Source organism: Hoeflea sp. TYP-13 (assembly GCF_040932035.1).
Taxonomy (GTDB): Bacteria; Pseudomonadota; Alphaproteobacteria; order Rhizobiales; family Rhizobiaceae; genus Hoeflea_A.
Genome location: NZ_JBFRBB010000004.1, coordinates 1 through 228372, shown reverse-complemented (window position 1 = coordinate 228372; position 228372 = coordinate 1). Strand labels below are relative to the sequence as shown.

The window sequence follows — 228372 nt, the reverse complement described above, 5'->3', positions numbered from 1 at the left end:
GCGGTCTGATATCGTATTTCTCGACGCTTTCGCCGGCACTTTTTCGAATGCTGTCCAGGTTGAGCATCGGCCCGGCGAGGTAGTTTTCATCGTAGTGATAGCCGAGGATGGCGTTTTCGTTTTCCTCAAAGCTCAGCACCAGGCCCATGTGGTGCCGGTCCTCCGGCACATGGGCAAGGCCCCTCTTGCGCAGCTCCTGCGGATCGGCGCCGCCGCTGCCATTGATGGGTTCGCCGTTGAGCAGAATCTTGCCGCTTTCCGCATGGCGAATGCCGGTGATCGCCTGGAGCAGTTCCGACTGGCCGTTGCCGGCAACGCCGGCAATGCCAACGATTTCACCTGCCCGAACGTCCAGCGAGACATTGTCGACCATGACGACACCGCGATTGTCTCTGACCGTCAGGCCCTCAACGGAAAGCTTGACCCCTTGCGGATTGGCTTCGCCCTTTTCGACGCGCAGCAGCACCCGGCGGCCAACCATGAGCTCGGCAAGCTCCTCGACATTGGTTTCCGAGGTCTTGCGGGTGGCGACCATCTCGCCGCGGCGCATGACCGAGACCTCGTCGGTGATCGCCATGATCTCGCGCAGCTTGTGGGTGATCAATATGATGGTTTTGCCCTGATCGCGGAGCTGCTCGAGAATGCGGAAAAGGTGGTCGGCTTCAGCCGGGGTCAGAACGCCCGTCGGCTCATCGAGAATGAGTATCTCTGCACCACGATAGAGCGCTTTGAGGATCTCGACACGCTGTTGCAGCCCCACGGGCAGTTCCTCGATCACCGCATCGGGATCGACCTCCAGCGCATATTCGTCTTCGAGGCGCTTGAGTTCGGCACGTGCGTTGACGATGCCGCGGTTCAAAATGGCGTTTTCCTCGGCCCCGAGCATGACGTTTTCAAGTACGGTGAAATTGTCGACCAGCATGAAGTGCTGGTGAACCATGCCGATGCCGGACGCAATCGCGACATTCGGATCGCGAATGACGAGTTTTTCGCCATTGACGAAAATCTCGCCGCGGTCAGCCTGATAGAAGCCGTAGAGGATCGACATAAGTGTCGACTTGCCAGCCCCGTTTTCCCCGATAATTCCGTGAATTGTTCCCCTGTGCACGGCCAGATTGATGTTTCTGTTGGCATGAACCGCGCCGAAGCTTTTGTCGATGCCCTTAAGTTCGATTGCAAACTCGCTCATGCCCCGTCCAATTTTTTGATCATTTGGTCTAATTGATGACTTTATTCATCCGCAAGGCCCGGCACCACCCCAGAACCGGTCTTTTTTTCACAACTCCCGTGGAAACAGTTGCACGATTTCCTTTAAACGGGAAGGGCTCTAAGGTGAGCGGTGGATACAAGACATCGGAGGAAACATGTCCGCTTTCGCATTTCACACGACACCCCAGATGATTGTTCGCCCCGGAGCGTCCGGCGAGGTGGCGGACATTGCCGGCGCGAAACTCGGACCCAACATCCTGTTTGTAACCGACAAGGGTATCCGCAATGCCGGGCTGGAAACATCCGCGATCCAGTCGCTGGAGGCTGCGGGACATTCGGTGACCATCTTCGACGCCGTTGAGGCCGATCCAAGCCTTGCGACCCTGATGCAGGCGGTGGATACGGCGCGCGGGTGCGAGGCGACCGGTGTTGTCGCGCTTGGCGGCGGCTCATCGCTCGATATCGCCAAACTCGCAGCCTTGATTGCCGGGTCCGGCGAGGATATCGACGAGGCCTGGGGCGTTGCCAACGCCAAGGGACCGCGCCTGCCGCTGGTTCTGATCCCAACGACCGCCGGCACGGGTTCCGAGGCAACGCCGGTTTCGATAATCACCGTCGGCGGAGAGGAAAAACGCGGCGTTTCATCGCCGATTATCCTGCCGGACACGGCCATTCTGGACGCGGAGCTCACCGTCAGCCTGCCTGCAGCAGCGACCGCGGCAACCGGCATTGACGCCATGGTGCACGCCATCGAGGCCTATGCCTCGCGCAATGCCAACAACAATCCGATATCGCGCATGCTCGCGACCGAAGCACTGAAGCTTCTTGGCGCGAACATAGAGACGGCCGTGTTCAGCCCGGACAACATCGAAGCCCGCAGCGCCATGCTGCTCGGCTCGACCCTTGCAGGCATGGCTTTTGCCAATTCGCCGGTCGCCGCGGTCCACGCGCTTGCCTATCCGATCGGCGGCACGTTCCATATTCCGCACGGGCTTTCCAATGCGCTGGTGCTGCCGCAGGTGCTGCGGTTCAACGCCGCCGAAGCGGAGAACGGCTCGTATCGGCTTTACGCAGATCTTTGCCCACATGCCTTTCCAAATCTCGATCAGTCCGCCGGTGCGCAGGCACAATGTGCGGCCTTCATCGACAGGCTGGCGGAACTGTCAGCCGATCTTGGCCTGCCGACACGGCTGCGCGATGTCGGTATCGGCGAAGAGGCATTGCCGAAAATGGCCAGCGACGCGATGCTGCAGACACGGCTTCTGGTCAACAATCCGCGCGATCTCAACGAGGCCGACGCGCTTGCCATATATAAAGCAGCGTGGTGATGCCGTGACGAGACCGACACCGCTTGAGCGCGGAAGCTTCAAACTGTTCAGGCCCTTGCAGACCCGCTGGGCCGACAACGACATCTATGGCCACATGAACAATGTGATCCACTACGCGCTGTTCGACACGGCGATCAACGGATGGCTTGCCGAAAAGGACCTGCTTGATCTGCAAAAAGGCTCGACTATCGGGCTGGTGGTGGAGACCGGGTGCCACTATTTCGCGGAGCTCGCCTTTCCCGACCTCATCGATGCGGGTATCGGCGTCGAGCGCATAGGCAGCTCATCCGTCGTTTACCGGATTGCGCTTTTCCGCGACAAGGATGTGACCGCCGCCGCACAAGGACGGTTCGTGCATGTCTATGTCGACCGCGAGACCCGGCGCCCCAAGCCGCTTGATCCTCACTGGCGCGAAACACTGGAAGGCGTGCTGTTATGACAAAAGAAAATGTTGAAGACCGGGTGGCAAAGCTTGAGGAGCATATCGCCCATCAGGCCCACACGATCGACGAGTTGTCCGAACAGCTCGCCGAGCAGTGGAAGACGGTCGAAAATCTTCGAAGCAAGCAGGAAAAACTGATCGAACGCTTTCTGGCACTCGAGGAACAATCGGCGGAAGCGCCGCCGATCACCAAACCGCCCCACTATTGAACAATGAGCCAGGCCAGCCGATGACCGAATTTTCAAAATTTACGCCGCTTGTCCAGTCGCTTCCGGCAACCGTGCCATTTGTCGGTCCGGAAACCCAGGAACGGGCGGCCGGAAAACCGTTCCGCGCCCGTATCGGCGCCAATGAGAGCGGCTTTGGTCCGGCGCCCTCGGTCAAGGCGGCGATCAGCGCCGGAGCCGATGAGGTATGGAAATACTGCGACCCGGAAAACCACGACCTGCGCGAGGCGCTCGGTGCGCATCTCGGCTTGTCCAGTGACAGGATCGTCGTCGGCGAAGGCATTGACGGCCTGTTAGGGCTGGTGGTGCGCCAGATCGTCACCGAAGGCACGCCCGTGGTCACGTCGCTCGGCGCCTACCCGACCTTCAACTACCACGTTGCGGGCTTCGGTGGACGTCTGATCACCGTGCCCTATCGCGACGACAGGGAGGATCTTGACGCGCTTTTGATGACGGTGATCCGCGAAAACGCACCGCTGGTCTATCTCGCCAATCCGGACAACCCGATGGGCACCTGGCACGACAACAAGGACGTCGCGGCCTTTGCACGGGCCCTGCCCGAACAAACGATGCTGATCCTTGACGAGGCCTATGGCGAAACGGCGCCGCAAAACGCGTTGCCGGCCGTGAGCGCGCTGATTGACCGGCCGAATGTGCTGCGCATGCGGACATTTTCAAAAGGCTATGGCCTTGCGGGCCTGCGCTGCGGCTATGCCTTCGGCAGCCCAGGCACAATCTCGTCCTTCAACAAGGTGCGCAACCATTTCGGCGTCAACAAGATGGCACAGATCGCGGCTCAAGCAGCTCTTAAGGACCAGGATTATCTCACGTCCGTTTGCGGACTGATCGACGCCTCGCGCCGCCGCATTGGAAAAATTGCCCGCGCCAACGGGCTGGAGCCGCTGGATTCGGCCACGAATTTTGTCGCCATAGACTGTGGGCGAGACGGCGATTTCGCCACCGCGCTTTTACAGGAGCTGGTCAGCCGCAGCGTCTTCGTGCGCATGCCTGGCGTTGCCCCGCTCAACCGCTGCATAAGAATCAGCGTCGGACCCGACGATATGATGGACATTTTTGAAGAAGAACTGCCGGAGGCGCTCAAGGCGGTGACGTAGGGTGAACGTCATTGGCAATCGTATCGACCACAACGCAGATACTGCCTTGGCGTGAAACTTGGCCCTCCGGCCCTTTGAACCGGTAATAGGAACCCTCATCCACGCAGTCCTAAGGCCCGGTTATGAAACTCTTGGTCTTTTCCAAACCCTGGCGCATGTGGTCGTCGAGGTGGCGGATCATCGCCTCGATATCATCGCCGCAGGCGAGTTCGATATAGGTGTCATGGGCCTGGCGCAGCGGCCCCTTTCGTCCATGCGCCTGCTGATGCATGGCGAAATAGAACTGCAGGTTCGGCTTCATACGGTTCCAGCTTTGCTGCAGCAACTGGTGATCGGACAGTTCATAACACCAGCTGTGCAGATCAAGTTCGCGCTGTATCGCCTCGTCCGGGTCAGATCCGTCAACAATTGTTTTTGACAGCGCGACATTTCGCTGGCGAAGATCTTCGATCGATGCGGCATCGCGTTTGTCCCAGCATTGGCGAAAGGCGAACTGTTCCAGTGCGGTGCGCAGCGAATACAGCTCGTTCAGATCCTTCAGCGTGATGTCCCTTACAAACAATCCCTTGTAAGGCTTGCTGACGACCAGTCCGATATCAACCAGTTCACGAATGGCTTCGCGAAGCGGTCCCCTGCTTATGCCCAGCGCTTCAGCCAACTGCATTTCGGTCAGGCGCGATCCCGCCGACAATTCACCGGAAACAATCAGTTTGCGCAACTGATCCACGGTGCGGCCGCGCAATGTGGAATCGGCAAGAGGGCGGACCGCCGCAAGCTGTGTTGTCACTGTTTACTGTCCTCCGTACCGCACCGTCACGGGATACCACTGAAGCTTCGAATCTCGTCCGGGCACTATGGAAAACCGCCTCCATAATGTCAATTGTTGACAATCCTACAATCTGACAATACAACAAAGATCGCGAGGATGACAAAATTGACAGGCATTCCGGTGTCGACATGGCCGACGAGCGGAATGAAATGGAGGAATCACATGCAGAAATCAGCGAAAAAACTGGTCGCCCTTTGCGGTGTCGGTCTGCTCGGACTGGCCCTTTCGACACCGACCAGGGCGGATGACCAGAAATTCATCACCATCGGCACCGCGGGTGTCACCGGCATGTACTATGTGGTCGGCAATTCGATCTGCAAATTCATGAACCGTACTTCAGACGAACATGGGTACAAGTGCACCGCTCAGGCAACCGGCGGCTCGATCGCCAATCTCAACGGCATAGCCGCGGGCGACATGAATTTCGGCACCGTGCAATCGGATTGGCAGTATCATGCCCTTCACGGCACAAGCACCTTTGCCGAGTCCGGACCCAATGAAAAGCTTCGGTCCGTATTTTCAGCGCACGCTGATATCGTCACCATTCTGGCCCGAGCCGATGCCGACATCGACGCACTTGCCGATCTCAAGGGAAAGAGGGTCAATATAGGCAATCCGGGATCGGGATCGCGTGCGACCGCAGAGGTTTTGCTCGACACGATCGGTATCGACGTTGGCGATCTTGCACTCGCGTCTGAACTGAAATCGGCCGAACAATCCGCCGCGTTGTGCGACGACAAGGTGGACGCGATCATGTTTTCAGCCGGCCATCCCGTTGGAAATATAAAAGAGGCCACCGTATCGTGCGACACCGTCTTTCTGCAGGTCGAGGGCGGAGAGGTCGATAAAATGGTCGCCGAAACCCCCTATTACTCAAAAGCCACCATTCCCGCCGGTCTTTACAAGGGACAACCCGATACGATCAATTCCTATGGACCGCTTGCCACGCTGGTGACCTCGACCGATACGGACGAGGAGGCCGTCTATCAGGTCGTCAAAGCGGTCTTCGACAATTTCAAGCGCTTCAAGGCGTTGCGACCCAACTTTGCCGATCTCGATGAAAAGGACATGATATCCAACGGCACCATCGCGCCGCTGCATGAAGGTGCGGTTCGCTACTACAAGGAGCGGGGCTGGATGTAGATCCGACCGCACCTCCCAACGACAGGTTCGCGGCCCGAACAGGACGCGGGCCTGTTGCTTTTATCGGTTTATCGGACACGACAGGCTAAACTATGAACGGTGAAAGTCACACGACGCATGACGCCATTGATGACCCGCGCAACCGCGACATCAAGATCTACATCAATGGCGAACTGCTCCACCGGGACCAGGCGAAAGTATCGGTCTACGATTCCGGCTTCATGCTCGGTGACGGCATGTGGGAAGGACTGCGACTCTACAACGGCAAGTGGGTATTTTTCGATGAGCACATGGATCGGTTCTTCGACAGCTGCAAAGCCGTCTCCATCGAAGTGGGTATGGACCGCAAGGGCGTCCTCGACGCATTGAACCGAACGGCAGAAGCCAACAACATGTCCCACGACGTGCATTGCCGGCTGATGCTGACACGCGGCATCAAGGACAAGCCTTTCCAGCACCCCTCGCTGTCGCGATCCGGACCGACGCTGGTGATTATCATGGAGCACTCGAAGCCGGTGGATCGGCTTCACGAACGCGGCATTCGGCTAGCGACCGTGCCGCAGATCCGGGGCCTGCCGATGAGCCAGGATGCGAAACTGAACAGCCATTCGAAACTCAACTGCGTTATCGCCAGCCTGCAGGCTGAGCAGGCCGGTGCCGATGAGGCATTGATGCTCGATCCGCACGGCTTTGTGAACACGACAAACGCCTGTAATTTCTTCATCGTGCGCCGAAATGAAGTGTGGACCTCGACGGGCGACTACTGCATGAACGGGGTCACCCGGCAGAAAGTCATTGACATCTGCCGCGGCAACGACATCCCGGTTTTCGAGAAGAACTACTCGCTTTACGAAACCTACGGGGCACAGGAGGCGTTCTTGACCGGCACATTCGGCGCGCAGACGCCGGTGGACGAAATCGACGGCAAGCGGATCGGTTCCGGCGAGCGTTCGGTAACCTCAAGGATACAGGCTCTCTATCGGGAGCTGGTCGCACGTGAAACGGGCATGAGCCGGATATAGGGTCTCCGGCCCAAGTGGCTTTGCCGATTTGGCGATGACCGAGTGCGATCGCTTGCCGTGCGATTGCCGCGGTACAGCTTGCCCGTCAGGCCTGCGGGCCTTCGGCGACTTCGATCGCCTCTTCCCAGGAATGGCCGGCGGCCATGATGCAGGTGACACCGGATGTGTTGGTCATGAGGATCGTCCAGGTGCCGGTTTTCGAGGTGTAGACCTCGAACATGGCCTTGCCGGTGGCTGACAATCCGAGCGCCTTGGGCGATTCCTTGTATTTTTCACTCAGAGCCTTGAGCAGTTTCGTCCGATCACCGCAAGTCAGTCCCGCCGCCTGCACCTGTGTCGAAACAGCAAACAAAGCCGAAACCAAAGTAATCCCTAATAGTTTTCTGGATATTTTGTGCATATTCTTACCTTTCACAGCCAATAAGAAGGTCTGACGAGAGGTTTATTCATGCACTTGCGTCAGACGCACTTTAAAGCTGAACCATAATACATGTGGCTCATGCGATAACTCCCTAACAACTCATAGAATCAGTGTGCGCGCCAATGGTTAACAAGGTGTTAACGCGCCAGTGCAGCTGCCTTAAAAAAGCCAGATTTCAGTGGGTGCACCAACCGGTACCGCAGTCGCCCCGATGAAATATAGAAGGCGCAAGTCATCAGGCCGGTTTCGCCGCGGCTACCTGACGGCGGCCCGGATCCAAAGATTGACCAGCGTGTGTTCAAGGGTGCTCTTGTCCTTGACCGAAACCGTCACACGCGTCGCTTCCAGCTGATAGCGCCGTGCGTCGTAGAAATCGGGATGGTTGACAGCCTGATCTTTTTCTCCAATCGCCAGAGATCCGAAACAGGCCTGTATTCTTCGGTCGAGATCCTCGAATTTCTGATAGGCGGCCGGCGCCTGGAGCGGAAATTCCCAAACGCAATTGTAAGTGCTGGCGCCAGATATCGGCGACACCTTGCAGTCCGACGCATCATTCAGTTTCAGGGTGGCCGGAAGGTTGCCGGTATCCGAGTCTGATCCGGCTACAATGTCTGCAAAATCCGCGCCCGCCAGATCGACAAGGTGATTGATGTCAGCGCAAAAACCGGCCGCACCTGCAGCAACGGCCGTTATCGGCATTGAGGCCGCAAGCAGGATCGTGCAAGCGGATTTTCCAATTCGGCAGACTGGCTTCATGGCTTTTGCCCGGATACGTTTTCGATCTGCCCTGCAGGCGCGCGTGCGCTCTTTCCATAATAGGCTCACCGTCAGGGATGTCGATCGTATCGAGCGATTTCTGACTGGAGCCGCTCAGCCGCGCTTGATCACGCCGCTGGCGTCGAAGCCGCCATCGACCGGCAGGGTGACACCAGTAATATAGCTCGACTGCGGCATGGCGAGATAGACGGCGGCGGCGGCAACCTCCTCCGGCGTTCCGTAGCGGTCCATCGGAATACCGTCGAGATAGGCACGGCGGGTTTCCGCATCATGCATTTTCTTAACGAGTGCCGTTTCGATGGCCCCCGGAGCCAGTGCATTGACCGTCACGCCATGTCCGGCCCATTCCATGGACATGACCCGCATCATCGCGGCGACGCCGCCCTTGGAGGCGCCGTATGCGGTTCGGCCCGTACCGCCGCGAATGCCTGCCATGGACGACATTGCGACGATGCGGCCATAGCCCTTTTCAACCATTGCCCGGCCCGCCGACTGCATCATCAGGAAAGTCCCCGTCAGGTTGATGCCGATAATCCTGTCCCAGTTTTCCCGCGTGGTCTCCAGTGCGCTCTGTTCCATGCCGATACCGGCGAAATGCATGAGGATTTCGACCGATCCGAATTTTTTCAAGGTGGCAGCGATCAGAGCATCCACATCGGCGGCATCGGCGACATCGGTCCGAACGAAAATGGCGCTGCATCCATTCGCCGCCAGTTTGTTGACCGTTTCCTGCCCGGCATCACCGTTCAGGTCCGCGATAACAATATTGGCCTCGAGGTCGGCCAGCATGAGGGCGGTGGCAAGGCCGATACCGCTGGCGCCGCCCGTGACGATTGCCGTGTGTCCCTTGAGTGTAAACATCAATTGACGCATTACCCCCGCATTTTCGAACCGTCCGGATCATAGAGCGGCGCGGCGGTGACCGTGGCCGGATAGGTTTCTCCAAGAATTTCAACCTCAAGCTCCGTTCCGTCTTCGGCATATTCCGGCGGCACATAGCCGAAGGCCATGGAATTTCCGGAATGGTGGGCATAGCCTCCGGAGCTGACATAACCGACACAGGCACCGTCCTTGAGGATCGCCTCGTCATTGCTGACATCGATATCGGCGGTGTCGACGGTCATGACGACCAGCTTGCGGTCCGGACCGGCCTCTCTTTCGGCCAGTGCCGCCTGCCTGCCGATAAAGTCCTTGTCCCAGTGGATGAAGACATCGAGACCGGACTGGGCCGGGGTGAAATCGGGGCGGAAGTCGAGTGTCCAGGCGCCCCAGTTTTTCTCCAGCCGCAACGACATCAGGGCGCGGCTGCCATAGGGTTTGAGGCCGAGATCGGCGCCCTCCTCATCCAGCCTCTCATAGAGCTTGAGGAGGTATTGCGGCGCGCAGTAGATCTCATAGCCAAGCTCGCCGGAAAACGAGACGCGCGCCAGCATGACCGGCACACCGGCCACATAGGTGCGGCGAATATCGCGGAATTTCAGCGCCTCGCCGGAAACATCATCGCGGCAGACGCGCGACAGCAGCTCACGCGATTTCGGGCCGGATATCGCCATGCCGTGCCAGTCGTCGGATGCGTTGCGATAGGCAATGCCCTCTTGCGGCAGATGTTTTTCAAACCAGCGGCGGTGCATTTCCTGCGCCGCGCCTGAGCCGAAGAGGATGAACTCATCCTCGGCAAGGCAGGCAACGGTCAGGTCGCCATAAAGCCTGCCGGCTTCGGTCAAAAGCGGTGTCAGCGACAATCTTCCCGGCTTCGGGACACGGCCCGCGCACAGGCGGTCGAGAAAGGTCCGCGCACCGGGACCGGTGACCGAATGCTTTGCAAAATTGGCGATTTCGATCATGCCGACCGCCTCGCGCACCGCTTTCACCTCCGCCGCCACATAATCATGCGCCCGCGAGCGCTTGAAAGTCGGCTCCTCATGGGCGTCGTCCGGTCCATCCGCAAACCACAGCGCATATTCAAGGCCGAAACTCGCATCCATCACCGCGCCCCTTGCGATCAGCCTGTCATAGAGCGCCGTCGTCTTCTGACGGCGGCCCTTCGGCAGGGTTTCGTTGGGGAAGGTCATGACGAAGCGGCGTTCGTAGTTTTCCGAGGATTTTATGGTGCCGTATTCGGGGGTCGCGAATTCGCCGAAGCGGGCGACATCCATCGCCCACACGTCAATGGAAGGCTCACCTTCGATCATCCATTCCGCCATGCACAGGCCGACACCGCCGCCCTGGCAGAAGCCTGCCATGACGCCGACAGCCACCCAGTAATTCCTCATGCCCGGCACCGGGCCGATCATCGGATTGCCGTCGGGGCCGAAGGTGAACGGCCCGTTGATCATGTCCTTGATGCCGGCACGGCCAAGCGCCGGAATGCGCTCGAAGCCGAGTTCCAGCCGGTCGGCGATGCGGTCAAGGTCCGGCGCCAGCAGTTCGTGGCCGAAATCCTGCGGTGTGCCGCCCACTTTCCAGGGCGTCGAGCGCGGCTCGTAGGTGCCGAGCAGCATGCCCTGGCGTTCCTGGCGGAAATAGATGTTGCCCTCGTAGTCGATGCCGGCGGGCAGCCGGTCTTCCGGCGCGCGCTCAACAATCTCGGGAATGGCCTCGGTGATGAGGTAATGATGCTCCATCGGCTGGACCGGCAGATCGACGCCGGAAAGATGGCCGACCTCGCGGGCCCACAGGCCGCCGGCATTTACAATGTATTCGGCATTGATGGTGCCGTTGGGCGTAACCACGTCCCAGGAGCCGTCCGGCTTCTGGTTGGTCTCGATGACCGGCGTGTGTGTATGGTAGGTGCCGCCATAGTGGCGGGCCGCCTTGGCGTAGGCGTAGGTAACGCCCGACGGATCGATATCGCCGTCGAGCGGATCCCAAAGGGCTGCAACATAGCGGCTCGGATCGATCAGCGGATGGCGACGGGCGGCTTCCTCGACGGAGATGAATTCCTGGTCGAGCCCCATATAGCGGGCCTTGGAGCGCTCGCGTTTCAGATAGTCGTACCAGTCCTGATTGGAGGCAAGGTAAAAGCCACCGGTCGCGTGCATGCCGCAGGACTGGCCTGAAAGCTCCTCGATCTCCCGGTAAAGGTTGATCGTGTAGCCCTGCAGCCGGGAGATGTTCGGATCGGAGCTGATGGTGTGTATCTGGCCGGCCGCGTGCCAGCTTGATCCGGACGTCAGTTCGTTGCGCTCCAAAAGCACGACGTCGTTCCAGCCGAATTTAGCCAGATGAAACAGGATCGAGCAGCCGACAACGCCGCCGCCGATAATCACCACTTTCGCATGTGTCTGCATCTGATTTTCTCCGTCGGCCGCGCCTGTCAGTACCAGGCGTCGGGCATACTGTCTTTCTTTCTGTTAATGAAATCGCGCAGCGCCTCGTCAGTCGCCTCATCGAGCGGCGGCGCCTGATGTTCATCGACTATCCTGTTCCAGCGCTCGAACGCGCGCTGTGCCGTATCCTTGCTGCCGCGCTCGGTCCATTGCTCGAAACTTTCGGAATCCGACAGGACGGCATCGTAATAGGCGGTCTCATAGTTCTGCATGGTATGGGCAGAGCCGAGGAAATGGCCTGCCGGCTCGACATCCTCATAGGCATTCGCGCCGAGCGCATTGTCATCGACTGCGACGCCGCCCAGCAGTTTTTGATAGGCACCGAGCCTGTCGGCGTCGATCATCAGTTTTTCAAATCCGGTGACAAGGCCGCCTTCAAGCCAGCCGGCCGAGTGGAGCACGAAGTTGGCGCCGCCCATGACGGTCGAATGCATCGAGTCGGCGCTCTCAGCGGCGGCCTGCGCATCGGGAAGTTTTGAAGCTGTCAGCGATCCGCCACAGCGCAGCGGCACACCGAGCCGCCGTGCCAGCTGGCCGATAATGTAGTTGGAGGCAACCGGCTCCGGCATTCCGAAGGTCGGCGCACCGCTCTTCAGACTCATCGATGACAGGAAATTTCCCATCACAAACGGCGCACCCGGTTTTACAAGCTGGCTGAAGGCACCGCAGATCATGGCTTCTGCAAAGGCCTGCGCTATGGATGCGGCCGTGGTGACCGGCCCCATGGCGCCGCCAAGAATGAACGGCGCGACGACAATGCCCTGACCGGCGCCGCAATAGACCTGGATCGCCTGGGTGACGACCCTGTCGACATGCAGCGGCGAGTTGGTGTTGACGTTGCCCATGATGACGCAATTGTCGCGCATGAAGGATTCACCGAACAGGATGCGCGCCATGGCAACGGAATCCTCTGCCCGTTCCATTTCGGTAATCGCGCCGAGGAACGGTTTGTCGGAAAAGCGCATATGCGCATAAAGCATGTCGAGATGGCGTTTGTTAACCGGCAAATCACAGGGTTCGCAAATGACCAGGCCCATATGGTGAAGCGACGGCAGCATGGAGACAAGCTTCGACAGCTTTTCGAAATCCTCGATGTTTCCGTAGCGGCGGCCCTTTTCGGCACAGCGCACGAAGGGCGCACCGTAGATCGGCGCGAAAACCGTGCTGCGCTCGCCGATTTCGACGCTGCGCGAGGCGTTGCGCGCGTGCTGGGTGAATTTCGACGGCGCGGTCCCGCACAGGTCGCGCGCCATGCCACGCGGCAGCCGCACACGCGTTCCCTTGACGTCGGCGCCCGCCTCCTTCCAGATACGCAGCGCCTTCGGATCGTCGCGGAACTCGATACCGATCTCTTCGATCAGCCGGTCGGCCTGCTCCTCGATACGAACGAGGCCCTCTTCGTGCATGAATTCGACAAAGGGGATGTCCCGGGTGACGAATGCGGGCGCTGCCGGTGCCGGACGCTCTGTGCGCCGGGATCGTCTCGATGCGGCTCTCATTTACACCATGCGCCTCCACCCAATATCCACGGACATAAGAGTATGACGAAAATCAGCGTCCGTGACGATTGAAAATTCTTGGCCTATGCATAAACTCAAATTATGAGAAAGCTTCACAGACGCATTCAATCTCCAGCCGCGCTCTTTGCCTTCGAGGCAGCGGCAAGGCATCTGTCATTCACAACCGCGGCTGAAGAATTGAACGTTTCGCAACCTGCTGTCAGCCTTTCGGTCAAGAAGCTCGAACAGGCGCTCGGCACCAAACTGTTCGAACGCCGCCACCGTACCATAAAGCTGACGGAAGCCGGTGAGCGCTTTTATGCAGATGTATCATTTGGTTTAATGCACATCCTGAATTCCGCCGAAAGCGTGGCAAGCCGGCTGCCCGAGGAGCATGTTTCATTTACCTGTTCAACGGCCTTTGCCCACTACTGGATGCTGCCGCGGCTGGCGACCTTCCGGCGGAATAATCCCGATATCGAGATCCGGCTGCAGACGACCGACAAGGATATCGACATTGCCGAGGAGCCGCTTTCCTTTGCCGTGCGCCTCGGTTCCGGCGACTGGCCCGGATATGAATCGCTGCGGCTTGGTCCGGAAATGATCTATCCGGTTTGCAGCCCGGCCTATCTGGAAAAGGCCGGGCAACCCAAATCCGATACGGAGCTTTTGTCCCACGAGCTTATTCATCTGGAAGAACCGTTCAGGCCGCGCGCCGGGTGGCGCGACTGGTTTGCGGCGCAGGGGATCGACTATGTCGATACGGGCGGCGGGCTGCGTTTCAACGATTATGCACTGGTCATCCAGGCGGCGATCGCCGGCGAAGGCATCGCCTATGGCTGGGATCATATCGTCGAGAAGGTCGTCAAACAGGGCCTTTTGGTGCGCGTCGGCACCGGTCTCTACAATATCGGGCGCGGCCATTATGTCATCTGGCCGGAAAACCAGCCGCCCGGCCCGAAGGCCGAGCGCGTGCTTGAGTGGCTAAAGACGCAGGCAAAGGCGGTGGACAGGTAATATGCACCGCAGGGCAAAACTGCGCGATCAGTTGAACAGGCTTGGCCTCGGCAAATGCGGTCTTGTCATGGTGCATGCAAGCATGCGGCGCGTTGGACCGACACAAGGCGGTGCATCCGGCCTGCTTGACGTTCTGCAGGAAAGCCTCGGGCCGGATGGAACTCTGGTCATGCCGATGGGGGCAGACGACAGCCAGCCGATCGATTGCCGAACCACGCCGGCGGACAAAGAACTGGGTGTACTGGCGGAGGTCTTCCGGCAGAGAAACGGCACGCAGGTCAATGACCACGCGGCGGCGCGGTTTGGCGCAGCCGGCCCGCAGGCCGCCGACATTCTGGAGCCGATACCGCTGCATCATTATTATGGTCAGGGCTCACCGCTGTCGCGCTTCGCAGCGAGCAACGGATGGGTGCTGCGCCTTGGTGCGGACATCGATACGGTCACGCTCACACACTGGGCCGAGTACCTTGCCGACGTGCCGGAAAAACGCCACGTCCGGCGTCGCTATGTGCGCGCCGGTACGGGTCCGCAGTGGATCGAAAGCCTGGACGATGTTGACGGCATCGCCGATTGGCCTGAAGGCGATTATTTCTCGCAAATCCTTATCGACTTTCTGGCGGGCGAGGGGGCAAGAACAGGGGCTGTCGGCGACTGCCAGGCGGAGCTTTTTTCAGCCAATGACTTCGTGCCGTTTGCGGTGCGATGGATGGAGGAAAGGCTCGGAAAATGAAGCGGCACATTCAGCCGCCGACCCGCAGCTTACCTGTTGAATATTGCGGGGCAGGTATTGGTCCGTGTGCTGCCGGAAGCGGAAAATTTCGGACCTTGTTTTCAGCGCCCGTGGCGCATCGGATCGGGCATCGAGCACCCGCATTGCCGGCGCATTTGGCGGTCGATTTTAGGGATTGCGTGCGTCCCAATCGCCGCAATTTTGTCGATCCCATACCTCTCGGTTTCATCGTAAAACCCCGGTATTCCGGCTAAATACCGGTCGGTATTTAATTAGCCGCTTGAATTTGCACCCGATGGATTTAAAATACCGCCTAGTACTTTTGATGTGTGAGGGAGTGGACGATGGCGCGCGGGAGGCCCAGAAAGACAGACCCGGACGCTGCGCTGGACACAGCAATGAAGGTCTTTTGGGAGCGAGGCTTCGAAGGTACGTCGATGAACGATCTGTCGACCATGACCGGCATGGCAAAGCCGGGGCTCTATGCGAATTTCGGCGACAAGGAAGCGATCTACGCCAAGGCGATGGAACGCTATTGCAGTGCCTATGCGGGGCCTATGCTAGAGGACCTGCTTCGCTCCGATGATTCACTCGAAATCACCGTGCGGCGATTCCTTGACGGGGTTGTCGTTTCGGCAACCGACACAATGGGACCGAAAGGCTGTTTTGTCGCCAACAACCTGGTGGAATGTGCAGGCAAGCCACCATCACTCGAGGCGCTGGGGCGCTATGTTGACGAGCAGCGGCAGAAGGCTCTTGCCGCACGGTTTCAGGCAGCGCGGCAAAAAGGCGAGCTGCCTGAAGATGCGGACATCAAATCACTGGCGGAATTCTATTCCGGTCAGGCGCTGGCTCTGGCTGTGATGGCACGGGCCGGCGCTCCCTGGACAACACTTTACCGATTTGTCGATACGGCGATGACCCTGTTGCCCGCTGTCGAAGCGGAGGAGACGGGCGGCGAAAAGCCGGAGATCCGTTCCGAATGGCACGAGGGGATAATTCCGCTTACTCCATACAAGCGGAGCGTTGCGCCCGGCCGCCGCCCCGTCGTTTACTTCAAAGCAAAATGATTGTCGAATGACCGCTGCCCCGGCGCAGCGCATGGACGTCGGCAAGCGCCGGATCATCTATCCACGCCCTGGCAGATACCTGATCCGGAAATGTCAGGACGGCGGCAAGCTGCGGCAGATCCGGCCCGCCTTCAAGCAGGGTAAGTTCGCGGGAGGCCTGAGCAACGGCGCCGCCATGTTTTGCCAGCGCCTCACCGGCCCGTTCCCGATAGGCAGTGAGTTGTTCGGGTGCCGTGATTGTCAGAGTAACGATCGCATGGGTCGTCATGGTGCAGAACCTCCTTGTGTCGGGATACGAAACTAGCTGGATTCGGCCTGATCAAAAATGCACTATAATTGCGGACTGCTTGTGCAATAATGCACAGGTTGTGACTGACTGGAGCGATCTGAAATTTGTTCTCGAAACGGTTCGCCAGGGTGGACTGAGCGGTGCCGCACGTGTGCTGGGCGTCAATCACGCAACCGTATCGCGGCGCATTGCGGCAGCAGAACAATCGCTCGGCGCGCTGCTCTTCGATCGCCTGCCGGGCGGTTATGCGCCGACGGAAGCCGGTCTTGACGCGGCGCGGGCGGCGGAACGCATGGAGGCGGCGGAGGCCGAGCTCAGCCTGCTGATCGGTTCGCGCGACAGGGCTTTGTCCGGCCCGGTGACGGTAACTGCGCCACAGCTCATGATCGAACGCGTCATGGCCCCGGTTTTTGCCGAATTTTGCCAGCTGCATCCGGAGATCGAGTTGAAGGTGCTGGCCACAAACGAACCGCTGAACCTCTCGCGCCGCGAAGCGGACGTCGCCATCAGGGTTTCAGACGCCCCGACGGAAACACTGTTCGGAACCCGGGCGGCGGAACAACGCGCCGCCGTTTTCATTAGTCATGATTATGCGGCAATGCTCAACGCCGAGCCGAACAGGCCGCTCGACTGGATACGGTTTCTGCACTGGCCCGGGCTGCCTGAAGAAATCCGCTCCGTGTGGCCAAATCAGCGGGTTGCGCTTGCCGTCGATGACATGGCGGCCGCCATCGGGGCGGTGCGTGCCGGCATCGGCGCAACACGGATGCCGTGTTTTCTCGGCGACAGTGACCCGCAATTGACTCGCCTGGCGGGTCTTTCCACATTTTCCTACCCCAGTGTGTGGGTTTTGACTCATACGGACCTACGTCGCGTGCCGAGGATCGAAATGTTCATGCAATTTGTCTCAGCGCAGCTGCGCACACAACAGGCCCTGTTTGACGGATCTGTATATATAGCCGACTGAATTTTTTAATTAGCCGTCTTTTTATTGGCTCGTGGTGAGCACCGGACCAAATGTCTCCGTTCGAATATTTTCCGCTACAACACCCATTTGCAGCAAATCCTCGATGACATCGGCCATAAAACGTGCCGGGCCGCACACATAATAGGCTGCTTCTTCAGCCGGCACCAATTCCGCCAACAACTTACCAGTTACGCGACCCTTGCTGTGATAGTCATGCCCCGGCCGATCGCCTGCGTCCGGCCGGCTGTAAGCGACATGGATTCCGATATTCGGGTGATTGTCGGCAAGATCGCGAACTTCGCCGGCAAATGCGTGGTGGCGGCGGTCGCGGGCGCCATGGACGAACAGGACGGGCCGACCGTCACCGCGCGCAGCCAGGTCATGCAGCATGCTCAGCACCGGCGTCACCCCGACCCCGGCACTGACCAGCACAACCGGCGCGTCCGTTTCGTGCAGAACAAATTCACCGGCGGGATTGCGGGCATCGATGATTGCGCCCGGTTCGAGGCAGTCATGCAGGTAGGTAGACGCTTTGCCGTGCGGTTCGCGCTTGACGCTGATCCTGTATCGCGGGTCAGCGGGTGCACCCGACAGCGAATAGGTTCTGCGCAGATTTTCCTTTCCGGGGGGTTGCGACAGTTCGACGGGCAGATGCTGACCGGCGGTAAAGGGCGGCAAATCACCGCCATCGCGCGCTTCGAACACGAACGAGGTCACATCGGCGCTTTCGCGGATCTTTTCAACAAGGCGCAGCGAGCGAACCGATTCCGCCTCCGCTTCCCAGCGCAAAGCAATTGCCGACGGCAATTCGACAATTTCTTCGATCTCCAGTGTCAAGAGGCGCCGGGCACCGGGAAATCTCGATATGTCGTCGGAATCCCAGTCAACCGTTGCACTGCCGGTCATCTGCAGCAGGCTGCCGGTGGTAAAATCGATAAACAAGAACCCTGCCCTCGGATCGGCGATTATGTTGCCGATCGTATTGAAGTGATTGTTGCCGGCATAGTCGGGAAACCGGATCCGGCGGGCATCCAGAACCTCGACAAACCCCGGATCGCCGCCGCGGTGCGAGGCATCCATTCCAAAGGCCGGGTTTTCGCCTTCGCCGCGATAGCCGCTGGCGATGAAAAAAGTGTCCGCGGAAGAAACGACCGCCTGCTGGTGGTCGGTCAGCTCCCTTCCACGCCACGGATTGCCGGCGGAATTGCTGTCGATCCTGTGCCATGCACGCTCGCGGATATATTGCGGGCAGTTGCCAAAGGACTGGTCGACCGCAAAGGTCAGGCCGTCGGCATCGGCATTTTCCACTTTGCCGTTCACGCGGTTGCGCCGGCGGGTGGCCAGCTCGATGCCGAGGACGCCAATTTCGGAGCCATTCTTGAATGCGCCCTCCAGCGCGTCGCCCTTTACCGGTCGGGCATTGATAACCAGGTGCCGCGGATCGGGAGAGTGGACGAACCGTTGCGGGCCTGTCAGGATCGTGGCCCAGGGCCGGTTCCGGTCATCGCGGGCGGCAACCACCAGAAAAGGAAGCGCGGTGTGAAATGCACGATGCTGTTCGGGCAGGTGATCGCGCACGACCTGCCGTGCCCAGTATTCGATATCCCTGACGCCGAGCCGTTCCTGCACCATTTGCTCACCGGCATGGAATGGCGACTGACCGTCGTGTTCTTTGGTTTTGTCCAGCATTTTGGGCTCCTGTGCGTAGTCTGGGAACCGGCAGGCGGCTTTTTGCCGCCCGGGGCGTTGATTCAGGCGGCAAGGCCGACAGGTGTCGACGGCATTGCCACAAAGCCGGGCAGTCCCCTGATGCGGTCCAGATAAGCCCGGATGTTGGGGTAGCCTTCGAGCGAAACATTGCCCTCCGGCGCATGGGCCGTGTAGCTGTAGATGGCAACGTCGGCGATGGTCGGGTGGTCACCGACAAGCCAGTCACGGCCATTGAGATGGTTTTCCAGTCGCGTGAAGGCGATTTTGGCAACGGCAGCCGTTCGCTCCGGGTCGAGGCCGGCGCCAAAAACCGTGATCAGGCGGGCCGCTGCCGGGCCGTAGGCGATCTCGCCGGCTGCAAACGAAAGAAACTTCTGAACCTCAGCCTCAGCAGCAGCATCGGTCGGCAGCCAGTCGGGCGCATATTTCCGGGCGAGATAGACAAGAATTGCGTTGGAATCGGCAACAACCGTGTCGCCATCCTCGATGACCGGCACCTGGCCAAAGGGGTTGAGCGACAGAAACGGCTCTTTCTTATGCTCGCCGGCGGCGAGGTCAACATCGATCAGCGTGTGATCGATTCCGGCGAGGTTTGCAAACAGAACAACCCGGTGGCTGTGGCCCGACAGGGCAAAATTGTGAATACGAATGGCGTTTGACATGGTCGTGGTCTTTCCTGGATGGGGTTTGAATTCGACCGGTGCTGACCGGTTGACCACACCATGACCTATTACCTGATTGAATATAATCCCTCTTTATTTTCATTTATTATGTAGTAGTTATTCATAATAGGTCGAACGGTGAGGAACGGAAGATGGATCAGGTCGAAGCAATGCGCGCCTTTGTCGCCGTTGCGCAGGAGCATTCCTTCACCGGTGCGGCGCGGCGCCTGGGAAAATCGACCAAGCTGGTGAGCAACCATGTGGCCGCCTTGGAGGCGCGGCTGTCGACACAGCTCTTCAACCGGACAACGCGCAACGTTGCCCTGACCGATGTCGGTGCGGCGTATCTGGAACGCTGCCGGCCGATCCTCGAACAGTTCGACGAGCTGGAAGACCTGGTCCACGACCGGCAGAGCGCGCTTTCCGGGCAAATCAGGATCACCGCACCGACCTCGTTCGGGTCCATGCGGCTGGTGCGGGCACTGGCGCCGTTTCAGGCCGAACATCCGGCGATCGAGATTGAGCTTTATCTCACCGACACAAGGGTCGCGCTGGTTGAAGAGGGGTTTGACCTTGCGGTTCGCATCGGAACCTTAAGGGACTCAACTCTCAGGGTTCGAAAGCTTGCGGACATGCCGCTCGTCATTGTCGCTTCTGCGGAATATCTCGAAACACACGGGCGTCCCGGACACCCGAGAGCTCTGGCGTCGCATAATTGCGTTGCCGACCAATTTCTCACAGACAGGACTTCCTGGCGGTTCGATATGGGCGGTGACGAGGAATCCGTCCGCGTTTCGGGGAACATCAGCGTCAATACGCCCGGCGCCCTGGCGGAGGCGGCGATCAATGGCATGGGTATCGCACGTTGCCCATACTACGTCGTTGAAGCCGCGCTGGCCGACGGCAGGCTGGAGGAATTGTTCCGCGATCACCGCATAACCGATTTCGGTCTTTATGCCCTTTATCCCCCCAACCGGCACCTGACAGCCAGAATGCGGGCGCTGATCGATCATCTGGCCGGATTTTTCGGTTCTGCTGCGGGAAGGTGAGCCAATCAGTAGGGTATTGCCGCACCCCAACTGTTGTAGCCCACCAGGCGCGCGGTTCCTGGAAGATACATCTGCTCCAGCGAGGTCAGGCGAAACCCGGCATTCTGGATTTCCATCGGCAGATCCCGGTCAAGGCGGCAACCGCCGCCAACGCGCCGCCACACGGGCGTGAGCCGCTTTTGCCATTTGTTGACGTTGCGGTCCGGAGCGGCGCCATGTTCGCAAAACAGCAACTGGCCCGCCGGCTTGAGAACCCTGCGCATCTCAAAAAGCGCCGCTTCCAAAGCATCGATACTGCAAAGGGTATAGGTGACGAGAACCGTATCGATCTCGTCGTCTGCGAGCGGAATTTGCGCGGCGTCCAGAAGCAGCGGTTTGAAATCGATATCCAATTGCCCGGATTTTTGAAGCGCGCCTTCCATCAGCGCCGCCGAAGAGTCGAGGCCGAAGACACACTCGACTTTCGAACTGTCGAGATAGGCCAAATTCAGGCCGCCGCCAACACCGATTTCCAGCACCCGCCCTTTCGCGAGCGGTACAATCTTCTCCCTCTGCTTCATAATGGGCTTGGCCTGACAGGAGGCATTGATAAGCCGGGGCAGCACAAAGCGACTGTATAGAGACATCGTTTCTTCCGGTTGCTCGCACATACAATAGCAAATCAGACGCCCTTCGGCACCCGGGCCGCCGCATGTCCAGCTCCAGTAGCCTGTGTTACGTTCCAAACGGAGGTTGACCATGGCTATAGTCGAAATCGATGGCGTACGTCTGCACTATACGGACGAGGGATCCGGCAGCGAGACGATCGTCTTTTCGCACGGCCTGTTGATGAGCGGCGACATGTTTGCAGCTCAGGTGGCGACCCTCAAACACAAATATCGCTGCATTGCCTATGATCACCGCGGCCAAGGCCAAAGTGCGGTCACCGATGACGGTTACGATATGGAAACGCTGACGGCAGATGCCGCCGGTCTCATTGAAGCGCTGGGCGCTTCGCCCTGCCATTTTGTCGGCCTTTCCATGGGCGGGTTCGTCGGGATGCGGCTCGCTTCACGGCGGCCGGAACTTCTGCGCTCCCTGACATTGCTTGAAACGTCGGCGGACCCGGAGCCGAAGGAAAACCAGAAGAGCTACAGACTGCTCAATTTCATCGCCCGCTGGTTTGGCCTTGGCCTGGTTCTCGGCAAGGTCATGCCGATCATGTTCGGCAAGACATTCCTCAGCGATCCGGACCGGGCGGCGGAAAGGGAAAAGTGGCGTGCGCATATCGGCTCCAACCACCGGATCGGCATCACCCGGGCGACCAGAGGCGTGATCGACCGGGCAGGCGTGAGCGATGAAATCGGAACCATCGATTTGCCGGTTCTCATTATTGTCGGCGACGAAGACGTGGCGACGGTTCCCGAAAAATCAGAGCGGATGCACCAGGCCATCAAGGGTTCGAAACTGGTGACAATTTCAAAGGCAGGTCACTCGTCGACAATCGAGCAACCGCGGGCCGTCAACGGCGCGCTGTCAGAATTTCTGTCCAGTATCCGGGATAAAGCCACCGCCCGGGGATAAGCCGGCGGCGGCGCGCGGACAGCCCTTCAGGGTATGGTTCAGTTTTTCAGCGTTCCGAAACGGCTGTGTCCGCCCCTAGCGGCGCTGGAGACACTTGCAGGAGCGTCCATGAACGCAGCAACCGTAGCGCTATTTGATCGTAATGATGGTCTTGCAGCCGCAATCCCCGGTCTTCGAACAATAGAGCTTTGGCGGCGTGCCCTGCACAGCCACGTCGCAGCAGCCATCACACTCGAATGTACCCGAACCGCCCGCAGTACCACCGCCAGAAGCCGAAAGCCCCAATGGCGGTTTGAATTGGCCCGATTTCTTCGAAAAACCCTGAAGGCGATAGCCGCGCGGCAGGTTGAGTCTGTTCCCGCGAACGGTCATCCCGCGCGGAAGCTGACCGATAACCCTCACAGAATCGCCATCGGCCTTTTGAATGGATAGTGAAGCCTGCGAAAAAGCCGCGGTGGATGTCATGAGCAGGGGAAGCGCGAACGCGGCGATCATGAGTGAAATTTTGCTTTTAAAGAATGGCGTCATAACTCGTCCTCCATAAACAAACAGAGGCTGAGCGCCTGCACCAAGTCTTTCACAGCAATTTGCTGGCCTATAGGTCTTCAGCGCCTCAGCCAACTGTTTCAGTATATCACGAGCCTGGATAACGCGCCGAATCGGCCGGCCGTCTTCTTCAACTCTCCAGGAACCGCTCCAGAAGCTGCTGCTGGTCGGAGGCAACAAATGTCGGCGCGTGGCCGACACCGGCGATCTCCACATAGTCCGGTTTCGGGCCGCGGGCGCGCATCTCGTCGGCGACGGATTTCGGCAGTACGTCCGACACCGCACCCCTGATCAGCAGCGTCCTTGCCAAAATGGCATCGTAGTGCGGCCAGACGTCGAGATCGGCCTTGTGCCTTGTAAACTGTGAGGCGATCATCGGATCGTAATGAACGGCGATGCGGCCGGCATCATTGCGGCGTACCGATGCGTCGATCAGGCGGCGCCAGAAGCTGTCGGGATTGTCGCCGAAGGGCGCATAGCTGGTGCGCAGCCAGTCCTCCATCTGGACGACCGTGTCGAAAACCGGCGGGTTGCCGACATAGTCCGCAATGCGATATTGCGCACCTTCCGGAATATCCGGGCCGATATCATTGATGACAAGATGCGTCATGCGGTCTTTCAACGCTTCGGCAGCCAGGCGCACGCCGATCAGCGCACCCATGGAGGTGCCGACCCAGCGCAGGCTGTCCACGCCATAGTGATCAAGGATTGCAAGGGCGTTCTCGCCGTAGACCGTCATGTTGTAATCGGCGCCGTCAGCCTTCGACCAGCTGGAAAGGCCGCGGCCGATCGTATCGGGACAAACGACAAAATAACGTTCCGCGAGCACTTGTGCGATTTCATCGAAATCGCGGCCGTTGCGGGCAAGACCGTGCCACATCATGACGAAGGGCATTGAGCGGTCTCCCCACTCGCTGACATGCAGCTCGTGCTTCCCGGCCCTGATATAAACTGAACGCCGCCCGGTCATGAATGCCCGCCCTTTTTATTGAGTGTTCCGACTATGCCCGCGGGGAAGAAATAGACCAGCAGGATGAATAAGATACCGAGCCAAAGCAGCCAGCGGTCCGGCGCCAGCAATTCGGGGAGCAGCGGCATGCCGGCGGTGGCTTCGGAAGCAAGCGCCATCAGGTCTTTGAGGTAAAACTGCGCAAGGCTCATCAGGGTCGCACCGATGATGGCGCCGGTCATGGTGCCCATGCCGCCGATAACGACCATCAAAAGGATGTCGATCATGATGGCGAAGGAGAGCGAGGTCTCGGGTCCGGTGTATTTCAGCCAGACGGCGCGCAGGATCCCGGCGCAGGCGGCGATGACCGCCGCAATGCAGAAAATGGCAGTACGGTAGAGGACGACCTTGTAGCCGAGAGCTTCGGCGCGCATTTCATTTTCGCGGATGGCTTCAAGAACCGTACCGAGCGGCGAGGCAACGATGCGCAGCATGAGAAAATAGAGGATGAGCGAGCCGAAGAAGACGAAGTAGTAGGCCGCCATCTTGCCATTCGCCTTGGCGCCGAAGATGCGCAGCACCTTGCCGTCTTCATCGGTCAGGAGTTTGGTGGCGGGCGAAAACAGCTTCGGCACCTTGTAGATGATGCCGTCCTCGCCGCCGGTGAAATCGGAAAACTGGCTTGCCATCACCGCCATGACGGAAGCGGCGGCAAGGGTGACCATGGCAAAGAAGATCGCCTTGACGCGCAGGGACAGCAGTCCGACCAGCGCCGCAAGGACAAGCGACACAATAATCCCGAGGGCACCGCCAAGCAGGATGGCGTCCCAGCCCGGACCCATCATTTTGAGCGCAATCGCCGTGCCGTAGGCGCCGAGGCCGAAAAACATGGTATGCGCGAAGGACACTATGCCCGTATAGCCGATCAGCAGATCGTAGCTCGCCACCAGCACGATGAAGATGCAGATGCGGGCCGCGACTTCCTGGCTGCGTACATCGGGAAAAAGCATCGGGGCAAAAAGCAGGCACAGGCCGATCGCGCCGATGATCGCATAGACGATCAGCCGGCCGGTGCGGCCGCGGGCGCGTTCGGCGTTTGCGTCGAGTGCAAGTTCAGTCATCTCCAACGCTCCCTATTTCACCGCCGGCCGCAGCCCGTAGGGCCGCCACAACAGGATCACCATCATCAGGATCATGTTGGACGCGAGCGCCATTTTGGGTGCCAGAAAGGCAACGTAATTGCCCATCAGCCCGACCATCAGAGCGCCGAGAAGCGACCCTTCGATCGATCCCAGTCCGCCGATGATGATGACGATGAAGACGATGATCATCATTTCGGAACCGATCGCCGCGGTGATCAGCGTCTCGTAACCCGCCCACATGGCCCCGCCAATGGCGGCAAGCGCCGAACCGAGAACAAAGACACCGATGAACAGCCGGTCGATGCGAAAACCCAGCGCCTCCACCATTTCGCGGTTTTCCACCCCGGCACGCACAAGAAGACCGACGCGGGTGCGGTTGAGGATCATGTAAAGCGCGATATAGGCGGCAAGCCCGAGCGCAAAGGCGAAGAGGCGATAGAGTTCGATCGAGACGTCGCCGATGATCAGCGAGCCGGTGAGGAAATTCGGACGCGGCACGGAGATGGGCGAGCCGCCCCAGATGGCCAGAATGAGCTGCTCGGCGACGATCAGCGCACCCATGGTAATAAGGATCTGGCGCAGATGGTCGCGATAGACCGGCTTGATGATCACCCGCTCAAAGGCCCATCCGGCGACGAGGCCGAACAGGGCTGCTGCACAAATTGCCAGGAAAATCGCCAGCAGGTTTAGGAAGATGCTGTCTGCCCCGACCCAGGCGGCCAGCGCCGCCAGAACCGACGCGGCGATAAACGCGCCGAAGGAAACGAAGGCGGAATGGCCGAAATTCAGCACATCCATCAGGCCAAAGACAAGGCTGAGGCCCGATGCCATCAGGAAGATCATCATGCCCATGGCAAGGCCCGCCACGGTCAGCGTCACCCAGGTCGAGGGCGAACCGATCAGCGCGAACGCAACGATTGCAAGCAGCACCGGCAGGAGGTTGATGCCGCCGAAGCGCTCGAAGAGATTGGAAGTGGAATCCATTTTTCGGTGCCCCTATTGATGTGCGTCGAGCGAAAGGCTGAGCAGTTTCGTCTGCAGCACCGTGTCCTCGACGAGATCCGCCATATTGCCCGTGTGGGCGATGCGGCCGTCGTCGATGACGGCGACCGTCTGCCCCAGTGATTTGGCGAAAAGAAAATTCTGCTCGACCAGCAGGATCGTGGTTTCGCGGGCAATTTCCCTGAAGGCGTCGACCATATTGAGGATGATTGCGGGGGCGAGACCCTTTGTCGGCTCATCGATCAGGATGAGGTCGCGCCGCTCAATAATCGCCCTTGCTATGGCGAGCATCTGCTTCTGTCCGCCGGACAGCGACCAGGCGGATTTCGTCCAGAATTTCTCCAATGCCGGAAACAGCGTGTAAATGCGGCCAAGCCGTTCCCTGTCGAAGCTGCCGTCATTGGTCGCAAGACGCATGTTTTCTTCAACGGTCAGCCCGCCGAAAATACCCATGTTCTCGGGCACAAAGGCAATGCCTTTTCGGGAAATCTCACTGGTATGCAGGTGGGCGATATCATCGCCGCGAAACCGGATCGCGCCTTCGCGGGCCTTCCACAGCCCCATGATGGTGCGCAGGGTCGTCGTCTTGCCGGCCCCGTTTCGGCCGAGCAGGACATGCACGCCGCCTTCCGGCACGCTGAGCGATACGCCGTGGAGAATGTGATACTGGGCGATGTCGGTGCTGATACCGTCAAGCTCTAGGATTGGAGCCGTCATGCCGCGTCCTCCGCCGGCATGCCGAGATAGATATCGCGCACCAGGGGCAGCGAGATCACCTCGTCGGGCTTGCCGTCGGCCACCAGTTCGCCGTTGTGCAGGACAATGATGCGGTCGGCAAGGGAGCGCACGACGTCCATTTTGTGCTCGACGAGCAGGATGGTCTTTTGCGTATCCTTCTTGATCTCTTCAATCAGTTCGAGGATGACCGGAGCCTCGTCGACCGACATGCCGGCCGTTGGCTCGTCGAACATAAAGATATCGGGCTTGAGGGCCAGAAGCAGCGCGATTTCGAGCTTGCGCTGGTCGCCATGCGGCAAGGCGGTGACCGGCAATGCCGCGGCGGTCTCAAGCCGGGTCGCTTCAAGATAGGAATAGGCCTCGTCGCGCAGGTTCCCGAAGGATGCTGTGCTGCGGAATATGACCGGGCCCAGCCCGTGCTGCGCCTGTACGGCAAGTCGTACATTTTCCAGTACGGAAAGCTGAGGAAACAGGTTCGTGAGCTGAAACGCCCGGCCAATGCCGGCCTTGGCGCGCGCCGACGCGCTGAGCGACGTTATCTCGCGCTCACCCTTGTAAATACGGCCCGCCGAGGGGCGAAGCTGGCCGGAAATCAGATTGAAATAGGTGGTCTTTCCGGCACCGTTCGGGCCAACGATGACGGTCAACTCGCCCGCCTTGAATTCGCAGGTCACAGCGTCGACCGCAGTATGGCCGCCAAAGCGAATGGTCAAATCCTCTGTGCGCAATGAAGCGGAGGTCATGGCGTCGTCCAACATAGTGTAGTGTTCAAAATAACAGACTGGGGCCGTGCCGGGTTTCCGCAACCCGGCCCAGTTCCTGAGCCGGGTGCGCTGCGGCCGGAGACTTCCCCACCATCATCGGGAACAACAGCGGGGAAGCTCCGGGCGCGAGACCTTATTCCTGGTTGTTTCGGCCAACCGGAATTTGCATTTCATCCGACTTGATCTCACGGACGAGTTCGGGAATGGCCCAGTCGACATTGTCGTCGACCTTGATCTTGAAGTGATACATGGACTGCAGTGCCTGATGGTCCTCGGGGCGGAACGTCATCTGTCCCTTTGGCGTTTCCCAGGACATGCCTTCCATTGCGGCAATCAGGTTTTCGGTCGTCCAGTCATCGGTGCTCTGCAGCGCCTTTGCAACGGCAAGGCCAGCAGCCATTCCGCCGGCGGTGAAGAAATCCGGCGGCGAGCCGAAGCGCTTGGTGTGCTCGGCGACCAGCCAGTCATTGACCGGATTGCTGGGGTTTTCATAGTAATAGTAGATGGCGCCTTCCATTCCCGGCACCCGCTTGTAGGTGGGCAGGACGGGCAGGATGTGACCGCCGGTCGAGATCTCGATGCCGTAGCGTTCCGGCTGCATGGACTTGATCTTGCCCATCGGGTCGCCGCCGCCGGCAACATAGATCAGGATGACCTTACGGCCTTCCTTGTCCTTGAGCGCAGCAAACATGCGTTCGGCCGCGGCCGTAAAATCGGTCGTCTTCAGCGGTACATATTCTTCCGCGACTATTGTTGCGCCGGTGCCTTCCATGGCCTTCTTGAAAGCGGCAATGCCGTCCTTGCCAAACGCGTAGTCCTCGGCAAGCGTTGCCACATGCAGGTCGGGACCGGGCTTCAGCGCCAGGGCCTGCGCCTGCATATCCATGGACGAATTGCGGGACGTCTTGAAAACGTAGCGGTTGGAATCCGGCCCCGTCAGCGAATCGGCAACCGCGGGCTCGACAAGAAGGATGCGCTCATATTCTTCAGCGATGGGCAGCATGCCCTTTGTTACACCTGACGAAGTGCCGCCAACGGCGATCAGGACATCGTCATCACCATAGGCTTCCGCAAGAACCGCGCGGGCGACATCCGGCTTGAACTGCGTGTCCTTTTCAATGATCTCGATGTCGCGGCCATTGATCTTCATCGTGCCGTCGGTGGCATATTCCAGACCGAGCTTGAAGCCGGTGTGGCTTTGCTTGGAAAAGGCCTCGAAGGTCGAGCCGGACAGGCCGTGAACCAGTGCGATCTTTACCGCATCGTCAGCGGCGTTGGCGGCAAAGCCCGCAACAACCAGCGACGTTGCCACGGCAAGTGTTGATACCAGTTTCTTCATGCTTCTACTCCTCCCGATCAGGCGCAAAACTGCCCTTACCCGATTGATTCCAAACGGGGTTCTTGGCACGCCGGACCTTGTGTGCGATGGATGACCCATTATCCTGCGTTTGGAGGCATGCGATCAAGATGGTAGAAATACGCTAATCAGCAAAACCGGGCCGTGCGGGGCGACACTGTGTGGTTCAGTAGCAATTCCGATTTGAGATAGACCGGGGCAAGCTTTTGTTTCCAATTGGGTTTTCGGGTTTTTGGGGTTTCCGGTGCTTGTGCCGCAAGCGGACAGATTGCGCGGACCGAAACACTCCGACGGGCAGAATCCGCACCGGTCATATGATCCAATTCAGCCAAATTACATACCGATGATTACACCAATGGACCCGCAGGAAATGCTCGAAATGGCCTTTCATCAAGCGCCTGTGGGTATCGTCATGACCCAGCACCGGGTCATACGCTATTACAACAAGGCTTTTGCGGACATGTTCGGCTATGAGGGCGACGAACTGCGCGACCGGTCTTTCGCGATTCTCTACCCCTCGCTCGACGAGTTCGTCAAAATCGGCAATATCGGCCTGCAGCCCTTGCGTGAAACCGGCCGCTATTCCGACGAGCGCATTATGGCGCGGCGGGACGGATCGCTTTTCTGGTGCAGGGTTCGCGGCAATTCGCTGACGCGCGACGAACCGCTGGCCCATGCGGTTTGGAGCATGGCGGACCTGTCACACGAACGGCCGGTTATTTCGCTGACCATGCGAGAGCGGCAGATCGTCATGCATCTGGGCGAAGGCCGCACCAGCAAGGATATCGCGAGAATCCTCGAGATTTCGCCACGCACGGTGGAAGCCTACCGGGCGCGGCTGTTGAAAAAACTCGGCGTCAGCAATGTCGCAGAGCTTTTGTCGAATGTCGGCGGCATGCCTGGATAGAGCGGTTTATCGCATGAAACGAAATTTCTGCCTCGATATTGGCGGTTCCTTTATCAAGCTTGGCATTGGTGAAGGCAACGACCTTGAGGAAATCGCATCTGCGCCGACGCCGTCCCATTACGAGGCTTTCCTTGCGCGGACTGTCGAAACGCTGCTGACCGGCGGCCTGCGGCCCGGGGACCGGCTGGGGATCTCAATTGCCGGAAGCATCGATGCCGATAACGGTTCGGTCCATGCGGCGCAGCTTCCCTTCCTTGCCGGCGTCAGTTTTGCCGGCGATCTCGGAACGGCGCTCGCCGAACTGCTTGCCGAGCCGATGCATGACGGGATCGTCGTCGAAAACGATGCAGACTGTTTTGCTATGGCGGAGGCGCATTTCGGCGCCGGTAGGGGTTTCGACAATGTCTTCGCCGTCATTTTGGGAACCGGCGTCGGCGGGGCTCAGGTCTATCGCGGACAATTGCTGCGCGGCTTCGGTGGCACCGCAGGCGAGTGGGGACATGGTCCCTTCATTCAAAAACAGGATCCGTCGGTGCCCGGTTTCGTGCCGCAATTTGCCTGCGCCTGCGGCCAGAAGGGCTGCATCAACACGATCGGTGGCGCCCGTGGGCTGGAAGCCATGCATGCTGCTGCGGGAAACCCCTTGCTTGACAGCCGCCAGATCGTCGACGGATGGGCCGGTGGCGATCCGGCCTGCAGTGCCACCATCACTGCCTATGTGTCTGTGCTCAGCGACGCGCTGGCTCTGACGATCAACATTACGGGCGCGCAGATCGTGCCGGTCGGCGGCGGCCTCTCTAACGCTTCCGCTTTGCTGTCGGCAATCGACAGCGAGGTGCGCGGCAAAACGCTGCTGGCACGATCAAAACCGCTGGTAATCGAGGGGCAAACGGGCCAGAACGGCGGACTATGGGGCATTCACGCGCAACTCCTGAACGAGGCGCAGCCAGCATGACGGGTGTCGCGCTGGAGATCTGCATCGACAATGTGCAGTCGCTGCAGACCGCAATCGAGGCCGGCGCCGACCGCATCGAATTGTGCTCGGCGCTTGCGCTTGGCGGTCTGACCCCGGGCGCCGGGCTGATACATCTTGCTGCGAAGGCTTCTGTCCCGGTCTATGCAATGATCCGGCCGCGGGCGGGTGATTTCGAATTCTCGGGCGATGAAATCGCGCTGATGTGCGAAGAAATCCGCATCTGCGCCAAAGCCGGGCTTGCGGGCGTGGTGACAGGCGTAAGCAAGGACAGCGAACTAGATGCAGCCGCGCTAGAAAAACTGATGGGCGCAGCCGGCGGTCTCGGCGTGACCCTCCACCGGGTCTTTGATCTTGTCGAAGACCCGCTGCGCGCCATCGATATCGCCGCCGATCTCGGGATCGAACGCATATTGACATCCGGCGGCGCAACATCGGCGCAGGCGGGCATCGAGCAAATCAGGCGCTATGTCGAACACGCCAACGACCGGCTGGCGATCATGCCCGGCGGCGGCATCAATGCCTCAAATGCCGCTGAGATTATAACCGGGACCGGTGCGCGCGAAATTCACGGCTCGTTCGGCAGCAAGAGGCGGCCCTATGCACCTGCCATTCGGCAATTCGGCTTTTCGGAAACGGATTATCTGACTGAAACCGACACTGCATCGGTCCGGGCGGTCCGAAACGCCGTGCGCGGTCTGTAGTGCTGTAGCGCCAAATGCCTGATCCAGCCTGGGCGACGGGCGATATCGGGCCAAAATAGGGCGCAGATCACCGTGGATTTCGACCGCAATGAGCCCGACGCACGACATTGTGAAATGTAAATCCCGTACCGCCAATGGGTGTTTGGAAACGTCCCAGAGGCCGAAAAGCCCATAAAAGGTGGATTTTGTCGCCTCCTTTTAGCCGGCTATCTTACTTGTGTATACCATATCTTGCCCTTAGTCGGCTGCTCGGCAAATTACCTGTTGCAGAAAAAGCGCACAGAGTGCACTATTTACGTCCGCGGTTTCCAAGAACCCGTGCAATTCGAAAAACTCTGGGGTACGACCCCTTGCACGCGTGTGCAAGGAATTGAAATATGTCTGCATCTGCCACACTCTTGAATATTGCCGGCTCCGTCGCCCTGCTGTTATGGGCGGCAAGGATGGTGCGCACCGGCGTTGACCGCGCCCATGGTGCCGCGCTCCGCCGGTTCCTGCAAAGGGCCGCGGCTACCCGCGTTGGTGCAGCCGCCGCCGGTGTCCTGATGGCGATCGGGCTGCAGGGCTCGACCGCCGTGGCGCTGCTGATGACGGGTGCCCTTGCAAGCGGATTGACGACAGCGCCGATCGGCCTTTCCATTCTTCTCGGTGCGGATCTTGGTTCGGCCCTTGTGGTGCAGATCCTGTCGCTCGATCTGTCCCTGCTCATCCCTGTGTTCCTGATTGCCGGCGTTTCCACATTCCTGATCGGCGAGCGGCGGGGCGTGCGCCAGGCGGGGCGTATCATCATAGGCATCGCCTTGATGCTGCTTGCCCTGCGTATGCTTGGCGAAGCCTCCCAACCGCTGCGCGAGAGCCAGGTTCTGCCGCTGATTATCCGGTTTTTGCAGGATGACCCGATCAGCGCCTTTATCATGGCCGCACTTTTAACCTGGCTGATGCACTCAGGCGTCGCCGCCGTGCTGCTGCTGGCCTCGCTTTCGGCCGCCGGCATCGTGCCGCTCGAACTGGCGCTCGTTCTGCTATTGGGCATCAATTTCGGCAGCGGCATCATTGCAACGATCCTGACCCGGAATCTAGGACGCCCGGCGTCCATCGTTCCCGTGGCCAATCTTGTCATGCGCGGAACGCTCGCCGTCATCGGTGTCCTGGCGCTGCAATGGTACGATGTCGGGCCCGTGCTTGGAGAAATGTCTCCGGCGACCGCCGTCGTCATGATGCATATCGCGATCAATGTGGCCGTCGTTATCATCGGCCTGCCGCTGGTCGGCACAATTATCGCGCTGATCGAGACGATAAGCCCGGCGGCAGCGCAAACAGATGAAGAAGGCGGACCGGCGGAACGCGGCCAGGCCACATCGCTCGATCCCGAAAGGGTTAACCAGCCGAAACCGGCCATCGCCGGCGCGGTTCGCGAGATATTGCGCATGAGCGATACAGTATCGATCATGCTGCAGGGGGTCATCGAGGCCTTTGCCAATGGCGACCGCGAGACGATCGAACAGATCGCAAGCCTTGATGACGAGGTCGATCTGCTGCACGCCAAGATCAAGCTCTATGTGACCGAGATCGGCCGCCACGACATTTCCGAAGATGAGGCGCGGCGTTGTAACGAGCTGATGCGCTTTTGTATCCGGCTGGAACAGGTCGGCGACATCATGGTGAAGAACCTTCTTGCCCTCGCCGACAAGAAGCGGACCAAGAAACTGGTCTTTTCCAAGCACGGCTGGCGCGAATTGCGCGACCTTCACGAGCGCGTGTCAGCAAACCTGCAGTTGGCGCTGAATGTGCTGGTGTCGGCCGACATTGAATCGGCGCGGACCCTGGCCGACGAAAAACAGAATGTGCGCCAGCTCGAGCAGGCAAGCCTCAACCGGCACATGGAGCGCCTGCGCAAAGGCACGATCAAAAGCATCGAGAGCAGCGAAATCCATCTCGACATGATCCGAGACCTTGTCCAGATCAACAGCCTTTTGACATCCGTCGCCTACCCGATCCTGGAGCATAATGGCGTTCCGCGGCGATCGGTGATCAAGGGCGATACCGTTGCCGGGGTCGGCGAAAACCGTTCCTGACAGCCCGCTTGCTTTGCACCGGCAGTGTGCAAGACTGGATTCGATGTCCGGACCGGATCGATATGCTGCGCCGGCGGCTTGATAAGGAAGGCCTCGCCAACGGCGATTCAAGACCTGAAAGCTGACTTTTTGGTAAAACGGGTTCAGGCCGCAAGGGCCACCCTGTGGTTTGACTTCATTGCCTCCAATCACTAGTGTTCGCACCTGCACAATGAGAGTGTGCAACGCAATATACATGTGCATTGCCGGTTTGGGAGGATCGCAGTGAGCGCCGCAGGAAACGTTAATTCCATCACACCGCCGGATTTTCAGGCACAGAAGGGCAAAACGCCGCTTGTGTGCCTGACAGCCTATACGACGCCCATGGCAAGGCTGGTCGATCCGCATTGCGATCTGGTGCTCGTCGGCGACAGCGTCGGCATGGTCCTGCATGGCCTGCCGTCGACCATCGGCGTGACACTCGACATGATGATCATGCACGGACAGGCGGTTCGCCGCGGGACCGAACGCGCGTTGATGGTGGTGGATATGCCCTTCGGCTCCTATGAGGAGGGCCCGCAGCAGGCGCTTCGCAATGCGGCGCGGCTGATGGCGGAAACCGGCTGCGCTGCCGTCAAGCTCGAGGGCGGCGAGACGATGGCGGAGACGATTGCTTTTCTCAGCCGCCGCGGCATACCGGTGATGGCGCATGTGGGCCTGACGCCTCAGGCGGTCAACACTTTCGGCGGATACAAAGTTCAGGGCCGCGGCGGCGACGGCGACAGAATCAGACAGGATGCGGTTGCGGTTTCCGAGGCCGGCGCATTTTCGGTCGTACTTGAAAAGGTGCCCGAGCCGCTGGCGCGCACGATCACCGAGGAGATCGCCATCCCGACCATCGGCATCGGCGCATCGCCCGCCTGCGACGGACAGATCCTCGTGGTCGATGATGCGCTTGGCATGTTCACGGACTTCCGCCCTAAATTCGTCAAGGCCTATGCCGAACTTGGCCGGGACGCCGAGGCGGCCATCGCCGCCTATGCCGGCGACGTGCGCCAGAACCGCTTTCCGGCGGCCGAGCATGTTTTCGGAGATATTGCCCAATCGATTTCACGGGGAAATGCCGCATGAGCCTGCCGATCGTACGAACAGTCGCGGAACTCAGAAAGACCGTCGCCGGATGGCGCCGGGACGGTGCAAACGTCGCCGTCGTACCAACCATGGGCGCACTGCATGAAGGGCATTTGAGCCTGGTGCAGGCGGCACGCAAGGACGCCGATCGGGTTATCGTTACCCTGTTCGTCAATCCCAAACAGTTCAACAATGCGTCCGATCTCAGCGGTTATCCGCGCACCGAGGAGAGCGATGCCGCAAAGCTCGCGCCACTTGGCACGGATCTTTTGTATGCACCGGGGGTGGACGAGATCTATCCTGAAGGTTTCTCCACCAACATTTCCGTCGATGGCGTCAGCCAGGGCCTTTGCGGCGCGCACCGGCCCGGCCATTTCGACGGGGTCGCGACGGTGGTGACGAAACTCTTCCTGCAGACCGGCGCGGACCTTGCCTATTTCGGCGAGAAGGACTTCCAGCAGCTCCAGGTGGTCAAGCAACTGGTGCGCGATCTCGATATTCCGATCGAGGTGGTCGGTTGCCCGACAGTGCGCGAAGAGGACGGGCTTGCGATGTCGTCGCGCAACGTCCATCTGTCGGAGCCGCAGCGCCGGTCGGCGCCGTCGAAATCGGAAATACTCTTTGATGTTGCCAGGCGGCTTTCACGCGGGGCACCGGTCGATGAGACGCTCGCCAGTGGAAAACAGGCCATTCTGGATGCCGGATTTGACGAAGTGGAATATCTGGAGCTGCGGGCCGATGAAGGCCTGCTGCCGATCGACCGGCTCGACCGCCCTGCCCGGCTGCTTTCTGCCGCCTGGCTCGGCGAGACAAGGCTGATCGACAATGTGAAGGTGGAGCCGCGCTAGGGCGCGAAAGCTAGGTACATGACGGCTATTTAACAGCTCGGACATAGACCCACGGGATGCTGAAATAAAACGCCATCCAACGATCCAGCTCGGCCAACTCACCAAGCCAGTTCCTTATTTTTGTTTCATTTGCACCTGAACGAATTGCAGCCTTTGAAGCATCGGCGCAGTAATTGTATGCGTAAGATGAATTGTCATAGCTCAAACCCACAAGCTGCCGGGTTTCCGTTTTCATTGCGCTGAATTTCGATGACTGCATAATTCCGGGCAATTTGCGCCCGATTTCCGCATCGGCCGCAGCCATCCAGCCCTGCTCTTCATCTGCATACGCAGCGACTATTTCGCGAGTCAGCACGGCATCCGAACCACTAAGCATAACGCCACCGAAATCATGGTGGGCGAGCAGAAAAATGCCGCCGGGTTTCAGGACGCGATGACAGTGATCGATGAGCTGCTGTTTGTCCTCGATGCACTCCAGCACATTTTGACAAATGACGCAGTCAAAGACAGCTTCCTGAAAGGGCAGATGCTGGCTGTTCAGATCAATTTCCAGGAGTTCTATACTGCAGTCACCGGTCAGGTCCGACGCCACCTGTCTCGCCGTGTCTAGGGCATTCTTGTTGTTATCCACTCCCACAATTCGGTCCGCCATGGGAGCTGCTGCCATTATCGTTTGGCCGGTTCCGCAGCCGACATCGAGTAGGGAAGATGCCGCCCTGATACCGGCAATCCCGACAAGATGCGAATGAAAGTCCCTCGGTTCACAAGAATGGTTCACCAGTTCCATGGTCATATCAGTCTCGATCAATCAATAGTTCCGCATCCGAATAATGAACCGAATGTGCAGGACGAAAGCCAGAGCCGCTACCAGCAATGCGATGAGAATTGCGGCAATCGAGGCAAGGGCAAAATAATAGTCGTATTCGATGAACTCCAGCTGGCTTTTCGGATAGATGTATTCCGGAAACCTCGGATTATAGGCAAGGATTACGGCCTGCCCCACACGTACCGGCTGATCCGTCAGTGAATTTTCCACATACCGTGCCGTCGCTTCCCTACCCGTGGCATCGGTGTAGGTGTAGGTGACTGCGTTGATGTCCCTGTCGATGACAACCCCAGTCAACTCCGCACTGCTTTGCTGGATCATGAAATAGGTCAGACCGTTTTGAAAGCTGATCGACAGCACGGCGCTGGCACTGATGATGACAAGGACCGCAACGGCTATCCAATAAAGGCCGAAATCCGCTTGCGCTTCCTTGGGTGCATACATTCCAGCCGACATCTCCGGACCGTTTTCAGGTTGGTGGAATCATAGCTGCGCTAAATTAAAAAGGGAAATTTTTTTGGTCATTCAACCGGTACAGGCATAGGCCTCGTAGCGGATATCGCCTGACCAGCGCCAGGTGGCAATGGTGGGTTTGTCGGCCGTCCGGTTGGTGTGGGGCATGTATGAGGGGTGAAAGACCACGTCACCGGCTTTCTTGAGCACCGGTTCGGACCCGCCCTTGCTCCAGTATGCCTCGCCGCCAAGGATAATATAGGTTTCCTCGGCACCATGCTTGCGGGTGGCATATTCAAGGTTCGGACACTGGACAAAAAGACCGACCCGCGCGCTTTCGCGACGGATCATTCCCGTTGGTCCGATAAGCTCGCAAACCAGCATGCGGCTGCCCATTTCGGTGCCGATCGACGCCATGCTGTCAACCACGTGAAACCAACGGATCTGCGGCAGTGCAGCAGCGACTATGCCGGCTTCGGGATGCGGGTCGAGCGCCAGCGCGGCTTCGGCCATGCCGGGCATGTAGTTATACGGCTCCGGCAGTTCGCCTGGAAAATCCGCAAGGGCGGATCGCAGCGCCGCGGCTGCCTCGTCACCCCCGGGTCTGCCCTCAGCAACATAAAGCCGTGCCAGAAACCTCAGAAGATCCTTGAACGCGGAATAATCCTGCATACGCGCCTCCAACTGCCGTTGAAGGAGAGAAGACCCCAAAAGCAAACGAAACGCGCGCTTGAATCCGACATAGTCTGTTTCGACGCCGGTGCGGGCACGGTGCGGGCGGTCGCCGGATCGGTTGAAAACGCCGGCTCACAGGCGATACCGGCCTAGCCCCAACCATAGTTTGCGCACTTTCACACGGCAAAATGTGCCTACCCGTATGATCTGCCGATCAAAAATCAGCGCCAAAATTGCATACCGGCCATGGCCGGTCAGCATCCATTGGAGGAAATGGACGTGTATCGAGTACAGAAACTGGCGCGTTTGACGGGACTGGCTGCGTTGATTGCTGTTTCGCAAACACAAATGACTGTCGCGCTTGAGTGTAAAATTTCCACGGACGAAAAAGAACAAATGCTCGGAGAGCTTTGCATCATCGCGGCGGGCATTGATGATCTGGCATTTGCGGAGGATGAATGCGTGCCGCGCGCGGCGCGAATGGCGGTAAGCGCCCATCTCGGGCTGATCGAATATCACCGCAATTGCGGCTGGACGGACATAGCCAACGCAATGGAAAATTACGGCACAAGCTCCCTGACATTTCTTGAAGCGATGGCGATTTGCGTCGGCTATCCGGTGGATATGAAAACACTGATCGTCAAATCACGGCCGGAAATCAGACAGTCCGCCGCCGACACCGGATGCCCGCCTCAATTGCGCAGGCGCCTGGCCGCGGAACTGCCGGAAATGGAAAAATTGCTGACCTTTGAGAAAGATCAGGACAATCTGAAGGACCAACTCAGCCATCTCGGTCTGACGGTCAATGATAAAGGCGACCTGATGGAGCTGGATTGATCGGGGCGGCCTCGGACCACCCACATTCACAGTGCTTCATCGCACGTTCTGGAGTAACACGGATACGGGTCCTCCCTCTTGTCATCATCCATGGGATCGAGCTGATTGTCGAAGAACTCGTCCTGGAAAAGCTCGTTGAGCGGGAAGTCGCTGCCTGGCAGGTTGAACGCATCCTGACCGGATTGGCTGCCGCCCGTCTGCTGATCGCCGCCGAAAGAAGGGCCGTTTGGCTGCGAACGCAGGTAAAAATCGAAATAGGCAAGAATTTCCGCCGTCACCTTGAAGGGTCCAATCGGCGGCTGGCCGGGTCCCGGAACGAAGACCGCGTAGTTGGGCGCGGAAATTGTCTTCCTGCCGCTGCCGTTTCCGACCTGGATGATGCCGGATTTGGCCAGTGCATTGTTATTGCGTCCCGGGCCGCGCAGCACCACGAATATTGCCTTGCTAGGGTCGGCCGATGCCGTCGAGAGGCCCAGCAGCTGCGCCAGTTTGATGGCATCGGCGCCAACGACGCCTTCAAACATCGTTCCGCGGATACCGATCGTGGCGGAGGGCGTATTGATATTCGCCTTGGTCGGATTGGCTTTGCCGATGCGGCCGCTGACAAAGCGGAATGCACCTTTCAGCACCGTGCCGCTCATCTCTCCGGCCTTTTTGTCCGGATCATAGACAAAGCGGTCGATGATCATCTCGCAATTTTCACCGACTGTGAATACGGACTGGTCGAGCAGGAGTATCTGGAGCGCGCTTTGCTGCTTGGTCAAAACCTCGTCACGCAACAGAATGTTCTGATCGACCTGCGCCTTGCGCTGTTGACTGCTCGCGCCGCTTTTGACGAAGACATTACCCCGCACTGCCGCACTGACACCGACTTTGGCATCGGCACGCACATCAGCACACCAAATAAGCTGCGCCGCAACAAGCGTAGCAACCGCTAACAGGCCGGTTCGTTTCCACTGGGCGATCATGCCACTTCTCCGTTCCCCGCCGCCGCCATATCCGCTTTATATCAGCTAGCCGCCAAACCGCTTGATCAGCATGATATCGGCCGACACGCTGTCCGCATCGAAATTCGGAATGTTGGAATCCTGATTCAGATAATTGACGCCCACCTGGAAGTTGATATTCGCGGTGGCTTCGGGAGGCGTCACATCAATATTTTCCAGGATCACATCCAGCGGCAGCCCGTAGGCGAGGCGTCCCTTGAAAAGGCGGTCCTTGCGCGTCACCGTGGTGGAATAGTTCGGATCCGGCTGATCGTAGTCCAGCCAGCGATAGGATGCCGTTGCCAGAATGTACTGGCCCTTTCCCAGCAACATGAGGTTGGTCGCCGCAATTTCTATACCATCGTAGCTGTAGCTGTCGTTGCGCGCATTCTTGAGATAGCCTTTCACGCGGGCGGTAAACTTGTTGCTTTCGCTGGTCCGCACCGCAAACCCGCCCGAAGCCGTGCCCAGCCACCCGTTGCGGGCGCTGCCGACCGAATCGGTCGAAACCACCTGGTAATTCTGAAAGACCCCCTCGCCTCCCGCAAAGACGGAGAATTTCGGATTGACGCTATATCTGGCGTAAAGACCGCCGCCATATTCGCTGCGATAGACCTGTCCGTCGAGGGTGAAAATGTCTGCTGTTCCGTAGGGCGTCAGCTTGAGGTCTTCAAAAAAGAAACTCGCTCCGGCCTTGACGCCGCCGGTCAGATAATTGGCTTCGCTGACCTGAAATTGCTGGTTGAGATTGCTATTGGTCTGGATGAAGGCGTAGTTGCCCTGGCCACCGGGCAGGTCGTGCTCCAGGCGGATCCTCGTACCCGCCACAAAGGCTCCGTCAACCCGTTTGTCGGTATCCAGCGGATCACCATTGAGATCGTTTTGCGAGCTTGTCGTCAGATCGGGATTGCTGTCGACGCGAAAGCCGGTCGAAACCCTGCCGGAAATGCGCGTCGTCTTTGATTTCGAGGAGGCAAGCGCCAGGTATTTCTTGACCTCCCTCGCCTGGCTTGGACCAAGCGGCCGGTCGGAAAGGATCGTCAATTCCCGCTTGGCGCCCTCCATGTCGTCGAGCCGATAAAGAACCAGCGCATAAAACAGACGGGCGGTGTCCCAGTTGGGCTGCAGCAGCAATACCCGCTCAAGCGCAGCCGATGCCTGCTCGAGATCGCCCTTGATCACCTGTTGCTGGGCGTAAAGATAGTTTAGTTTCAGATCGTCGGGATTTGCCAGGACTTCGTCGTAGGTCACGTCATCGGCTTCAGCGCGCACAAGCACTGCAAGCAAAAAAAACATCGATAACAATATTTTTTTCAACAATTTCAGCATGCCCCCCACTCAACATGCGCCCGGTAATGAAATATACCAGTTCTATTTGAAGATAAATGGAAAACTGCCTATGTTCACCAACCATTACGCAAATTTAATAGTATTTGAGGGTGAACTTTGAGCTTCTGGCAGAGCCGCTCTCCCCGTTTAATGGCCATCTATGCTGGCCTTTTCTCGCTGGCTCTGCTGTTTGTCGCCGCCTCTTTCGGGGCTCCCCTGTTCGACCGGCTGTCGTCAATGGTCTTCGACGAATACCAGCGGTTGAAGCCGCGTCCGCCCGCCGGCGCACCGTTGCTGATTGTCGATATAGACGAAACTGCCATTAACGAGATCGGCCAGTGGCCGTGGCCGCGCTCGCAAATGGCATTGTTGGTCGACCGGCTCGGCGAGCTGGGTGCCGCGGTCATCGCCTTCGATATCGCCTTTTCGGAAAAAGACCGTACCTCACTCAGGGAAACGCTGACCGATTTGCGCCGTGCCGGTGCCGAGGTGCGCTTTCCCGATGGCGTACCCGAACTCGACAATGATGTGATCTTCACGCGCATCATTGAGCGCAATCCCACTGTCATGGGGCTGGCGCTGACAAATGAGCTGACCTCGGAAATTCCTGATCCCAAGGCGGGCTTTGCCTATGGCGGACGCGATCCAAAGGAAATCCTGCCGCCCTACCATGGCGGTCTCGTCAATCTCGATTCCTTCGACAACGCAGCGACCGGCCTCGGATTTTTCAGTTTCCCGCCGGCCGTCGACGGCGTGGTCCGCAAGATCCCGCTTATCGCCAGCGCCAACGGAAAACTCTACCCGTCGCTTGGCATCGAGGCGCTGCGGGTTGCCCAGCAAGCGGCCAATTTTGTTGTCATGAGCACCGGCGCGAGCGGCGAGGCCGAGGCCGGTTCGCCGGCCATTATAGGCGTGCGCGTGGGCGCTTTCGATGCACCGACAGACGGTGATGGAAGTCTGTGGCTCTACTATTCGGGAAAAACAAACAACAACACGATTTCGGCGCGGGAACTTCTTGCCGAACCGCTCGACCGCAACCGGCTCGAAGAGCGCGTCGCCGGGCACATCGTGCTTGTCGGGACCAGCGCCGTCGGACTTCGCGACCTGGTGGTAACGCCGCTCGGTTCAGGCGTTCCGGGCGTCACCGTACATGCCGAAATGATCGACCAGATTCTTTCCGGTACCTTTCTCCACCGGCCGGACTACATGCCGGGACTGGAATATTTCCTTGCGGTGGTCGCCACGATCCTGCTGATCGTCACGGTGCGGCCCGGGCAACCGTTTGTTGGCGCCGCGATGACCCTGGCGCTGCTGTTGTGTATTTTAACGGTTTCATGGTCTTTCTTTGTCACGCGTCAGATCCTGCTGGACCCGCTGCTGCCGGCACTGGCGACCATCCTTGTCTTTATTGCTGTCACCATAGCGCAATATCTGAGCAGCGAGCGTGAGAAGCGGTTCATTCGCAATGCCTTCGGCCGGTACCTCGCCCCGTCGATGGTGAACCGGTTGTCGGATGATCCGCAATCGCTGAAGCTGGGCGGCGAATTGCGGGAGCTGACGCTGCTGTTTTGCGACATTCGCGGATTTACCTCACTTTCGGAAGAGCTCGATCCCGAGGAACTGACACGGCTGCTCAACGATTTTCTGACCCCTATGACCGATGAGCTGCTCAAATCCGGTGCGACCATCGACAAATATATGGGTGACGCCATCATGGCGTTCTGGAATGCGCCGCTTTCGGTGCCCGATCACAGGGAGGCGGCCATGAGGGCGGCCCTGGCGATGATGCAGCGGTTACATGCGCTCAACACGGAAAAAGGCTCGGATCTCAAGATCGGTATCGGACTCAACACCGGGCGATGCTGCGTTGGCAATCTCGGCTCATCGCAACGCTTCAATTACTCGGCCATCGGCGATGCGGTGAATGTGGCAGCGCGTATAGAAGGTGTGACCAAAGCCTACGGCCTTCCGGTTCTGCTTGAAAATTCGGTTCTGGCAGACGGTGCCGCCGATAACAACGATGAAGTGATCCTCGAGGTCGACGCCGTGCGGGTCGTCGGCAGGGAAGAGCCGCTCATCCTGCATACGGTCTTCGACAGGAAAGAACTCAACGGTTCGAGCTGCGAGGAACTGGTCGGCGCGCAATCGGCATTTCTTGCGAGTTATCGCAGCGGCGATTTCAAGACGGCAATCGCGCAGGCAAAGTCCCTGCAGAAAACTGCGCCGGTACTGCTTGAAGGCCTCTACAGCACTTATCTGAGCCGTCTTGAGAACCTTGCCGCCGCACCACCTGAAAACTGGGACGGTGTGCATCAGTTTGATGAGAAGTAGTGATCATGCCGACGCGACATCTCCGGTTGTGCGGTGTATAACTATTTACAACCACAGTGGTTATGCTGACTGACTTTTGCTGAGCGCCCAGCGGAGGGAGGTAAATGCCCATTTTCACGGCACCGGACGGATCGCCGGTCGAAATTGAATCCAATGCCGTTGTTCGCATTGCGAGAACGGTGTTCAGCGATCTCGATGGATCCAGTTGCCGGATTGACTGGAAAAGAACCGACCTCGTCAGGGAGTCGGTTCCCGAAGTGCTTGAGATGATCGGCTATGAGCTGCCGTCTCTTGTTCGCCTGACCGCAGAGTCCAACGCGGAGATCTGGATCAACGCACAACTGGCCGAGGGTCCGTTTCCGCCGCATCCGGACAAGGAGCAGGAGGGTTTCCGGGCCCATATCGTCGTCTCGGGCGAACCCCAGCACGTCATGGAAAACGAAGAAAGGATTCTGGAATTGTTCACCCGGGCCGGTGGGACGGCGTGAGGCTGCCATCGGATATGAACCCGACGGCAGCCGCTGCACCGTCTGAAACCGCTCTAAGCTGCGATGTCGTTGATGTCCTTTTTCGCGAACATCCTTGCAAGGTTCAAAAAGCAGATCATGCCGTTCTCGCCGGTTATGATTCCTTCAGAAGAACCCCTGTCGAAGGACGTGCTGACTTCCGGAACCGGCTGGATCTCGTTGCCGTTGACCGTCAGGATGTCGGAAACGCGGTCGACCAGCATACCGACCACCATATCGTGAAGCTCAGCCACGACGATCGCGCTGCGCTCGTTTGCCTCCACACTCGGCATGCCCAGCTTGTACGCCAGATCGATGATCGGAATGACGGTGCCCCGCAGATTCATCACGCCGATCACTTCCGGCGGAGAGTTGGGGATCGGGGTGGAGGGAGCCCATCCGCGAATTTCGCGGATGGTCGTGGTTTTTACGCAGAATTCCTGATCATGAAGCCGGAAGGCGATCATTTCGAGGATCTGATCGGCATATACCGAGACATTCTTTGCTGAAGACATTATTAAAACTCCGCCCATTCGTCGGCAGCAGCAGCCGTTGCTGCACCACCTGAGAAGGCCTGTGCGACTTTGTTCGCCATTGCACGGGCCGGTGAAGCTGCCGGGGTGGCGTCCGGTTTGGCCGGTGCCGGGGCAGCAGGTTTGTGACTGGTCTGTTGTGCCGCGGTTTCCGCAGCGCCCATCTTGAACTGGGCAAGAAGCGTGCGCAGCGCATCCGCCTCGCTCGCCAGGGTATGGCTTGCGGCGGTCGATTGCTCAACCATGGCCGCATTTTGCTGAGTGCCCTGGTCCATCGTGTTCACCGCGGTGTTGATTTCCTTCAGGCCGGTAGCCTGTTCACGCGCGGCTTCAACAATGGCGGTGACATTGGTGTTGATTTCCAGGACCTGCGACACAATCTGTTCCAGTGCTTCGCCGGTGCGCCCGACAAGCGAAACACCGCTTTTCACCTGTTCGCCGGAGCTGGTGATCAATCCCTTGATCTCCTTGGCCGCATTCGCGGAGCGCTGCGCCAGTTCGCGGACCTCCTGGGCGACAACGGCAAAACCCTTGCCTGCTTCCCCGGCCCGGGCCGCCTCAACACCGGCATTCAATGCAAGCAGGTTGGTCTGAAAGGCAATATCGTCGATCACGCCAATAATGTTGCTGATTGCATTGGAGGAGTTTTCGATCTCGCCCATGGCGTTGATTGCATCTTTGACGACTTCGCCGGAGCGTTCAGCGTTATCGCGTGTCTTGGCTACAAGCTCGCCCGCTTCTTCGGCCCGGCGTGTAGAATCGGCAACGGTCGTGGTGATTTCCTCCAGCGCGGCTGCCGTTTCTTCCACCGAGGCGGCCTGTTGTTCCGTACGTCTGGAAAGATCGTCTGCACCGGAACGGATTTCGGCGGCGCCTGCTGCTATTCCGCCTGCATTGGAGCCGACATTGCGCATGGCGCCTTCAAGCTTGCCGACCGATTCGTTGAAGTCCACGCGTAATTGTTCGAGGTTTTGAGGGAACTTGCTATTGATGCGCTGTTCAAGATCGCCATTTGCAAGCTCTTGAAGACCATTTGCCAGGGTTTCAACGGCATGAACACGGTCGGTGATGTCTGTTGCAAATTTTACGACGCGGAAGACATCGCCCTTTTCATCAAAAATCGGATTGTATGTGGCCTGGATCCAGATTTCCTTGCCGCCTTTGCCGATGCGCTTGAATTCGTCGGATTTGAATGTGCCGGCGGCAAGGTCCGCCCAGAACTGCTTGTAGTCATTGCTCGCCGCATAGGCCGCATCACAAAACATAGAGTGGTGTTTGCCCTGAATTTCCGAGAGCTGATAACCGACGGCCGAGCAGAAGTTGTCGTTGGCGTCGATGATCTCGCCATTTGGAAAAAACTCGATCACCGCCTGGGCTCGCGACAGGGCGTCCAGTTTTCCGGCATCCTGCATTGATTTGACTTTGGCCGCGGTGATGTCGGTGGCGAATTTGACAACCTTGTAGGGCTTGCCGCCGCTGAAAAGTGGATTGTACGAGGCTTCGATCCAGATTTCTCTTCCGCCTTTGCCGAGGCGCTTATATTGAGCGCTATCGAACTCACCCCGATTCAGTTTGGCCCAAAACTCCCGGTATTCATCCGAAGCGGCATATTCCGGCTCGACGAACATGGAATGATGCTTGCCCTGTATTTCGGAAAGCGAATACCCAACCGCGTTGCAGAAGTTCTCGTTGGCCGTCAGAATATTTCCCGCCAAATCGAATTCGATTACGGCCTGGGACGAATTCATCGCCGCAAGGATCGCCTTGGCATCTGAATTGAGATTAAACATATATGTGCCCTTTGTAGTTTTGGTGTTTTCGTATTCTGGATTTCGTGCGCCGGTCTGTTGCAGGACCCGTTACGGCACCTGCTGCTCAGGCGGCGAAGGAACCGGATTGTTGCTCTCCATCGTGTGCCCGGGACTGCACATCCGCAGACAGCCGAAACTGACCCAATAGCTCAATCAGCGAAGAAGCCTGACCGGCCAGCTCATCGGTGGCGGTGGACGATTCCTCAACCATCGTGACATTCTGCTGGGTGCTCTGATCGATCATGTTGACGGCCTGGTTTATTTCGCCCAAACCATGGGACTGTTCACGCGCATTCTGCAGGATGGCCGCCGCGTGCACGCTGATTTCCTCGACCTCGCTGACGATGGTTTCCAGCGACTTTCCGGTTTCGGCAACCAGCGTTACGCCGGATTTGACCTGATCGCTTGATTTGTTGATCAGTTCCTTGATTTCCTTGGCGGCGACGGCGGACCGCTGTGCAAGTTCACGCACTTCCTGGGCCACGACAGCGAAGCCCCTGCCCGCTTCGCCGGCACGCGCGGCTTCGACGCCCGCGTTGAGCGCAAGCAGATTGGTCTGAAACGCTATATCGTCGATAACACCGATGATGTTGGCAATCTGATTGGACGAATCCTCGATCTCGCCCATGGCGGAAACCGTTTTGCTGACGATTTTTCCCGACTGCTCGGCGCTGTCTTTTGTCCGCTTGATCAGGTCGCTGGCTTCCTCGGCCCGTTTGGCGGTGGATGCGACGGTCGCTGTGATTTCCTCGACAGCCGAGGCGGTCTCCTCAACGGATACAGCCTGTTGCTCGGTACGTTTTGAAAGCGCGCCCGAAGCGGTGCTGATCTCAGCCGAGCCGTTGCGGATTGCGCCGGCTGTCTGCCCGACATGCTGCAGCGCCTCGCAAAGGGTTTCGGCTGACTGGTTGAAATCATTCTTAAGCGCCGAATAGGCCTGTGGTATTTCTTCGGAAACCCTGTAGCCCAGGTCTTTTTGGGAAAGATGCGACAGGGCCTTGCCGAAGACGCCGGAAACAAGATCCCGCTCCCTGGCAATTCCTTCAGCCTGGGCACGTTCACGCGCTGCCTTCGCCTCATCGATATAGACGGAAATCGCCAGATCCATATCCAGCATGACACCCTTGACGAGGGATGCCAGTGCATCGCCAAGGGTCTCGGCGTCGAGTTTTGCACCACGGCCGAGCCGTTGCTTCGGCCAGTGCTCTGCAATGACGGATTTGATCAGATGTTCCACAAGCAGGGCGTATCCGCCGATATACCAATGCGGTTCCAGGCCGATCCTGGCATGTACCGCACCGATTTTTCGCACCTGCGCGACATAATCGTCATCAAAGCGGCCATTGGCGATGCTGGTCCAGTGGCCTTCCTGTGCACCCTTGGCACGCCGCATCTGGTCATCGGATGAAAAAAACTTCGCAACCTCCGGGGTCGCGCGCAGCCTGTCGTAGAATTTGTCGAGGCCGGTACCGACCTCGCGCTCGATCACTGATTTCAGTTCCCGGATAAGCGCCGAACTTTTTTCGTCGAGGCCCATGAACTCCATGCGCTCGCCGATACCGCTGCCCTGTTGCGAAGTTGTCATCTAGATTTCCCGTTCTCATCGGGAACCGTGGAAATCCTTCGGGCGCGGGAATTGCCCCAATGCGGTGATTTTGCGCAAGCGCACCGCAAATGTGACCAATGCCGTGCGGCCGACCCCTCCTAGGTTCCAACCAGTCACGGAACACCGCCATCATCATGAATAAGGTGCACCAACTTCCGCCAACCTATTCTGGCGGTTTCTACCAGCGGCGCCCGAACAGATCGTTTGCCCCCCAAAACTTCCCGTCAAGCATCGTCAACGACAGTAAACAAATAATAAATATTACATTTACCGGATAATATTCTTTATTATTTCGTTCTTTTATAAAAAAACACGTACTACCTATAGTTTATCTCATTCCCTCACCAACAACTGCCGAACGTCCATCTTGCTATCTCCGGGCATGTTTGGAGAGAGCAAGAACAATCACGTATTAAGCGATGCCGCTTGGGATCTGTAACCGGGTGCTGGAAAAATTCCCAAACCTGTGGACCGCTAAAGTTGGACTATGCGGTCGAACATGCACAAGAAGCCTGTGGGATGTTCACGCCGCCGCACTGCTGATTTCCCCAATATATTCAGTCTTTGTTGCGGGACATTTTGGCCCGCCCGTATTGCGGTCAAATTTTCCCACCACTGTTCCGTTGCGAGCGGTTCGATTCCGGGACCGTCCGGAAATGAAAGGGTGTGGTATTGACAAGGGGACTGGCAGCAACATTCGTCGCGATGGGCCTGGTTGTTGCGGCATTGGTGCTGCTTCCCCCGCACTATCGTGAAATCGGCTGGCAGATTGCCACGGCCTCTGTCGCATCGCCCCCCGCTGACGCTGAAGCAACGTCTTACAAGACATCCGAATGGTCAAAGCGATTGGTTTCCGCTGCAGAGAGCCAAATCGGCGAAACGGTCACGTACGACCCGGCCTATGTCAGCCTCGAATTTCCCGGCGGCGACGTGCCGCGCATACGGGGCGTATGCACCGATGTCATCATCCGCGCTCTGCGCGACGCGCACGGTGTCGATTTACAGCTGTTTGTAAACCGGGACATGAAGCGGGCCTTTGGCGACTATCCCCGCAAATGGGGCCTCAGCCGGCCCGACGCCAATATCGATCACAGGCGCGTTCCCAACCTGCGGCGATTTTTTGAGCGCGCTGGCGTTGAACTTCCGGTTACCGACCGGCCGGCGGATTATCAGCCGGGCGATATCGTGACGTGGAAGCTGCCCGGCAATCTCGATCATATCGGTATCGTCACCAACCGCCCGAACGGGGACAGGACCCGCCCCCTGATCGTGCACAATATCGGGGCCGGCACGCGGCTTCAGGATATGCTGTTTTCATACAGGATAACCGGCCACTACAGGCTGGAACTGTCCGAAAAGCTTGGTGCCCCGTAATTTCAGGGCCGCTATCGCAGCGGTGCGTTTGCCGGGCACGTCCTTTTTGAAAAAACCGTGTTGGAACTGCCATGCGCATCGGGCACTGCAGACCCTACTAATGGACAATACGAACAGTCTTGAAACGCCACATTTCACTGAGCAAGTGGAGGCTATCGACGCGGTTCATGTCCGGCGATGAGCCTGGATGCGAGCCGTCTATGTTGCTCTCATAAAAAGAGGCGTCATCATGAAAAATATCTATCATAAGTTTCTGGCAGGCATCGTGCGGATTGCCTCAATCCTGTCCGTGACAAGAAGCACCCGTCCGCAGCCGCTGCCTGAGCCGCGATATCCCGTCGCATTCAACGGCTGAGCGTTGCCGCAGGGCCGCACGAACAGGAATGTGCATGGCGGCGCCCATGGCCGCCACACATTCCAGACGGGTCGATTTTGTTATACGGCGAACCGGGCCCGGCTGCGCGATTTGAAGAATATCATGCCGATGATGGCGATGTTCAGAACATTCCACAAAATACCGTTGATGAATGCTATCTGATAGGACCCGGTCAGGTCGTAGATCCAGCCGGACAGCCAGCCGCCAAGCGCCATTCCCATGATCGTGGCCATGAGTACCGTTCCAACCCGCGCACCGGCTTCGCGGGCCGGCAGGTATTCGCGCACGATCAGCGCATAGCTTGGAACGATACCGCCCTGCGAAAGGCCGAAAACGAGGCTGACGAGGTACAGCGAGGCAAGGCCGTCGAACGGCAGATAGAAGAACAGGGCGATGCACTGCAGCGTGGAGCCGATCAGCAGGGTCAAAACGCCGCCCAGCCGGTCGGCGATCAGACCGAAAACGAGGCGCGAGACAACGCCGCCCAGCAGCATCAGCGACAGCATTTCAGCGCCGGCAACCGGGCCGTACCCGAGATCAACGCACAGCGAGACCAGATGCACCTGCGGCATCGACATGGCAACACAGCAGCCGAGACCGGCAACCACCAGCAGCAATTGCAGCACACGCGGTGAAAACTGCACTGACCGGGCATTGGCCGTTGCCAGGCTGTCAGCGCTTTCAGCGGCTTCGAACGGGAGTTTCCGGCGCAGCAGCAGCGACAGGGGCACGATCGCGAAGACCGTTATCGCCGCCAATATCAGGTAAACTGCCTGCCAGCCCGAATTGCTCAGGACGGGGCTCAACAGCACCGGCCATATTGCCCCCGACAGATAGTTGCCGCTGGCGGTGATTGCGACGGCAATGCCGCGCCGGCGCAAAAACCAGTGGGAGATATCGGCGATCAACGGCCCGAAACCGGCTGACGTGCCAAATCCTATCAGCAGCTGGCTGGCCGACAGCAAGTAAATCGAAGAACTCAGGGCCGCCAGCACATATCCGGCGGCAATGCACGAGGCCGCGCCGATCAGGGAGGCGGTAATGCCGTACCTGTCCACGGCCCGGCCTATGAATACGCTGCCAAAGGCAAAACCGACCATGGTCAATGTATAGGGAAGCGAAGCGTCGGCCCGGTCGATGCCGAACTCGCTTTGCACTGCGGGCATAATCACGACGATTGCCCACATGCCCACATTGGCAACCGTCGCGATCAAAAGGGTGATCGCCAACCGCTTCCAGGAATAGAAGCTGTCGAGAGACCGAGGAATGTTCATTGGGCGGACACTATTGCGGCGCTGCGGACTTGTCTAACTGTTTCAAGTCGTCCTCGACATCGGGCATCGGAAGACATTTCGGCTGACAGATGAAGACTGAACTGGCGGAGAGAGAGGGATTCGAACCCTCGAGACGGGATCACCGCCTACACACTTTCCAGGCGTGCGCCTTCGACCACTCGGCCACCTCTCCGTCGGTTTGCCCGATACCCAGCGTTGCGCTGATTGGCGAACCGGCGCGCACTATAGTCAAGACGCCCGCAGGATCAACCAGAATCTGACGCTTTAATCACAAAGCCCGGCAACGGAATTGCCACGCGGCAGATATCGTGTTGCCAAACGCTTTTTTCAACGAAAATTTCAGTGAGTATTGGACTAATATTTCATTCAGTTGATTTCCACGTGAAGTCGACTTGGGTTATTCATGAAAGACAAGAACAGCTGAAGGCAGGTAACGGTGAATGTCCGTTTCATGCTGCGGCAATAAAAATAAGCCAGGATAGGGGACAGGAGTTCTTTCCGACAATGCGGTTTTTGCTACGTGCTTTAAGTCTACTGGCGCTTGTCGTCGCCGTTATCAGTGCCGTAGTCGATATGATCCGGTCTGTGGCGGGCTCGGAGGTGGTCATCACGCCGCTCGGGGCGGCCTGGTACTCGATCAGTGCGGATACGCTCAATCTCACCCAGGCTGTGATTCAGCGCAATGTGCACCCATATATATGGGACCCGGTGGTGCAATGGATCCTTCTGCAGCCGACCTGGGCGGTATTTCTTGTCCTGTCGCTGTTTTTCTACCTGATTGCCTGGCGCAGGCCCAAGGCCGCCGGACGCTTCGCCGTACGTTAAGTGTGGCGCGGCCATTCACACACACGGCAGCGCCATAGCGGAGTAAGAGCGATGTTCAGCCTGAATATGTTCAGTAAAAAGACGCAAATGCCGGCCCCTGCAGACGCCCTGCCCGGGCGGGAGGCGCCGCTTGCAACGGCAAGCCATCATTTCGTCAACGGCAATCCGCTCAAGGGACCTTATCCGGACGGTTATGAAACCGCCTATTTCGCCATGGGCTGTTTCTGGGGCGTGGAACGCCTGTTCTGGCAGCGCGAAGGCGTGTTTGTCACTGCCGTTGGCTATGCCGGCGGCATCACACCCAACCCGACCTATGAGGAAACGGTCACCGGCATGACCGGCCACGCGGAAACCGTGCTCGTCGTTTATGATCCGGACACCGTCAGCTATGAGGATCTTTTGAAGATCTTCTGGGAGGGGCATGATCCGACCCAGGGCATGCGCCAGGGCAACGACGTGGGCACCACCTACCGTTCAGCGATCTACGCGGCGGACGACAAACAGATGCGGCTCGCAAAAGAAAGCAAAACGGCCTATCAGAAATCACTGCGGCGGGCCGGATTCAACGATACGATCACCACCGAGATCGCTGCCGCACCGGCCTTTTATTTTGCCGAGGACTACCACCAGCAATATCTTGCCAAAAATCCGAACGGCTATTGCGGTGTGAAAGGAACCGGTGTCGCCTGCGCCATCGGCTAGAAACCAGCTAGAGGGCGGTGCGAACGCGCAATCGGCTAAATGCCCAACCTGGCCGCGTAAAGCATAAGACAACAAATCGATTGAAATTGTTGATCAAACGGTTCATTTTTCACGTGATCTTTGCAAGAAGCCATGTAAGGATAGGCGCAAGCCTTGCCGGATAACGGCCTCGAAGGCTTTCAGGGAGCCGCCTCTTCAATGCGGCAACAAGGAAAAAAACGAAACAGAACACAGGGTTGGTGAATATGAAGCGTACACTACTCAGCATTTTTGCAATGGCTGCCATGTCAGCGTCGGCGCTGGCGGCAGACGTCAAACCGGCTATCATTTATGATCTGGGCGGCAAGTTCGACAAGTCGTTCAACGAGTCCGCCTATAACGGCGCTGAAAAGTTCAAGGCCGACACCGGGATCGATTACCGCGATTTCGAGATCCAGAACGACGCCCAGCGTGAACAGGCTCTTCGCAAGTTTGCCAAGGACGGTAACAACCCGATCGTCATGGCCGGATTCTCCTGGGCTGCAGCTTTGGAAAAGGTTGCCGCCGAATATCCGGACACAGACTTTGCCATTATCGACATGGTCGTCGATCTGCCGAATGTGCGCTCCGTGGTCTATAAGGAACAGGAAGGTTCCTACCTTGTAGGCGTGATGGCTGCTAAGGCATCCAAATCAGGCACGGTGAGCTTTGTCGGCGGCATGGACATTCCTCTGATCCGCAAATTCGCCTGCGGTTACGCTGGCGGCGTCAAGGCAACGAACCCGGATGCAACGGTGCTCGAAGCCATGACCGGCACGACACCGGACGCCTGGAACGACCCGGTTAAAGGCGGCGAGATTGCCAAGTCGCAGATCGCCCAGGGCTCTGACGTTGTCTACGCTGCCGCAGGCGGCACGGGTATCGGTGTGCTTCAGGCCGCAGCCGATGAAGGCAAGCTGGGCATTGGTGTGGATTCGAACCAGAACGGCATTCAGCCGGGTAAGGTTCTGACGTCCATGCTCAAGCGTGTTGACGTTGCCGTCTACAACGCGTTCAACGATGCCAATTCCGACAAGTTCACCTACGGCTTCAACGTTCTCGGCCTTGCGGAAAACGGTGTCGACTATGCCATGGATGACAACAATGCACCGCTTGTCGACCAGGCCATGCGCGACGCCGTCGAACAGGCCAAGGCGGATATCATCGCCGGCAAGATCGAGGTGCACGATTACATGTCGGATGAGAAGTGCCCGTACTGATCGGCCAGTAAAAGCCAACTGAATTTTAAGACCGCCGGATTTTTATCCGGCGGTTTTTTGTTTCTGCCGGACCGGCCAGCGGCCAAATGGTTCAATCCAAACAGGACACGTTCTAAAACGCGTCCGGGAAATGCTTCGGCCAGCGGCGCGGCACCACCGCAATTATATCGCAGCGTATGGACAGGCGTGCCGCATCCTTCTGGCGTGAAAGCCAGATATCACCTGCCGCGGCGATCCGCCTGGCAGCGGTTGCGGTCACTGCATCAATCGCCGCCTGCTCGGTGGCGCGGGCCTTGACCTCGACCAGCGCGACCAGATCGCCCTTGCGGGCTATGAGGTCGACTTCGCCGACCCGCGTTTTGAAACGTCGCGCCACGATGCGGTAGCCCTTGACCATCAGGGCCAATGCCGCCAGCCACTCAGCCAGGTGGCCGCGGCGATAGGCGCGCCGGCGTTCAGCACTTTTGCCGGCGGACCTGTTCAAGACAGCGCATCCTTCATCGACAGCAGCCGCTGGTAGAGCATCTTTCGCGGCAGTCCGGTCCGGCGCGCCGCCTCAGTGGCCGCCTTTGCCGGCGGCAGTGTCAGAGCCAGTTCACGCAGCAGCGCGTCGGCATCCTCGGCGCTCGCCCGTTGTTCACCCGGCGGGCCGATCACCAGAACGATTTCGCCTTTAACGGTATCCGTTTCGGCATAGTGCGCAGCCAGCTCTCCCAGCGACTGCCGGCGCACTTCTTCGAAAGCCTTGGTCAGTTCACGGCAGACGGCGGCCGGGCGGTCGGCGCCGAGAACATCGGCCGCGGCCTCAAGCGCGGCGGCCAGACGGCGCGGCGATTCGAAGAACAGCAGTGTTGCCGGTGTCTCGCGCAGGGCCGACAACCGGTCGCGGCGAGCCTTGTCCTTGACCGGCAGGAAACCGGCAAACAAAAAACTGTCGCTTGGAAGACCGGAAGCAACAAGCGCTGCCAAAGGCGCTGAGGCGCCGGGAATGGGGACAACGGCTATACCGGCCTCAAGCGCCTGCTCGACCAGGCGGTAGCCGGGGTCCGAGACCAGCGGAGTGCCGGCATCGCTGACAAGTGCAACGCTCTTTCCTTCTTCAAGCGCTGCAATCAGCCTGGGGCCGGCGCGCTCGGCATTGTGCTCATGATAGGCGAAGGGGCGCGTCTTGATGCCGTAGCGGCCGAGCAGCGTGCGGGTGACCCGCGTGTCCTCACAGGCCAGCACATCGGCCGATGCCAGCACCTCCAGCGCCCGCAGCGTAATGTCAGACAGATTGCCGATCGGCGTTGACACCAGATAGAGCGCCGGCTCCTGCGGACGGGCGGAAATCTGGTGAGTGCCGATCTGATAGGATGTCTGCATGAATTGTAACCGATCCCGCCTTGCCATGCCGCCCGATGTGCAAAATATGCATCTTCGGCGGCATATTCCGATTAATCTGTGGGACGCGCCACCTTTGCCTTGATCTTTACCTGTGGGCTATTACGCAATATGTACGCATCTTGCCTCGTGGCAAATGCCACACAATCAGACCCGGGTGAAGCCGGGGACTGGCCGGGACATCATATGAAACGCATTTTTTGCACTACACCCCGTATTCCAGCAAAGCTCTTATTATTATCCGCAGCCCTCTTCCTGTCCGCCTGCCAGGCGGTCAACTACGGCTTGCCCGGTTCCGGCAGCACCGGCACAACACCTACCGTTGTCAGCCTGCCGGTGAAGACCGGTCCGGCGTCCGGGGAAGTGCTTGGAACGGGCCAGACCCGCGTCGCTCTCTTACTGCCCATGACAGCACCCGGAAACGGATCGGCCATCGCATCTGAATACCGCAACGCCGCCGAACTCGCTATCACGACACGCGGCGAGCATACGATGGAGCTTGTCATCAAGGACACCGGCGGAACCGCGGCGGGTGCAATTGCGCGCACCGAGGAAGCCGTACGCGAAGGTTCCGCCATCATCTTAGGCCCGGTTTTTTCCGGCAGCGTTACATCGGCGGCATCGGTTGCCCGGCCCAACAACCGGATCATGATTGCCTTTTCGTCGGATCCTTCGGCGGCATCGGATGGCGTGTTCCTGATGTCGTTCCTGCCCAATCAGATTGTCGACCGGACTGTCTCCTACGCCACCGGTATCGGCCTGACATCGTTTTCGGCCATATTGCCGCAAGGGGCCTACGGCGCCCTTGTCGAACGGCAGTTGCGGGCAACGCTTGCAGCGCAGGGCGGCGTTTTAAACGGCGTATCGCGCTATGAATACAGCAATGAATCAGTTGTCGCCGCTGTACAGGAAATCCTGCCCGCCATCGAACAGTCTGACGCAATCTTCATTCCCGACGGCGGTACCGCGCCGGTCGCCATTGCCCGCGTCATGCAGGCCGAAGGCATCAAACTGCGCGACAAGAGACTGATCGGCACCGGTCAGTGGCGCTCGTCGAAGCTCGCCTCACCCTTCCTCCAGGGTGCCATATTCGCCGATATGGACCAGTCGGGTTTTGAAGCCTTCAAACTGCAGTACAAAGAAAAATTCCAGGCGGAACCCACCGTGAATGCCGGCCTTGGCTACGATGCGGTCGGTCTTGTCGCCGACCTTCTGGCAACGGGCAATCCGGCCGCCCTGTCGCGACAGGGTCTTGAAAAACCAAGCGGCTTTCACGGCGTAACAGGTGTTTTCCGGTTCCTGAAGGACGGCGAGACCCAGCGCGGCCTTGCCGTCTACCAGGTCCAGGAAGGGGAAGTCACCGTGGTCGACCCGGCTCCTCAGCAATTCAGCGGTTTTCAATCGGCGCAATTTTACAACTAGACGGGGTCAGTTCCTACGTGTCCACCAGATGTCCGGCCTCCCAACCGAGCATGGCGCGTTTGCGCGTGACACCCCAATGGTAGCCGGTGAGCGCACCGGAACTGCCCAGGGCCCGGTGACAGGGAACGACAAATGAGATCGGATTGCGCCCGACGGCAGCGCCAACGGCCCTCGGCGCAGACGGTTTGCCGATCTTTCTGGCAATCGACGAATAGGTCACGGCCGCACCGAGCGGAATGTCCAGCAGCGCCTCCCAGACGCGGATCTGGAAGTCCGTGCCGATCAGCACCACGCGCAACGGCTCCGAGGCGCTCCAGCGCAGCGGATTAAAAGACTGTTCGGCATAGTGCGCCGTTGACGCCGAGTCAGAAACGTAGCTGGCGCGCGGCCAGCGCGAGCACATGTCATCCAGCGCATCGCGTTCTCCGCCGGGATCGCAAAAGGCCATGCCGGCAAGACCGCGATCGGTCGCCATGATGAGGGTGATGCCAAAGGGGCAAGGGTGAAATCCATACCGGATGGTCAGCCCCTCACCCCTGGCCTTCCATATGCCCGGTGACACCGCCTCATGGGTGACGAACAGGTCATGAAGGCGACCCGGCCCTGACAGGCCAAGCTCGAATCTGGCGTCGAGCAGCGGCAGACCTTCCTGGCCGAGCAGCCGCCTGGCGTGATCGAGCGTTACGGCCTGCAGAAAGCTCTTCGGACTGAGGCCCGACCAGCGCGTGAATGTCTTTTGAAGCTGGGTCGGGGATTGTTTCAGTTCAGCGGCAATTTCCTCCAGCGACGGCTGACTTTTGAAGCGGCTGGTGATCAGTTCCAGCGCCCGGCGGACGATCTCGTAATCTGGATCGGTCTCAACGTCCACAACGTTGCGTGTTGTTTCGATGTTCATGCGTTTCGCGTCTATTGTCTGATTTGTTTCGGCCGTTTGTACTATCGGTTCAGCACCACAGAACCATGACAATGCCCTGCGCGCCACCCGATTCTTGCAGGGTATTTCCGCTGGTCCTATTTCCGCCGCACCGTGGCCAGCGCTCCGGCAAAAGCCTTTGCGAAACTTTCACGATCGTCGGGATTGAGGAACGAGCCGATTTCCGTCGAACGTCCTTCTCCCGATACGCGCATATTGGTGATGCCGGCCTCGTCATGGCGCGAAACATGAAAGCGCGCCCAGAACGGGTTGAAGCGGTAATTTCGCGTTCTGCCGGACGGGGCAATCTTTGAAATCGAAAGGTCCGTGCGCGAGACCGAGACGATCTCGCGGGCCTTCGCAGCGCGGTAATTCAGCCAGAATGCGCCAAATAGCAGAATCAGGTCGAGTATAAAAAAAGCCAAGATCGGCCATGCACCGGCGACCGCGAAAACAAACGCGTGGGCGACCGTCGCCACCGTCATGATGCACATCAGTATGATAAAACCATTGCGCCCAAGCGAGCGGTGCGGCGTCAGCAGCGCCTCGAAAATCGGCGCCTCGTTGTCGCGGGCCTTGTTTTCCGGCCCGTCATCTCCGACAGCATTGCTTTCCCTCATACACGCAGAATATAGAGGGTTCATGGAAAAGACCAAACCGAAATCCACAGCATCAAAAAACGGTGTGAAGAAAAAACCAGCGATAAGGCACACGCGCAAACGTCTGCCCAAAAGCGCCTATTTACCAGAGGAAGTCGGCGAAATATTCCGCCGATTTTCCGTTCAACGCCCGGAACCGAAGGGTGAGCTGGAGCATATCAACGCCTATACGCTGCTCGTTGCGGTCGTGCTCTCGGCCCAGGCGACCGATGCCGGCGTCAACAAGGCGACGCGGGCGCTGTTTGCAGCCGCCGACACGCCGCAAAAAATGCTGGAACTGGGAGAAGACAAGGTCCGAGAACATATCCGTACCATCGGGCTTTACCGTAACAAGGCCAAAAACGTCATCCTGCTTTCAAAGGCGCTGATCGAGGAGCATGGCGGCGAGGTTCCGGCGGATCGCGATGCGCTGGTCAAGCTGCCGGGTGTCGGACGCAAGACGGCCAATGTGGTATTGAACATGGCTTTCGGCCAGCCGACCATGGCCGTCGACACCCACATCTTCCGCATCGCAAACCGCACAGGGCTTGCGCCGGGAAAAAACGTCGACGATGTGGAGCAGAACCTGCTGCGCGTTATTCCCGAAGCCTATCTGCAACATGCCCATCACTGGCTGATCCTGCACGGGCGTTATGTATGCAAGGCGCGCAAGCCGGATTGCCAGGCCTGTGTCATAGCCGACATCTGCAAATCAAAGGAAAAGACCTGCGATATTCCTGCAGCGCTCGTTGCGCCTGCCTAGACCGAGACCGCCTCAGGTCAATTCGTCTTGCCGAACCGGGTTTGATTGCCCGTCAGGCTGACTGTGCGCCGTCTTTTGCAGCAATCCGCACAGAGCAGCGGCGATAGCCGAAAGTGCCAGCATTATGATAAATGCGGTGTCGTAATTGCCCTCGAGATCGAACATGACGGCGCCGAAATAAGCACCGAGACCGCCGCACATATGGTGGACCATGACGATCATTCCGCTGATCGCGCCAAGATGGGCTATCCCGAACGCATCGCGGGCGAACACCACCGTGAGCGGGGCGGTCACCCAAAAGGTTGTCCCGAACAGCAGGGCAAATAGGGCGACCGAAACGGTGTTCTGATCGAAGAGGATCAACGCAAAGACCGCCGTCCGCAGCAAGAAACAGGCAAAAGTCGCCCGCTGTGGCCCTTTACGGTCGCTCCAGATGCCGGATAGAAGAACACCGGCAACACCGGCAAGCCCCATGAAGGCAAGCAGGTTTCCGGCCATCAGGGTTTCGACACCGCGGTCCTGTGCGAACGCGACAACATGGGTGGCGAGAAAGAAATCCTGGAAGCCGCAGATAGCATAAACCACCACCAGCACCCACAATCTTGAAGTGCGCATCGCCTGGCCCAACGTCATGCCAATGCGGCGGGCGGCAACCTGGCTAGTGGAATTGCCTGTCTCGCTGCTCCTGGCCATGCCGGCGGCGACAATCGGAACGAGCGCCAGGTTGATGGCGCCGAGCCAGACATAGGCCGAGCGCCAGCCAATGTCCGAAAGGACGACCGCAAGCCCGCCGATTATGATCAGCTGACCGACGCCAATTCCCGAAACTGTAATGGCGTTGGCAAAGCCGATACGGCCCGGAAACCATCGGCTGACCATGACCCCGACCGGCGCAATCGATGCCAGACCGTTGCCGACGGCAAAAACAATTCCGTAGAACGCGAGGGTCTGCCAGGGCGCCTCAACAAAACTCATCGAGGCCGTGCCAATGGCTGAAATCAGCAATCCGCCGCACAGGACAACACGCAGGCTATAGCGGTCGGCAAGACGCCCCGAGGCAAACATGCAGATTGATGAAACGATCAGAAAGATGGCTGCCGCACCGCCGAACACGCCGCGTGTCCAGTCGAGCTCTTCGGCCATCGGCTTGAGAACAAGGCCGATCGCAAAGCGCGATCCGCCGCCGACAAACAGCACCAAAAATCCAATGCAAAGGACAATGAGACTTTTGCGGCTGAGTACAGCTGTGGACATGGGTTTTCGACAGACACCAATTGAAAAGCAACATGCATCATATAGCGATGCGGTCATTTTGCGATCAGAAATCGCAGCGCGTGTGCAGGTGTCAGGCGGGTGACCGGCGCGCCATTCGCGCATTCTCCAAAGACACCTGTTTTCCGCCCTCATCGACAAGTCTCAGTGTGAGCCAGTCGCCCGAGCGGTCATCCGTGATGCCCACCGGGGACGGGCCGTCGATCAAAAACCGTTCGCCCCATTGCGTCATCGCAATCATGACCGGGGCGAGAGCCCGGCCGGCGGATGTCAATCGGTATGCATGGCGCTTCCTGTCTCCCACCTCCTGATATTCAAAGCGGGCAAGCAGGCCGTGCGCCGTCAGCTTTTGAAGCCGGTCGGTCAGCACCGAACGCGGGATGCTCAAATCCTGCCGCATATCGTCATAGCGCTGAACCCCGTAAAAGGCTTCGCGCAGGATCAGTAGGGTCCACCGGTCGCCCAGGAGTTCGGCGGCCAAGGCCATGGGACAGTCCTGCTTGGCAACCCACGCGCGTCGGCGGATAGAAGATTTCATATCTGAGTTTGACATACGGACTTAGCTAGCGTATTTCAGCCTGAGTTCAAAATACAGACTTAGGAGAATTGCAATGCAGGCGTTGAACAGGGACGATCCGCTGGGCGATTTCGAAGCACGAAAGATCACCCTGAATGACGCGACCAGGACGGTCCATGTTTCCGGGCGAGGCCCGGCGGTGATTGTCATGGCCGAAATGCCGGGGATCAGCCCGCATGTCGCGCGCTTTGCCCGGTGGGTACGCGATGCCGGCTTCACCGTCTTTATGCCGTCCCTGTTCGGGCGGGACGGCGCGGTTGCGACCGCCGAGGAAGGCGCCAAAGTATTTCAGAAAGCATGCATAAGCACTGAATTCCGGGCTTTCGCAGGCAATGGCTCCAGCCCGGTCACACTTTGGCTGCGCGCGCTGGCGCGTTACGCCCACGACGAATGCGGCGGCCCGGGAACCGGCGCAATCGGCATGTGCTTTACCGGCAATTTCGCGTTGTCGATGATGATGGAGCCATCGATGCTGGCGCCGGTGCTGTCGCAGCCTTCCCTGCCTCTCGACGCGCCCGCCGCCATAGAAAGTTCCGCGGAAGAGCTCGCCGCCGTTCGCGAACGGCTTGAGCGGGACGACCTGACCGTGCTTGCCTATCGGTTCAAGGGCGACAAATTCTGCCAGGCACAGCGTTTTGCCGCCTATGCCGAAGCCCTCGGCGACCGGTTTGAGGGCAAGGTTCTTGCCGACACCGCGGCCAACACCGATGTGCCGCCGTTTTTTGAACGGCACGTGACGACGCCCCACAGTGTCGTAACCGTCCATCTGATCGACGAAGAAGGACAGCCAACGCTTGCAGCACGCGACGAGATTATCGGGTTTTTCAGCAGACGGCTGAAGGCGACAGATCCATAGGCTGACGGATTACGAGGAGGCGGGATGTCCTTCCGACTGCTCTGCACCGTCGCAGATTTCGTACCAGGACGGCTTTTCGGAGACAAATTCGTGGAACTGGTTTTTGAGACCGAACTCGGAATCAAGCGCATTTGCCGCAATTGGAAAACTGTCCTCCTCGGATAGGATTTCGCCAAGCGATGTACCGCAAATCTTGCAGAAACACCTGCCGTACTTGTAAGGAGGAGCGGGCTGGTAGAGCGCGACATGCTCTTTTCCCTGAAGCCACTGCAAGTCATCTCTTTTGACGAAGACTATGGTGCTGGCACCGGCCTTGCGGCACCTTGAACAATGGCAGGTGCCCATCATAGACGGTTCGGCCAACAGCTCGAATTTTACCGCGCCGCAGCAACAGCTTCCCTTGATCATGCAACCTGTCTTTCTGTTCTAATTCGCATTGGAACATTACAAGAACATCTAAAGACATGCAAATGTTTATACCGGACTCGAATGGAACCCTCAGGCTAGAGCGAATTCGGGATCTTTTGCCGTCAGCATCTTGTGCAAATGCACCATCAGGCCGGCGGCAAAGAGCGGCGTGAGGAGGTTTACAAGGGGGATCGACAGGAAGGCGGCGATAATCAGACCTGCCAGAAATATGGTCGCGCGGTGCTTGGAGCGCATCTGCCGGACCTCGTCTTCGCTGCGGTAGCGCATGGCGGCGAATTCGAAGAATTCACGGCCGAACAGGTAACCGTTGACCAGCAGAAAGGCGACGATGTTGACGCCCGGAATGAAGAGCAGCAGCAGGGCGATGATGTTGCCGGCAATGATCACGCCGAGGAACTTCAGCGTATAGACGATGGCCCTGCCGACAGGGATCGCCGTTCCGGCACGGTCATTGGGATAGTCGCGCTCCTCGATGATCTCGGCGACGCCGTCGAGAAAGAACCCGGCGACAACTGCCGTGACAGGCGCAATGAGCAGCGCCAGTCCGACTGCAAGCCCGAGGCTCGCAATGATGCCGAAGATGAAGCCCAGCCAGCCGGCCCAGTCGGGTATGCCGGGTATCAGCGCGTCGAGCCAGGGCAGCGCATAGGCCGTGAACAGGCCGCGCAACGACATCCACAGGCCGATGAGAAGCAGGATGGTGATGCCGAGAATTTTCCAGAAGGCGGACCGGGTCTCGCTCGCCAGGAGATTTTGCCCCGCAAGGCGCGCTGCTTCAACGATCATGGGGCACTTCCGGATAAATCATGGATTTCAGATAGGTATTGTTGAAAGGGATTCAACGTCAGCATCGTTGTTGGCAGTCCGTTAACGGTATTTCGAGTAACACTTGCAACGAATGCGTGCAAACCACACATGAAAATAGCAAACCGGATCATCAATCGGATGGCCAAGCATAGTTTTGTTCTGTTCCTGCCGGGAGAAAAATGACCACATTCACCACTGTTCAATCGCTGGCGTCCTATGCAACGGACCCGAGGCGAAATTGAACATCCTCTCAGGTATCGCAGCGGCGCTGTTCCGAACATTTATTGTGGTGTCATACGCATTTTGTTTTTTTATCCTTGGATTTTGCATCCTTAGCCTGATCGCCGAATTAGCCAGTCTGGGCATAATATCGATTTCTGTGATGTTGATTTTGCTGACTGTTTTTGGCGGCTTCGTTGGATGGGGAATGGACAGACAGGATTTCGTGCAAATGAACAGACTGGCAGCAAAGGCGAGTTTGGGATGGTCACTTGCATGTCTGAAGTTCTATGGCGCCCTTTTTGGTGGGTTGATTATAGGCTATCAGCTCTTGAAACTGATATTGAGCTTCAATCCCGAATTCGGCATTATGCCCGGATTGGCGATATGGTTGGGCACACCGATCGCTTTCGTTTGGATTGTGTTCAGCCGAGGCCATGGAACAAAGCCACGCGGCAATATGAAAAACCCACAAAGAACATTTGACGCCCTATCTTGTGGCTTCAATGTGGGCCGCCCAGTTGCCAAGGGTCATGCAAACCAACAATCGACCGATGAAATTCGGCAAAAGTAAAAAACTGCCAGCCAGCGCTTCATTTTGCAGCCGAAACCGTCTAGGACCGTCGGCGGAGCGAAAACCACCGGAGCCCGCAGCTTTATGGACGAACTGGATGTTCTTTGCGTCGGCAATGCCATTGTCGACATCATCGCACGATGCGAGGACACGTTTCTCATCGAAAACCACATTACCAAGGCAGCGATGAACCTGATCGACGCTGACCGGGCGCAATTGCTCTACGACCGTATGGGCCCGGCCGTCGAGGCCTCCGGCGGCAGCGCCGGCAACACGGCGGCCGGCATAGCCAGCTTCGGCGGGAAATCGGCGTTTTTCGGCAAGGTCGCGCGCGACCACCTCGGCGAAATTTACCGGCACGACATCACAGCACAGGGCGTTGTCTTCGAGACGAAGCCGCTGGATGGGCCGCCGCCCACTGCCCGTTCGATGATTTTCGTCACGCCTGACGGCGAGCGCTCGATGAACACCTATCTCGGCGCCTGTGTGGAGCTTGGACCGGAAGATGTGGACGACACCATCGTCGCCGCATCGAAAGTGACCTATTTCGAAGGCTATCTGTGGGATCCGCCGCGCGCCAAGGAAGCAATCCGCAATTGCGCTGCGATCGCCCACGCCAGTGGCCGCGAAGTTTCCATGACCCTGTCGGACCCGTTCTGCGTCGACCGCTATCGCGACGAATTCCTCGACCTGATGCGCTCGGGAACCGTCGACATTGTTTTCGCCAACGAGCATGAAGCCATGTCGCTCTACCAGACCGCGTCGCTGGAGGCGGCCATCGAGGCCATGGAGGCCGACTGCAAACTGGCCATCGTTACGCTCAGCGAGCGCGGGTCGATCGTTGCCCGCAAGGGCGAGCGGGTCTCGGTCGATGCCATCAAAATCAGGGAACTGGTCGACACGACCGGCGCCGGTGACCTTTACGCGTCCGGGTTTTTATACGGCTATACGAACGGCCGGTCGCTTGAGGATTGCGCCCGGCTCGGCAGCCTTGCCGCCGGCCTGGTGATCCAGCAGATTGGGCCGCGCCCGCATCTCTCGCTCAAGCAGGCGGGCATAGACAGCGGGCTGATTGCCGAACCCGTAAGTTCTTAAAGGGATTCATCAGGTGGACGGCCCGGCGCGTGTCCGTAGGAGGGCAGCGTCCAGCCGTAACGCAAGGCGCCACCGCGGAGAATAAGGGCCGCGGCAAAAGCCAGCATGGAAGCAAGACCGCGGTTCAGACCGAATTCATCAGCGAGCACGAATACGGATGCGCCGAGCAGCGCTGCGGTAATATAGATCTCCCGCCGCATCAGCACCGTCGGTTCCCCGGAAAGCACATCGCGCAGCACGCCGCCGAAGGTTGCCGTCAAAACGCCGGTCACGATGGCGATCGCCGGCGAAGCCGTTGCCGAAAGACCGATCGCAGCCCCCATGACGGAAAAGACCGCAAGGCCCGCAGCATCCAGCCACAGGAGCCATCGATAGCGCGATTCCAGCCGCTGGGCGGTAAAGAAAATCACGATTGCCACGGCGACGCAGATGAGGATGTAGATGTGTTCGCGCACCCAGAAAACCGGCGTCAGCCCGAGGATAAGGTCGCGCAGGGTTCCGCCGCCGATCCCGGTGATACAGGCGAAAAACAGAAATCCGATAATGTCGAGCTGTTTGCGTGACGCAACAAGCGCGCCGGTCGCCGCAAATACGGCAACACCGGTGTAATCAAGCCAGGTCAGTATCGTCACGGCGCATCCCCATCGCGCCGCGAGCATATCGCGGCGATGGCGCGCGGTTCAACCTCGTCGGCACGCGTTACTGCTTGGCGTCTTCGGCTTCCGGTTCCGTGGGTGTTTCCGCCGCCTGCTTCGGGCCGCCCTTGGCAACACCGACCATTGCCGGCCGCAGCACCCGATCGCCGATCACGTAGCCTTCCTGGACCACCTCGACAACGGTGTTGTTGGGAACATCCGGATTCGGAACCTCAAACATCGCCTGGTGGAAATTGGGATCGAACTTCTGGCCCGCCGGCGACAGTTTCTTGACGCCGTGGCGTTCGAGCGCGGAAAGCATCGCACGCTCGGTCATCTCGACACCCTCCGACAGCGCCTTGAGGCCTGCCTCCCCGGCTTCCAGCGCCTCCGCCGGGATCGCGTCGAGCGCGCGCCGCAGATTGTCCGATACGGCGAGCATGTCACGGGCGAAATTCGACACCGAATAGGCCTTGGCGTCGCGCACGTCTCTCGCCGTGCGGCGGCGAAGATTGTCCATTTCCGCGGCCAGGCGCAGATATTTGTCCTTCAACTCGTCCCGTTCCGCTATTGCAAGGTCAAGCGCGGCGGGTGCCTGCGCCTCTTCAGCGGCGGCATCAGCCGGGGCCTGTGCTGCCTCTGCGGCCATTTTTCCGGCAACATCGTTCGCTGCGGCCTCTGCCGACTTTGCTCCGGGTCCTTCGTCAACACCGTTTTTCTTTGTCTCATCGGTCATGACGCGACATTTCCTTCACACTGGTTTTTGATTTGTTGACCCGCATATCGAGGTTTCGGCGGAAAAAATCAAGAGATTACGGGCGCTGATTCGGCCCAATTCGCACTTTCAGCGAATCATTCTGGAAACCATTTGCGCCGTGTAGTCCACCATCGGCACAATTCTCGCGTAGTTGAGGCGCGTGGGGCCGATCACGCCGACGGCGCCGATCACCCGGTCGTCGCTGTCACGATAGGGCGCAACGATCAGCGAGGAGCCCGACAGTGAAAACAGCTTGTTTTCCGAACCGATGAAAATGCGCACGCCCGAGCCTTCCTCGGCGAGGTCGAGCAGCTCGATCAGACCATCCTTTTTCTCAAGATCGTCGAACAGGAGCCTCAGACGTTCCATTTCCTCGATATCGGATATGGTGTCGAGCAGGTTTGCGCGGCCGCGGACTATGAGCCTTGCGGGCTGTCCGTCGGCGCTGCCGGACCAGATCGCAACGCCGCGCTCCACCAGCGTCTGCGACAAAACGTCGAGTTCCCGGCTGACATCGTTTTTCAGTTTTTTCAGCTCGCCGCGCAACTCCGCCAGCGTGTGGCCGGCAAGATGGGCGTTGAGGAAGTTTGCGGCCTCGGTCAGCTGCGATGCCGTGACACCAGCCGGAAGGTCGATGATGCGGTTTTCAACCTGATCGTTGTCGCCGACGAGCACGACGAGCGCTCGTGTCGGCTCCAGCCTTACAAATTCGATATGCTTGATGACAGCATCGTTCTTGTTGGTGATTACCAGACCCGCACCGCGCGAAAGGCCGGAAAGTAGCTGGCTTGCCTCGGTCAGCAGGTTTTCGACCGACTGATTGCGCTCGACGCTGCTGACCTGTCGTTCGATCATGTCGCGCTCTTCACTGGAAAGATCGCCCGATTCCATGAAAGCATCGACAAAAAAACGCAGACCCTGCTGGGTCGGCAGCCGGCCGGCGCTGATATGGGGTGCGTATATGAGGCCGAGTTCCTCGAGATCGCTCATGACATTGCGCACGGACGCGGGAGACAACGCCATCGGCAGGACGCGCGACAGGTTGCGCGAACCCACCGGATCACCAGAATCCAGGTAGAGTTCGACAATGCTGCGAAAGATTTCCCTTGTCCGGTCGTCAAGCGGCGCCGGCTGCGCCGTTCCCGATCGTGAATTGTCACTCATACACAACGTCTCTTGGCTGCTGCACGATTACTTGCATAGTGGACCGGTTGCCGTAAAAAAAGCAAACGACCCGCTCTTTATATAGTGCATTTTCTTTGCATGCGCTGCAAAGGAGAGTTACAGCAATGTGGATTTGTTAAAACCGTTCTGCCGCGCGGCTTTGCTGCAGAACAAACAGGAGTACATACATGCGCCCATCAGGCAGAAAAACCGATGAGATGCGGGCCGTTTCATTCGAACGGAGCTTTTCCAAACACGCGGAAGGCTCCTGCCTCGTCAAATTCGGCGATACGCATGTGCTGTGCACCGCCAGTCTCGAGGAGCGGGTTCCGCCATGGCTGCGCAATGCCGGCAGAGGCTGGGTGACAGCAGAATACGGAATGCTGCCGCGGGCCACCGGCGAGCGCATGCGGCGCGAGGCTTCGGCGGGAAAGCAGAGCGGGCGCACCCAGGAAATCCAGCGCCTGATCGGCCGTTCCTTGCGCGCCGTTGTCGACCTTGAAGCGCTCGGCGAGCGTCAGGTCTCCATCGATTGCGACGTCATACAGGCCGATGGCGGCACACGGACCGCATCCATCACCGGCGCGTGGGTTGCCTTGCACGACTGCCTCAAATGGATGGAGGCGCAGGGCATGATCAAGGCCGAAGCCGTATTGAAGGATCATATCGCCGCCATTTCCTGCGGCATCTTTCTCAATCAACCGGTTATCGATCTCGACTATGTGGAGGATTCATCTGCCGAAACCGATGCCAATTTCGTCATGACCGGTTCGGGCGGCATTGTCGAAATCCAGGGAACTGCCGAGGGCGAACCGTTCAGCGAAGAAGAATTTGCGGCCCTGCTCGGACTTGCAAAGAACGGCATCGGCTCGCTGGTCGAGATGCAAAAGCAGGCAACCGCCGGGTAACGATCAGGTCGGCTCATGCAAGCACCGCAACACATTCTGGAAACGGCGCTCTACGCCGACGACCTTGATGCTGCGGAGCAGTTCTTTGGCGGGCTGCTCGGCCTTGAAATAGTAACGCGCATGGGCAACAGGCACGTCTTTTTCCGCTGCGGTGAGGGCATGCTCCTGGTGTTCAATCCGGCGGAATCCGTCAAACCGCCGGGAAATCCGGCGATGCCGGTGCCGGTGCACGGCACCAGCGGCGACGGCCATATGTGTTTCGGCGCCTCGGCAAAGGAAATCGAGGCGATGGAAAAAACACTGCGCGAGGCCGGCATCGAGATCGAAGCAGATTTTCACTGGCCGGGCGGCGGGCGCTCGATCTATGTACGCGATCCGGCCGGCAACAGCATCGAATTCGCCGAACCCCGGATCTGGGGTATGGGCACGGACACGGATAAGGAAACGTGAGAAAACTGTCGGAACGGAAGCTGGTGATCGCCAGCCACAACAAGGGGAAGATACGCGAATTGCGCGATCTTCTGGATCCGCTCGGTTACGAGCTTCTGACAGCCGGCGACCTCGATCTCGAAGAGCCGGAGGAAACCGGGCTGACCTTTGAGGAAAATGCCCGGATAAAAGCGCTTGCGGCAACAACTGCCTCAGGATTACCGGCGCTTTCGGACGATTCCGGTCTTTCGGTGGATGCGCTGGGCGGTGCGCCGGGTATCTATTCAGCCCGTTGGGCCGGTGCTGAAAAAGACTTCAATCTGGCGATGCGCCGCGTTCACGATGAGTTGCAGGCCGAATCATCGGGAAACCGGAAGTCAAAATTCGTGTCGGTGATTTGTCTTGCATGGCCCGACGGGCATGTGGAATATTTTCGCGGGGAAGTGGTGGGCGAAATTATCTGGCCACCACGTGGCGACCAGGGCTTTGGCTACGACCCGGTATTTCAGCCCGATGGATATGAGAGCACTTTCGGGCAGATGGGCGCTGAGGAAAAGCACGGCTGGAAACCGGGACAGGAACAGGCCCTGTCGCACCGGGCAAGAGCGTTCAAATTGTTCTACGAACAGTGCCTTCAGGGCTAATAAAGATGAGCGTAGACACACAAGACAATCTGGACCCGGGATTTGGCATTTACGTACATTGGCCTTTCTGTGCCGCCAAATGCCCCTATTGCGATTTCAACAGCCATGTGCGCCACCAGGCCGTCGACCAGCCGCGCTTTGTCGGTGCCTTTCAGCGCGAGATAAGGCAGATGCGGGCCATGACCGGCACGCGCGAAGTGACAAGCGTATTTTTCGGCGGCGGCACACCATCGCTGATGGAGCCACATACAGTCGACGGAATTCTGAGCGCCATCGGCAACGCCTGGCATATGCCGGACGATATAGAGATCACACTTGAAGCCAATCCGACCAGTGTCGAGGCGGAGCGCTTCAAGGGGTACCGGACCGCCGGCGTCAACAGGGTCTCGCTCGGCGTGCAGTCGCTTGATGAAAGCGATCTGAAGGTTCTGGGGCGCATGCACACGGTTGATGAGGCGCTAACGGCCATTGAACTCGCACGCAGCACCTTTCCGCGGCTTTCATTCGACCTGATCTATGCACGGCCGGGCCAGACGGTAACGGGCTGGGAGCTGGAGCTCAAACAGGCGATCGGCTATGCGGCAGACCACCTTTCCCTCTACCAGCTCACGATCGAACAGGGCACGCCGTTTTACGGCCTTCACAGAAGCGGCAAACTCAAGGTACCGGACGAGGATCTTTCGGCAGACCTCTATCAGGCGACACAGGAACTGACCGAAAAACACGGCCTGCCGGCCTATGAGGTGTCCAATCATGCCGAGCCGGGAGCTGAAAGCCGCCACAATCTGACCTATTGGCGCTATGGCGACTATGTGGGGCTTGGTGCCGGTGCGCATGGCCGGTTGACCAGCCATAACGGCAAAGTCGGCACGGTAAACAAGCGCATACCGGAAGACTGGCTCCGGCAGGTCGAATCGCTCGGACACGGAATGGAATCGGAAGAGCGGATGGACAGCGATGCGCAGGCGGACGAGTTGATGCTGATGGGCCTGAGGCTGCGCGAGGGCATGGATCTGGCCCGCTGGCAGGGCCTTTCGGGCCGCCGGGTCGACGCGGATAAGGAAGAATTCCTGATTTCGCATGGGCTGCTGGAAAGGATCGGGAATTCCAGGCTGCGCTGCACACCGGCCGGCATGATGGTGCTTGACGCCGTTGTGGCCGATCTCGCCGCCTGATTAGCCGGCGATACAGCGGCGGAAAAAGGCTCCGCGCGCCGTTTTGTTGTAATCCCAATATGTACCCTGGTCAGCATAGTACGCGGCGCTTGCCGGCGGACAGAGCCGGCCGTCGCCGCAAGCGACCCAACGGTCTCCGATATATCCCGGCTCTTCATTGAGGACCAATCTTGGCGGATATTTCTTTGCCGCGGCCGCCCGGCACTGGGACCAGGAATTGCCACCGGAACTCAATGCGGTATCGGGCTCATAGCCCACCTCCGACACGCAGCCGGAAATCATCAATACCAATGCGGTCAAAGCAGAAATTCGCAGAAAATTTGTGTGCACCCTATGCCTCGTTTTGGCTTCCATGGCGGTTTCAGTCACGATGCCATTGCGCGTTGACGCCAACCTAGACCGTTTCAGGATCGGATTGAAGCATTTGTTGACGCGATATCGACCTCCAGCAACGGCAATGTACGGCCCGGTATTGCATCGGAGGGCGCTCTGCCGATCGGGCGGGCTCCCATTTTTTCATAGAAGGATACGGCATTCGGATCGGAGAGGATGGTCAGGGCACCGATGCCACGCCGTTTCGCGAGCGCAATGACGGCTTCAAACAGCCGTCTTCCCACGCCGCGGCCCATTGCCGCGGGATCGACAAAGAACAAGTCGATTTCGAAGCCGTCACCGTCGGGCGCGATAGCCGCAACACCCGCTGGTTGTCCCTGAAACTCGGCGACAATCACATCACCGCTTTCAACGCGGGCGGGCTTTACCGTCAGCGCCTCCCTGGAACTCTCCATAAACCGCTCGTCATATCCCCAGTGAGCCTTCGAACGGATGCAAAGTTCCGTGAGTGCTGCAGTCTCCCCGGATCTTGCCGGGCGAAAGCTGATTGAACCGGCCATCGGAAAACTTTCGCAAAAAAATCAGATTTTGTTGAATCACTTGATGCAAATCATTCCGAGTTGCACCCAGGACCTCTATCAACGCCTGTTATGAGGTGAAATTTAGACCCAAGGGAAGCGAAAAATGCAGTTGAGTGAAATGGCCGTCGGCGAAACGGCACGTATCAGGGGGTTTACAGATGGTTCCAGGGCTTACAGGGCAAAGCTCCTGGCAATGGGATTGACGCCCGGCACACCGTTTACGGTCACGAGGATGGCGCCGATGGGCGATCCGGTGGAAGTCAGGGTGCGCGGATTTGCACTCAGCCTTCGGAGAAAAGAGGGAAACGCCCTGCTCATTGACAGCGAACAACGCTGAATTGGCAATCGGAACCGAGAGAACGTCATGAAAGATCTGAGCATTGCGCTTATCGGCAATCCCAATTCAGGCAAGTCGACGCTGTTTAACGCGCTGACCGGCTCGAAACAGCAGGTTGGAAACTGGCCCGGTGTGACGGTCGAGCGCAAGGAGGGCGAGTTCCGCGACCGGGGCGCCAGTTACAGGGTGGTCGATCTGCCAGGCATTTATTCACTTACTGTGACTTCCTCGGCTGCCCATGACGAAAAAATAGCGCTTGATTATCTGGTCAATGAAAAGCCGGACCTTGTGCTTAACATCGTCGATGCGTCCAACCTGGAGCGTAATCTCTATCTGACCACCCAGCTTATCGAAATGCGGGTGCCTCTGCTGATCGCGCTCAATATGACTGACCTGGCGCAGCAGAACGGGCTTCGCATCGACACGCAGGCGCTGTCAGAACGCCTGGGATGCCCGGTGGTTCCGATCGTTGCCCAGACCGGGGCCGGGCTCGGCGATTTCAGGTCGGCAATCCATCTGTCGGCGGCCGAAAGAACGATACCGGCTACCGAACTCAGTTATCTGCCGGTCATAGAAGAAGCCCTTTCGGCTTTGGTTCCCGACATCAAAGAGGCCACCAAATCGCAGGGGCCGCGACGACTGGAAATGGAACCGCGTAGTTTGGCAATCAAGCTGCTCGAGGACGACGAAAAGGCACTGAACAGCGTCGACGCGGATTTACGGCAGGCCGTCGACCGGCTCAAACAGGACATTGAGGCCAGAGCCGGCGAGGAAGCCGATATCCTGCTGGCGGACGCCCGCTACGGTTTTGCAAACACGCTGATGCAGGAGGCTGTTCAGCGCGCGGATCAGGTTTCCAGAACCATATCCGAACGCATCGACGCGGTCGTTTTGAACCGCGTTCTGGGAATACCGGTGTTTTTGGGCGTCATCTATGTGATGTTCCTCTTCACCATCAATCTTGCTTCTGCGTTTATCGACTTTTTCGATATTCTGGCCGGCACGGTTCTTGTCGATGGCGGGACGGCGCTGATGGAAGCTGTAAACGCTCCCACCTGGCTGATCGCGCTTGTTCCGAAAGGCATCGGCGCGGGCATGCAGACGGTCGCCACCTTCATTCCGATCATCGGTTTCTTGTTTCTGTTCCTGACCTTCATCGAAAGCTCCGGATATATGGCTAGGGCCGCTTTCGTCATGGACCGCTTCATGCGCTCCATCGGACTGCCCGGAAAATCCTTCGTGCCGATGATACTGGGATTTGGCTGCACGGTGCCTGCTGTGATGTCCGCACGCACGCTGGAATCACCACGCGACCGGATCATGACTGTGATGATGGCGCCGTTCATGTCATGCGGCGCACGGCTGCCGGTCTATGCGCTGTTTGCAGCGGCCTTTTTTCCAATCGGAGGGCAGAATCTGGTGTTCGGACTTTACCTGATCGGCATTGGCTACGCCGTTCTTACCGGCCTCGTTCTCAAAAGTACTTTGCTGCAGGGTGAAACGTCGCCCTTTGTCATGGAACTGCCGCCCTATCACATTCCGACCCTGCGTGCGGTTCTGATCAGAACCTGGGACCGGATGCGCGCCTTTGTCGTCGACGCCGGCCAGATCATCGTCATCATCGTCGCCATTCTCAGCATCCTGAACACCGTGGGAACGGACGGCACCTTCGGCAACGAGAATTCCGACCGGTCGATACTGGCCGCCACGGGCAAGGCCATGACGCCGATTGTCCAACCGCTGGGAATAACGGAAGACAACTGGCCGGCCACCGTTGGGCTTTTCACGGGCATTTTCGCCAAGGAAGCGGTTGTTGGAACACTTGATGCGTTATACGGAAAACTGGCAGATGATGAAGCCAGCGCTGAAGAGACCGCACCGGCAGGCTTTGATTTTTGGGGCGGCATCACCGAAGCCTTCGCAAGCATTCCGGACAATCTTGCGAGCGTCGCCGCCGGACTTCTCGACCCGCTGGGTCTCGATATCGGCAATATTTCCAGCTGGGAATCGGCGGCCGAAAATCAGGAAGTGGCTACCGGCACGTTCGGCGCCATGGCAAAGCGCTTCGACGGAAAGATTGGCGCATTCGCCTATCTGCTGCTGATCCTGCTTTATATGCCCTGTTCTGCGGCGATCTCCGCCATTTACAGGGAGGTAGGGGTGCGCTGGGCGCTGTTTTCGGCTGCCTGGACGACGGGGCTCGGATATGGAAGCGCCGTCGCATTCTATCAGGCCGGAACCTATGCAAATCACCCGGGAACATCGCTTGAGTGGCTCGGCACCCTGTTCGGCGTCCTGCTCGCCACCCTCCTCGCCATGCGCATTTATGGTGCGCGGTCGCAGACGATTGCAGCGGCGGAATAGAAGTATGATGCTGAAATCATTGAAGGATTACATGGTCCGATACGGCCGCGTCGAACTCGGGCAACTGGCCCGCCACGTCGGTGCGGAACCCGGTGCCGTCGAAGGCATGCTCGATCAGCTGATCCGCAAAGGCAGGGTTCGCAAAGTCGATTGCGGCACCGGCTGCAAGGCCGCTTCCTGCTGCGCCATGGCCAGCGTTGCTATTTTCGAATGGATCGACGAAGACAATCCGTCACCGGCATGCGCCATCGGCAAGCCGGTAGTGGATTCAAATCCCACCCGGCCGACGCCATCCAAAGCTCTGTAGCAATTGTCAGTGCGCCTTGGACATATCTCCAAGGACTTCTTTCGAGGCAACGGTTGAATCGGCCTTGAGCTTGTAGACCATCGGAACGCCGGTCGCGAGGTTGAGGCCGGTGATTTCCTGTTCGCTGAGCCGGTCCAGCACCATCACGAGCGAGCGCAGCGAATTGCCGTGCGCGGCAACCAGGACTTTCTGGCCGGCAAGGACGCGTGGCAGGATCTCGGTCATATAATAGGGCCACACCCGGGCGCCCGTGTCTTTCAGGCTCTCGCCGCCCGGCGGCGGCACATCATAGGAGCGGCGCCAGATATGCACCTGTTCCTCACCCCATTTCTTGCGCGCGTCATCCTTGTTGAGACCGGCAAGATCACCATAGTCGCGCTCGTTGAGCGCCTGATCATGGATCGTTTCAAGATCAGGCTGGCCGATTCCGTCAAGGATGATCTGGCAGGTCCTTTCAGCACGGACCAGTACCGAGGTGAACGCGATATCAAACTGAATGCCATAGTCTTTTAAAGCAGCGCCGCCGGTGGTCGCCTCGGCCAGTCCCTGCTCGGTCAGATCGGGGTTTTTCCACCCGGTAAACAGGTTTTTGAGGTTCCATTCGCTTTGGCCGTGGCGCACAAGCACAAGGGTTCCGGACATGTTGACTGCCTTTCTAGCTTTCAGAAATACCGAGGACATCGAGCATCGAATAAAGGCCCGGATCTTTTCCCCGGCCCCATAGCGCCGCCTTTACGGCGCCGCGGGCAAAAATGGACCGGTCGAGCGCCTTGTGGGTCAGCTCCACCCTCTCACCCTCGCCCGCAAGTATCACGGAGTGTTCGCCAACGACCGATCCGCCGCGCAATGTGGCAAATCCGATGGTTCCGGCCTCGCGGGGTCCGGTTATGCCGTCGCGCACCCGTACGCTGTTATCGGCGAGCGCTATTTCGCGCCCCTGTGCCGCGGCTTCACCGAGCAGCAGTGCGGTTCCGGACGGTGCATCGACCTTGTGCTTGTGATGCATTTCCAGCACTTCAATGTCCCAGTCGGCCGCCTCAAGCGCCATTGCGGCCTGCCGAACAAGCACGCTGAGGAGATTGACGCCGAGGCTCATATTGCCAGATTTGACAATAGCTGTACGTGTGGCGGCGGCGGCAACGGCATCCTCCTGCGCCGTCTCAAATCCGGTCGTTCCGATGACATGCACAATGCCGGCGGCGGCGGCAAGTTCGGCGAACCGCACCGATACGGCGGGCGCGGTAAAGTCCAGAACGCCGTCTGCCTTGGCAAAGGCGGCCTCGGCATCATCGGTGACCGGAACACCCAAGGTACCCATTCCGGCAAGTTCCCCGGCATCGGCACCGATCGTATCCGCGCCGTCACGCTCCACCGCCGCACACAACGCGGCGCCGTCCACGGCGGAGATCGCATCGACAAGTGCCCGTCCCATACGCCCGGCGGCACCAACGACAACCAATTTCATGTCACTCATTGCTCACTCTCCGGTTTTGCAGCCGCAAGCTGCATTCCGAGGTTCTCGTTTCCTTCGAGACCAAGCGCCTGCAATTTCAGGAACCGTGCATAGATTCCATCATCAATAGCGGCAAGTTCGTTATGGTTGCCCTGTTCGGCAACCTCACCCCTGAGCATGACGACGATCTTGTCTGCCCGGTGAATGGTTGACAGCCGGTGCGCAATGACAAGCACCGTTCGGCCGACCATGGCCTCGTCCAGCGCCTTTTGCACCAGCACCTCGGATTCGGTGTCCAGCGCCGACGTCGCTTCGTCGAGCAACAGGATTGGCGCATTGCGGATCAGGGCTCTGGCAATGGATAGCCGCTGGCGCTGTCCGCCGGACAGTGTCGAGCCGCCCTCGCCGACCGGGGTATCGTAACCATCCGGCTGTTCGAGAATGAAGTCATGCGCATAGGCGAGTTTTGCTGCTTCCTCGATGTCGGCATCGGTGGCATCCGGCCTGCCGTAGCGGATATTGTCGCGAATACTGCCTTCAAACAGATAGGGGTGCTGGGAAACATAGGCTACATGCCGGCGCAGCGATTCCTTGGTCACGCCGGCAATATCCTGACCATCAATAAGAATACGCCCACTGCCGAGATCGTAGAATCGCGGCAAAAGATTAATGATCGTGGTCTTGCCGGCCCCAGAGGGTCCGACCAGGGCCGTTGTCTTGCCACCCTCGGCGACAAAGCTGACCTTGTGCAGGACTGGACTTGTCTCGGCGTAGCCGAAGCTGACATTCTCAAATTCGATTTCGGCCTTTGTTATTTCGAGGTCCTTTGCTCCCGGTGCATCGGGTTGGTGCGGAACGATATCGAGAATCTCGTAAATCATCCGGGCGTTAACGACGGCCCGTTCCATGTTGACCTGCAGACGGGCCAGCCTTCGCGCCGGATCGTAGGCAAACAGCAGCGCTCCGATAAAGGAGACCAGCGCACCCGGCAGTTCAGACTCGTGAACCGTCTGTATGGCGGCGTAGGCAAGAACGCCGGCGACAGCGAGGCCTGCAAGCGAATCGGTCAGCGGGCCGGTGCGCTCGGTCAGCCGCACAATCCGGTTGGATCGTGCCTCGGCTTCGGTAACCAGATGGTTGACCTTGCCGCGCAGCTGATCCTCCATGGTGAAGGCCTTGACGATGGCAATGCCCTGCATCGTCTCCTGCATGACGCCGTAAACCCGGCTGTTGACCAGCACAGCCTCGCGCGTGACGCTGCGCAGGCGTTTGGAAATATAGCGCAGCGCCAAAAGCACCGGCGGACCGAGAAGGAACACCGCGGCCGTCAACATGGCGTCCTGATAGAACATCACACCGACCAGTGCGACGAGGGTCAACAGATCCTTGGCCAGTGATGTGATGGTCAGATTGAGGACATCCCGGATACCGGCTGCATTCTGGCCGATCCTTGCGGCCAGCTGCGCGGAACGGGTTTCGCCCAGATAACCAACACCCAGTTCCATCAGATGTGAAAACAACCGGCGCTGGTAGCGAGCCACAATGTTATTGCCGATCTTCGCCAGCGCGACAGCCTGTCCGTAACCCGCGACGCCGCGCACAACGAAGGCTAGAAATATTCCGCCGGTTATCGACCAGATTACATCGGCACGCTGCTTTGCGAATGCCTCATCGACAATGTCGCGCAGTATCCACGCCATGAATGCCGTCGACAGTGACACGGCAACGAGGCAGACGATGGCGAAGGCATAGGTGCCGACATATTCGCGTCCGTTTTCCGACACGATACGCCGCAACATGCTCATGAGCGTGCTTGGATCAACTCGCGATTGGTCTGGTTGCGCCACTATTGGTGAGGTCCCGATCTAATATCAACAGCGGCTCTATATACGCTTCGCGGCGCTTTGCCTATGCCCTCCAGCGGCGCCCTTCGGTCGCCACTCCAAATCGGACCGGAGTCCGTGCAAACGAAGCAAGGCCGAACAAAGCCGCCAGCGGGTGCGTGATAACGCTGGTGGGTATCGATTGCAGCAATGCGCCATGGGGCGCCTTGTCTTCAAATCCTGTCCTGAACTCCGGTTTTTCCAGCACCGGTATGATTTTCTGGGCAATACCGCCGGAAAGAAAAACACCGCCGCGCGCCATGAAGACAAGCGCCAGGTCACCGGCCACACGGCCCAGATAGCTGGCGAACAGGGAGAGGGTTTCAGCAGCGACGCTGTCGGCCCCGTCGAGACCGGCAGCCGTGATTTCGTGCGGCGCCGAATAGGACGGTGTCCTTTCATCCGCCTTGCAGATGGCGTGATAGAGATTGACCATGCCGCTGCCGCACAGAATCTGTTCGGCCGATACGCGGCCGTCAATGCGCTCAATATGCGGGAATATCGCAAAATCCCGGTCGGTGCGGGGCCCAAGATCGATGTGACCGCCTTCTCCCGGTACCGGTATCCAGCTGTGGTTGGAATAGACCAGCCCGGCGACGCCAAGGCCCGTTCCTGGGCCGAGGACAACACGCGACGTGTTGGCTTCGCAGGTGCCGCCGCCGATGTCGTGCAGGTGTTCCTCATCCAGCGATGCCGCCGCCAGAGCCTGTGCCTCGAAATCGTTGAGGACAATGACGTCTTCAAGGAAAAAATCATTGATCATCTGCTTCGGACGAACGACCCACGGGCAGTTCGTCAGCCTGGTCTCGTCTCCATCGACCGGCCCGGCAATGGCAAATATCGCCGATCTCGGCTGAACCGACGTTTTGTCCAGAACGCTGACCTGAATAGCTTCTTCAATGGTTGCGAAATCCGCGGTGGCAAGGATCGGAAACTCCTTGGGCTGGGCATAGGCATCCACCAGAATCGCAAATCGGGCATTCGTGCCGCCGATATCTCCGATCAGTATCGGAAAATGGATGATGGCCTCCTGGTCCATGATATTGGGCATGTTCCGTCAGTCTCCGAAATATGAGCTCATTTCGCTCCAAGCACCCCGCGCGCCTTTGAATTAAGGCAATCGCCGGGGGAAAATCTACCGCTTTAAATCGATTTGAATTCTTCCTATAGGGAATTGCGCACGCAATTGAAAGCAGCAGCACCGTGAATTTTACATCATCGCAGCATTAAAGGGGAATTGTTGCAATCTTATTGCACAAAGGGGCGCGGCTTGGGGATCGGGACCAGCGCCGGCATGGAAAAGGGTGATTTTACCGGCTTTAGAGGCGCAAAGGCCGTCTGTGCGCTGGTCGCGGTGCGGAAAGTCACAGCCTCTTCCGATTCCGGTCCGGCGGAATTCAGCACCACCGCACAGGCGGACGGTAAATCGCCCAGCATGATGTGCCGCGGCTTTTTCGGCTTGCCGGCTTTCTTTTTCTTCTTTTTGGACGGTTTTTTTGGCTTCAGAGCCACATCGAACCACCAGTCAAGCGCCTTGCCGCAGCCTGAATCAGCCGGCACCGCATTCTGCGCCCTGCAGTTCCTGGACCCCTTGGGACAACGCATCCGCACATGCATGTGATAGTGGTGCCCGTAATAGGGTCTGACCTTGTTGAGTTTGGAACGGTCGCCCTTCCATGTGTCGCAAAGCTTTTTCTTAATACCGGGATGGACCAGGACACGCTGAACCTCAGGGTAGCTTGCGGCGCGCATGATCAGGCGACCATGGGCTTCGGTCCAGACATTGGGGTCGGTTACGACGGATTTGGCCTTGAGAACCGAAATCGCGCTGGTTGACTCCCGTTCGGCGGCGGTAAAACGGCGGTTGGGCATGGGCGTCAGCCAAATATCGGCATCAAGCCCGACCTGGTGCGAGGCATGTCCAGTCAGCATCGGTCCGCCTCGCGGCTGGGATATGTCACCGACAAGCAGCCCGGGCCAGCCGTCGTGCTGGGCTGCATCACGCGACAGTCTCTCGATCAACTTGATAAGCTCGGGATGCCCCCAGCGGCGGTTGCGCGAAAGCCGCATTGCCTGCCAGTAGGGCCCGTCCGTTGCGATCGCAATGCCACCTGAAAGGCAACCCTTGGAATAAAATCCATAGGCCTGTGCGGGCAGGTTCGCCGGAAGCTTCTTGCCGCCGAAGAGTTGTTTTGCCGGTACCGCGTCACTCGCCAGGGCCTGACTGGCAGCCACTATGATCAAAAGCGATGACGCAAAGCTGATTAGCCGTCTGGCAAGCGATAGACGAGGGGTCATTTCTCCAGGCTCCCGGCAGGCGGAATCGATTTGGTGCATCTTACGTTAAATCGGGCGCAATCTCTATTGGACGACACGAAACAGTCTGACCGGATTGTCCGGCGCGTCTTCGACAGGCACCAGAAAATCCGGCACCTCGCCCTTTTGGAGCAGACCGTAAAAACTCTCCGGATAAAGCTTAACAATGCGCGCGGCTTCCGGGTCACTGGAGCAATAGGCAACCAGCGTAACGCCCGAGCCCCGGATAAAGGCTTCGGCATCCGACCCGCTGCCCATGGCGATCTGCAATTGCGTCAGCATGCCGCCCTGATTGCGATGATAGGGAGCCGACAGTACCCGGTGGTGCGTATGGCGCAAAATGTCCGATCCCAAATTGGACACCGCCGAGACGACGCCCTTGGGCTCTGCGGCCAGCGCGGCCAGATTTTGCGGCGTTGCGCAGGATTCGGCGGCTTCTTCAGCCGCTGTCGAATGGGTCTTGACCGCATCGACGCCGTCAACGACCAGAACACCGGCAACAGCCCAGACGAACTGGATCGAAACGAATGCAAGACAGCCATACTGCAATGCCGCGACACCCAGACGATTTGACCGGCGGTATAAAAGCTGCTTTTCGGCAATGACGGCCGCCAGCGGAATGATTGCCATGAGATTGGCAAATACCGACCCGCGCACCTGCACCAGCGAGATGACAAAAGCGAGGGAGATGGCCGCGGCAAATACCATATTCTGCCATGGCCGCTCGCCACGCCAGACCTGCCAGAAACAAACGGCAATGGCGATGACCGGAACGGCATAGAACCCGGCGATGTTTTCCGGATTGTATTTTACCTGGCTGACGACGGAACGGGCCTCCGTCACGCTGTCGAGCCACATGGTCCGCAACAGCGGGTCAAGATCCGCCAAGGGGCTCTGCAGGCAACCCGGGACAAGCAGAACCGCAACAAGGCCGATAACGCCGCCGCCGATGGCAAGGGCCGCGAGCCGGAACAGACGGCTCCTGCCGCTAAACAGGGCCGCAAGGAAAAACAGAACGCCGCCGCCGACCGTGCCGAGGATATAAAAACCGCCGGAAAAAGCGTCGCAGGCGATAACCCCATAGGCGGATGGCGGCGTGAGCACGTAAAAGCAGGCGGCAAGTGTGGCCGTGAAGGAAAGACCAAAGGCGCGCGCACCGCGCCGTGCCGGCTGCCCCATGACCGCCCACAATACGGCGATGGCGGCACAGCCAACGGCCACCACCGGCATCGTCTCTGCGCCGATTGCAATGGCAAGCGCGGCGCAAACACCTGCAACCGCACACCAGGCTCTGCTCAGGCGCGGATCTGTCAGTCCCGCCATCATCAGGATGGTCAGCGCCAGTTGCGCATTGTGATGATCGATTGCTCCCGGGCGAAAGCGATTGTGCGCGACAACAAAGAACGCACCGAGAAACAGTGCAACAAGCATGCCGGGACGGTCGCCAAGATGGCGGCCCGCAGCGGCGATACCAACAAACAACGGCAGCAGAAGGAACAGCGGCCAGACAAAAAGCGCGGCGGCTTCGGCCTGGCGAATGTCCATGAACAGCGAGAAGAATCCGATCAGATTGGCCACCGGCACGTCAATGAGACGCGACCAGTGCATTTGCGTGCCGTTTTCAAGGCCAAGGCGGTACTGGGTCATGTCAAACCAGCCCTGACCTGCCATCAGATCGCGAATCTGGACAAGACGCATGACGTCGTCATTGTCCGTACCGACATAGTCGGTTCCGTAGGCAAGGTGCATCGCGACCAGAAACACGGCCGTTGCCAGTGCGGTTACCGTCACCGGCAGTGCCATCCTGGCCGCGTCATGCCCACCTGCCTTCCCGGCGGCAATCGCTTGCGAATTGGTCAAGGCTGTATCTCCCCGCGCAGCACGCTTTCGTAAAAATCGCCGAAAGCAACCTAGCCTTAACCTTCCCAAGAAATAGTAAAGGGCACGCGATAAGCCGTTTTTTGTACGCGACCCTGCGAGGATTTGATGCCAGACCCGATTTTTGACGATCTCGAGATCGCCGTTCTGTTGCCCTGCTATAATGAAGAGGCCACGATTGCCGACGTTGTCACCGGCTTCCGGCGCGAACTGCCGCAGGCGCATGTGTTCGTCTACGACAACAATTCCAGCGACCGGACGGCAATACTGGCTGCAACAGCCGGCGCGACGGTTATCCGGGAGCACAGGCAGGGCAAGGGGCACGTCGTTCGCCGCATGTTCGCCGACATTGATGCGGACATCTATGTGATGGCCGACGGTGACGGCACCTACGCACCGGAAGACGCGCCGGATCTCGTGCGCACGCTGGTCACGGAACGCAGCGACATGGTTGTGGGAACGCGGCGCGGCGTAACGGACGACGCCGGGCGCACGGGGCATGCCTTCGGCAACAAGCTGTTCAACCGCATCTACACGACCCTGTTCGGCAAGGATTTCACCGACATCTTTTCCGGGTACCGGGTGTTCAACCGGCGCTTTGCCAAGAGCTTTCCCGCACTGTCCGGCGGATTTGAGATCGAGACCGAAATGTCGGTTCATGCGTCAATGTTACGCATGCCGGTTTCAGAACTCACGCTCGACTATGGCCGCCGCCCGGAAGGCTCAAGCAGCAAGCTTTCGACCTACAAGGACGGCGCGAAAATCCTCTGGACCCTGATGCTTCTGGTCAAGGAAACCCGCCCGTTTATGTTCTTTTCCTGCATTAGCGCAGTGTTTCTGGCCGCCAGCCTCGCCTTTATGGCGCCGGTTCTTGCCGAGTATTTCGACACGGGCACCGTCAGCAGGGTGCCGACGTGGATTGCAGCCATCGCACTTCTCATGATTTCCATGCTGTTTTTTGTCTCGGGCGTTATTTTGGATTCTTTGGCCCGAAGCCGTGCAGAACACAAAAGGATGCTGTATATGGGTCTACCGACGACACGCAGCCAGCCGCGTGTCATAGGGGATAATCAGCGCCGGTCCCGCGGCAAATCAAGGAAACCAATCGCTGCATGATAAAACGTCTGTTTAGTTTCGTCGTTGTCGGCGGAATTGGATTTGTAACAGATGCCGGACTTTTGATGGGGTTGTTGCGCTTTACGGCGTTCGACCCCTTTACGGCACGGCTGATTGCTATTGCGGCGGCGCTGCAGGTCACCTGGCTGCTCAACCGCAACTTCACTTTCGGCAAGAGCAACCGCCACGCAGCGGTCGAAGGCATGCGCTATGGCGGCGTCGGCATTGCCACCAGCCTGTTGAACTATCTTGTTTATTCCGGATTACTGGTATTTGTTCCCGACCTGCGGCCGGTCATTGCCCTGACCATTGGCTCCGCCGTCGCCACGATTTTCTCCTACACCGGTTATGCGAAACTGGTCTTCGGGCGATAGGGTGCACCGGTTTCGGATGGAACATTCGTCCGCTTTGAACACAGAGTTGGAGCGGCTTAACCGTTCATTCAACTCAAAGTAAAACTCTGCCTCATTTCTGTTTCAACTCCTCAATACGAGCCAGCGCCTCTTCTCTGGTCGCTACAATATTGGGATTGAAATCATCGGCGTGGGCTCTTTTCCTGATATCCTCCTTGGTTTTTTCATTTGGGTCAAAACGAACCGTTCCGAGGGAGGATGAAGAATTCAACCGCCCGCCGCGCACGGCCCAACTGTGCCAGGCGTCGGGAAGGATCTCAGTGTTTTTGTAGTTGACCATGAAGTACCATTTATTCCCGGTTGCCGTGATCTGCCTGTCGATCTCGTCGTAGAATTTGTTCACATCGGCACTTCTTGCGAAGACGTAGTCGGAAAAGTCCACCTCCATGATCCGCAAATCCGGATGGAAGGTCACCCGCTCAGACAGCGGCCTGGTTTCCTTCGGAACGGATGGAACCCGCCTTCGTTCAAGTTCATCGTCCGGTATTTCGCTGCGCAATTTTGCCAGATAGGCAAGGGCATCGTCGCGTGTGCGAAACAGGTTCGGATCGAAGTTTTCCTGTTTTGCGCTTTCCAGGATGTCTTCACTGGTATCGCCGGATGCGGCATAGCGCGCACTTCCCAGTGAATAGCACAGATTGGTGTTTTTGCCGCGATGGGCAAAAGCGATCCAGGCTTCCGTCATGATCCGGCAGTTCAGGTAGTTCACGAGGAAAAACCATTTCATTCCCGTGTCGTGCAGTTTTCGATCAACCGCGTCATAGGCCTGGTGAACCGTTGCCGAAACATCGAAGGTGACATTGGAAAAATCGACCTCCATGACCTGGATTTCGGGATGGAATGTGACACAATTTTCAAATCTGTTTGCGTCCATATCGCCCTCCGACGCTGATCAACATTGGCGCGATATCTACCGCCGCGGTAATGTTATTGCCAGACCAGGAGGTATTAGAAATAAGTCCTACAACCAAGGGATAATGAAATAAATTGCAGTATATACAAATACATTGCGCGTATTTGTAATATAATTACTTATTTTTTATTATTGGTATATCGCGTATATTTGATATAAACCTATTAGTATTTCATACCGAGCCAAATCAGCTTGAGATTTTTTTGAAGTAGCGGGCGACGGGCCACCGCTCGTAGCCGGCCGACTCATAAGCAGCACGGGCGGGCTGATGACCCGGGTCTCCACCGGTTTCGACCATGACGATGTCCATTCCGGCTTTACGGATCTGCTGTTCCGCGAAGGCCATAAGCGTTGCCCCGACGCCCTGGCGCTGGTGATCCGGGTCAACAGCCAAAACATAGACCTCACCCATTTTGTCTTCCGGATGGAGACGCAGACCGACAAATCCCAAAACCTTGTCCGAGTGTCGTGCGACCCATGTCCGTTCGCCTTCCCTGTCCAGGAATTCGCCGATATCGGCAACCTGCCGCGCCTGCCAGCCATCGGGATAGAAGGCATCGTACACAAATGGAAGAACCTGTGGCTTCATCTCCTGGAAAACCGGCTGCCACGCCCTCAGAGACAGATCCAGAATGGCCTGTTTCAGTGTTGCCGCATAAGGCACAATCTTGATTTCGTTCCCGGCATTCATGTCACTACCACGGCTCAACCGTCAGCTCCGGCCAAACCTGCATTGCCCTTTCGCCCTTGGCCGTATATCCGGGCTCGTTGTAGAGCGCCCTGTTGGGAATCACCTGAAAAGAAAAAATATGATCCAGGCCGAACGGCGCGCAAAGATCCAGCTGGCCATCCGCCTCGAGGCGCAGGCCGACGGCATGGGTTTTTGACGAGAACCGGGTCAGCGACTCGTCGCCATTGCGCAATGGCTCGACATCCTGACCGAACTTTTGCGGGTACCAGATATGGACGCGTGCCTGATTGCGGATCTCGACCGGGATTTTCGAGCCGGCAAACACCTCTTCGCCCCGCTTGATGACCCGGTCTTCGGCATCCCAGGACAGATCGCTGTCATCGTAGTAGAAAAGATCCACATCCCTGATGCCGTTGCTGGCGGGCCGGCCGGTCAACACATTCCAGACCGTGTTGTAGATAATGCCGGCCACGATGCGCCATTGCGGCAGATTGAAATCCCGTGCGGTGACGAGCGGCTCATATATGACCGTCTCGTTGCGAACGATGTCGAAGAGAATGTCCCGCTGCCTTTCAAACGGCAGGCCGGCATAGCGTAGATGATTCAATTTCGGCTCCCGGGCGGCTTGACCGCGTATCCGGCGATTCGGACACGCTGTTCAATGGTGCCGGGCACGCAAATCAAATTCAAGCGGCCGGTCCTATACTTCCGGCAGACAAATGGACCGACGGCTAGATTTCTTCCCATCCATCATGTTCACCGGCGCGGTAGACCGCATCGATGAATTTCTGATTGGCTTTGGAGTTCTCGAGCGAAAACAGTTCGCCTTCCGCATTGAGCGCCGCACTGGCGAAGGCTTCCAGCATGTTTCGGTACTGACGTACACCGGCAAAGCGGAATATCTCCGACCGGTCGCGGGCCTGATCGTGCCATGTGACGAAGGCATGGCCATAATCGCCGGCATTGAACGGGGCGGTGATTTCGATGCTTCCCTTTTCGCCGTGAAACAGCATTTCCTGGCGCAGCGCCATCTGCGTTGAACAATAGAAACTGAGATCGAATTCACCAAAATCGGCTGTCACATTGGCATAGGTGTCGGTGCCGAACCGTGGGTCGCGTTCCACCGTCGCACGCACCTTTACCGGCTCCCGGCCGGTTGAAAGCCTGGCGGTGACGGTCGGGTAAACGCCGATGTCCGGAAGGCCGCCGCCGCCGAGTTCCGGCCGGTTGCGCATATTATCCGGATCGGTATTAAAATAGGTGAACATCCCGCTGACATGGCGCAGGCGCCCGATGGCGCCGGACTCGATCAACTCGCGCACCTTGGCCCATTGCGGGTGATAACTGACCATGAAGGCCTCGGATATGATCTTTCCGGACTGGTCGCGTTCGGCGATCAGGGCATCGATTTCATCGGCCTTGAGCGCAATCGGTTTTTCGCACAGGACGTGCTTGCCGGCCTGCGCCGCCTTCAGGCTCCACTCGACGTGCTGGCTTGTCGGCAGGGGAATATAGACGGCATCAACGGTATCGGACACCAGAAGTTCGTCATAGGAGCCGAATGCGTGCGGTGCGCCGAAGCGATCGGCCACCTTTCGTGCACGTTCCAGATCGCGGCTGGCTATCGCGGTCACAACACCGTTTTGCGCATCCTGCATGGCCGGCAGCAACTGGTTACGCGCAATACTGGCGGTCGAAAGAACGCCCCACCGGATCATTGTCATTTGAAGTCTCCTCTGGCGGCCCGTTCGCGAATTTCGGCAAATGTCCAGTCTTTCAAAAGCGCACCGTCCTGCCAGACCGGTTGCATCAGGTTTTGTCGCGCTCCAAGTTCCTTCAGCGGCACGGCCATCGGTTTTCCGTCTTCGACGATCACTGCCTGGCGGTAACGCTTGGAAGCCTTGCCGGGATCGGTTTTCGGATCCTTGTGAACACCGGTCCATTTGCCGTTTTTGTCGAGCCGCCCATTGGCTTTCATGGCAAAGCGCAGCGTATCGCGATTGACTTTCTGAAGCAGCCCGGCGCCCATGCCGAAGGCAATGTTTTCGGCAGACCAGCCCCGCTCCATCAACCGGTCGAGGATGATCTTGATGGTGTCCGGCGTCACGCCGTCACCCTGAATGACCCGCACTGCCGGGCTCAACACCTTGTAACCCTTGGCATTTTTCGTGAAGCCGAAAATTTCACCGAGCATATCGACCGTGTCGATGGGAACCACCGTCGGATCGCCCGAATCGGGCCGAACCACCAGGGTGCCGCCCATCTGTTCGACCTTCGACCGCAATTCCTTGCCCCAGATTTCCGAGACAGCGCGGTAAAGATCATAGGAATCGGAGACAACAGCGACCATTTTTCCTTCGCCTCCGAAGGATTCGATCATGTTGCCGTAAGCTTCGGCCTCACGTTCCTCGCCCCAGGCTGTCATGGTCGAATGTTCAGCGGCGGGAATGGAAAATCCGGCCATGTGCTCGCCGTAATATTTGCGGGCATAGACAATGCCGGACACCGTATCGGTGCCCATGAAATTGACGAGATGCGCAACACCGCCAAGCCCCGCCTGCTCCAGTGAAGTGGCACCGCGGGCACCAAAATCGTGGAGGCGGAATGGAAGGACATCGGTATAATCATCACAGGAGCGCTCCAGGGCGGCGGTGATGATTTGCCTCACATAATAGGAAACGGTGGCAACGGTCGCCGGATACCAGATCGCGCGCAACAGCGCCGTCTCGATGAAGGTCGGCAGCCAGAAGAAATCCGGGTCCGTATTGCGGATCTGGACGAGCGGTATGCTGGCCGGCACAACCATGCCTTCCGGCAGGGCCTCGATCAGCAGCGGCAGACTGCCGCCATGACGCTTGACCAGCAATTCCCAACCGTCGCGATTAAACGGAAGGCCGTGCTCCGTAACCAGCGCATCGGCCTCGTCAACATCGGCCATTGTGATCTTGCGCGTCAGATATTCCTTTAAGAACATCTGCAGTCCGAAAAACAGCACGTGGTCGTGGCGCCCGCCCGGGCGGCTTTCCACATAGGCCGAAATCGCAGCCGTTTCGGGCGGATACTGGGCGAAATGGGAGTACTTGTAACTGTCGGTATTCAGGATCATGTTCACAATCCGACCCTCGCCCTATGAATGAGCCGCGTTATGCTCACTATTAGCATAACTTGGTTCAAGCATACCCTATCCGCGCAGAACGCCACCGGTTTTTTTGCCGACATTCTCGACAATTTGATCGGCAAGCGCCTCAAGATCTGCATCCGTCAACGTACGGTCCGTTGGCTGGATATCAACTTCGATGGCGACCGACTTCTTGCCTTCGCCAAGCGATGAGCCTTCGAAGATATCGAACACGCTGACGTTTGAAATCAGTTTCTTGTCCGCCGCGGCAGCCGATTTGACGATCTCGCCGGCTGCAACGGAGCTTTCAACAACGAAGGCGAAATCACGCTTGAGTGCCTGGAACGGAGAGATCTCCAGCGGTGTCTTGGTGCGTGTCGCCTTGCGCTTCGGCTCCGGCACGGCGTCGATATCGACCTCAAAACCGCAGACAGGTCCGGAAACATCCATCTTATCGAGTGTCTTTGGATGAAATTCGCCAAATGTTCCCAGCACCACCTTCGGGCCCAGCTTGATCGTGCCGCTGCGGCCGGGATGATACCAACCTGGCCCGCCTGCTTCAATCTGAACGCGGCCGACAGGGGCACCGCAGGCTTCAAGAGCCGCAAGCGCATCGGCCTTGGCGTCAAACACGCTGACCGAAGGCGACGCGCTGTTCCAGTGGCGGCCGGCGCCATCGAGCCTGGCCGTGCCGCGGCGAATGCCTGCGGCAACGCGGTGCTGCCCCGCATAGCTGTCGTCGGAATAGGTGTCCGAAACCTCAAACAGGCTCAGGTCGCCATGTCCCTTGTCCGCATTGCGCTGAGCAGACGCCAGAAGACCGGGCAACAGCGACGGGCGCATGTCCGACATTTCGGCGGCAATCGGATTGGCGAGCTTAAGGGCATCGCTTCCACCGCCGAACAATTCGGCTTGTTCGGCGGAAACGAAAGACCAGTTTACCGCTTCCATCATGCCGCGCGCCGCCAGTGCGCGCCGTACCGCACGGGTGCGGATCTGCAAGGTCGTCAGGATGCGTTCGCCGACGACGGTATTGCGTGGCAGCGGCTGCGGATCGATGCGGTTGACGCCATAAATACGCATCACCTCTTCGACCAGGTCGGCCTTGCCGTCGACATCCGGCCGCCAGGTCGGAACCTTGACGTCGACAATTTCGCCGTCACCCGACGGCTCAAAGCCAAGACGGCGCAGGATGTCGAGGCTCTCATCGCGCGGAACGTCGATACCGGTCAACCGCTTGACCTCGGATACGGGGAATTCAACGACCTTCATTTCCGGCTCGCTATAACCGGTAATAATCGGCTGCGTCGGCTCGCCGCCGCACAGCTCCAGAACCAGCCTGGTCGCAAGTTCCATGCCTTCCGCCATATAGGCCGGGTCGACACCGCGTTCGAAACGGTAGCGGGCGTCGGTGATAATGCCGAGATCGCGGCCGGTGCGGGCAATGTTATAGGGATCCCACAGGGCCGATTCGATCAGCACATCGGTGGTGTTTTCATCACAACCGGACCCTTCGCCGCCCATAATGCCGGCAATGGATTCGACACCGTGATCATCCGAGATGACGCAGATGTCCGAATTGACTGCATATTCGCGTTCATCGAGGGCCAGCACGCTTTCGCCCTCGCGGCCACGGCGCACAACCAGATTTCCGTTGACCTTGGCGGCGTCAAAAACGTGCAGCGGGCGGCCGCGGTCGAAGGTAACGTAGTTGGTGATGTCCACCAGCGCGTTGATCGGGCGCAGACCGATTGCCGTCAGCCGCTGCTGCATCCAGCGCGGGCTCTGCCTGTTCTCAACGCCCCTGACCATACGCAACGCAAAGCCCAGACACAGCGGTTGGGTGTCGCCGAATTCGAGAGTAAGACCGACCGGGCACGGTCCGGTTCCGCCGGCCGGCGGCGTATGCCCGTCCTTCATCGTTCCAAGGCCATAGGCCGCCAGATCGCGGGCAATGCCGCGCACGCCCGTGCAGTCGGGCCGGTTCGGCGTCAGACCGATTTCAATCATCGGATCGTCAAGACCCGCTTGGGCGGCAAAACTGCCGCCGATCTCGAATTCGCCTTCGAGATCGATGATACCGTCATGCTCATCGGACATCTGCAGCTCGCGTTCCGAGCACATCATGCCGTGGCTCTCGACACCGCGGATCTTGCCGACGGAAAGCGTGAGGTCGATACCCGGCACATAGGTACCGGTCGGCGCGAACGCGCCGATAAGCCCGGCGCGGGCATTGGGCGCACCGCACACCACCTGCACCGGATCGCCACTGCCGGTATCGACCGACAATACGCGCAGACGGTCGGCATCAGGATGCTGCTCTGCCGTCAGAACCTTGGCTATGACAAACGGCTTGAATGCCGATTTGTCATCGACGGCTTCGACTTCCAGCCCGATCATGTTCAACGCTTCGGTGATCTCATCGAGCGTTGCCTCGGTGTCGAGATGTTCTTTCAGCCAGGAGAGTGTGAATTTCATCGGTTTGTCCGTGGTCTCGATCGATTGTGCCGGCTTGCGGCGGCATATGGCGTTGTCAAAATTTCAGGAAAATCAGCTGCTGAGGCCGGAAAACAGCGTCGGCATGTCGAGCGGGCGGAAGCCGTAATGGTTCAGCCAGCGCACATCTGCGTCAAAAAAGGCGCGCAGGTCCGGCATGCCGTATTTCAGCATGGCGATGCGGTCGATGCCGATCCCCCAGGCAAATCCCTGATACTCGTCCGGGTCCAGCCCGACGTTGCGCAGGACATTCGGATTGACCATGCCACAGCCGAGGATCTCCATCCAGTCGTCGCCCTGTCCGAAGCGCACTTCGGTGCCGGAGCGGTCGCACTGGATGTCAAGTTCCAGACTCGGCTCGGTGAACGGGAAATAGGATGGCCGGAACCGCATGTTCAGCGACGGCACTTCGAAAAAGGCCTTGCAGAATTCCTGCAGCACCCATTTCAAATTGGCGACGTTGGAATTCCTGTCGATCACCAGCCCCTCGAGCTGATGGAACATCGGCGAATGGGTCGCATCGCTGTCGCAGCGATAGGTTTTGCCCGGAATGACGATGCGGATCGGCGGGCTCTGCTTTTCCATCGTATGGATCTGGACCGGAGAGGTGTGGGTGCGCAGAAGCTTGCGCGCGCCTTCCTCATCGGGGTTGAAGAAAAACGTATCGTGCATTTCCCGCGCCGGATGACCTTCGGGAAAATTCAGCGCGGTGAAATTATAGTAGTCCGTTTCGACATCGGGACCTTCGGCAATCGAAAAGCCCATATCGGCAAAAATGGCGGTGATCTCATCCATGACCTGCGAAATCGGATGAATGCGGCCCGCTTCAGCCGGCGACTGGCGCACCGGCAAGGTCACGTCGACGGTTTCATGCGCCAAACGCTCGTTGATCGCAATGTCATGCAGCACCGACTTGCGCTCCGCGATGGCATCGGTGACGCGCGCCTTCATGCCATTGATGGCGGGGCCCATGACCTTGCGTTCATCAGCGGTCATCTTGCCGAGCGTCTTCAGCTTTTCGGAAATGCTGCCTTTTTTGCCGAGCGCCGACACCCGAACGGTTTCGATCGACTGCTCGCTGTCTGATGCCTCGATTTCCGCGAGTATTGACTGCTCGAGCTGCTCCAGATCACTCATATTTTCTTTTCCCGTTGAACCGTTGGTGTTCAGCATCTGTCGTTCATTTCAACAAAAAACCCGCGCCGGCCCTGCCAGCGCGGGTTTCCCAAATCTGTCTTTTCATGCCTTGGGAAAACGCTGGCTTACCGGACAGCGCCTTCAAAAGCATTCGGTGTGGTGTCTTTGAGATATTCCAGCGAGGCTTTCGCACTTGCAACCAGAGCGCCAAATGCTTCGGGCTGATTGATCGCCATATCGGAAAGAACCTTGCGGTCGACTTCGATGCCGGCCTTGTTGAGGCCGTCGATGAAGCGTCCATAGGTGAGGCCGTGCTCGCGGACAGCGGCATTGATGCGCTGAATCCAGAGAGCGCGGAAATTGCGCTTGCGGACCTTGCGGTCGCGATAGGCGTACTGCTTCGAGCGGTCAACTGCCGCTTTTGCGGTACGGATTGTGTTCTTGCGGCGGCCGTAAAAGCCTTTTGCCTGGGCAAGAACCTTTTTGTGTTTTGCGTGGGCGGTCGTGCCCCGTTTTACGCGTGCCATGATCTATAGTTCCTTAATTCCGGTGCGAAGCCTAAAGGCTGTTCGGCATAAATTTCTTCACGATGCGAGCATCCGGTTCGGAAAGAACCATGGTGCCACGGGCATCACGAATGAATTTGTTGGATCTTTTGATCATGCCGTGGCGTTTGCCGGCGGCGGCTGATTTGACTTTACCCGAAGCGGTTATCTTGAAACGCTTCTTGCAAGACGATTTCGTCTTCATCTTGGGCATTTTGCTTCTCCATCTTCAGACCCGCATCCGCCGCAAGGGCTTTAAGCCGGCCTCTTTGTTGTTTGTCCCAAGCCATGGGTTGTTCCCGGTGGCGCCTGAACTCAAAATCCAACTGCCCGTCAGACGGTGCGGATAATCTTCGTTCGGGGACGTTTTTGTTGCATTAAAAACCGCCACGGCATGCCCTGCCGGACGGTTCGGACGCGGCCTTATAGCGGCCCTTGCACACAAGCGCAAGCCGCTTTTGGGCCATTTATCGCCTGGCCGCGTCTTCCAATCGGGATTATTTCGGTGCCAGGACCATCATCATCTGCCGGCCTTCCAGTTTGGGCTCGGCTTCGACCTTGGCAATGTCGACCGTATCTTCCTTGACTTTCTGCAACAACTGCATGCCGAGCTGCTGGTGGGCCATCTCGCGGCCGCGGAAGCGCAGGGTCACCTTGACCTTGTCGCCGCTGTCAAAAAAGCGGTTCATTGCCTTCATCTTCACCTCATAGTCATGGGTGTCGATATTGGGCCGCATCTTGATTTCCTTGACCTCGACGGTCTTCTGCTTCTTGCGGGCCTCGGCAGCCTTCTTTTGCGTCTGATATTTCAGCTTTCCGAGATCGAGGATCTTGCAAACCGGCGGATTGGCATTCGGCGAAATCTCGACGAGATCAAGTCCCGCATCCTGGGCCAGCGAAAGCGCTTCTTCGATCGGAGTTTCGCCGCGGTTGTTTCCTTCGTCATCGATGAGCTGCACCTGGGCAGCCCGGATGTCGGTGTTGGCGCGCGGTCCGGTGTTGGTCGGTGGCGGCGCTCTGAATGGTCTGCGAATGGCCGTAGTCTCCCTGGCTGTTTCGTCAATGGCTCAATATATCAGCCGCATTCGCTTTCGCGAACCGGCTGAGGCGGCAATGTCACCATCGCCACAATCAAGTCAATAGCATGACTGTCGAAAAAAATCACCAGCCATCGGCCTTGAAGGCCTCCAAATCCGGTGTTTCACGTGTGATCTGTCAGCGGAAACGCGAATCGGTCACAATCGGCACCTATCGAAAACGGCGGAAAAGACAGGGCAGCATCATGACGGACGGCGCAATGCAAATCGAAGTTGGCACGGGTGAGGACGCCCGCACGATTGCGGTTCGCCATCGCGCCGCCGGCACAAGGCAGCGTCCCGGCCTTGTGTGGCTCGGCGGTTACCGCTCGGACATGGCCGGAACGAAGGCCGTGGAGCTCGACCGCTACGCCGGCGAAAACGACCTTGCCTGTACAAGGTTCGACTATTCGGGCCACGGCGAATCCGGCGGCGATTTCATGCGCGGCACAATCTCGCGCTGGCTGGAGGAAAGCCTTGCCGTCTTTGACCGCTTCACCGAGGGCCCGCAGATCCTCGTTGGCTCATCCATGGGCGGCTGGATCGCCATCCGCATGCTGCAGGAGCTCAGGAAGGCGGGGCGTGCCGAGCGGATCCTCGGTCTTCTGCTTTTGGCGCCGGCGCCTGATTTCACCAGCGATCTGCATGAGCCGCTTCTGACGGACGCGCAAAGGAAAGACATCGAGGAAAAGGGCTTTTATGAAGAAGAGACCCCTTACGGGCCGGATCCCAATATCTTCACGCGCGACCTTTTTGAGGACGGCCGCAAAAACCGGGTCATGACCGGGATAATCGAGACCGGCTGCCCGGTTCATATCCTGCAGGGCATGGACGATCCGGATGTGCCCTATTCACATGCGCTGCGCCTGGTGGAGCACCTGCCGGCCGACGATGTGGTGCTGACGCTCATTCGCGACGGAGATCACCGGCTGTCGCGGCCGCAGGATATCGATATTCTGCTCAATACCGTTGCCCAGATGACACGCCCGCCGACTGAATGACCTATTTGTCCGTATCCGCGGTAACCATAATCTGAACTAACCCTGTTTCCACATTGACTCCCCCGCCTTCAAAATCATTAACTGTCTGTTAACGATAATGGTGGGTAACGGGGACTGGCGTCTATGAAGGGCGTATTCATAAAAGCCATGCTGGCTGGCTGCTTGCTTGCGACGTCGTCGACGCCGATCGTCATGGCCGCGCAGCCGAACGGGTCGTCAATGGTGGTCGGAGAGATCACTTCACAGCCCATCGGCCACTATGAATTCTGCAAACAGAACAGGCAGGAGTGCCGCGGAACAGGGGTTCGCACGGCACCGCCCCGGGTTACCGATTTCGGCTGGACAGTCGTGCGCGAAGTCAATGAATCGGTGAATTACGCTGTACTGCCCATGACAGACTATGAGATCCACGGGCGCGAGGAAGTGTGGTCCTATCCCGATGTCGTCGGCGACTGTGAGGACTATGTGCTCCTCAAACGCGCCATGCTTATTGAGCGCGGATTTTCCGTTTCCGATCTGTTGATTACCGTCGTACGCAAGCCCAATGGTGAAGGCCACGCGGTTTTGACACTGCGCACGGCCGACGGCGATTTTGTTCTCGACAATCTCGAAGACCAAGTGAAGATGTGGACCGAGACACCCTACACCTATCTGAAACGTCAGGCGTCGTTTCATGCCGGCCGCTGGGTCGACATTGAAAATGGCGACGAGCTGATGGTGGGCTCGATCCCGGAATAATTCGTCTTCCAGCTATTTCCCCTTCGCGGCAATCATGTCGCCCAGAATCTGCAATGCGGTTCCGGCGCCGGCAAGGTTTTGCGCCTGCAGATATTCAAGGCCGATCAATCCGCCGTAGAGCAATTGCGCCACGATCCTTCGGTCGGTGTCACCGTAGCCAAGCTCCGCGGCAATGGATGACAGATAGTCGAGCCGCCGACGGTCCACTTGCCGTGCGGTTTCGGCGACCTTGCCGTCATAACGCGCCCATTCGCGTATCGCGGCCTCGGCGCGAATTCCGCCATATTCGGCGCTGCGCTCATCCGTGACCAGCGCTATCAGTTCCCGCAGGCGTGTTGCCGGGTCCGCATGAGGCTCCTTGTTAATGGCGATAATGTCTTCGGTTGCCATTTGGCACCAGCGCGCAAGCATCGCCTCCTTGAGGGCCGGAACATCGCGGAAATGCCAATAGAACGATCCCTTGGTCGTCTTCAGCTCCCTGGCGATTGCCTCCGCGCGGATTGCCTGGACCCCGCCTTCGGACAGGGCGCGAAAAGCCGCCTTGATCCAGTCGTCCGCCGATAGCTGCTTTTTCTTCTCTGTTGTCCGCGTCATCGCGCCTCACACTGAACCTGCAATAACCATACGCTGCCGTATTGATCAGCTCAACTGAAACTGTTACATACGGTGGCGTATGGTAGTGGATTTCCGAATTGAAACCGCTCCCGAACCAAAAGAGGACTGGGCCAATGCTTGTTTCCGTTACGGTTGCCACCGTTTTGTTCGCGGTTTCACTGCTGCATTTTTTGTGGGCGACCGGCAGTCCCTGGCCCTGTGCCGATCAGCAAAGCCTGCTGCGCAGCGTCGTGGGTCACCCGGATCTGGAACGCTTCCCCTCGCCGCTGCTGACGGTACTGGCTGCAACGGCCATTGGCTTCGCCGGCCTGTTCGCCCTTTGGGCCGGCGGCATTTTTTCGTTGCCCTTGCCGGACTGGATCAGAACGGCGGGTATTTACGTACTGATCGGTATTTTTCTGCTGCGCGGCTTGAGCACCTACACACCAAAACGCATTTGGACCGCCCCTATCGAGCCGTTCGCCACGCTCGACCGGCGTTATTTTGCGCCGTTGTGCATTGCGCTCGGCTGCGGCTTTGTATGGCTGCTGATTGCCAATCTCGCGATATGAGCCAGGCTAGGCCGTACCGATGAGAAGGCCAGCGGCAAAAACCAGTGCGCCGCCGAGCACCACCTGGAAAATGGCGCGCGACCAGGACGTCTCCATGAATTTGTGCTGGATCCAGCTGATCACCCAAAGCTCGACGAAAACAAGTGCAATGGCGATGGTGGTTGCTATCGTGAAGTCGGGGATGAGGTAGGGCAGCGCATGACCGAGGCCGCCGACGGTGGTCATGATGCCGGTGGCAAGGCCGCGCTTGATCGGTGCGCCGCGGCCGGAAATCACCCCGTCGTCGGAAGCGACCTCGGTAAAGCCCATTGAAATGCCGGCGCCGATGGAGGCGGCAAGCCCGACCAGAAAGGTCTGCCAGGTATCGCCGGTGGCAAAGGCGGCGGCAAATATCGGCGCAAGCGTCGAAACCGAACCGTCCATCAGACCGGCAAGGCCCGGCTGGATATAGGTCAGGATCATCTGTCTTCGCTCGATATGAGCTTCGTCCGCGCGCACATCCGCTGGCGTGTGATCCTCGGCAAGGCGATGCGCCATGGAGCCGTGGTCGCGCTCCTCCTCTGCCAAATCGCCGAGCAGTTTGCGCGTCGCGGCATCCTGCGACTGCTTGGCGGCCTGCAGATAAAAGCGCCAGGCCTGGCGCTCCATGCGCTCTGCCTCGTCGCGGATATTGTCGATCGACATGCTTTTGGTCAACCACAGCGGCTTGCGTTCCAGATAACCGCTGACATGCTCACGGCGGATCAAAATGATGCGCTCGCCGAAACGCTTGCGGTAAAGCTCGATCAGACGGCGGCGGTGCTCGTTCTCTTCTTTCGCCATAGCCTCGAATATTTCCGCCGATGCGGGATAGTTGTCCCGCAGCGCATCGGCATAGGCGAGGTAAATACGGCCGTCATCCTCCTCGGATGAAATGGCAAGGGCGAGTATTTCCTGCTCGCTCAGCGAAGAAAAAGAACGGCGGCCAACACCCGTAAGGCGACGCAACATGAGACTGATTCCTTTTTTAGAATTATTCTAAAATAATTATCTCATGCCCGCGGTCAAGGATTGCCGGACCTCAAGCTGATAATTGTGTGATCGAAGCCGCAGAATGCCTCATCAAGAGTTGTGCCAAAGCGCTGCCCGCAGACTTGATATCGTCGGAAAGCCGCCAAATAGTAGGAACTATGGAGAACGACACAAAACTTGCGGTGGCGAAGGACACCTGGCTCGACAAGGTCGGCCAGCTGGTGGCAGGCCGGCTGCAAACAGAAACTTCCGGCTACAAGCCCTATACCCCTTCGGACCCGGAAACGCTGGAGCGCACACTGCGCTCGGGCGACATATTGCTCGTCGAAGGCAACCAGAAAATATCGGCGGCCATCAAATATCTGACGCAATCGACCTGGTCGCACGCCGCGCTCTATGTCGGAGATGCCTGCGGCGAGCCGAATAAGGGCGACGACCGGCGTCAGCTTATCGAAGTGGTGATCGGCGAAGGCTGCATCGCCTCACCGCTCAAGAAATATGCAACCTACAACACCCGCATCTGCAGGCCGGTGGGTCTTACCGGCGACGACCGGCGCGCCGTGGTCGAATTCATGATTTCCCGCATCGGAACCAAATACGACCTGAAAAACATCTTCGACATGCTGCGCTTCTTCCTGCCCACACCTCCGGTTCCCGTGCGCTGGCGGCGGCGCATGCTGTCCTTCGGCTCGGGCGATCCGACGCGGGCGATCTGTTCGTCACTGATCGCGCAGGCCTTCCAGTCGGTGCGCTATCCGATCCTGCCGGAAATCAGGAGGCTGCCCGGCCACATGACGGCGCAATCGACCTATTCGCGCCGCGAGATCCTGCATATTCGCCATCACTCGCTGTTCACGCAGCGCGATTTCGACCTGTCGCCCTATTTCCGGGTCGTCAAACCGACCCTGGAACACGGATTCGACTACAAGCAGCTGAACTGGCATCCGCATCCAGGTCACGACACGGTCACGGCGGACCGGGAATTCGTCATGCATGAGCCCGAGCAACCGGAAGAAAAAACACGGCAGGAATAAACCGTCAGGCAGCCGGTATCAGCCCGGCATTGCGGGCAGCGGGCAGGCAAGACCGGCTGATCGGAACAATTGCTCCGTTTTTCATCTCGACGACATAGCGCTCGCGCTCGCGCCGCGTCTTTGCCACTGCGTCGAGGGCGACCCAGTGGGAGCGGTGGACCTGCACGCCCGATACCGGCTCAGTTTCCGAAATCGCATCGGCAAGGCGCATCAAAACCAGCTTGCTGCCGCGCTCTGTGACCACTTCGACATAGTGGTCCTGCATCGACAGGTGTGAAATCTGCCCGCGTAATTCGATGGGCAGGCGCTTGAGCAGCCGGGGAGCCTCTTCATCGCGCAGATCCTGTTGCTCCTGCTGCTCACCGGTGCCGAACCAGGCGACCAGCATGCAGATGCAGAAATTGATCGCCGTGCAATAGGCCAGTGAAACTCCGAGACTGTCCCAGGTCTCCGTCTGCCCGACATTGCCGATCAGATTGATGAGCTCGACCACGATGAAGATCGGGATGCCGCCGACGACACCGGCAACGGCGTAGGCGGGCAGCACGCCGAGATTGCGTGCCGGCGTGTGCTCCGCAATCAGCCTGGCATTGAGCAGCCCCACGCCGAATGTGACGATGGCGACGAGCACCCAGTAGAGCACCCGAGATACGGGCTCCATCGTCTCATAGGTGTTGAAAGGGCCAGACAGGCCGAGGACTAATCCAGCGCCGGCAACCGCGACAACGGCCTTCGGCGAGGACACTTGCTGCCACCATTCGCGAAGCGTGAATTGCAGGGTCCGGTCAGTCACGAATATTCATGGCCTTTGGCGAAACAGTGATTCCGGCCCCGAGTCTAACCGGGCAATCAGCAATGGCAACCGTGCTTTGAACCCACCTGACCGGTTAGAGGACCATGACGCCAGACCCACTCTTTCAGGCATCCGCCGCCATACAGATCCACGTCTACGCCGCCCTTGCCGCCGCAGTTCTGGGCGCATATGTCTTCGTCCGCCGCAAGGGTACACCGGCCCACAGGCTGGCCGGCCGTATTTGGATATTGCTGATGGCGGTGACGTCCGTGTCATCCTTCGCCATTCACGAAATCAACCTTTGGGGCCGCTGGAGCCCGATCCATATACTCTCGGCCGCAACACTGATCAGCCTGCTTGCGGCCGTCCTTTTGGCGCGGCGCGGCAAGATCCGCGGCCACAGGTTCACAATGATATCGACCTATGTCGGCGCGCTGCTGGTTGCCGGAACATTCAGCTTTTCGCCCGGCCGGATCATGCACGAGGTGGCAGCCGGTGCGCCGGGGCCGGCTACGGCCTTTGTCATCGCAACGGTGGTCGGCACGCCCTTTTGGGTGTGGCCGCTGCTTGCCGGGCTCATTCTTCTCGGCTGGCTGCGCAGCCGTGACCGGATCATCAGCCGTTGGCAACTGATCGCAACGCCGGTTGTTGTAACGGCGCTGTCACTCTTCAATCTTTATGCGGCCGGGCTCTCGCTCGCGGTTCTGGCAGGGTTTTCGGCGGGCGCTGTGCCGGGCGCCGCATTCGGCACTGCTGTCGGCAGCAGGGATATCATCACACCAACGGACGACGGAAAGATCGAGGTGGCCGGTGAGTGGCTTTCCATGACCGTTCTGATCGGTGTCTTTTCGATCCGCTATGCCAACGGCTTCATGGCGGCGGCATTTCCCGCAATGCAGGTTGATCCGGTGTGGCTGTTTTCAGTCAGCGCCGCCTCTGGCTTCCTGTCAGCACTGGTGGTTGCCCAGGCACGGGCACAACTGCAGACGTTGAAACTCGCCGCCTCCGCCAGCCGGATTTAGGTGACAATTGCGGTATCGCACCGATCGCTGCTCCGCTGTTGTGCAAAATAGCTTTTCAGCGCCCTATAATTTGATCTATAGGGCGTGCCATGACTGCATCATCACGAATACCGCTATCGCGAATCCGCAATTTTTCGATTGTCGCGCACATCGATCACGGCAAATCGACCCTGGCCGACCGGCTCATCCAACTGACCGGCGGGCTGGCGGACCGCGAAATGTCCGATCAGCTGCTCGACAATATGGATATCGAGCGCGAGCGCGGCATCACCATCAAGGCGCAGACCGTTCGGCTGCACTACAAGGCCGATGATGGAGAGACCTATATTCTCAACCTCATCGACACACCCGGCCATGTCGACTTTGCCTATGAGGTTTCGCGCAGCCTTTCCGCCTGCGAGGGCTCACTCCTCGTCGTCGATGCCAGTCAGGGCGTCGAAGCGCAGACGCTCGCCAATGTCTATCAGGCAATCGACAACGACCATGAGATCGTCACCGTTCTCAACAAGGTCGACCTGCCGGCTGCCGACACCGAGCGCGTCAAGGAGCAGATCGAAGAGGTTATCGGGCTCGACGCCACCGATGCGGTCGAGATTTCGGCAAAAACGGGCCTCGGCATTCCGGATGTACTGGAGGCGATTGTCCACCGCCTGCCGCCGCCCCATGAGGGTGACGAGAACGCGCCGCTCAAGGCACTGCTGGTCGACAGCTGGTATGACGCCTATCTCGGTGTCATCGTGCTGGTGCGCGTCATCGACGGCGTTCTGAAAAAAGGCCAGACCATCCGCATGATGGGAACGGACGCCAAATATCCGGTGGACCGCGTCGGCGTCATCACCCCGAAAATGGCGAATGTCGAGGGGCTGGGTCCCGGCGAAATCGGCTTCATTACCGCATCGATCAAGGAAGTTGCCGATACCCGTGTCGGCGATACGATTACCGAGGACAAGCGTCCCACCGCCGACATGCTGCCCGGCTTCAAGCCGGCCCAGCCGGTGGTGTTTTGCGGCCTGTTTCCGGTCGATGCCGCCGATTTCGAGGATTTGCGCTCAGCCATGGGCAAATTGCGCCTCAACGACGCGAGTTTCTCCTTCGAGATGGAATCCTCCGCAGCCCTTGGTTTCGGCTTTCGCTGCGGCTTCCTCGGCCTTTTGCATCTGGAGATCGTGCAGGAGCGGCTGGAGCGTGAATTCGACCTCGACCTTATCGCAACCGCCCCGTCGGTCGTTTACGAACTGGTCATGACGGACGGCAGCAAGCGCGAGCTGCACAATCCCGCCGACATGCCCGATGTGGTCAAGGTCGCGGAAATCCACGAACCGTGGATCCGCGCCACGATCATGACGCCGGACGAATATCTCGGCGCGATCCTGAAACTATGCCAGGACCGGCGCGGCATCCAGGTGGAGCTGACCTATGTCGGCACCCGGGCGATGCTGTCCTATGATCTGCCGCTCAACGAGGTTGTTTTCGACTTTTACGACCGGCTGAAGTCGATCTCCAAGGGCTATGCATCCTTCGACTACCAGATTACAGAGCTCCGGCCGGGCAATCTGGTGAAAATGCAGATTCTGGTCAATGGCGAGCCGGTGGACGCGCTGTCGATGATGGTGCACCGCTCGGCGGCGGAAAAGCGCGGCCGCGACATGTGCGAAAAGCTCAAGGACCTCATTCCGCGCCACATGTTCAAGATACCGATCCAGGCGGCCATCGGCGGCACGGTGATTGCCCGTGAAACGATTTCCGCCATGCGCAAGGACGTAACGGCAAAATGCTATGGCGGCGACGCCTCACGCAAACGCAAGCTTCTGGACAAGCAAAAGGCCGGCAAGAAACGCATGCGCCAGTTCGGCAAGGTAGATATTCCGCAGGAAGCCTTTATCGCCGCGTTGAAGATGAAGGATGATTAGTGGGGAGTTTTTGCCCTCACGGTTGAGCGCGGCTTCGCCGCTAACCTCCGGACGGGGCGGGCAAGATTGATTTCGCTCACGGCCGTACCGCCGCTATCGCGGCTGGCCTGCGCAGGCGCGGGCGAAAAGTCGCCCGGCAGCCAGTCGGCTGCGTTCATACGGACCACAAACGCCGAAGGCGCAAGCGCGACCGCGCGTCGGGCCCTTTGGCCCGCCCCGTCCGGAGCCAGCGCCGAAGGCGCGTACGGCGTGAGGACAGATAAATTGAACCCCCGCCACGCGAAAACACGGCGGGGGTCCCGGCAAAAGCGCCGTTCAGTCAGATACACACATGTTCACCAATTTGCCCGTATGGAACATGTGAGAGGGGTAGCGCCAATTACTGACTGGCCAACGCTTCGTATTCGGCTACGGTGAGAACCCCGTCTCCATCGCTGTCAGCAGCTGCGACAGTGTCGGACGACACATTCGGCATTGCTGCCATTGCTTCTTCCATTGTCACGGCACCGTTGCCATCGGCATCGGCAGTCGCGAATTCAACCGTCTCGGCTGAAGCAGCCATAGAGAATGCGGCAAAACCCATCGCCAAAAGAAGCTTTTTCATTGGTACTCTCCTTGTTTTTTACAGGGCGGGTTAAATCGTCTGGGAGGCAACCCGTCCGTCCAGCCCATCGCCGGACAGCGCAGAGACTGGCCCCGATTTGTGGTGGCAAATGGGAGGAAAAATGTCCTGTCCGGGATCATTTTGGGACAAAACTATGGGTAACCGTGATTAATATAACTTGTTGAAATATTGAGGTTATTAATCAAAATTGAACACTTGCCGAGAGAACCGGCGCCGACGGTTGCAACCACCGGTTTTTCCTAAAGAAATCACGATTTTTACTGCACAACGGCGTGAATTGACACGGCCGTTACGGGAAGGCACGATCCGGATATGACCACCTCTTCCGAATCTTCACCGTCCGCCGATCCGGCAAAAATCAGCGACGACGCGACAAGGAACAGCCATGTGGCGCATATCGATACGCCGATTGGCCTGATCGTTGTCGTTGAAACGGACGGAAAGATTGCAAGGCTGCTTTGGGGACGCGATACCGCCCTGTATGAGCCGACCGAAGAAACGCCATTGCTAAAAGAGGCAAGACGGCAGCTTGCCGCCTATTTCGACGGCAAGCTGACGGAATTCGACTTGCCTCTGCAGCTTTCCTCCAATCCCTTCGAAAAACGTGTTCAGGAAGCAATGCTGGCCATTCCGCTCGGCGAGACGCGCACCTACGGCGATATTGCCAAAGCGCTCGACACTTACGGTCAGCCCGTCGGCCAGGCCTGCGGCGCCAATTCCATTCCCATTATCGTGCCCTGCCACCGGGTGCTGTCGGCAACCGGCGTCGGCGGCTTTTCCGGAGAAGGCGGCGTCGAGATGAAAATCCATCTGCTCAAGCACGAGGGCGGGTTTCCGTATCTTCTTTGAGGTCGATTTCGGGGTGTTGCGGCACTTGCCAGATCAATTGCACGTATCGCCGGGAATCCTTTAAATAAATCATTGACAGGAAACGGCCACGGCCTTACATCACGCCGGCACAGTTGAATTGCCCAGATGGCGGAATTGGTAGACGCGCCAGCTTCAGGTGCTGGTGACCGCAAGGTCGTGGAGGTTCGAGTCCTCTTCTGGGCACCAAAACTCTCTATTTTCAAAAAATTTTGCCGCTGACACGGCACGGGACAGCATTTCAATCCGCTTGCGCTGCTGTCTGAACGGGAACTCCCTCAAGGGCGCACGAAAATCAGCCCGTCGGAAAGTCTCACCTGCACAAACGGCAAATCGTCCGCGGGACAATTCTCGCGATACCGGAACGCCTGAATCTGCCCCTCAGCACCCCTTCGGACGTACACCGTCACCCCATTCACATCCGGTTCGATGATCGGGGCGCAGCCTTCGATCAGGTCATCTATATGTCCAACGCAGACCCATTTTCGGGAAGGCGGCGGTTTGTCCATATCCGGTGCCTTTCCAAAAGACCGGGGAAATATGCTGGTGAGAAAGGCCTGGCACTGCCGCTTGCGCCTGTCGCGTTCCCGGGGTCCTTCGTCAATGAGCAAGCCCTGTGACTGAAATTCAAGCATGCCCAGAAAGGCGAGGCTCAGCGCTTCGGCATCCATGCCGTCCAGACCTTCGGCGGCCACAACCTGCTCGAACAGGGCCCTGACCTTGACTTCATTGGCTATGTCCGCGTCACCGCACAGGGACTGGTATTCGACGCGCGCCCGGCTTTCCCCCCAAAAGGCGTACCAGACCGCCAGCCGCCGGGGGTCGGAAAGTAGCGGGTCGAAATGGGTGTCAATGATGCCGTTCAACGCCCGCACGGCATTGCCCTTTGATCCGGCAATAGCGGTGTCAAACCGCTCCTGAAATTCATTGGAGACAAAGCGCAGCGTCTCCAGCAAAAGACTGTCCTTGCCCGCGAAGTGAAAATTGATCATGGCCGCTGTCAGCCCGGCGCGGCCGGCCACTTTGGCCAGGGTGACATTTGAAATCCCGTTTTCCGCGATGACCGTCAGCGTTGCGTCGATCAGCTGGCGCCGGCGTTCTGCCTGGATGCGGGTATTGGCGTCCTGTCCGTTTGCGAAAACCGTCGCCCGATCCATCACTGTGTCTTGCGTGTCGTCAGTCATTGCGCACTGCAACCCAATCTGTTTCGCATAATTAACTACATATTTAAATTTACTTCAATGCCGTGTTACATTTTGTCACAGGTTTTGGTGAGACTCACTATTTCTGCTAATTATTTCACATAGTTATAAATTTATATTCGTACTGAGCAGAGACATGAAAACCGCAATCCCCATGACTCCACTTTACAATAATTTAAATGTACGTTTAGTTTTTGTAGATCACTGAAAAGCAGACGGACAAGCAGATGCGTAGAAGAAGAGCGCGTGAAGAGAAAATCCTGGCCGTTGAGGCAGCCCAAAAAGTGGACCGGAGCCGGGATATCGGTCTGGTCGACGGTGCACTCGCACCGTACGAACCGCTAAGCACCGGCAGCGTAGATCAAGTGGTCGATGCGGCGCTGGAACTGATGCGCGACACCGGTATCGGGTTCGAGCCCGATACTGAAGCCCTTCGGATACTCGAAAAGGGCGGCTGCGCGGTCGGCCCGGAAGGTCTGGTGAGATTTCCGACGGAGATCGTCCGGGACGCCATCCGCACTGCCGCACGCAGCGTCAAGGTTTGGAACCGGCCCGGCACCGAGTTCATTACTCTCGACAAACATCACACCTGGTTCTTTTCCGGCATGACCTGCATCAAGGTCTATGATGAGGAAACCGGCGAACCACGCTACAGCACCCGCGCGGACCTGGCGCAGATCACCCGGCTGGTGGATGTGCTGCCGAATATCGACGGCGCCTGCGTGGCCTGCAAGATCGTCGAACAGTCCAACATTCACGGCGAGGTGGACGAGTTCGCAGTGCTGGCGGAGTATACTTCCAAACCCCTTGAATTCCTGTGCGAATATACCGAAACACTCGATGTGGTCATCGAGATGGCGGAGGTCATCCGCGGCGGGCGCGGGGCACTGGTGAAAAAACCCTATTTCAGCCATGTCGTAACACCCCTGCCGCTCTATTATGCAAAGACGCATACCGATCAGATCATTCGCGCGGCGCAATACGGCATCCCGCTGATCATCGGCACCGTAACCATCGGCGGGGCATCCGCCCCCATCACCCTGGCGGGCTGCCTCGTGCACGCCCTGGCAACCGATCTTGCGGCTCTGGTGCTGAGCCAGATGGTGCGGCCCGGATCGTTCTGTCTGCCGGGATCGGACGTCGCCTTCATGGAGGCGGCCACCGGAGGGGTGGGGGGCTTCTCACAGATGTATCTGGGTGATCTTGCGATCTGCCAGGTGATGCGCTCGCTGGATCTGCCTTCCGCCACCGGAATAGGCGGCTGCTCATCGGCCCGGCGCTTTGACGAAGATGCGGTCTGGGAAATCTCCAGCAACATGCTGAATGCCTTCTACGCCCGCCCGGCCACTTGCGATTATCTCGGTTCGCTCGACGAGGGGATCACCTATTCCAGCCATGCTCTCGTCTTCTGCGACGAGCTGGTGGGTCTGTTGCGAAAAATGTGGGAAGGCATCGGCGTCGATGACGACATGCTGGCGCGCGACCTGACCCGCGAGGTAGGCGCGCGCGGCAATTATCTGGCGCATCCGCATACCGCCCGGCACTGTCGCAGGGAATATTGGAACGCCCGTTACTATGGTGCCAACTTCCCGGTCAGCTCCGGCAATCTGGACGATGAGACCCTGGTGGAAAGGATCGAGCGCGACATGCAGGAAATGCTGGATAAGCATGTGCCGGATCAATTGCCCGACGAGGTCCTTGAGAAAATCCGCGCGATCCAGAAGCGGTTCGAAGCTGAGCATCCAGTTACCGGCTGAGCCCCAAACAGCCTTGTCGGGCAAGCCGGACGCGCCTGACCGATTTCATCCGGGAACATCAAAAAATCAGGGCGTTCAAACCCGGGCATTCAGGCGTCTGATCACCTCGGCGACAATAAGCGCGCCGGCGGGCCAGATGACCCATAGGGTGCCGGACCAGGAAAAAAGGTTGATCAGCGCCAGCGCTCCGACAATGACGGCAAAGCGCGCCAGATAGGTCTGGTTACGGCCGGAAACAAAGAGCGGCGCGGCTTTAAGGCCCAGCAGCGCCAGCATGGCGACACCCGGCCACTGCACCCAAAAACTGCCCCCGGTCGCCAGATTGATCGCCAGAAGTCCGATCCACACGACGCCCAGCACCTTGGCTTGACGGACAACCTTGTCACGGAGCGCCTCTACCCGGCTGCCGCGCCGGCAGCGACGGCCCGTTCGGGCTGCGGCCGCTTCGGCTCTGCCTTTTTCGCTTCATGCCGTGATTTCCCGGCATGCCGTCCAAAGACATGCTTCGAGGCCTCATCGCCGAAGGAAACGCAATAGACCGGTACATCCTCGGAAAAGTGTTTGGGACGCTTTTCTCCAAGATATTCAAAGCCCACGGAGAGCTTGGTGTGCACCTGGTCGTAGACCTGCTGGGAGACGAGCACGCCACCGGGTTCGGCCATGGCCTGAAGGCGCGCGGCGAGATTGACACCCTCACCAAGAAGATCGCCGCCATCGACGATCACGTCGCCGAGATGAACGCCAATGCGAAAGCGCAGGCCACCATTGATACCGAGTTCACGCTGCACCTCGATGGCGCATTGCACGGCTTCGACGACGGATGGAAATTCTGCAATCAGCCCGTCGCCGGCGGTATTGGCGATGCGGCCGTTGTGCCGGGTGATAAATCTTGAAAAAACTTCCCTTGCGGCACGCAGTGCCTCAAGTGTTCCCACCTCGTCGGCATCCATGGCGCTGGCATAGCCGGCAGCATCCGCCGCAAGGATTGTTGTCAGCTTGCGTTCCACTTTGGATTGGGTCGCAGTCATGATCACACCCCCGGGGAAAGGCACAGAAAACCGATCTGGCCACTATCCATAGATATATGATTTCGGCCACCGGAATAAAAGTGGCCTGTGCGCACACGGTGCCGGCATCACCGATATCCGGGGACAAGCAGCCGGTAATTCAGCAGCTGAACAGGCCGAAATCGATCATCGAAACGTTTCCTGGCGCGGCATTTCCAGCGTCTCGACCGACCTCACGAGACAACAAACAATCCACCGCAATCCACAAACACTTGTTTTGAGTTGACTTTACGCGCGGCCAATTGCGAACATCCGTTTAATAAAAGTTAACGATCATTCGAAACCGAAAGATCACAAGGAGGGGATTATGGGAGGTGTATTGCCGCTGATCGGCAAACGACTGCTGCTTGGTCTGGGGACATTGCTCGTCGTTTCGATCATTATTTTCGGCGCAGTAGAGCTGCTACCTGGTGACATCGCCCAGCAGATTCTGGGACAATCCGCGACCGAGGAAACCGTCGCCGCGCTGCGCGAAGAACTCGGGCTAAACCGGCCGTCATATATTCGCTATTTCGAATGGCTGGGCGGTGCGGTTCAGGGCGATTTCGGCGTCTCACTGGCAAACCAGCGCTCGGTTGCCGAACAGCTCGGGCCGCGATTTGCCAATACGCTGTTCCTCGCGGGACTTGCTGCGGTGATATCGGTTCCGCTGGCAATCGGGCTCGGCGTGCTTGCCGCGCTTTACCGCAATTCCGTCTTCGATCGCGTCGCCAATGCGGTCAGCCTGGTCTCAATCTCATCACCGGAGTTTTTCCTCGGCTATATCCTGATTGTCTATCTCGCCGTGCAAAACCAGATTTTTCCGGCCATCTCGAACGTTACGCCTGATATGGATTTCATTGAAAGACTGTATCGGACCATGCTTCCGGCCATCACCATGGCGCTGGTCGTGACCGCCTACATGATGCGCATGACGCGGGCGGCCATCATCAACCTTCTGGCCTCACCCTATATTGAAATGGCGCGTCTCAAGGGCGTTCCCAATTCAAAGGTGATCACCCGGCATGCGCTGCCGAACGCGCTGGCGCCGATCATCAATGTCGTTGCGCTCAACCTTGCCTATCTGATTACAGGCGTGGTGCTCGTCGAGGTCGTCTTCGTATATCCGGGCGTCGGACAGCTGCTCGTCGACAGCGTGACCAAACGGGACTTCCCGGTCGTGCAGGCCTGCTGCCTGATCTTCGCCGCCACCTTCATCCTTTTCAACCTGATCGCGGATGTCGGTGCAATCCTGTCAAATCCGCGGCTGCGGCACCCGAAGTGAGGACCGGATAAATGATTTCCTTTGTTATTATCTACTACGCATTCCTGATCCTCGCCTGCTGCGTTGCGGCCTATTACAAATACCGCACGGCGCTGCTCATTCTGTTTACGCTGCTTTGCGTATCGCTGATCTCGGGGCTTTTGGGAGGTGCCGATGTGCTGGTCAATATCACCATCTTCGTGGCACTGCTGGCAGCGGCTGCCGGCCTTTCCTACAGCTTCCGGGAATCGCTGATACAGGTGCTGCCGCCGGAGGGCGCCAAGCTCATGCGCACCGCGCCGCTGACGGCGGCGTTCGGGCTGCTGGTGATCATCGCCTATATTATCGCGGCTGTCTTTGCCCCGGTCATTGCGCCGTTCGGCGAGGCGGAAGTCGTCGGCAGTTCCTTTGCGCCACCGGACGATGTGATGCTTCTGGGCGGTGACCAGCTAGGGCGCGACCTTTTCAGCCGTCTGATTTACGGTGCGCGAAACACCGTCGGCATTGCCCTTCTGACGACTGCCATCGCCTTTATCGTCGGCACGCTCGCCGGACTGGTGGCGGCGTCCATGGGCGGCTGGGTCGACCAGGTCCTCGGCAGGATCGTCGACACGCTCATGGCCATACCACAGCTCATTTTTGCATTGCTGCTCCTGACCATCGTCGGGACCAGTGTGATCAATCTGATCCTTGTCATTGCGCTTTTATATTCACCGCTGATTTTCCGCCTCGCGCGGGCCGTCGCCGGCAATATTGTGGTGATGGATTACATCGAAGCGGCGCGGCTGCGCGGTGAATCGACCTGGTACCTGATCACCCAGGAAGTGCTGGCCAACATCACGGCACCGCTCGCCGCCGAGTTCGGCCTGCGGTTCTGCTTCGTTTTCCTTGCCATCTCCGCCCTGTCGTTCCTGGGGCTCGGCATCCAGCCGCCGACGGCGGACTGGGGATCGATGGTGCGTGAAAACGCGACACTGATTTCCTTTGGCGCCACCACCCCGCTGATACCGGCCGCGGCCATCGCACTTTTGACCGTCGCGGTTAATTTCGTGGTGGACTGGATGTTGCACATTTCCTCCGGATTGAAGGAGTAGGTCATGACCCAAGACCAGAGTGTTCTGCTTGAAATCAAGGACCTCAAGATTGAGGGATATTCGGACGAACAGTGGATCGAGATCGTCCATGGTGTCGACCTGACGCTGCATCGCGGCGAGGTGATGGGGTTGATCGGCGAATCCGGTGCGGGCAAATCCACCATCGGACTTGCAGCCATGGGCTTTACCCGTGACGGATGCCGGATTTCCAACGGCACCGTGCTTTTCGACGGCATGGACCTGACCACGGCAACCCGGTCCGAACGGCGGGCGTTGCGCGGCTCGCGCATCGCCTATGTCGCACAGTCGGCGGCAGCGTCCTTCAACCCGGCGCACAAGCTGATAGACCAGCACACCGAATCGGCATTGCTGCACAAGGTCAACACCAAGACGGAAAGCCAGGAGGATGCGGTCGAACTTTACCGGCGATTGCGTCTTCCCAACCCGGAAGAGATCGGCTTTCGCTATCCGCACCAGGTCTCCGGCGGACAGCTGCAGCGGGCGATGACGGCGATGGCCATGAGCTGCCGTCCGGATCTCATTATTTTCGACGAGCCGACCACGGCGCTGGACGTGACGACGCAGATCGAGGTGCTGGCGGCTGTCCGCGATATCGTCGATCAGTTCAACACCGCAGCCCTTTATATCACCCATGACCTGGCGGTCGTTGCCCAGATGGCGGACCGTATCAAGGTGCTGCTGAAGGGTGACGAAGTCGAAGAGGCCGAAACGCGCAAGATGCTGGCCGACCCGGAGGAAGATTATACCAAGTCGCTATGGGCCGTGCGCAGCTTCAAAAGGGAGCAGAAGCCGGCGCCGCCGGAAGGGGAAACACCGCTCATATCGGTGAAGAACGTCTCGGCCTCCTATGGACCGGTTCAAGTGCTCGACGGCGTGTCTTTCGACATTCACCGCGGACGCACGGTTGCGGTCGTGGGTGAATCGGGTTCCGGCAAATCCACCACGGCGCGGTGCATTACCGGGCTGCTGCCGCCGACAGATGGTGAGATCTTCTATGACGGAGAGAAATTGCCGCCGCGGTATCAGGACCGCAAGAAGGACCAGCTGCGCAATGTGCAGATGATTTACCAGATGGCCGACACGGCGCTGAATCCGAAAAAGAGCATCGGCGAGATTATCGGCCGGCCATTGAAGTTCTACAGCGGCCTGCGCGGAGCGGACCTTAAAAAACGCGTCGACCAGTTGCTGGATCAGATCGAGCTGGAGCCGTCGCTCTACTATCATCGTTTACCGTCCGAGCTCTCCGGCGGGCAGAAGCAGCGCGTCGGCATCGCCCGCGCGCTGGCTGCCGATCCGAGCTTCATCATTTGCGACGAGGTGACAAGCGCCCTTGACCAGCTCGTCGCAGAGGGGATCCTGCGGCTGCTGGACCGGCTGCAGGACGAGCTGAACCTCGCCTATATGTTCATCACCCACGATCTGGCGACGGTCCGGTCCATTGCCGACGTCGTTGTGGTGATGAAGGAAGGCAAGGTCGTTGAGATGGGGCCGAAGGACGTCATGTTCAAACCGCCGCATCACGAATATACGGACCTTCTGCTGTCCTCGGTGCCGGAAATGGATCCCGACTGGCTGACCAATCTCCTGGAACAGCGCGGAACCGACAATATCGGCGAGGCGGCAACGCAGAAAAAAACCTGATGCCGGCGCATCCGCCGGACATCAGGCTTGAGGTAACCGGCTCCGGACCCTGACGGGTCCGGAGCTTTTTTCTTAGCCGAACCACCAGCGCTGGTAACCGCGGGCGCCGTCAAGCTCCCAGTTCGACGCAATGAACTCGCCGTGCATGACATTGTCACGGCGCGCCATGGTGCGATTGCGGAAGAACGGAACGATGGTGCCGCCATCGTCCTTGCACAGGAGTTGCATCTCCTTGTACATGTCCGCGCGCTTGTCCTGATCGAGTTCCGACTTGGCCTGCAGCAGAAGCTCATTGAAGCGCTTGTTCTGCCAATGGCTCTCGTTCCAGGCGGCGTCGTCCTTGTAGGCAAGCGAGAACATGACGTCCGGCGTCGGCCGCGCGCCCCACTGTACGAATACAAAGGGTTTGACCAGCCACACATTTGACCAGTAACCGTCATTCGGCTCACGCACGACTTCGATGTCGATCCCGGCAGCCTTGGCATGTTCAGCAAACAGCACGCACATATCCACGGCACCGCTCATGACGCTATCGGCGGCAGAGAGGCTGACCTTGATGTTGCCGAGACCGGATTTCTCCATATGGAACTTGGCTTTATCCGGGTCGTAGGTGCGCTGCTCCAGATCCGCCCAATAGGGCAGAGACGGCGCGATCGGATGGTCATTGCCGACACTGCCGTAACCAAAGAGGATCTTTTCAATGATCTCCTGACGGTTGATGGCATATTTCAGCGCCAGGCGGACGTCGACATTGTCGAACGGGGCCTGGTCGCAGAACATCGGCAAGGTCACATGCGAGCCGCTGGGCACATCGTCGATCTTGATGCCCGGAGCACGCTGCAACAAACCGACTGTCTTCAAGTCGACGTCGGTGATTGCATCGATGTCACCGGTGATCAGCGCGGTCTGGCGCGCATTGGCATCGTTGAGCGCAAGCATGTGCACTTCGGCGAAATAGGCGCCCTCACGGTGCCAGCCGTCGTGCTTGGTTAGTTCGGTACGCACACCCGGCTCATGATTGACGATCTTGTACGGACCGGTGCCGTCACCGCTTTCCCAGTCCACACCGCCGTTTCCGTTGGACGGCAATATCACAAGGTGGTAGTCCGACACGAGGAATGGAAGGTCCGCATTGCCGGACGACAGCTTGATGACAACGGTGTCGTCGCCTTCGGCGCTGATGTCGGTAACGTCGGAAAGCAGGGCCTTGGCGGCCGAGGTCGTCTTCTCCCCGCGGTGAAAGTTCAGTGAATCCACAACGTCCTGGGCAGTCATCGTCTTGCCGCTGTGGAATGTCACGCCCGAAGCAAGCTTGAACCGCCACTCCGATGCGTCGGCCGATGCATCCCAGCTCGTTGCAATGTCCGGACCGAGTTCGTTTGTATTGGTGATTTCAGTCAGATAGCTGCGGCATGCATGCGACAGCTGAATCATGTAGACGCTTTCAGTCGTTCCCGGATCAAGGCTGTCCGCCGTGTTTCCGTCATGCACGCCGACGCGGAATGTCCCCCCTCTTTTCGGCGTCTGTGCGGCTACCTTCGTTGACCAAAGCGTCGAGGCCGCAGCCACCGTAGCGCCGGTTGCCAGTGCGCCTTCCATGAAGCCGCGGCGGTTCAGGCGTTTTTTTTGCGCCGCTTCCAGAATTTTTGCCAGTAAGGCATCAGTGTCTCGATTGCTCATGATTTCTCCCGTGATCATATTGGGTTTATTTTGTTATTTTGGGTACAGCCTATCCGACTCCCGCTGAAAATCTAGCCTTTTTGTTTCACCCTCCATAAGGCGGTCCGCGCCAGGTGCCGGGACATGATGCGGCGGGCCGATGGACATGTCCCCCGAAACGCCGCCAGGCACAGGATTGATCGCGTTCAGCGGGACTTCACACAGCTCTTCAACGAGGCTGATTGGCTTGCAACCTGTTGTTATAAAAATTTTGTTGTAAGAACCCGCGCTGAAACCGAACCGAATGCTATTCAGTCCGGCAATTTCCAGGTCTGACGTTGCTGGAGATCGTCAGGCAGTCGCCTTGCCATCGCGCAGCTCGGGAAAGAACTCGGCTGCGATCCGCGCCGCGGGAAGTGCCGGGCTGATAAGGAAGCCCTGCATTTCCGTATATCCGGCTTCCTTGACCTGGCGGCGCTGGCTTTCGGTTTCAACGCCTTCAGCCGTCGCCATCATACCTAGGTTCTGGCTCAGGCTGGCGACCGCTTTCACGATAACATCGGCGTCCTCCTGGCTGGACAAATCGTTGATGAAGGAGCGGTCGATCTTGATCTTGTCGAAGGGGAAACTGCGCAAATAGCTCAGTGAGGAATAGCCGGTACCAAAATCGTCCATAGCGATGCGAACCCCCATATCGCGGAGTGCATGCAGTGTTTGCAGCGTCGAATCATTGTGTTGCAAGAGCACGTGCTCGGTTATTTCGAGTTCCAGACGCTGCGGTGCGATGTGTGACTTTGCCAGTGCGCTAAAGACGGACTGCACCAGATTCTCGCTGCGAAACTGCGCAGGCGACAGATTGACGGCAATCTTGGTGTGTGACGGCCATTTGGCGGCATCCATGCAAGCCCGGTTCACCACCCACTCGCCAAGCGGCACGATCAGCCCTATTTCCTCGGCAACGGGGATGAATTCAGCCGGCGAAACGTTACCACGGACAGGATGATGCCATCGCAGCAGCGCTTCGAAACCGGTAATTTCATTTGATTCAAGGTCGACGAGCGGCTGGTAATGCAGCTCGAATTCACTCTTCTTGAAGGCGGTGCGCAGATCGAGCTCAAGACTGCGTCGCGCCTGCATCCGGGCGTCCATCTCCGCTTCGAAAAAGCGGTAAATGCCGCGGCCGTCATTCTTGGCGCGATAGAGCGCCATATCGGCGTTCTTCAGCAGCTGATCGGGATCGGTTCCGTCCTGCGGCGCCACGGCGATGCCGACGCTCGTGCCGATGACAACCTGGTGGTTTTCCAGATCGAATGGCTCTGAAAGCACTTCGCAGATCCGGCGCGCCAACGACGTTGCGGCCTGCGGCTGATCGTCGGACACCTGCAGGATCGCAAACTCGTCGCCGCCAAGGCGCGCGATCGTGTCGGTCTCGCGCACACAGCTCCTGAGCCTTTCGGCAACTGCCTGCAGAAGTTTGTCGCCCATCGGGTGGCCGATCGTATCATTGACATTCTTGAAACGGTCGAGGTCGAGGCACATGATCGCAAAGCTCTTGTTCTTCGCAAGAGCCGGTGAAACCGTATCCACCCGCTCACGCAGAAAGGTCCGGTTCGGAAGGTTGGTCAGATCATCGTGATGGGCCATGTGGGCAAGACGTGCCTGGATGCGATGCAGCTCGGTCGTATCTTCATGCGTGGAAACCCAGCCGCCATTGGCCATTGGCTGGTGAGTGATGGCGACAGTACGATCGCCTGAAAGCGCCTGTATTCTCGTCAGCGGTTTTTGGGTCGCAATCATTTCGGTCCATTCGTGCAAATGCAGTTCAGGATCGATCTCGGCGTAGTCCCCGCGCTCAATACGGAAGCGGATAATGTCATCAAACAACGTGCCGGGTTCGGCAAAGCTTTCCGGCAGGTTGTATATTTCGACGAAGCGTTTGTTGCACACAAGCAACCTGCGGTCTTTGTCGAACATGCAAAGGCCCTGGGACATGTTGTCGAGCGCCGCATTGAACCGTTCGTTCTGCTCGGTCAGCTCCTGGTCACGCCTGATAAGCGCATCCTCGCTTTTCTTGCGCTCGGTGATGTCGGTATATGTCGTTACCATGCCTCCGCTTGGCACCGGCGTTCCATGGATTTCCATGACGGTACCGTCAGGGCGAACCCTTTCGAAATGGTGCGGCTGAAACTGCTTGGCAAGCTCGACACGCTCCCGCACCAGCTCGTCAATGTCGCCATCGCCGTATTCGCCACGCTCGGCGTTGTAGCGAATAAAGTTTTCGAATGACGCGCCGGGTTTTGCCAGTTCGGGCGGAAACTCAAGCAAATCGAGAAACCGTGCATTGAAAGCCACGACTTCAAGGTTGCTGTCGGCCATGCTGATGCCCTGGTCTATCGATTCCAGGATCACATTGAGATGTTCGGATTTCCGGTCGGCCGCGTCCTTCTGCCTGTGGAGCTCCGTCATATCGACATGTATGCCGATTGTGGAGCCGTCAGCGGTGCGTTTTTCGGAAGTGCGCAAAACACGCCCGTCGGCCAGCCGATGTTCGAAGGGTTCGCCCGGATTGCGGTGCCTCGTAAGGCGCCTTTGAACCCAGCTCGGGTCCAGCGACTTGTCGGCAACCGGACTGCTGGCGACGAATTCCCACAAAAGCCGCTCATAGCTGGTGCCAAGGGCGACCGAATTTTCGATGCCCGGAAAAAACCATTCCCTGAAAAGCGAATTGCAGGCAACAATGCGATCTTGCGCATCGCACATCAAAAAACCCGCAGGTATACTTTCAACAATATCCGTTAAACGGCATTCAAGCGGCGAATCCATCGAGATTCTCCCTTATTGCCAAATGCATTTTACCAATTCATGATTCAGAGAATTCAAACAGCCATCATGCCGTCTGACCCCGGATAACCCCGTCCCATCCCGGCCCCGAACGCAATATCAACGCGGGGACGCTATCAGCTTATTGCTTCCATTTGGTTGAGGCACATGGTTAACGGAAACTTGCCGAAGCGCTGTTTGCCTGCTCCACACGGCATCCACTGGAATGGCAGCGGCCATAATATCGATATTATCGATGCAAATTCGATATAGTCGCTATCGATAATTTTATTCTGGTATTTGTTGAGAATTTGCTATTCAAGGAGGATGGCACTCTAAATTCGCATCGCGATACACCTGTATCGTTTTGAACATGCAATTTCAGCAGCGCCTACTTTGTATATATTACGAAAAAATTATTATCTGGCGCGATGGAAGGTCCTTCTCACGAAGGGCCTTCTATGCGTGTCCGGCGGCACTTACGGCACAATAATCGTCGAACCGGTGGTTTCGCCGGCCTCGAAAGCTTTGTGCACATCGACGATTTCGGAAAGCGGCCGACGCTGGGTGATTTCGACCTTGATGGCGCCGGAGCCCACCAGTTCAAAGACCTTCGATGCCGAATGGACAAGGTCGTCGCGGGCCGAAACGTAATTGGCGAGCGTCGGACGGCAGAAATAGAGTGAGCCCTTGTGCTGCAGCAGACTTGGAGGCACCGGCGGCGCCTCGCCCGTTGTCGAGCCGAAAGACATGAAATAGCCGCGCGGCGCAAGCGAATCGATGGATGCTTCGAATGTCGCCTTGCCGACGGAATCGAAGACCACGCTGACTCCCCTGTCGTTGGTCAGCTCGCGAACGCGGCCTGCGATATCCTCGCTTTTTCGGTCGATCGCGTCAGCATAGCCGTTTTCAATCGCGTGGCGGACATTGTCCGGCCCCGAGGTAACGCCAATCATACGCGCGCCAATATGCCTGCCCCACTGGCCGGCAATGTGGCCGACGCCACCGGAAGCGGCATAAAACAACACATCCTCACCGGGCTTGACCGGATAGGCGCGGCACATGAGATATTCGACCGTCATGCCCTTCATCATCACAGCCGCCGCGGTCTCGTCATCGATGCCGTCCGGTATCTTGATGAGGCGGGCGGCGGGCACATTGCGGTGTCTGGCGTAGGCGCCGAGCACCGGTCCGTAGACCACACGGTCACCTTTTGCGAGATCGGATACGCCCTCGCCCACTTCCAAAACAACACCGGAAGCCTCCAGACCGAGACCCGACGGCAGGGCCAGCGGGTAGTGCCCGGATCGCTGATAGACATCCATATAGTTGAGCCCGATGGCCGTCTGTTCGATAAAAACTTCTCCAGGACCGGGCGGAGCGACCTCAACCTCGGTCAGTTCCATCACATCTGCCGGGCCCTGTTCGCTGATCAATACGGCGGTGGTTTTCATTTCAGTCTCCGAAAATTTGCTCAGTAATCCAATTGCCGATCCGCGGCGGCCGCTACGGCGTCGCATCGCCTCCATCGACGAGAATCAACTCCACTTCTCCCGCACCGTCGCGGCGATGGGCCGAGGCCTGCTGGTAGGCATCGGAACTCCAGCAGGCCTGCGCATCGTCCAGAGAGGGAAATTCTATGACGACAAAACGGTGAAATTTGTCCGGTCCTTCGAGAATGCGGAAATCACCGCCTCGCGCCATGACCTTGCCGCCGAATTCGGCAATGATGGCCGGCACTTCATCCGTGTAGCGCTTATAGGCAACCGGATCATTTATTCTGGAGCGGGCGACCCAATAGGCGGGCATGGTGGTTCCTCCGGTTCAAGTGTCTCAAAACAGCTGATTGGGCAGATAGTTGGCGATACCGGGAATGGCGACGATCGATACGATGCCAATCAGCATGATGATCCAGTAGGGGATCGAATAGCGGAATATCTCCCGCACCCCGACATCCGGATCCTCGATCGCGGCCTTAACCGTATAGACAAGCAGACCGAAGGGCGGTGTCAGGAGACCCGCCTCAATCGCCAGAATTCCGACAACGGCAAAGGATATGCGGTCAAAGCCTAGTGCCGCAGCAAGCGGCTCGAAGATCGGCACCGTCAAAAGCATGATCGAGATGGAATCGATCACCATACCGAGCAGGAACCAGACCAGCACCATCAGGGCCAGAATGACATAGGGCGAGAGCCCCGATTCCAGGAAGAAGCCCTGGATCGCCGAGGTCACACCGGTCATGGCGAGTGTCCGCGAATAGAGCGCGGCCATGAGCAGCAGAATCAAAATGGGTGCAGCCGTCTTGCCGACGGAGAAGATCGCCGCCAGCAACTGCTTTGTCCGCATGCCCTTGGCAAAGGCGAATAAAAGCGCCACCGCGGCACCGGCACCGGCGCCCTCCGTCGGGGTGAAAATACCGAACCAGATCCCGCCAAGGACGCCTGCCACAATAAAGCCGATACCGGCGAAGCTGCCGAGCACCTTGAGGCCGTCCGCTTCACGAGGCCGCTCCAGAGGCGGGATGTCGGCAGCATCGGCGTCGGTGCTGCGGTGTTCGCCGGTCGCCTCCGGCCACAGGACAGCGGTGGTGACGACGTAGATGAGAAACAGGGTTGCGAGCAGGAAGCCGGGCAGAATACCGGCCAGAAACAGCCTGCCGATGGATTGCTCGGTCAGGATGCCCCAGACAATCATCAGCACACTCGGTGGAATGAGCATGCCGAGACAGCTTGAACCGGCGATGGACCCGAGCGCGAAACCCTTGTGGTAGCCGAGCGCCTTCATCTCAGGGTAGGCAATGCGGGAAAAGGCGGCTGCCGAGGCGATGGATACGCCCGTTACAAAGGAAAAGATGGTATTGCCGATTACGGTCGCGACGGTCAGCCGTCCGGGCAATCGCCGCACACCCCGGTTGATCGCCGCGTAAATATCGGTAATCGCACCGGAGCGGGCAATAAACTCGCCCATCAGCATGAAGAGCGGAATGACCGCGAAGGTGAAGTCGCGCATTGCTTCTGCCGCAGTACTTGCCACCATCCTTTCGACGATCTGGAACTTGCCGGTGACAAGGTAGATACCGACAACGCTGGTGATGCCAAGCGCAATGGCGACATGCACGCTGGCAAGAACCAGCCCTAAAAGCATGACGATGATGACCACAACTGTATTGACGTCGAACATGGCGTGTCAGCACTTAAGGCCGGCATATAAAGGGCGGATTGCGGTCACAGGGTCAGGTCCTCCACATCGAGATCAAACAGTTCGATCACGGCCAAAAGCAGATAATTGACGACGGCAAGGGCGCTGCCGATCAAAATGGTAAAGCGGGCCGGCCAGACCGGCACCCGCAGCGCGCCTTCACCGTCGAACTCGCCATTGGCAAAGGAGCGCAGGGCCAGTTCGATGCCGCCATGGAACAGAATGGCGAAGAACAGCGCACCGAGCAGAAATCCGAATGCCGTCAGCGCACGCCGGGTTCCGGGTCCGAAAGCGTGAATGAGGAAATCAGCGCTCAGCATTGAACGGCTGCGGATTGCGAATCCGACCTGAAGGAAGACGATCATCACAACGGAGTTGGCGACGATCTCCTTGGTGCCTTGCAGCGGCAGGTTCATGGCGCGGAAGACAATATCGGCAAGGGCTATGAAACAAAGCACGAAGGCCCAGCTTGCCGCGAGGATCATCAGCAGCTTGGTGATGCGGTCATTAAGGCGAATGAGGACCATCGGCGGGTTCCGGCCAAGAAGGCGATTGTTTCGGGCGATGCCGGCAGGCGCAAGTCCATGCGGGTCCCCGCGCCTGCCGTTTTGTCACTTGATGTTGTAGCGCACCGGCCAGGTGTAGCCGTTGTTCTCCGCAGCCTCGAGGGTCAGCTTGAGAACTTCGGACGCCGGCAGGCCCTGAGCATCAAGCTCGGCAGCCATTTTCTGCGGCCATTCGGCGAGTGAATTGCCCCAGTCCTCGCGCACGGCCGGATCGATTTCCGTGACCGTTATGGTGTCGCGAAGGGTCTGGACGTCCTTGGCATAGCGCTCCTTGTTGACGATGCCGGTCTGCTCTTCATAGTCGGCGGCAACTTCAAGCAGGATTTCCTGAACATCCTTTGGCAGGCTGTTATAGGTATCCGTGTTGATCGTCAGGCCGTGCCAGGTGATCGAGCCGAAGCCGATCAGCGTGTAATAGGGACCGGGCTCGTAGAGCTTCAGATTGACCCATGCACTGGGAAACATGATCCAGCCTTCATAGACATGGGTCTTCATCTCCGTATAGGCGGTCGCCAGCGAGCTTTGCACCGGCGTCACGCCGCCATATTCTAGCCAGTTGAGATTGAGGCCGGCGCCGGCAATCTTCTGGCCTTTCAGATCCGCAAGCGTGTTCCACTCGAAGCTGGTGCCCAGATTGTAGCCGCCATCGGCAATTCGCGAGATCAGTTTCTGGTTGAACTTCTCCTCGAACACATTCTGCAGATAAGGCACCTTTTTATAGACATCCTGTGCCGTCTTGAGGCTGGTTGTCGGATCCATGGTTCCAAACGGCAGCATGACCTGGAACGCGTGAAGCGGCAGGTTCGACGGTTCGAAACAGAAGCAGAAACCGCCAATATCGATGATACCGTCCTGAACGCCTTCAAGCACTTCGGTCACTTTGACGATCGAGCCGGAATAGCCTTCGACAAATGTGATCGTATGGTCCGTGCGCTCTTCGACCCGTTTTTTCAGCTCGGGCTGGAAATAACTCTGCATCAGGCCGGCATAGACGACACCCGGCGGATGCCCTGATCCAATGCGCAAATTGATGTTGTCGGCCACGGCGGCTGTTGCGCCGAAACCCATCGCTGCTGCCAGCGCGGTGGCAAATGCTGTTGATTTCATGTCTACCTCCCTCAATTCCAAAATGGGACGGACAGTCCGGTCCCGGGTTTTCGGAAATCTGATTGCCGCCTAAGCGGATTTGCCGTTCTCCTTTGCGTTTCCTGTTGGTTTCCTGGTTTGAATTTGCGTCAAGCGGGCTCTTTCAGCCGCACATCACCGGGTATCGGCAGCGGCTCATTTGCGCTGTCCTTGAATTCCACTGTGGTGAAGAGAAGATCGGTATCGCCGATATTCATCACGGCATGGGTGAAGTCCTCGCCCTTGCCGAAGGTGAAATGCATCGTTTCACCCGGATAATGTACGACGTCCTGGATGCGGCCGTCATCATACCAGCCGCGTGCGCGCCCATGCGAATGGGCGGACCAGAAATAATCAAGCACATGGCGGTGGAAGTGGCATCTTTTACCGGGCGGCAGGTGCAGGTGCCATACGCGCACTCTGTCGGTCTCGGACACAAGAACAGAGCCGACGACGCCGTTGTTGCCGTGCTGCTCGATTTCGTCCTGCAGGTCCTGCGGCCAGTGGGCGCGCGGGTTGTCGCCTTCGCTTGGTTGCTCAATGATCTTGGTCTGGGCCATGGCCTTGTTCCTTTCTCCCGAAGCCCGCTAGGCGGCCGCTCGGCGGCGGCTCAAAATGCCGCTGCCCGGCTCAAGCGCCTCGAGGTCGTTCCGTAACTGCTGTTTCTGTTCGCCCGTCAACTGGATCTGCGGCGGAAAAACCGGCAGCCAGCTGTCATCGCCCGTGCGCCAGGCCTCGATCTGCTTGAGTGCTGCGCTGAGCGGATATTTCGAAATGGCAACGCGCACCGCCGTCAGCATGTCCTGAAGCTCGCCCGCTTCACCACCGCTTGTCGACAGGGTTGCCCGGGCCAGTGCCGCCGAGGCATTGGTCGTTGCCGAAATGACCCCGGCGCAGCCTTTTTCAAGCCCTTCAAGAAGGACGCCCTCATTCGACGGGAAGACATCGAAATCATCTGCCGCCGCGACGAACTCCAAAGTACCGGCGAAATCGCCGGAACTGTCCTTGAGACCGGCAATGACGGGACCGAATTCCTGTCTGAGCCTTTTTATGAGGCTGACGCTGATCGGCGTCATGGACATTTGCGGGAAATGGTAGAGATAGACCCGCAGCCGGTCGTTGCCGACCCGTTCGATCAGGCGCGCATAATAGGCAAAGAGGCCTTCATCCGGCACGTTCTTGAAATAAAACGGCGGCAGGACGAGCGCATTGAAAAATCCGGCGTCGACGGCTGCCCTTGTTGCGGCAACGGCGTCGCCGGCGGCGCACGAGCCTGTGCCAAATATCACTTCGGAGGATTTGAAGCCGGCCTCGGCAAAGATTTCTGGAAGCGCCGTGCGGAAAGCAAGCGGCAGCGAATTGCCTTCGCCTGTGGTGCCAAGCGGTGCAACGCCGTCGAGCCCCTGATCGATGTTCCAGCGACAGAATTCGGCCAGCTTTTTTGCATCCGGTTCGCCATCGGCACCTGCCGGCGTGAGGGATGCTGCGTAGACGCCCTTTTTTGCCCTTGCCATGTTCTACTCCGCCGCGTCCTGTTTTGCGCCGGCACCGCGTGCTCTGACCACGACCTTGATCGCATCCTCGACCCGTTCGCGTGCGTAGCGCAGCGCTTCGGGCAGATCGTCGAGCGCGAATGTGTGGGTATGAATCAGCGATGCGTCAAAGCGCTTTTCGGCCATGAACGCCATGGCACGGTGGGTGGCGCTGCGGCCCTCGCCGCGAATGCCGTAAAGATAGATATTGTTCTTGACCACATGCGGCAGATCGACCGTCGCGGGATCGTGCGGGAAGGCGGCAAGGCAGATCTTGCCGCCGCGGTTGGTCATGTGGATGGCATCGTTGATCGCAACCTCGGTTCCGGCGCATTCGACGACGTAGTCCGCGCCGCGCGCGCCGACGATCTGTTTGACCGCCTCGACACCGTCGGTGTCGCGCACATTGATGACATGATCGGCACCGAGTGCCTTGCCAATGGCAAGGCGCGCATCGCGCGTGCCGGTCAAAATGACGGGCGAAGCGCCGAGCGCCTTGGCGACCGCCACCGCCAGAAGGCCGATGGGGCCGGGACCCGTAACAACCACGCTCTCGCCGGCGACCAGACCGCCAAGTTCAGTCAGGCCGTACATCGACGTGCCTGCGGTTACGACAAGTGTGGCCTCCTCGTCGGACATGGTGTCCGGAACCCTGATCACCGTGTTGATGTTGTTGACCGCATATTCGGCAAAACCGCCATCGGTGGTAAAACCGTTGGCCCGGTGACCCTTGTCGACATCGCCGTAATTAAGGCCGTAGTTGTGGCAGGAGGTGTACATGCCCTGCCTGCAGCGCTTGCACTGACCGCAGCCGGCATGGATCTCCACCGTCACCCTGTCGCCAATCGCGAATTCGTCAACACCAGGCCCGAGCGCCGCGACCGTGCCCATATATTCGTGGCCGGGGGTGAAATTCTTGTTGAAGGGCGGTCCGCCCTCGATCAGCGCCGGTGTTCCGTAGTGGATGATTTCAAGATCGGTGGCACAGATCGCCACTGCATCGATACGCACGAGAATTTCAGCACGCTCCGGCAGCGGCACCGGCTTTTCGCTGAGGACGAGTTCGTCCGGATCGCCGAGAATCCACGCTTTCATGGTTTTCGGCAGCGGCATTTTGTCAGATGTTTTTATGGAGCTTTCGGCGGGCATTCATATTTCCAGTTCGGGGAGCGGGACGCATCCGCGGTCCCATTCAACGGTCTTGTTCGCAATGATACACAGCGCCAATCTTGAGTCAAATATTATCGATAATCGGTCAATGATAATCGAGAAAGTGGTCAATTTCATAGGGGAGAAAGGGGATTTCGCTTGGCTTTTTTCGCCAATCGTCTATATCGTGGAGCCGCCAAAACCGTTATTTTGCAGCCCACCCACGGGAGATTTTCGAAAAACTGAACGCCATGTCTCTTGCCCAGCCGCTCTCAAGAGCTTCCCTTTCCCAACAGATTAGAGACCGCCTTCTTAGCCGGATAATGACCGGCGCGTTGAAGCCAGGCGACCGGCTGATCGAGTTGAAGATCGCCAGCGAAATGGCAACCAGCCAGGCGCCGGTGCGCGAAGCCCTGCGCGAGCTGGAGGCCATGGGCGTCATCGAAACGCTGCGCAACAAGGGCGCGCGCGTGCGTGTCATCACCGATGAAGAGCTACGGCAGATCTATGATGTCCGCGCCCAGCTGGAGGGTTACGCCAGCGAACTTGCGGCGCTTTCGGGCACGGCCATAAAAGCCAGGTTGACGGCTTTAATCCGCGACATGAAAAAAGCCGCCCGCAAGGGCGATTCAGCTGCATTTGCCGATTACAACATGGAGTTTCATCGCGTCATTGTTGAAAACTCGGGCAATCAGGTGCTTCTTGGCATGTGGGAGACGCTGAACGTCAAAATGCGCACCATGGTCAATGTGGCGCGCAGCAGCCGCAATCTCCAGGAGCTTGCCGAGTCGCACGAGCCCATCGTCGACGCCATCGTTTCGGGTGACGGTGCGCGCGCACATGCCGTGGCTCGGACCCATGTTCTGGATAACAAACCGGTGGCGGCGAGCCAGGTTTAAGGCTGGTCGATCATGCGGCGTTTCGTGCAGTGGTTATAGAACCGAATTGTGTTGGCCTACAATAATGCTCTAAACTCGTTGCAATAACTAAAATTCCGGAAAAGAACACGCAGCATGATTGCCTACGTCACCGTCGGTGCTGATGACATCGCTCGCGCGAAGCGGTTTTACTCTGCGTTCCTGCCATCCCTTGACTACGAGCTGAAGGAGGGTCCTGAGGGCCTAAGCTACGCGCTACCTGTGCAACCGGGTCAGTCTGCCGCTCTGCCGGATTTCTACGTTAAACCAACCTTCGACGGACGTCCGGCCTCGGCTGGGAACGGTGTTATGATCGCCTTCGAGGCTCGCAGTCAAAAGCAGGTTCGTGACCTTCACTCCGCCGCGCTTGCCGCAGGCGGCTTTGACGAGGGCCAGCCGGGCTTCCGTGACGCGTATGGACCTCATTTTTATGTTGGCTACCTTCGCGACCCTCAAGGTAACAAGATCGCACTGTTTTCTAGCGATCCGGACGAACCCGGACGAGAGGGATAATGCGTGTCAAACGGGCAACGAAAGCGCATTGTTCGCATGCCAGACCTAGCGGCCGCGCAGCAAAAGCTCGTTTGCGGAGTGTGACATAACTGCCTCGTATTGCACCACCACAATCCTTGATCAAAACCAAAGCAGTTGTCGAAGGTTTTTCCACTTCCGTGATAGAAACCATTCGCAGCGTTGCAGAAGATCGGTAAGATGGGCTCAGTATTGCCATTCGGCAAAATTGAATATGACCCCAACTATCAATGACCGCAATGCGGACTAAGCTGCCATTTGTTCGTGCAATCGAATGACCGTTTCAGATATTTCAGCACAGTATTAGAGCAATGGTATGTACGCTCTCGGTTTTCGTTGACGCCATTGTTCCGGCGATTGGGTCGTGAAGCGATGGTGCTTCAAGCTTGGCCAAAATTGCAGGACATTATACTCTGCTGGTTTTGCCGGAGGGGGAACCTTATGAACGACGGAGTGTCAGAGTCGTCCGAATATATTCATGGCAGTTCGCCGGAGGAACAACACCGGCTGTCCTTGCTTAATGACATTTTGAATGAGTCCTGCCTGAGAGAGCTAAATCTCCAGCCAGGAGAGAAAGTCCTGGATCTTGGCAGCGGGCTTGGCCAGTTTACGCGTCTGATTGCACGGACGGTGGGCAGTAACGGGCATGTCGTCGGAATTGAGCGGGATCGGCATCAAATATTGCAAGCGAAAAGACTCGCCGATAGTTCGGAGGAGTCGAGGCTTGTGGAGTTTCGCAAAGGTGATGCGCTGGAACTTCCGTTGAGCGGGTCAGAATGGGGAACGTTCGACGTGGCGCATGCCCGATTTCTTTTGGAGCATGTACCCCGCCCGGCATTGGTCATTGCACAGATGGTTCGTTCGGTTCGCCCCGGCGGAAGAGTTATTGTCTTTGATGATGATCATGATGACTTTCGTCCGTGGCCCGAACCCCCAGGTTTCCAGGCCCTTTGGCAGGCCTATGTTCGTTCATATGACAGGCTAGGCAGTGACCCGTATGTTGGGCGTCGCCTCGTTTCGTTACTCCGCGATGGTGGATTAACCTCTATTCGCAACACCTGCGTGTTTTTTGGGGGATGCGCGGGAAATGAAAGATTTCAGGCTATCGCTGACAATCTGATTGGCGCGCTTGAGGGCGCTAAAGACTCAATGTTGTCTGGAGAACTTCTGGACGAAGAGTCTTTCCGCTCCGGTATTGAGGGACTTCGGAGTTGGAAAGCGCATTCCTCTGCTGCTTTGTGGTACTCGGCGTGTTGTGCTGAAGGGATCGTACCGCACTAAAGAATAAAGAACGCGACCACTAAGCATTGGTGATGAGACCAAATTCCAGATTACAAATTAGCCACGGCGAGAAGATCGTCAAAGACCTCCGCTCTTTCTTGCCTAAGCCGTCATTCGCACGAGCCCCAGCGTCAGTCAAAACGGGCTCCAAGCGGCCGTTAGGCCTCAACGGATCACGCGCCTAGCCGCTTTCGCCAATGCCGGCAATCCTGTCGATTACCCGCTTGACCGCAGCCGTGTCCTCCTTACCAAAGCCAAGCGCCTCCGCCTCGGCATAGAGCATGTCGGTCACGGAAAAGAGCGGCACCGGGCAGTCCAGGCCGGTGGCAAATTCCGAAATGAGATCAAGGTCCTTGCGCCAGACATCGTTTTTCATCGTCGGCGGCGTGTAGCGGTCTTCGACCATCATCGGGCCACGGACCTCGAACATGCGTGACGAACCCGCGCCGGCGCTGATCACCTCAAGGGTCTGCTGCAGGTCGAGACCCGCCTTTTGCGCCAAGACCAGGGCTTCTGCTGCTGCCGTGTTGTGGATCGATACCAGAAGATTGGCTATGAATTTCATCTTCATGCCATTGCCGAATGCACCCAGATAACGTGTCTCGCGCGCGATGGCGTCAAAGACCGGCCTGCAACGTTTCACCGCGTTCGCATCGCCGCTGGCAAGCACGACGAGATCGCCGGTCACCGCCTGTGCGCCGGTGCCGCTGACCGGACAATCGAGCATTTCGATACCGCTTTGAGCCAGCGTATCGCGCGCGGCTTCCTTGTCTTTGATCGACAGGGTGCTGCATTCAATGACGACGCAACCTGCCGGCCGCTTCGCACAGATATCCTTCGTGACGGATCGGAGCGCCGCGGTTGCCGGCAGGGATGTAATGACAACCGGTGCAGTGGCTGCGGTATCGCAGGCCGAGGCCGCAACGGTTCCGCCCGCCTCTTCCAGCCCCCTCATTGCCTTTTCGTCCGGGTCGTATCCGACAACACAAAGCCCTGCCTTCATGAGATTGGCGGCCATGGCCGAACCCATAATGCCAAGCCCGATCACCCCTGCATCGGCATTCCCATCCATGATTCGGCTCCCCTGTCCACTCCAGATCGGCAGTTGAAACGATCGGCAGCGTGCTTTCAGCGATACCGGATCGTATTATCGATTATCGGTCACTGGAAGTTGTTTCTTGCAATATGCGGTGGTGCAATCGATGCGGGAGTCGGATAACAACTGAAGGACCGACAGCCAAATCGGAGTGCCCGCAACGGGCGCTTCAAACCACGGGATTCAAACTCAATGCGCAATCGCCCGGCAGCGCGGCTTCTCGTGCTCGACCCGAAAGGCCGGGTCCTGCTTTTTCGTTTTGTATTCAAGAAGGGCCCGCTCGCCGGTCAAGACTACTGGGCAACGCCCGGCGGCGGGCTCGAGGGCGACGAAACCTTTGAACGCGCCGCCATTCGGGAATTGCGAGAGGAAACTGGGCTGGAGGTCCGAGAGGTCGGACCGCAGATCGCCAGGCGCCAGTTCAGGCTGCAGCTTCCGGACGGTGAATTCGTCATGGCGGATGAGCGGTTTTACCGCATCGATGTAAAGGCGCTCACCCTGTCACGCAGCGGCTGGACCGCACTTGAAATGGAGGTGATGGAAGAGCACTGGTGGTGGACGCGCGAGGAACTCTTGCGGACAGGCGAGACCGTTTATCCGAAGGATATTCTCTCGCTGATCCCCGACAACAGCTAGCACGCCTATTCGTGCTGCCCACCCTGAATTTCCCGCTCAACAAGAACCCGATCGATCAACCCCCAATCCAGCGCCTCTTGCGCTGTCATGAAGCGGTCGCGATCAAGCGTTTCCTCGACCTCTTTTGAGGTGTGCCCGCAATGCTGTGCGTACAGCGCGATGATGCGGCGCTTGGTCTGTTGAATTTCCTCGGCGTGTATAAAAATGTCCGAAGCCTGCCCCTGAACACCGCCGGAAGGCTGGTGGACAAGCATATTAGCATTGGGCAATGCAGCGCGATGGCCGGGTTCGCCGGCCATCAGCAAGAACGAGCCCATGGAGCGGGCCGTGCCCATGCACAGGGTGTGCACCGGTGCCTGAATGAACTTCATCGTGTCGTATACGGCCATGCCACTGGTAATGACCCCGCCCGGCGAGTTGATGTAGAGATGGATCGGCCTCGCGGGATTTTCCGACTCCAAAAACAGCAACTGCGCACAGACCAGAGCCGATACTGCATCGTTGACCTCACCATTGAGAAAGACAATCCGCTCCCGCAACAGCCTTGAATAAATGTCGAACGACCGTTCACCGCGATTTGATTGTTCGACCACCATGGGGACGAGCTGCATTGTCTCGCGCATCGGCGAACTCCTGTCTTCCTGGGATTATGATTTTGACTGGCGTCAGGCGGCGCGCATGTTGCAGCGCGCATTGCCATTCGCCGCCATCAGCGGCCGCTCCAGCCGTTTGTCGACCAGCGCGTGAACGATCCTGAGGGTGGTGCCGCCGTCGGCGTTTGCATCAATGCGAAACGTGACGACGCTCTCCAGGTGAGGCGGATCATCATCCCGCATCCTGAACGAAACTTCCTCACCGGACCGCGAAGACAGCGGTTCGGTATCCGTGAAATTCGCCGCCGGTAGCCATTTCTCGCGATAGTCGGCGATGCTGATGGCCCGCCAGACCTTCTCCGGCGGCGCATCGAGCCTGTATTCGAACTGCAGATCTTTCTTCGCTTCATTGTCCGTCAAGTCGCTCATTGATCCATGTCCTTCAACAATTCCTTCAGGGCGTCCATCCGCTGCGGCCAGTAGGCGCGATATTTCGCCAGCCACCCGGCAATGAGCGCCAAGCCCTCCGGGTCCACCTCGTAATTGACAAACCGCCCCTGCCTTTCCTCCCGGACCAGCCTTGCATTGCGCAACACTGCCAAGTGCTGGGACATAGCCGGCTGGCTGATCTGCATACCTTCACGCAATGAACTGGCGTTCTTCGCGCCCGATGCCAGTTTCTCGTAGATCGCGCGGCGGGTCGGATCGGCAAGCGCCCTGAAAATGTCATTCTCAATCATGCAATACACATAAGCAGACGCTTATGTGTATTGCAATAGTCTGAAACGGATTTTGTTGCGCGCAGCCGGAATAAACTGACGCTAGTGCGCCTCGTCCCAATTGTCGGCGGCGCGGGCGTCGACCTTGAGCGGAACCTTCATGGAAAGGGCGGGCATGGCAGCGTTCTCCATGACATCGGTAACAACACGAATTGTCTTGTCGACTTCGCTCTCCGGCACTTCGAAGATCAGTTCGTCATGGACCTGCAGGAGCATGCGTGCGGCAAGGCCCGCCTCGTCCAGCGCAGGATCCATTTTGACCATGGCGCGGCGGATGATGTCGGCCGCCGACCCTTGAATCGGCGCGTTAATGGCGGCGCGTTCGTTGAAGGCGCGCATATGCGGATTGCCCGAGGCGATTTCGGGGTAGTGCGCACGCCGGCCGAAGATCGTCTCCACATAGCCGTGCTCGCGAGCATAGGCCTTGGTGCTGTCCATATAGTCCTTGATACCCGGAAAACGCTCGAAATAGGTCTTGATGTAGTCGCTTGCCTCGGAGCGCTCGATGCCGAGCTGATTGGCAAGGCCGAAAGCTGAAATGCCGTAGATGATGCCGAAATTGATCGCCTTGGCGCGGCGGCGCACCTCGGACGGCATGTCTTTCACCGGCACCCCGAACATTTCCGATGCCGTCATGGCGTGAATGTCCATGCCGTCGGCAAAGGCCTGCTTGAGCGCGTCGATATCGGCGACATGGGCAAGCACCCGCAATTCAATCTGCGAATAGTCGGCCGAGACCAGCTTGTTGCCGGGCTCGCATATGAAGGCCGTGCGGATCTTGCGGCCCTCGGCGGTGCGTACCGGAATGTTCTGCAGATTGGGATCGGACGAGGAAAGACGCCCGGTTGTGGTCGCCGCCAGCGCATAGGACGTGTGGACGCGTTTTGTCTCGGGATTAATGAACCCCGGCAGGGCGTCCGTATAGGTCGATTTCAGCTTGGTCAGCTGTCGCCAGTCGACAATCTTGCGGGGCAGTTCGTGGCCTTCCGTTGCCAGGTCTTCAAGCACCTGCGCCGAAGTGGACCATTGCCCGGTCTTGGTTTTCGAGCCTCCGGGCAGGCCGAGCTTGCCGAACAGGATTTCGCCGAGCTGCTTGGGTGAGCCGATATTGAATTTTTCACCCGCCAGCTCCTGAATCTCATCCTCGAGGGCTGCCGCTCCTTGCGCGAAATCGCCCGACAGGCGCGACAGGATCTGCCGGTCGACGCTGATGCCGCGCATTTCCATGCGGGCAAGCACCGGCACCAGCGGCCGCTCCAGCCGCTCATAGACGGAGGCCAGGCTCTCGGCTGCGAGGCGCGGTTTCAACACCTGCCAGAGCCGCAAGGTGATATCAGCGTCTTCGGCCGCATAGGCGGTTGCCTTGTCGATTTCGACAAAATCGAAGGTGACGGCAGATTTGCCGCTGCCGGCAACGTCCTTGTAGGGGATCGGCTTGTGGCCAAGCCAGCGGTCGGACAGCGCATCCATGCCTTGGCCCCCGAGCCCGGCATCAAGGGCATAGGATATGAGCATGGTGTCGTCATAGCCTTCAACTTCAACGCCGTAGCGCTTCATGACCAGCCAGTCATATTTGAGGTTCTGCGCAATCTTCAAAATTGACGGGTCTTCCAGCAACGGCCCCAGCAATGCCAACGCGTCGTCAATCGGAATCTGTCCCTCCGCAAGCCCGCCGCCGAGAAGATCGTCCATGCCGCTCTTATGGTTGAGCGGCACATAACAGGCCTGCACCGGACCCGAGGCGTTGGACGTTGCGTCCTGCGACTGATAAGCGAGTGAAAAGCCTACCAGTTCGGCCTGCATGGCATCGAGCGACGTTGTTTCGGTATCGAATGCGACGACGCCGGTTTCCCTTGCCGATGCAATGAAACCTGCCAGCGTTTGCGTGTCGCGGATGCACAGGTAGGAACCATGATCGATTTTGGCATTGGCGGCCGCCTCGGCCCGGGCTCTTGCCAGATCGCCCGGTTTCCAGCCGCCTCCAGCGGCTGTCCGCTGCGCGGGTTTCGGGTCCGGCGCATCGCCTTCGTCAAGATCCGGCCCATGGGCTTCAGCGCCCCATTCGACAGCGACATCTGCCGGATCAATTGCCGCGGCATCGGTTTCGGTCGCCTCGGCAACACGGCGCGTCAGCGTATTGAAGCCCATTGCCTTCAAAAAGGCGATCAGCTTCGGACCGTCCTGCTCCTCCAGCATGAAATCGGCTGGCGTATCGGTCACCGGCGCATCGGTGCGAAGCGTCACCAGTTCGCGCGACAGGCGCGCCTGGTCGGCAAACTCGATGATGTTTTCGCGCCGTTTGTTCTGCTTGATCTCGCCGGCGCGCTCGAGCAGCGTGTCGAGGTCTCCAAAAGTTTCCAGAAGCTGCGCTGCGGTTTTGGGTCCAATGCCAGGAACGCCGGGAATGTTGTCGGTCGAATCGCCTGTTAGCGATTGCAGGTCGATCATCTTTTCAGGTGGAACGCCCCATTTTTCCACCACCTCCGGTGCCATGATCTTCCGGTCCTTCATGGTGTCGTACATGGTGACATTGTCGGTCACCAGCTGCATGAGATCCTTGTCGGACGAAATGATGGTCGTGTCCGCGCCGGCTTCCTCGGCAAGCCTTGCATAGGTGGCGATAAGATCGTCAGCCTCAAAGCCTTCCATTTCGATGCAGGGAAGGTTGAATGCGCGGGTTGCCTCGCGAATCAGGCCGAATTGCGGGATGAGGTCTTCCGGCGGCGCAGACCGGTTGGCCTTGTATTCGGGATACATCTCCTTGCGGAAGGTCTTGGACGAATGATCGAAGATCACGGCCAGATGCGTCGGCGTGACGCCGACCGAGGTGTCGCGGGCCTCCGAAAGCAGCTTCCACAGCATGTTGCAGAAGCCTGAGACGGCACCGACCGGCAGGCCGTCCGTCTTGCGGGTCAGCGGCGGCAGGGCGTGATAGGCGCGGAAGATGTAACCCGAGCCATCGATGAGAAAGAGATGATCGTCCTTGTTCATGGCCACAGGGATAACGCAGCCTCATGCGCGCGTCCATGGGGATTGCACAATTTCGGAAACGCTCCGGCGCCTCAGTAGGACGGGACGTCCATGCTGCGCTTGGTGGCAAGATAGAGGTTGGTTTCGCTGGCGGAAATACCCTCAATGAGGCGGATCTTGCGCAGGACGCCGTCAAGTGTCGACAGCGCATCGGTCGCCAGTTCAACCACCAGATCCCACTTTCCGTTGGTCGTATGAATTGCCGTGATTTCCGGCATGCCGCGCAGGCGGGAGATGATCCTGTCCGTGCCGCGCCCCTCAATTGACAGCAGCATGATGCCGCGCACCGGCTGTTCGAAGGCGTCGCTGCGCAAGATCACGCTGAAGCCGAGAATCTCGCCCGATTCTATCAGCCGCTCAAGCCGGGTGCGGACGGTGGCGCGCGATACACCAAGCTCCACCGCCAGATCCGAGATGGCGGCACGTCCATTGTGACGCAGCGCAGATATCAGTTTCTGATCTGTTCCGTCCATATCGGAACTTATATCTATCATTTCGATCAATTGGCAACTCAATATGGATAATTTGCCAAGTTTTTTCCGCCGAACACTCGCGAGATAATGAAAAAAACGAGGATTCGGACGACTATTATGAGCAAGACACTGTCCCTGATCGGCGCGCCCGTCGAAACCGGAGCCAGCCAGCCCGGCTGCCTCATGGGCCCTGATGCGCTGAGAACCGCCGGCATCATCGATATGCTGGACAGCCTGGGCTACGAGGTACGCGATCGCGGCAACGCGCACGCCTCACCGGATTGTGGCGTCAAACACCCCAATGCGGCCATTCGCAATCTCGGCGAAACCGTCGGCTGGTCCTGGTCGCTCAGCGAACTGGGTTATAAATCCGCATCTGACGGCCACCTGCCGGTGTTTCTCGGCGGCGATCACTCCATATCCATGGGCAGCGTACCCGCGGTCACCCGCCACGCAATGGAACAGGGCCGGGAGCAATTTGTGCTCTGGCTCGATGCGCATCCGGACTTCCACACGCTTGAAAGCACCCAGAGCGGCAACCTGCATGGAACGCCTGTCGCCTATGTCACAGGCCAACCGGGTTTCGAGAACATTTTCCCGCCGCTCCCGGCCACCGTCGACGCCAATAATGTTTGCATGTTCGGCATCCGCTCCGTCGATGAACGCGAACGCGTTTCGCTGACCGAGGCAGGTGTTACGGTTCATGACATGCGCGCCATTGACGAACACGGCGTGCCGGCGCTGCTCAACGCCTTCCTGGACCGCGTTCGCGCCAGCGGCGGCGCGCTGCATGTCAGTCTCGATGTCGACTTTCTCGATCCGACAATCGCCCCGGCGGTCGGAACGACGGTGCCGGGCGGTGCAACCTTCCGCGAGGCTCACCTCGTGATGGAGATGCTGCATGACAGTGGCCTCGTGACCTCGCTCGACGTGGTGGAACTCAATCCGTTTCTGGATGAGCGCGGCAGAACGGCAAAACTGATGGTGGACCTGGTTGCAAGCCTGTTCGGCAAGCGGGTCATGGACCGCCCGACCCGGTCCTATTAAAGGCAAGGAGGAGATCGACATGGTACATTTTGTCGGTGTAGAGGCAATGATCAGGCTGGTTGAAAAGACCGGCGTCCGGGAATTCTTGAGTGGCCTCAGCCAGGCGATCGAAGACGATTTCCGCCGCTGGCCCGTCTTTGAAAAGACCCCGCGCATCGCCAGTCATTCGAGCGTCGGCGTCATCGAACTGATGCCGACAAGCGACGGCAATCATTACGGCTTCAAATATGTCAACGGCCATCCAAAGAACATGAAGGAAGGCCTGCAGACTGTGACGGCTTTCGGTGTTCTGTCTGATGTATCAACAGGTTACCCCGTATTGGTCAGCGAAATGACGCTGCTGACCGCACTGCGCACCGCAGCCACATCGGCAATGGCCGCAAAGCATCTGGCCCGTCCCGATTCGCGCTGTATGGCCATTATCGGCAATGGTGCCCAATCGGAGTTCCAGGCGCTTGCCTTTGCAGCAATATGCGGCATTGACCAGATCAGGCTTTATGACATTGACCCGACGGCGAGCCTCAAATGCGCCGCAAACCTCGCCGGCCACGGCCTCGACATCACAATCTGTACGACCGCGCAGGACGCCGTTGCCGGTGCGGACATCATCACGACCGTCACAGCGGACAAGCAATATGCCACGATCCTGACGGACAACATGGTCGGCGAGGGTGTTCACATCAATGCCATCGGCGGCGACTGCCCGGGCAAGACCGAACTGCACAAAGATATTCTCCACAGGTCACAAATTTTTGTGGAATTCACCGAGCAGACACGCATAGAGGGTGAAATTCAGCAACTGCCTGAAAACTATCCCGTCACTGAAATGTGGCAGGTCATTACCGGCACGATGCCCGGACGGCAGTCAGCCAAGGAGATCACGCTTTTTGATTCGGTTGGTTTTGCGATCGAGGATTTTTCGGCACTGAATTTTATGCGCAGGCAGGCCTTAAGTCTCGGAATTTTCGAAGAACTTGATCTGATCGCCGACCTGGCGGATCCGCGCAATCTCTTCGGCGTACTGGAGACCAAAAAAGACCCGATTCGCAGGCCTCAGCGGCCACAGGCGGCTGCCTGAAACCCACCAGATTTTAGGGGATCGGGGGTACAGCAATCTGCGCTGTAACGCACTCGTGACCGTATTCCTGCGGTTGTGTCCTTGAATTGCCACATTCATCGGCCCAAATCAGTCTCACCGGCAAGCTAATATGCCGATGTCTGGCGAGAGGCATGTCCCCCGCCACGCCGGACATGAGCGGCGACCTCATCCCCCCCTCTCCGGGTCGCCGCTCACATCCCCAACGCCACCGTGACTTTCCCCTCCAGCCACGGTGGCATCTTTTTGACCTACCCCGCATCGTCAGAGATCGCGATTCAATTTCCGTCACCGGTTGTCACCTGATCATGATGAACCGCCATCTCCGCCACCCGATTTATCCAAAAACCGGTTCCCACTTTTTGGATCTCGCATTTGGCCGCCGCTCGATTTATCCAAAAACCGGTTCCCACTTTTTGGATCTCACAATTGGACGCCGCTCGATTTATCCAAAAAACGGTTCCCACTTTTTGGATCTCACATTTGGACGCCGCTCGATTTATCCAAAAACCGGTTCCCACTTTTTGGATCTCACTCTAATCTCCCGGTTCGATTCCCTTTAGTCAGGAGTATGTTCATGGCCGATCTCGCCGCTGCGCTGTCAAAGGCCGACAGCAATCTTTCAAGCAGTCTCGACCGCTTGTCGGAACTGGTCCGCATAAAGTCCATTTCGACGGATCCCGCCTTCGCAGCCGAATGCCGCAGGGCCGCCGAGTGGCTTGTCGACAGTCTTACCGGCCTCGGCTTTGCCGCCAGTGCGCGCGACACGGAAGGTCACCCGATGGTCGTCGCCCATCATGACGGACCTGACGGCGCGCCGCATGTGCTCTTTTATGGCCACTACGACGTTCAGCCGGTCGATCCGCTTGAACTTTGGACAAGCGATCCGTTCGACCCGAGCATCAAGGAACTGTCGCCGGGCAGAAAAGTCATCACCGGGCGCGGGACAAGCGATGACAAGGGTCAGCTCCTGACCTTCGTTGAAGCCTGCCGGGCCTACAAGGAAACCAATGGCGAGCTGCCCTGCCGCGTCACCATCCTTTTCGAGGGCGAAGAAGAATCCGGATCGAAATCGCTGCAGCCGTTTCTGGAAGCCCACGCGGAAGAGCTCAAGGCCGATCTGGCGATGGTGTGCGATACGGGCATGTGGGATGCGCAAACGCCGGCCATTTCGGTCAGCCTGCGCGGGCTGACCGGCGAGGAGGTCACCATCAAGGCGGCCAGCCGCGATCTGCATTCGGGCCATTACGGCGGCAACGCCGCCAACCCGATTCATATTCTTTCCCGGATCCTTGGCGAAATGCATGATGAAAACGGCCGAGTCACGATCCCGCATTTTTATGACGGCGTGTATGAAACGCCCGACAACATCAAGGCCATGTGGGAAAGGCTAGGTGCGCCGAAAAACTTTCTCGAAGATGTCGGGCTGTCCGTCCCATCAGGGGAAAAGGACCGGACAATTCTCGAACGGGCTTGGGCGCGGCCAACGGCCGAAGTCAACGGCATCACCGGCGGCTATACGGGCGAGGGCTTCAAAACGGTCATTGCCGCCGAAGCTTCGGCAAAAGTTTCGTTCAGGCTTGTGGGCGACCAGGACCCCTATGCGGTCAGGGAAAATTTCCGGGCATTCGTGAAGGAACGCCTTCCCGCCGACTGCTCGGCGGAATTCGCTGAGCACGGAACATCCGGTTCAATCCAGCTTTCCTATGATTCACCGGCACTCGGCAAAGCCGCCGCCGTGCTTGAGGAGGAATGGGAAAAGCCGACCGCCATCATCGGCATGGGCGGGTCCATTCCGATCGTCGGCGATTTTCAGTCCAAGCTCGGAATGGATTCCCTGCTGGTCGGCTTTGCGCTGGAGGATGACTGCATTCATTCGCCGAATGAAAAATACGATGTGCGCTCATTCCACAAGGGCATTCGCTCCTGGGTCCGCATCATGGACGCGCTGGCGCACTAACCGCAGTGTAAAAGAAATTGAGAAATGCCCGGTCGGCCGATCGGGCATTATTCGTTGCGCTCTGCATAGACCACGTAACCAGCAAGATGGCCGGCGCGCAGCACGTCGAGCAGCCCGCTATACCGCTCAAGCACACTTTCATAACCGTCGCTGCCTGCCAGCGCCTCGATCTCGGCGCGGCGGGAGCTGATTTTTGCGACAAGCTGTTCATACCAGTCGACATAGGCGTCACTGATGTCACGTTTTTCCAATAGCGACCAGCCGGCATCCAGCAGATCCGGTGCAATGCGGTCCTCGCGGATCGGGTTGGGCAGGAAGGCCCCGTCACCTTCACGGACCTCATGGCGGCGATAATCGCTCGGATCGACATAATCGAAGATCATGAGCACGGCGCCCGGGCAGGCAACCTTTGCCAGTGCTTCCAGTGCCGTTTTGTGATCCGCCAGCGCATAGAGCACGTTGAACATCGTGACCGCATCGAACCGCAGATCAAAAAGACCGGCAACTTCGGCAATATCGCAGGTCTCAAAGCGGATGCCGGGATGATCTTTGCGCGCGTTTTCAATCGAGCGCGGCTCGATGTCGATGCCGGTTACATGTCCCCAGCCGTGTTCCTGCATATAGGCCGCCGTTCCGCCCCGGCCGCAGCCGGCGTCGAGCAATGTTCGCTCCGGGTCCTTCGGTAAGCCTGCCATCGCAAGTTCGATGGCTTCCTCCTCACCGGCATGGGCGTAATTGCCCTGCCGCACGAGCGCCAGGATCTGCTTTCCAAGGAACGAATTCATCGTAAAGGATGACGTCATCGACAAGCTCCATCGCTTGTTTGCCGTGGCATCATAGATTGAGTGGAGCGACTGCGAAACCGTCTGTGCTCCGTCCCTACTGCCTTACCGCTTCAAGCCGTGCCCATCGCGGCCGCTCGAACAGGAAGCCGCCGTAACCGGTCCTTTGAACAAGCCAGAAAAGGACGATCGGGCCAATAACGGCTGCAATCCAGACCAGAAGCGATACGGTGCCGATGTCCGGGATGACACCCATTTTCAACAGGACAACGCGCGTCACCGCCATCGGCAGGAAGAAGGCAAGATAAATGACGATGGAATGGGCGCCGCACCAGCGGATGAATTCACCCTGATGGAGTTTCGCCAACACCGCGCTCACCGAGACCAGAGCGATAACGCCCCAAATGCCCAAAAGCAGAGAAATGACCGGCATCATCGAAAACGCGATTGCCGATCCCTCGACACCGGACGCCGCCCAGCCGGGCAGGGCCGATAGCGGGATCATCCATGCGGTTGCGAACCAGGTCACAAGAACAATCGCCGCGGTTGCCGCCATGAAATAGAGGGGCCTGTCCTGGGCCCGAACCGCAAGCCGGAACACCACATCGGAAAATGCGTATCCTGCAAAGAACCAGACAAAATAGTTTGCGAACATATCGATGATCATCGATCCGGTATGGATCGGCAGGATCTGCAGCAGAACCGCCACGCCAAGCACCATGTGCGGCGAAAAGCGACGGACCATGCGCGTGACAATGAAAAACACCGGCAGGATATAGATGAACCATAAGGTTCCGAAGGGCTGGACAAAGGCCAGCAGGTAATTGCCGATCGGCGCCAGAACGCCGCCATCGGCGGCTATGCCCGGCGCCTTGAAGGCAAACTGGATGGTCAGCCACAATATGTAGAAATAGGCAAAATGCAGGATCTTTCCGTCAAGGAAACGGTTCAGCGGCTTGTCGACGCTGCGCATGAAGAAAAGACCCGAGGCCAGAAAGAAGGCCGGCATGCGCATCGGCTGCGCTATCTCTATGAATAGATGCATCCAGCCGTCCTGACCCGCCGCCTTTTCAACGCCTGCAACGGAATGCAGCATGACCACCAGCAGGATGCAGAAGCCTTTCAGATAGTCGACCCACTCGACCCGTCCGGATTCGATGTGAACATAGTTTCTTACGTTGTCGGCAACACCCGGTGCGCCATTGCGTCTTTCCACATAAGCCATAAGCGGTCCATCAACGGAGGATTTTGGATGGGCTGCACAATACCAGCCGGTCTAAAGAGAAGTGTTAACGCGGTTTGCACAGTGTTACCGCGTTTGGAAAATCGATTAACGCCCCCTTAAATTGCCGCATTTAGAGTCCAAGCGCGCATCAATTGAAAATTTGCTGGATCGCATGGCCTCAAAACGCAAAAAGCAAGCTCGTATCGAGCCCTCGCTCGGACGCCGCAACAAGAGCGGCGACCTGCGCGCCAGGCCCGGAGACCGGGTTGCCGGCGGCAAAACCGCGTCAAAACGCAAAGGCGGCAAGGCCAGGAAAAGGTCCGGCGGATCCAGGCGGAAATCCAGATCCGGGGCAGCGCGGCGCGGGCTGTCCGGATTTTTCAGACAATCCCTGTACTGGTGTTTTGTCCTCGGGCTTTGGCTGGCCATCGGCGTCGGCGGCCTTGTTGCCTATTACGGTGCCAAAATGCCAAGCGCGACGACCTGGGCGGTTCCCGACCGGCCGCCAAACGTCAAGATTGTTTCGTCCGACGGCAGAACCATGGCCAACCGCGGCGCAACCGGCGGCGAGGCGCTGACGCTGTCGCGCATGTCTCCTTATATTCCGCAGGCCGTGGTCGCCATTGAGGACCGGCGCTTTTACTACCACTTCGGAGTCGACCCCATCGGCCTTGCCCGCGCCATGGTCAGCAATGTGATGGCTGGACGCATGGTGCAGGGCGGCTCGACCCTGACCCAGCAGCTCGCCAAGAACCTTTTCCTTTCTCCGGAACGGACGCTGGAGCGCAAGGTCCAGGAAGTGCTGCTCGCCTTCTGGCTTGAGCACAAATTCACCAAGGACCAGATTCTCGAAATGTACCTGAACCGGGTCTATTTCGGCTCCGGCTCCTATGGTGTGGAGGCCGCCTCGCGGCGCTACTTCAAAAAACCGGCCCGCGATGTGAACCTTGCGCAGGCCGCCCTTCTCGCCGGCCTCCTGAAGGCGCCGTCGCGGCTTTCGCCGGCCCGCAATCCGGAAGCCGCAGAAGCGCGCGCGCAGATCGTGCTGGAGGCAATGCGTGACGAAGGCTATGTTTCCGACCGGGAAATCACCACCGCCATGACACGGGAGCCAACCCGGGCCAAGAGCTACTGGACCGGTGCGGAAAACTATGCCGCGGATCTGGTCATGGACCGGCTGGAATCGCTCATCGGCGGCAAGGTGACGCGCGATCTGATCGTTGATACGACCATCGATTTCAGGATGCAGCAGCAGGCGGAAAAGACCATACGGAACGCCATCGACCGCAACGGCCGGAAACTCAAGGTTTCGCAAGGCGCACTTGTGTCGGTCGACGGTTCGGGCGCCATTCGCGCCCTGGTCGGCGGCTACGATTATTCGGTCAGCCAGTTTGACCGGGCAACCACGGCCAGACGGCAGCCGGGATCGGCCTTCAAGCCATTTGTCTACGCGGCGGCGCTGGAGATGGGCCGCACCCCGCAATCGGTGCGCAACGATGCGCCAATCCGCATCGGCAAATGGACGCCTTCCAACTACGATCAGAAATATCGGGGACCGGTGACGCTGTCCGATGCGCTCGCCGGCTCTCTCAATACCGTGGCCGCACAGCTCGTCATGGAAGCGGGCCCCAACAATGTCGTCAAGACTGCGCGGCGGCTTGGCATCGAATCGAAACTCAAGGCCAATGCCTCCATCGCGCTCGGCACTTCCGAAGTCACGCTGACGGAACTCACGGCTGCCTACGCTCCGTTTATGAACGGCGGCTTCAAAGCAACGCCTCACATCATCAAGCGCGTCAGGACCGCCAAGGGCAAGGTGCTTTACGAAAACACCTACGACAACCCGCCACGGGTGCTGCGTCCGCAGATCATCGCGATGATGAACGGCATGCTGGTGCGCGCCGTCAACGAGGGAACCGGCCGCAAGGCCCGCCTCAACGGATATCAGGCAGCCGGCAAGACCGGCACAAGCCAGGCCTTCAGGGATGCGCTGTTTGTCGGTTACACGTCCAATCTTGCAACAGGCGTCTGGTTTGGCAACGACAATGGCAAACCGACCCGCAAGGTCACCGGCGGAGCGATGCCGGCACTTGCCTGGAAGGAATTCATGCAGGCTGCACACAGCGGCTCATCAAGCGCGCGCCTGCCAGGCCAATACGCGGTTCCGAGCGATCCGAGCCGTGTTGCCGTGCCGGTAACGCGCCCGTCAAATATTCCCGTCCGCAGGCCTTCCGGCGAAATCGTTGATCGCGGTGAACGCCCTTCCCAGACGATTGGCGGCACCGCACTGGACCGCACCGGATCGACCCGCAGGCCTTCACCGCCGGCCGATGTCGGCAACCGCCAATCGGGTGAAACCACCACGCTGCTCGACATCATCCTGGGCAATTAACCTGCATCGGATGAGCCGGGCTGCTTGAATCCCATACGCCAAAGCAGCTGATCGAACCGGTCCTGGCCATAGAACGGCTCACCTTCATGGACAAAGACGGGAACGCCCCAGTGACCGGCGGCCAGAAGTCTTTCATGATTTGCTGCGAAGAGCGCGTCATACGCATCGGCGTTTTCCTTAGCCCTGCGCGTCAGATCGCCATGGTCCAGGCCAGCGCGTGCGGTTGCGTCCGCAAGGGCTTGCCCCGTGTGCCAGTTCTTCGTCGTTCCATCCCATATGAGACGGGCGACCTGATCGAGAAAGGCCCAGCCTTTGCCCGCCTCGTCGGCTGCGGCCGTCAGGTGATTGAGATGATGGATGCGCGGCTGCGACTGCTCGGCCCTGTAAAGCGTACCGCGTTGCATCGCAACCGGATAAGGTCGGGCCTCGCCATAGGGCAGGCCGAGGTAGGCGGCCGTGCGTTTCACGTCGGTCAAAAAGTAGTCCTGCTCCATGGGAGGCCGATCGCTAAACGCACCGGCATTTCGCAAGACCCCGGGCAGGACAAGACGCAGAACCATCTCGACGTCGGGTCTGGCGTTGATGGTGAGAATGCGGTCGAGGGCGAAATAACAATAGGGGCTTTGATGGGACCAGTAGACATCCACCGACTTTGTCATGGCCACCGCCTCGTCCTTGAATGAAGCAAAACCTTGTCCCTTCCCGAACTCAAAAGCAGCCCCGGATCAACCGTTTGAAAAAGTTACCGGTCGGTAACAAATTGTGTGGGCCTGCAATGAAGGGATTGTCTTATCATTGTGCGAGCGAAATTGAGTGATGCGAAAATGCAACAGCACAAATCCTTTCAGTGCCGGCGGTGCTGTAACAGCTTGCAAATTGCGGGCTGTCGGGGTTTTCTTTGGGTGAACATAACGCGTGGCGGGGGCCATCTTGTTCATGCGATTTCAGTCTGGAATCGCCCTGTTAGTTGCGGTGCGGTTTATGTATTGGCGTCGCTTCTCATACTTCAGACGACACCTTCCTGAGTAATTTGGAAATCGGCCGTTGTGCCGACGTTTGGGAATTCCGCTTCGGTGCCGGCGCCTTCGATTGGTGCCTGGCAACGATGCGGATTTTTCCATCTGTGGCCATCCGCGGCTCTTGTCACCGGCAGGCAACACCGACATTGACATATCGCCGCACCCGTCGCTGCCAGCAATTTACACCCGTTGCACCAATGCAATCACAGCCGGTCCAAATCCGTCGCCTGAAACCGTGAATTGACATTTTATCTATCGGGTCAATGGAAGGTGTTTCTGATTTCGGCAAACCGCCCACCGCAACCGCGCTATGCCGATATGAGGAGACTTGCATGCTTTCTATTTTTGATTGAATGTCCCTTCCTTTATTTTCTTCTTCTGGTTGTTAATGGATCAAAAATTGCCCGTCCTGTCGATTCAGGGCTTTTCAGAGGGCCTGTCACAATGCTATCGGCGGTCACGCAAAGAGCGAAGGTCGAAACCGAATCCTGCCTTGCAGTCCCATAACGGCTTTCTTATATACGCTTCAACAACGGCATCCTGCCGGATGCTGGGGGATAATACCGCTAGGGACTGTCATACGGAACGCCGCATCGGGTCCGGACGGTTCGCTTCAAGGAGAATGTAAATGGCAAAAGTTATTGGTATTGACTTAGGAACGACCAATTCCTGCGTCGCCGTCATGGATGGACAAGACGCCAAGGTCATCGAAAATGCGGAAGGCGCACGCACCACACCATCAATGGTCGCATTCAGCGACGATGGAGAGCGCCTCACCGGACAGCCTGCCAAACGCCAGGCTGTAACAAATCCCGAAAACACCATGTTCGCTGTCAAGCGCCTGATCGGCCGCCGGTACAACGACAAGATGGTTGAAAAGGACAAGGACCTCGTCCCCTACAAGATCGTCAAGGCCGACAATGGCGACGCATGGGTGGAAGCCGGCGGCTCTACCTATTCGCCTTCGCAGATTTCCGCGATGATCCTGCAGAAGATGAAGGAAACGGCTGAGACCTATCTCGGCGAAACCGTCGACAAGGCCGTCATTACGGTTCCTGCCTACTTCAACGACGCCCAGCGCCAGGCCACCAAGGATGCAGGCAAGATCGCAGGACTTGAGGTTCTGCGCATCATCAACGAGCCGACCGCGGCCGCTCTTGCCTATGGCCTCGACAAGAAGGAAGGCAAGACCATCGCCGTTTACGACCTCGGCGGCGGCACCTTCGATATCTCGGTTCTTGAAATCGGCGACGGTGTCTTCGAAGTCAAATCGACAAACGGTGACACCTTCCTCGGCGGTGAAGACTTCGACATGCGCCTGGTCGACTATCTCGCCAAGGAATTCAAGAAAGACCAGGGCATCGACCTGAAGGGCGACAAGCTTGCTCTGCAGCGCCTGAAGGAAGCCGCTGAAAAGGCCAAGATCGAGCTGTCCTCGTCTGCCCAAACCGAAATCAACCTGCCGTTCATCACGGCAGACCAGAGCGGTCCGAAGCACCTGACCATGAAACTGTCGCGTGCCAAGTTCGAAAGCCTGGTGGACGATCTGATCCAGCGTACGGTCGATCCGTGCAAGGCCGCCATCAAGGACGCCGGCATCCAGCCAGGCGAAATCGACGAGGTCGTTCTCGTCGGCGGCATGACGCGCATGCCGAAGGTTCAGGAAGTCGTCAAGCAGTTCTTCGGCAAGGAGCCGCACAAGGGTGTGAACCCGGATGAGGTTGTCGCCATGGGCGCTGCCATCCAGGCAGGCGTTCTGCAGGGCGACGTCAAGGACGTTCTGTTGCTCGATGTTACGCCGCTGTCTTTGGGCATCGAAACGCTCGGTGGTGTCTTCACCCGCCTGATCGACCGCAATACGACGATCCCGACGAAAAAGTCGCAGACTTTCTCGACGGCCGACGACAATCAGAACGCGGTCACGATCCGTGTTGCCCAGGGCGAGCGCGAAATGGCCGCCGACAACAAGATGCTTGGCCAGTTCGACCTGGTTGGCATTCCGCCGGCGCCCCGTGGTGTCCCGCAGATCGAAGTCACCTTCGATATCGACGCCAACGGCATCGTCAATGTGTCCGCCAAGGACAAGGGCACCGGCAAGGAGCACCAGATCCGCATTCAGGCTTCCGGTGGTCTGTCCGATGACGACATCGACCAGATGATCAAGGACGCCGAAAGCAACGCCGAAGCCGACAAGGAACGCCGCGACGCTGTCGAAGCCAAGAACCAGGCGGAAAGCCTGATCCATTCGACCGAAAAATCGCTGGCCGACTATGGCGACAAGGTCGGTGAAGAAGACCGCACGGCCATCACCGAAGCTGTCGAGGCCCTGAAGGCCGCCATCGAGGCTGAAGAGCCGGATGCGGAAGACGTCAAGGCGAAGACCGCTACCCTTGCCGAAACGGCAATGAAGCTTGGGCAGGCCATGTACGAGTCCCAGCAGGCTGAAGCTGCAGAAGCTGACGCCGCCGCCGATGCTGCCGCAGACGCGGCCGCCGATGGCGAAGACGTCGTCGACGCCGATTTCGAAGAAATCAAGGACGACGACGAGAAAAAATCGGCTTAAGCCGGACAGCCGGTGCGTCAAGGCGCATGCACCGGCTGCTCGCCCGAACCGGTTTTCCGGGAAGCCCAATATGACTTTCCCGGAAAACCTTTTTGTCGTTTTGACCCGCACTCCCTGGAGCTGCTACACGATGCGACCAAAAGAAACCGGGCGAATTTCGTTCTGCGGAGCATAATTAATGGCCAAGGCTGATTTCTACGAAACACTCGGCGTATCCAAGGGCGCCAGCGACAGGGACCTGAAAAGCGCCTTTCGCAAGCTGGCAATGAAATATCACCCGGACAAAAACCCGGACGATGTGGAATCCGAGCGCAAATTCAAAGAAATCAACGAAGCCTACGAAACGCTGAAGGATCCGCAAAAACGCGCGGCATACGACCAATATGGCCATGCGGCCTTTGAGCAGGGCGGTCCCGGCGGATTTGGCGGTGGATTTGGCGGCGGCGCAGGCGCCGGCGCATTTTCTGATATTTTCGAAGACATTTTCGGCGAAATGATGGGCGGCGGCCGCTCGCGGCGCAATGCCGGCGGACGGGAACGCGGCGCAGACCTTCGCTACAATATGGAAATCTCACTGGAGGAGGCCTTTACCGGCAAGACGGCGCAAATTCGCGTTCCGACCTCCATCCAGTGCGACCAGTGCTCCGGCTCGGGCGCAAAACCCGGCAGCAAGCCGGTGACCTGCAATACCTGCCACGGTTCCGGCCGGGTGCGCGCCTCTCAAGGCTTCTTCTCCGTCGAACGTACCTGCCCGAGCTGCCACGGCCGCGGCGAGACAATCAGCGATCCCTGTTCGAAATGCTCCGGTCAGGGCCGCGTGACCGAGGAACGGTCACTTTCAGTCAATATTCCGGCCGGCATAGAAGACGGCACGCGCATTCGCCTCGCCGGCGAGGGCGAAGCCGGGCTGCGCAGCGGCCCGTCGGGCGATCTCTATATTTTTCTTTCGGTCCGGCCGCATGAATTTTTTCAGCGCGACGGCGCCGATCTTTACTGCACCGTCCCCATTTCCATGACGACCGCCGCGCTGGGCGGCCAGTTCGACGTGGTGACGCTCGACGGCGCCAAAACACGCGTCAAAGTGCCCGAGGGAACCCAGGCCGGCCGGCAATTCCGACTGAAATCAAAGGGCATGCCGGTGCTGCGCTCCTCGCAGATGGGCGATCTTTACATACAGATTTCCATCGAAACGCCACAAAAATTGACGAAAAGGCAACGGGAGTTGCTGGAGGAGTTCGAGCAGCTGTCATCAAGAGAAAACAATCCCGAGTCTTCGGGATTTTTCTCAAAGATGCGGCACTTTTTCGACACATTGAGTGAGTGACCGGAAAAGGCTCTGCCAAGCGACGAACTGCACGGAGGAATGCGCGAATGCGGCATCACCTGCCACAACATGTTGCCGAACAGGTCAATCACAAGCTCCGTTTCTTCAAGGGTCTTGTCAGCCAGCCCAAAACCGTCGGCGCGATCGTTCCCACCTCCGTTTACATGGCCAAGCGAATGGCGAGCGTCGCCAATCCCGCTTCCGGCCTGCCGGTTCTTGAACTCGGCCCCGGAACCGGTGTCGTCACCAAGGCGCTTTTGAAGCGCGGCATCGCACCGGACAATCTCATTGCAGTGGAATATTCTCCGGAATTCTGCCGGCATTTGCGGCGTGAATTGCCGGAAGTCAAACTTGTCCGGGGAGATGCTTTCGACCTCGACACGACACTCGGTTCGCATTCCTCTAAGCATTTCGACTGCGTTATTTCGGGAATTCCATTGCTGAATTTTTCGCTGGAAAAGCGTGTCGCCCTGCTTGAGGATGTGTTGAACCGTATTCCCAGGGGTCGCCCGTTTCTGCAGTTTTCTTACGGGCCCGTCTCGCCGATTCCACCCGGACACGGTCACTATTCTGTCAAACGCTTCGGCTGGGAGCTGCGCAATATTCCGCCGGCCCAGATGTGGATGTACAGACGGGCCGACTAGGTGCAGCGTGAGGGGGAGCATTGATGACGCCGCGTATTCTGGTCTTTGCGGGTTCCGTCAAATCAACATCCATCAATGCGAAGCTTGCAAATGCCGCCCAGGTGACGCTGGCGCAACTCGGTGCGGACGTAACGCGCATTTCCCTGCTCGACTATCCGTTGCCGCTGGTCAATGAAGACCTGAGGGCAGAAAAGGGCATTCCCGAAAATGCAATGCAGCTCGGCCGCATGATTGCGGACCATGGCGGCGTTTTTATCGCCAGTCCCGAATACAATTCGTCCATTCCGCCGCTTCTGAAAAACACCATCGACTGGATCAGCCTGATCTCGAAGGACGGCGAACGGTCGCTCAAGCCCTGGCTTGGGCGCTATATCGCGCTCGGCTCGGCATCCAACGGAAAGCTGGGCGGCCTTCGCGGTCTTTATCACCTGCGTTCGGTGATGATGAGTGTCGGAAGCCAGATCGTAACCGAGCAATGCTCGGTCAGCGGCGCATCGGACGCGTTCGACGAAGACGGCCGGATAATCGACGAACGGACAGACGGAATGCTTCAAAAAGCCTGCAAATCCCTGATCGATCATTGCCAGCGGCACGGCGCCATTACGTAACGCCCGAAGCGGCGAACTGGACAGCCGCGCCGTGGAAGCCTAAACGGATGCTGCGGCCTGTGCCGAATGATTCACCAAATTGCGAGGTAACCGGAATGCAGGATGCAAAATCGCGCCTGATCGTTGGTCTGGACGTGCCAACAACAGATCAGGCCTCTTCGATTGTCTCAACACTCGGTGACACGGTCGGCTTTTACAAGATCGGCTATCAGCTTGTCTTCGCCGGCGGGCTGGAATTCGCGCGTGAGCTGATATCCGACGGCAAGCAGGTTTTCCTGGACATGAAGCTGCTCGACATCGACAATACCGTCGCCAAGGGCGTTGAAAACATTGTTAAAATGAATGTTTCAATGCTTACATTACACGCCTATCCGAAAGCCATGCGTGCGGCCGTAGACGCGGCGCGCGGCTCCGATCTGTGCCTGTTGGGTGTCACGGTGCTGACTTCCATGGACGGAAGCGACCTTGAAGAAGCGGGCTACGCATTTGATCCACAGGCGCTTGTTGCGCGCCGCGCACAGCAGGCGGCCGAAGCCGGGATGGGCGGCATCGTCTGCTCGGCAGCCGAATCGGAGACGGTGCGGAATATCGTCGGACCTGACATGGCCGTGGTAACGCCTGGTATCCGGCCCGCAGGCGCCGACCACGGTGACCAGAAGCGTGTCGTGACGCCCGGTGATGCCCTTCGCAACGGATCGAGCCACCTTGTCGTTGCCCGTCCGATTGTCGCAGCACCGGACCCCTTGGAAGCAGCGCGGGCAATTTTGTCGGAAATGAATGATGCAATGGCCGGCGATGCGGTTTAGAAGATAATATGACCAAACGGTCAAAAACCGATCAGGAGGAAACGATGGCTAAAGCATACTGGATCGCAAGCGTTCAAGTGAATGACCCTGAGCGCTACAAGGACTACGTCTCGACAGCCAAGCCCGCCTTTGAGCGCCATGGTGCGAATTTTCTAGCCCGCGGCGGTGCTTTCGAAGAGCTGGAAGGCGATGTGCGCCCGCGCAATGTGGTGATCGAATTCGCTTCGCTTGAGGAGGCAAAAGCCTGCTACAACTCGGAAGAATACCAAGCCGCCAAGGCCATTCGCCAGACCTGTGCCGATGCAAATATGGTCATCGTGGAGGGCAATTGACCCTGACCTGCGCTGATCCCGATACGTCCGACTATTCCATCCGGCCTATGCGGGCCGGAGAGGAAGCAGCCCTTTTCGAAATTGATATCGGTGCGTCGATCCTCTTTGCGGATGTCGGCATTGCGGAAATCGCCGCGATTTCCGATGCTTCGGATGGGTCGCCTGACGATTTTCTCGACAAGCTCAGCGTCTGCGAAGTCATCGTTGCCTGCGATTTTGACGACCGGCCGGTGGGCTTTACAGCGTTTGATCAGCTTGACGGCGGTATTTATATCCGCGAGTTGGGCGTCCTGCCGCAACACGCACGGCGCGGCCTCGGCTCTGCCCTTCTCGATGCGGTACTTCAACGGGGCCGGGCCTTGCATGCCGGGCGCTGCGTCCTTTCGACCTTTCGTGATGTGGCTTTCAACGCACCCTTTTACCGGAGATACGGTTTTGCGGAGCTGCCCATGGATGAGGCTTCGGCTGTACTGCACAGACGATTCGAGGCGGAAGTGCCCGAAGGTACCAGACCCGAACTGCGGCTGCTGATGATGAAGGCGCTGTAGCCGTGCGACAGGCGGAAATCGGGCACGTGAACTAAATTAGGCCCAAAGTGCCGCAAATAATGGCCCCTGCGGCCTTATGGCTCTTCACCTTGTGTGCCGATTTGACTATGAAACAGGCATATACGGCATCTTGCAGGGAGCAGGCGAGCATGACACTGAGCAACACACCGAAGCTGGTAACGGTTTTTGGCGGGTCCGGATTTATCGGGCGCTATGTGGTTCGTGCACTTGCCAAGCGCGGCTATAATGTCCGGGTAGCTGTACGCCGGCCCGACCTTGCCGGGTTCCTGCAGCCGATGGGCAATGTCGGGCAGATCGTCTCGGTTCAGGCCAATTTGCGCAACAGGGAATCGGTCGACCGGGCAGTGGCGGGTTCCGATCACGTCATCAATCTGGTCGGCATCCTTTTTGAAAAGGGCCGCAATACCTTTGACAATGTGCAATTGTTCGGCGCACGCGCCGTCGCCGAGGCCTGCCGCGCCGCCGACATACCTTTGACCCACATGTCGGCCCTCGGCGCCGACAGCGCTGGCCGTTCCGATTACGCCCGCACAAAGGGCCGCGCGGAGGACGCTGTCCGCGAGGTGGTTCCCGGTGCGACCATTGTCAGGCCCTCGATCGTTTTCGGTCCGGAAGACGAATTCTTCAACAAATTCGCGGAAATGGCCCGCTTCTCCTGGGTCCTGCCGCTGATCGGCGGTGGCGTGACGAAGTTTCAGCCGGTCTATGTCGGCGATGTCGCCGAAGTTGTTGCAAGGAGTGTCGACGGAAGCATTGAACCCGGCAAGACGTGGGAGCTGGGCGGTCCTGAAATTCTCACTTTCAAACAGTGCCTTGAGTTCATGCTGGAAACGATCGCTCGCAAGCGCGTCTTTGTTTCGCTCTATTGGTGGGTCGCCAAACTTCTCGGCCGGATTTTGTCTTCAGTCCCGCTTATCGATCCGATGCTGACAAAGGACCAGGTCGTTCTGCTCAAATCGGCAGACAATGTCGTGTCCGATGCGGCAATCAAAGAGGGCCGTACCCTGGCGGGACTGGGCATCGAGGCAACGACGCTTGAGGCGATCCTGCCATCTTACCTGGTGCGTTTCAGACCGGCGGGTCAATTCACCAAAGACCTGATCGCCTAGACTTTTCCCGATTGGATGGAAAGCATCGCCGGCACGCTGCTCCCGGACATCCTGTCCCCGGTCAATGCCGGGCTGCTTGTTGCGGCTAGTTTCCTGACGTCATTTATAACCGCATCGGTCGGTATCGGCGGTGGCGTGGTGATGATTGCGCTCATGTCCTATTTCGTACCGCCTGTTGCGCTCATCCCGGTTCACGGGGCGGTGCAGCTCGGATCCAATGGCGGACGGACTTTCGTTCTTCGCGAACATGTCGACTGGATCCGGATCGCGGCTTTTTCGGCAGGTGCCGTGATTGGCGCGGCGATCGGCGCGGCCATTGCCGTGCGCCTGAACAACAGCGTCATCCTTATCGGTCTGGGTCTCTTCGTCATCGCCTCGACCTGGATCCCGCTACGCAAAATGGCCGCCATAAAAACCAGAGGCTTTGCGGTAATCGGGGCGGTCACCACCTTTATCGGCATGTTTTTCGGCGCCACCGGGCCGATCAATGCGGCGCTGATGTCGAATAGTTTTTCCAAGCGGCAGACACTCGTCGGCTCGCTGGCGGCACTCATGAGCGCACAACACGGTTTCAAGGTCATTGGATTTGCATTTGCCGGATTTGCCTTCGAGCAATGGCTGCCGCTGATCGCAATGATGATCGCCAGCGGCTTCTGCGGCACGCTCACCGGCTCGCGACTGCTGCACGTAATGCCGGAGAAGGGTTTCAGGATTGCCTTCAAGATCGTCCTGACGCTGCTTGCTTGCGGCATGGTCTACCGCGGTATGTAGCGCCATTAACCTAATTTTACTGGAATTTGCACAAACACCATTGAACCGTGGCATAACAACCCTTACATGGCGTGACAAATCATTAGGATTTGGCTGGTAGATTCGGCGCCGCCGCCATGGCGAAGTGCCGATAAAACGGCGGGGAAACCGTTGCCGGTCAGAACTGATTTTTGGGGATAAAAACGGGTTTTCAAGTAGTATGTCAGAACAGAAAATGATGGGCAGAGCCATTTTCTCGTCATTCATCGCGGCTGGTGCCGTCATCGTGGCAGCCGCCCTCTTTCTCGCGCCGCAAGCCGGCATGAGCCGCGACGCGGGTTGCAATGCGGCCTATGGCATCGACGAATGCTCGATCAAGCCGCTTAAAGCAGAATAATCTGAAAAACGTAATTCTATCGCGATGTTACGCGCATCGGCAGCCCGCCTTCGGGCTGGACCGTCAGTTTCTGCACGGGCCATGGGTTGGTTTTTTCTGTGCAGTCGAAGCGGAACCGGCTCATCAACACGCCGAGCGCAATGACCGCCTCCTGCAGTGCAAATGTCGCGCCGATACAGACCCTTGGGCCGACCCCGAAGGGAAGATATTGGAAGCGGCCGATTGCTTCGCGGTTTTCCGGTAGAAAGCGGGACGGGATAAAGGCGTCCGGCTGATCCCACAAAAGCCGGTGGCGGTGCAATATCCAGGGCATGACAAGAACGGTGGTTCCGGCCGCAATGAAGGCATCCCCGTACTGATCATCCTCGATCGCCGCCCGGTTTATGGAAGGCGCCGGCGGATAGAGCCGCATCGACTCCTCGAAAGCCGCCCGGGTATGGGGCATCAGGTCCAGCCATTTGACCGGGTCCGGTTCGCCAGCCACCACACGGTCGACTTCCTCTTCGACCAGTTCGCGCTCGTGAGGTGCGTTCGCCAGGCAATAGAGCGTCCAGCCAAGGGCTCTCGCGGTCGTCTCGTGTCCGGCGCCAATAAATGTGATGATGTTGTCTTCGACCTCCTGGCGCGTCAGGCCGCCAGGCTTTTGCTGCTGCAGGAGCAGTGTGAGGAAATCCTCCGGCGCATTGTCGGGATCACGGGCGATGAGCTCGGCCCGCTGCTGCATCGTGTCGGAAACGATCTTGCGGAAATAGGCGAGCACCTTGCGGCCCCGCAGCCGCGTCAGGCGCGGCAGCCAGGACGGCGCCTTGAGCAGGTCCAGCGGATCGACACGGCCCATGGTCTCGAGCAGCCGTTCGACCCGGTAGCCGAAATCCTCGTTTGGCGTCGATATCTGATCTGAAAACAGGGTTATTGCCAGGATCTGATAGGTCAGTTCCGTCATTTCGTGAGCGATTTCATACTCAGTGCCGTCACCCTTGAAGCGGGTGGTGAACTCCTGCGCACGCTGCAGCATCAATTTTGCAAATCCTTGCGCGTGGCGCGGGGTGAAGACCGGCGCAACCGCCTTGCGCGAACGCTTCCATACGTCACCCTCCGCCGTCAGAAGCCCGTCGCGCAGTATCGGCCGCAAAACCAGTTGGCGCACGCGCGCCATTTCGTAGTTGCGGGCATTGTCGACAAGGATATGCCTGATAAGGCCAGGCTCGTTTGCAAGCACCATGCGCTCGTTGAAAAACGCCGCCGAAACCCACGGCTTGGTGTAGGACGGCTCGCCCCATAATTCGATCGGATTGCGATAGATCGTGCGCACCACCTCCAACCTGCCGGGCGGTTTTTTCCGCGGTGGCGGGGCGGGCGGAGTAAAGGGCTGAACAGCTGCATCCATGGTGTCTGTGCTCTCCAACTCACCATATAGGTGTGGTGAGTGCCAAACCAAGCGACATTTGCCGCAAAATCAGCGAAAACAGCTTGTGCGCAGGTGTATGCACAATGTACCGTGAATTTGGATTTAGCGCATAAAATCATTATATTTATGTCACAAAGGCTGAGTGATTCGCGGCTTGAACATTCAGCGACCATCTACCCAGGAAAGATCACCACAATATGAGCGATATGCCCGAGAACGAGAAATCGGCGAATCCGGAGTATGGCGCCGATTCCATCAAGGTTCTGAAGGGTTTGGACGCCGTTCGCAAACGTCCAGGCATGTATATCGGCGATACCGATGACGGTTCGGGCCTGCACCACATGGTCTACGAGGTTGTCGACAACGCCATCGACGAGGCGCTGGCCGGCCATGCGACGCATGTAACCGTGACGCTCAATGCCGACGGATCGTGCACAGTGACCGACAATGGCCGCGGCATTCCTACCGACATGCACCCGGAGGAAGGGATTTCGGCCGCCGAAGTGATCATGACCCAGCTGCATGCGGGCGGCAAATTCGACCAGAACTCCTACAAGGTATCCGGCGGACTGCACGGCGTCGGCGTTTCGGTCGTCAATGCGCTTTCGGTGATGCTGAAGCTCAAGATCCGCCGCAACGGCAAGATCCATGAAATGAGTTTCACTCACGGGGTCGCCGACGGGCCCTTGGAAATCACCGGCGATGCCGGATCGGAGACCGGCACGGAAGTCACTTTCCTGCCTTCGACCGACACCTTCACCATGACCGAGTTCGATTTCAGCACGCTGGAACACCGCCTGCGCGAGCTGGCCTTCCTGAATTCCGGTGTGCGTATCATTCTGACCGACAACCGGCACTCCGATGTCATCCAGGAAGAGATGGTCTATGACGGCGGGATCCAGGCCTTTGTCAAATATCTCGACCGCAACAAGAAGCCGCTTGTCGAGGAGCCCATTGCCATTGCCAATGACAAGGACGGCATTACGGTGGAGGTCGCCATGTGGTGGAACGACAGCTACCACGAAAACGTCCTGTGTTTTACCAACAACATTCCGCAGCGCGACGGCGGCACGCATATGGCAGGTTTCCGCGGTGCACTGACGCGCCAAATCGTCTCCTATGCGGACGGTTCGGGCCTGACCAAGAAAGAAAAGGTCTCGCTTACCGGCGACGATTGCCGCGAAGGCCTGACGGCGGTGCTGTCGGTAAAAGTGCCCGATCCCAAATTCTCGTCCCAGACGAAGGACAAGCTGGTATCTTCGGAAGTCCGACCGGTGGTCGAGAGCCTCGTTAACACGGCGCTCAACCAGTGGCTGGAAGAACATCCCCAGGAAGCCAAGATCCTCGTCGGCAAGGTGGTCGAAGCGGCCGCCGCGCGAGAAGCAGCACGCAAGGCGCGCGAACTGACCCGGCGCAAGGGCGCACTCGATATCGCGTCGCTTCCCGGAAAACTCGCCGATTGTTCCGAACGCGATCCGGCGAAATCCGAAATTTTCCTGGTGGAGGGCGATTCCGCCGGCGGATCGGCCAAACAGGGCCGTTCGCGTGAAAACCAGGCGATCCTGCCGCTGCGCGGCAAAATCCTCAATGTCGAGCGGGCCCGCTTCGACAAGATGCTGTCCAGCCAGGAAATCGGCACGCTGATCACCGCGCTTGGCACCGGCATCGGCAAGGATGAATTCAATCCGGAAAAGCTGCGCTACCACAAGATCATCATCATGACGGACGCCGATGTCGACGGCGCCCACATCCGGACCCTGCTCCTGACCTTCTTCTTTCGCCAGATGCCGGAACTGCTCGAGCGCGGTCATCTCTATATCGCCCAGCCGCCGCTCTATAAGGTGTCGCGCGGCAAGTCCTCGCAATATCTCAAGGACGAAAAGGCGTTCGAGGAATATCTCATCGGTGTTGGTCTCGAAGATTCGGCCCTGGAACTCGATAATGGCGAGGTGCGCATGGGCGAAGACCTGCGCAGCGTTATTTTCGATGCGCTCAGCCTGCGCAAGCTGATCGAGAGCCTGCATTCACGCTATGACCGCACGATCATCGAACAGGCGTCGATCGTCGGCGCGCTGAATATCGAACTCATGAATGACGAGGCAAAGGCGCGGGAAAAGGCCGCGGAAGTGGCGCAGCGCCTGGATCTTATTTCCGAGGAAACCGAGCGTGGCTGGGAAGGCAGCATCAATGACGACGGCGGACTGCGCCTCGAACGCACGGTACGCGGCGTAAAGGAATCCCATTTGATCGATACGGGTCTCATCGGCTCGGCCGATGCGCGGCGTATCGATCAGATGACCGAACGGCTCCAGGAAGTATATTCGGGCCCGGCAAAACTGGTCCGCAAGGACGATTCGACGGCAATTTCGGGACCAAGCACGCTGCTCGATGCGATTTTTGCCATCGGCCGCAAGGGCCTGACCATGCAGCGCTACAAGGGCCTTGGTGAAATGAATGCCGACCAGCTCTGGGAAACAACGCTCGATCCAAACGATCGCACACTGCTGCAGGTCAAGATCAACGACGCCACGGATGCCGACGGTCTATTTGCCCGGCTGATGGGCGACGAGGTCGAGCCGCGGCGCGATTTCATTCAGGAAAACGCCCTGAATGTTGCCAATCTGGACATCTAACTATCTGTAAAACAACAGTAAACGACTGTTACCCCCAGCAGCGGCTGCAGCTGTTGCGTCGCAGCAGAAAGCTGTTAGGCTGTCGCAACGTTTCATTGCGTTGCACAAATTCGTGATTCGGGAACGGCTTGCGGGGACAGGCGCCAGTTCCATATCGGTCAATACCGGCGGATCGGAGTTTGAGCCAGAGGGGTGCGGATCAATGTTTTATCAGCTTTACGAGCTCAGCCATGCTGCAATGTCGCCCTGGCGCGCCGCGGCCGATGCCATGCGGTTCGCCTATTCCAATCCGCTGAATCCCATATCCCAGACACCGGCGGGCCGGACATTGGCTGCCGGCCTTGAAGTATTCGAGCGCACAACGCGGCGCTATGCCAAGCCGGAATTCGGCATTCACGAGACAACCGTCGACGGAAAGACGGTCCCGGTCCATGAGGATATCGTCTGGAAAAAGCCGTTCTGCAATCTCATACATTTTCATCGCGCCGTTGAGCCTGAACACGGGCGCGACCCGAAAATCCTGATCGTCGCGCCGATGTCGGGGCACTACGCAACGCTGCTGCGTGGCACTGTCGATACATTGCTTCCGGACGCCGACGTCTATATCACCGACTGGATCGATGCACGCATGGTACCGGCCAGCGACGGCGCCTTCGATCTTGACGATTATATCGATTACATTATCGAGATGCTGCATCACCTGGGTGAAAACACCCATGTCATGGCTGTCTGTCAGCCATCGGTCCCGGTGCTTGCGGCCGTTGCCGTGATGGAAAAGCGCGGCGACCCGTTCGCCCCGCGCTCCATGACGCTCATGGGCGGGCCGATCGACACGCGCATCAATCCGACGGCCGTCAATGCGCTTGCCGAGACCAAACCCATCGAATGGTTCCGCGATAATGTCATCATGCGCGTGCCGTGGCCGCAGCCGGGCTTCATGCGCGAGGTTTATCCTGGCTTTCTGCAGCTGTCGGGTTTCATGTCGATGAATCTCGACAAGCATATGATCGCGCAAAAGGACTTCTTCCAGCATCTGGTGGAAAACGACGGGGATTCGGCCGAAAAGCACCGCGATTTCTACGACGAATATCTGGCGGTGATGGATCTGACGGCGGAGTTCTATCTGCAGACGGTCGAAACCGTCTTCATCGAACACGCGCTGCCGAAGGGGCAGTTCATGCACCGCGACGAGCTGGTCGAGCCGTCTGCCATCCACAATGTTGCGCTGCTGACGGTCGAAGGCGAAAACGACGATATCTCGGGTGTCGGTCAGACGCGTGCCGCCCACGATATCTGCAGCAATATTCCCGACGACAAGCGCCAGCACTATATGCAGCCGCACGTCGGTCATTACGGCGTTTTCAACGGCTCGCGTTTCCGCGCCGAGATCGCCCCGCGCATTGTCGACTTCATCCGCACGCATGACGATGAAACGACCGCACCGAAAAAGAAGACCCGCGCCCGCCGAGGCAAACGGTAACACCAGCCGGGAAGCTATTGGCGCAGGTATTATCCAGGCAATTGCGGCCACTACCTTAACGGGTATCGGGGACCGGCATCCGAAACGCCGCGGTCTCCAAATTAAGAAAATTTAATCAATAAAATTGTTTTATTTCAATGCGTTGCGAATTTATCCTTCGCGGATTTCTTGAATCGTATCGCTTTGCCCCCCACATCAAATTGCGTAAGCGGCAATGTCTGTCGCTTGTAAAACGAAGGGCTTATCGATGACCAATACAGCAATGCTGCGTCCTGCATGGACCCCCTTGACCATCGCCCTGATGGTTCTTGGCTTTGTCGTATTCTGGCCTCTGGGCCTTGCAATGCTTGCCTACATTATCTGGGGAGATCGGCTCGACGGTTTCAAACGCGATGTCAACAAGGCAACAGATGACATGTTCACCGGATGCAGGCGTGCCCGCCGTGGCACACATGCACGCACCGGAAATGTCGCCTTCGATGACTGGCGCGAGAAGGAACTTGAACGTCTTGCCGAAGAGCGGCGCAAACTAGACGAAGCACGAGAAGAGTTCGACGAATATATGCGCGAACTGCGGCGGGCCAAGGACCAGAAGGAGTTTGATCGCTTCATGGCCAAACGCAAAGAACGGCCGGTTGATATCGATCCTGACTAATACTCCTCCCAAGTCTTAGCCATGGAACGGGCGTCCCATTTCGGGGCGCCCTTTTTTGTATTCCTGCGAGAATCGCATAAAGAAATAACCATGTTCGGTTTGAAACGGCGCAGCAGGACAACGGCGCAACGCCCGGCGCGCGGACGCGACATTGCTGTCGCCGGACGCAGGCTGCCGCTGACCATCCGGGAAAACGCACGTGCCACGCGCCTGACCCTGCGGATTGAACCGGGTGGCAAGGCGCTCAAAATGTCCGTTCCGGTCGGCATTTCCGAGCAGGAAATCGACCGTTTCCTGCATCGTCACCATGGCTGGCTCGCCACCAAGCTCAGCAAACTGCCCAAGGCAAACTGCGTCGAAGAGGGTGGTTATGTATCGCTTCGCGGCAAACCTCACCGGATCGAGCGTACCGGCAAACTGCGCGGCGTTACCGAAGCAATCGAGATTGATGGCGAAGCGGTGCTGCTGGTCGGCGGCGCTGCCGAGCATCTTGGCCGCCGCATCGCAGATTATATGAAGAAACAGGCGCGCGCGGACCTGGAACTGGCGGTTGCCAGGCATACAGAAAAGCTCGGCCAGCCAGCCGCCGGCCTCAGGGTCAAGGACACAAAAAGCCGCTGGGGGTCGTGCACGTCCGACGGGCGCCTTTCATTTTCATGGCGCATCGTCATGGCGCCGGAAAACGTCATCGATTATCTTGCCGCCCACGAGGTCGCGCATCTTCGGGAAATGAATCACGGGCCTAAATTCTGGGCGTTGTGCAAGCAGCTTTGTCCCGGTACCGACGAAGCCAAATCATGGCTGAAACGCAACGGTTCTTCTCTGCATGCGGTTGATTTCAATTCATAAGACGCCGCGCCGATAGCGGGCGTGGATGATTGACGGTTCGGCGGACCCGATTGACGGCCAAAATCGGCCCCAAAGCCCTGCAAAATACTCGACTCTGGCGTAAATTCATGCGACGAGCAGCAAATGAGTGTTTCTGTGAAAATTTGCGGGCTGAAAACCGAAGCCGCGATCGATGCCGCCATCGACGGCGGCGCGTCCTATGTCGGGTTTATTTTCTTTGCCAAAAGCCCCCGCAATGTTTCGCCTCGGCAAGCGGCATCACTTGCCGGACACGCCCGCGGCCGGGTCACGATCGTCGCTGTCTCGGTCAATGCCGACAATGCTACGCTCGACGAAATCGTATCCGTCGTCAAACCCGATATGCTGCAGCTTCACGGCAGCGAGAGCCCGGAGCGGGTCAGCGAGGTGAAAAACCGCTTTGGCCTGCCGGTGATGAAGGCCTTTTCGTTGCGCGAGCAGGGGGATCTCGATCTGATCGAACCCTATCGCGGCGTTGCCGACAAGTTCCTTTTCGACGCCAAGCCGCCAGAGGGTTCCGAACTGCCGGGCGGCAATGGCGTTGCCTTCGACTGGACCATCCTGTCGAAGCTTGACAGTGAAATCGACTATATGCTTTCCGGCGGCCTTAATGCGGGAAACATCCGCGATGCTCTTGAGCAGACCCGCACGAAAGGCATAGACGCTTCCTCCGGCGTTGAAAGCGCGCCGGGCGTCAAGGATATCAAACTGATTGCCGAATTTTTCGACGCGGTCCGGTCCGCCGAACTGCGCATCCCCGCCTGAACGTCTGGAGTATCACGTGAACCAGTCCGTCAAACCCAATTCTTTCCGCGCCGGCCCCGATGAGGAAGGCCGTTTCGGCATCTTCGGCGGCCGATTTGTCGCCGAAACCCTGATGCCGCTGATCCTCGATCTTCAGGATCATTGGGACAGGGCCAAGGACGATCCGGAATATCAGGCCGAGCTTGCCGACCTCAACACCCACTATACCGGCCGTCCCAGTCCGCTCTATTTTGCCGAAAGGCTGACGGAAGAACTGGGCGGCGCAAAAATCTATTTCAAACGCGACGAGCTCAATCACACCGGTTCGCACAAGATCAACAACTGCGTCGGCCAGATCCTGCTGGCAAAGCGTATGGGCAAAACCCGCATCATAGCCGAGACCGGAGCCGGACAGCACGGCGTCGCGGCGGCGACCGTTGCGGCCCGTTTCGGTCTTCCATGCGTCGTCTATATGGGCGCGACCGATGTCGAGCGGCAGGCACCCAATGTGTTCCGCATGAAGCTGCTCGGCGCCGAGGTCATACCGGTCACCGCCGGCAACGGCACGCTGAAAGATGCCATGAACGAAGCGCTGCGCGACTGGGTGACCAATGTCGAAAACACCTATTACCTGATCGGCACTGCCGCAGGACCGCATCCTTACCCGGAAATGGTCCGCGACTTTCAGTCGGTCATCGGCCAGGAAGCCAAGGAACAGCTTCTGGAACGGGAAGGACGCCTGCCGGACATGCTGGTTGCGGCTGTCGGCGGCGGCTCCAATGCCATCGGCCTCTTCCATCCGTTCCTCGACGATGAAGGCGTGCAGATCGTCGGCGTCGAAGCCGGTGGCAAGGGTCTCGATTCAATGGAGCATTGCGCTTCGCTGACAGCCGGCAGGCCCGGTGTTCTGCACGGCAACCGCACCTATCTGCTTCAGGACGGCGACGGCCAGATCGAAGAGGGCCACTCGATTTCGGCAGGGCTCGATTATCCCGGTATCGGACCGGAACATTCCTGGCTGAAGGACAAGGGCCGGGTGGAATATGTGCCGATCATGGACCACGAGGCCCTTGAAGCCTTTCAGCGGCTGACCCGCGTCGAGGGCATCATTCCGGCACTCGAGCCTTCGCACGCGCTCGCGGAAGTGATCAAGCGGGCGCCGAAAATGGGCAAGGACAAGATTATTGTCATGAATCTCTGCGGACGGGGCGACAAGGACGTCTTCACCGCAGCCAAACATCTTGGTGTGGAGCTGTAACGATGACCGCACGTATGGACCAGTGTTTTGCGGCACTTGCCGAAGAGGGCCGCCCGGCTCTTGTAACCTATTTCATGGGCGGCGATCCGGATTATGCCGCATCGCTCGAAATCATGAAGGCGCTGCCGGACGCTGGCGCCGATATTATCGAGCTCGGCATGCCGTTTTCCGATCCGATGGCCGACGGGCCGGCCATTCAGGCGGCAGGTCTGCGGGCGCTCAGGGGTGGCCAGACCCTTGCCAAGACGCTGCAGATGGCACGTGATTTCCGCGAAAGCGACAAAAACACGCCCATCGTCATGATGGGCTACTACAATCCGATTTACATCTACGGCGTTGACCGGTTTCTGGACGAGGCGGTTGCGGCCGGCGTGGACGGTCTGATCGTTGTCGACCTGCCGCCGGAAATGGACGAGGAACTGTGCATTCCGGCACTGAACAAGGGCGTCAATTTCATTCGCCTGGCAACGCCGACAACAGACGACAAACGGTTGCCGACCGTTTTAAACAACACGTCCGGCTTCGTCTATTACGTCTCGATGACCGGGATTACCGGGTCGGCGCTGCCGGATACCGACAAGGTCGGCGCAGCGGTTGCCCGCATCAAGGGCCACACGGAGCTGCCCGTATGTGTCGGCTTTGGCGTCAAGACGGAAGCACATGCGCGGGCGATTGGTGCCTCCGCCGACGGTGTTGTGGTCGGGACCGCAATCGTCAACGCGATTGCCGGATCGCTGGATGAAAACGGCGCTGCAACGCAGAGCACGACCGCCGGCGTACGCGAACTGGTTCAGTCGCTCGCATCGGGCGTACGTTCCGCCCGGCTTGCAGCCGCCGAGTAAAATGCCCACATTATGGGTTTGGTATTGTCGATGATGTGGAGTATTGCGCCGTGAACTGGATTACCAGCTTTGTGCGTCCGAAAATCAACTCGATGCTTGGACACCGGGACGTTCCGGAGAATCTGTGGATCAAGTGCCCAGAAACCGGGGAAATGGTGTTCCACACGGATCTGGAGGAAAATCAATGGGTTATCCCTTCTTCCGGCTACCATATGAAGATTTCGGCAAGGGCCCGTCTGGGCTACCTGTTCGATGACGGCAAATTCGAGGAACTCGAACGCCCCAAATCCGCACAGGATCCGTTGAAATTCCGCGATTCAAAAAAATATTCCGACCGTCTGCGTGACGTGCGGGCAAAAACGGGCCTCGAAGATTCGATCATTTCAGGGATCGGCACCGTCAAGGGTCTGCGGCTTGTTGCCTGCGCGCATGAGTTTTCCTTCATCGGCGGATCGCTGGGGATGGCCGCGGGCGAGGCCATCATTCATGCGTTTGAATATGCCGTCGAGCAGAACTGCCCGCTTGTCATGTTCCCGGCCTCGGGCGGCGCGCGCATGCAGGAAGGCATCCTGTCTTTGATGCAGCTTCCGCGCACTACAGTGGCCGTTGAGATGCTGAAAGAGGCAGGCCTTCCCTATATCGTCGTGCTGACCAATCCGACCACCGGCGGTGTTTCGGCTTCTTACGCCATGCTCGGCGACATCCATATCGCCGAACCCGGCGCGGAAATCTGCTTTGCCGGAAAGCGCGTTATCGAACAGACCATTCACGAAAAGCTCCCCGAGGGTTTCCAGACGTCGGAATATCTCATGGAACACGGTATGGTCGACATGGTCGTTACCCGTCACGAGCTGCCGGACACGCTGGCGCGCCTGCTCAAGATCATGATGAAGAAACCGGCCCATCAGCTCGATGGCGTCGTTGCTCCTGAAAAGACGAATGGTGCGGGCAAAGTAGCCGCTGAAACAACCGAGGCCGCGCCTGCACCGGTCGTTGAAGCCAGCGAAACCCCTGCCGCCGATGGAACGGAAAATCGTGACGCAGACAACCGCGGCTGACGAAATCGAACATCTCATGAGCCTTCATCCGAAAGGGTACGACCTTTCGCTTGATCGCATTTCGGGGCTACTGGACCGTTTAGGCAACCCGCAGGACAAGCTCCCGCCGGTGATCCACATTGCCGGCACCAACGGCAAGGGATCGGCGAGCAGTTTCTGCCGCGCTATTCTGGAAGCACAGGGATTGGCTGTCCATGTGCACACCTCGCCGCACCTCGTCCACTGGCATGAGCGGTTCCGCATCGGCCGGAAGGGTGCGCCGGGTGAGCTTGTCGACGACGCCGTGCTTGCGGACGCCATCCGTCGGGTGGCCAAGGCCAATGGCGGCGAAGCAATCACGGTCTTTGAGATCCTGACTGCCGTTACCTTCCTTTTGTTTTCCGAACATCCCGCCGATGCGGCCATCCTGGAAGTGGGCCTGGGCGGGCGTTTCGACGCCACCAATGTGATCAAGAGCCCGGCGGTCAGCCTGATCATGCCGATCTCGCTCGATCACCAGTCCTATCTCGGCGACCGGGTCGAGCTGATCGCAGCCGAAAAGGCAGGCATCATCAAGCGGGGCGTTCCGGTCGTTGTCGGCTTCCAGCAGGAAGAAGCGGCGCGCGACACGGTTGTTTCGACAGCCGAACGGCTCGGCTGTCCGGTGAGCGTTTACGGGCAGGATTACCATGCCCATGAGGAACATGGCCGCCTCATCTATCAGGACGAAACCGGCCTTGCGGACCTTACATTGCCTCCGCTGCCGGGCAGGCATCAAATTTCCAACGCGGCGGCCGCCATTCGGGCATTGAAGGCAGCGGGCTTCAATGTTTCCGACAGGGCAATCGAAGAAGGGCTGCAAAAAGCCGAGTGGCCTGGGCGTATGCAGCGTGTCACTGAAGGACCGCTTGTCGAGCAGGCTTTTGAAGCTGCCGAAATCTGGATCGACGGCGGTCATAATCCGGCAGCCGGTCACGCGATAGCGGAGATGATCGCCGAACTTGAGGAAAAACGCGCACGGCCTTTGTTTCTCATCAGCGGCATGATCAATACCAAGGACCCGGTCGGTTATTTCGCAGCCTTTTCCGGCATGGCCCGGCACGTCTACACGGTGCCCGTCACCGGCTCGGAGGCCGGTATCGATCCGGTGGTGCTGGCAGAGGACGCTTCAAGCGCCGGCCTTTCAGCCCAGCCTGCATCCGATGTCCGGCAGGCGCTGACGCTGATGCGCGAGGATTTCGAGGACATGGAAGCGCCGCCGCGCATCCTGATTGGCGGATCGCTCTACCTGATCGGCGATATCCTTGCCGACAACGGCCTCGTTCCCAAATAGCCGGGAGCCGGCAAAAGTGCGGCCACAAAGGCCGCACTCCGCATTCGAATATGCAAATCAGAGCTGATACTGCCAGGGCGTCTGCAGGTAACGATAGTTGCCGTTCTCCCTGATTACGTGGCCAAGGCCGGGGAAATCCAGGTGCATACCAAGCACCGGCGTTTCGTCGGCCGCGGCACGGTCGAGCAACCCGGCACGGGTCTGCCGGGCCAATTCCTGATCCACGTCGAACGCCACAGACCAGTCCGGCTGAGCAAACTGCAGCTGCGGGAAATGCAGCAGGTCGCCCCAGATCAGCAGGCTTTCATTGCCTGACGTCAACAGAAAGCCCATATGGCCGGGCGTGTGCCCCGGCATGGATATAGCCTCGATGCCCGGCACGATCTCCTTTCCCGGCTCCGTCATGGTGATGCGCTTTTGATACGGCCTGACCATCATCCGGGCAATGTCGAAGAAACCCTTCACAGCGTCCGGTGCCTGGGCCCGCGCACCGTCATCATGCCAGAAATCCCACTCCGATTTGTTGGAGATCAGCTCGGCGTCCGGAAATAACGCCTCTCCTTCCTTCGTTGACAGGCCGCCGACATGGTCGAGGTGCAGATGCGTGGTCAGTACCGCATCGATCTGGCTGGGCCGATAGCCGGCCCCGGTAAGCCCGTCATGGAAACGGCCTGCAGTGGGGCCTAGAAAATCAGCCGTGCCGCAATCGATCACCAGCAATTTCTCGCCGGTGTTGACCACGTAGCCGTTGACTGCAATTTTCATTTCTGTGCTGGTGAAGGGGCGACGAACGGTCCGGTGGGCCGCGCGCGCCTCTGTTTCCTCATATCCGCTAATCAGCTCCGAATCTGTGTTCAGGTAACCGTCCAGAATGGCCGTCACCTCAAATTCGCCGACGGTAAAGCGATAAAGACCGGGAACTTGTGCGCCTGCCTTGGGTGCGGCCGCATGACCAACGCCCGGTATTGCCATGTTTGCCAGCGGGACGGCGATTGCAGCTCCGGCCGCAATGGCGCCGGAAGAGGTAATAAAGTTGCGACGTGTCAGTGTCATTCCATTGTCCTTGCAGTTTGGAAAAATATCTGCCGATGGGAAAAATATCGTACCCGCAGCAATGGAAATTCAGGGGAGCGGTGCTTATCTCGAATATAAGCAGGACTTATGGGGCAGGCATATGGACCTACTGAACAGTCTCGAGAGTTTCGTCTGTGCGCTTGACGAGGGTTCGCTCAGCGCCGCGGCCAGACGGCTCGGCAAAACCCAGCCGGCGATCAGCCAGATCATTGCCGCACTTGAAAAGCAAACGGGAAGCGCGTTGATCCACCGCAGCGCCCGAGGCGTCACGCCCACCCGTGCCGGCGACATCGTCTACAAACACGCCATGGTCATCCTTGAGCACAACCGGGCGATGATCGCGGACCTGGAAGCGCTCGGTTCGGATCTGGAGGGCCCGATGCGCATTTCCGTCAGCTTTGCGCTCGGCAACGCGGTTGTGAGCCCTGTTGTGTTGAGCCTTCGGGAGAGCCATCCCGAGCTTCGTATCACGGTACGCAATGAGGACAGGTTCGTCGATGTGGTGCGTGAGGGCTACGACCTTGCAATCCGCATCGGCAGCCTTGGTGACGGATCAGGCCATGCACGCAGGATCGCAACCGTGGACGTAGTCCTGGTAGCAACTCCAGACTATCTGGACAGAAAGGGAAGACCTGCGAATCACGAAACACTCAACTCGCTGGACCACATCCAGTATCGCGACGAATTGAGCCGCCCCTCCATGCCGCTCTTCTTGAACGGGCAGGCGGTCGACGCACGTGTTCGCCCGACCTTTGTCGCCGACAATCCGAATTACATGATGAGCGCCGTCGAGAGTGGTGTTGGCTTTGCTCGCCTGCCGAAATTCTTCGTCGAAAAGCAATTGAAGGACAGCACGCTCGAGCAGCTGCTGCCCCACTATGAAGTGCCGGGAAAGCCAGTTTATCTGATCAGGCCAACCAGCGGGCCGGTACCCAGGCGCTTCGAGCTATTCATTGACCGGCTCCTGTCGAAATTCGCTGAATTGCCGGGCGTGTCGTTAACGCAATCCGCAAAGCAGACACGGCTGGAATCCGCCTGAACAAACGCTGTCGTATCCACTTGCAGCAAGCAGCAAGAAAAAACCGCACCCTCTTGCAACGATGCGGTTTTCAAATCCAGCATAGGGCCAAAAGGCAGCCGGTCAGACCGAGCCGCTGATCCAGCTCGACAGGGCAGATTTCGGCGAGGCGCCGACCTTTATATCGGCCACTTCTCCGCCCTTGAACATGGCAAGGGTCGGAATGGAACGCACGCCATACTGGGCAGCGATATCCGGGTTCTCGTCGATATTGACCTTGGCAACCTTCACCTTGCCGGCCATTTCGGAAGAGATTTCTTCCAGGCTCGGGGCAATCATCTTACAGGGGCCACACCACTCCGCCCAGAAATCGACCACAACCGGTTCGGCGGCCTCGAGTACTTCCGACTGAAAATTGGATGTGTCAACCTTAACGGTGGCCATCGTTCAAGCTCCTTTGCATTCCGTTTGCCGGCAGTCGGACTGTCGGCGTCGCAAACATTTTAGTTATTGCTAATATCTTGTACCCGGTCGCCGATTTCAAGGACCGGTATGTCACTTTGTTGTCAAACGGCGCAATGATCTTTCCAAACCCGCCTATTGGCGCGATTCCTTTTCCAATGCCGCAAGCGCTTCATCCAGCATTGCGGCCGGCAACGCAATGAGCACCGGTGCTTCGGTATATAGCAGCGCCGCCTCCACGTTCCTTTCAGGGTAGAGCGGCTGTAAAAGCGCACGATAGAGCGCCAATTGTATCCGATAGGTCTGCGGGACATCCCCGGCTGCCAGAACCGGTGGACGGTTGGTCTTGTAGTCGACGATCAGCACACGATCTTCGGTCACGGCAATGCGGTCGAGACGGGCCGAAATCGCCCGCTCGCTGCCGGCGACGGCCAGCGTTCCCATGACGGACACTTCGGCCTGGCTGCCGGGCGCAAAACAGTCCGAAAATGCCGTATCACAAAGGATTTCAAGGACGGATGCAAGGATTGCGTCCCGGTCGTTTTGCGGCCAGTCTCCGATCGTGCGTTCCAGATAGCGCCGTGCCGCTGATTCCTGCTCCTCAAGTCCGACACCGGGCAGCAATTGAAGCAGGCGGTGAATGATGCGGCCACGCTCCAGCGGCCGCCCGCCGGATTGAATGTCGTCAAAAAGCGGCGACCGTTTCGAGCCCTCGCCCATCTCCGGATCGACAACCGCGCCGGCAGCGGATGGTACTAGCGGTCTCGGCAGACGTTCGGGCATCACGAGTGGCTCACTCAGCGCAATCGGTATAGCCGGCGGAGGTGTGCGTTCGGCGCTTTGCGATTGCGTGCCGAAATCCTGATCTTTATCGGAAACCGAAAAATGAAGGCCCTGCCATTCCTGGCCCGAAACCGCGTATTCCTGCTCAATACAGGCCGCATGGACACCAAGTGATTCGGAAATCATCCGGTGCCAGTGCTGATAGGCCGGAATCCGCAGACCATGATAGCCGCAAATAATCAGACGGTCGGCCGCGCGGGTCATGCCGACATACAGGAGCCGGCGGTATTCTTCTTCGGATGCGGCAAGAATGTCAGCCTTCAGCCCGTCCGTCGTCCGGTTCGCAACTTTCTTTCCGGGCACCCACAGGACTGCGGGCGGCAGCGGCCCGACGGTTTTTTCAAGCGGCAGTTCCTGCAGTTTCGGAATATGCAGGCTTTCGGCGGGTTTGCCGCCGGAATCGACCAGGAACACCACCGGTGCTTCCAGCCCTTTGGATGCGTGGACCGTCATGATGCGGACCTCGTCGCGGCCCTGTTCGAGTTCACGCTTGATTTCCGGCGAGCGGGCTTCAAGTGTCGCCAGGAAGGCCTGCAGACCGGGAAGCGCGGTGTTTTCCTGATCAAGCGCAAAACTCAGGAATTCATCGAGTATATCGCTTGCCTCGCTGCCGAGACGCGCAAGGAATTTCGCCCGGCCGCCGTCGCGGCCAAGGATGCGGGCGTAAAAGTCGAAGACCGGCATCCGGTCGGCACGCGCCAGAAGCTCGCGAAGATAGCCGTGCGCCGAAGCCCAGCGCCCTCCGGACGCTTCCGCAAGCTCTGCAAGCCTGCCGAAAACGCTGTCGCCGGCTTGCCTTTTGCCTGCGAGGTGGAAAATGTCATCTTCGGTAAAATCGAACAGCGGGCTCTTGAGCAGCGCACAAAGCGAGAGATCGTCGCCTGGAAGCAGCATTACCCGGCCGAGCGCCATCAAATCCTCAACGGCGATGTGCTCGACCAGTTTCAGCCGGTCGGCACCGGCGACGGCGATGTGCTGGCGTTTCAGTTCACGCATGAGAGCGGCAACAAATCCGTCGCGTTTTCTGACCAGAATGAGAATATCGCCCGCCGTCAGCACCCGCCGCTTTCTCTTTTCAACCAGCGTTTCTCCGTCATCGAACCACTGGCGGATCGTTGCCGCCACCCGGCGGGCAAGAACCGCCGGCGGCGCGGATTCCGGCGTTGCGTCAAATGGGGCTTTCCAGTCCTCGTGGTCGTCCGCGGCCTGTTTACCGATCATTTCCCAGATATCGACTGAACCGGGTTCGCGGGCACGATACGAGGCATGGGCTATCGCATCATCGTCCGATGAAAGTCCCTTGCGATTGCCCTCTGCCGCAAAAACCGTATCGACGGCGGAAAGCACATCCCTGGTCGAGCGGAAGGACAGATAAAGATTAAGCGGATCGAAGCGCCTTTCCGCCGCAAGTGCGCGTTTGCGCACGGTTCGACCGGTCTGCATGAAAAGCTCGGGGCGGGCGCCCTGGAAGGAGTAGATCGACTGTTTCTCGTCACCCACAGCAAACAGGGTGCGGATTTCCCTGCGTGACCCTTCGCCGGCGAAAAACTCTTCGGCAAGCCTGGTGATGACGGCCCACTGGTCGGGGCTTGTATCCTGTGCCTCGTCGACAAGGATATGATCGATCCCCTGATCGAGCTTGTAATGTACCCAGGGGCCGGCACCGTCACGCTGCAACAGGCTCGCGGTGCGGGTGACGAGATCTTCGAAATCGAGCGTTCCGCTGCGGCGTTTCAGCGCTTCGTAATCATGATCAAGCCGCCGTGCGAGCGTCAGGGCAGCTTCCGTACCACGCAACATACGCAATGTGCGCAGGCGATCGACCAGCGCACGGATGTACAAAGCCGCATTTTCGAGCTTTTCGCCAATTTCCGGAAAAGCCTCCGCAACCCTGACGGAAGCCGCCTTGCCAAAGTTGCGGGGTTGGCCGTCCTTTTTCAAAAACACATCCACAAGTCGGTCGAACCGTCTTTGCGGATCGGCTTCCGCGCCGGCGGCAATGATCTTCTCAGAGGTCGTTTTGGGCGTTGCGGCGGACTGGGCAAGCGCCGCGGCCCGATAAGCTGCAAGATCGGCTTCGGGGAGCGGGGGCAGGGGCCATGCCTGACTGAAAACATCGCCCTCGCTCTCTTCCGGGGAAAGCCGCAGCGCCTTGCGCAGCACCGGATCGACGCCGCCATGGCGTTCGGCAGCAGCAAGGAAGCGCCGAACTGGCTGGCGCTTTCGTACCAATTCGGCAAAAAGCTCATCCGTGCCCCATTCGCCGGCCGCCTCCAATACAATGTCGAAGGCGGCACCAAGGTCACTATCCGAACCGTTTGCCACAGCCGAAAGCAGAGCCTGCCGCGCCTCGGCCAACATGCGCGCGGCAGTGGCGTCGTCCATCACCTCAAAATGACCTGCGACATTGGCCTCCAGCGGAAACTGATGCAGCACGGCCTCGCAAAAGGCGTGGATTGTCTGGATTTTCAACCCGCCCGGGGTTTCCAGCGCGCGGGCAAAGAGCTGACGGGCGAAGGCGAGCCGGGCTGCATCGGGCCGGCTTCCCTCAAGTTCGGCTATTTTTTCAGCCAGCGACGTATCGTCCAGCACTGTCCACTCGGCCAGCCGGTCGAATACGCGGTTGGCCATTTCCGACGCGGCGGCCTTGGTATAGGTCAGACACAATATGGCCGATGGCCGGCAACCGGCCAGAAGCAGCCGTATGACCCGCTGGGAAAGGACGTGCGTCTTGCCCGAGCCCGCATTGGCCGAAACCCAGGCAGAGCGCGCCGGATCGGAAGCCAGGCCCTGCTGTCGCGTCGTCCAGTCGAGGTCGCGCTCGATGAATTCGCCGGCATTGGGCGGGACAGCCTTCGCCATCATGCCTCGCCCCCATCCGCCTCACCGGCATCCGCCGAGGACCATTCACGCACCCGGGCAAGATGATCGTAATCGTGACCGTAATGGGTGGCGCTTTCGGGAATGACCTGCGACGCGAAGCCGACTTTTCCTTCTGAAAGCGCGGCAACGAGGTCGTTCAGCCGCTTCACGGATTCCTCGGCCAGATCGACAGCCGTTTTATCCTCGTCGTAACCTCGAACACCGCCCTCGATTCTGTCGACCTTCAGCTCCGTCTCCGGCTTCAGGCGCACATAGGCAAGGCTTGCCGGTTCCAGCGCCCCGACATCCGCAAATGCTCCGGCGCGAAGGGCAGCGGCTTCCAGCGGCAATTGCGGATCGAGCAGGGTCCAGGCCTGCTTGCGGCTTGGCGAAGACCCTGTCTTGTAATCGTAAATCTCGGCCTGCCCGCTTGAATCGATGTCAATGCGGTCGGCAATGCCGGAAAGTGTGATACCGCTTCCGGACAGATCCATTTTCGCGCGGCACTCGGTAAAACGCGCCGTTATGCCCGAACGACCGCGCTCCCAATCGATAAATGCCTCGGCAACCCGGTCGAAATGCATCCGCCATATGAGGGCAACATGATCGGGAAGATTTTCGCGGACGAATTCCCTTGTTGCAATATCACGCAACCGGTCGAGGGCATCGGTTGCTGCCGGATCGGGATTTTCGGCAATGAAACATTCCAGGATCCGGTGATAGAGCGTGCCCCTTTCGGCCGGTCCCGGGTCGCTGATCAACGCCTCCGGCGGGTCGAGATGGAGCACGCGCCTGGCATAGACCGAATAGGGGTCCCTTCGCAGAGTTCTGATTTCGCTGAAGGAATAGCGTTTCGGCTGCAGATCTGCGGGTGGTTTCGGCGCTGGCCGGTTCGCTAGCGGCATGTCGTCGCGTTCATCGAGCATGGCAGCCCAGTGGAGATATCTGTTGCCACGTTCGCGCAGGTGTTCGGTTTGCGCACTGCCGATGACCGCGGATAGACGCTGAAGCCAGCGGGAGGCGACCGTCGGGGCGTTGGCGGCACGCGCTGCCCGGCTCAATATAACGTGCTCTGCACCGAGACCCATCTGAAAATCATGGGCGGCAAGGCCAATACGGCGCTCCGGCGGGTCAAGGCCGATACCGGCTTTCATGGCGCGCGACAAAAACGGATCGCTGGCAACACTGCCCGGCCAGGTTCCTTCATTGAGCCCTGCAAGGATCAGCGTGTCGACATGCTGCAGTCGTGCCTCAAGGGCACCCCAGATGAAGATATGCGGGTGGCCACCGGCGCGGGGCTTGACCAGCTCGCCGGCGATGAGTGCCGGAACCATTTCGATCCAATCGGAGGCATTGCAGGAAAAGCCTGACCGGTCCTCGATAACCGAGGCAAAGAGCGCTGCCAGTTTTTCACCCGCCTCATCGCCCCAGAGCGCCGCCAGGCTGCCTTCCTCGTCGCGGGCCAGCGCCTCTAGCAGGTGAGCCGTTTGACGCGCCCAGTCCGAAACCGACCCGCTTTGCGCGCAGATCAAAGGGCCGAACGCGGTTTCCACGCGCCCGGCAAAATCACGTGCCAGGGCAATGTCGGCATCCGAAAGCCGCTTTTGCCAATGCGGTGCATGTCTTTCGTTTTCCCGGCGCTCCGCAAGCCGACGATCAAACAGGTCTGTCAGGGCGTCAGGCTGCACGTCTCCGGCACCGCCGCGCAGCGCTATGCGCTCAACAAGCCGCGCTGCTTTCCTGGCCGCGCCAGCTTCAAGCCCCAAGCGCATCAGGGGATGTTTCATCAGGCCGACAAGTGCAACCGTCCGTTCCGGTCCGAAGGCACTTTGCAGCAGCAGATGCAGCAATGTACCCTGTGGGCTCAAAGCCAAAAAAGCGCCGCCGGAATCACTGGCGTCGATACCAAAGCGATGCAGTTCACCGGCTACGCGCCGGGCAAGATTGCGGTCGGGCGTTACCAGCGCGACATGCCGCGGTCCCGGATGTTCGCTGCCGCGGTCGGCGGCAAGGCGCATTGCAATTGCAATCGCCAGCGCCTCCTCGCGCTCATTGGCGGCCTCGATGATTTCAACAGTATCGAATGCACACTCGATGTCTGCGGCGTTTTTCCGGTCGGAAGCCCAGGCAGCAGTCGCTTCCGCAGGCATCAGGGCACTGGACACAAGCGCATTGCGCTGATTTGCCGGCTCTTCAATCTGTCCGAGCGGGACAACATCCGTTCGCGATGCTCCGAGGTTTTGCAGCAGAACATGCAAACCGTATTGCGGATGGGCGCAGATGGCCGGATCGGCCAATTCTTCGTGCGATTTGCCGCCAACCATTGCCCAGACTTCCCCGGTCAGCGCCAGATCGAGCCCCGGCAAAACCACCGCGCCCTGGTCCAGCCCCGCAACGGCCTTCATAAGCTCGGCTGTCGCGGGAATAGAACCGGTGGAACCTGCCACAATGACAGGACCGGCTGGAGGGTTTTGCCCAAGACGTGCCGCTTCCGACAACAAAATGGCGTTGCGGTGGGCCGCCGGATCGGCACAGCCAAGCTCGGCAAGCCTGGCCGGCCAGAAGGATGACGCGATCTTTAAAAATTCCAGCGTCAACTGCCACCAGATGGCATAATCCGCACCAACCAGACCGTCGAGCGCCGACCAGGGCCGGTTTTCAGTTTCCATGGCTTCCAGAAGTTCGGAAAGACTGCGGGCAAGCCACACGGCATCGGCCGGATTTGCGGGCGCGATCAGCCGGTTATCGCCATGAAATTCCGATACGCTCTTTGGCAGGTTCTGCTTCCACAGCATGATGAGCTGCGCCAGTTCCAGCAGTCTTTCGGTATTGCCCACCGGCGGTGCGAGATCGAGCAGCGCCGGCTGGTCTTCTTCCAGAAAGCCGGCATCGTCGTCATTTTCCCCGAGCGTTCGGATCATCGGCAGTATCGCGGCCTTGCGGTCCATCAGATCGACAAATTCAGACCGCAGTGCCCGGGCCGCACGCCGGGTTGGAACATAAATGGTTGCCTTTGAAAGGCCGAGCGGATCATCCGCCCGATGTGTGAAACCGTTAACCAGTTCGCCATTGCAAAGCGAGCGGGCCAGCTGGTGCAGAAACGGCACGCCGGGCGCAATGGTAAACAGCCGCGGCGATGTCATGGAGACAAATCCGGCTGTTTTTCCGTCTCGAAATTGCGCATCGCTGTTTCCGCCTGCCCGATCGCCTCCGGCGTTCCGACCGTCAGCCACAGGCCGCGCATGGGCGATCCGAACAACCGTCCCTTTGCAATCGCCTCGTCGAAACAGCGATTGAGCGAGAAGGATTCAGCGGGCGCATCGGCAAAGATCGCCGGGCTGAGGATGGCGGCACCCGCATAGATGACAGGGTTTTTCGATACGCCGTCATAACGTCTCAACCGTCCCCCGCCGCCCTCGAGGAAATCACCTTTGCCGCCATACCCTATGGTCTGGTCCGGTGTCGCGGTCATCAGCAGGATATCCATATCCGCCGGATTCCAGATGGAAGACAAGGCTGCAAGATTGGTTGTGTGGCTGTCATGCGGCTCCAGCCAGAATGTGTCGGCATTCAGGATGAAGAAGGCATCGGACCCCAGAAGCGGCAGTGCCTTGACGATGCCGCCACCGGAATCGAGCAACTTTTCCGTCTCATCCGATATTGCCGCCCTCATGCCCGGTCTTTTTTCCAGGTGATCGACAAGCTGGTCTGCAAGATGGTGGACATTGACGACGATCCTGCCAATGCCCTCTTTTTCGAGGCTGTCCAGCGCGTAGTCGATCATCGGCCGGCCGCCGACCTGGACCAGCGGTTTGGGAACCGTGTTCGTGATCGGGCGCATCCGCATGCCGAGGCCGGCTGCCAGGATCATGGCTTTTTCAGGCATTTCGCTCGTCGACTTCCCTATGATTCGCTCAGCGCAATTCCAGCCTTTGTGTAGCAATCATGCAAGGGCCGGAGAACCGGATGGGCGAGCGCGTGGTTTAAATAGGCCTCTATACGTGGCAGATGACGCACATATCCGGGTTTTCCGTCGCGCTGCTTGAGACGCACAAAGAGCCCGAGTATCTTTGTCGCACGCTGCGCCTGCATGATTGCGAGCGCTTCGCGGAAGGCAGGCAAGTCAAAGCTTGGGTCGTCCTTGCGGGCCCTTTCGTAGCGCCATACCAGACGATTACGCAGCGCCGGATCGACCGTCACACGGGCATCCTGGACTATTGATGCGACGTCATAGGCTGCCGGTCCGATCATCGCATCCTGAAAATCGATCAGCCCAACCCGTGAAATGCCCCGTTTGCCGGCCTGCCAGAGCAGGTTCGGCGAATGAAAATCACGCAGAACGAGGCTGTTTTCAGCTGTGGCAAGGCAGTCGATCAGTCCATTCCAGACTTCGTGAAACCGGTCCTTGAGGTCCTGTTGCGGTTCCTTGCCATGCTTGTGGGGGAGAAACCAGCTCAACAGAAGCTCAACCTCGATCATCATGGCATCGCGATCGAAGGGCGGAATTTCATGCGCCGGTCCGTCCGGCAGGGCAATGTTTGAAGGAATTTTTGTCCGGTGCAGGGCAACGAGGCAATCGATTGCCGCTTCCCAGCGGTCGACGATGGGCTTGCCCTGCTTGTCAAGTATACCATTGCCGCCGAGATCCTCGAGGAGCAGGAACCCGGCATCAAGATCCTGGGCAAAGATTTCCGGCGTATGGAAGCCGGCCTGCTGTAAAAAACCGCCAACAGCGACAAACGGACGGACGTCTTCGGCCACATGAGCGATCTGCGCATAACGTTTGCCGTCCTTCAGAACGGGTCCGATCAGCCTTTTCGGCGCATTCATCAACACGCGGTCAATGCCGTCCTTTCGCCGGATCTTCTCATAGACGCGCGTAGAGGCATCGCCCTGATAGTGCTGCCGGTCCGCGTCGCCGCAGCCGGATCGGTCTAGAAAGCTGCGAACCTGCAAGGAGCGCCCGATCCGCTCCATTGCCGCCTGCGGGCCGCTGACTTGGGCCCGCCTGCCTTCATCTTCTTCTTCCAGAACGACGGCAATGGCATCGTCCGGCAGGAAGTCCCGTGCTTTTTCCGGCCATTCGATCAGAACCGCACCCTCCTCCAGCGCCTCGTCGAGGCCAAGCTCGATCAGCTCGTCAGGATCGCCAATGCGGTAGAGGTCGAAATGGGCGATGCGTATGCGCAAATCGTAACTCTGCACCAGCGTAAAAGTGGGGCTTGGAACGTCGAGATCCGTAATTTCGGCAATGCACCGGATCAGCGCCCTTGCCAGGGTCGACTTTCCGGCGCCGAGGTCACCGTAAAGCGCCAGGCAGTCCCCGGCCTGCAGCGCAAGCGCCAGATCCTGTCCGAGGCGGTCAGTGGCTCTTTCGTCGCTCAAATAAATGTCGGTCGGCTGGCGGGCCAAATCAGATCTCGCTTAGAGCTTGTCTTGGTCAAATTGAAACATTTGACCGAAGCGATTTTGATCACTGACAAGGCGGGTTGCGCGCCGTGGTGTCACCCCACCACAAGCGCAATCCAACGCGGTCAGAGGGCAAAATCGCCCGGCCCGGTTACCACAGCATGTCAATAGCATAGTGCTATAGAGGGTGGCGGACAATTGGCCCATCAGCGTCGTTGTGCCGCTTGCCCGATGCACCACATCGCGCTGCGCAACACGCCTAGCCGAGTGGGCCAACTTTCCGCCATCAAATGCTTCAATTTGACCAAGGCAAGCTCTATTCGGCCGCCTGTGAAGGAAGCGGCGGGGTATCGGGCAGACGACAAACAACGTTGGTGCCGCTGCCTTCGTCGCTGCTGACGGTTACCGTACCGTTATGCAGGCTGACGAAACTGTCAACAATGGACAGGCCAAGTCCGGCGCCGCTGCGCCGGCCTGTGCCGTTATGCGCTTCAAACCGGTTGAATATCGTTTTGAGGACATCGCCCGGGATGCCCGGGCCGCTGTCGCTGACGGAAAATACGATTTCGCCGCCCTCACGACGGCAGGAAAGGCGCACCGCACTTCCCTCGGGCGCATAGTTGGCGGCATTGCTGAGGAGCTTGAATAGAATCTGCTTCAGGCGCTGCGCATCGGCGGTAATCGCGCCGGCCTTGTCGTCAATATCAACCTCGAGGGTGATATTGTTTTCCTTCAGCCGCGCATCGATCAGGCCGATCACCTCGTCGATCAGATCGTGCAGATCGAGGCGGTTCATATCGAGCTGCATGATACCGGCATCGACGGTCGCAAGATCCAGAATATCGTTGACGATGGTCAAAAGCAGGGCCGAGGATGTCGAGATGTGATCGACATATTCGGACTGCTGTTCGTTCAACTCGCCGATCTGCGGCGTTTTCAGAAGATCCGTAAAGCCGATGATATTGGTCAGCGGCGAGCGCAGCTCGTAGGACACATGCTGAACGAAATCGTTCTTGAGCGCGTCGGCCTTGCGCAGCGCCTCGTTCTTGTCCGTCAGCGCCTTTTCGACCTTGGCGCTGTCGGTCACGTTGACGAAGGTGAGCATGATCTGCGCATCGGGGAGCGGAACGATGGCATAGTCCAGTACCAGACCACTGTGCAGTTCCAGGCGGCCTTCATGCGTGCGCCGTTCCTCGTCATATCCGGTAATGACCGAGGAAAAATGCGCCCAGCCATCCGGCTCGTCATAGGACGGCTGACAGATTTCCGCGATTTCATTGATATGCGCGCCGGCCTCGGCAGCCTTTTCCGGTATCGCCCACAGAGCCCTGAAAGCAGGGTTTGACAGGCGCAGTTTGCCGTCTGCACCGAACACGCACACGCCTTCGGCAAGGTAGTCGATGGTTTCGCCCTGAACCTTGACCAGCGTGTTGTAACGCGTTTCCAGATCGTATTTTTCGGTCAGGTTTTCAAAAACCCATGTCACGCCGCCACGCGGGTGCACATTGGCAAAGACATTGAGTGTTTGCCCGTCCGGCAGATGCCACAGATCCGGATGCGGGTCGACCGACTGGTAGACCGACAGGATTGCTTCCTTCCAGTCTCTCCAGGCGCCGGGCTCCGGCAGGCGGCCTTCCGCCCGCAACCTTTCCAGAAATTCGCCGTTCGTCGGCTTTGATTCAAGAAACGGCGTGTCGAGTTCCCACAGGCTCTGAAACGACTGATTGTAGAATTGCAGCCGTTGATCGCCGTCAAATATCGCAACGGGCGTTGCCAGATGATCAAGCGTTTCGGAGTGGCTGGCGACGGTACGCTTGAGCTCCTCACGGATGGCTTCGGCTTCTGTCACGTCCTGCGCAAGGCCGGCGGAGCCCGAGGCGCAGCTTGAATCCGTTACTTCAAAGAAGGATCTGTTACCGCGCACCACCGTCGATACCCGGTCAACAAAGGGCCGTTCCGGCAGCCGTTCGGCTTTTATACGCTCGCGCGCCTGGGTTCCAAGCAGCTCGACGTCACGTTCAACAACGTCTGAGGTGTCCTTTGCTTCAACCGCATAGACATAGGCCTGGTTGACCCAGTTCAGCTTGCCGTTCGTATCACGAAGCCAGGCCGGCATGTCGATCGAGTCGAGCAGCGATTGCAATGTTTCGATTGTTCCGACCAGGCGGTCGCGGTCTGCCTTCAGACCGGCAAGTTCCGCGCGTGCATTGGCAAGCGCTGCAAATCGAACAAAGGCCCGGCCGCCGGACGTGCGTCCCTGCGCTTCAAGCAAGTGGCCGCGCTGGGTCTCGATCTCGATGTCAAAGCTGTTGGCATGGGCTCTGAGCGAATCGATTGCGTGTTCGATGCGCGCGGCGCTTGCCGGTTCGAGCCATCGTCCAAAGGCGAGCATCTCCGAATTGGAGCGTGGGGCACCGGTGTGCAAGGGCAGGCTGCCGAGGAACTGCGCTGCCGACTGCCCGTCCCAGATGACATAGCTCCGGTCCTTTTCGACAATCAGCGACTGGTAGCGTGCAATTTCCGTATTGGCGTCACTGAGAGCGGAGCGTAGTTCGGTATTGTCGAGCGATATCTTGCCGCGTTCCCTAATGAGCCAGATCGCCGAGATCATGGCGGCCGAAACGGCACCTATCACCAGGGCGAAATTCATAACCTCGAACGAATTTGCGAACAGGCCGCCGCCCGATCCCACTGCATTACCGGCCACCGTCTGCGCCCATGCGGCGCTCGAAAGGGAGGTTGTCGCAATCAGGCTCAGCCCAGACAGCCCGAAGCCAATCCGACGCCTCCAACTATTTGCGCTTTCCTCGCACGCCGTTGAACTGGCGCCCGCCGATAGAGACAGATCAGTCTCCGGCATGTCTTGTTCCTTTTTGCCGCATCTTCGCCAAGACAGCCTTGCTTCCGCACCCGCCAATTGCTGGCAAGCACACGAATCATTGTGTCTTTATAATAACTTGTTACCGAATCATGGTGAAGATGTGAGGGCAAAAAAGAAATCGCGCCCAAAGTCAAGGGCGCGACTACTATATATTGTGGGTAGCTTTCAGAAAATCAGTATCTGTAGTGTTCTGGTTTGAACGGCCCTTGAGTCGTTACACCGATATAATCGGCCTGTTCATCAGAAAGTTTACTCAGATTGGCGCCGAGTTTGTCCAGATGCAGCTTGGCGACTTTCTCGTCGAGCTGCTTGGGCAGAACATAAACTTCGTTGCCGTAATTCTCACCCTTGCCGTAGAGCTCTATCTGGGCGAGCACCTGGTTGGTGAAGGATGCCGACATCACGAATGACGGATGGCCGGTGGCATTGCCGAGATTGAGCAGGCGGCCCTCGGAAAGCAGCAGCATGCGCTTGCCGTCGGGAAACTCAATCATGTCGACCTGCGGCTTGACGTTGTTCCATTTGTAGTTGCGCAACGCCTGGACCTGAATCTCGTTGTCGAAATGGCCGATATTGCCGACGATGGCCATGTCCTTCATTTCGCGCATGTGCTCGATGCGGATCACGTCCTTATTGCCTGTCGTGGTGATGAAGATATCGCTGGTTGCCACGACATCTTCGAGCTGCACGACCTCAAATCCGTCCATTGCCGCCTGCAAAGCGCAGATGGGATCGATCTCGGTGACCTGAACCCGCGCGCCGGCGCCGCGCAGGGAAGCGGCCGAACCCTTGCCGACATCGCCGTAACCGCACACAGTGGCGACCTTGCCGGCCATCATCACGTCGGTGGCGCGGCGGATGCCGTCGACCAGCGATTCACGGCAGCCATATTTGTTGTCGAATTTCGATTTGGTGACCGAATCGTTGACATTGATCGCAGGGAAGGGAAGCAGGCCCTTTTGCTGCAATTGATAAAGGCGGTTGACGCCGGTCGTGGTCTCTTCGGTCACGCCCTTGATGGCGTCGCGCTGCCTTGTGAAGAAACCGGGCGAAGCATCGAGGCGCTTGTGGATCTGGGCAAACAGCACCTCTTCTTCTTCCGAGCCCGGATTGCTGAGGACGTCCTCACCAGCCTCGGCGCGGGCGCCAAGCAGGATATACATGGTGGCGTCGCCGCCATCATCGAGGATCATGTTGCACGGCTCGCCATCTGCCCACTGGAAGATCTTGTCGGTGTAGGACCAGTATTCCTCAAGCGTTTCGCCCTTGACGGCAAAGACCGGCGTGCCCGTCTGCGCGATTGCGGCTGCGGCATGGTCCTGTGTCGAGAAGATGTTGCAGGACGCCCAGCGCACATCGGCGCCAAGCGCCTTGAGGGTTTCGATCAGCACTGCGGTCTGGATGGTCATGTGGAGCGAACCGGCAATGCGCGCGCCCTTGAGCGGTTTGCTGGCGCCGAATTCCTCGCGGCAGGCCATCAGGCCCGGCATTTCGGTCTCGGCTATTTCTATTTCCGTGCGGCCGAAATCGGCGAGGGCGATATCAGCGACAATATAATCTTCACCTGTGCTCATCTCATACTCCGAATGCGGCATAAGGCCGGTTGCCCGCGTCCGCCTGTGATTGGGGTGGATCGTTCCTTTTACAGCCGCCTTTAGCAGGCCGCACTCAAAAGGGCAACAAGATATAAAGAAGTCTTTATGTGTTTATCCGATGCGAGCGCCATATATATGTGCCGCCAAAGCCGCCCAAATCAGCTTTCCTCGCCAAAACGGTTGGCGATCAGCCCGTCCAGCGCATCGAGGGCTTTTTCCGCATCGGGGCCTGATGCCGAAACGCTGATGCAGCATCCGGGGCTTGCCGCAAGCATCATGAGACCCATGATAGACGTGCCGCCGACGCTCATCCCATCCTTGGTGACGCTGATTTCGGCATCGAAGCTCTCGGCAAGCTGAACGAATTTTGCAGAGGCCCGGGCGTGGAGCCCGCGCTTGTTGATAATGTCGAATTTGCGGACCAAAGCGCCTGCCGCCGTTTCATCCATGCTCTACTTACCACTCAGGACACGGCTTGCGACATTGATGTATTTGCGGCCGGCTTCCTGTGCCTCGGCAAGGGCCTTTTCCATGTCGTTCTCGGTGCGCACACTGGCGAGCTTTATCAGCATGGGGAGATTGACGCCGGCGACGACTTCGGTGCGTCCGCCATCCATCACTGAGATGGAAAGGTTGGAAGGCGTGCCGCCGAACATGTCGGTCAATATGATGACGCCCTCTCCGTCATCGGCCTTGGACACCGCCTCTATGATGTCCATGCGGCGCTGGTCCATATCGTCTTCGGGACCGATCGAAACCGTTTCCAGCAATTTTTGCGGACCTACAACGTGCTCAAGCGCGTTCCGGAACTCTTCCGCGAGCTTGCCATGGGTGACAAGCACTAATCCTATCATGTGCAACTGCTCCTGCGGTCCGGCGGTGCCGGATATATCTGCCCGATCAGAACCTGCATCATACTGCACCCGGTTAAGCGCAATTACCAGTAAGAATGCCGCCGGTCCCAACATGCCGGTGATTAACGCATAATTGTGCAAAGCGCGCTTTTCAACTGATTTTAGGGGTTTTCACAGCAGCAATCTGTTTTGGGTAAATGCGTCAAGCAGCGCGACCGGATTCTTCAGCCGGCCCGGCCCTATGTGAAGCAGCGGCAAAGACGGGCCCGCAGCTATCTCCAGACGCTCGCCGGGATCGGGCAGGCGTTCCCCGTCCGGTCCGTCGTCAACCGCCAGCGCAACATGCATGACCGCCCGGCGCAATCCGGGTACCGCGACGATGCCCGATCCCCTGATTTCGATCAGGCCGGCTATTGCCTCAGGCGCCACGGCAATGATCCTTTGACCGGCAACCTTCAAGAAAACCTGATCGTCGGCAACGAGCGCTGCAAAGCGCCCGGCCGCTGTTGCGGTCTGGATGAATTCCAGCGCCAGCCGGCTTTTGCCGCTTCCCGATGCACCGGTAATCAAAATACCGGTTTCGCCTACAACAATGGCGGTTGCATGCATGTTCGGAAGATCTTTTTTGTCAGACTTGCCCATATTTCAGAACCGTGGCCAGCGCCGCATATGATATCGCGTGATCACGACCGCTTCTTAAGCGGCAGACGGACGATGAACCGCGCCCCCCGCCGTTCGCCGGTTTCTTCATCAACGATATTTTCCGCCGTCAATGTGCCGCCATGGGCTTCTATGATCTGCCTGCTGATTGAAAGGCCTAGCCCGGAATTTTGCCCGAACGCCTCTCCCTCGGGCCGGTCGGTATAAAAGCGGCTGAATATGTTGTCGATGTTCTCGGCGCTGATGCCGGGGCCGTTGTCTTCCACAAGAATCAGGCAATTGTTGCGGTTGCTGGTCAGCCGAATGGTGATCTGGCCGTTTTCCCGCGGAACGAAAGAGCGGGCGTTTTCGATCAGGTTGGTGATAACCTGGCCAATGCGCAAATCGTGGCCGATGACGACAAATCTGTTTTTCGCTGCCGTTTCCCGATCCACCTTGAAATCAATCCTGACAGATTTGGCACCCTTGCGAATCTGATCGGAAATGCTGACGAGATCGGCAAGAAGATGCTTCAGGTCCACAGGCGCGGCATCCTGGCGAGCCAGTTCGGCGTCCAGCCGCGAAGCATCGGATATATCACTGATCAGCCTGTCCAGCCGTCGCACATCGTGCTGGATCACGTCCAGAAGGCGGGTGCGGGCGTCTTCGTTTCTGGCAAGCGGCAGCGTTTCGACGGCGCTGCGCAGGGACGTCAGCGGGTTTTTCAGCTCATGGCTGACATCCGCGGCGAAACTTTCAATGGCATCGATGCGGTCATAAAGCGCATTGGTCATATCCCGCAGGGCCATCGACAGATTGCCGATTTCGTCCTGGCGGGCTGAGAAATCCGGGATCTCCTCGCGGATACGCACACCGCGGCGCACCCGCTGGGCGGCGTCGGCAAGGCGGTGCAGCGGATTGGCGATGGTGCCGGCAAGAAGCAGCGACAACAATATGGTCACGGCGGCGGCAACCACAAAGACCCGCACGATGGCCAGCCGCTCGGCGCGAACGATCTTGTCGATGTCGCCGGCCTGGGTCGACAGCAGCAGGACACCCAGAACGGCACGGAAGCGTTGCACCGGTACGGCAACGGATACAATGAGCTCACCCTTGTTGGTGGCCCGCACAACGGCGCTGCGTCCGCCGGTGAGCGCCGTCAGCACCTCTTCGTAAAGCGTGCCGTCGCCGCCGGGCTGCTCCTGATAGACCGGCAGATCGGCCCTTTGGATGAGCTGATTGAGCGTTGCCATAAGCTGCTCGGTGAAAGGCAGAATCTCCTCATCGATCGGCGGCAGATCATAGCGCAGTATCTGCCCGGCCGAATAAAGGTGTTGGGAATCAAGAAGCAGGCTCGCATCGCGATCATAGATGCGGGCTCGTGTCCTTGTTGGCGAAATCAGCCGTCGCAACACCGGCGCGACGCGCTCCGGATTGATCGGAAACTCGAGATCGTCAATATCGCCGCCCGGGGAAATGCTCTCGCCCGCCTGCAGCTCAAGCAGCTTTTCCGGATCAATGGTGATGGAATCGGTTTCGACGCTGGCTGAGCCGGCAATCGCCGCCGCAATGATCTCGCCTTGCGTCAGAAGGCTTTCGACACGAGCATCGATCAGCCCTTCGCGAAACTGGTTGAGATAAAGGATGCCGGACAACAGGACCAGAAGCGCGGCCAGATTGAGAAACAGAATCCGGCGGGTCAGACTGGAAAATATGATGCGGCTGAGCGCGCGCCGGATCAGTGCAAACGGATATGACCAGGATCGGGAATCGGCCGCCGATCGCTCGGCATCCATCTCGTCGACCGTACGCTGTTTTCGTGCCCGGTTGTGATCAAAGCCTGCAGTCATCCCTGGGCCGGAGTCATCAGTCTTCCCGGAACCGGTAACCGACCCCGTAGAGCGTCTCGATCATATCAAATTCGTTATCCACCATCTTGAATTTCTTGCGCAACCGTTTGATGTGGCTGTCGATCGTCCGATCGTCCACATAGACCTGCTCATCATAGGCCGCGTCCATCAGCGAGTCGCGGCTCTTTACCACACCGGGACGCTGGGCGAGAGAGTGGAGGATCAAAAATTCCGTCACGGTCAGGGTAACCGGCTGCCCCTTCCAGGTGCAGGTGTGCCGCTCCTGGTCCATGACCAGCTGTCCGCGCTCGAGGCTGGCACTCTCAATCGTGCCGGGCTTTGCCGGAGTGGTGGCGTCCCGGCCGGCGGAACGGCGCAGGATGGCCTTGACCCGCTCGACAAGCAGGCGTTGCGAAAACGGCTTGGTAATAAAGTCGTCCGCGCCCATCTTGAGACCGAACAGCTCATCGATCTCCTCATCCTTGGATGTCAGGAAAATCACCGGTATATCGAGCTTTTGACGCAGCCGCCTCAAAAGTTCCATACCGTCCATGCGCGGCATCTTGATGTCCAGGATCGCCAGTTGCGGCGGGCGCGCCACCAGACCCTCAAGCGCAGAGGCGCCATCGGTGTAGGTCTCAACCCGATATCCTTCCGATTCCAGTGCAATGGAAACCGAGGTCAGGATATTGCGGTCGTCGTCGACGAGCGCGATTGTCTGCATGAATGTACTCTCCGTCACTTGCTGCGCGGTCACACCGTCATTGCCGGCCCATCCGCCCCTCGTTATTTCGATCGGCGTGTCATGAGGCCAAAGGTGGAACAAAATGTGGCACAGATCGTTGCGATTGTCATTTCAATGGCGTCGGCTTTTTGCACAAGCGCCTTTCGAAACAATCCGTCAATTAAAATTTGAAACGATTTAAAAAATTCGTGAAATTTTTAAATCGATTAATATCTTGATATCATTAATCTTTTTGAAGATCTCCTGTTGCAGAATTTAAATTTCGCCCTTATGGTCCGGCGAATTTTAATCGGGTCCCCTCAGACAAAAGGTGGTTCAGGCCATGCAGCCAACAGGACATGAAACCGGAAAACGCAATGTTTCCAATGGCGTCGATACAGTCGGACTTAGTGACCTGCTGCATGTCTATTATAATTTGAATGAAGCCGAGCTCTACGAGCAGTCATTGTGCCGGGGCGAGGCCGTGATGACGGCGCAGGGTGCGCTGCGAGCCCTGACCGGACAACACACCGGCCGTTCGGCACAGGACAAGTTCGTCGTCTGCGACGAGACGACCCGCCCGCAAATCTGGTGGGACAACAACAAGGCTCTGTCTCCTGAGCATTTCAATACGCTGTTTTCCGACTTCCAGGATTATGCCAAGGGCAAGGAACTGTTCGTGCAGGATCTGATCGGCGGCGCAGACGAAGCCCATTCACTGCCGTCTCGCATTGTCACCGAATACGCCTGGCATTCATTGTTCATCCGCAACCTTTTGATCCGTCCCGGCAGCGAGGCGCTTGCCGATTTCGTGCCTGAGCTGACAATTATTGACCTCCCGGGTTTCAAGGCCGACCCGGAGCGCCATGGCTGCATCAGCGAAACGGTCATCGCGGTCGATCTTGAGCGCCGTATCGTGCTGATCGCCGGTACGTCCTATGCCGGCGAGATGAAGAAGTCGGTCTTCACGGCACTCAACTATCTGCTGCCCCAAAAGGGCGTCATGCCGATGCATTGTTCCGCCAATCAGGGACCGGATGGCGACACGGCCATCTTCTTCGGCCTTTCAGGCACCGGCAAGACGACACTGTCGGCGGATCCCGCGCGTACGCTCATCGGTGACGACGAACACGGATGGAGCGATGATGGCGTGTTCAATTTCGAGGGTGGCTGCTACGCCAAGACGATCCGCCTTTCACAAGAAGCCGAACCGGAAATCTACGCAACCACGCAGCGCTTCGGCACGGTGCTGGAAAATGTCGTGCTCAATGATGCGCGACAGCCGGATTTCGACGACGGTTCGCTGACGGAAAACACGCGTTGCGCCTATCCGCTGCACTTCATTCCGAATGCCAGCGCCACCGGAAAGGCGGGCCAGCCGAAAAACATCATCATGCTGACCGCCGATGCGTTCGGCGTCTTGCCGCCGATTGCCAAGATGACGCCGGCGCAGGCCATGTATCATTTCCTGTCCGGATACACGGCTAAGGTGGCCGGAACCGAAAAGGGCGTCACCGAGCCGCAGGCGACCTTTTCAACCTGCTTTGGCGCACCATTCATGCCGCGGCATCCTTCGGAATACGGCAATCTCCTGCGCGATCTGATCGCCCGCCACGATGTTGACTGCTGGCTGGTCAACACCGGCTGGACGGGCGGCGCCTACGGCACCGGAAGCCGCATGCCGATCAAGGCAACCCGCGCGCTTCTCGGCGCCGCACTTGACGGATCGCTTTCCGATGCCGAATTCCGCACAGATCCGAATTTCGGCATTGCCGTTCCGGTTGCCGTGGACGGCGTCGACAGCGCCATTTTGGATCCGCGCTCGACCTGGGCGGACAGGGACGCCTATGACGCGCAGGCAAGACGCCTCGTAGATATGTTTGTCGACAATTTCGCCAAGTTCGAAGACCATGTCGGCACCGATGTGCTTGGCGCGGCACCGGGCATGGCGGAAGCTGCCGAATAGGCGGCCAATCTCAGCAGCAGCGAGCCCGCGGACTTGTCCGCGGGTTTTTTGTTTCCCAAGGCTGTTTGACGGTCAGTCGGCTCTCAGGCTCTTTTCACCACTTGTAACACGGAAACCGTAGGCGCTATTGTCGGCACCGAATGCGGCCATGAATTCCAGCCCGGGCAGACGGGTGAGATGTTCGGCTGACAGCTGGCTGGCGCGTGTGCGTACCGGCAACGCTGAAATACGGTAAACAAACGGTAAAACCTGTCCGAGATCAGCCATGGCCAGCGATCCTCTTTACATCACAAACTCCATCACGATTGCCGGCTGGGAGCTGGTCGAACAGTTCATTCGCGCTTCCGGGCCCGGCGGGCAGAACGTCAACAAGGTGGCGACATCCGTGCAATTGCGTTTTGATGCGCGTTCCTCGCCGTCCCTTCCCGAGCGGGTCAAATCGAACCTTGCATCGCTCGCCGGCCGGCGCATGACCAAGGATGGCGTCATCGTCATTGAAGCCGACCGGTTCCGCACCCAGGAGCGCAACCGGGAAGACGCCCGTGACCGCCTGAAAGCGCTTGTTGTAAGGGCCGCGGCGCCGCCGCCGCCCAAGCGGCGAAAGACGAAGCCGACAAAAGGCTCCATCGAACGCCGCCTCAAGGCAAAGGCCAGCCGGTCGGGCATCAAGAAGCTGCGCGGCTCGGTCAATCCGGAATAGGGGACACCTGCCATGGCCGGATTGCCGGAAGGGATTTGCTATTTTCCCGACTATTTTGACAGGAAAGCACAAGAGCAGCTCGTTGACGATATCCGAAACATTGTCCGCGAGGCGCCCTTTTACGTTCCTGAGATGCCGCGAACCGGAAAACCGATGCAGGTCCGGATGAGCAATTGCGGCGCGCTTGGCTGGGTAACCGACAAGCAGGGCGGATACCGCTACCAGCCCTGCCACCCCAAAACCGGAAATCCCTGGCCGCCCATTCCAGCCGTATTGCTACGGCTTTGGGATGCCGTTGCAGGCTTCGACGCGCCGCCGGAGGCCTGCCTGATCAACTATTACAGCGACAAGGCCAGAATGGGCCTTCACCAGGACCGCGACGAAAACGAGTTTTCCGCTCCGGTCGTGTCGGTTTCGCTTGGCGATGACTGCCTTTTCAGGATCGGCGGCACGAGCCGCGGCGGACCAACGCAATCCGTCAGGCTGCGCAGCGGCGACGTCATCACCTTCGGCGGCCCATCGCGCCTGCTTTTTCACGGCGTTGACCGAATTTACCCGTCTACGTCAACGCTGCTGAAGGACGGCGGACGGATCAATCTGACATTGAGGCGGGTGACTACGAAAAGCGGCTAAAAATAGCCCTCGGATCATCCGCCAATCAATGATTGAGTGTAGTTGCCAAGGCTCGCGCTGCGCTACTTCTGCTTAGATAAATTCCTTGAAATTGCGCTTCTTCCGTCAGCTTATCGGTGACGTGGCCCGACTGGTCAAATGCAAATCGCAACTCCGAATTTAGGCTCAACCATATATTAAGAATCGCCACGCTACTAACGCTATAGTTGTAGCTCGCTTTACGAAACAGGTGGTGAATGTCGTTTCCGGTGTCTGCGTTACTTGGGCGAATAAACGAAGAATCAATTGATAAATCCAAAATATTCAAACAGCTAAGATACGAAATTCTGAACAATGCCCTCTTCTACGTTGTTTTGATCGCCCTCGTTCTTTCTGCGATTATTAGTTGCATCTTTCTTGGGGATTCGATAGCTGCAATAGCTATCAAAATGGCGTTTCGAGCAGCCCGTTTTGTCCTGTTGTGTGTCAGTATCACATTTATTGTCTGGTTGCTCGTTTTCTTTCGACACGATTGCAGCCTTGCCGATTATTCAAGGCTTTCATGGGATCGCATCAAGGTCGGAACCCATAATTCAAAAGTCATCAAGGTTTTGTATAGCGCGGTCATCTTCGCCGTGATTCTCGCCCCTTACCTATATTGGAAAATGAAAATCCCGCAGATGAACCCCTTCTCTTGGGACGAAACATTGGCAGCCTGGGACAGCCAGCTGTTCTTCAACCGGCAACCTTGGGAAATCCTGCAGCCTATATTCGAGGATAGAAGGATACTCACACGAATAATCGACAGTCTATACCTGCTTTGGGTTTTCATGTGCTTTGCATTCTTTTGCGGATTGTTTCTGTCCGGCAAGAGCCACATTCGATCGGCACGCCGGCAATACTGGCTGGCGACCATTCTGTCATGGGTCATCATTGGCCTCTTTGCAGCCACTGCAATGTCGTCGGCAGGTCCGGTATACTTTCAATACGTCACCGGCGACGCTCAGACATTTGGGCCACTTTTAGAGTATCTGCGCTCATTCGGGTCTCCCGACACCCATGTCTACAACGCTCAAGGTCTGCACGCCGTCGACGCAGCCAATCATTTGTGGGGTGTGTATAGGGGCGCGATTGACGCACCAGCAGGTATTTCAGCAATGCCAAGCATGCACAACGCCCAGGCTTTGCTATTTTCCCTGGTAGCATTTCGCATCCGCCTCTGGTTTGGCCTGCTTATGGCGCTTTACGCAGTGATAATCCTTATCGGCTCTGTGCATCTAGCATGGCACTATTTCGTCGATGGTATCGTTGCATTCGCGATGGTCGTGCCGATCTGGTATTTCAGCGGGTGGATACTGGATCGCGATAGGCAGACAGCGCCAGCCTGATCGCCATTTGTCATCTCCGGTCACGATCGTTGCCGATTCGCAATCATAGCCAGCGCATATACAGCTTCCGCATTTGCCCGCGGCGGCCTCTACAGCATTCATAGTGCCGGTATTGACAGAGCTTAGGAATGCAATAGCCCGTTTGATGTATTTCAGAATGCGAGCTAGTCAGAGTAATCAACCGCGCTGTAGTCAGGAAGTCATCGCAGCAGCAGTGCGTGCGCTGCTTGCAATCGGTTCAACGGGTTTGGCGATGCGATAGCAGCAGAGCCCCATCATCGCCCATAGAAATAGGGGTACGACAGGAAAGCCAAGATTGCCCCAGGGCAAGATCATGTACGGCGCTATCCAAACCACTCCGATCAGAAGCCTTTCGAACGGCAGTGCGGCACTCATATCACGCGTCGCAACATAGTAGATAAGCGCGGCCGAAAGGAATGTCATGTCGTAGTTGAACGCATAGGGGGTCACCAGGAAGACGGCAAGACAGATAATCATCAGTCGCAGAGCCGGTTCCGCGGGCCTGCGGAGGGCCCATACAGTCAACACCACGGCTGCAAGAGATGAGACGGCTTGGGCGAACCAACTGATTGCGTTCGGCAATCCGAGCTCACGGCCCGACATGAACACGGTCGGCATCATGATCGTGTAGATCCCGTCACCCCGCGTTAGTATATCTCCTTGAAGTGTGAACGTCTTGATCAGATAGCTTTCCCACGGGTGGATGCCGAACAGGACCATGCTGAGTCCAACCAGGACCAGCGTCGTGACGGAAGCCGACACGATAGGCCGCCACGCACTCAGCGCTATAAGCACGATCGGCACCATAACACCCAGTTGCGGCTTTACCGTCAGGATGCCGAACAGAATACCGGCCAGCCATGGCCGGCGCTCGATCAACAACATGCCGGCCAGAAAGAGCGCGCCGGTCAGGAAACCGTTCTGACCCGCTACGACCGTAACAAAGGTCGACGGCGCAAGGAGCAATGCCAGCATCATCAGCCAGTTTGGTGCCACGACACCGGCCTGCCCTGACAATCTGGCGGCAAAGGCATAGAGCAGAAATGTCACAGTCATAAAGGCGATATAGGCGATGACATACGGCAATTTCGCAAGCACCGCGATCATCGGCAGGAGATGTGGCGGGTAAGACCAGTTGTGAAGCGGAAATGCCTGTCCGAGAAAGCTTTCCTGCCAGGCGTGAAATTTCTCGACATCGAACAGATCCAGCACATCGCCCTGCATCGCGACCTTTGCGCCACTCCACATATTTACGAAGTCGCGGCCAATCGGGTGATTTGTCCAATCGAACACTCCGGACATGCTGCTGAGAAAGTCGATGTAAAAAGAAATATAAAACAGGGCGCTGCCGGCCAGTATGACGCCGACACCTAACTTATCGATCCGGCTAAGTCGCGGACGAACCAAAGGAATGTCATTCTGGTAGAGAGGCATTATCTCGGTGCTCCGTTTCGACTGCCGCCGAAGGCGCACACTATCGACTAAAAATTACTTCTTCGTTGCTACTGCAGCCATCTATCTGCAGTGAACAGTCAACAAAATTCGTGATGGGAGCCCTGCAAAGGTGCGCTGCTTGGACAGCCAAGCCCTACAGCTTGCGCATTGCCACCTGTTCGACCAGGTGGTCCTCGCCCTTGTGCAGGATGAGATCGGCGCGCGGGCGTGTCGGCAGGATGTTTTGCCGCAGGTTCTTCAGATTGATGTTTTCCCAAAGCCCGTTGGCGATCGCCAACGCTGCATTTTCGGAGATGGACGAATAGCGGTGGAAGAAGGATTCGGGATTTTTAAACGCCGTTTCCCTCAACCGCATGAAGCGCTCCACATACCATTCGTGGATGCGTTCTTCCTGGGCGTCGATATAGATCGAGAAGTCGAAGAAATCGGACACAAAGGGAATGATCTTGCCGTCTTCAGGCAGGTCACGCACCTGTAAAACATTAATGCCTTCGAAAATCAGGATGTCTGGACGGTCGATCAGAACATATTCGCCGGGCATCACATCGTAGGTGAGGTGCGAATAACACGGCGCCTTCACATTGGGTCTGCCGGCCTTGATGTCGGAAAGGAATTTCAGCACCGAGCCGACGTCGTAGCTGTCGGGAAAGCCCTTGCGGTCCATAAGGTTTTCCCGGCGCAGAACATCGTTGGGCAACAGAAAGCCGTCGGTTGTCACAAGGTCCACTTTCGGGCTGCCGGACCAGCGCGTCAGAAGCTCCTTCAATATTCGCGCGGTGGTCGATTTGCCGACGGCAACGGACCCAGCAATTCCAATGATGAAGGGGGTCTTGGTGACATTCGGCAGCGACAGGAAGTGCTTGCGCTGGTCGAACAGCATCTTGGAGGCCTCGACATGGGCGTAAAGCAGCCGCGACAGCGATAAATAGATGCGCCTGACCTCTTCGAGATCGACCGGGTCATTGAGCGAACGCAGGCGCGAAACCTCGTCCTCGGTGAGGGTCAGCGGCGTGTCGGCGCGAAATTCGGCCCAGCGCTCGGCAGAAAAGAACCGGTATGGAGAATAATCGCCCGGTTCAAAGTGGTTGAGCTCCTCGACCGGCCGGTTTTTAACGTCATCATTCATGATTTTGCGCGGCTCGCTTTTTCCTCAAGTCCGGATCGTGCCGTGCGGCCTTCCAGTTCCTTCATGACATCGTTCAGCGGAATATTGGCGATATTGAGCACCACCAGCAGATGATACAGCAGATCGGCCGCCTCAGACGTCAGGCCTCCGCGATCCCCGACAACAGCCGCAATTGCAGCTTCCACCGCCTCCTCGCCCAGTTTTTGCGCGGCCTTTTGCTGGCCCTTCGACACGAGTTTCGCCGTCCAGGATTCCTCCACCGGCGCATTTGCCCGTGCGGCGACGATTTTTTCCAGATCGGCTAGCGCAAATTCGGTCATCGGAAGCTCCGTTCCTTCAAATGGCTCCGTCGAGCCGCATGGCAATGCCGGCATCGGCCATGTGTTTCTTGGCCTCACTGATCGTATAGGTGCCAAAATGAAAAATCGAGGCCGCCAGCACCGCCGTTGCATGCCCATCGCGCACGCCCTCGACAAGATGGTCCAGATTACCGACACCACCTGAAGCAATCACCGGCACACTGACTGCATCGGCAACAGCTCTCGTCAGCGGAATATTGTATCCCTGCTGGGTGCCGTCGCGATCCATGGAGGTCAGCATGATTTCCCCGGCACCGAGATCAACAACCTTGCGGGCAAACTCGACCGCATCGATACCCGTCGGCGTGCGGCCGCCATGGGTGAATATCTCCCAGCGGTCATTCTCGCCATGGGCAGATACTGTCTTTGCATCGATGGAGACGACAATGCATTGATTGCCGAATTTGTCGGCCGCCTCGGCAACGAATTCCGGATTTTTGACCGCGGTTGTGTTGATCGACACCTTGTCGGCGCCCGCCAGCAGCAATTTGCGGATATCAGAAACCGTGCGTACGCCGCCGCCGACCGTCAGCGGCATGAAACATTGCTCGGCTGTCCGGGCAACGACGTCGAAAATGGTGTCGCGGTTGTCCGATGACGCGGTGATATCGAGAAAACAGAGCTCATCGGCGCCGGCGGCATCGTAGACCCTTGCCGCTTCAACGGGATCGCCCGCGTCGATGAGGTCGACGAAGTTCACGCCCTTGACGACGCGGCCGTCCTTGACGTCGAGACAGGGGATGATGCGTGCCTTTAATGTCATTTATCCGTCTCCCGTGCGCCATGCAGGAGTTCCAGCGCCTCTTGCGGATCGATACGACCGTCATATAGGGCACGTCCCGAAATCGCACCTTCCAGACGGGCGGCATCTGGCATAGTCATGCGCACGATATCGGCCGTTGAGGCCAGCCCGCCCGAAGCGATAACCGGAATATCGACCGAATCGGCGAGCGCCAGGGTGGATTCCCAGTTGATGCCGGTCAGGACCCCATCGCGGTCGATATCGGTGTAGATAATGGCGGCAACGCCCGCGCCCTCGAAGCGCCTGGCAAGTTCAACCACCTCCAGTTCGGAGGCTTCCGCCCAGCCTTCGACAGCGACCTTGCCGCCACGCGCATCGATGCCGACGGCGATCTTGCCCGGAAATGCCCGGCAGGCCTGTTTGACCAGGTCAGGATCACGAACGGCGACGGTTCCAAGGATGACGCGTGCGAGACCCTTGCCAAGCCAGGCTTCTATGTGATCGAGCGTACGAATGCCGCCGCCGAGCTGCACCGGATTTTTTGTCGCTTTCAGAATCGCTTCCACTGCCGAGCCATTGACGCTTTCGCCGGCAAAAGCGCCGTTGAGATCAACCACGTGGAGCCATTCGAAACCCTGGTCCTCAAAGGCGCGCGCCTGGGCGGCCGGATCGGTGTTGTAGACCGTCGCCTCCTGCATGTCGCCAAGCTTGAGGCGCACACACTCGCCGTCTTTAAGGTCAATGGCGGGAAAAAGTATCATGGTGCCCACTTCAAAAAATTGGCAATCAGCGCCAGACCCAGCGCCTGGCTCTTTTCGGGGTGGAATTGCGTGCCGGCACGGTTTTCGTGGACAACCGCAGCCGTCACCGGTCCACCGTAGTCCGTCTCGGCAAGAACATCCGCGTCATTTTCGGCATCGAGATAGTAGGAATGAACGAAATAGGCATGCAGCCCGTCATCACCGGTCCTGATTCCGTCAAACAGCGGATGCTCGCGCCTGAGCGTCAGCGTGTTCCAGCCGATCTGCGGGATCTTCAGGTCCGGGTCCGACGGCTCGATCAGCTTGACGTCGCCGCTGACCCAGTCAAAACCCTTCGTGACGGTCTTTTCCAGCCCGCGCGTCGCCATGAGCTGCATACCGACACAAATGCCGAAAAACGGGCGTGCCTTCGTCTCAACCGCGTGGCGAAGGGCCTCATCCATGCCGTCGACGGCAGCAAGGCCGCTGCGGCAGTCCGCAAAGGCACCGACCCCGGGCAATACCACACGGTCGGCATTCGCGACGATTTCCGGAGCGCTCGTCAGGACGATTTCGGCGTCAACGCCGCTTTCGTCCGCTGCGCGCTCAAAGGCTTTAGTGGCCGAGCGCAGATTGCCCGAACCGTAATCTATGATAGCAACTTGCATGACGTTCAGGTCTTGTCCTCATAGTCGAGCAGGCCAAGGGCAGGGCCGGACCCCGCCGGAGGCAACCGCATAGCTCCCCGCTTTCCAAATGCAGGCTGCGGAGCATTTGCCGGATGTTCGCGGACCTGGAGCCTCCCGCCGTCAGCAAAGCAGATCTCTTCCGCGGTTCCATGGTTCGGGGCCTCGATGACGCTCTGAAGCGTCCAGCCCTGCCGCTCTTTCTTCGCTATGCGCCATCCATTGCCCTCAAGCGCAACGAAAAGCGACAAAAGCACCGAAGCTGCGGTCAATACCACAGACCAGCCGGGCAGCAGGCTGATTGCAACGGCAATGCCGACCGAAATCAGAAACAGCATGATCGCGGCAAACCAGAGCCGGTTCCACAAAAGCCAGAGCACGGGAATGATCACCGCCGGTATGGAAAATCCATCGCGTATCAATACGGTGTTTTCATCCAGTTCGCTGCTGTCTGGAGGTGTCAGAACAACATAGCTGGCCATCTCAAGCCAAAGTCCCTTTCGTCGACGGAATCCGGTCCGCCTGGCGCGGATCGATTTCCGTGGCCATGCGCAGAACCCTTGCCACGGCCTTGAAGCATGTTTCGGCAATATGGTGATTGTTGGCACCATAGTGATTTGTCACGTGCAGCGTAATACCGGCATTTTGCGCCAGGGCCTGGAAAAACTCCCGGCACAACTCGGTATCGAAGGTTCCGATCTTGGGCGACGTAAACTGCGCGTTCCATACAAGAAAAGGACGGCCCGATACATCGATTGCGGCGCGTGTCAGTGTTTCGTCCATGGCAAGATCGAGCGACGCGTAACGCACAATGCCGCGGCGGTCGCCAAGTGCCTTTGCAACGGCCAGGCCGATTGCAATGCCCGTGTCTTCAACGGTGTGGTGGTCGTCGATATGCAGATCGCCCTTTGCCTCGATTTCCATGTCGATCAGCGAATGGCGCGAAAGCTGTTCCAGCATATGATCAAAAAAGCCGATCCCGGTGGCGATTTTCGATGTTCCGGTGCCATCGATATCGACCTTAACCGTTATGTCGGTCTCATTTGTCTTGCGTGCCACTTCGCCCGCGCGTTTTTGCCGGTTCTGGACCATTCGGCATACTCCATGGAATGTGTTGCAGGCTGCATAACAGGGCCACGACAAAATTTCCAGAAAAGCATAAATTCGGGTAGAGGATTTGCAAAGCCGTCAGTCGGTCTTACATAGGAATACCTGACCGCGCGAAGCGGCCTGGAACTGTCAAAGGAAGTACACATGAGTGAACACGATCCCTATGGCGTCATGCATGCGACGACCATTATCACCGTGCGCAAGGGCAATCAGGTGGTAATGGCCGGCGACGGTCAGGTCAGCCTCGGGCAGACGGTCATGAAAGGCAATGCGCGCAAGGTCCGGCGCATCGGATCGAGCAAAACCGGCGGCAGCGACGTGATCGCAGGCTTTGCCGGCGCGACCGCCGATGCCTTTACACTGCTTGAACGGCTGGAAGCCAAACTCGAACAATATCCCGGCCAGCTCATGCGCGCCTGCGTGGAACTTGCCAAGGACTGGCGCACCGACCGTTATCTGCGGCGTCTGGAAGCCATGATGCTCGTTGCCGACGAAGAAACAACGCTGGCGCTTACCGGTACCGGTGATGTGCTCGAACCCGAACACGGAACGATGGCCATCGGTTCGGGCGGCAATTTCGCCTATGCCGCCGCACGCGCGTTGATGGATACGGACAAGAGTGCCGAGGAGATCGCCCGGCGCGCCATGGAGATTGCCAGCGACATCTGCGTTTATACAAACGGCAACATCATCGTTGAAACCATGGAAAGCAAATCGTCGTGAACCTGACGCCGAAGCAACTGGACGCTGCCGTCTCGCGCGACATCATCACCGCGGACCAGCGCACGGCCCTACTTGGTCTGGCTGCGGAAACGCCGGATCCGGCCGAGCTGCGTTCGATGCGCGAAGAAGAACAGTTCCGGTTCATTACCGGCTTCAACGACATCTTTCTGGCTATCGGCGTCGCGCTCTTTGTTTCAGCTGCCGTAATGACGTCGGATCTTTTCGATTTCAGTGTTGCAAGCACCGCCGCCGCTGCCGTGGCCATGTGGCTCGTGTCGGAAATCCTCGCAGTGAGGATGCGCAGGGCCATTCCCAGCATGCTTGCGGCCGCAGCGTTTGTCATATTCGCCATGATTGCGTCGATAGGCCTGCTGTCTGAGTACATTGCCCCGCACGCCATTGAAACAAGCGGCACATTCAGTGCTTATGCGTTCACTGTGTCAGGCTGTTTGTGGGCCAGTCTCTATTATGTCCGCTTCCGCCTGCCGTTTTCACTGTTCATGATCGGCGGTGCTTTTGTTGCACTCGGATTTGTCGCACTTATGCACGCCGTGTCGGGCGGCGTAGAAAATTTCGAGGAATTTTTCTACACCCAGAAACTGACAGCATCCTATGCGCTGGTCAGCGGCCTGGTCACCTTTGCAATTGCCATGTGGCTTGACCGTTCGGATCCGGACCGGTCCACCATTAAAGCCGATTATGCATTCTGGCTGCATTTGCTGGCCGCGCCGCTGATCGTTCATGCTTTGATGTACCTTACAACCGGACTTGAGCTGGGCGGTGTGGCCACGGTCGTATCCATGGGTTCGGCGCTGGCTGTCCTTGCCATATTCGCCGCGCTGTCGGTGGTTGCGCTGATAATAGACCGGCGCGCCATCCTCGTTGCGGCCCTGACCTATCTCGGTGGCGCATTGTGGTATCTTGCGTCGCGGTCTCAATTTGCCGCGAGCAATGCCGAACTGTTCTCGATCCTGCTGATTTCGATCCTCGTAATCGGCCTTGGCGTCGGTTGGCATGGTATTCGCCGCACTCTATTTCGTATTCCAGTACTGCGCAGAGTGGAACACTCTGTCATTTCAAAACAGGTTTAAAACCGATGACAAACTACTCTCCCCGCGAGATCGTCTCCGAACTCGATCGCTACATTATCGGCCAGAAGGACGCGAAACGGGCCGTCGCCATTGCCCTGCGCAACCGCTGGCGGCGCCAGCAGCTCGAAGGCGATCTTCGTGAGGAGGTCATGCCGAAGAATATTCTGATGATCGGGCCCACCGGTGTCGGCAAAACCGAAATCTCCCGCCGGCTGGCAAAACTTGCGGGTGCGCCGTTCGTTAAGGTCGAGGCAACGAAGTTCACCGAAGTCGGCTATGTCGGCAGAGACGTCGAGCAGATCATCCGCGACCTTGTCGAAGTGGGCATTTCGCTGGTGAAAGACAAAAAACGCGAAGAGGTCAAGGCAAAGGCACACCTCAACGCGGAAGAACGCGTGCTCGACGCCCTGGTCGGCTCGACCGCATCGCCTTCGACGCGTGAATCGTTCCGCACCAAACTGCGCGACGGGCAACTGGACGACAAGGAAATCGAGATCGAGGTGGCCGATGCCGGATCGGGCATGCCGAATTTCGAGATCCCGGGCATGCCGGGCGCCAATATCGGCGTTCTCAATATATCCGACATGCTGGGCAAAGCGATGGGCCAGCCGCAGAAGAAAATCCGCACCACGGTGAAGGAATCCTACGCACAGCTGATCAATGACGAATCTGAAAAGCTGCTCGATCAGGACCAGATCAACCAGGAAGCGATGACGATCGCGCAAAATGACGGCATCGTGTTTCTCGACGAGATCGACAAGATCGCTGCACGCGATGGCGGCATGGGTGCCGGCGTTTCGCGCGAGGGTGTACAGCGCGACCTGCTTCCGCTGGTTGAAGGCACCACCGTTGCGACCAAATACGGACCGGTCAAGACCGATCATATCCTGTTCATTGCCTCGGGCGCATTTCACGTTTCCAAGCCGTCCGATCTGCTGCCGGAATTGCAGGGCCGTCTGCCGATCCGCGTCGAATTGAGAGCGCTGAACAAGGAAGATTTCCGCCGCATTCTGACCGAGACGGAGGCCAGCCTCATCAAGCAGTATGTGGCGTTGATGGCGACAGAGGAAGTGACGCTGACCTACACGGAAGACGCCATTGACGCGCTCGCCGATGTTGCTGTCGAACTCAACAGCAGCGTTGAAAACATCGGCGCACGCCGGCTTCAGACCGTGATGGAAAAGGTGCTCGACGACATATCCTATGAGGCACCGGACAAATCCGGCAGCGAATTCGTCATCGATGCGGAGTATGTGCGCAAGCATGTGGGCGACCTTGCAAAGGACGCCGATCTGTCGCGTTACATTCTGTGACTTTTACGCATCGGTTGCAAAAAGAAGACTATAATTGGCGGCTTACCACTGTGGAGCACGGAAGAAATACTCGACATTTGAGGTATATTTCATAAAGTCCCGACAAATTAAAAATGTCCTGGGAGCCCGTGGATGGTGCGCCGCCATCTGACAATACTTGGTAGCATTTCGCTTGGTTTTGTATTGCTGTTCGCGCCTGTTGCGAACAGCAAAATGCTGACCGTTCCCGAAGGCAATCGCAATGTCGAGCAACCGCGCATTCCCGGTGCCTCCGTAAAGCGGACCAAGCAGACCAAATCGACCTTCGATCGCAAATACGAGAAGATCCTCGATCTCCTGCAAAGAGACAGGAAGCTGCGCAACAAGATTTCCCGCGTTGCCGATATCTACGAAATCGATCCGCTGCACATTGTCGGCGCACTGGTTGGCGAGCACACCTACAACGTCGATGCCTACGATCACCTGCAGTCCTACTACATCAAGGCACTGTCCTACGCGACCGGCGGTATCAGGTTCAAATATGACGGTCAGGACATCGGCGAATTCGTTCAGCGCAGCGAATTCGAAAAATGCAAGGAACTGACCGCCTCATTCGCGCTCTGGTCCTGCCGCGAGACCGTCTGGGAAAACAACTTCCGCAGCAAACGGGTGGATGGACACAAATATCCCAATGACCGGTTCAGCGCCGTATTCTTCCAGCCGTTTTATGCCGGCCAGACTTTCGGGCTCGGCCAGCTCAACCCGCTGACGGCGCTGAAACATACGGATTTTGTCAATGAGAAGTCCGGTTACAAGAAGCTGTCGCACCAAAACGGCGAAGACGTCTACGAAGCTATCATGAATCCGGACATTACGCTGGCCTATGTGGCCGCGGCACTGCGGCATTCCATTGATGTCTATGGAAATATCGCCGGGTTCGACATTTCGGACAATCCCGGCATCACGGCAACGCTTTATAATGTCGGCAATCCGGATTTGCGCGCGCGCAAGCTTGCCTCCACCAACAAGAAGCGCAGGGCGCGCGGGCAAAAGCCGAAATATCCGGAAGAAAACTACTACGGCTGGCTGGTCAACGACAAACTCGAAGATCTCAGGAAGCTTTTTTAGGCGGTTTTGCCTTCTGTGCGCCGTCGAGAACCTCCTGGAGCCTTTGAATATCCTGCTCGCTCAGCTTGCCGATGCATTCCGACAATCTGTTGGCAAGTGCTGTCGCTTCGGCGGAAAGACCCGCCGTATCGATGGTAACGCGCGGATGGGAGAGCGCTGCCAGACGTTGCAGCTCTTCCGCGTCGTCCCAGATCACATTGAAAAAGCCGATGATGCGCTGCAGGAGCTCCCAGCTCGGCTGGCCGCGATGCCCATGTTCGAGTGCCGACAGGTAGGCGGGAGATACCCCAATTGCCTGAGCCATGTCTCTTTGAGTGATCGCACGTTCCGTACGCAGTCTGCGGACTTCCCGGCCGAAGGGGGTCATGGGCCGTGCTCCCTTTTTTTCAGCCTGACGTAAAGCGCACCGTCGCCGCCATGTCCGCGCGCGGCCGGCTCGCAGCCGGAGGCCAGACCGTGGAATTCGGCCGCGCCGAGCCACCGCGGCACCGAGCGCCGCAATACGCCATCGCCGCCACGCGACTGCCCTTTGCCGGTTATTACCAGCACATGACGAAGGCCACGAGCGTGCGCGCGAATCAAAAAACCGAGCAGAAGGTCATGCGCCTCGCTCTGGGTCAGGCCATGAAGATCGATACGCGCCTCGAGCGGCACGCGGCCCTTGGCAAGCTTTTTATAGACGGGTTTGTCGATCGGATTGAGGGCTCGAGGGGCCAAACCCGGCTTTTTGGACGGCGCTGCCATGGGCCGTTTGGGTGCCAGAGGGCCGGCGGGACCGGCTGATTTCTTTTCCGGCGCCGGACCGGCCTGCGGCTGCGAATCCAGCAGCGCTTCCATCCGGCCGGGGTAGGCGTCAACGGTTTTGGCAACCTGGCCCCACAAAATCCGGTCGTCAACCGTAAGGCTCTTTCCCTTGCGGCTCACGGCATGAACCTCCCGGCTGCGGCTTTCGGAAGGAGGAGGAAAAAATTGGCTGGGTGTTTCACCGACCCGGCGAGGTCACCGGCCTTTGCACCCGAGCCGGTGAATATGTCGCCGCGGGCAGGGCCGACGATGGCCGAACCGGTGTCCTGCGCCAGCATCAGGCGGCGTAACGGTGCGTTGCCAATATGGATCAGACTGTCCGCCTGCACATAGACCGGTGTGCCGAACGTGTGGAGCAACCGGTCGACGGCCAGCGACCGGCCGGCGATCAACGGCACTTTCGCCGCCGCAATCTGCCCCTTGTCATGATCGGCGACATCAGCTTGCCTGAAAAATATATAGGACCGGTTATGCCACAGGATCTCGTCAACGCGGCCGGGATTATCGCGAAGCCAGTCTCTGATGGTCTGCATCGTCACGGCCCCGGGCGACAACTCTCCAAGCTCGACGAGTACGCGGCCAATGGCTGTAAAGGGATGACCGGTCTTTGTCGCATAGGTGATCCGGCGGACGGTTCCGTCACGATAGCGCAGCCTTGCAGCACCCTGGATATGAACAAAAAACACGTCGACCTTGCTTCGCGCCCAGGCGATCTCGAGACCACGCCCCTCAAGGAAGCCACCGTCGATGCTGCGGCGATCGGCATATTCGACTATGCCGTCCCCGCATTGCCTGCCAAATGCAAAATAGGCATCAAGGCCGGCCGGCCGGTTCGTGTCATCCAGCGCAACAAGGTCCTCGGGTTTTGCATGGAACGGATATTGGAATTGCCCGGTTCGTTCGGCAGACACATCGATTTCCGGTTCATAATATCCGGTGACGAACCCGCCTGCGCCATCATCGGGTATAATACCAAACGGTATGAAATGAGTTTCAAAGAATGTCCGGGCCTGTTCGGGCGTTGAGGGCCGGTTGTTTTTAAGCGCATCGACGGCCGGCAGGAAATCCGACCACTCAATGCCCAGGGCACCGGTTTTGTAGTGCTTGACCGAGCGCGTGTAGTTTGCGCAGTCGACAAGGCCTTCTATGACTTTCAGCGGGTCGTCGGACTTCCACCCCGGCAGGTCATCAAACGGAACCGGGCGCAGGTCAGAGCTTGTCATGGTTAAATTGAAACATTTGACCATGACAAGCTCCAGCAACCATGCAGGTATCCGATCAGTCTTCAGATTCGGTCGCGATAAGCTTCCAGTTCGGGTCCCTCGAGCGGGTGTCGCGGGCAAAGGTCCAGACATCGTTGACTTCGCCGACGCTGTCGGGGTCGCCGTCAACGACCTTGCCTTCCTTGTCGTAGGTCGCGGTGATCAGCTGGCTGGCGATCCGCATCGTGATATTGGCCTCCGAACCCTTCATCTCGGCCTGAACAATGTCGGCCTTTCCGATGCCGACAAAGGACGACTTGACGGTTTCGGAACGGGCATCGCGCTCCTTGATGGCTGATACGAAGCCCTCATAGACTTCCTTGGACAGAAGCGACTTCAGAGTCTTCTTGTCGCCCTCGGCATAGGCATTGACGATCATTTCATAGGCCGTCTTGGCGCCAGCGACAAATTCCTTCGGATCAAAGTCGGCATCGGCGGAAATGACCGTGCGCAACGCCTTGTTCAGGTCGGAACCGGCCTCGCAATATTCGTCTGCCGCGACGAATCTTTCGTCGGGCGTGCGATCGCCGTCACGGCGCGGCAGCGTGATGACTTTGCTGTCGTCGCTGTCAGGTGCCGGCTGGTCGCCCTCGCGAGCGCTGTAGGGATCGAACGGCGGCCTCTCGTTACCGGTTCTGCGGCCGAGCACATTGCGCAACTGCAGGAAGATGATCACTGCAGCCACAAAGAAAAAGACTGTTACAAAATCAAAGGAGCCCATTTTTGCCTGATACCGGTATGAAACTGAACTTAGGGCCTGTACCCCTACACCCTTTCATATAGTCTGTTGATGCCAATCATTCAAATCATGTTTCCGTGGGATTCAACCAGACAGCGCAGTGAAAATTCTAGCCTTTTCGTATAATTGCCCGGGAATTTCCGCCAAAGGCCGCAAAGCGGCACTATATAGTAGCCATCGGCGCGGCGGGCGACCATTCAAAATCGCCAATGTTGGTTAAAGCCGGATACAACCTGTGACAAAAAGGGGACCACCATCGATGCCGTTTTCCATCGTTCCGCTGCTGCTCTTGATCGTGCCGATGGCGGAAATCGCGGCCTTTGTAATTGTCGGCCGCGAGATCGGCGTTTTGTGGACCCTGGCATTGATTTTTGTGACCGCTGTTCTCGGATCGATCCTGTTGCGCGTGCAGGGTTTCGGACTGATCAACAAGATCCGGCGCGAGACGGAGGCGGGCAGGGTGCCCGGGCGCGAGCTGGTTCACGGCGTCATGATCCTGATCGCCGGCGTTCTGCTGCTGACCCCCGGCTTCATCACCGATACGATCGGTTTCCTTTTGTTTGTCCCGGCGATACGCGACGCAGGATGGACGCTCATAAAAAACAAAATTTCCGTCGTTTCCACCGCAGGTTTCACACAACACAGTTCCGGACCCGGCCCAAAACGGAGCGACGCCCCGACAATCGATCTGGACGAGCAGGATTTCGAACGCGATCCTGATCCGAATTCACCGTGGAACAAGGATAAGCCGTAGCCGCGGAACCGGTGTCGGCAAAACTGCCACGCACGAATTGTTTTGGCGCCACGGCACGGGCGGTTTTGGGTTGTAAGCTCCAGAACGAAGTGGTAGCCAGTGGCCGAATGTAGGCCGAAGCGGCCGTGATCGAAGTAACCAAGGACAGTTTAATGGCCAAACAGCCCGATCCGATTAATCCAGCAGGCGCAGCTCCCGAGGGCGGCGACGCATCCAATGGCGCAGCCCCGACGCTGAATGTTCTCGCGCAGTATATCAAGGATCTTTCCTTCGAGAATCCGAACGCGCCCCAGTCGCTGACGCAGCGCGATAAGGGACCGGCCATCAATATCAACGTCAATGTCAACGCCAATCCGCTGTCCGACACGGATTATGATGTTGTCCTGGCGCTCAATGCAGAAGCCAAGGACGGCGACAAGATCGTCTTCAATGTCGAGCTTGTTTACGGCGGCGTTTTCCGGATCCAGGGCTTTCCGCAGGAGCACATGCTGCCGCTGCTGTTTATCGAATGCCCGCGGCTGCTGTTCCCATTTGCACGTCAGATCGTCGCAGACGCCACCCGCAATGGCGGTTTCCCACCGCTGATGATCGACCCGATCGACTTTGCCCAGATGTTCGCCCAGCGCATGGCTGAAGAACAGGCAAAGGCCAAAGTCGAGGCACCGTCGGTCACCAACTAGGACCGGGCCTGACCGGCAAACTCAATCCGAATAATTGTTCCAGAGGGCCTTTTCACCGAGGCCCTCTACTAGTTTTTGGTGGGCCGCGCGCTCTTCGTCACTCATCCGCGACGGCAATGGCTCGGGCCGCCGGCCGGTGCTGGCAACCGTGTTCTGACGGTTCTGCGCAGAGCCGGATGCGTCCTTTTCACTCAGGCCGAGAGCCGCCTGGCGACCGCCATTCATCTCGATATAGACTTCCGCCAGCAATTCGGCATCGAGCAGCGCGCCGTGTTTGGTGCGGTGAGAATTGTCGATCCCGTATCGCTTGCAAAGCGCATCAAGGGAATTCGGGCCCATTGGATGACGGCGGCGGGCAAGGGCCAGCGTGTCGATCACCCGTCCGGGATCGATCGGCGGCAGGCCGAGGCGGGCATATTCGGCATTCAGGAACCCAATATCGAAATTGGCGTTGTGGGCAACCAGTTTCGCACCGTCAAAGATCTGGCTCATCTCTTCGATGATCTCGCTAAAAGACGGTTTGTCTTCAAGGAATTCGTCGGTGATACCGTGAACGGCGAGCGCGTCAGGGTGCACCTTTTTGCCCTGCGCGTTGATAAAGACGTGGAATGTGCGGCCGGTCGGAAATTTGTTGGCAAGTTCGACGCCGCCGATTTCTATGACGCGGTCCTGTTGGTTGTCGAGGCCGGTGGTTTCCGTGTCGAAAATGATCTCACGCATGGCCGCTGACTTCCTCCAGCAATTCATCTATGACCGCATCTATCTGCAGGCGGGTTTCTTCGAATGTGCCCGATGTGTCGATGACAAAATCGGCACGGGCGCGTTTTTGCGCATCGGGAACCTGGCGCGACAGGATGGCTTCGAATTTTTCTTCCGTCATGCCGGGCCGCCGCAATACCCGTTCCCTTTGCTGTTCGGCACCGCAAGATACCACAATCACCTTGTCGACGGCCTTTTCGCCGCCGCCCTCGAAAAGAAGCGGAATATCGAGAACCACAAGAGGTTTGCCTGCCTGACGCTGATCTTCAACGAACTGCTCCCGTTGCTTTTCGACAAGCGGATGAACGATGGCCTCGAGCCTCTTGAACGCCTCCTCATTGTTTAGCACGGCCGCAGACAGTTTGGTCCGGTCGACAACGCCGTCCTCGACAGTTCCCGGAAAGGCTTCTTCTATCAAAGGCGCGGCTTCGCCGCTGTAGAGCCTGTGAACAATCTCATCGGCGCTGATGATCGGCACATCGCGATCGGAGAACATTTCGCTCGCTGTCGATTTTCCCATTCCGATCGATCCCGTAAGGCCGAGCACAATCATGCACCACTCTCCAGATCACTGACCACTTCCCGGCGCAGATCATCCGTGACTTCGGGCCGGATGCCAAACCACTTTTCGAAACCTGGCACGGCCTGGTGCAAGAGCATGCCAAGGCCGTCCACGGTTTTAAGGCCCTGGCGGTCGGCCATGGCCATGATGGGCGTGACGAGCGGCGTATAGACAATGTCCGTCACGATCGCTCCATGCGCCATTGGCGAAAAATCAATATCCGGCACGTCCGTTCCGCCCATGCCAAGAGCGCTGGTGTTGACGAACAATCCCGCGCCGCGCAGGACTTCGCCCAGCGCTCCGAGAGCATGGGCGTGGACCCTGGTACCAAAACGTTGCGCCAGTTCCTGCGCACGCGCAACCGTACGGTTGACAACGTGAATGTTTTTTATCCCGCGATCACGAACGGTCTGGATGACAGCCCGGCTGGCACCGCCGGCTCCAAGGATGACAGCTGTGTCGGTTCGGTCCCAACCGGCCGCAAGGTCGTCGAGATTGGCGGCAAAACCATAACCGTCGGTGTTCGTCGCCATCAGCCTTTCACCCTCTACCCACAGCGTGTTTGCCGCGCCAAGTTCGCTGGCGATTTCATCGGCATGGTTCGCCAGTTCGAATGCGGCCTGCTTGTGCGGGATCGTCACATTGCCGCCGATAAAGCCGCTGCTACCATCGGTGAGGCCGGCCAGGAACTTCGGAAACGCTTCCGGTGAAACCTCGACGATCTCATAGGAGCCCTCAATTCCGGCCTTTTTGAGCCAGTGGTTGTGGATAATCGGCGAGCGGGAATGCTTGACCGGAAAGCCGGTCACAAATGCTCGCTTCATGTCAGCCATCGATCGCCTCCATATCACGCAACGCACCGAGCAGCGGCAGCATCGGCAGTCCGATGATGGTAAAGTAGTCGCCCTCGATGCGCTCGAAGAGCTGAATGCCGATACCTTCTAACTGATAGGCGCCGACACTCGACAGCGCCCTGTCGCCGGCTTTCGACAAATAGCGGCCGATGAATCCCGGATCGAGCTGCCGCATGGTCAGACTGGCCGTTGCCACATGCCGCCACAGGGTTTCACCGTCACGGACAATGACGACGGCGCTGTTGAGCTGGTGGGTCCTGCCCGAAAGCTTGAGTAGGTGACGGCGTGCGGCCTCCATATCGGCAGGCTTGTGAAAAACCTCATCGCCAAGCGACAGGGTCTGATCCGATCCGATGACAAGAGCGCTGGGTCTTTTTTCGCTGACGTCCAGCGCCTTGGCCTCGGCCAGCACCAGTGCGGTATCTTCTGGTCCGACATTGCCTTCAAGCAGCGGCGCTTCAACAGCACGTTCATCGATATCGGCTGCCTGGGCGGCAAATTCCACACCGGCGTTTTCCAGCAGCAATTTGCGGAAGGGGCTGGCGGATGCCAGGACCAGTTCTTGCGGCATTTGAGTTTTCCTCTTGCACCTCGAAGGCGGCGTTGGTCCTTCCGCCTAGCGCGCCTTGACGCCCAGCGCAAGAATGGCGGCCGCTGTTTCCTCGATGGAACGCCGGCTGACATCTATGGTCGGCCAGTTGTGGCGGGCACACAGATTGCGGGCGAACTTCAGTTCCTCGGCGATCGCGACGCGGTCAGTATATTCGTCACCGGTGTAGTCTTGCGTTGCGCCAAGCACGCGGTTGCGCCGCACCTGTGAAATCCGGTCCGCCGTTGCAACGAGGCCGACAATCAGCGGGTGCTCCGCAGTTTCAAGAACATCCGGCAGCGGCACATTGTAAACAATCGGGATATTGACGGTCTTGTAGCCTCGATTGGCGAGATAGATGCTGGTCGGTGTTTTCGAGGTTCTGCTGATACCGACGAGAACGATATCCGCATCCTCGATGTCTGCCGGAAGCTGGCCGTCATCATGCTCCATGGTGAAGTTCAGCGCTTCCATGCGGCGGAAATATTCAGCGTTCAGAGAATGCTGCGCGCCGACGCGATGTTCGGACGGTGGTCCGAGATAAGACTGGAAGAGAGCAATGACGGGATCGAGCACCGAGACGCAGGGGATATTCATTTCCCTGCAGCGGTTGCTGATCATCTGAGAAAGCTCGGTATCAACCACGGTGTAAAGGACAATGCCGGGTGCGCCGTCGATCGTATCAAGGACGGGCTCGAGCTGTTTGACGGTGCGAATCAGGGGGTAAATATGTTCAAGCGCCCGTGTTCCGGTGAACTGCGCGGCCGCCGCCCGGCCGACGGTTATCAGCGTCTCGCCGGTCGAATCAGAAATGAGGTGCAGGTGAAAATAGTTTTTCGGCTGATCCACAAAATACATCCGGTTCTGTTGATAGCTGTGAACGATCCGGCTCACTGGCTGTGCATGGGTCAGAGGTAAGGGATATCCGGCCCATTTGTCCACATCGACGATGGTCCGGGACTGAACTTCAACACCCCTGTGGATGACGAAAGACAAACAGGTTCTGCAATTTATGGCACAGTTTATTCACAGAATGCTGCCATTTGCTCATATTTTAAGAGATTGAAATAAAAGGGATTTATCCGATTTCTGCGATAATCCACAGACATCGGCCGATCTTGTGCTATGTGAGTGCGGGTTATCCAAACTGTGGAGTTCGGCTGAACATTCTTTAATCCTTGAAACCCACCGACTCTAAGAAATAGAAGACTCTTTAAATATCTTTTCTTTTTTAATGTACGAAGGATCCAGGCATGGTTGAAGACCGCAAGGTCATGAGGGTGTTGAGTGGTGAAACCGTGTTTCCCCCACCCGTCTGGTTGATGCGGCAGGCAGGCCGTTATCTGCCGGAGTACCGCAGGACAAGGAAAGAGGCAGGGAGCTTTCTGGAGCTGTGCTACTCACCGGAACTTGCAACGGAAGTCACTTTGCAGCCGATAAGGCGTTATGGCTTTGATGCAGCCATTCTGTTTTCCGATATCCTGGTCATCCCAGATGCTCTTGATAGGGACGTTCGCTTTGAAGAGGGACGCGGACCGCTGATGACACCGATCGATGCGGCTGGCATTGCCGGGCTCGACGGATCGCGAATGCTCAGCCACCTGGCGCCGGTCATGGAGACGGTTTCGAGATTGCGGCAGGCTCTTCCGCACGAAACGACATTGCTTGGCTTCTGTGGCGCTCCCTGGACCGTTGCGACCTATATGATCGCCGGTCACGGAACGCCCGATCAGGCGCCGGCGCGTCTGTTTGCCTATCGCGAGCCGGAAGCTTTTGATGCGTTGCTCGATTTGCTCAGCGATCTTTCCGCGGATTATCTTTGTGCCCAGATCGAAGCCGGGGCGGATGCGGTGCAGATTTTCGATTCCTGGGCGGGTGTTCTCGGGGAGACAGAGTTTGAACGCTTTTGCGTAAAGCCGGTGCGCAAGATTATCGGCAAGGTCCGGCAGCGCCACCCACAGGCACGGATCATCGCTTTTGCAAAAGGTGCGGGAAATCTGCTTTCAACCTACCGCCAGAAGACGGGTGCTGACGCAATCGGCCTCGACTGGGCCGTGCCCCTGTCTTTTGCCAAAAACCTGCAGGAACAGGGTCCGGTGCAGGGCAATCTCGATCCGATGCGCGTTGTCGCCGGCGGGAGGGCACTTGACGAGGGTGTCGATGCCATTTTGGCGGAGCTCGGCAATGGACCGCTGATCTTCAATCTTGGTCACGGCATAACGCCGCAGGCGGATCCGGAACACGTTACAAGACTGGTCGAGCGGGTTCGTTCAGCCTAGAAGGGCGCTCAGGCCGGAAGGGGTGTGATGACGACACAAAACCGGAGCATTGACGAAACAGCGGGGCGGCAGGCAGCGGTCAAAGCGCGGGTCGCGATCGTTGTATTGTGTGCTGGTGTCGCCGCGCTGATGGTGTGGAACCCGCCGCAGCTCTATCTCTGGATCAAGGCCGTTCATGTCGTTGCCATCATTTCCTGGATGGCGGGCATGGTTTATCTGCCGCGGCTGTTTGTCTATCACAGCGACAGCGACCCAGGATCGCAACAGTCGGAAACCTTCAAGGTAATGGAGGCGCGGCTTTACCGGATCATCATGACACCGGCCATGGTGGTTGCCTGGGTGCTGGGTCTTTGGCTCGCCTATGAGGGTTTCGGGTTTTCCGGCATCTGGTTATGGCTGAAGATTGCCGCGGTACTGGGGCTTTCGGCCGTGCACGGCTATTTCGGCAAATCCCTGCGGCGTTTTGCTTCGGACCATCGTGACAAGCCTGCGCGTCACTGGCGCATGGTTAACGAAATTCCAACCGTTTTGATGATCTTCATTGTCGTCATGGTGATCGTCAAACCGTTTTGAGGCTTGCCGTTTGCCGCAAAATATGCGACAGGCGAAGCACCGCATGCTTTTCGAAACGTTTCACGTGAATCGCTCGATCGAATATTCCCTCCTACGCATGAGGTAGATGGCCCGCCGGCCGTCAAAGAATCTCCCCAAGACAGACCGTATAATGCAGTCCCTGAATAACAATCTGGAAATCCCATGCAGGAAATGAAGCTTCAAGAGCTGAAGAACAAGACACCGACAGAACTGCTCGAATTTGCCGAGTCGCTGGAAGTGGAAAACGCCAGCACCATGCGCAAACAGGAACTGATGTTTGCCATTTTGAAAAAACTGGCGGCGCAGGATATCGAGATCATCGGTGAAGGCGTTGTCGAGATTCTGCAGGATGGATTCGGATTTCTGCGCTCGGCGAACGCGAACTATCTTCCCGGTCCCGACGATATCTATATTTCTCCTTCGCAGATCCGCAGGTTCTCGCTGAAGACCGGTGACACTGTGGAAGGACCCATCCGCGGCCCCAAGGAAGGCGAACGCTATTTTGCGCTGCTGAAGGTCAACACCATCAATTTCGACGATCCGGAAAAGATACGTCACAAAACGCACTTCGACAACCTGACGCCGCTCTATCCCGACGAGCGCTTCAACATGGAATTCGACGATCCGACATCGAAGGATCTGTCGGCACGGGTGATTGATCTCGTTGCGCCGCTCGGCAAGGGGCAACGCGGGCTGATCGTTGCGCCGCCACGCACCGGTAAGACGGTTCTCCTGCAGAACATTGCCCATTCGATAACCGCCAACCATCCGGAATGCTATCTGATCGTGCTCCTCATCGACGAGCGTCCCGAAGAAGTCACGGACATGCAGCGGTCGGTCAATGGCGAGGTCGTGTCTTCGACCTTTGACGAGCCTGCATCGCGGCATGTTCAGGTCGCGGAAATGGTCATTGAAAAGGCCAAGCGACTGGTCGAGCACGGGCGTGACGTGATCATCCTGCTGGATTCAATCACCAGGCTCGGCCGCGCCTACAACACGGTCGTGCCGTCATCCGGCAAGGTTCTGACCGGCGGTGTGGATGCCAATGCGCTGCAGCGGCCAAAGCGTTTCTTCGGCGCGGCACGCAATATCGAGGAAGGCGGTTCGCTGACGATTATAGCAACGGCCCTCATCGATACCGGCAGCCGGATGGACGAAGTGATCTTTGAAGAGTTCAAGGGCACCGGCAACTCGGAAATCGTGCTTGACCGCAAGGTCGCCGACAAGCGCATCTACCCGTCAATGGATATTCTCAAATCCGGTACGCGCAAGGAAGATCTGCTTATACCGAAGCAGGATCTTCAGAAGATCTTTGTGCTTCGCCGGATTCTTGCGCCGATGGGAACCACGGATGCGATCGAGTTCCTGATCGACAAGCTCAAGCAGACGAAGAACAATGCCGATTTCTTCGATTCGATGAATGCCTAGGTTTTCCCCGGGCTCAAAAGTTCCTTGAGAGCTTGGGCGTCGAAGACAGGCGGAAGACAGGTGGGGCCGTGGCACAGATATGCCGCGGCCTCTTTTTGTTTGCCGGGATCGTAATCGGCCGAGTCCGGCAGCAAGGTTTCAACACCGTGCGATGCCGCGGCCACGAGATCGATGCGCGAAGGATCAGGATTTGACCGGACGACGGCAAGCATCTCCTTAGCCGGATTCTGCAGCACGAGTTTTTTTGGATTTTGAACCGTATCGATAGCGTTGATGGTGCCGCTCGCGGCCATCGGTACCTGGCTGACACGGCCCCAGGTGGACGCTGCAAATACGGCGGTCTTGGCCGGAAGGTCGAGATTTGCGGATATTGCCGACAGCCTGCCGAGCGCCTCCAGGATTTGTGCCGATGCGGAAGGCGCCGCATCATCATGCTCGTGGCGGGTGCGCAGCAGCACGTCGGCGCTGTCGCTGGCGGTATAAAAATAACCGCCCTTTCCGTCGGCGTAATAGGCATCGAGAACGCCGACCCATCGTTCCGCCTGATCAATGTAGGATGTGTCGAGTGTTGCCTCGTAAAGGGCAATCGCTGCATTGATCATGGCACCGTAGTCGGAGGCGAGAGCAGGATAGGTGGTTATGCCGTTGCACCAGGCGTGGGCCAGCCGGTTATCGCTCATCATCGATCCGGTTATGAATTCATAGGCACGAACGGCAATCGCGATCCAGTCAGGCCGGTCAAGATGCGCACCGGCTTCGGCAAGCGCGCGAATGGCAAGGCCGTTCCAGTCCGAGAGGATCTTGTCGTCCAGGCCGGGACGTATGCGCTTGTTTCTTTCTTTCAGTAGCACGGCTCTGCACGTGGCAAGCCGGTCTTCATCGGCTCCGGTTGCGAGGGCAGGAACCCGCAGCCGGTTTAAAATGTTGCTGCCTTCCCAATTACCGCCTTCGCTGACATCGTATTGGGTGCAGAAGAGTTCAGCGTCACTGTCGAGGGCTTTGTCTATCTCCGCTTTTTGCCATATATAGAACTTCCCCTCTTCGCCTTCGCTGTCGGCGTCAAGGCTCGATGCGATCCCGCCGTCCGGCATGATCATCTCGCGGCTGATCCATTCGACGGTTTCCTCCATGCGGGTTTTGTACAAGGGATCGGAGGTTTCCTCATAGGCCCATAAAAGCGACCGCAACAGCTGGGCATTGTCGTAGAGCATCTTTTCGAAATGCGGTACGAGCCAGATGGAATCGACGCAGTAGCGCGATATCCCACCGCCAAGATGATCGTATATGCCGCCGGTCACGAGGACACGGATCCATGCAAGGGCTGCGTCGCGGGACCCGGCGGATCCGGTGGAGCGCCAGTGACGCCAAAGGGTTTCCAGCATCGATGCGTTTGGAAATTTCGGTGCCTGGCCGATGCCGCCATTCTTGCGGTCAATAATCGAGAGCACACCGCGCGCCTGCTGATCAAGTGCCGAGTTGTCGGGCTCGATTGCGGTTCCGGCGGCTGAAAGCGTCCGGGTAAGATGGTCACGGATCGAATCGGTGTTGCGGCTGATCTTGTCGGGCTCCTCGTGGTAGATCCTCGAGAGGCTTTTCAGAACGGTGATAAAGTCCGGGCGTCCGTGGCTTGCGGTCTTGGGAAAATAGGTGCCGCCCCAGAACGGCTCTCCCTCGGGGTTAAGAAATATGGTTAACGGCCAGCCGCCCTGCTCTCCCATGGCATGGAGCGCTGCCATGTAAATCTGGTCGATATCGCTTCTTTCTTCGCGGTCGACCTTTATATTCACATAGAGCTCGTTCATGACCGCCGCGGTTTCTTCATCCTCGAAGCTTTCATGCGCCATGACGTGGCACCAGTGGCAGGCGGCATAACCGATGGACAGCAAAATGGGCTTGCCGGAGCGTTTGGCCTCATTTAAGGCAGCCTCACCCCATATCTGCCAGTGGACCGGATTGTCCTTGTGTTGCTGCAGATAGGGGCTTGCGGATTGGCTCAGAACATTGGTCAGTTCACCATTGGTCATCAGAACACCGGTGCAGGAGTTGTTGTTGGAACGGCAGGATCACTATAGGGACACTATTTTCGCAATGTCGAGTGGTGCGGGTCTGGCCGGCGTTGCGGTGATACGCATTTCCGGCCCCGATGTTCGATTCGGCCTCGAAATCATGGTCGGTCACGTCCCGGAAGCGCGCCGGGCCACCCTTACCGATATCAAAGACCTTCACGGGCAGGTTCTGGATCGGGGCTTGGTGCTTTACTTCGAGGGCCCCGGATCCTTTACGGGCGAGGACTGTGCGGAACTGCACGTCCATGGCGGGCGTGCGGTAACCGAAAGCGTTCTTGGACGTCTTGCCGAGTTCGATGGCTTCCGCAGCGCCGAGCCGGGGGAATTTACCCGACGTGCGTTTGAAAACGGGAAAATGGATCTGACGGAGGTAGAGGGTCTGGCCGACCTGATATCGGCGGAAACGGAAATGCAACGGCGCATGGCCCTGCAGCAATCCTCCGGGTCCCTTTCCAGGCAATATGATTCATGGCGCGAGCGTCTGATCCGTGCGCGGGCAATGATCGAGGCGGATTTCGATTTCGCAGACGAAGAGGATGTACCGGGCTCCGTTGCCGATACAATCTGGCCCTCCCTTGCCGAATTATCGGAAGAAATTGCCAAACACCTGGATGCCGTCAGAGCCGGGGAAATCATTCGGGATGGTTACCGTGTTGTTATTCTCGGTGCGCCGAATGCCGGTAAGTCAAGTCTTCTCAATGCTTTGGCGCGACGGGACATTGCCATCGTGTCGGATGAACAGGGCACCACCCGCGATGTTCTGGAGGTGCACCTCGATATTGGTGGTTATCCGGTTATTCTTTTTGATACAGCGGGTCTGCGGGAAAATGCCGGGTCCGTCGAAAAAGAAGGAATAAGGCGTGCTCTAGCCGCCGCCGGGTCCGCCGATCTGGTGCTGGTGCTTGAGGACATGAATGCGCCTCAGCCCGTCGCCGACCTTGGCCCGTCCGGACCGCCTGTGCTGAGGATCGGGTCAAAATCGGATCAGGCTGCGGAGAAATCGACCGAGAATTATGATTGTATCGTCTCTGTAAAAATCGAAGACGGCCTTAACGACCTCATTCGGCTATTGGAGCGACGGGTCAGTGATGCGGCCGGCGTGATGGTCAACGTTCTCCCCAACCGGCAGCGGCACCGGGAGTATCTTGAAGAATGCCGGCGGTGCATCTCAAAAGCGCTGGACAATGATTCGGTTCCGTTAGAATTACGGTCAGAAGAGCTGCGACGGGCGGGTGACGCTCTGGGCAGGCTGACCGGCAAGATCGATGTGGAGGAATTGCTCGATCTCATTTTCGGCGAGTTTTGCATCGGCAAGTAACATCCGAGCCGGGCCTGTGAAAAACGAGACCGTGTACTGACTCACGTGAAACAGGGATACCGCGACGACTCACGTGAGACACAATGCCTTCTGTTTGCCGATAGAGCATCGCATTTAGAGTGTTTCACGTGAAACAATAACACTTGACAAAAAGATGCAGGCATCCGATCTGAGCGCCAGGACAGGAGTGCACCATGTCTGCAACGGACATTTCCAGATTTGACGTCGTCGTAATCGGCGGCGGGCATGCTGGCTGTGAAGCCGCAGCCGCGGCCGCGCGCATGGGTGCGAATACCGCCCTGATAACGCATCGGCGTGACACGATTGGGGTGATGTCGTGTAACCCGGCGATAGGGGGGCTGGGAAAAGGGCACCTGGTGCGGGAGATTGACGCGCTTGACGGGCTTATGGGCAAGGTCGCCGACCTGTCGGGTATTCAGTTCAGACTGCTGAACAGAAGCAAGGGGCCGGCGGTTCGCGGACCACGGACCCAGGCTGACCGCAAGCTCTATCGTGAAGCAATGCTAAGCGCGATTGAGGCATCGGATGGCCTTTCCATCATCGAAGGCGAGGCAGACGACCTCATCATGGCTGCAGGCCGGGTGGCAGGCGTCACCTTGTCAGATGGCGGAGCGGTGCATTGCGGCGCGGTGGTCCTGACCACCGGTACATTTCTGCGCGGACTGATTCACATCGGCAAAAAGCAAATTCCCGCCGGGCGTATGGGTGAGGGTCCGGCAACCGGCCTTTCAAAGACATTGATGGATGTCGGCTTCCGTCTGGGGCGCCTGAAAACAGGAACCCCTGCCCGCCTGGATACGCGAAGCATCGACTGGCAGTCTGTCGGACGACAGTCGGCTGATCCGGTGCCCGTGCCGTTTTCTTTTATGACGGATCGTATCGATGTCGAGCAGATTGATTGCGGCGTGACCCGCACAACGCCGGAAACACACCGCATCATCGAGGACAATATCGGCGAATCCGCCATGTATTCGGGCCGCATCAAGGGGACCGGTCCGCGCTATTGTCCGTCCATTGAAGACAAGATCGTGCGGTTTGCCGATCGCGGGCATCACCAGGTGTTCCTGGAACCAGAGGGGCTGGACGACATCACGGTCTATCCAAACGGCATATCGACATCCCTGCCGGAGGAGATACAGACGCAATTCATCCAAACAATACCCGGTCTGGAGAATGCAAAGATCCTGCAGCCGGGTTATGCGATCGAATATGACCATATCGATCCGCGCGATCTGCACCCCAGCCTTGAAACCAAGGCTGTCGGAGGGCTTTATCTTGCCGGACAGATCAACGGTACCACGGGCTACGAGGAAGCCGGCGCCCAAGGGCTTGTTGCCGGCGTCAATGCGGCGCTGACTTGCGGCAACAGCGATCCGTGGATTTTCAGCCGCACCGATTCCTATATCGGTGTGATGATTGATGATCTGACGACCCGCGGCGTCTCGGAGCCCTACCGCATGTTTACATCACGGGCCGAATACAGGCTCACATTGCGGGCGGATAATGCGGATCTGCGTCTGACTCAGCCGGGAATAGACCGGGGTCTGGTCAAATCCGAACGCGGCGCGCGGTTTACAAGCTGGAATACACAGGTGAAAGAACTGCGGGCGCATCTGAAATCGCTGGAAATCACGCCGACGGAGGCGCGAAGGCATGGTCTGAAGGTCAATCAGGACGGTCATCGCCGCTCCGCTTACGAACTATTGGCCTATACTGAAAATAGCCTGCAGAGCCTCTCGGCCATTTGGCCGGAGTTGGGCTCGGTGGATCGAAAGGTTGCCGAACCGGTCGAGACGGAGGCGGCCTATGCGGTTTATCTGGATCGCCAGATGCGCGATATTCTGGCGCAGCAGAAGGAAGAGCAACGATTCATTCCCGAAACATTTTCCTACTCCTCCCTGCCCGGATTGTCGAATGAACTGCAGCAGAAACTTGAAGCACAGCGGCCGAGGACGATTTCACATGCGAGCAGGATCGAAGGAATGACCCCGGCAGCCATTACGTTGATCCTGGCACAGTTGCGCAAGACGGAAACGGACGGATCAGACGGTCTGGCGCGCGTTTCCTGATATAAGCAGCCGGATATTTGTTGGAAAATGCCGCGACTTTTCTGTCGCCGATCGTGCATTATCAAGGAACGTGCTAGCAGATCGCGGCGGGCGTTTTCCGGATAATCCGGACAGTATTAATACCAGGGGAGTGGGGATTTGGCCGGACAGGATCGCAGGAATGTTCAGGGTCTCGGCACTGTTTCACGTGAAACAATGAGCCGGCTAGAGCATTTTGTCGCACTCTTTGAAAAATGGTCCAAGACCATCAATCTCGCCGCACCGTCGACCCTGCCTCAGATCTGGGAGCGACATGTTCTCGACAGCGCACAGCTCTATGGGCTCAATCCAGGACCAAAACGGTGGGTGGACCTTGGCAGCGGCGGCGGATTCCCTGGTGTGGTGACGGCTATCCTTTTGACCGAAACCGGCGGCGGACATGTCGATCTCGTTGAAAGCAATCAAAAAAAGGCGGCTTTTCTTCGCCAGGCACTTGCGGAAACCGGTGCGCGCGGCGCCGTCCATGCGGTTCGCATTGAAAAGGCAGCGGAAGATCTCAGCGGCTACGATGCCGTATCAGCCAGAGCGCTGACCGATCTCGACGGGCTTTTGACCTATTCCATGCCATGGTTGAAGGACGGGGCAACGGCATTTTTTCATAAAGGCCGGGATTACCGGCGCGAGATCGCGAATGCCCGTAGCAGGTGGTCGTTTGATCTGGTAGAACATACTAGTGTGGTCGATGCGGACTCCGTTATTTTGCAGATCGACAGGGTTGTACTGAAATAACGGGAACACAAAATGTTGGTGGATTTGCGCGTGCAATGCAATCTTACGAGGCGCTGACAGATGTTGGGCAAACGAAATAGAATCATCACCGTTGCCAATCAGAAAGGCGGTGTCGGCAAGACGACAACGGCCATCAATCTGGCAACGGCGCTGGCGGCTATCGGCGAACGGGTACTGATCATCGATCTGGACCCGCAGGGCAATGCCAGTACCGGGCTTGGGATCGATCGGCAGGACCGCGTTCTGTCTTCCTATCATTTGATGCTCGGCGAAGCCGGCATCGGCCAAAGCGCCATGGAAACGGATGTTCCGAACCTCTCGATCATTCCGTCCACAATGGATCTTCTGGGCGTGGAAATGGAAATTTCCGACCAGAAGGACCGCGTGTTCCGGCTGAAGCAGGCGATTGCGTCGAGCGATGCAAACATCTACGACTATATTCTGGTGGACTGTCCGCCGTCGCTGAACCTCCTGACCATCAATGCCATGGCAGCGGCGCACTCGGTGCTCGTTCCACTGCAGTGCGAATTCTTTGCGCTTGAAGGTCTCAGCCAGCTGCTTGAGACGGTCGGGCAGGTGCGCTCCACCCTGAACCCCAATCTCGACATCCAGGGCATCGTGATGACCATGTATGATTCACGAAACAACCTGGCACAACAAGTGGTCGAGGATGTGCGTTCCTATCTGGGCGACAAAGTCTATCGCACGCTCATTCCGCGTAATGTGCGGGTTTCGGAAGCGCCTTCCTATGGAAAGCCGGCTATCCTGTACGATCTGAGGTGCTCGGGCAGTCAGGCCTACCTCAAGCTTGCCTCGGAGGTCATCCAGCGCGAGCGCGGGCGTCAGGCCGCTTGAGTTGATGAGAATTATCAACGCAAAAACAAATAGATAGCGATGCAGGCATGAGTGACGAAACTTCCAAAAAGCGGCTGGGACGCGGGCTTGCCGCCCTCATTGGCGAAATGGACCAGCCCTATGATGTGCAGGACAAACCTGTTTCGGTGGCTGACCAGCATGTGCCGATAGAATTTGTCGATCGCAATCCCAACAATCCACGTCGGCAATTCGACGAGGCCGATCTTGAGGACCTGGCGCGATCCATCAATCAGCATGGCATCGTTCAGCCGGTCGTGGTTCGGCCGATGCAACAGGGCCGTTTCGAGATTATCGCCGGCGAACGCCGATGGCGTGCCGCGCAGCGTGCGGGGCTGGTTGAAATACCGGTCCTCATTCGTGATGTCGACGATCGGACTGCGCTGGAAATCGCCATTGTCGAAAATGTCCAGCGGTCCGATCTCAATCCGCTGGACGAAGCGCTTGGCTATGAACAGCTGATTGCGGAACACGGTTACACACAGAACGACCTCGGCGACATTATCGGTAAAAGCCGTAGTCATGTGGCCAACAGCCTGCGGCTCTTGAAGCTGCCCGATCCCGTGCGTGACATGCTGTCGAGCGGCGCTTTGACGGCAGGGCATGCCCGGGCTATCGCCTCGACGTCCGATCCCGTGAAAAATGCCCGCCAGATCGTCTCAAAAGGCATGTCGGTCCGTGACGCCGAACGGCTGGCGCAGAAGGAAAGTGAGCCAAGCCCCGAGCGGAAACCGGCACCGCAAAAGGATGCCGACACGCTGGCTCTTGAAAAGATGCTGACCGACAATCTCGGGCTGAAAGTGACGATCAGCCACCGTGACCGCGGCGGTCAGGTGCGGGTTGAATACCGTTCCCTCGAGCAGCTGGACGAATTGTGCCGCCTGCTTCAGGCGTCGCGTTAAAGAACTATCAGACCAAAATCTATTTAGCCGGCATATATTTTACCGGCTAAGCTTTGATGAGCGCAGTGCAATAGCCAATAAAGCCTGTCGTGCTATGCTTTCCTGCAAAGCGGGCTGTCTGCGGGTTTCAAGAACCGCGTTTTGAAGATGCTGCTGAACCTCGCCAACGGATTTACCGTTCCAGTTTCGAACCGCTTTTTCGAGTGCCGGTTTGCGGCGGAAGTGAATCCGCCGACCATATTCGCCGATTACCTGGGAAATCTGCTTGCGCTCGCCCTCAATCTGTCCACGCATGACACCGATCAGCTGAAATTGCCGAAGGCATGCCTGGAGTACGACGAATATCTGTGTTTTTGACGCATTGATCCGCGTCAGCGCGTGGTCGAGCCCGGCAAGATTGCCGGTCAATATGCAATCCACGGCCTCGTCAACCGACTGGGCAGACGCGTCGCCGGTGATCGCCAGAACGTCTTCTTCGTTTACTTCATCCTTGCCATGACAGTAGAGCGCCAGCTTCTGTAGCTCTCCCCGGCTCGCAAGCCGGTCGCCGCCGAGGCTTTCGGCGAGATGCTGGCGTGCGCCCGGCGTAATTTTCAGCCGGGCATTTCCCAGTTCTTCGTCAATCAGCGCGTGAATGTTGCGGCTGTCATCACCATAACAGGGCAAGGCCATGGCCGCTGAGCCCGATTCGGCTGCCTTGCGCAGGGCAGAGCCCTTTTTCAAGTCGCCGGCCTCGATTATCAGTGTGGTGCCTTCCGGCGGGTCAGCCGAAATTGCCTGAACGGCATCGACAATCGCCTTTTCATTGCCTGCACCACGCAGCCAGATAAGCCTGTCGCCGCCAAAGAGCGCAATTGCATTGATTTCGTCGAGCAGGCGGGCCGGATCTTCCTTAATATCGCCCGGATCCAGTTTGACGACATTGAAATCGTCGGTGAGATCCACATTCACCGTTCTGGAAAGCGCCGTTGCCCGTTCGGAAACCAGCCCGCGGTCGGGCCCGTAGATCAGCAGTGCACGGTAACGCGGGTCCGGCCGCTTTATAAAACTGTCGACTTCGTGGGCTTTTTTTTGTGCCATGTCCTACTGCGACGTTCGAAAGGCGGAATATGGCTTCCTGAGAATTATTATTACAAAACAGGTAGTTAACCTGAATGCAATAATTGGCAGACCTCAGATTGTGCCCTGTTGCGAGATCATGGAAGCCGTATCGGCCCGTACGATCTCAGCCAATTGGTGTGCGGCGCGGTTTTCCGCGTCACGCAGCGCCCGCCTGTTGGCAAATTCCTGTGTCGTCTGGTCATAAAATGTGACGACGGTTCGTTTGCCGCTGCCGATAACCTTCTTTGTGCGGTTGTCAAGCAGCGTGAAGGTCACCGTTGCAGAGTAACGCTGCGCGGTGATCCCGTCTGTCAGCTCTTCACGCAAAGCGGCGCTGGCGGTTCCGGCCACGGCAATGTTCAACGTGTAATCCGGTTTGACCGGTTCTCCCTTGCCGCCCGAATAAAGAAAAATCAGCTGGTTGCGCAATTCCTGGGCTACGCGATCATTGACTTCCTTGATGCCAACGGATGCAAGGCTTGATGTCACGCCGGTCTGGCTTGAATAGAGCGGTTTGACCTGACAGGCCTGCAGCCCGGCAAAGGACAAAGCCAGCATTGCGGCAAGCAGGACATGTCTCATTCGGGAGCTCCCATCAAACGACAACGTTCACGATCCTCTGCGGGACGACGATGATCTTTCGCGGCGTGTTTCCGGACAATGCCGCCTGAACAAAGGGCAGCATCAGCACGGCTTGTTCGACCGTCAATTGATCGGCATCGCGGGCAATTGTCAATTCACCGCGCTTCTTGCCGTTGATCTGGACGGGAAGGCTGACCGTGTCTTCCGTCACGAGGTCGATATCGAATTCCGGCCAGGGCGTCTCGGCCACCAGCGTCGAGCCGCCAATGACACTGTTGCATTCCTCGCTCAGATGCGGGGTCATCGGTGCCATAATGGATATCAGGATACTAACGGCATCCTTGAGCGCGGCCAGTGTTGCAGCATCGTTTTTGCCCGCCGCGGCGTCCGACAGCGGTCCTGAAAGCGTGTTGACCAGCTCGTGCATGCGGGCGACGGCCTTGTTGAAGGCCAGCTTCTCCAGGTCTTCGCCGACCGCCTTGAGGGTTTTGTGCGCGGCACGCGAAATTGCGACAGCGTCGCCTTCTTTGGCCGGTTTTGCATCGATTTCCAGCAACGCCGGTGCTGCCTCGCCCAGAAGCCGCCAGACGCGCTGAACGAATCTGTGTGCCCCCTCGACGCCTGATTCTGTCCAGATGACGTCCCTCTCCGGTGGCGAATCGGACAGCATGAAGAACCGGGCCGTATCGGCGCCGTAGGAGGCAATGATATCGTCCGGATCAACGACGTTTTTCTTGGATTTCGACATCTTTTCGATGGAGCCGATTTCCACTTCATCGCCGGTGTCGAGCCGGAAGGCACGGCGATGGCCTTCGTGCTCGTCAACGCGGACTTCGGCCGGGGTCAGCCAGCCCGCGGAGCCTTTGTAGGTCTCATGGACCACCATGCCCTGCGTGAACAGCCCCTTGAAGGGTTCCTTGACGTCGACGTGGCCGGCGATGCGCATGGCGCGGGTGAAAAACCTTGAATAAAGCAGGTGCAGGATCGCGTGTTCTATGCCACCGATATACTGATCAACCGGCAGCCAGCCGTCCGCTGCGGCAGGATCGGTCGGTGTGTCCTGCCAGGGCGCCGTGAAACGTGCGAAATACCACGAGGAATCGACAAATGTGTCCATCGTGTCGGTTTCACGCCTGGCCTCGCCGCCGCATTTCGGGCAGGCGACATCGCGCCAGGTCGGATGACGATCCAGCGGATTGCCGGGCTTTTCAAAATCGATATCGTCCGGCAATTGTACCGGCAGGTCGGCCTTCGCAACCGGTACGACACCGCAGTCATTGCAGTGCACGACCGGTATGGGGCATCCCCAGTAGCGCTGGCGGGAAATGCCCCAGTCACGCAGGCGATAGTTGGTTTCGCGCCGTGCTTGCGGCTGCCCGTCGATGTCGGCCGCCTCAAGGCGTCGTGCCACCTCGTCGAAGGCATCCTTCGGGGTCATACCGTCGAGGAACTGCGAATTGATCATCACGCCGTCATCGACATAGGCTTCCTCGGTAATCTGGAAGCTCGCTGCATCGCCGCCCTCCGGCATAACGACGGCAGTGACGGGAAGACCGTATTTATTGGCAAAGTCGAGGTCGCGCTGGTCGCCCGACGGACAGCCGAAAATGGCGCCGGTGCCGTAATCCATCAGGACGAAATTGGCGACATAGACAGGCAACAGCCAGTCGGGGTCGAAGGGATGGCGCACCTTGATGCCGGTGTCGAAGCCTTCCTTTTCAGCCGTTTCCAGTGTTGCCACCGAGGTGCCCATGCGCCGGCAGGCGTCGCAAAATGCTGCGAGATCGGGATTTTTCTCTGCCGCCTTGAGGGCCAGCGGGTGGTCGGCGGCGATAGCCATGAAAGAAGCGCCGAACAACGTGTCCGGACGGGTTGTATAAACCTCGAGGCTTCCATTGTCCGAGGGGGAGGTTTCGGGAACGATCTGCCAGCGCATGTGCAGACCTTCAGAGCGCCCGATCCAGTTTTTCTGCATCAGGCGGACCTTTTCAGGCCATTGGTCGAGGTCGTCCAGCGCTTCCAGCAGTTCCTGGCTGAAGTCGGTGATCTTGAAAAACCACTGTGTCAGCTCGCGCTGTTCGACCGGTGCGCCGGAACGCCAGCCGCACCCGTCGATCACCTGCTCATTGGCGAGCACCGTCTGATCGACCGGATCCCAGTTGACCTTCGACTGTTTGCGGTAGACCAGGTCCTTATCCAGAAAATCCAGGAATAGATGCTGCTGGCGATGGTAGTAGTCGACATCGCAGGTGGCAAATTCCCGTGACCAGTCGAGCGACAGTCCCATCGATTTAAGCTGCCCACGCATTGCATCGATGTTGTGATAGGTCCAATCCTTGGGATGCACCTTGTTTTGCATAGCCGCATTTTCAGCCGGCATGCCGAAAGCGTCCCAGCCCATCGGGTGCAGAACATTAAAGCCGCGCGCGCGCTTGTAACGGGCAATGACGTCGCCCATCGCATAATTGCGCACATGGCCCATGTGGACGCGGCCGGACGGATAGGGAAACATCTCCAGGACATAATATTTCGGCCGAGGATCGTCATTGTCCGTTTCGAACAGTTTCTTGTCGTCCCAGACTTTACGCCAGCGCGGTTCTGTATCACGCGGATTGTAACGTTCAATGGCCATCAACAGGAGGTCCGTTATTATCAGTAAACTTTGCGCGGAGCTTCACCACGAAACCCGGCAAGCGTCAACCGTCCGCGCACGGAATGGCGTCAAAATGAGCGCATTCTGGCGATAGCTGTGGCCGGTCGGCATGTCCGGATGATACCGCTTGGCTCTGTAGGCGCCGGAACTATGCATTGTATCGGGGCAAAAGCTGTGTCATGAGGCTGGCAACCGCAAAGGCGGGCCGGCTAAGCGAAGAGGCGGACATGAAGGCGACAGATCGACTGCAAAGGGTTCGGCAGGAGGTTTCACAGGCGGAAAGGGAAGCCGGACGAAATGCCGGGTCCGTCAAGCTTGTCGCCGTGTCAAAAACCTTTGATGCTGAAGCAATCGCTCCTGTCATTGCCGCCGGGCAACGGGTTTTTGGCGAAAACCGCGTTCAGGAAGCGCAGGGAAAATGGCCGGCTTTGAAGCAACAGACGCCCGATATCGAACTGCATCTGATCGGACCGCTGCAGTCCAACAAGGCAGCAGACGCGGTTGCCCTGTTTGACGTGATCGAGACGGTCGACCGCGAGAAAATCGCCAAGGCCCTGGCACAGGAAATGCAAAAACAGCAGCGCAAGCCAAAGCTTTTCGTCCAGGTCAATACCGGTTTGGAGCCTCAAAAAGCGGGCGTCACGCCACGGGAGACCGTTAATTTTGTCCGAAACTGCCGCGACACCCACGGACTTTCCGTTGCCGGATTGATGTGCATACCGCCCTTTGACGAAAATCCGGGTCCGCATTTTGCACTGCTTGAAAAACTTGCCCTTGAGGCCGGTGTTTCAGAACTTTCAATGGGCATGTCGGCCGATTTTCCAACGGCCATCGCCTTTGGCGCCACGTCGGTGCGGGTCGGATCGGCCATTTTCGGCGCGCGTGGCTGACGCGCAAAATTGCAACCGTCCAAATTGTCGCATGACTCTAACGTCGGATTTACGGGGTGTGCCGTCCTTTTGTAAGAGTGGCGGCGCATCCGGGATATAATGCCGTTTTGCAGACGGCAAATTTCGTATTTAATCGGGATGCAATGGAATGAGGGTTCCGGCCCGCAAGGCCGGCTGCGGATGTCAAGGGAGCATCCGCCCCCAATACGCGTTTGCGACGGGAGGTAACACCATGGGCAGCGGCTATCACGCCATTTACGACAGCTGGAAATCGGAGCCGGAGCAGTTCTGGGCCACAGCAGCAAAAGAGATCGACTGGTTCAAGCCGGCCGATAAGGTGTTCGATCCCGACCAGGGTCCATATGGCCGATGGTTTGCCGGTGCGACGACAAACACCTGCTATAATTGCCTGGACAGACATGTGGAGGGTGGCCGCGCCGATCAGGCGGCCGTCATCTGCGACAGCCCGATCACCGGCACGAAAAAGACCTACAGCTACGACGAGCTTTTGAACGAGGTCAAAGCGCTTTCGGCCGTTTTGCAGGATTGCGGCGTCGAAAAGGGCGACCGGGTCATCATCTATATGCCGATGATCGCCGAAGCCGTGATGGCAATGCTTGCCTGTGCCCGTCTGGGCGCTATCCATTCTGTGGTTTTCGGCGGCTTTGCCGGACATGAGCTGGCAACCCGTATCGACGACGCACAGCCGAAACTGATAATCGCTTCGTCATGCGGCATCGAGCCGAACCGCATTGTTCCCTACAAGCCGATGCTCGATGAGGCTATTTCCGAAGCAAGCCATAAACCTGAGAAATGCCTTCTTTTTCAACGCCCTGAACACCCGGCTGAGCTGACCGAAGGCCGCGATGTCGATATGGTGGCGGCAATGGATGCGGCCCGGCAAGCCGGACGCGATGTGCCGTGCACGCCGGTTGAAGCAACCGATCCGCTCTACATCCTCTACACATCCGGAACGACCGGGCAGCCCAAGGGCGTTGTCCGTGACAATGGCGGCCACATGGTGGCGCTCAACTGGTCGATGAATGCGATCTACGGCGTCAATCCGGGCGAAGTGTTCTGGGCCGCGTCCGATGTCGGCTGGGTGGTCGGCCATTCCTATATCGTCTACGCGCCGCTTCTTCACGGCAACACAACCATCGTATTCGAAGGCAAACCGGTTGGAACGCCCGATGCCGGCACCTTCTGGCGCGTTATATCGGAGCACAAGGTTGCCGCCCTCTTTACCGCGCCGACGGCTTTCCGCGCCATCAAGAAGGAAGATCCGCAGGGCGAATTCATCGGCAAATACGACATGTCCGGTTTCCGCACGCTGTTTCTTGCCGGCGAACGGGCTGATCCGGATACGATTGAATGGGCGCGCGAAAAGCTCAACGTGCCGGTGATCGATCACTGGTGGCAGACGGAAACCGGATGGACGATTGCCGGAAATCCCGTCGGCCTTGGTATCCTGCCGGTGAAGCTCGGCTCACCCACCGTTGCCATGCCCGGCTACGATATCTGCGTGCTCGACGACGAAGGCCATCCGGTCGACCGCGGCGAGCTTGGCAATATCGTCGTCAAACTGCCGATGCCGCCAGGCTGCCTGCCGACCCTGTGGAATGCCGAGCAGCGGTTTAACGATGCCTATCTGGCGGAGTTTCCGGGATATTACAAAACGGCCGATGCCGGCTACATGGATGATGAGGGATATCTCTTCATCATGGCCCGGACGGATGACATCATCAATGTCGCCGGGCACCGGCTTTCAACCGGCGCCATGGAAGAGGCGATCGCCTATCATCCGGACGTCGCCGAATGCGCCGTTATCGGCATTGCCGACGACCTCAAGGGACAGATTCCGGCTGGTTTCCTGGTGCTCAACTCCGGCGTCGACCGGGGTGAGCAGGACATCGAAAAGGAAGTCGTCAAGCTGGTTCGCGAACAGATCGGACCGGTCGCCGCCTTCAAGCTCGCATTGACCGTTCAAAGGCTTCCGAAAACCCGGTCGGGCAAGATCCTGCGCGGAACCATGCAGAAGATTGCCGATGGCGAAAGCTGGAAAATGCCCGCAACAATCGATGATCCTGCCATTCTCGATGAAATCGGGCAGGCGCTGGAAGCCCGCGGGCTGGTCAGATCCTGATACGGGGCCGTTTTTCGGCCCCTTTGGACCTGCTGTTGAAATTAACATAACCGGTATGATTTTTGGCCGTTGACCCGGTGCATCGATGGGTACACTCTCCCGCCCTAAAATAAACAACAGGTCGGGGATGATGTGGCTATGGATGGAAAAAACGCCATTGTGACCGGTGGCGCAAAGGGCATCGGATATGCCATTGCCAAGCGGTTTTTGAGCGATGGCGCCCGCGTGATCATAGCAGATCACGATGAAAAGGCCGGCGAATCGGCCAGCGATGATCTGTCTGACCTTGGTGATGTCCGGTTCGTTGCCGCCAATGTTGCCGAACGACTGGATGTTCGCAATCTGGTGGCCAAAACTCTCGATGCTTTCGGCGATATCGATATCCTGGTCAACAATGCCGGCATATCGCACGCCGCCGATTTTCTTGAACTCCAGGAAGCGGATTTCGACCGTGTGCTCGGCGTCAATTTGAAGGGCGTGTTCCTTTGCAGCCAGGCCGTGGCCCGTCATATGGTCGACAAGGTCAATGACGGCGGCGATCCGGGCTGCATCATCAACATATCTTCCATCAATTCCGTCGTGGCGTTGCCCGATCAGGTGCCCTATTCCGTGTCGAAGGGCGGTGTTGCCCAGCTCACACGCGTGATGGCCCTGTCCCTGGCGCAGCACGGCATCAGGGTTAACGCCATCGGACCCGGTTCGATCATGACCGACATGCTCGGCGCGGTGGTTTCGGACAAGGGCGCCCGGGAGAAAATCCTGTCGCGCACGCCGCTTGGCCGTATTGGAGAGCCCTCGGAAATTGCCGGTATCGCAGCGTTTCTTGCCTCGAATGATGCCAGCTATGTGACCGGTCAAACCGTCTATGCAGACGGCGGCCGACTGCCGCTCAATTACACCGTGCCTGTCGATGGCTGACCAGGACACCGGCAACTCCTGACAGAATGTTGTCAGGAGGGGTGTGCGATAAACATCCCGTAAACGAAATTACGGAGATGACAAATGTCCTCATTTGCGCCTGAAAATGCCGCTGTCTGGTTTGAAATTCCGGTCAGCGATCTGAAAGCCGGGATGGCTTTTTACAATGCTGTTCTTCAAACCGAACTGGTCGAAACGGAAATGGGTCCGAACGTGGTCGGAATATTCCCGAACAAAGACCCGGCAAACGGTGTCGCCGGGCATATCTATGCCGGAAAGGCCGGTGAACCGGGCAAAGGAAACACAATCCACCTTGCTGTGCCGGAGAAACTCGAAGCGGCGATGGACCGTGTCGTGGAAAATGGCGGCAAGGTCGTTTCGGACATTACCCCCATTCCCGCCGGGCGGTTTGTCTATTGTCTCGATCCGGACGGAAACAGCATCGGGCTGTTCAACTGACCGGGCCTTGCGATACTGTGATTTTGGCGCGATCCGGGCGGCAACGTCCGGGCCGTTCTCCTGACAAAGCGGCCGCGGTGCTGACAAGAGCACCGGGCCCATTTTGCATTTCGGGACCCTGATCATGCGCCGAGCAGACAGACTGTTTCAGATCGTTCAGTATTTGAGAGGTGGCCGGCTGGTGACCGCTGCCCTGCTCTCCGAGCGGCTGGAGGTTTCCGAGCGGACCATCTACCGCGATATAGCTGATCTGCAGTCAACGGGCGTTCCCATCGATGGCGAGGCCGGCGTAGGCTATATCATGCGCGAAGGCTTTGACCTGCCGCCCCTGATGTTTTCCCGCGACGAGATCGTTGCGCTGGTGACAGGCGCGCGCATGGCACGAGCCTGGGGCGGAGCCACGGTGGCGCGCGCCGCCGAAGAGGCGCTGATCAAGATCGAAGCGGTGCTGCCGGATAATGAACGAGGCCGCATTTCGCAGACGGAAATCCACGCGCCCGACTTCATGATGCCGCAAGAAGACCGGCTCCGCTTCGATCTGCTGGAAAGGGCCGCGGATCAGCGTCAAATCCTTGAAATAAGCTATGAGGATGCCGAGGGCGCCGCCACGGCACGGCGCATTCGTCCGCTTGGCCTGTGGTTCTGGGGCAAGGTCTGGACGCTTGCGGCCTGGTGTGAGCTGCGTACCGATTTCAGAACATTCAGGCTGGACCGGATTGCCGTCATAAAGGATACGGGCGAGGCATTCCGGCCCGAACGCGGCCGCACGCTGGCTGACTATTACCGCCTTATGGAACGTGACGACTAGCCAAAGGCACCGGCACGTTTGAGTAGCACCCGGGCAGATATCCTTTAAGGTCGGAGCGGACCAGACAAGGGAGATGTTCGATGGCGCGAATTCAATCAAAACTGGACGAACTGGGACTGATCCTGCCTGAACCGATCAGCTTGCCGCCTGGCGTGCGGCTGCCGTTTGCAAAAGTGAATGTGCGCGGCGACAGAGCGTTTGTCTCCGGACACGGCCCGCAAAATCCGGATGGATCGCTCAGTACTCCGTTTGGCAAGGTCGGGGCGGATGTGACCGTGGAAGAGGGGTATGAACTTGCCCGAAAAACAGCCCTATCAATGCTATCCAGCCTGAAACGGGAGCTTGGAGATCTCGATCGTATCACAGGCTGGGGGCGCGTGTTCGGCATGGTCAATTCAGCGCCCGGCTTTACCGAGCAACCGGCAGTCATAAATGGCTTTTCCGATGTCATTCACAATGTCTTCGGTCCGAACGTCGGGCGACATGCGCGCTCGGCTGTCGGCATGGCCGAATTGCCGTTTGGCGATGGCATTGCCGTGGAAATCGAAGCCGAGGTTCTTATTGAATGAGAACCCTGCCAGACGCCGGATGGCAGCATTATATTGACCTTCCACCTTGTTCAACGGCAAGATTTACATCCAAGAAGAAGAACATCGCTCAGTAATCACCGTATAATCCAGGAGGAAACCAAATGAAAAAACTGATGACCACGGTTGCCGCCGTAGCAGTCAGCGCTGCCGCAACGGGCGCCGCCTTTGCTGAGAAGTGGGATATGCCTTTGGCCTATTCTGCGACGAACTTCCACTCGGCGACGGCGGCCGAGTTTGCCAAATGCATCACCACCGGCACCGGTGGCG

Annotated in this window: 222 protein-coding genes and 2 tRNA genes (1 of these 224 only partly in view); 105 read left to right on the top strand and 119 right to left on the bottom strand. The window is 58.3% G+C overall.

The features are described 5' to 3' along the window. Positions 1-1189, bottom strand: partial view of an ABC transporter ATP-binding protein gene (locus tag ABVT35_RS21360; RefSeq protein ID WP_368469176.1) — the 5' portion only. It extends 347 nt beyond the left edge of the window; the window shows 1189 of its 1536 coding nt (coding positions 1-1189); it begins with the start codon at positions 1187-1189; its stop codon lies beyond the left edge, outside the window. A gap of 175 nt (positions 1190-1364) precedes the next feature. On the opposite strand from ABVT35_RS21360, the gene ABVT35_RS21355 reads away from it, so the two are divergent. Genes ABVT35_RS21355 through ABVT35_RS21340 form a run of 4 tightly spaced genes read left to right on the top strand, consistent with a single transcriptional unit; the run spans position 1365 to position 4321 of the window. After that, entirely contained in the window at positions 1365-2537 is a 1173-nt protein-coding gene (locus ABVT35_RS21355) for an iron-containing alcohol dehydrogenase (protein ID WP_368469174.1), read from the top strand. Positions 2538-2541: 4 nt separating this feature from the next. Next, the gene (locus ABVT35_RS21350) at positions 2542-2976 is read left to right on the top strand and encodes an acyl-CoA thioesterase (RefSeq protein ID WP_368469173.1); all 435 of its coding nucleotides are present in this window, start codon (positions 2542-2544) and stop codon (positions 2974-2976) included. Next, positions 2973-3188 (top strand): SlyX family protein, encoded by a 216-nt coding sequence (locus ABVT35_RS21345; protein ID WP_368469172.1) that lies wholly within the window; start codon positions 2973-2975, stop codon positions 3186-3188. Before ABVT35_RS21350 ends, ABVT35_RS21345 begins: the two co-directional genes overlap by 4 nt. Positions 3189-3208: 20 nt before the next feature. Further along, positions 3209-4321: a pyridoxal phosphate-dependent aminotransferase gene (locus tag ABVT35_RS21340; RefSeq protein WP_368469170.1), complete on the top strand. Its 1113-nt coding sequence runs from the start codon at positions 3209-3211 to the stop codon at positions 4319-4321. 109 nt (positions 4322-4430) lie between these two features. Here ABVT35_RS21340 and ABVT35_RS21335 read toward each other — a convergent pair whose 3' ends face one another. Continuing rightward, entirely contained in the window at positions 4431-5108 is a 678-nt protein-coding gene (locus ABVT35_RS21335) for a GntR family transcriptional regulator (RefSeq protein WP_368469168.1), read from the bottom strand. 204 nt (positions 5109-5312) lie between these two features. Between ABVT35_RS21335 and ABVT35_RS21330 the strand changes: the two genes are divergently transcribed. Continuing rightward, positions 5313-6293 carry a TAXI family TRAP transporter solute-binding subunit gene (locus ABVT35_RS21330; RefSeq protein ID WP_368469167.1) on the top strand — a complete coding sequence of 327 codons (981 nt, stop codon included), beginning with the start codon at positions 5313-5315 and terminating at the stop codon, positions 6291-6293. Between the two features lie 92 nt (positions 6294-6385). After that, positions 6386-7315: an aminotransferase class IV gene (locus ABVT35_RS21325; RefSeq protein WP_368469166.1), complete on the top strand. Its 930-nt coding sequence runs from the start codon at positions 6386-6388 to the stop codon at positions 7313-7315. An 85-nt stretch (positions 7316-7400) separates the two neighbouring features. Here the strand turns inward: ABVT35_RS21325 and ABVT35_RS21320 are convergent, their stop codons facing one another. From ABVT35_RS21320 to ABVT35_RS21300, 5 genes are all read right to left on the bottom strand, one after another. Then, complete coding sequence (locus ABVT35_RS21320) at positions 7401-7667, bottom strand: hypothetical protein (protein ID WP_368469164.1); 267 nt, start codon at positions 7665-7667, stop codon at positions 7401-7403. Between the two features lie 324 nt (positions 7668-7991). After that, entirely contained in the window at positions 7992-8492 is a 501-nt protein-coding gene (locus ABVT35_RS21315) for a hypothetical protein (RefSeq protein WP_368469163.1), read from the bottom strand. A gap of 114 nt (positions 8493-8606) precedes the next feature. Continuing rightward, positions 8607-9386, bottom strand: a complete 780-nt coding sequence (locus ABVT35_RS21310; RefSeq protein WP_368469161.1) for an SDR family NAD(P)-dependent oxidoreductase — start codon at positions 9384-9386, stop codon at positions 8607-8609. Next, on the bottom strand, positions 9386-11803 hold the full coding sequence (locus tag ABVT35_RS21305) for an FAD-dependent oxidoreductase (protein WP_368469160.1): 2418 nt from the start codon (positions 11801-11803) through the stop codon (positions 9386-9388). Before ABVT35_RS21305 ends, ABVT35_RS21310 begins: the two co-directional genes overlap by 1 nt. Positions 11804-11829: 26 nt before the next feature. After that, positions 11830-13341 (bottom strand): trimethylamine methyltransferase family protein, encoded by a 1512-nt coding sequence (locus ABVT35_RS21300; protein WP_368469159.1) that lies wholly within the window; start codon positions 13339-13341, stop codon positions 11830-11832. A 102-nt stretch (positions 13342-13443) separates the two neighbouring features. On the opposite strand from ABVT35_RS21300, the gene ABVT35_RS21295 reads away from it, so the two are divergent. The 3 genes from ABVT35_RS21295 (at position 13444) to ABVT35_RS21285 (ending at position 16158) form a co-directional block, all read left to right on the top strand. Then, positions 13444-14358 carry a LysR substrate-binding domain-containing protein gene (locus tag ABVT35_RS21295; protein ID WP_368469158.1) on the top strand — a complete coding sequence of 305 codons (915 nt, stop codon included), beginning with the start codon at positions 13444-13446 and terminating at the stop codon, positions 14356-14358. Between the two features lies 1 nt (position 14359). Beyond that, on the top strand, positions 14360-15088 hold the full coding sequence (locus tag ABVT35_RS21290; RefSeq protein WP_368469157.1) for an aminoglycoside N(3)-acetyltransferase: 729 nt from the start codon (positions 14360-14362) through the stop codon (positions 15086-15088). A 344-nt stretch (positions 15089-15432) separates the two neighbouring features. Beyond that, positions 15433-16158, top strand: a complete 726-nt coding sequence (locus ABVT35_RS21285; protein WP_368469156.1) for a TetR/AcrR family transcriptional regulator — start codon at positions 15433-15435, stop codon at positions 16156-16158. Here the strand turns inward: ABVT35_RS21285 and ABVT35_RS21280 are convergent. Further along, positions 16145-16426 (bottom strand): DUF1330 domain-containing protein, encoded by a 282-nt coding sequence (locus tag ABVT35_RS21280; RefSeq protein WP_368469154.1) that lies wholly within the window; start codon positions 16424-16426, stop codon positions 16145-16147. The genes ABVT35_RS21285 and ABVT35_RS21280 overlap by 14 nt on opposite strands. Before the next feature lie 100 nt (positions 16427-16526). Between ABVT35_RS21280 and ABVT35_RS21275 the strand changes: the two genes are divergently transcribed. After that, entirely contained in the window at positions 16527-17414 is an 888-nt protein-coding gene (locus ABVT35_RS21275; RefSeq protein WP_368469153.1) for a LysR family transcriptional regulator, read from the top strand. Between the two features lie 21 nt (positions 17415-17435). Here ABVT35_RS21275 and ABVT35_RS21270 read toward each other — a convergent pair whose 3' ends face one another. After that, positions 17436-19103, bottom strand: coding sequence for a pyridoxamine 5'-phosphate oxidase family protein (locus ABVT35_RS21270; protein ID WP_368469152.1), 1668 nt, complete (start codon positions 19101-19103; stop codon positions 17436-17438). 62 nt (positions 19104-19165) lie between these two features. Further along, positions 19166-19786: a glutathione S-transferase family protein gene (locus ABVT35_RS21265; protein WP_368469150.1), complete on the bottom strand. Its 621-nt coding sequence runs from the start codon at positions 19784-19786 to the stop codon at positions 19166-19168. Between the two features lie 152 nt (positions 19787-19938). On the opposite strand from ABVT35_RS21265, the gene ABVT35_RS21260 reads away from it, so the two are divergent. Next, complete coding sequence (locus ABVT35_RS21260) at positions 19939-20835, top strand: LysR family transcriptional regulator (RefSeq protein WP_368469149.1); 897 nt, start codon at positions 19939-19941, stop codon at positions 20833-20835. A 5-nt stretch (positions 20836-20840) separates the two neighbouring features. Here ABVT35_RS21260 and ABVT35_RS21255 read toward each other — a convergent pair whose 3' ends face one another. Continuing rightward, positions 20841-21461 (bottom strand): class I SAM-dependent methyltransferase, encoded by a 621-nt coding sequence (locus ABVT35_RS21255; RefSeq protein WP_368469148.1) that lies wholly within the window; start codon positions 21459-21461, stop codon positions 20841-20843. A gap of 112 nt (positions 21462-21573) precedes the next feature. Here ABVT35_RS21255 and ABVT35_RS21250 point away from each other — a divergent pair, with 112 nt between their 5' ends. After that, positions 21574-22398 carry an alpha/beta fold hydrolase gene (locus ABVT35_RS21250; RefSeq protein WP_368469147.1) on the top strand — a complete coding sequence of 275 codons (825 nt, stop codon included), beginning with the start codon at positions 21574-21576 and terminating at the stop codon, positions 22396-22398. A gap of 129 nt (positions 22399-22527) precedes the next feature. Here ABVT35_RS21250 and ABVT35_RS21245 read toward each other — a convergent pair whose 3' ends face one another. The 7 genes from ABVT35_RS21245 to ABVT35_RS21215 all read right to left on the bottom strand — a co-directional run bounded on the left by ABVT35_RS21245 (position 22528) and on the right by ABVT35_RS21215 (position 28878). Further along, entirely contained in the window at positions 22528-22926 is a 399-nt protein-coding gene (locus tag ABVT35_RS21245) for a hypothetical protein (RefSeq protein WP_368469146.1), read from the bottom strand. 148 nt (positions 22927-23074) lie between these two features. Next, positions 23075-23914 carry an alpha/beta fold hydrolase gene (locus tag ABVT35_RS21240; RefSeq protein WP_368469145.1) on the bottom strand — a complete coding sequence of 280 codons (840 nt, stop codon included), beginning with the start codon at positions 23912-23914 and terminating at the stop codon, positions 23075-23077. Next, positions 23911-25014, bottom strand: a complete 1104-nt coding sequence (locus ABVT35_RS21235; protein WP_368469144.1) for a branched-chain amino acid ABC transporter permease — start codon at positions 25012-25014, stop codon at positions 23911-23913. Before ABVT35_RS21235 ends, ABVT35_RS21240 begins: the two co-directional genes overlap by 4 nt. A gap of 12 nt (positions 25015-25026) precedes the next feature. Further along, entirely contained in the window at positions 25027-26019 is a 993-nt protein-coding gene (locus tag ABVT35_RS21230) for a branched-chain amino acid ABC transporter permease (RefSeq protein WP_368469143.1), read from the bottom strand. Positions 26020-26031: 12 nt separating this feature from the next. Beyond that, the gene (locus ABVT35_RS21225) at positions 26032-26754 is read right to left on the bottom strand and encodes an ABC transporter ATP-binding protein (protein ID WP_368469142.1); all 723 of its coding nucleotides are present in this window, start codon (positions 26752-26754) and stop codon (positions 26032-26034) included. Then, positions 26751-27518 carry an ABC transporter ATP-binding protein gene (locus ABVT35_RS21220; protein WP_368469141.1) on the bottom strand — a complete coding sequence of 256 codons (768 nt, stop codon included), beginning with the start codon at positions 27516-27518 and terminating at the stop codon, positions 26751-26753. Before ABVT35_RS21220 ends, ABVT35_RS21225 begins: the two co-directional genes overlap by 4 nt. 154 nt (positions 27519-27672) lie before the next feature. Further along, on the bottom strand, positions 27673-28878 hold the full coding sequence (locus ABVT35_RS21215; RefSeq protein ID WP_368469139.1) for a substrate-binding domain-containing protein: 1206 nt from the start codon (positions 28876-28878) through the stop codon (positions 27673-27675). Positions 28879-29251: 373 nt separating this feature from the next. Here ABVT35_RS21215 and ABVT35_RS21210 point away from each other — a divergent pair, with 373 nt between their 5' ends. The 6 genes from ABVT35_RS21210 (at position 29252) to panC (ending at position 35513) form a co-directional block, all read left to right on the top strand. Next, positions 29252-29803: a LuxR C-terminal-related transcriptional regulator gene (locus ABVT35_RS21210; RefSeq protein WP_368469138.1), complete on the top strand. Its 552-nt coding sequence runs from the start codon at positions 29252-29254 to the stop codon at positions 29801-29803. A gap of 13 nt (positions 29804-29816) precedes the next feature. Next, the gene (locus ABVT35_RS21205; RefSeq protein ID WP_368469136.1) at positions 29817-30758 is read left to right on the top strand and encodes an ROK family protein; all 942 of its coding nucleotides are present in this window, start codon (positions 29817-29819) and stop codon (positions 30756-30758) included. Continuing rightward, entirely contained in the window at positions 30755-31480 is a 726-nt protein-coding gene (locus tag ABVT35_RS21200) for a copper homeostasis protein CutC (protein ID WP_368469135.1), read from the top strand. Before ABVT35_RS21205 ends, ABVT35_RS21200 begins: the two co-directional genes overlap by 4 nt. A gap of 377 nt (positions 31481-31857) precedes the next feature. Then, entirely contained in the window at positions 31858-33555 is a 1698-nt protein-coding gene (locus ABVT35_RS21195; protein WP_368469134.1) for a Na/Pi cotransporter family protein, read from the top strand. Positions 33556-33819: 264 nt separating this feature from the next. After that, positions 33820-34665 (top strand): 3-methyl-2-oxobutanoate hydroxymethyltransferase, encoded by an 846-nt coding sequence (gene panB / locus ABVT35_RS21190; RefSeq protein WP_368469132.1) that lies wholly within the window; start codon positions 33820-33822, stop codon positions 34663-34665. After that, a complete protein-coding gene (gene panC / locus ABVT35_RS21185) occupies positions 34662-35513 on the top strand; it encodes a pantoate--beta-alanine ligase (RefSeq protein WP_368469131.1) in 852 nt (283 codons plus the stop codon). Before panB ends, panC begins: the two co-directional genes overlap by 4 nt. Positions 35514-35538: 25 nt before the next feature. Here panC and ABVT35_RS21180 read toward each other — a convergent pair whose 3' ends face one another. From ABVT35_RS21180 to ABVT35_RS21170, 3 genes are all read right to left on the bottom strand, one after another. Continuing rightward, the gene (locus tag ABVT35_RS21180; RefSeq protein ID WP_368469130.1) at positions 35539-36306 is read right to left on the bottom strand and encodes a methyltransferase domain-containing protein; all 768 of its coding nucleotides are present in this window, start codon (positions 36304-36306) and stop codon (positions 35539-35541) included. 15 nt (positions 36307-36321) lie between these two features. Then, positions 36322-36783: a hypothetical protein gene (locus tag ABVT35_RS21175; RefSeq protein ID WP_368469128.1), complete on the bottom strand. Its 462-nt coding sequence runs from the start codon at positions 36781-36783 to the stop codon at positions 36322-36324. Positions 36784-36864: 81 nt separating this feature from the next. Next, complete coding sequence (locus tag ABVT35_RS21170) at positions 36865-37464, bottom strand: dimethylsulfonioproprionate lyase family protein (protein ID WP_368469126.1); 600 nt, start codon at positions 37462-37464, stop codon at positions 36865-36867. Between the two features lie 282 nt (positions 37465-37746). Between ABVT35_RS21170 and ABVT35_RS21165 the strand changes: the two genes are divergently transcribed. After that, positions 37747-38304, top strand: a complete 558-nt coding sequence (locus tag ABVT35_RS21165; protein ID WP_368469125.1) for a hypothetical protein — start codon at positions 37747-37749, stop codon at positions 38302-38304. A gap of 26 nt (positions 38305-38330) precedes the next feature. Here ABVT35_RS21165 and ABVT35_RS21160 read toward each other — a convergent pair whose 3' ends face one another. Both ABVT35_RS21160 and ABVT35_RS21155 read right to left on the bottom strand, forming a co-directional pair. Further along, positions 38331-39272 (bottom strand): FecR domain-containing protein, encoded by a 942-nt coding sequence (locus ABVT35_RS21160; protein WP_368469123.1) that lies wholly within the window; start codon positions 39270-39272, stop codon positions 38331-38333. A 45-nt stretch (positions 39273-39317) separates the two neighbouring features. Further along, positions 39318-40586: a tetratricopeptide repeat protein gene (locus ABVT35_RS21155; RefSeq protein WP_368469122.1), complete on the bottom strand. Its 1269-nt coding sequence runs from the start codon at positions 40584-40586 to the stop codon at positions 39318-39320. A gap of 183 nt (positions 40587-40769) precedes the next feature. Between ABVT35_RS21155 and ABVT35_RS21150 the strand changes: the two genes are divergently transcribed. Then, a complete protein-coding gene (locus tag ABVT35_RS21150) occupies positions 40770-42950 on the top strand; it encodes a CHASE2 domain-containing protein (protein ID WP_368469121.1) in 2181 nt (726 codons plus the stop codon). A gap of 104 nt (positions 42951-43054) precedes the next feature. Then, positions 43055-43438, top strand: coding sequence for a hypothetical protein (locus ABVT35_RS21145; protein WP_368469119.1), 384 nt, complete (start codon positions 43055-43057; stop codon positions 43436-43438). A 53-nt stretch (positions 43439-43491) separates the two neighbouring features. Here the strand turns inward: ABVT35_RS21145 and ABVT35_RS21140 are convergent, their stop codons facing one another. The 3 genes from ABVT35_RS21140 to ABVT35_RS21130 form a co-directional block, all read right to left on the bottom strand. Then, positions 43492-43971 (bottom strand): chemotaxis protein CheW, encoded by a 480-nt coding sequence (locus tag ABVT35_RS21140; RefSeq protein WP_368469117.1) that lies wholly within the window; start codon positions 43969-43971, stop codon positions 43492-43494. Between the two features lie 2 nt (positions 43972-43973). Further along, the gene (locus ABVT35_RS21135) at positions 43974-45779 is read right to left on the bottom strand and encodes a methyl-accepting chemotaxis protein (protein ID WP_368469115.1); all 1806 of its coding nucleotides are present in this window, start codon (positions 45777-45779) and stop codon (positions 43974-43976) included. An 85-nt stretch (positions 45780-45864) separates the two neighbouring features. Next, a complete protein-coding gene (locus tag ABVT35_RS21130; protein ID WP_368469114.1) occupies positions 45865-47385 on the bottom strand; it encodes a globin-coupled sensor protein in 1521 nt (506 codons plus the stop codon). 693 nt (positions 47386-48078) lie between these two features. Here ABVT35_RS21130 and ABVT35_RS21125 point away from each other — a divergent pair. Further along, on the top strand, positions 48079-48780 hold the full coding sequence (locus tag ABVT35_RS21125) for a DUF1287 domain-containing protein (protein WP_368469113.1): 702 nt from the start codon (positions 48079-48081) through the stop codon (positions 48778-48780). A gap of 229 nt (positions 48781-49009) precedes the next feature. After that, positions 49010-49135 carry a hypothetical protein gene (locus ABVT35_RS21120; protein WP_368469111.1) on the top strand — a complete coding sequence of 42 codons (126 nt, stop codon included), beginning with the start codon at positions 49010-49012 and terminating at the stop codon, positions 49133-49135. 80 nt (positions 49136-49215) lie between these two features. Here ABVT35_RS21120 and ABVT35_RS21115 read toward each other — a convergent pair whose 3' ends face one another. Both ABVT35_RS21115 and ABVT35_RS21110 read right to left on the bottom strand, forming a co-directional pair. After that, complete coding sequence (locus ABVT35_RS21115) at positions 49216-50430, bottom strand: MFS transporter (RefSeq protein ID WP_368469110.1); 1215 nt, start codon at positions 50428-50430, stop codon at positions 49216-49218. A gap of 102 nt (positions 50431-50532) precedes the next feature. Further along, a tRNA-Ser gene (locus tag ABVT35_RS21110) sits at positions 50533-50623 on the bottom strand. 332 nt (positions 50624-50955) lie between these two features. Between ABVT35_RS21110 and ABVT35_RS21105 the strand changes: the two genes are divergently transcribed. The 3 genes from ABVT35_RS21105 to ABVT35_RS21095 all read left to right on the top strand — a co-directional run bounded on the left by ABVT35_RS21105 (position 50956) and on the right by ABVT35_RS21095 (position 53216). Beyond that, positions 50956-51276, top strand: a complete 321-nt coding sequence (locus tag ABVT35_RS21105; protein ID WP_368469108.1) for a hypothetical protein — start codon at positions 50956-50958, stop codon at positions 51274-51276. 51 nt (positions 51277-51327) lie between these two features. Then, entirely contained in the window at positions 51328-51978 is a 651-nt protein-coding gene (msrA, locus tag ABVT35_RS21100) for a peptide-methionine (S)-S-oxide reductase MsrA (protein WP_368469106.1), read from the top strand. 245 nt (positions 51979-52223) lie between these two features. Beyond that, entirely contained in the window at positions 52224-53216 is a 993-nt protein-coding gene (locus ABVT35_RS21095) for a BMP family protein (RefSeq protein WP_368469104.1), read from the top strand. Between the two features lie 112 nt (positions 53217-53328). Here ABVT35_RS21095 and ABVT35_RS21090 read toward each other — a convergent pair whose 3' ends face one another. Then, positions 53329-53700 carry a YraN family protein gene (locus ABVT35_RS21090; RefSeq protein ID WP_368469102.1) on the bottom strand — a complete coding sequence of 124 codons (372 nt, stop codon included), beginning with the start codon at positions 53698-53700 and terminating at the stop codon, positions 53329-53331. Continuing rightward, a complete protein-coding gene (gene rsmI, locus ABVT35_RS21085; RefSeq protein ID WP_368469101.1) occupies positions 53697-54581 on the bottom strand; it encodes a 16S rRNA (cytidine(1402)-2'-O)-methyltransferase in 885 nt (294 codons plus the stop codon). Before rsmI ends, ABVT35_RS21090 begins: the two co-directional genes overlap by 4 nt. A 204-nt stretch (positions 54582-54785) precedes the next feature. On the opposite strand from rsmI, the gene ABVT35_RS21080 reads away from it, so the two are divergent. Continuing rightward, entirely contained in the window at positions 54786-56021 is a 1236-nt protein-coding gene (locus ABVT35_RS21080) for a penicillin-binding protein activator (protein ID WP_368469099.1), read from the top strand. A 13-nt stretch (positions 56022-56034) separates the two neighbouring features. On the opposite strand, the gene ABVT35_RS21075 is transcribed toward ABVT35_RS21080, so the two are convergent. Continuing rightward, positions 56035-56916 carry a methylated-DNA--[protein]-cysteine S-methyltransferase gene (locus ABVT35_RS21075; RefSeq protein ID WP_368469098.1) on the bottom strand — a complete coding sequence of 294 codons (882 nt, stop codon included), beginning with the start codon at positions 56914-56916 and terminating at the stop codon, positions 56035-56037. 116 nt (positions 56917-57032) lie between these two features. Next, positions 57033-57554 carry a DUF2244 domain-containing protein gene (locus ABVT35_RS21070; RefSeq protein ID WP_368469694.1) on the bottom strand — a complete coding sequence of 174 codons (522 nt, stop codon included), beginning with the start codon at positions 57552-57554 and terminating at the stop codon, positions 57033-57035. Positions 57555-57576: 22 nt separating this feature from the next. On the opposite strand from ABVT35_RS21070, the gene nth reads away from it, so the two are divergent. Further along, positions 57577-58335: an endonuclease III gene (gene nth / locus ABVT35_RS21065; protein WP_368469097.1), complete on the top strand. Its 759-nt coding sequence runs from the start codon at positions 57577-57579 to the stop codon at positions 58333-58335. Between the two features lie 12 nt (positions 58336-58347). Here the strand turns inward: nth and ABVT35_RS21060 are convergent, their stop codons facing one another. Together ABVT35_RS21060 and ABVT35_RS21055 are read right to left on the bottom strand one after the other, a co-directional pair. Then, positions 58348-59589: an MFS transporter gene (locus ABVT35_RS21060; protein WP_368469096.1), complete on the bottom strand. Its 1242-nt coding sequence runs from the start codon at positions 59587-59589 to the stop codon at positions 58348-58350. Between the two features lie 91 nt (positions 59590-59680). Continuing rightward, positions 59681-60094: a winged helix-turn-helix transcriptional regulator gene (locus tag ABVT35_RS21055; RefSeq protein WP_368469095.1), complete on the bottom strand. Its 414-nt coding sequence runs from the start codon at positions 60092-60094 to the stop codon at positions 59681-59683. A gap of 124 nt (positions 60095-60218) precedes the next feature. Between ABVT35_RS21055 and ABVT35_RS21050 the strand changes: the two genes are divergently transcribed. Continuing rightward, a complete protein-coding gene (locus ABVT35_RS21050; RefSeq protein ID WP_368469093.1) occupies positions 60219-61040 on the top strand; it encodes a dienelactone hydrolase family protein in 822 nt (273 codons plus the stop codon). A 9-nt stretch (positions 61041-61049) separates the two neighbouring features. Here the strand turns inward: ABVT35_RS21050 and ABVT35_RS21045 are convergent, their stop codons facing one another. Together ABVT35_RS21045 and ABVT35_RS21040 are read right to left on the bottom strand one after the other, a co-directional pair. Then, the gene (locus ABVT35_RS21045) at positions 61050-61448 is read right to left on the bottom strand and encodes a GFA family protein (RefSeq protein ID WP_368469091.1); all 399 of its coding nucleotides are present in this window, start codon (positions 61446-61448) and stop codon (positions 61050-61052) included. A gap of 90 nt (positions 61449-61538) precedes the next feature. Next, positions 61539-62255 (bottom strand): sulfate transporter family protein, encoded by a 717-nt coding sequence (locus tag ABVT35_RS21040; RefSeq protein WP_368469090.1) that lies wholly within the window; start codon positions 62253-62255, stop codon positions 61539-61541. Positions 62256-62514: 259 nt separating this feature from the next. On the opposite strand from ABVT35_RS21040, the gene ABVT35_RS21035 reads away from it, so the two are divergent. Beyond that, complete coding sequence (locus ABVT35_RS21035) at positions 62515-63069, top strand: hypothetical protein (protein ID WP_368469088.1); 555 nt, start codon at positions 62515-62517, stop codon at positions 63067-63069. 84 nt (positions 63070-63153) lie between these two features. Then, positions 63154-64164 (top strand): adenosine kinase, encoded by a 1011-nt coding sequence (locus ABVT35_RS21030; protein ID WP_368469086.1) that lies wholly within the window; start codon positions 63154-63156, stop codon positions 64162-64164. Here ABVT35_RS21030 and ABVT35_RS21025 read toward each other — a convergent pair. From ABVT35_RS21025 to hrcA, 3 genes are all read right to left on the bottom strand, one after another. Further along, positions 64161-64796 (bottom strand): trimeric intracellular cation channel family protein, encoded by a 636-nt coding sequence (locus ABVT35_RS21025; RefSeq protein ID WP_368469084.1) that lies wholly within the window; start codon positions 64794-64796, stop codon positions 64161-64163. The genes ABVT35_RS21030 and ABVT35_RS21025 overlap by 4 nt on opposite strands. 67 nt (positions 64797-64863) lie before the next feature. Beyond that, on the bottom strand, positions 64864-65535 hold the full coding sequence (grpE, locus tag ABVT35_RS21020) for a nucleotide exchange factor GrpE (RefSeq protein ID WP_368469083.1): 672 nt from the start codon (positions 65533-65535) through the stop codon (positions 64864-64866). Positions 65536-65643: 108 nt separating this feature from the next. Further along, a complete protein-coding gene (hrcA, locus tag ABVT35_RS21015) occupies positions 65644-66720 on the bottom strand; it encodes a heat-inducible transcriptional repressor HrcA (RefSeq protein ID WP_368469081.1) in 1077 nt (358 codons plus the stop codon). Between the two features lie 188 nt (positions 66721-66908). Here hrcA and rph point away from each other — a divergent pair, with 188 nt between their 5' ends. Genes rph through hemW form a run of 4 tightly spaced genes read left to right on the top strand, consistent with a single transcriptional unit; the run spans position 66909 to position 69876 of the window. Then, positions 66909-67628, top strand: a complete 720-nt coding sequence (rph, locus tag ABVT35_RS21010; RefSeq protein WP_368469080.1) for a ribonuclease PH — start codon at positions 66909-66911, stop codon at positions 67626-67628. 15 nt (positions 67629-67643) lie between these two features. Beyond that, positions 67644-68078: a VOC family protein gene (locus ABVT35_RS21005; protein WP_368469079.1), complete on the top strand. Its 435-nt coding sequence runs from the start codon at positions 67644-67646 to the stop codon at positions 68076-68078. Beyond that, a complete protein-coding gene (gene rdgB / locus ABVT35_RS21000) occupies positions 68075-68701 on the top strand; it encodes an RdgB/HAM1 family non-canonical purine NTP pyrophosphatase (protein WP_368469077.1) in 627 nt (208 codons plus the stop codon). Before ABVT35_RS21005 ends, rdgB begins: the two co-directional genes overlap by 4 nt. 5 nt (positions 68702-68706) lie before the next feature. Then, positions 68707-69876: a radical SAM family heme chaperone HemW gene (gene hemW, locus ABVT35_RS20995; RefSeq protein ID WP_368469076.1), complete on the top strand. Its 1170-nt coding sequence runs from the start codon at positions 68707-68709 to the stop codon at positions 69874-69876. A 404-nt stretch (positions 69877-70280) separates the two neighbouring features. On the opposite strand, the gene ABVT35_RS20990 is transcribed toward hemW, so the two are convergent. Continuing rightward, positions 70281-70769 (bottom strand): GNAT family N-acetyltransferase, encoded by a 489-nt coding sequence (locus ABVT35_RS20990; protein ID WP_368469074.1) that lies wholly within the window; start codon positions 70767-70769, stop codon positions 70281-70283. Positions 70770-70893: 124 nt separating this feature from the next. On the opposite strand from ABVT35_RS20990, the gene ABVT35_RS20985 reads away from it, so the two are divergent. From ABVT35_RS20985 to ABVT35_RS20975, 3 genes are read left to right on the top strand one after another with little or no spacing between them, the layout of a single operon-like run. Next, the gene (locus tag ABVT35_RS20985) at positions 70894-71127 is read left to right on the top strand and encodes a ferrous iron transport protein A (RefSeq protein ID WP_368469072.1); all 234 of its coding nucleotides are present in this window, start codon (positions 70894-70896) and stop codon (positions 71125-71127) included. 27 nt (positions 71128-71154) lie between these two features. Continuing rightward, positions 71155-73491, top strand: a complete 2337-nt coding sequence (gene feoB, locus ABVT35_RS20980; protein ID WP_368469071.1) for a Fe(2+) transporter permease subunit FeoB — start codon at positions 71155-71157, stop codon at positions 73489-73491. A 4-nt stretch (positions 73492-73495) separates the two neighbouring features. Next, complete coding sequence (locus tag ABVT35_RS20975; RefSeq protein ID WP_368469070.1) at positions 73496-73798, top strand: FeoC-like transcriptional regulator; 303 nt, start codon at positions 73496-73498, stop codon at positions 73796-73798. A gap of 6 nt (positions 73799-73804) precedes the next feature. Here the strand turns inward: ABVT35_RS20975 and ABVT35_RS20970 are convergent, their stop codons facing one another. The 6 genes from ABVT35_RS20970 to ABVT35_RS20945 all read right to left on the bottom strand — a co-directional run bounded on the left by ABVT35_RS20970 (position 73805) and on the right by ABVT35_RS20945 (position 81310). Then, positions 73805-74440: a 2,3-bisphosphoglycerate-dependent phosphoglycerate mutase gene (locus ABVT35_RS20970; RefSeq protein WP_368469068.1), complete on the bottom strand. Its 636-nt coding sequence runs from the start codon at positions 74438-74440 to the stop codon at positions 73805-73807. A 13-nt stretch (positions 74441-74453) separates the two neighbouring features. Continuing rightward, complete coding sequence (dapB, locus tag ABVT35_RS20965) at positions 74454-75272, bottom strand: 4-hydroxy-tetrahydrodipicolinate reductase (RefSeq protein ID WP_368469066.1); 819 nt, start codon at positions 75270-75272, stop codon at positions 74454-74456. Next, a complete protein-coding gene (locus ABVT35_RS20960) occupies positions 75269-77056 on the bottom strand; it encodes an ABC transporter ATP-binding protein (RefSeq protein WP_368469065.1) in 1788 nt (595 codons plus the stop codon). The genes dapB and ABVT35_RS20960 overlap by 4 nt, the downstream gene beginning before the upstream one ends. Before the next feature lie 103 nt (positions 77057-77159). Further along, positions 77160-78185, bottom strand: coding sequence for a glucokinase (locus ABVT35_RS20955; RefSeq protein WP_368469064.1), 1026 nt, complete (start codon positions 78183-78185; stop codon positions 77160-77162). 197 nt (positions 78186-78382) lie between these two features. Beyond that, positions 78383-79432 carry a penicillin-insensitive murein endopeptidase gene (gene mepA / locus ABVT35_RS20950; RefSeq protein ID WP_368469063.1) on the bottom strand — a complete coding sequence of 350 codons (1050 nt, stop codon included), beginning with the start codon at positions 79430-79432 and terminating at the stop codon, positions 78383-78385. A gap of 63 nt (positions 79433-79495) precedes the next feature. Next, positions 79496-81310, bottom strand: coding sequence for a hypothetical protein (locus ABVT35_RS20945; protein ID WP_368469062.1), 1815 nt, complete (start codon positions 81308-81310; stop codon positions 79496-79498). 126 nt (positions 81311-81436) lie between these two features. Here ABVT35_RS20945 and ABVT35_RS20940 point away from each other — a divergent pair, with 126 nt between their 5' ends. Next, the gene (locus tag ABVT35_RS20940; RefSeq protein ID WP_368469060.1) at positions 81437-82444 is read left to right on the top strand and encodes a glycosyltransferase; all 1008 of its coding nucleotides are present in this window, start codon (positions 81437-81439) and stop codon (positions 82442-82444) included. Further along, positions 82444-82818, top strand: coding sequence for a GtrA family protein (locus ABVT35_RS20935; protein WP_368469693.1), 375 nt, complete (start codon positions 82444-82446; stop codon positions 82816-82818). Before ABVT35_RS20940 ends, ABVT35_RS20935 begins: the two co-directional genes overlap by 1 nt. A gap of 91 nt (positions 82819-82909) precedes the next feature. Here the strand turns inward: ABVT35_RS20935 and ABVT35_RS20930 are convergent, their stop codons facing one another. From ABVT35_RS20930 to infC, 11 genes are all read right to left on the bottom strand, one after another. Next, a complete protein-coding gene (locus ABVT35_RS20930) occupies positions 82910-83731 on the bottom strand; it encodes a hypothetical protein (RefSeq protein ID WP_368469058.1) in 822 nt (273 codons plus the stop codon). Between the two features lie 226 nt (positions 83732-83957). Next, positions 83958-84479, bottom strand: a complete 522-nt coding sequence (locus tag ABVT35_RS20925) for a GNAT family N-acetyltransferase (RefSeq protein WP_368469056.1) — start codon at positions 84477-84479, stop codon at positions 83958-83960. Then, positions 84466-85068, bottom strand: a complete 603-nt coding sequence (locus ABVT35_RS20920; protein ID WP_368469054.1) for a nucleotidyltransferase family protein — start codon at positions 85066-85068, stop codon at positions 84466-84468. The genes ABVT35_RS20925 and ABVT35_RS20920 overlap by 14 nt, the downstream gene beginning before the upstream one ends. A gap of 124 nt (positions 85069-85192) precedes the next feature. Further along, positions 85193-86179, bottom strand: a complete 987-nt coding sequence (locus ABVT35_RS20915; RefSeq protein WP_368469692.1) for a Gfo/Idh/MocA family protein — start codon at positions 86177-86179, stop codon at positions 85193-85195. A 2-nt stretch (positions 86180-86181) separates the two neighbouring features. Beyond that, the gene (locus ABVT35_RS20910; protein ID WP_368469052.1) at positions 86182-87567 is read right to left on the bottom strand and encodes a nicotinate phosphoribosyltransferase; all 1386 of its coding nucleotides are present in this window, start codon (positions 87565-87567) and stop codon (positions 86182-86184) included. A 75-nt stretch (positions 87568-87642) separates the two neighbouring features. Further along, positions 87643-90057, bottom strand: a complete 2415-nt coding sequence (gene pheT / locus ABVT35_RS20905) for a phenylalanine--tRNA ligase subunit beta (RefSeq protein ID WP_368469051.1) — start codon at positions 90055-90057, stop codon at positions 87643-87645. A gap of 72 nt (positions 90058-90129) precedes the next feature. Further along, a complete protein-coding gene (gene pheS, locus ABVT35_RS20900) occupies positions 90130-91212 on the bottom strand; it encodes a phenylalanine--tRNA ligase subunit alpha (RefSeq protein ID WP_368469049.1) in 1083 nt (360 codons plus the stop codon). A 125-nt stretch (positions 91213-91337) separates the two neighbouring features. Further along, positions 91338-91739: a 50S ribosomal protein L20 gene (gene rplT / locus ABVT35_RS20895; protein WP_368469048.1), complete on the bottom strand. Its 402-nt coding sequence runs from the start codon at positions 91737-91739 to the stop codon at positions 91338-91340. Between the two features lie 31 nt (positions 91740-91770). Then, entirely contained in the window at positions 91771-91971 is a 201-nt protein-coding gene (rpmI, locus tag ABVT35_RS20890) for a 50S ribosomal protein L35 (protein ID WP_220228947.1), read from the bottom strand. Further along, positions 91910-92047: a hypothetical protein gene (locus ABVT35_RS20885; protein ID WP_368469718.1), complete on the bottom strand. Its 138-nt coding sequence runs from the start codon at positions 92045-92047 to the stop codon at positions 91910-91912. Before ABVT35_RS20885 ends, rpmI begins: the two co-directional genes overlap by 62 nt. Positions 92048-92254: 207 nt before the next feature. Continuing rightward, positions 92255-92791: a translation initiation factor IF-3 gene (gene infC / locus ABVT35_RS20880; protein WP_368469690.1), complete on the bottom strand. Its 537-nt coding sequence runs from the start codon at positions 92789-92791 to the stop codon at positions 92255-92257. Between the two features lie 248 nt (positions 92792-93039). Between infC and ABVT35_RS20875 the strand changes: the two genes are divergently transcribed. Then, complete coding sequence (locus ABVT35_RS20875; protein WP_368469688.1) at positions 93040-93834, top strand: alpha/beta hydrolase; 795 nt, start codon at positions 93040-93042, stop codon at positions 93832-93834. A gap of 147 nt (positions 93835-93981) precedes the next feature. Next, entirely contained in the window at positions 93982-94572 is a 591-nt protein-coding gene (locus ABVT35_RS20870) for a transglutaminase-like cysteine peptidase (protein WP_368469687.1), read from the top strand. Positions 94573-94584: 12 nt separating this feature from the next. Here the strand turns inward: ABVT35_RS20870 and ABVT35_RS20865 are convergent, their stop codons facing one another. Next, a complete protein-coding gene (locus ABVT35_RS20865) occupies positions 94585-95166 on the bottom strand; it encodes a TetR/AcrR family transcriptional regulator (protein ID WP_368469046.1) in 582 nt (193 codons plus the stop codon). A 134-nt stretch (positions 95167-95300) separates the two neighbouring features. Here ABVT35_RS20865 and ABVT35_RS20860 point away from each other — a divergent pair, with 134 nt between their 5' ends. Further along, positions 95301-95738 carry a DUF3995 domain-containing protein gene (locus ABVT35_RS20860; protein ID WP_368469044.1) on the top strand — a complete coding sequence of 146 codons (438 nt, stop codon included), beginning with the start codon at positions 95301-95303 and terminating at the stop codon, positions 95736-95738. Positions 95739-95744: 6 nt separating this feature from the next. On the opposite strand, the gene mbfA is transcribed toward ABVT35_RS20860, so the two are convergent. Further along, positions 95745-96728 carry an iron exporter MbfA gene (gene mbfA, locus ABVT35_RS20855; protein ID WP_368469043.1) on the bottom strand — a complete coding sequence of 328 codons (984 nt, stop codon included), beginning with the start codon at positions 96726-96728 and terminating at the stop codon, positions 95745-95747. A 179-nt stretch (positions 96729-96907) separates the two neighbouring features. Between mbfA and ABVT35_RS20850 the strand changes: the two genes are divergently transcribed. Beyond that, entirely contained in the window at positions 96908-97783 is an 876-nt protein-coding gene (locus ABVT35_RS20850; RefSeq protein WP_368469042.1) for a YiiX/YebB-like N1pC/P60 family cysteine hydrolase, read from the top strand. A gap of 4 nt (positions 97784-97787) precedes the next feature. On the opposite strand, the gene ABVT35_RS20845 is transcribed toward ABVT35_RS20850, so the two are convergent. Then, entirely contained in the window at positions 97788-98576 is a 789-nt protein-coding gene (locus ABVT35_RS20845; RefSeq protein ID WP_368469040.1) for a LytTR family DNA-binding domain-containing protein, read from the bottom strand. A 104-nt stretch (positions 98577-98680) separates the two neighbouring features. On the opposite strand from ABVT35_RS20845, the gene ABVT35_RS20840 reads away from it, so the two are divergent. Next, positions 98681-99598, top strand: coding sequence for a DUF2306 domain-containing protein (locus tag ABVT35_RS20840; protein ID WP_368469038.1), 918 nt, complete (start codon positions 98681-98683; stop codon positions 99596-99598). Between the two features lie 89 nt (positions 99599-99687). Then, complete coding sequence (gene lepA / locus ABVT35_RS20835) at positions 99688-101508, top strand: translation elongation factor 4 (RefSeq protein ID WP_368469037.1); 1821 nt, start codon at positions 99688-99690, stop codon at positions 101506-101508. A 379-nt stretch (positions 101509-101887) separates the two neighbouring features. Here lepA and ABVT35_RS20830 read toward each other — a convergent pair whose 3' ends face one another. After that, the gene (locus ABVT35_RS20830; protein WP_368469035.1) at positions 101888-102112 is read right to left on the bottom strand and encodes a hypothetical protein; all 225 of its coding nucleotides are present in this window, start codon (positions 102110-102112) and stop codon (positions 101888-101890) included. 333 nt (positions 102113-102445) lie between these two features. On the opposite strand from ABVT35_RS20830, the gene ABVT35_RS20825 reads away from it, so the two are divergent. Together ABVT35_RS20825 and ABVT35_RS20820 are read left to right on the top strand one after the other, a co-directional pair. Beyond that, on the top strand, positions 102446-102982 hold the full coding sequence (locus ABVT35_RS20825; protein ID WP_368469033.1) for a methylated-DNA--[protein]-cysteine S-methyltransferase: 537 nt from the start codon (positions 102446-102448) through the stop codon (positions 102980-102982). Positions 102983-103102: 120 nt separating this feature from the next. Further along, positions 103103-103189: transfer RNA gene (locus ABVT35_RS20820), tRNA-Leu, on the top strand. Positions 103190-103278: 89 nt separating this feature from the next. On the opposite strand, the gene ABVT35_RS20815 is transcribed toward ABVT35_RS20820, so the two are convergent. Beyond that, complete coding sequence (locus ABVT35_RS20815; RefSeq protein WP_368469032.1) at positions 103279-104184, bottom strand: TetR family transcriptional regulator; 906 nt, start codon at positions 104182-104184, stop codon at positions 103279-103281. Positions 104185-104429: 245 nt separating this feature from the next. Between ABVT35_RS20815 and ABVT35_RS20810 the strand changes: the two genes are divergently transcribed. Continuing rightward, on the top strand, positions 104430-105959 hold the full coding sequence (locus tag ABVT35_RS20810) for a trimethylamine methyltransferase family protein (RefSeq protein ID WP_368469031.1): 1530 nt from the start codon (positions 104430-104432) through the stop codon (positions 105957-105959). A gap of 75 nt (positions 105960-106034) precedes the next feature. Here ABVT35_RS20810 and ABVT35_RS20805 read toward each other — a convergent pair whose 3' ends face one another. Together ABVT35_RS20805 and ABVT35_RS20800 are read right to left on the bottom strand one after the other, a co-directional pair. After that, the gene (locus tag ABVT35_RS20805; RefSeq protein ID WP_368469030.1) at positions 106035-106307 is read right to left on the bottom strand and encodes a hypothetical protein; all 273 of its coding nucleotides are present in this window, start codon (positions 106305-106307) and stop codon (positions 106035-106037) included. A gap of 47 nt (positions 106308-106354) precedes the next feature. Then, positions 106355-106987, bottom strand: a complete 633-nt coding sequence (locus tag ABVT35_RS20800) for an adenylate/guanylate cyclase domain-containing protein (protein ID WP_368469029.1) — start codon at positions 106985-106987, stop codon at positions 106355-106357. Positions 106988-107333: 346 nt separating this feature from the next. On the opposite strand from ABVT35_RS20800, the gene ABVT35_RS20795 reads away from it, so the two are divergent. From ABVT35_RS20795 to ABVT35_RS20785, 3 genes are read left to right on the top strand one after another with little or no spacing between them, the layout of a single operon-like run. After that, entirely contained in the window at positions 107334-108290 is a 957-nt protein-coding gene (locus ABVT35_RS20795; protein ID WP_368469027.1) for an ABC transporter permease, read from the top strand. A gap of 11 nt (positions 108291-108301) precedes the next feature. Further along, complete coding sequence (locus tag ABVT35_RS20790) at positions 108302-109363, top strand: ABC transporter permease (protein ID WP_368469026.1); 1062 nt, start codon at positions 108302-108304, stop codon at positions 109361-109363. Positions 109364-109366: 3 nt separating this feature from the next. After that, positions 109367-111025, top strand: a complete 1659-nt coding sequence (locus tag ABVT35_RS20785) for an ABC transporter ATP-binding protein (protein WP_368469025.1) — start codon at positions 109367-109369, stop codon at positions 111023-111025. A gap of 72 nt (positions 111026-111097) precedes the next feature. On the opposite strand, the gene ABVT35_RS20780 is transcribed toward ABVT35_RS20785, so the two are convergent. From ABVT35_RS20780 to ABVT35_RS20735, 10 genes are all read right to left on the bottom strand, one after another. Continuing rightward, positions 111098-112705 (bottom strand): ABC transporter substrate-binding protein, encoded by a 1608-nt coding sequence (locus tag ABVT35_RS20780; RefSeq protein WP_368469023.1) that lies wholly within the window; start codon positions 112703-112705, stop codon positions 111098-111100. Positions 112706-113035: 330 nt separating this feature from the next. Next, positions 113036-115507: a PAS-domain containing protein gene (locus ABVT35_RS20775; protein ID WP_368469021.1), complete on the bottom strand. Its 2472-nt coding sequence runs from the start codon at positions 115505-115507 to the stop codon at positions 113036-113038. 476 nt (positions 115508-115983) lie between these two features. Then, positions 115984-116958 (bottom strand): quinone oxidoreductase, encoded by a 975-nt coding sequence (locus ABVT35_RS20770; protein WP_368469020.1) that lies wholly within the window; start codon positions 116956-116958, stop codon positions 115984-115986. 52 nt (positions 116959-117010) lie between these two features. Beyond that, positions 117011-117313 carry a DUF1330 domain-containing protein gene (locus tag ABVT35_RS20765; RefSeq protein WP_368469019.1) on the bottom strand — a complete coding sequence of 101 codons (303 nt, stop codon included), beginning with the start codon at positions 117311-117313 and terminating at the stop codon, positions 117011-117013. A 24-nt stretch (positions 117314-117337) separates the two neighbouring features. Beyond that, positions 117338-118684: a TRAP transporter large permease gene (locus tag ABVT35_RS20760; protein WP_368469017.1), complete on the bottom strand. Its 1347-nt coding sequence runs from the start codon at positions 118682-118684 to the stop codon at positions 117338-117340. Positions 118685-118728: 44 nt separating this feature from the next. After that, complete coding sequence (locus ABVT35_RS20755; RefSeq protein ID WP_368469015.1) at positions 118729-119229, bottom strand: TRAP transporter small permease; 501 nt, start codon at positions 119227-119229, stop codon at positions 118729-118731. An 84-nt stretch (positions 119230-119313) separates the two neighbouring features. Next, on the bottom strand, positions 119314-120375 hold the full coding sequence (locus ABVT35_RS20750) for a C4-dicarboxylate TRAP transporter substrate-binding protein (RefSeq protein ID WP_368469014.1): 1062 nt from the start codon (positions 120373-120375) through the stop codon (positions 119314-119316). 128 nt (positions 120376-120503) lie between these two features. Further along, positions 120504-120953, bottom strand: coding sequence for a hypothetical protein (locus ABVT35_RS20745; RefSeq protein ID WP_368469012.1), 450 nt, complete (start codon positions 120951-120953; stop codon positions 120504-120506). A gap of 27 nt (positions 120954-120980) precedes the next feature. Beyond that, entirely contained in the window at positions 120981-121907 is a 927-nt protein-coding gene (locus ABVT35_RS20740) for a dihydrodipicolinate synthase family protein (protein ID WP_368469011.1), read from the bottom strand. Positions 121908-121910: 3 nt separating this feature from the next. Beyond that, positions 121911-123074: a zinc-binding dehydrogenase gene (locus ABVT35_RS20735; RefSeq protein WP_368469010.1), complete on the bottom strand. Its 1164-nt coding sequence runs from the start codon at positions 123072-123074 to the stop codon at positions 121911-121913. A 251-nt stretch (positions 123075-123325) separates the two neighbouring features. On the opposite strand from ABVT35_RS20735, the gene ABVT35_RS20730 reads away from it, so the two are divergent. From ABVT35_RS20730 to ABVT35_RS20720, 3 genes are all read left to right on the top strand, one after another. After that, a complete protein-coding gene (locus ABVT35_RS20730) occupies positions 123326-123973 on the top strand; it encodes a GntR family transcriptional regulator (RefSeq protein WP_368469009.1) in 648 nt (215 codons plus the stop codon). A 114-nt stretch (positions 123974-124087) separates the two neighbouring features. Beyond that, positions 124088-124504, top strand: coding sequence for a VOC family protein (locus ABVT35_RS20725; RefSeq protein WP_368469008.1), 417 nt, complete (start codon positions 124088-124090; stop codon positions 124502-124504). A 459-nt stretch (positions 124505-124963) separates the two neighbouring features. Continuing rightward, positions 124964-125803, top strand: a complete 840-nt coding sequence (locus tag ABVT35_RS20720; RefSeq protein ID WP_368469006.1) for a methyltransferase domain-containing protein — start codon at positions 124964-124966, stop codon at positions 125801-125803. 181 nt (positions 125804-125984) lie between these two features. On the opposite strand, the gene ABVT35_RS20715 is transcribed toward ABVT35_RS20720, so the two are convergent. Continuing rightward, positions 125985-126875 carry an NAD(P)-dependent oxidoreductase gene (locus ABVT35_RS20715; protein WP_368469004.1) on the bottom strand — a complete coding sequence of 297 codons (891 nt, stop codon included), beginning with the start codon at positions 126873-126875 and terminating at the stop codon, positions 125985-125987. Positions 126876-127091: 216 nt separating this feature from the next. Between ABVT35_RS20715 and ABVT35_RS20710 the strand changes: the two genes are divergently transcribed. Further along, a complete protein-coding gene (locus ABVT35_RS20710) occupies positions 127092-127535 on the top strand; it encodes an NUDIX hydrolase (protein ID WP_368469002.1) in 444 nt (147 codons plus the stop codon). Between the two features lie 5 nt (positions 127536-127540). On the opposite strand, the gene ABVT35_RS20705 is transcribed toward ABVT35_RS20710, so the two are convergent. From ABVT35_RS20705 to ABVT35_RS20685, 5 genes are all read right to left on the bottom strand, one after another. Further along, the gene (locus ABVT35_RS20705) at positions 127541-128158 is read right to left on the bottom strand and encodes an ATP-dependent Clp protease proteolytic subunit (RefSeq protein ID WP_368469001.1); all 618 of its coding nucleotides are present in this window, start codon (positions 128156-128158) and stop codon (positions 127541-127543) included. Between the two features lie 42 nt (positions 128159-128200). Continuing rightward, a complete protein-coding gene (locus ABVT35_RS20700) occupies positions 128201-128557 on the bottom strand; it encodes an SRPBCC domain-containing protein (RefSeq protein WP_368468999.1) in 357 nt (118 codons plus the stop codon). Continuing rightward, on the bottom strand, positions 128554-128868 hold the full coding sequence (locus ABVT35_RS20695) for an ArsR/SmtB family transcription factor (RefSeq protein WP_368468998.1): 315 nt from the start codon (positions 128866-128868) through the stop codon (positions 128554-128556). The genes ABVT35_RS20700 and ABVT35_RS20695 overlap by 4 nt, the downstream gene beginning before the upstream one ends. Positions 128869-128949: 81 nt before the next feature. Next, positions 128950-131898 (bottom strand): DNA polymerase I, encoded by a 2949-nt coding sequence (gene polA, locus ABVT35_RS20690; RefSeq protein ID WP_368469686.1) that lies wholly within the window; start codon positions 131896-131898, stop codon positions 128950-128952. 71 nt (positions 131899-131969) lie between these two features. Further along, a complete protein-coding gene (locus ABVT35_RS20685) occupies positions 131970-132410 on the bottom strand; it encodes an Lrp/AsnC family transcriptional regulator (RefSeq protein ID WP_368468996.1) in 441 nt (146 codons plus the stop codon). A 117-nt stretch (positions 132411-132527) separates the two neighbouring features. Between ABVT35_RS20685 and rocF the strand changes: the two genes are divergently transcribed. The 4 genes from rocF (at position 132528) to ABVT35_RS20665 (ending at position 136513) form a co-directional block, all read left to right on the top strand. After that, a complete protein-coding gene (gene rocF, locus ABVT35_RS20680) occupies positions 132528-133457 on the top strand; it encodes an arginase (protein ID WP_368468995.1) in 930 nt (309 codons plus the stop codon). 19 nt (positions 133458-133476) lie between these two features. Beyond that, complete coding sequence (locus ABVT35_RS20675; RefSeq protein ID WP_368468993.1) at positions 133477-134535, top strand: ornithine cyclodeaminase; 1059 nt, start codon at positions 133477-133479, stop codon at positions 134533-134535. A gap of 152 nt (positions 134536-134687) precedes the next feature. Then, the gene (locus ABVT35_RS20670) at positions 134688-135116 is read left to right on the top strand and encodes a hypothetical protein (protein WP_368468991.1); all 429 of its coding nucleotides are present in this window, start codon (positions 134688-134690) and stop codon (positions 135114-135116) included. A gap of 14 nt (positions 135117-135130) precedes the next feature. Beyond that, complete coding sequence (locus ABVT35_RS20665) at positions 135131-136513, top strand: M20/M25/M40 family metallo-hydrolase (protein WP_368468990.1); 1383 nt, start codon at positions 135131-135133, stop codon at positions 136511-136513. 47 nt (positions 136514-136560) lie between these two features. On the opposite strand, the gene ABVT35_RS20660 is transcribed toward ABVT35_RS20665, so the two are convergent. Next, complete coding sequence (locus tag ABVT35_RS20660) at positions 136561-137316, bottom strand: class I SAM-dependent methyltransferase (protein ID WP_368468988.1); 756 nt, start codon at positions 137314-137316, stop codon at positions 136561-136563. 76 nt (positions 137317-137392) lie between these two features. Next, positions 137393-138520, bottom strand: coding sequence for an acyltransferase family protein (locus ABVT35_RS20655; protein WP_368468987.1), 1128 nt, complete (start codon positions 138518-138520; stop codon positions 137393-137395). Positions 138521-138692: 172 nt separating this feature from the next. Between ABVT35_RS20655 and ABVT35_RS20650 the strand changes: the two genes are divergently transcribed. Further along, positions 138693-140912 (top strand): transglycosylase domain-containing protein, encoded by a 2220-nt coding sequence (locus ABVT35_RS20650; RefSeq protein ID WP_368468986.1) that lies wholly within the window; start codon positions 138693-138695, stop codon positions 140910-140912. Here ABVT35_RS20650 and ABVT35_RS20645 read toward each other — a convergent pair. Further along, positions 140909-141571, bottom strand: a complete 663-nt coding sequence (locus tag ABVT35_RS20645) for a 2-hydroxychromene-2-carboxylate isomerase (protein WP_368468984.1) — start codon at positions 141569-141571, stop codon at positions 140909-140911. The two genes, ABVT35_RS20650 and ABVT35_RS20645, sit on opposite strands and share 4 nt — an antisense overlap. A 988-nt stretch (positions 141572-142559) precedes the next feature. On the opposite strand from ABVT35_RS20645, the gene dnaK reads away from it, so the two are divergent. The 10 genes from dnaK (at position 142560) to ABVT35_RS20595 (ending at position 151033) form a co-directional block, all read left to right on the top strand. Continuing rightward, entirely contained in the window at positions 142560-144494 is a 1935-nt protein-coding gene (dnaK, locus tag ABVT35_RS20640) for a molecular chaperone DnaK (protein ID WP_368468982.1), read from the top strand. Between the two features lie 178 nt (positions 144495-144672). Further along, positions 144673-145818: a molecular chaperone DnaJ gene (gene dnaJ, locus ABVT35_RS20635; RefSeq protein ID WP_368468981.1), complete on the top strand. Its 1146-nt coding sequence runs from the start codon at positions 144673-144675 to the stop codon at positions 145816-145818. 47 nt (positions 145819-145865) lie between these two features. Beyond that, the gene (gene pmtA, locus ABVT35_RS20630) at positions 145866-146462 is read left to right on the top strand and encodes a phospholipid N-methyltransferase PmtA (protein WP_368468979.1); all 597 of its coding nucleotides are present in this window, start codon (positions 145866-145868) and stop codon (positions 146460-146462) included. A 23-nt stretch (positions 146463-146485) separates the two neighbouring features. Next, complete coding sequence (locus ABVT35_RS20625) at positions 146486-147070, top strand: NADPH-dependent FMN reductase (RefSeq protein ID WP_368468977.1); 585 nt, start codon at positions 146486-146488, stop codon at positions 147068-147070. 95 nt (positions 147071-147165) lie between these two features. Next, positions 147166-147876 (top strand): orotidine-5'-phosphate decarboxylase, encoded by a 711-nt coding sequence (gene pyrF, locus ABVT35_RS20620; RefSeq protein WP_368468976.1) that lies wholly within the window; start codon positions 147166-147168, stop codon positions 147874-147876. Positions 147877-147920: 44 nt separating this feature from the next. Further along, positions 147921-148208, top strand: a complete 288-nt coding sequence (locus ABVT35_RS20615; RefSeq protein ID WP_368468975.1) for a DUF1330 domain-containing protein — start codon at positions 147921-147923, stop codon at positions 148206-148208. Then, complete coding sequence (locus ABVT35_RS20610) at positions 148205-148756, top strand: GNAT family N-acetyltransferase (RefSeq protein ID WP_368468973.1); 552 nt, start codon at positions 148205-148207, stop codon at positions 148754-148756. Before ABVT35_RS20615 ends, ABVT35_RS20610 begins: the two co-directional genes overlap by 4 nt. Before the next feature lie 149 nt (positions 148757-148905). Continuing rightward, positions 148906-149886, top strand: a complete 981-nt coding sequence (locus tag ABVT35_RS20605; protein WP_368468971.1) for a complex I NDUFA9 subunit family protein — start codon at positions 148906-148908, stop codon at positions 149884-149886. Between the two features lie 15 nt (positions 149887-149901). Beyond that, positions 149902-150657 carry a sulfite exporter TauE/SafE family protein gene (locus tag ABVT35_RS20600; RefSeq protein WP_368468970.1) on the top strand — a complete coding sequence of 252 codons (756 nt, stop codon included), beginning with the start codon at positions 149902-149904 and terminating at the stop codon, positions 150655-150657. Positions 150658-150856: 199 nt separating this feature from the next. Then, a complete protein-coding gene (locus ABVT35_RS20595; RefSeq protein ID WP_368468969.1) occupies positions 150857-151033 on the top strand; it encodes a hypothetical protein in 177 nt (58 codons plus the stop codon). Positions 151034-151049: 16 nt separating this feature from the next. Here the strand turns inward: ABVT35_RS20595 and ABVT35_RS20590 are convergent, their stop codons facing one another. Further along, the gene (locus ABVT35_RS20590) at positions 151050-152420 is read right to left on the bottom strand and encodes a cytochrome P450 (protein ID WP_368468968.1); all 1371 of its coding nucleotides are present in this window, start codon (positions 152418-152420) and stop codon (positions 151050-151052) included. A gap of 218 nt (positions 152421-152638) precedes the next feature. Between ABVT35_RS20590 and gyrB the strand changes: the two genes are divergently transcribed. The 9 genes from gyrB (at position 152639) to ABVT35_RS20545 (ending at position 163290) form a co-directional block, all read left to right on the top strand. After that, positions 152639-155074 (top strand): DNA topoisomerase (ATP-hydrolyzing) subunit B, encoded by a 2436-nt coding sequence (gene gyrB, locus ABVT35_RS20585; protein ID WP_368468966.1) that lies wholly within the window; start codon positions 152639-152641, stop codon positions 155072-155074. A 202-nt stretch (positions 155075-155276) separates the two neighbouring features. Continuing rightward, entirely contained in the window at positions 155277-156554 is a 1278-nt protein-coding gene (locus ABVT35_RS20580; RefSeq protein ID WP_368468964.1) for a polyhydroxyalkanoate depolymerase, read from the top strand. Between the two features lie 247 nt (positions 156555-156801). After that, entirely contained in the window at positions 156802-157209 is a 408-nt protein-coding gene (locus ABVT35_RS20575; RefSeq protein WP_368468963.1) for a DUF2852 domain-containing protein, read from the top strand. 90 nt (positions 157210-157299) lie between these two features. After that, a complete protein-coding gene (locus tag ABVT35_RS20570; RefSeq protein ID WP_368468962.1) occupies positions 157300-158058 on the top strand; it encodes a M48 family metallopeptidase in 759 nt (252 codons plus the stop codon). Positions 158059-158181: 123 nt separating this feature from the next. Continuing rightward, positions 158182-158841, top strand: coding sequence for a phosphoribosylanthranilate isomerase (locus ABVT35_RS20565; protein ID WP_368468960.1), 660 nt, complete (start codon positions 158182-158184; stop codon positions 158839-158841). A 16-nt stretch (positions 158842-158857) separates the two neighbouring features. After that, a complete protein-coding gene (gene trpB, locus ABVT35_RS20560) occupies positions 158858-160078 on the top strand; it encodes a tryptophan synthase subunit beta (RefSeq protein ID WP_368468959.1) in 1221 nt (406 codons plus the stop codon). A gap of 2 nt (positions 160079-160080) precedes the next feature. Beyond that, a complete protein-coding gene (gene trpA, locus ABVT35_RS20555) occupies positions 160081-160920 on the top strand; it encodes a tryptophan synthase subunit alpha (RefSeq protein ID WP_368468958.1) in 840 nt (279 codons plus the stop codon). A gap of 50 nt (positions 160921-160970) precedes the next feature. After that, positions 160971-161978: an acetyl-CoA carboxylase, carboxyltransferase subunit beta gene (gene accD / locus ABVT35_RS20550; protein ID WP_368468957.1), complete on the top strand. Its 1008-nt coding sequence runs from the start codon at positions 160971-160973 to the stop codon at positions 161976-161978. Beyond that, positions 161941-163290: a folylpolyglutamate synthase/dihydrofolate synthase family protein gene (locus tag ABVT35_RS20545; RefSeq protein WP_368468955.1), complete on the top strand. Its 1350-nt coding sequence runs from the start codon at positions 161941-161943 to the stop codon at positions 163288-163290. Before accD ends, ABVT35_RS20545 begins: the two co-directional genes overlap by 38 nt. A 57-nt stretch (positions 163291-163347) precedes the next feature. Here ABVT35_RS20545 and ABVT35_RS20540 read toward each other — a convergent pair whose 3' ends face one another. After that, positions 163348-164343 carry an MBL fold metallo-hydrolase gene (locus ABVT35_RS20540; protein WP_368468953.1) on the bottom strand — a complete coding sequence of 332 codons (996 nt, stop codon included), beginning with the start codon at positions 164341-164343 and terminating at the stop codon, positions 163348-163350. A 121-nt stretch (positions 164344-164464) separates the two neighbouring features. On the opposite strand from ABVT35_RS20540, the gene ABVT35_RS20535 reads away from it, so the two are divergent. Next, on the top strand, positions 164465-165403 hold the full coding sequence (locus ABVT35_RS20535) for a LysR substrate-binding domain-containing protein (protein WP_368468951.1): 939 nt from the start codon (positions 164465-164467) through the stop codon (positions 165401-165403). Between the two features lie 102 nt (positions 165404-165505). On the opposite strand, the gene trxA is transcribed toward ABVT35_RS20535, so the two are convergent. The 12 genes from trxA to ABVT35_RS20475 all read right to left on the bottom strand — a co-directional run bounded on the left by trxA (position 165506) and on the right by ABVT35_RS20475 (position 183501). Beyond that, complete coding sequence (trxA, locus tag ABVT35_RS20530) at positions 165506-165826, bottom strand: thioredoxin (RefSeq protein WP_368468950.1); 321 nt, start codon at positions 165824-165826, stop codon at positions 165506-165508. 153 nt (positions 165827-165979) lie between these two features. Further along, positions 165980-169552 carry a double-strand break repair helicase AddA gene (gene addA / locus ABVT35_RS20525; RefSeq protein ID WP_368468948.1) on the bottom strand — a complete coding sequence of 1191 codons (3573 nt, stop codon included), beginning with the start codon at positions 169550-169552 and terminating at the stop codon, positions 165980-165982. Further along, the gene (gene addB, locus ABVT35_RS20520; RefSeq protein WP_368468946.1) at positions 169549-172692 is read right to left on the bottom strand and encodes a double-strand break repair protein AddB; all 3144 of its coding nucleotides are present in this window, start codon (positions 172690-172692) and stop codon (positions 169549-169551) included. Before addB ends, addA begins: the two co-directional genes overlap by 4 nt. Further along, positions 172689-173435, bottom strand: coding sequence for a nucleotidyltransferase family protein (locus ABVT35_RS20515; protein WP_368468945.1), 747 nt, complete (start codon positions 173433-173435; stop codon positions 172689-172691). The genes addB and ABVT35_RS20515 overlap by 4 nt, the downstream gene beginning before the upstream one ends. 17 nt (positions 173436-173452) lie before the next feature. Further along, entirely contained in the window at positions 173453-174934 is a 1482-nt protein-coding gene (gene tsaE / locus ABVT35_RS20510; RefSeq protein ID WP_368468943.1) for a tRNA (adenosine(37)-N6)-threonylcarbamoyltransferase complex ATPase subunit type 1 TsaE, read from the bottom strand. A 340-nt stretch (positions 174935-175274) separates the two neighbouring features. Further along, entirely contained in the window at positions 175275-177818 is a 2544-nt protein-coding gene (locus ABVT35_RS20505; RefSeq protein ID WP_368468942.1) for an ATP-binding protein, read from the bottom strand. Positions 177819-178012: 194 nt separating this feature from the next. Next, on the bottom strand, positions 178013-179413 hold the full coding sequence (gene ahcY, locus ABVT35_RS20500; protein ID WP_368468941.1) for an adenosylhomocysteinase: 1401 nt from the start codon (positions 179411-179413) through the stop codon (positions 178013-178015). A gap of 179 nt (positions 179414-179592) precedes the next feature. Next, on the bottom strand, positions 179593-179883 hold the full coding sequence (locus ABVT35_RS20495; RefSeq protein WP_368468940.1) for an HPr family phosphocarrier protein: 291 nt from the start codon (positions 179881-179883) through the stop codon (positions 179593-179595). Between the two features lie 3 nt (positions 179884-179886). Beyond that, a complete protein-coding gene (locus tag ABVT35_RS20490) occupies positions 179887-180288 on the bottom strand; it encodes a PTS sugar transporter subunit IIA (protein ID WP_368468939.1) in 402 nt (133 codons plus the stop codon). Positions 180289-180459: 171 nt separating this feature from the next. After that, entirely contained in the window at positions 180460-180930 is a 471-nt protein-coding gene (locus tag ABVT35_RS20485) for an HPr kinase/phosphorylase (protein WP_368468938.1), read from the bottom strand. Positions 180931-180971: 41 nt separating this feature from the next. Further along, on the bottom strand, positions 180972-182723 hold the full coding sequence (locus tag ABVT35_RS20480; RefSeq protein ID WP_368469684.1) for a stimulus-sensing domain-containing protein: 1752 nt from the start codon (positions 182721-182723) through the stop codon (positions 180972-180974). Positions 182724-182793: 70 nt separating this feature from the next. Further along, the gene (locus tag ABVT35_RS20475; RefSeq protein ID WP_368468936.1) at positions 182794-183501 is read right to left on the bottom strand and encodes a response regulator transcription factor; all 708 of its coding nucleotides are present in this window, start codon (positions 183499-183501) and stop codon (positions 182794-182796) included. Between the two features lie 343 nt (positions 183502-183844). Here ABVT35_RS20475 and ABVT35_RS20470 point away from each other — a divergent pair, with 343 nt between their 5' ends. Then, positions 183845-185467 carry a phosphoenolpyruvate carboxykinase gene (locus tag ABVT35_RS20470; RefSeq protein WP_368468935.1) on the top strand — a complete coding sequence of 541 codons (1623 nt, stop codon included), beginning with the start codon at positions 183845-183847 and terminating at the stop codon, positions 185465-185467. Between the two features lie 72 nt (positions 185468-185539). Here ABVT35_RS20470 and ABVT35_RS20465 read toward each other — a convergent pair whose 3' ends face one another. Further along, complete coding sequence (locus ABVT35_RS20465; RefSeq protein ID WP_368468934.1) at positions 185540-185734, bottom strand: hypothetical protein; 195 nt, start codon at positions 185732-185734, stop codon at positions 185540-185542. On the opposite strand from ABVT35_RS20465, the gene arfB reads away from it, so the two are divergent. The 3 genes from arfB (at position 185733) to ABVT35_RS20450 (ending at position 188167) form a co-directional block, all read left to right on the top strand. Beyond that, positions 185733-186167, top strand: coding sequence for an alternative ribosome rescue aminoacyl-tRNA hydrolase ArfB (arfB, locus tag ABVT35_RS20460; protein WP_368468933.1), 435 nt, complete (start codon positions 185733-185735; stop codon positions 186165-186167). The two genes, ABVT35_RS20465 and arfB, sit on opposite strands and share 2 nt — an antisense overlap. Before the next feature lie 12 nt (positions 186168-186179). Further along, the gene (locus ABVT35_RS20455) at positions 186180-186800 is read left to right on the top strand and encodes an alpha-ketoglutarate-dependent dioxygenase AlkB (protein WP_368468931.1); all 621 of its coding nucleotides are present in this window, start codon (positions 186180-186182) and stop codon (positions 186798-186800) included. Positions 186801-187036: 236 nt separating this feature from the next. Then, the gene (locus ABVT35_RS20450) at positions 187037-188167 is read left to right on the top strand and encodes a phosphatase PAP2 family protein (protein ID WP_368468929.1); all 1131 of its coding nucleotides are present in this window, start codon (positions 187037-187039) and stop codon (positions 188165-188167) included. Positions 188168-188359: 192 nt separating this feature from the next. Here ABVT35_RS20450 and ABVT35_RS20445 read toward each other — a convergent pair whose 3' ends face one another. From ABVT35_RS20445 to hisB, 8 genes are all read right to left on the bottom strand, one after another. Next, on the bottom strand, positions 188360-189622 hold the full coding sequence (locus ABVT35_RS20445) for a glycosyltransferase family 87 protein (RefSeq protein ID WP_368468927.1): 1263 nt from the start codon (positions 189620-189622) through the stop codon (positions 188360-188362). Positions 189623-189776: 154 nt separating this feature from the next. Continuing rightward, positions 189777-190769 (bottom strand): type I pantothenate kinase, encoded by a 993-nt coding sequence (gene coaA, locus ABVT35_RS20440; RefSeq protein ID WP_368468925.1) that lies wholly within the window; start codon positions 190767-190769, stop codon positions 189777-189779. Further along, on the bottom strand, positions 190766-191089 hold the full coding sequence (locus tag ABVT35_RS20435; protein WP_368468924.1) for a phosphoribosyl-ATP diphosphatase: 324 nt from the start codon (positions 191087-191089) through the stop codon (positions 190766-190768). The genes coaA and ABVT35_RS20435 overlap by 4 nt, the downstream gene beginning before the upstream one ends. A gap of 16 nt (positions 191090-191105) precedes the next feature. Then, positions 191106-191891 carry an imidazole glycerol phosphate synthase subunit HisF gene (gene hisF / locus ABVT35_RS20430; protein WP_368468923.1) on the bottom strand — a complete coding sequence of 262 codons (786 nt, stop codon included), beginning with the start codon at positions 191889-191891 and terminating at the stop codon, positions 191106-191108. Continuing rightward, complete coding sequence (hisA, locus tag ABVT35_RS20425; protein ID WP_368468921.1) at positions 191888-192631, bottom strand: 1-(5-phosphoribosyl)-5-[(5-phosphoribosylamino)methylideneamino]imidazole-4-carboxamide isomerase; 744 nt, start codon at positions 192629-192631, stop codon at positions 191888-191890. The genes hisF and hisA overlap by 4 nt, the downstream gene beginning before the upstream one ends. Continuing rightward, positions 192628-193278, bottom strand: coding sequence for an imidazole glycerol phosphate synthase subunit HisH (gene hisH / locus ABVT35_RS20420; protein WP_368468919.1), 651 nt, complete (start codon positions 193276-193278; stop codon positions 192628-192630). Before hisH ends, hisA begins: the two co-directional genes overlap by 4 nt. A gap of 5 nt (positions 193279-193283) precedes the next feature. Then, positions 193284-193778 carry a DUF2628 domain-containing protein gene (locus ABVT35_RS20415; protein ID WP_368468917.1) on the bottom strand — a complete coding sequence of 165 codons (495 nt, stop codon included), beginning with the start codon at positions 193776-193778 and terminating at the stop codon, positions 193284-193286. Between the two features lies 1 nt (position 193779). After that, positions 193780-194388 (bottom strand): imidazoleglycerol-phosphate dehydratase HisB, encoded by a 609-nt coding sequence (gene hisB, locus ABVT35_RS20410; protein WP_368468916.1) that lies wholly within the window; start codon positions 194386-194388, stop codon positions 193780-193782. Between the two features lie 162 nt (positions 194389-194550). On the opposite strand from hisB, the gene hslV reads away from it, so the two are divergent. The 4 genes from hslV to ABVT35_RS20390 all read left to right on the top strand — a co-directional run bounded on the left by hslV (position 194551) and on the right by ABVT35_RS20390 (position 198640). Then, entirely contained in the window at positions 194551-195129 is a 579-nt protein-coding gene (hslV, locus tag ABVT35_RS20405; protein WP_368468914.1) for an ATP-dependent protease subunit HslV, read from the top strand. Continuing rightward, positions 195126-196220 carry a hypothetical protein gene (locus tag ABVT35_RS20400; RefSeq protein WP_368468912.1) on the top strand — a complete coding sequence of 365 codons (1095 nt, stop codon included), beginning with the start codon at positions 195126-195128 and terminating at the stop codon, positions 196218-196220. Before hslV ends, ABVT35_RS20400 begins: the two co-directional genes overlap by 4 nt. A gap of 5 nt (positions 196221-196225) precedes the next feature. Next, complete coding sequence (gene hslU / locus ABVT35_RS20395; protein WP_368468910.1) at positions 196226-197533, top strand: ATP-dependent protease ATPase subunit HslU; 1308 nt, start codon at positions 196226-196228, stop codon at positions 197531-197533. 132 nt (positions 197534-197665) lie between these two features. Then, a complete protein-coding gene (locus ABVT35_RS20390; protein ID WP_368468908.1) occupies positions 197666-198640 on the top strand; it encodes a DUF1402 family protein in 975 nt (324 codons plus the stop codon). On the opposite strand, the gene ABVT35_RS20385 is transcribed toward ABVT35_RS20390, so the two are convergent. Genes ABVT35_RS20385 through ABVT35_RS20370 form a run of 4 tightly spaced genes read right to left on the bottom strand, consistent with a single transcriptional unit; the run spans position 198624 to position 201427 of the window. Continuing rightward, complete coding sequence (locus ABVT35_RS20385; protein ID WP_368468907.1) at positions 198624-199007, bottom strand: helix-turn-helix domain-containing protein; 384 nt, start codon at positions 199005-199007, stop codon at positions 198624-198626. The genes ABVT35_RS20390 and ABVT35_RS20385 overlap by 17 nt on opposite strands. After that, entirely contained in the window at positions 199004-199564 is a 561-nt protein-coding gene (locus ABVT35_RS20380) for a Smr/MutS family protein (protein ID WP_368468906.1), read from the bottom strand. Before ABVT35_RS20380 ends, ABVT35_RS20385 begins: the two co-directional genes overlap by 4 nt. Beyond that, positions 199561-200667 (bottom strand): murein transglycosylase A, encoded by a 1107-nt coding sequence (locus tag ABVT35_RS20375; RefSeq protein WP_368468904.1) that lies wholly within the window; start codon positions 200665-200667, stop codon positions 199561-199563. Before ABVT35_RS20375 ends, ABVT35_RS20380 begins: the two co-directional genes overlap by 4 nt. 55 nt (positions 200668-200722) lie before the next feature. After that, positions 200723-201427 (bottom strand): Tim44/TimA family putative adaptor protein, encoded by a 705-nt coding sequence (locus tag ABVT35_RS20370; RefSeq protein WP_368468903.1) that lies wholly within the window; start codon positions 201425-201427, stop codon positions 200723-200725. A gap of 277 nt (positions 201428-201704) precedes the next feature. Between ABVT35_RS20370 and ABVT35_RS20365 the strand changes: the two genes are divergently transcribed. Further along, positions 201705-202199: an FxsA family protein gene (locus tag ABVT35_RS20365; protein ID WP_368468901.1), complete on the top strand. Its 495-nt coding sequence runs from the start codon at positions 201705-201707 to the stop codon at positions 202197-202199. A 152-nt stretch (positions 202200-202351) separates the two neighbouring features. Next, the gene (secB, locus tag ABVT35_RS20360) at positions 202352-202879 is read left to right on the top strand and encodes a protein-export chaperone SecB (protein WP_368468899.1); all 528 of its coding nucleotides are present in this window, start codon (positions 202352-202354) and stop codon (positions 202877-202879) included. Positions 202880-202900: 21 nt separating this feature from the next. Here secB and dnaQ read toward each other — a convergent pair whose 3' ends face one another. The 5 genes from dnaQ to ABVT35_RS20335 are packed head-to-tail and all read right to left on the bottom strand — an operon-like array spanning position 202901 to position 206492. After that, on the bottom strand, positions 202901-203599 hold the full coding sequence (dnaQ, locus tag ABVT35_RS20355; RefSeq protein WP_368468895.1) for a DNA polymerase III subunit epsilon: 699 nt from the start codon (positions 203597-203599) through the stop codon (positions 202901-202903). Further along, entirely contained in the window at positions 203592-204191 is a 600-nt protein-coding gene (gene coaE, locus ABVT35_RS20350) for a dephospho-CoA kinase (RefSeq protein WP_368468893.1), read from the bottom strand. Before coaE ends, dnaQ begins: the two co-directional genes overlap by 8 nt. Next, positions 204188-205033: a shikimate dehydrogenase gene (locus ABVT35_RS20345; protein ID WP_368468892.1), complete on the bottom strand. Its 846-nt coding sequence runs from the start codon at positions 205031-205033 to the stop codon at positions 204188-204190. The genes coaE and ABVT35_RS20345 overlap by 4 nt, the downstream gene beginning before the upstream one ends. Beyond that, the gene (locus ABVT35_RS20340; protein ID WP_368468890.1) at positions 205026-205625 is read right to left on the bottom strand and encodes a Maf-like protein; all 600 of its coding nucleotides are present in this window, start codon (positions 205623-205625) and stop codon (positions 205026-205028) included. Before ABVT35_RS20340 ends, ABVT35_RS20345 begins: the two co-directional genes overlap by 8 nt. Before the next feature lie 45 nt (positions 205626-205670). After that, positions 205671-206492 (bottom strand): pyruvate, water dikinase regulatory protein, encoded by an 822-nt coding sequence (locus tag ABVT35_RS20335; protein ID WP_368469683.1) that lies wholly within the window; start codon positions 206490-206492, stop codon positions 205671-205673. Between the two features lie 404 nt (positions 206493-206896). On the opposite strand from ABVT35_RS20335, the gene hemE reads away from it, so the two are divergent. The 3 genes from hemE (at position 206897) to rho (ending at position 209944) form a co-directional block, all read left to right on the top strand. Continuing rightward, entirely contained in the window at positions 206897-207922 is a 1026-nt protein-coding gene (hemE, locus tag ABVT35_RS20330) for a uroporphyrinogen decarboxylase (RefSeq protein ID WP_368468889.1), read from the top strand. A 27-nt stretch (positions 207923-207949) separates the two neighbouring features. Further along, complete coding sequence (gene hemJ / locus ABVT35_RS20325; RefSeq protein WP_368468888.1) at positions 207950-208495, top strand: protoporphyrinogen oxidase HemJ; 546 nt, start codon at positions 207950-207952, stop codon at positions 208493-208495. A gap of 183 nt (positions 208496-208678) precedes the next feature. After that, positions 208679-209944, top strand: coding sequence for a transcription termination factor Rho (gene rho, locus ABVT35_RS20320; protein ID WP_368468887.1), 1266 nt, complete (start codon positions 208679-208681; stop codon positions 209942-209944). Here rho and ABVT35_RS20315 read toward each other — a convergent pair. Continuing rightward, entirely contained in the window at positions 209941-211968 is a 2028-nt protein-coding gene (locus ABVT35_RS20315; protein ID WP_368468886.1) for a thioredoxin domain-containing protein, read from the bottom strand. The genes rho and ABVT35_RS20315 overlap by 4 nt on opposite strands. Before the next feature lie 25 nt (positions 211969-211993). Between ABVT35_RS20315 and mnmE the strand changes: the two genes are divergently transcribed. From mnmE to ABVT35_RS20290, 5 genes are all read left to right on the top strand, one after another. Next, the gene (gene mnmE / locus ABVT35_RS20310; protein ID WP_368468885.1) at positions 211994-213328 is read left to right on the top strand and encodes a tRNA uridine-5-carboxymethylaminomethyl(34) synthesis GTPase MnmE; all 1335 of its coding nucleotides are present in this window, start codon (positions 211994-211996) and stop codon (positions 213326-213328) included. A 194-nt stretch (positions 213329-213522) separates the two neighbouring features. Continuing rightward, a complete protein-coding gene (mnmG, locus tag ABVT35_RS20305) occupies positions 213523-215418 on the top strand; it encodes a tRNA uridine-5-carboxymethylaminomethyl(34) synthesis enzyme MnmG (protein ID WP_368468884.1) in 1896 nt (631 codons plus the stop codon). Positions 215419-215613: 195 nt separating this feature from the next. Then, positions 215614-216186, top strand: coding sequence for a 16S rRNA (guanine(527)-N(7))-methyltransferase RsmG (rsmG, locus tag ABVT35_RS20300; protein WP_368469681.1), 573 nt, complete (start codon positions 215614-215616; stop codon positions 216184-216186). A gap of 60 nt (positions 216187-216246) precedes the next feature. Beyond that, on the top strand, positions 216247-217041 hold the full coding sequence (locus tag ABVT35_RS20295) for a ParA family protein (RefSeq protein WP_368468883.1): 795 nt from the start codon (positions 216247-216249) through the stop codon (positions 217039-217041). Between the two features lie 47 nt (positions 217042-217088). Beyond that, on the top strand, positions 217089-217961 hold the full coding sequence (locus tag ABVT35_RS20290) for a ParB/RepB/Spo0J family partition protein (RefSeq protein ID WP_368468882.1): 873 nt from the start codon (positions 217089-217091) through the stop codon (positions 217959-217961). Positions 217962-218000: 39 nt separating this feature from the next. Here the strand turns inward: ABVT35_RS20290 and holA are convergent, their stop codons facing one another. The 3 genes from holA to leuS form a co-directional block, all read right to left on the bottom strand. Next, positions 218001-219041, bottom strand: coding sequence for a DNA polymerase III subunit delta (holA, locus tag ABVT35_RS20285; protein WP_368468880.1), 1041 nt, complete (start codon positions 219039-219041; stop codon positions 218001-218003). Between the two features lie 93 nt (positions 219042-219134). After that, positions 219135-219644 (bottom strand): LPS assembly lipoprotein LptE, encoded by a 510-nt coding sequence (lptE, locus tag ABVT35_RS20280; protein WP_368468879.1) that lies wholly within the window; start codon positions 219642-219644, stop codon positions 219135-219137. 13 nt (positions 219645-219657) lie between these two features. Next, complete coding sequence (gene leuS / locus ABVT35_RS20275; RefSeq protein ID WP_368468877.1) at positions 219658-222276, bottom strand: leucine--tRNA ligase; 2619 nt, start codon at positions 222274-222276, stop codon at positions 219658-219660. 248 nt (positions 222277-222524) lie between these two features. Here leuS and ABVT35_RS20270 point away from each other — a divergent pair, with 248 nt between their 5' ends. From ABVT35_RS20270 to ABVT35_RS20245, 6 genes are all read left to right on the top strand, one after another. Continuing rightward, complete coding sequence (locus ABVT35_RS20270; RefSeq protein WP_368469680.1) at positions 222525-223187, top strand: YggS family pyridoxal phosphate-dependent enzyme; 663 nt, start codon at positions 222525-222527, stop codon at positions 223185-223187. 232 nt (positions 223188-223419) lie between these two features. Beyond that, complete coding sequence (locus ABVT35_RS20265; RefSeq protein WP_368468875.1) at positions 223420-225330, top strand: propionyl-CoA synthetase; 1911 nt, start codon at positions 223420-223422, stop codon at positions 225328-225330. A gap of 132 nt (positions 225331-225462) precedes the next feature. Then, positions 225463-226248, top strand: a complete 786-nt coding sequence (locus ABVT35_RS20260; RefSeq protein ID WP_368468873.1) for an SDR family NAD(P)-dependent oxidoreductase — start codon at positions 225463-225465, stop codon at positions 226246-226248. 84 nt (positions 226249-226332) lie between these two features. Then, on the top strand, positions 226333-226707 hold the full coding sequence (locus ABVT35_RS20255) for a VOC family protein (RefSeq protein ID WP_368468871.1): 375 nt from the start codon (positions 226333-226335) through the stop codon (positions 226705-226707). A 124-nt stretch (positions 226708-226831) separates the two neighbouring features. Next, the gene (locus ABVT35_RS20250; protein WP_368468869.1) at positions 226832-227515 is read left to right on the top strand and encodes a helix-turn-helix transcriptional regulator; all 684 of its coding nucleotides are present in this window, start codon (positions 226832-226834) and stop codon (positions 227513-227515) included. An 80-nt stretch (positions 227516-227595) separates the two neighbouring features. Further along, positions 227596-228084, top strand: coding sequence for a RidA family protein (locus ABVT35_RS20245; RefSeq protein ID WP_368468867.1), 489 nt, complete (start codon positions 227596-227598; stop codon positions 228082-228084). Positions 228085-228372: the final 288 nt, after the last annotated feature.

Bases quoted from the DNA above. Each gene is read 5' to 3' on its own strand.
- dnaK (WP_368468982.1), top strand. From the start codon at position 142,560: ATGGCAAAAGTTATTGGTATTGACTTAGGAACGACCAATTCCTGCGTC.
- ABVT35_RS21155 (WP_368469122.1), bottom strand. From the start codon at position 40,586: ATGTTTTTTTTGCTTGCAGTGCTTGTGCGCGCTGAAGCCGATGACGTG.
- ABVT35_RS20495 (WP_368468940.1), bottom strand. From the start codon at position 179,883: ATGGATGAAACGGCGGCAGGCGCTTTGGTCCGCAAATTCGACATTATC.
- nth (WP_368469097.1), top strand. From the start codon at position 57,577: ATGGAAAAGACCAAACCGAAATCCACAGCATCAAAAAACGGTGTGAAG.
- rocF (WP_368468995.1), top strand. From the start codon at position 132,528: ATGAGCAAGACACTGTCCCTGATCGGCGCGCCCGTCGAAACCGGAGCC.
- mnmG (WP_368468884.1), top strand. From the start codon at position 213,523: ATGTCTGCAACGGACATTTCCAGATTTGACGTCGTCGTAATCGGCGGC.
- pmtA (WP_368468979.1), top strand. From the start codon at position 145,866: ATGCGGCATCACCTGCCACAACATGTTGCCGAACAGGTCAATCACAAG.
- ABVT35_RS21340 (WP_368469170.1), top strand. From the start codon at position 3,209: ATGACCGAATTTTCAAAATTTACGCCGCTTGTCCAGTCGCTTCCGGCA.
- ABVT35_RS20255 (WP_368468871.1), top strand. From the start codon at position 226,333: ATGTCCTCATTTGCGCCTGAAAATGCCGCTGTCTGGTTTGAAATTCCG.
- ABVT35_RS21070 (WP_368469694.1), bottom strand. From the start codon at position 57,554: ATGAGGGAAAGCAATGCTGTCGGAGATGACGGGCCGGAAAACAAGGCC.
- ABVT35_RS21230 (WP_368469143.1), bottom strand. From the start codon at position 26,019: ATGGATTCCACTTCCAATCTCTTCGAGCGCTTCGGCGGCATCAACCTC.
- ABVT35_RS20605 (WP_368468971.1), top strand. From the start codon at position 148,906: ATGACACTGAGCAACACACCGAAGCTGGTAACGGTTTTTGGCGGGTCC.
- ABVT35_RS20595 (WP_368468969.1), top strand. From the start codon at position 150,857: ATGTCAGAACAGAAAATGATGGGCAGAGCCATTTTCTCGTCATTCATC.
- ABVT35_RS20810 (WP_368469031.1), top strand. From the start codon at position 104,430: ATGCGTAGAAGAAGAGCGCGTGAAGAGAAAATCCTGGCCGTTGAGGCA.
- ABVT35_RS21330 (WP_368469167.1), top strand. From the start codon at position 5,313: ATGCAGAAATCAGCGAAAAAACTGGTCGCCCTTTGCGGTGTCGGTCTG.
- ABVT35_RS20245 (WP_368468867.1), top strand. From the start codon at position 227,596: ATGGCGCGAATTCAATCAAAACTGGACGAACTGGGACTGATCCTGCCT.
- trxA (WP_368468950.1), bottom strand. From the start codon at position 165,826: ATGGCCACCGTTAAGGTTGACACATCCAATTTTCAGTCGGAAGTACTC.
- ABVT35_RS20875 (WP_368469688.1), top strand. From the start codon at position 93,040: ATGACGGACGGCGCAATGCAAATCGAAGTTGGCACGGGTGAGGACGCC.
- hisF (WP_368468923.1), bottom strand. From the start codon at position 191,891: ATGACATTAAAGGCACGCATCATCCCCTGTCTCGACGTCAAGGACGGC.
- ABVT35_RS20850 (WP_368469042.1), top strand. From the start codon at position 96,908: ATGGAGAACGACACAAAACTTGCGGTGGCGAAGGACACCTGGCTCGAC.
- ABVT35_RS20295 (WP_368468883.1), top strand. From the start codon at position 216,247: ATGTTGGGCAAACGAAATAGAATCATCACCGTTGCCAATCAGAAAGGC.
- rplT (WP_368469048.1), bottom strand. From the start codon at position 91,739: ATGGCACGCGTAAAACGGGGCACGACCGCCCACGCAAAACACAAAAAG.
- ABVT35_RS20565 (WP_368468960.1), top strand. From the start codon at position 158,182: ATGAGTGTTTCTGTGAAAATTTGCGGGCTGAAAACCGAAGCCGCGATC.
- hisH (WP_368468919.1), bottom strand. From the start codon at position 193,278: ATGCAAGTTGCTATCATAGATTACGGTTCGGGCAATCTGCGCTCGGCC.
- gyrB (WP_368468966.1), top strand. From the start codon at position 152,639: ATGAGCGATATGCCCGAGAACGAGAAATCGGCGAATCCGGAGTATGGC.
- ABVT35_RS20655 (WP_368468987.1), bottom strand. From the start codon at position 138,520: ATGGCTTATGTGGAAAGACGCAATGGCGCACCGGGTGTTGCCGACAAC.
- ABVT35_RS21295 (WP_368469158.1), top strand. From the start codon at position 13,444: ATGAGAAAGCTTCACAGACGCATTCAATCTCCAGCCGCGCTCTTTGCC.
- ABVT35_RS21120 (WP_368469111.1), top strand. From the start codon at position 49,010: ATGAAAAATATCTATCATAAGTTTCTGGCAGGCATCGTGCGGATTGCC.
- ABVT35_RS20795 (WP_368469027.1), top strand. From the start codon at position 107,334: ATGGGAGGTGTATTGCCGCTGATCGGCAAACGACTGCTGCTTGGTCTG.
- hemE (WP_368468889.1), top strand. From the start codon at position 206,897: ATGGTTGAAGACCGCAAGGTCATGAGGGTGTTGAGTGGTGAAACCGTG.
- ABVT35_RS21260 (WP_368469149.1), top strand. From the start codon at position 19,939: ATGGATCAGGTCGAAGCAATGCGCGCCTTTGTCGCCGTTGCGCAGGAG.
- ABVT35_RS21115 (WP_368469110.1), bottom strand. From the start codon at position 50,430: ATGAACATTCCTCGGTCTCTCGACAGCTTCTATTCCTGGAAGCGGTTG.
- dnaQ (WP_368468895.1), bottom strand. From the start codon at position 203,599: ATGCGTGAGATCATTTTCGACACGGAAACCACCGGCCTCGACAACCAA.
- ABVT35_RS20515 (WP_368468945.1), bottom strand. From the start codon at position 173,435: ATGCCTGAAAAAGCCATGATCCTGGCAGCCGGCCTCGGCATGCGGATG.
- ABVT35_RS20700 (WP_368468999.1), bottom strand. From the start codon at position 128,557: ATGAGCGACTTGACGGACAATGAAGCGAAGAAAGATCTGCAGTTCGAA.
- ABVT35_RS21280 (WP_368469154.1), bottom strand. From the start codon at position 16,426: ATGACGACCCATGCGATCGTTACTCTGACAATCACGGCACCCGAACAA.
- ABVT35_RS21250 (WP_368469147.1), top strand. From the start codon at position 21,574: ATGGCTATAGTCGAAATCGATGGCGTACGTCTGCACTATACGGACGAG.
- ABVT35_RS20910 (WP_368469052.1), bottom strand. From the start codon at position 87,567: ATGATCCTGAATACCGACAGTTACAAGTACTCCCATTTCGCCCAGTAT.
- coaA (WP_368468925.1), bottom strand. From the start codon at position 190,769: ATGAATGATGACGTTAAAAACCGGCCGGTCGAGGAGCTCAACCACTTT.
- ABVT35_RS20865 (WP_368469046.1), bottom strand. From the start codon at position 95,166: ATGACGCGGACAACAGAGAAGAAAAAGCAGCTATCGGCGGACGACTGG.
- ABVT35_RS20730 (WP_368469009.1), top strand. From the start codon at position 123,326: ATGTCTCTTGCCCAGCCGCTCTCAAGAGCTTCCCTTTCCCAACAGATT.
- ABVT35_RS21060 (WP_368469096.1), bottom strand. From the start codon at position 59,589: ATGTCCACAGCTGTACTCAGCCGCAAAAGTCTCATTGTCCTTTGCATT.
- ABVT35_RS20750 (WP_368469014.1), bottom strand. From the start codon at position 120,375: ATGAAATCAACAGCATTTGCCACCGCGCTGGCAGCAGCGATGGGTTTC.
- ABVT35_RS20485 (WP_368468938.1), bottom strand. From the start codon at position 180,930: ATGGGCAAGTCTGACAAAAAAGATCTTCCGAACATGCATGCAACCGCC.
- rsmI (WP_368469101.1), bottom strand. From the start codon at position 54,581: ATGCAGACATCCTATCAGATCGGCACTCACCAGATTTCCGCCCGTCCG.
- ABVT35_RS21030 (WP_368469086.1), top strand. From the start codon at position 63,154: ATGGACGAACTGGATGTTCTTTGCGTCGGCAATGCCATTGTCGACATC.
- ABVT35_RS21215 (WP_368469139.1), bottom strand. From the start codon at position 28,878: ATGAAGAAACTGGTATCAACACTTGCCGTGGCAACGTCGCTGGTTGTT.
- ABVT35_RS20445 (WP_368468927.1), bottom strand. From the start codon at position 189,622: ATGCCTCTCTACCAGAATGACATTCCTTTGGTTCGTCCGCGACTTAGC.
- ABVT35_RS20840 (WP_368469038.1), top strand. From the start codon at position 98,681: ATGACGCCAGACCCACTCTTTCAGGCATCCGCCGCCATACAGATCCAC.
- ABVT35_RS20785 (WP_368469025.1), top strand. From the start codon at position 109,367: ATGACCCAAGACCAGAGTGTTCTGCTTGAAATCAAGGACCTCAAGATT.
- ABVT35_RS20415 (WP_368468917.1), bottom strand. From the start codon at position 193,778: ATGGCCAGCTATGTTGTTCTGACACCTCCAGACAGCAGCGAACTGGAT.
- ABVT35_RS21160 (WP_368469123.1), bottom strand. From the start codon at position 39,272: ATGATCGCCCAGTGGAAACGAACCGGCCTGTTAGCGGTTGCTACGCTT.
- addA (WP_368468948.1), bottom strand. From the start codon at position 169,552: ATGATGGCGAAGGCTGTCCCGCCCAATGCCGGCGAATTCATCGAGCGC.
- ABVT35_RS21130 (WP_368469114.1), bottom strand. From the start codon at position 47,385: ATGACAACTTCGCAACAGGGCAGCGGTATCGGCGAGCGCATGGAGTTC.
- ABVT35_RS20870 (WP_368469687.1), top strand. From the start codon at position 93,982: ATGCTGGCTGGCTGCTTGCTTGCGACGTCGTCGACGCCGATCGTCATG.
- feoB (WP_368469071.1), top strand. From the start codon at position 71,155: ATGAAAGATCTGAGCATTGCGCTTATCGGCAATCCCAATTCAGGCAAG.
- ABVT35_RS21220 (WP_368469141.1), bottom strand. From the start codon at position 27,518: ATGACCTCCGCTTCATTGCGCACAGAGGATTTGACCATTCGCTTTGGC.
- ABVT35_RS20590 (WP_368468968.1), bottom strand. From the start codon at position 152,420: ATGGATGCAGCTGTTCAGCCCTTTACTCCGCCCGCCCCGCCACCGCGG.
- ABVT35_RS20780 (WP_368469023.1), bottom strand. From the start codon at position 112,705: ATGAGCAATCGAGACACTGATGCCTTACTGGCAAAAATTCTGGAAGCG.
- rsmG (WP_368469681.1), top strand. From the start codon at position 215,614: ATGAGCCGGCTAGAGCATTTTGTCGCACTCTTTGAAAAATGGTCCAAG.
- ABVT35_RS20390 (WP_368468908.1), top strand. From the start codon at position 197,666: ATGGTGCGCCGCCATCTGACAATACTTGGTAGCATTTCGCTTGGTTTT.
- ABVT35_RS20860 (WP_368469044.1), top strand. From the start codon at position 95,301: ATGCTTGTTTCCGTTACGGTTGCCACCGTTTTGTTCGCGGTTTCACTG.
- ABVT35_RS20815 (WP_368469032.1), bottom strand. From the start codon at position 104,184: ATGACTGACGACACGCAAGACACAGTGATGGATCGGGCGACGGTTTTC.
- ABVT35_RS21150 (WP_368469121.1), top strand. From the start codon at position 40,770: ATGGCCATCTATGCTGGCCTTTTCTCGCTGGCTCTGCTGTTTGTCGCC.
- hemJ (WP_368468888.1), top strand. From the start codon at position 207,950: ATGACGACACAAAACCGGAGCATTGACGAAACAGCGGGGCGGCAGGCA.
- ABVT35_RS20705 (WP_368469001.1), bottom strand. From the start codon at position 128,158: ATGCGCGAGACAATGCAGCTCGTCCCCATGGTGGTCGAACAATCAAAT.
- ABVT35_RS20715 (WP_368469004.1), bottom strand. From the start codon at position 126,875: ATGGATGGGAATGCCGATGCAGGGGTGATCGGGCTTGGCATTATGGGT.
- ABVT35_RS20960 (WP_368469065.1), bottom strand. From the start codon at position 77,056: ATGAGCATGTTGCGGCGTATCGTGTCGGAAAACGGACGCGAATATGTC.
- ABVT35_RS21225 (WP_368469142.1), bottom strand. From the start codon at position 26,754: ATGACGGCTCCAATCCTAGAGCTTGACGGTATCAGCACCGACATCGCC.
- ABVT35_RS20970 (WP_368469068.1), bottom strand. From the start codon at position 74,440: ATGTCCGGAACCCTTGTGCTTGTGCGCCACGGCCAAAGCGAATGGAAC.
- ABVT35_RS20650 (WP_368468986.1), top strand. From the start codon at position 138,693: ATGGCCTCAAAACGCAAAAAGCAAGCTCGTATCGAGCCCTCGCTCGGA.
- ABVT35_RS20480 (WP_368469684.1), bottom strand. From the start codon at position 182,723: ATGGATGCCGAGCGATCGGCGGCCGATTCCCGATCCTGGTCATATCCG.
- ABVT35_RS21345 (WP_368469172.1), top strand. From the start codon at position 2,973: ATGACAAAAGAAAATGTTGAAGACCGGGTGGCAAAGCTTGAGGAGCAT.
- ABVT35_RS21105 (WP_368469108.1), top strand. From the start codon at position 50,956: ATGCGGTTTTTGCTACGTGCTTTAAGTCTACTGGCGCTTGTCGTCGCC.
- secB (WP_368468899.1), top strand. From the start codon at position 202,352: ATGGCCAAACAGCCCGATCCGATTAATCCAGCAGGCGCAGCTCCCGAG.
- ABVT35_RS21270 (WP_368469152.1), bottom strand. From the start codon at position 19,103: ATGCTGGACAAAACCAAAGAACACGACGGTCAGTCGCCATTCCATGCC.
- ABVT35_RS20710 (WP_368469002.1), top strand. From the start codon at position 127,092: ATGCGCAATCGCCCGGCAGCGCGGCTTCTCGTGCTCGACCCGAAAGGC.
- ABVT35_RS20725 (WP_368469008.1), top strand. From the start codon at position 124,088: ATGATTGCCTACGTCACCGTCGGTGCTGATGACATCGCTCGCGCGAAG.
- ABVT35_RS20985 (WP_368469072.1), top strand. From the start codon at position 70,894: ATGCAGTTGAGTGAAATGGCCGTCGGCGAAACGGCACGTATCAGGGGG.
- ABVT35_RS20250 (WP_368468869.1), top strand. From the start codon at position 226,832: ATGCGCCGAGCAGACAGACTGTTTCAGATCGTTCAGTATTTGAGAGGT.
- ABVT35_RS21240 (WP_368469145.1), bottom strand. From the start codon at position 23,914: ATGACCGGGCGGCGTTCAGTTTATATCAGGGCCGGGAAGCACGAGCTG.
- ABVT35_RS20575 (WP_368468963.1), top strand. From the start codon at position 156,802: ATGACCAATACAGCAATGCTGCGTCCTGCATGGACCCCCTTGACCATC.
- ABVT35_RS20790 (WP_368469026.1), top strand. From the start codon at position 108,302: ATGATTTCCTTTGTTATTATCTACTACGCATTCCTGATCCTCGCCTGC.
- ABVT35_RS20670 (WP_368468991.1), top strand. From the start codon at position 134,688: ATGTCCCCCGCCACGCCGGACATGAGCGGCGACCTCATCCCCCCCTCT.
- grpE (WP_368469083.1), bottom strand. From the start codon at position 65,535: ATGACCGATGAGACAAAGAAAAACGGTGTTGACGAAGGACCCGGAGCA.
- hisB (WP_368468916.1), bottom strand. From the start codon at position 194,388: ATGGTCCAGAACCGGCAAAAACGCGCGGGCGAAGTGGCACGCAAGACA.
- ABVT35_RS20370 (WP_368468903.1), bottom strand. From the start codon at position 201,427: ATGGGCTCCTTTGATTTTGTAACAGTCTTTTTCTTTGTGGCTGCAGTG.
- ABVT35_RS20465 (WP_368468934.1), bottom strand. From the start codon at position 185,734: ATGGCTGATCTCGGACAGGTTTTACCGTTTGTTTACCGTATTTCAGCG.
- ABVT35_RS20770 (WP_368469020.1), bottom strand. From the start codon at position 116,958: ATGAAAACCACCGCCGTATTGATCAGCGAACAGGGCCCGGCAGATGTG.
- ABVT35_RS21055 (WP_368469095.1), bottom strand. From the start codon at position 60,094: ATGGCCTTGGCCGCCGAACTCCTGGGCGACCGGTGGACCCTACTGATC.
- trpA (WP_368468958.1), top strand. From the start codon at position 160,081: ATGACCGCACGTATGGACCAGTGTTTTGCGGCACTTGCCGAAGAGGGC.
- ABVT35_RS20535 (WP_368468951.1), top strand. From the start codon at position 164,465: ATGGACCTACTGAACAGTCTCGAGAGTTTCGTCTGTGCGCTTGACGAG.
- ABVT35_RS20830 (WP_368469035.1), bottom strand. From the start codon at position 102,112: ATGAAAAAGCTTCTTTTGGCGATGGGTTTTGCCGCATTCTCTATGGCT.
- lepA (WP_368469037.1), top strand. From the start codon at position 99,688: ATGACTGCATCATCACGAATACCGCTATCGCGAATCCGCAATTTTTCG.
- ABVT35_RS21300 (WP_368469159.1), bottom strand. From the start codon at position 13,341: ATGAGAGCCGCATCGAGACGATCCCGGCGCACAGAGCGTCCGGCACCG.
- ABVT35_RS20915 (WP_368469692.1), bottom strand. From the start codon at position 86,179: ATGATCCGGTGGGGCGTTCTTTCGACCGCCAGTATTGCGCGTAACCAG.
- ABVT35_RS20455 (WP_368468931.1), top strand. From the start codon at position 186,180: ATGGCCGGATTGCCGGAAGGGATTTGCTATTTTCCCGACTATTTTGAC.
- ABVT35_RS20775 (WP_368469021.1), bottom strand. From the start codon at position 115,507: ATGGATTCGCCGCTTGAATGCCGTTTAACGGATATTGTTGAAAGTATA.
- polA (WP_368469686.1), bottom strand. From the start codon at position 131,898: ATGAACAAGGACGATCATCTCTTTCTCATCGATGGCTCGGGTTACATC.
- hslU (WP_368468910.1), top strand. From the start codon at position 196,226: ATGACAAACTACTCTCCCCGCGAGATCGTCTCCGAACTCGATCGCTAC.
- dnaJ (WP_368468981.1), top strand. From the start codon at position 144,673: ATGGCCAAGGCTGATTTCTACGAAACACTCGGCGTATCCAAGGGCGCC.
- ABVT35_RS21145 (WP_368469119.1), top strand. From the start codon at position 43,055: ATGCCCATTTTCACGGCACCGGACGGATCGCCGGTCGAAATTGAATCC.
- ABVT35_RS20600 (WP_368468970.1), top strand. From the start codon at position 149,902: ATGGAAAGCATCGCCGGCACGCTGCTCCCGGACATCCTGTCCCCGGTC.
- ABVT35_RS20580 (WP_368468964.1), top strand. From the start codon at position 155,277: ATGTTTTATCAGCTTTACGAGCTCAGCCATGCTGCAATGTCGCCCTGG.
- ABVT35_RS20545 (WP_368468955.1), top strand. From the start codon at position 161,941: ATGGAACGGAAAATCGTGACGCAGACAACCGCGGCTGACGAAATCGAA.
- ABVT35_RS21310 (WP_368469161.1), bottom strand. From the start codon at position 9,386: ATGCGTCAATTGATGTTTACACTCAAGGGACACACGGCAATCGTCACG.
- ABVT35_RS20675 (WP_368468993.1), top strand. From the start codon at position 133,477: ATGGTACATTTTGTCGGTGTAGAGGCAATGATCAGGCTGGTTGAAAAG.
- ABVT35_RS21140 (WP_368469117.1), bottom strand. From the start codon at position 43,971: ATGTCTTCAGCAAAGAATGTCTCGGTATATGCCGATCAGATCCTCGAA.
- ABVT35_RS20505 (WP_368468942.1), bottom strand. From the start codon at position 177,818: ATGCCGGAGACTGATCTGTCTCTATCGGCGGGCGCCAGTTCAACGGCG.
- lptE (WP_368468879.1), bottom strand. From the start codon at position 219,644: ATGAGACATGTCCTGCTTGCCGCAATGCTGGCTTTGTCCTTTGCCGGG.
- ABVT35_RS21245 (WP_368469146.1), bottom strand. From the start codon at position 22,926: ATGACGCCATTCTTTAAAAGCAAAATTTCACTCATGATCGCCGCGTTC.
- ABVT35_RS21045 (WP_368469091.1), bottom strand. From the start codon at position 61,448: ATGATCAAGGGAAGCTGTTGCTGCGGCGCGGTAAAATTCGAGCTGTTG.
- ABVT35_RS20745 (WP_368469012.1), bottom strand. From the start codon at position 120,953: ATGGCCCAGACCAAGATCATTGAGCAACCAAGCGAAGGCGACAACCCG.
- pheT (WP_368469051.1), bottom strand. From the start codon at position 90,057: ATGAAATTCACACTCTCCTGGCTGAAAGAACATCTCGACACCGAGGCA.
- ABVT35_RS20765 (WP_368469019.1), bottom strand. From the start codon at position 117,313: ATGCCCGCCTATTGGGTCGCCCGCTCCAGAATAAATGATCCGGTTGCC.
- ABVT35_RS21005 (WP_368469079.1), top strand. From the start codon at position 67,644: ATGCAAGCACCGCAACACATTCTGGAAACGGCGCTCTACGCCGACGAC.
- ABVT35_RS20540 (WP_368468953.1), bottom strand. From the start codon at position 164,343: ATGACACTGACACGTCGCAACTTTATTACCTCTTCCGGCGCCATTGCG.
- ABVT35_RS20265 (WP_368468875.1), top strand. From the start codon at position 223,420: ATGGGCAGCGGCTATCACGCCATTTACGACAGCTGGAAATCGGAGCCG.
- ABVT35_RS21200 (WP_368469135.1), top strand. From the start codon at position 30,755: ATGACGGGTGTCGCGCTGGAGATCTGCATCGACAATGTGCAGTCGCTG.
- hemW (WP_368469076.1), top strand. From the start codon at position 68,707: ATGAGCGTAGACACACAAGACAATCTGGACCCGGGATTTGGCATTTAC.
- ABVT35_RS20825 (WP_368469033.1), top strand. From the start codon at position 102,446: ATGACCACCTCTTCCGAATCTTCACCGTCCGCCGATCCGGCAAAAATC.
- ahcY (WP_368468941.1), bottom strand. From the start codon at position 179,413: ATGAGCACAGGTGAAGATTATATTGTCGCTGATATCGCCCTCGCCGAT.
- ABVT35_RS20930 (WP_368469058.1), bottom strand. From the start codon at position 83,731: ATGGACGCAAACAGATTTGAAAATTGTGTCACATTCCATCCCGAAATC.
- panC (WP_368469131.1), top strand. From the start codon at position 34,662: ATGAGCCTGCCGATCGTACGAACAGTCGCGGAACTCAGAAAGACCGTC.
- ABVT35_RS20290 (WP_368468882.1), top strand. From the start codon at position 217,089: ATGAGTGACGAAACTTCCAAAAAGCGGCTGGGACGCGGGCTTGCCGCC.
- coaE (WP_368468893.1), bottom strand. From the start codon at position 204,191: ATGATTGTGCTCGGCCTTACGGGATCGATCGGAATGGGAAAATCGACA.
- ABVT35_RS20990 (WP_368469074.1), bottom strand. From the start codon at position 70,769: ATGGCCGGTTCAATCAGCTTTCGCCCGGCAAGATCCGGGGAGACTGCA.
- ABVT35_RS20570 (WP_368468962.1), top strand. From the start codon at position 157,300: ATGTTCGGTTTGAAACGGCGCAGCAGGACAACGGCGCAACGCCCGGCG.
- holA (WP_368468880.1), bottom strand. From the start codon at position 219,041: ATGGCACAAAAAAAAGCCCACGAAGTCGACAGTTTTATAAAGCGGCCG.
- ABVT35_RS21265 (WP_368469150.1), bottom strand. From the start codon at position 19,786: ATGTCAAACGCCATTCGTATTCACAATTTTGCCCTGTCGGGCCACAGC.
- ABVT35_RS20270 (WP_368469680.1), top strand. From the start codon at position 222,525: ATGAAGGCGACAGATCGACTGCAAAGGGTTCGGCAGGAGGTTTCACAG.
- rho (WP_368468887.1), top strand. From the start codon at position 208,679: ATGCAGGAAATGAAGCTTCAAGAGCTGAAGAACAAGACACCGACAGAA.
- ABVT35_RS20645 (WP_368468984.1), bottom strand. From the start codon at position 141,571: ATGACAAAGTCGGTGGATGTCTACTGGTCCCATCAAAGCCCCTATTGT.
- ABVT35_RS20385 (WP_368468907.1), bottom strand. From the start codon at position 199,007: ATGACCCCCTTCGGCCGGGAAGTCCGCAGACTGCGTACGGAACGTGCG.
- ABVT35_RS21135 (WP_368469115.1), bottom strand. From the start codon at position 45,779: ATGTTTAATCTCAATTCAGATGCCAAGGCGATCCTTGCGGCGATGAAT.
- ABVT35_RS21235 (WP_368469144.1), bottom strand. From the start codon at position 25,014: ATGACTGAACTTGCACTCGACGCAAACGCCGAACGCGCCCGCGGCCGC.
- ABVT35_RS21080 (WP_368469099.1), top strand. From the start codon at position 54,786: ATGAAACGCATTTTTTGCACTACACCCCGTATTCCAGCAAAGCTCTTA.
- ABVT35_RS21255 (WP_368469148.1), bottom strand. From the start codon at position 21,461: ATGTCTCTATACAGTCGCTTTGTGCTGCCCCGGCTTATCAATGCCTCC.
- mbfA (WP_368469043.1), bottom strand. From the start codon at position 96,728: ATGTTGCGTCGCCTTACGGGTGTTGGCCGCCGTTCTTTTTCTTCGCTG.
- leuS (WP_368468877.1), bottom strand. From the start codon at position 222,276: ATGGCCATTGAACGTTACAATCCGCGTGATACAGAACCGCGCTGGCGT.
- ABVT35_RS20755 (WP_368469015.1), bottom strand. From the start codon at position 119,229: ATGGTCCTCATTCGCCTTAATGACCGCATCACCAAGCTGCTGATGATC.
- ABVT35_RS20975 (WP_368469070.1), top strand. From the start codon at position 73,496: ATGATGCTGAAATCATTGAAGGATTACATGGTCCGATACGGCCGCGTC.
- ABVT35_RS21305 (WP_368469160.1), bottom strand. From the start codon at position 11,803: ATGCAGACACATGCGAAAGTGGTGATTATCGGCGGCGGCGTTGTCGGC.
- ABVT35_RS20660 (WP_368468988.1), bottom strand. From the start codon at position 137,316: ATGACGTCATCCTTTACGATGAATTCGTTCCTTGGAAAGCAGATCCTG.
- ABVT35_RS20450 (WP_368468929.1), top strand. From the start codon at position 187,037: ATGTCGTTTCCGGTGTCTGCGTTACTTGGGCGAATAAACGAAGAATCA.
- ABVT35_RS21050 (WP_368469093.1), top strand. From the start codon at position 60,219: ATGCAGGCGTTGAACAGGGACGATCCGCTGGGCGATTTCGAAGCACGA.
- ABVT35_RS21210 (WP_368469138.1), top strand. From the start codon at position 29,252: ATGGACCCGCAGGAAATGCTCGAAATGGCCTTTCATCAAGCGCCTGTG.
- ABVT35_RS21075 (WP_368469098.1), bottom strand. From the start codon at position 56,916: ATGAACATCGAAACAACACGCAACGTTGTGGACGTTGAGACCGATCCA.
- ABVT35_RS21285 (WP_368469156.1), top strand. From the start codon at position 15,433: ATGGCGCGCGGGAGGCCCAGAAAGACAGACCCGGACGCTGCGCTGGAC.
- ABVT35_RS21180 (WP_368469130.1), bottom strand. From the start codon at position 36,306: ATGACCATGGAACTGGTGAACCATTCTTGTGAACCGAGGGACTTTCAT.
- ABVT35_RS20625 (WP_368468977.1), top strand. From the start codon at position 146,486: ATGACGCCGCGTATTCTGGTCTTTGCGGGTTCCGTCAAATCAACATCC.
- ABVT35_RS20615 (WP_368468975.1), top strand. From the start codon at position 147,921: ATGGCTAAAGCATACTGGATCGCAAGCGTTCAAGTGAATGACCCTGAG.
- ABVT35_RS20800 (WP_368469029.1), bottom strand. From the start codon at position 106,987: ATGACTGCGACCCAATCCAAAGTGGAACGCAAGCTGACAACAATCCTT.
- rpmI (WP_220228947.1), bottom strand. From the start codon at position 91,971: ATGCCCAAGATGAAGACGAAATCGTCTTGCAAGAAGCGTTTCAAGATA.
- ABVT35_RS20345 (WP_368468892.1), bottom strand. From the start codon at position 205,033: ATGGCTGACATGAAGCGAGCATTTGTGACCGGCTTTCCGGTCAAGCAT.
- msrA (WP_368469106.1), top strand. From the start codon at position 51,328: ATGTTCAGCCTGAATATGTTCAGTAAAAAGACGCAAATGCCGGCCCCT.
- ABVT35_RS20435 (WP_368468924.1), bottom strand. From the start codon at position 191,089: ATGACCGAATTTGCGCTAGCCGATCTGGAAAAAATCGTCGCCGCACGG.
- ABVT35_RS21205 (WP_368469136.1), top strand. From the start codon at position 29,817: ATGAAACGAAATTTCTGCCTCGATATTGGCGGTTCCTTTATCAAGCTT.
- ABVT35_RS20955 (WP_368469064.1), bottom strand. From the start codon at position 78,185: ATGCCCAATATCATGGACCAGGAGGCCATCATCCATTTTCCGATACTG.
- ABVT35_RS21175 (WP_368469128.1), bottom strand. From the start codon at position 36,783: ATGTATGCACCCAAGGAAGCGCAAGCGGATTTCGGCCTTTATTGGATA.
- pheS (WP_368469049.1), bottom strand. From the start codon at position 91,212: ATGAGTGATCTGGAGCAGCTCGAGCAGTCAATACTCGCGGAAATCGAG.
- dapB (WP_368469066.1), bottom strand. From the start codon at position 75,272: ATGAGTGACATGAAATTGGTTGTCGTTGGTGCCGCCGGGCGTATGGGA.
- hslV (WP_368468914.1), top strand. From the start codon at position 194,551: ATGAGTGAACACGATCCCTATGGCGTCATGCATGCGACGACCATTATC.
- ABVT35_RS21315 (WP_368469163.1), bottom strand. From the start codon at position 8,492: ATGAAGCCAGTCTGCCGAATTGGAAAATCCGCTTGCACGATCCTGCTT.
- rph (WP_368469080.1), top strand. From the start codon at position 66,909: ATGCGCCCATCAGGCAGAAAAACCGATGAGATGCGGGCCGTTTCATTC.
- ABVT35_RS20315 (WP_368468886.1), bottom strand. From the start codon at position 211,968: ATGACCAATGGTGAACTGACCAATGTTCTGAGCCAATCCGCAAGCCCC.
- ABVT35_RS20340 (WP_368468890.1), bottom strand. From the start codon at position 205,625: ATGCCGCAAGAACTGGTCCTGGCATCCGCCAGCCCCTTCCGCAAATTG.
- ABVT35_RS20695 (WP_368468998.1), bottom strand. From the start codon at position 128,868: ATGATTGAGAATGACATTTTCAGGGCGCTTGCCGATCCGACCCGCCGC.
- ABVT35_RS21095 (WP_368469104.1), top strand. From the start codon at position 52,224: ATGAAGCGTACACTACTCAGCATTTTTGCAATGGCTGCCATGTCAGCG.
- ABVT35_RS20720 (WP_368469006.1), top strand. From the start codon at position 124,964: ATGAACGACGGAGTGTCAGAGTCGTCCGAATATATTCATGGCAGTTCG.
- ABVT35_RS20375 (WP_368468904.1), bottom strand. From the start codon at position 200,667: ATGACAAGCTCTGACCTGCGCCCGGTTCCGTTTGATGACCTGCCGGGG.
- arfB (WP_368468933.1), top strand. From the start codon at position 185,733: ATGGCCAGCGATCCTCTTTACATCACAAACTCCATCACGATTGCCGGC.
- ABVT35_RS21040 (WP_368469090.1), bottom strand. From the start codon at position 62,255: ATGATCGTTGAAGCAGCGCGCCTTGCGGGGCAAAATCTCCTGGCGAGC.
- ABVT35_RS21195 (WP_368469134.1), top strand. From the start codon at position 31,858: ATGTCTGCATCTGCCACACTCTTGAATATTGCCGGCTCCGTCGCCCTG.
- ABVT35_RS20940 (WP_368469060.1), top strand. From the start codon at position 81,437: ATGCCAGACCCGATTTTTGACGATCTCGAGATCGCCGTTCTGTTGCCC.
- mepA (WP_368469063.1), bottom strand. From the start codon at position 79,432: ATGACCCCTCGTCTATCGCTTGCCAGACGGCTAATCAGCTTTGCGTCA.
- ABVT35_RS21325 (WP_368469166.1), top strand. From the start codon at position 6,386: ATGAACGGTGAAAGTCACACGACGCATGACGCCATTGATGACCCGCGC.
- ABVT35_RS20490 (WP_368468939.1), bottom strand. From the start codon at position 180,288: ATGATAGGATTAGTGCTTGTCACCCATGGCAAGCTCGCGGAAGAGTTC.
- ABVT35_RS20685 (WP_368468996.1), bottom strand. From the start codon at position 132,410: ATGGACGGAACAGATCAGAAACTGATATCTGCGCTGCGTCACAATGGA.
- ABVT35_RS20885 (WP_368469718.1), bottom strand. From the start codon at position 92,047: ATGGCTTGGGACAAACAACAAAGAGGCCGGCTTAAAGCCCTTGCGGCG.
- pyrF (WP_368468976.1), top strand. From the start codon at position 147,166: ATGCAGGATGCAAAATCGCGCCTGATCGTTGGTCTGGACGTGCCAACA.
- ABVT35_RS20740 (WP_368469011.1), bottom strand. From the start codon at position 121,907: ATGGCAAGGGCAAAAAAGGGCGTCTACGCAGCATCCCTCACGCCGGCA.
- hisA (WP_368468921.1), bottom strand. From the start codon at position 192,631: ATGATACTTTTTCCCGCCATTGACCTTAAAGACGGCGAGTGTGTGCGC.
- ABVT35_RS20760 (WP_368469017.1), bottom strand. From the start codon at position 118,684: ATGTTCGACGTCAATACAGTTGTGGTCATCATCGTCATGCTTTTAGGG.
- ABVT35_RS20365 (WP_368468901.1), top strand. From the start codon at position 201,705: ATGCCGTTTTCCATCGTTCCGCTGCTGCTCTTGATCGTGCCGATGGCG.
- ABVT35_RS21290 (WP_368469157.1), top strand. From the start codon at position 14,360: ATGCACCGCAGGGCAAAACTGCGCGATCAGTTGAACAGGCTTGGCCTC.
- ABVT35_RS21355 (WP_368469174.1), top strand. From the start codon at position 1,365: ATGTCCGCTTTCGCATTTCACACGACACCCCAGATGATTGTTCGCCCC.
- ABVT35_RS20470 (WP_368468935.1), top strand. From the start codon at position 183,845: ATGCAGCCAACAGGACATGAAACCGGAAAACGCAATGTTTCCAATGGC.
- ABVT35_RS20665 (WP_368468990.1), top strand. From the start codon at position 135,131: ATGGCCGATCTCGCCGCTGCGCTGTCAAAGGCCGACAGCAATCTTTCA.
- addB (WP_368468946.1), bottom strand. From the start codon at position 172,692: ATGACATCGCCGCGGCTGTTTACCATTGCGCCCGGCGTGCCGTTTCTG.
- ABVT35_RS20735 (WP_368469010.1), bottom strand. From the start codon at position 123,074: ATGCCCGCCGAAAGCTCCATAAAAACATCTGACAAAATGCCGCTGCCG.
- hrcA (WP_368469081.1), bottom strand. From the start codon at position 66,720: ATGAGTGACAATTCACGATCGGGAACGGCGCAGCCGGCGCCGCTTGAC.
- ABVT35_RS20475 (WP_368468936.1), bottom strand. From the start codon at position 183,501: ATGCAGACAATCGCGCTCGTCGACGACGACCGCAATATCCTGACCTCG.
- ABVT35_RS21170 (WP_368469126.1), bottom strand. From the start codon at position 37,464: ATGCAGGATTATTCCGCGTTCAAGGATCTTCTGAGGTTTCTGGCACGG.